204 protein-coding genes and 8 pseudogenes (2 of these 212 cut by a window edge) are annotated in these 230686 nt (G+C 68.3%); 130 read left to right on the top strand and 82 right to left on the bottom strand.

Annotated elements, in window-relative coordinates; translation table 11 throughout:
• The 17 genes from OG247_RS32560 to OG247_RS32480 all read left to right on the top strand — a co-directional run.
• On the top strand, positions 1-1110 hold the end of the coding sequence (locus OG247_RS32560; RefSeq protein WP_327255540.1) for a condensation domain-containing protein. The gene continues 2073 nt to the left of window position 1, outside the view; 1110 of the gene's 3183 nt are visible here — the last part of the coding sequence; its start codon lies off the left edge, out of view; it ends in the stop codon at positions 1108-1110.
• A 5-nt stretch (positions 1111-1115) separates the two neighbouring features.
• A complete protein-coding gene (locus OG247_RS32555; RefSeq protein WP_327255539.1) occupies positions 1116-5633 on the top strand; it encodes a non-ribosomal peptide synthetase in 4518 nt (1505 codons plus the stop codon).
• 64 nt (positions 5634-5697) lie between these two features.
• On the top strand, positions 5698-6411 hold the full coding sequence (locus OG247_RS32550) for a thioesterase II family protein (protein WP_327255538.1): 714 nt from the start codon (positions 5698-5700) through the stop codon (positions 6409-6411).
• The gene (locus OG247_RS32545) at positions 6408-8864 is read left to right on the top strand and encodes an amino acid adenylation domain-containing protein (protein WP_327255537.1); all 2457 of its coding nucleotides are present in this window, start codon (positions 6408-6410) and stop codon (positions 8862-8864) included. The genes OG247_RS32550 and OG247_RS32545 overlap by 4 nt, the downstream gene beginning before the upstream one ends.
• The gene (locus OG247_RS32540; RefSeq protein WP_327255536.1) at positions 8864-10672 is read left to right on the top strand and encodes an ABC transporter ATP-binding protein; all 1809 of its coding nucleotides are present in this window, start codon (positions 8864-8866) and stop codon (positions 10670-10672) included. The genes OG247_RS32545 and OG247_RS32540 overlap by 1 nt, the downstream gene beginning before the upstream one ends.
• On the top strand, positions 10669-12456 hold the full coding sequence (locus OG247_RS32535; RefSeq protein ID WP_327255535.1) for an ABC transporter ATP-binding protein: 1788 nt from the start codon (positions 10669-10671) through the stop codon (positions 12454-12456). Before OG247_RS32540 ends, OG247_RS32535 begins: the two co-directional genes overlap by 4 nt.
• Before the next feature lie 61 nt (positions 12457-12517).
• Positions 12518-13705: a threonine synthase gene (locus OG247_RS32530; protein WP_327255534.1), complete on the top strand. Its 1188-nt coding sequence runs from the start codon at positions 12518-12520 to the stop codon at positions 13703-13705.
• Entirely contained in the window at positions 13702-18330 is a 4629-nt protein-coding gene (locus OG247_RS32525; RefSeq protein ID WP_327255533.1) for a type I polyketide synthase, read from the top strand. Before OG247_RS32530 ends, OG247_RS32525 begins: the two co-directional genes overlap by 4 nt.
• A gap of 55 nt (positions 18331-18385) precedes the next feature.
• Positions 18386-18802: an aspartate 1-decarboxylase gene (gene panD, locus OG247_RS32520; protein ID WP_327257718.1), complete on the top strand. Its 417-nt coding sequence runs from the start codon at positions 18386-18388 to the stop codon at positions 18800-18802.
• Between the two features lie 70 nt (positions 18803-18872).
• Positions 18873-19718 (top strand): 3-hydroxyacyl-CoA dehydrogenase family protein, encoded by an 846-nt coding sequence (locus OG247_RS32515; RefSeq protein ID WP_327255532.1) that lies wholly within the window; start codon positions 18873-18875, stop codon positions 19716-19718.
• A gap of 52 nt (positions 19719-19770) precedes the next feature.
• Positions 19771-20025, top strand: coding sequence for an acyl carrier protein (locus OG247_RS32510; protein WP_327255531.1), 255 nt, complete (start codon positions 19771-19773; stop codon positions 20023-20025).
• A gap of 11 nt (positions 20026-20036) precedes the next feature.
• A complete protein-coding gene (locus OG247_RS32505) occupies positions 20037-21182 on the top strand; it encodes an acyl-CoA dehydrogenase family protein (protein WP_327255530.1) in 1146 nt (381 codons plus the stop codon).
• Entirely contained in the window at positions 21179-22258 is a 1080-nt protein-coding gene (locus OG247_RS32500) for an HAD-IIIC family phosphatase (RefSeq protein WP_327255529.1), read from the top strand. Before OG247_RS32505 ends, OG247_RS32500 begins: the two co-directional genes overlap by 4 nt.
• A gap of 783 nt (positions 22259-23041) precedes the next feature.
• Positions 23042-24346 (top strand): condensation domain-containing protein, encoded by a 1305-nt coding sequence (locus OG247_RS32495; RefSeq protein WP_327255528.1) that lies wholly within the window; start codon positions 23042-23044, stop codon positions 24344-24346.
• A 166-nt stretch (positions 24347-24512) separates the two neighbouring features.
• Complete coding sequence (gene pepN / locus OG247_RS32490) at positions 24513-27092, top strand: aminopeptidase N (protein WP_327255527.1); 2580 nt, start codon at positions 24513-24515, stop codon at positions 27090-27092.
• Between the two features lie 154 nt (positions 27093-27246).
• On the top strand, positions 27247-27948 hold the full coding sequence (locus tag OG247_RS32485; protein WP_327255526.1) for a 4'-phosphopantetheinyl transferase family protein: 702 nt from the start codon (positions 27247-27249) through the stop codon (positions 27946-27948).
• Positions 27949-28713: 765 nt separating this feature from the next.
• Positions 28714-30162, top strand: a complete 1449-nt coding sequence (locus tag OG247_RS32480) for a hypothetical protein (RefSeq protein WP_327255525.1) — start codon at positions 28714-28716, stop codon at positions 30160-30162.
• Positions 30163-30911: 749 nt separating this feature from the next.
• On the opposite strand, the gene OG247_RS32475 is transcribed toward OG247_RS32480, so the two are convergent.
• The 10 genes from OG247_RS32475 to drmD form a co-directional block, all read right to left on the bottom strand.
• On the bottom strand, positions 30912-32000 hold the full coding sequence (locus OG247_RS32475) for a tyrosine-type recombinase/integrase (protein WP_327255524.1): 1089 nt from the start codon (positions 31998-32000) through the stop codon (positions 30912-30914).
• Between the two features lie 62 nt (positions 32001-32062).
• Positions 32063-32269, bottom strand: a complete 207-nt coding sequence (locus OG247_RS32470; protein ID WP_327255523.1) for a helix-turn-helix domain-containing protein — start codon at positions 32267-32269, stop codon at positions 32063-32065.
• 1289 nt (positions 32270-33558) lie between these two features.
• Positions 33559-33870, bottom strand: coding sequence for a hypothetical protein (locus OG247_RS32465; protein ID WP_327255522.1), 312 nt, complete (start codon positions 33868-33870; stop codon positions 33559-33561).
• A 365-nt stretch (positions 33871-34235) separates the two neighbouring features.
• Positions 34236-34772, bottom strand: a complete 537-nt coding sequence (locus OG247_RS32460) for a hypothetical protein (RefSeq protein WP_327255521.1) — start codon at positions 34770-34772, stop codon at positions 34236-34238.
• Complete coding sequence (locus OG247_RS32455) at positions 34769-35875, bottom strand: helix-turn-helix domain-containing protein (protein ID WP_327255520.1); 1107 nt, start codon at positions 35873-35875, stop codon at positions 34769-34771. The genes OG247_RS32460 and OG247_RS32455 overlap by 4 nt, the downstream gene beginning before the upstream one ends.
• Before the next feature lie 188 nt (positions 35876-36063).
• Positions 36064-36804, bottom strand: a complete 741-nt coding sequence (gene drmC / locus OG247_RS32450; protein ID WP_327255519.1) for a DISARM system phospholipase D-like protein DrmC — start codon at positions 36802-36804, stop codon at positions 36064-36066.
• Positions 36797-38824 carry a DUF1998 domain-containing protein gene (locus OG247_RS32445; protein ID WP_327255518.1) on the bottom strand — a complete coding sequence of 676 codons (2028 nt, stop codon included), beginning with the start codon at positions 38822-38824 and terminating at the stop codon, positions 36797-36799. The genes drmC and OG247_RS32445 overlap by 8 nt, the downstream gene beginning before the upstream one ends.
• Complete coding sequence (drmA, locus tag OG247_RS32440; RefSeq protein WP_327255517.1) at positions 38821-42555, bottom strand: DISARM system helicase DrmA; 3735 nt, start codon at positions 42553-42555, stop codon at positions 38821-38823. Before drmA ends, OG247_RS32445 begins: the two co-directional genes overlap by 4 nt.
• Positions 42552-46580 carry an Eco57I restriction-modification methylase domain-containing protein gene (locus tag OG247_RS32435; RefSeq protein WP_327255516.1) on the bottom strand — a complete coding sequence of 1343 codons (4029 nt, stop codon included), beginning with the start codon at positions 46578-46580 and terminating at the stop codon, positions 42552-42554. The genes drmA and OG247_RS32435 overlap by 4 nt, the downstream gene beginning before the upstream one ends.
• A complete protein-coding gene (gene drmD, locus OG247_RS32430; RefSeq protein WP_327255515.1) occupies positions 46577-49801 on the bottom strand; it encodes a DISARM system SNF2-like helicase DrmD in 3225 nt (1074 codons plus the stop codon). Before drmD ends, OG247_RS32435 begins: the two co-directional genes overlap by 4 nt.
• A 285-nt stretch (positions 49802-50086) precedes the next feature.
• On the opposite strand from drmD, the gene OG247_RS32425 reads away from it, so the two are divergent.
• Positions 50087-50866 carry a phytanoyl-CoA dioxygenase family protein gene (locus tag OG247_RS32425; RefSeq protein WP_327255514.1) on the top strand — a complete coding sequence of 260 codons (780 nt, stop codon included), beginning with the start codon at positions 50087-50089 and terminating at the stop codon, positions 50864-50866.
• Positions 50867-51045: 179 nt separating this feature from the next.
• Positions 51046-51465: an HIT family protein gene (locus tag OG247_RS32420; RefSeq protein ID WP_327255513.1), complete on the top strand. Its 420-nt coding sequence runs from the start codon at positions 51046-51048 to the stop codon at positions 51463-51465.
• A 163-nt stretch (positions 51466-51628) separates the two neighbouring features.
• On the opposite strand, the gene OG247_RS32415 is transcribed toward OG247_RS32420, so the two are convergent.
• Positions 51629-52432 (bottom strand): methyltransferase domain-containing protein, encoded by an 804-nt coding sequence (locus OG247_RS32415; RefSeq protein ID WP_327255512.1) that lies wholly within the window; start codon positions 52430-52432, stop codon positions 51629-51631.
• A gap of 268 nt (positions 52433-52700) precedes the next feature.
• On the opposite strand from OG247_RS32415, the gene OG247_RS32410 reads away from it, so the two are divergent.
• The 4 genes from OG247_RS32410 (at position 52701) to OG247_RS32390 (ending at position 55648) form a co-directional block, all read left to right on the top strand.
• Entirely contained in the window at positions 52701-53144 is a 444-nt protein-coding gene (locus tag OG247_RS32410) for an HIT family protein (RefSeq protein ID WP_327255511.1), read from the top strand.
• Between the two features lie 282 nt (positions 53145-53426).
• Positions 53427-54179 carry a methyltransferase domain-containing protein gene (locus OG247_RS32405; protein WP_327257717.1) on the top strand — a complete coding sequence of 251 codons (753 nt, stop codon included), beginning with the start codon at positions 53427-53429 and terminating at the stop codon, positions 54177-54179.
• A gap of 370 nt (positions 54180-54549) precedes the next feature.
• Positions 54550-55017, top strand: coding sequence for an NUDIX hydrolase (locus tag OG247_RS32400; RefSeq protein WP_327255510.1), 468 nt, complete (start codon positions 54550-54552; stop codon positions 55015-55017).
• Between the two features lie 166 nt (positions 55018-55183).
• Positions 55184-55648 carry an NUDIX hydrolase gene (locus OG247_RS32390; protein ID WP_327255509.1) on the top strand — a complete coding sequence of 155 codons (465 nt, stop codon included), beginning with the start codon at positions 55184-55186 and terminating at the stop codon, positions 55646-55648.
• 169 nt (positions 55649-55817) lie between these two features.
• On the opposite strand, the gene OG247_RS32385 is transcribed toward OG247_RS32390, so the two are convergent.
• Together OG247_RS32385 and OG247_RS32380 are read right to left on the bottom strand one after the other, a co-directional pair.
• The gene (locus OG247_RS32385) at positions 55818-56657 is read right to left on the bottom strand and encodes a DUF1932 domain-containing protein (protein ID WP_327255508.1); all 840 of its coding nucleotides are present in this window, start codon (positions 56655-56657) and stop codon (positions 55818-55820) included.
• Positions 56654-58021 (bottom strand): hypothetical protein, encoded by a 1368-nt coding sequence (locus tag OG247_RS32380; RefSeq protein ID WP_327255507.1) that lies wholly within the window; start codon positions 58019-58021, stop codon positions 56654-56656. The genes OG247_RS32385 and OG247_RS32380 overlap by 4 nt, the downstream gene beginning before the upstream one ends.
• A 266-nt stretch (positions 58022-58287) precedes the next feature.
• Between OG247_RS32380 and OG247_RS32375 the strand changes: the two genes are divergently transcribed.
• From OG247_RS32375 to OG247_RS32335, 9 genes are all read left to right on the top strand, one after another.
• Positions 58288-58884 (top strand): ATP-binding protein, encoded by a 597-nt coding sequence (locus OG247_RS32375; protein WP_327255506.1) that lies wholly within the window; start codon positions 58288-58290, stop codon positions 58882-58884.
• Between the two features lie 152 nt (positions 58885-59036).
• A complete protein-coding gene (locus tag OG247_RS32370; protein WP_327255505.1) occupies positions 59037-59471 on the top strand; it encodes an NUDIX hydrolase in 435 nt (144 codons plus the stop codon).
• A gap of 399 nt (positions 59472-59870) precedes the next feature.
• The gene (locus tag OG247_RS32365) at positions 59871-60509 is read left to right on the top strand and encodes a hypothetical protein (protein WP_327255504.1); all 639 of its coding nucleotides are present in this window, start codon (positions 59871-59873) and stop codon (positions 60507-60509) included.
• A 19-nt stretch (positions 60510-60528) separates the two neighbouring features.
• The gene (locus OG247_RS32360; protein ID WP_327255503.1) at positions 60529-62226 is read left to right on the top strand and encodes a carbamoyltransferase family protein; all 1698 of its coding nucleotides are present in this window, start codon (positions 60529-60531) and stop codon (positions 62224-62226) included.
• Entirely contained in the window at positions 62226-63032 is an 807-nt protein-coding gene (locus tag OG247_RS32355; RefSeq protein ID WP_327255502.1) for a class I SAM-dependent methyltransferase, read from the top strand. Before OG247_RS32360 ends, OG247_RS32355 begins: the two co-directional genes overlap by 1 nt.
• The gene (locus OG247_RS32350) at positions 63029-64102 is read left to right on the top strand and encodes a 1-aminocyclopropane-1-carboxylate deaminase/D-cysteine desulfhydrase (protein ID WP_327255501.1); all 1074 of its coding nucleotides are present in this window, start codon (positions 63029-63031) and stop codon (positions 64100-64102) included. Before OG247_RS32355 ends, OG247_RS32350 begins: the two co-directional genes overlap by 4 nt.
• A 28-nt stretch (positions 64103-64130) precedes the next feature.
• The gene (locus OG247_RS32345; RefSeq protein WP_327255500.1) at positions 64131-65144 is read left to right on the top strand and encodes a radical SAM protein; all 1014 of its coding nucleotides are present in this window, start codon (positions 64131-64133) and stop codon (positions 65142-65144) included.
• A complete protein-coding gene (gene serS / locus OG247_RS32340) occupies positions 65105-66460 on the top strand; it encodes a serine--tRNA ligase (protein WP_327255499.1) in 1356 nt (451 codons plus the stop codon). Before OG247_RS32345 ends, serS (OG247_RS32340) begins: the two co-directional genes overlap by 40 nt.
• Positions 66457-67590 (top strand): dipeptidase, encoded by a 1134-nt coding sequence (locus OG247_RS32335; RefSeq protein WP_327255498.1) that lies wholly within the window; start codon positions 66457-66459, stop codon positions 67588-67590. The genes serS (OG247_RS32340) and OG247_RS32335 overlap by 4 nt, the downstream gene beginning before the upstream one ends.
• On the opposite strand, the gene OG247_RS32330 is transcribed toward OG247_RS32335, so the two are convergent.
• The 5 genes and pseudogenes from OG247_RS32330 to OG247_RS44940 all read right to left on the bottom strand — a co-directional run.
• Complete coding sequence (locus OG247_RS32330) at positions 67587-68492, bottom strand: alpha/beta hydrolase family protein (RefSeq protein WP_327255497.1); 906 nt, start codon at positions 68490-68492, stop codon at positions 67587-67589. The genes OG247_RS32335 and OG247_RS32330 overlap by 4 nt on opposite strands.
• Positions 68493-69519: 1027 nt before the next feature.
• Positions 69520-70833, bottom strand: coding sequence for a hypothetical protein (locus OG247_RS32325; protein ID WP_327255496.1), 1314 nt, complete (start codon positions 70831-70833; stop codon positions 69520-69522).
• Between the two features lie 148 nt (positions 70834-70981).
• Complete coding sequence (gene serS / locus OG247_RS32320; RefSeq protein ID WP_327255495.1) at positions 70982-72265, bottom strand: serine--tRNA ligase; 1284 nt, start codon at positions 72263-72265, stop codon at positions 70982-70984.
• A 638-nt stretch (positions 72266-72903) separates the two neighbouring features.
• The gene (locus OG247_RS32315; protein ID WP_327255494.1) at positions 72904-73368 is read right to left on the bottom strand and encodes an SAM-dependent methyltransferase; all 465 of its coding nucleotides are present in this window, start codon (positions 73366-73368) and stop codon (positions 72904-72906) included.
• 169 nt (positions 73369-73537) lie between these two features.
• A pseudogene (locus OG247_RS44940) lies at positions 73538-73686 on the bottom strand (transposase); the annotation flags it as partial.
• A gap of 175 nt (positions 73687-73861) precedes the next feature.
• On the opposite strand from OG247_RS44940, the gene OG247_RS32305 reads away from it, so the two are divergent.
• The gene (locus tag OG247_RS32305) at positions 73862-74407 is read left to right on the top strand and encodes a GNAT family N-acetyltransferase (protein ID WP_327255493.1); all 546 of its coding nucleotides are present in this window, start codon (positions 73862-73864) and stop codon (positions 74405-74407) included.
• A gap of 16 nt (positions 74408-74423) precedes the next feature.
• On the opposite strand, the gene OG247_RS32300 is transcribed toward OG247_RS32305, so the two are convergent.
• Together OG247_RS32300 and OG247_RS32295 are read right to left on the bottom strand one after the other, a co-directional pair.
• Complete coding sequence (locus OG247_RS32300) at positions 74424-75158, bottom strand: HAD family hydrolase (RefSeq protein WP_327255492.1); 735 nt, start codon at positions 75156-75158, stop codon at positions 74424-74426.
• A 2-nt stretch (positions 75159-75160) separates the two neighbouring features.
• Positions 75161-76675, bottom strand: a complete 1515-nt coding sequence (locus OG247_RS32295) for a helix-turn-helix domain-containing protein (RefSeq protein WP_327255491.1) — start codon at positions 76673-76675, stop codon at positions 75161-75163.
• Between the two features lie 295 nt (positions 76676-76970).
• On the opposite strand from OG247_RS32295, the gene OG247_RS32290 reads away from it, so the two are divergent.
• From OG247_RS32290 to OG247_RS32220, 15 genes are all read left to right on the top strand, one after another.
• On the top strand, positions 76971-77165 hold the full coding sequence (locus OG247_RS32290) for a hypothetical protein (protein ID WP_327255490.1): 195 nt from the start codon (positions 76971-76973) through the stop codon (positions 77163-77165).
• Positions 77166-77364: 199 nt separating this feature from the next.
• Positions 77365-78381 (top strand): hypothetical protein, encoded by a 1017-nt coding sequence (locus tag OG247_RS32285; protein WP_327255489.1) that lies wholly within the window; start codon positions 77365-77367, stop codon positions 78379-78381.
• A gap of 79 nt (positions 78382-78460) precedes the next feature.
• Positions 78461-79996: an amino acid permease gene (locus OG247_RS32280; RefSeq protein WP_327255488.1), complete on the top strand. Its 1536-nt coding sequence runs from the start codon at positions 78461-78463 to the stop codon at positions 79994-79996.
• Positions 79996-81441: a glutamine synthetase family protein gene (locus OG247_RS32275; protein ID WP_327255487.1), complete on the top strand. Its 1446-nt coding sequence runs from the start codon at positions 79996-79998 to the stop codon at positions 81439-81441. Before OG247_RS32280 ends, OG247_RS32275 begins: the two co-directional genes overlap by 1 nt.
• 110 nt (positions 81442-81551) lie before the next feature.
• Positions 81552-82022 (top strand): hypothetical protein, encoded by a 471-nt coding sequence (locus tag OG247_RS32270; RefSeq protein ID WP_327255486.1) that lies wholly within the window; start codon positions 81552-81554, stop codon positions 82020-82022.
• A gap of 131 nt (positions 82023-82153) precedes the next feature.
• Positions 82154-83050 (top strand): aminoglycoside phosphotransferase family protein, encoded by an 897-nt coding sequence (locus OG247_RS32265; RefSeq protein WP_327255485.1) that lies wholly within the window; start codon positions 82154-82156, stop codon positions 83048-83050.
• Positions 83051-83270: 220 nt separating this feature from the next.
• On the top strand, positions 83271-84320 hold the full coding sequence (locus OG247_RS32260) for a phosphotransferase enzyme family protein (protein ID WP_327255484.1): 1050 nt from the start codon (positions 83271-83273) through the stop codon (positions 84318-84320).
• Positions 84320-85003, top strand: a complete 684-nt coding sequence (locus tag OG247_RS32255) for a 3'-5' exonuclease (RefSeq protein ID WP_327257716.1) — start codon at positions 84320-84322, stop codon at positions 85001-85003. Before OG247_RS32260 ends, OG247_RS32255 begins: the two co-directional genes overlap by 1 nt.
• A gap of 125 nt (positions 85004-85128) precedes the next feature.
• Positions 85129-85962 carry an endonuclease/exonuclease/phosphatase family protein gene (locus OG247_RS32250; RefSeq protein WP_327255483.1) on the top strand — a complete coding sequence of 278 codons (834 nt, stop codon included), beginning with the start codon at positions 85129-85131 and terminating at the stop codon, positions 85960-85962.
• Between the two features lie 36 nt (positions 85963-85998).
• Positions 85999-86640 carry a 2'-5' RNA ligase family protein gene (locus OG247_RS32245; protein WP_327255482.1) on the top strand — a complete coding sequence of 214 codons (642 nt, stop codon included), beginning with the start codon at positions 85999-86001 and terminating at the stop codon, positions 86638-86640.
• A 56-nt stretch (positions 86641-86696) separates the two neighbouring features.
• The gene (locus tag OG247_RS32240) at positions 86697-87284 is read left to right on the top strand and encodes a 2'-5' RNA ligase family protein (protein ID WP_327255481.1); all 588 of its coding nucleotides are present in this window, start codon (positions 86697-86699) and stop codon (positions 87282-87284) included.
• Between the two features lie 66 nt (positions 87285-87350).
• Complete coding sequence (locus OG247_RS32235; protein ID WP_327255480.1) at positions 87351-88142, top strand: tetratricopeptide repeat protein; 792 nt, start codon at positions 87351-87353, stop codon at positions 88140-88142.
• Positions 88143-88229: 87 nt separating this feature from the next.
• Positions 88230-88400: a hypothetical protein gene (locus OG247_RS32230; RefSeq protein ID WP_327255479.1), complete on the top strand. Its 171-nt coding sequence runs from the start codon at positions 88230-88232 to the stop codon at positions 88398-88400.
• Between the two features lie 15 nt (positions 88401-88415).
• Positions 88416-88628 carry a hypothetical protein gene (locus tag OG247_RS32225; RefSeq protein ID WP_327255478.1) on the top strand — a complete coding sequence of 71 codons (213 nt, stop codon included), beginning with the start codon at positions 88416-88418 and terminating at the stop codon, positions 88626-88628.
• Between the two features lie 11 nt (positions 88629-88639).
• Positions 88640-89059: a hypothetical protein gene (locus OG247_RS32220; RefSeq protein ID WP_327255477.1), complete on the top strand. Its 420-nt coding sequence runs from the start codon at positions 88640-88642 to the stop codon at positions 89057-89059.
• 72 nt (positions 89060-89131) lie between these two features.
• On the opposite strand, the gene OG247_RS32215 is transcribed toward OG247_RS32220, so the two are convergent.
• Both OG247_RS32215 and OG247_RS32205 read right to left on the bottom strand, forming a co-directional pair.
• On the bottom strand, positions 89132-89689 hold the full coding sequence (locus tag OG247_RS32215; RefSeq protein WP_327255476.1) for a GNAT family N-acetyltransferase: 558 nt from the start codon (positions 89687-89689) through the stop codon (positions 89132-89134).
• A gap of 189 nt (positions 89690-89878) precedes the next feature.
• Positions 89879-90298, bottom strand: a complete 420-nt coding sequence (locus OG247_RS32205; protein ID WP_442813472.1) for a DUF6417 family protein — start codon at positions 90296-90298, stop codon at positions 89879-89881.
• A 359-nt stretch (positions 90299-90657) separates the two neighbouring features.
• On the opposite strand from OG247_RS32205, the gene OG247_RS32200 reads away from it, so the two are divergent.
• Positions 90658-90789, top strand: a complete 132-nt coding sequence (locus OG247_RS32200) for a hypothetical protein (protein WP_327255474.1) — start codon at positions 90658-90660, stop codon at positions 90787-90789.
• On the opposite strand, the gene OG247_RS32195 is transcribed toward OG247_RS32200, so the two are convergent.
• From OG247_RS32195 to OG247_RS32185, 3 genes are all read right to left on the bottom strand, one after another.
• Complete coding sequence (locus OG247_RS32195; protein ID WP_327255473.1) at positions 90777-91631, bottom strand: hypothetical protein; 855 nt, start codon at positions 91629-91631, stop codon at positions 90777-90779. The two genes, OG247_RS32200 and OG247_RS32195, sit on opposite strands and share 13 nt — an antisense overlap.
• Positions 91632-91821: 190 nt before the next feature.
• Entirely contained in the window at positions 91822-92352 is a 531-nt protein-coding gene (locus tag OG247_RS32190) for a GNAT family N-acetyltransferase (RefSeq protein ID WP_327255472.1), read from the bottom strand.
• On the bottom strand, positions 92337-93326 hold the full coding sequence (locus tag OG247_RS32185; RefSeq protein ID WP_327255471.1) for a hypothetical protein: 990 nt from the start codon (positions 93324-93326) through the stop codon (positions 92337-92339). Before OG247_RS32185 ends, OG247_RS32190 begins: the two co-directional genes overlap by 16 nt.
• Before the next feature lie 504 nt (positions 93327-93830).
• Here OG247_RS32185 and OG247_RS32180 point away from each other — a divergent pair.
• The 6 genes from OG247_RS32180 to OG247_RS32155 all read left to right on the top strand — a co-directional run bounded on the left by OG247_RS32180 (position 93831) and on the right by OG247_RS32155 (position 96851).
• Positions 93831-94064, top strand: coding sequence for a hypothetical protein (locus OG247_RS32180; protein ID WP_327255470.1), 234 nt, complete (start codon positions 93831-93833; stop codon positions 94062-94064).
• Positions 94061-94384 carry a hypothetical protein gene (locus tag OG247_RS32175; protein WP_327255469.1) on the top strand — a complete coding sequence of 108 codons (324 nt, stop codon included), beginning with the start codon at positions 94061-94063 and terminating at the stop codon, positions 94382-94384. Before OG247_RS32180 ends, OG247_RS32175 begins: the two co-directional genes overlap by 4 nt.
• A gap of 130 nt (positions 94385-94514) precedes the next feature.
• On the top strand, positions 94515-94934 hold the full coding sequence (locus OG247_RS32170; protein WP_327255468.1) for a hypothetical protein: 420 nt from the start codon (positions 94515-94517) through the stop codon (positions 94932-94934).
• The gene (locus OG247_RS32165; RefSeq protein WP_442813471.1) at positions 94931-95545 is read left to right on the top strand and encodes a hypothetical protein; all 615 of its coding nucleotides are present in this window, start codon (positions 94931-94933) and stop codon (positions 95543-95545) included. Before OG247_RS32170 ends, OG247_RS32165 begins: the two co-directional genes overlap by 4 nt.
• A complete protein-coding gene (locus OG247_RS32160) occupies positions 95515-96390 on the top strand; it encodes a protein kinase domain-containing protein (RefSeq protein ID WP_327255467.1) in 876 nt (291 codons plus the stop codon). Before OG247_RS32165 ends, OG247_RS32160 begins: the two co-directional genes overlap by 31 nt.
• Positions 96378-96851, top strand: a complete 474-nt coding sequence (locus OG247_RS32155; protein WP_327255466.1) for a GNAT family N-acetyltransferase — start codon at positions 96378-96380, stop codon at positions 96849-96851. The genes OG247_RS32160 and OG247_RS32155 overlap by 13 nt, the downstream gene beginning before the upstream one ends.
• Positions 96852-97192: 341 nt before the next feature.
• On the opposite strand, the gene OG247_RS32150 is transcribed toward OG247_RS32155, so the two are convergent.
• From OG247_RS32150 to OG247_RS32140, 3 genes are all read right to left on the bottom strand, one after another.
• Positions 97193-97519, bottom strand: a complete 327-nt coding sequence (locus tag OG247_RS32150; protein ID WP_327255465.1) for a phosphotransferase — start codon at positions 97517-97519, stop codon at positions 97193-97195.
• Positions 97462-97740: a hypothetical protein gene (locus OG247_RS32145; RefSeq protein ID WP_327255464.1), complete on the bottom strand. Its 279-nt coding sequence runs from the start codon at positions 97738-97740 to the stop codon at positions 97462-97464. The genes OG247_RS32150 and OG247_RS32145 overlap by 58 nt, the downstream gene beginning before the upstream one ends.
• Positions 97741-97980: 240 nt before the next feature.
• Positions 97981-98844: a GNAT family N-acetyltransferase gene (locus OG247_RS32140; protein WP_327255463.1), complete on the bottom strand. Its 864-nt coding sequence runs from the start codon at positions 98842-98844 to the stop codon at positions 97981-97983.
• A 218-nt stretch (positions 98845-99062) separates the two neighbouring features.
• On the opposite strand from OG247_RS32140, the gene OG247_RS32135 reads away from it, so the two are divergent.
• Both OG247_RS32135 and OG247_RS32130 read left to right on the top strand, forming a co-directional pair.
• Positions 99063-99335, top strand: a complete 273-nt coding sequence (locus OG247_RS32135; protein WP_327255462.1) for a hypothetical protein — start codon at positions 99063-99065, stop codon at positions 99333-99335.
• Between the two features lie 193 nt (positions 99336-99528).
• Positions 99529-101682: a hypothetical protein gene (locus OG247_RS32130; protein ID WP_327255461.1), complete on the top strand. Its 2154-nt coding sequence runs from the start codon at positions 99529-99531 to the stop codon at positions 101680-101682.
• A gap of 181 nt (positions 101683-101863) precedes the next feature.
• On the opposite strand, the gene OG247_RS32125 is transcribed toward OG247_RS32130, so the two are convergent.
• Positions 101864-102409: an AAA family ATPase gene (locus OG247_RS32125; RefSeq protein WP_327255460.1), complete on the bottom strand. Its 546-nt coding sequence runs from the start codon at positions 102407-102409 to the stop codon at positions 101864-101866.
• Between the two features lie 351 nt (positions 102410-102760).
• On the opposite strand from OG247_RS32125, the gene OG247_RS32120 reads away from it, so the two are divergent.
• Positions 102761-103288 carry a GNAT family N-acetyltransferase gene (locus OG247_RS32120; RefSeq protein ID WP_327255459.1) on the top strand — a complete coding sequence of 176 codons (528 nt, stop codon included), beginning with the start codon at positions 102761-102763 and terminating at the stop codon, positions 103286-103288.
• Between the two features lie 282 nt (positions 103289-103570).
• Positions 103571-106306 (top strand): Helicase associated domain protein, encoded by a 2736-nt coding sequence (locus OG247_RS32115; RefSeq protein WP_327255458.1) that lies wholly within the window; start codon positions 103571-103573, stop codon positions 106304-106306.
• A 116-nt stretch (positions 106307-106422) separates the two neighbouring features.
• On the opposite strand, the gene OG247_RS32110 is transcribed toward OG247_RS32115, so the two are convergent.
• Positions 106423-106989, bottom strand: a complete 567-nt coding sequence (locus tag OG247_RS32110; protein WP_327255457.1) for an AAA family ATPase — start codon at positions 106987-106989, stop codon at positions 106423-106425.
• Between the two features lie 151 nt (positions 106990-107140).
• On the opposite strand from OG247_RS32110, the gene OG247_RS32105 reads away from it, so the two are divergent.
• The 3 genes from OG247_RS32105 (at position 107141) to OG247_RS32095 (ending at position 111163) form a co-directional block, all read left to right on the top strand.
• Positions 107141-108292: a tyrosine-type recombinase/integrase gene (locus OG247_RS32105; RefSeq protein ID WP_327255456.1), complete on the top strand. Its 1152-nt coding sequence runs from the start codon at positions 107141-107143 to the stop codon at positions 108290-108292.
• Entirely contained in the window at positions 108289-108630 is a 342-nt protein-coding gene (locus OG247_RS32100; RefSeq protein ID WP_327255455.1) for a helix-turn-helix domain-containing protein, read from the top strand. Before OG247_RS32105 ends, OG247_RS32100 begins: the two co-directional genes overlap by 4 nt.
• A gap of 1489 nt (positions 108631-110119) precedes the next feature.
• Positions 110120-111163 carry a hypothetical protein gene (locus OG247_RS32095; RefSeq protein WP_327255454.1) on the top strand — a complete coding sequence of 348 codons (1044 nt, stop codon included), beginning with the start codon at positions 110120-110122 and terminating at the stop codon, positions 111161-111163.
• 232 nt (positions 111164-111395) lie between these two features.
• Here OG247_RS32095 and OG247_RS44935 read toward each other — a convergent pair whose 3' ends face one another.
• Positions 111396-111737, bottom strand: coding sequence for a hypothetical protein (locus tag OG247_RS44935; RefSeq protein WP_442813469.1), 342 nt, complete (start codon positions 111735-111737; stop codon positions 111396-111398).
• Between the two features lie 637 nt (positions 111738-112374).
• Between OG247_RS44935 and OG247_RS32090 the strand changes: the two genes are divergently transcribed.
• The 3 genes from OG247_RS32090 to OG247_RS32080 all read left to right on the top strand — a co-directional run bounded on the left by OG247_RS32090 (position 112375) and on the right by OG247_RS32080 (position 115192).
• On the top strand, positions 112375-112893 hold the full coding sequence (locus OG247_RS32090; protein ID WP_327255453.1) for a hypothetical protein: 519 nt from the start codon (positions 112375-112377) through the stop codon (positions 112891-112893).
• Positions 112894-113040: 147 nt separating this feature from the next.
• Positions 113041-114276, top strand: coding sequence for an MAB_1171c family putative transporter (locus OG247_RS32085; protein WP_327255452.1), 1236 nt, complete (start codon positions 113041-113043; stop codon positions 114274-114276).
• A 286-nt stretch (positions 114277-114562) separates the two neighbouring features.
• On the top strand, positions 114563-115192 hold the full coding sequence (locus tag OG247_RS32080) for an HAD-IA family hydrolase (RefSeq protein ID WP_327255451.1): 630 nt from the start codon (positions 114563-114565) through the stop codon (positions 115190-115192).
• A 466-nt stretch (positions 115193-115658) separates the two neighbouring features.
• Here the strand turns inward: OG247_RS32080 and OG247_RS32075 are convergent, their stop codons facing one another.
• Positions 115659-116531, bottom strand: a complete 873-nt coding sequence (locus tag OG247_RS32075; RefSeq protein WP_327255450.1) for a helix-turn-helix transcriptional regulator — start codon at positions 116529-116531, stop codon at positions 115659-115661.
• A gap of 847 nt (positions 116532-117378) precedes the next feature.
• On the opposite strand from OG247_RS32075, the gene OG247_RS32070 reads away from it, so the two are divergent.
• The 11 genes from OG247_RS32070 (at position 117379) to OG247_RS32020 (ending at position 126897) form a co-directional block, all read left to right on the top strand.
• Positions 117379-117699 (top strand): transcriptional regulator, encoded by a 321-nt coding sequence (locus OG247_RS32070; RefSeq protein ID WP_327255449.1) that lies wholly within the window; start codon positions 117379-117381, stop codon positions 117697-117699.
• Complete coding sequence (locus tag OG247_RS32065; protein WP_327255448.1) at positions 117699-118751, top strand: hypothetical protein; 1053 nt, start codon at positions 117699-117701, stop codon at positions 118749-118751. Before OG247_RS32070 ends, OG247_RS32065 begins: the two co-directional genes overlap by 1 nt.
• Entirely contained in the window at positions 118748-119485 is a 738-nt protein-coding gene (locus tag OG247_RS32060) for an ATP-binding protein (protein WP_327255447.1), read from the top strand. Before OG247_RS32065 ends, OG247_RS32060 begins: the two co-directional genes overlap by 4 nt.
• 143 nt (positions 119486-119628) lie before the next feature.
• Positions 119629-120225 carry a WhiB family transcriptional regulator gene (locus OG247_RS32055; RefSeq protein ID WP_327255446.1) on the top strand — a complete coding sequence of 199 codons (597 nt, stop codon included), beginning with the start codon at positions 119629-119631 and terminating at the stop codon, positions 120223-120225.
• An 11-nt stretch (positions 120226-120236) separates the two neighbouring features.
• A complete protein-coding gene (locus OG247_RS32050; RefSeq protein ID WP_442813673.1) occupies positions 120237-121580 on the top strand; it encodes a DUF2637 domain-containing protein in 1344 nt (447 codons plus the stop codon).
• Positions 121581-121683: 103 nt separating this feature from the next.
• Positions 121684-121929: a hypothetical protein gene (locus tag OG247_RS32045; RefSeq protein WP_327255444.1), complete on the top strand. Its 246-nt coding sequence runs from the start codon at positions 121684-121686 to the stop codon at positions 121927-121929.
• On the top strand, positions 121926-122561 hold the full coding sequence (locus OG247_RS44930; RefSeq protein ID WP_442813467.1) for a MobC family plasmid mobilization relaxosome protein: 636 nt from the start codon (positions 121926-121928) through the stop codon (positions 122559-122561). The genes OG247_RS32045 and OG247_RS44930 overlap by 4 nt, the downstream gene beginning before the upstream one ends.
• Positions 122562-122576: 15 nt before the next feature.
• Complete coding sequence (locus OG247_RS32035) at positions 122577-124298, top strand: relaxase/mobilization nuclease domain-containing protein (protein WP_327255442.1); 1722 nt, start codon at positions 122577-122579, stop codon at positions 124296-124298.
• A gap of 42 nt (positions 124299-124340) precedes the next feature.
• A complete protein-coding gene (locus OG247_RS32030; RefSeq protein ID WP_327255441.1) occupies positions 124341-124835 on the top strand; it encodes a hypothetical protein in 495 nt (164 codons plus the stop codon).
• 86 nt (positions 124836-124921) lie between these two features.
• A complete protein-coding gene (locus OG247_RS32025; RefSeq protein ID WP_327255440.1) occupies positions 124922-125620 on the top strand; it encodes a hypothetical protein in 699 nt (232 codons plus the stop codon).
• Between the two features lie 338 nt (positions 125621-125958).
• Positions 125959-126897: a phosphotransferase family protein gene (locus OG247_RS32020; RefSeq protein ID WP_327255439.1), complete on the top strand. Its 939-nt coding sequence runs from the start codon at positions 125959-125961 to the stop codon at positions 126895-126897.
• A 5-nt stretch (positions 126898-126902) separates the two neighbouring features.
• Here OG247_RS32020 and OG247_RS32015 read toward each other — a convergent pair whose 3' ends face one another.
• The 5 genes from OG247_RS32015 to OG247_RS31995 form a co-directional block, all read right to left on the bottom strand.
• The gene (locus tag OG247_RS32015; RefSeq protein ID WP_327255438.1) at positions 126903-127685 is read right to left on the bottom strand and encodes a phytanoyl-CoA dioxygenase family protein; all 783 of its coding nucleotides are present in this window, start codon (positions 127683-127685) and stop codon (positions 126903-126905) included.
• A gap of 2 nt (positions 127686-127687) precedes the next feature.
• Positions 127688-128269, bottom strand: a complete 582-nt coding sequence (locus OG247_RS32010; RefSeq protein WP_327255437.1) for a hypothetical protein — start codon at positions 128267-128269, stop codon at positions 127688-127690.
• A 76-nt stretch (positions 128270-128345) separates the two neighbouring features.
• Positions 128346-128540 (bottom strand): hypothetical protein, encoded by a 195-nt coding sequence (locus tag OG247_RS32005; protein ID WP_327255436.1) that lies wholly within the window; start codon positions 128538-128540, stop codon positions 128346-128348.
• Positions 128541-128701: 161 nt separating this feature from the next.
• A complete protein-coding gene (locus tag OG247_RS32000) occupies positions 128702-128920 on the bottom strand; it encodes a hypothetical protein (protein WP_327255435.1) in 219 nt (72 codons plus the stop codon).
• A 97-nt stretch (positions 128921-129017) separates the two neighbouring features.
• Positions 129018-129251 carry a hypothetical protein gene (locus OG247_RS31995; protein WP_327255434.1) on the bottom strand — a complete coding sequence of 78 codons (234 nt, stop codon included), beginning with the start codon at positions 129249-129251 and terminating at the stop codon, positions 129018-129020.
• Positions 129252-129756: 505 nt separating this feature from the next.
• Here OG247_RS31995 and OG247_RS31990 point away from each other — a divergent pair.
• The 3 genes from OG247_RS31990 (at position 129757) to OG247_RS31980 (ending at position 131841) form a co-directional block, all read left to right on the top strand.
• Positions 129757-130752: a hypothetical protein gene (locus OG247_RS31990; protein WP_327255433.1), complete on the top strand. Its 996-nt coding sequence runs from the start codon at positions 129757-129759 to the stop codon at positions 130750-130752.
• Positions 130749-131276 (top strand): GNAT family N-acetyltransferase, encoded by a 528-nt coding sequence (locus OG247_RS31985; protein ID WP_327255432.1) that lies wholly within the window; start codon positions 130749-130751, stop codon positions 131274-131276. Before OG247_RS31990 ends, OG247_RS31985 begins: the two co-directional genes overlap by 4 nt.
• Before the next feature lie 175 nt (positions 131277-131451).
• Positions 131452-131841 (top strand): hypothetical protein, encoded by a 390-nt coding sequence (locus OG247_RS31980; RefSeq protein WP_327255431.1) that lies wholly within the window; start codon positions 131452-131454, stop codon positions 131839-131841.
• Positions 131842-131956: 115 nt separating this feature from the next.
• Here the strand turns inward: OG247_RS31980 and OG247_RS31975 are convergent, their stop codons facing one another.
• From OG247_RS31975 to OG247_RS31960, 4 genes are read right to left on the bottom strand one after another with little or no spacing between them, the layout of a single operon-like run.
• Positions 131957-132619, bottom strand: coding sequence for a hypothetical protein (locus tag OG247_RS31975; RefSeq protein WP_327255430.1), 663 nt, complete (start codon positions 132617-132619; stop codon positions 131957-131959).
• Positions 132620-132659: 40 nt separating this feature from the next.
• Complete coding sequence (locus OG247_RS31970) at positions 132660-135407, bottom strand: RNaseH domain-containing protein (RefSeq protein WP_327257714.1); 2748 nt, start codon at positions 135405-135407, stop codon at positions 132660-132662.
• Positions 135400-138714, bottom strand: a complete 3315-nt coding sequence (locus OG247_RS31965; RefSeq protein WP_327255429.1) for a hypothetical protein — start codon at positions 138712-138714, stop codon at positions 135400-135402. Before OG247_RS31965 ends, OG247_RS31970 begins: the two co-directional genes overlap by 8 nt.
• Positions 138704-139807: a restriction endonuclease-related protein gene (locus OG247_RS31960; protein ID WP_327255428.1), complete on the bottom strand. Its 1104-nt coding sequence runs from the start codon at positions 139805-139807 to the stop codon at positions 138704-138706. The genes OG247_RS31965 and OG247_RS31960 overlap by 11 nt, the downstream gene beginning before the upstream one ends.
• Positions 139808-140099: 292 nt before the next feature.
• Between OG247_RS31960 and OG247_RS31955 the strand changes: the two genes are divergently transcribed.
• Complete coding sequence (locus OG247_RS31955) at positions 140100-140510, top strand: hypothetical protein (RefSeq protein ID WP_327255427.1); 411 nt, start codon at positions 140100-140102, stop codon at positions 140508-140510.
• A gap of 78 nt (positions 140511-140588) precedes the next feature.
• Here OG247_RS31955 and OG247_RS31950 read toward each other — a convergent pair whose 3' ends face one another.
• The 3 genes from OG247_RS31950 to OG247_RS31940 form a co-directional block, all read right to left on the bottom strand.
• Positions 140589-142358 carry an IS481 family transposase gene (locus OG247_RS31950; protein ID WP_327255426.1) on the bottom strand — a complete coding sequence of 590 codons (1770 nt, stop codon included), beginning with the start codon at positions 142356-142358 and terminating at the stop codon, positions 140589-140591.
• A 187-nt stretch (positions 142359-142545) separates the two neighbouring features.
• Complete coding sequence (locus OG247_RS31945) at positions 142546-142935, bottom strand: hypothetical protein (protein WP_327255425.1); 390 nt, start codon at positions 142933-142935, stop codon at positions 142546-142548.
• Between the two features lie 181 nt (positions 142936-143116).
• Positions 143117-143338, bottom strand: coding sequence for a hypothetical protein (locus OG247_RS31940; RefSeq protein WP_327255424.1), 222 nt, complete (start codon positions 143336-143338; stop codon positions 143117-143119).
• A gap of 208 nt (positions 143339-143546) precedes the next feature.
• Between OG247_RS31940 and OG247_RS31935 the strand changes: the two are divergent.
• Positions 143547-143759: pseudogene (locus OG247_RS31935) on the top strand (NF041680 family putative transposase); the annotation flags it as partial.
• A gap of 357 nt (positions 143760-144116) precedes the next feature.
• Here the strand turns inward: OG247_RS31935 and OG247_RS31930 are convergent.
• The 22 genes from OG247_RS31930 to OG247_RS31825 all read right to left on the bottom strand — a co-directional run bounded on the left by OG247_RS31930 (position 144117) and on the right by OG247_RS31825 (position 159866).
• Complete coding sequence (locus OG247_RS31930; protein WP_327255423.1) at positions 144117-144710, bottom strand: DUF317 domain-containing protein; 594 nt, start codon at positions 144708-144710, stop codon at positions 144117-144119.
• Positions 144711-144878: 168 nt separating this feature from the next.
• Positions 144879-145175: a hypothetical protein gene (locus tag OG247_RS31925; protein WP_327255422.1), complete on the bottom strand. Its 297-nt coding sequence runs from the start codon at positions 145173-145175 to the stop codon at positions 144879-144881.
• Between the two features lie 102 nt (positions 145176-145277).
• On the bottom strand, positions 145278-145631 hold the full coding sequence (locus OG247_RS31920; RefSeq protein WP_327255421.1) for a DUF317 domain-containing protein: 354 nt from the start codon (positions 145629-145631) through the stop codon (positions 145278-145280).
• 228 nt (positions 145632-145859) lie between these two features.
• Complete coding sequence (locus tag OG247_RS31915) at positions 145860-146876, bottom strand: SpaA isopeptide-forming pilin-related protein (protein WP_327255420.1); 1017 nt, start codon at positions 146874-146876, stop codon at positions 145860-145862.
• Between the two features lie 58 nt (positions 146877-146934).
• Positions 146935-147720, bottom strand: a complete 786-nt coding sequence (locus tag OG247_RS31910) for a DUF317 domain-containing protein (protein ID WP_327255419.1) — start codon at positions 147718-147720, stop codon at positions 146935-146937.
• A 50-nt stretch (positions 147721-147770) separates the two neighbouring features.
• Positions 147771-148268 (bottom strand): hypothetical protein, encoded by a 498-nt coding sequence (locus tag OG247_RS31905; RefSeq protein ID WP_327255418.1) that lies wholly within the window; start codon positions 148266-148268, stop codon positions 147771-147773.
• A gap of 28 nt (positions 148269-148296) precedes the next feature.
• Complete coding sequence (locus OG247_RS31900; protein ID WP_327255417.1) at positions 148297-149148, bottom strand: DUF317 domain-containing protein; 852 nt, start codon at positions 149146-149148, stop codon at positions 148297-148299.
• Positions 149149-149177: 29 nt separating this feature from the next.
• The gene (locus OG247_RS31895; protein ID WP_327255416.1) at positions 149178-150422 is read right to left on the bottom strand and encodes an ATP-grasp domain-containing protein; all 1245 of its coding nucleotides are present in this window, start codon (positions 150420-150422) and stop codon (positions 149178-149180) included.
• A gap of 34 nt (positions 150423-150456) precedes the next feature.
• Complete coding sequence (locus tag OG247_RS31890; protein WP_327255415.1) at positions 150457-150816, bottom strand: hypothetical protein; 360 nt, start codon at positions 150814-150816, stop codon at positions 150457-150459.
• Between the two features lie 147 nt (positions 150817-150963).
• Positions 150964-152226, bottom strand: coding sequence for an MFS transporter (locus OG247_RS31885; RefSeq protein ID WP_327255414.1), 1263 nt, complete (start codon positions 152224-152226; stop codon positions 150964-150966).
• Between the two features lie 92 nt (positions 152227-152318).
• Positions 152319-152990, bottom strand: coding sequence for a winged helix-turn-helix transcriptional regulator (locus OG247_RS31880; protein WP_327255413.1), 672 nt, complete (start codon positions 152988-152990; stop codon positions 152319-152321).
• Positions 152987-153841 carry a winged helix-turn-helix transcriptional regulator gene (locus tag OG247_RS31875; protein ID WP_327255412.1) on the bottom strand — a complete coding sequence of 285 codons (855 nt, stop codon included), beginning with the start codon at positions 153839-153841 and terminating at the stop codon, positions 152987-152989. The genes OG247_RS31880 and OG247_RS31875 overlap by 4 nt, the downstream gene beginning before the upstream one ends.
• Before the next feature lie 38 nt (positions 153842-153879).
• Positions 153880-154170 carry a hypothetical protein gene (locus OG247_RS31870; RefSeq protein WP_327255411.1) on the bottom strand — a complete coding sequence of 97 codons (291 nt, stop codon included), beginning with the start codon at positions 154168-154170 and terminating at the stop codon, positions 153880-153882.
• 115 nt (positions 154171-154285) lie between these two features.
• Positions 154286-154693: a hypothetical protein gene (locus tag OG247_RS31865; RefSeq protein ID WP_327255410.1), complete on the bottom strand. Its 408-nt coding sequence runs from the start codon at positions 154691-154693 to the stop codon at positions 154286-154288.
• Positions 154690-155136 carry a hypothetical protein gene (locus tag OG247_RS31860; protein WP_327255409.1) on the bottom strand — a complete coding sequence of 149 codons (447 nt, stop codon included), beginning with the start codon at positions 155134-155136 and terminating at the stop codon, positions 154690-154692. The genes OG247_RS31865 and OG247_RS31860 overlap by 4 nt, the downstream gene beginning before the upstream one ends.
• A gap of 162 nt (positions 155137-155298) precedes the next feature.
• Positions 155299-156006: a hypothetical protein gene (locus tag OG247_RS31855; RefSeq protein WP_327255408.1), complete on the bottom strand. Its 708-nt coding sequence runs from the start codon at positions 156004-156006 to the stop codon at positions 155299-155301.
• Positions 156007-156030: 24 nt separating this feature from the next.
• Entirely contained in the window at positions 156031-156726 is a 696-nt protein-coding gene (locus OG247_RS31850) for a hypothetical protein (protein WP_327255407.1), read from the bottom strand.
• Positions 156687-157133: a GNAT family N-acetyltransferase gene (locus OG247_RS31845; RefSeq protein WP_327255406.1), complete on the bottom strand. Its 447-nt coding sequence runs from the start codon at positions 157131-157133 to the stop codon at positions 156687-156689. Before OG247_RS31845 ends, OG247_RS31850 begins: the two co-directional genes overlap by 40 nt.
• A 92-nt stretch (positions 157134-157225) precedes the next feature.
• A complete protein-coding gene (locus OG247_RS31840; protein WP_327255405.1) occupies positions 157226-157861 on the bottom strand; it encodes a DUF3631 domain-containing protein in 636 nt (211 codons plus the stop codon).
• A complete protein-coding gene (locus tag OG247_RS31835; protein WP_327255404.1) occupies positions 157858-158334 on the bottom strand; it encodes a hypothetical protein in 477 nt (158 codons plus the stop codon). Before OG247_RS31835 ends, OG247_RS31840 begins: the two co-directional genes overlap by 4 nt.
• Positions 158331-158969: a DUF4913 domain-containing protein gene (locus OG247_RS31830; RefSeq protein WP_327255403.1), complete on the bottom strand. Its 639-nt coding sequence runs from the start codon at positions 158967-158969 to the stop codon at positions 158331-158333. Before OG247_RS31830 ends, OG247_RS31835 begins: the two co-directional genes overlap by 4 nt.
• Positions 158970-159113: 144 nt before the next feature.
• Entirely contained in the window at positions 159114-159866 is a 753-nt protein-coding gene (locus tag OG247_RS31825; protein WP_327255402.1) for a DNA-methyltransferase, read from the bottom strand.
• 469 nt (positions 159867-160335) lie between these two features.
• Here OG247_RS31825 and OG247_RS31820 point away from each other — a divergent pair, with 469 nt between their 5' ends.
• The 13 genes from OG247_RS31820 (at position 160336) to OG247_RS31760 (ending at position 171195) form a co-directional block, all read left to right on the top strand.
• Positions 160336-161466 (top strand): C40 family peptidase, encoded by a 1131-nt coding sequence (locus OG247_RS31820; RefSeq protein ID WP_327255401.1) that lies wholly within the window; start codon positions 160336-160338, stop codon positions 161464-161466.
• Between the two features lie 147 nt (positions 161467-161613).
• The gene (locus tag OG247_RS31815; RefSeq protein ID WP_327255400.1) at positions 161614-161922 is read left to right on the top strand and encodes a hypothetical protein; all 309 of its coding nucleotides are present in this window, start codon (positions 161614-161616) and stop codon (positions 161920-161922) included.
• A complete protein-coding gene (locus OG247_RS31810; RefSeq protein ID WP_327255399.1) occupies positions 161922-162617 on the top strand; it encodes a hypothetical protein in 696 nt (231 codons plus the stop codon). Before OG247_RS31815 ends, OG247_RS31810 begins: the two co-directional genes overlap by 1 nt.
• 29 nt (positions 162618-162646) lie before the next feature.
• Positions 162647-163999, top strand: coding sequence for an SCO6881 family protein (locus OG247_RS31805; RefSeq protein ID WP_327255398.1), 1353 nt, complete (start codon positions 162647-162649; stop codon positions 163997-163999).
• 100 nt (positions 164000-164099) lie between these two features.
• Complete coding sequence (locus OG247_RS31800) at positions 164100-165569, top strand: SCO6880 family protein (protein ID WP_327255397.1); 1470 nt, start codon at positions 164100-164102, stop codon at positions 165567-165569.
• Between the two features lie 40 nt (positions 165570-165609).
• Complete coding sequence (locus OG247_RS31795) at positions 165610-166071, top strand: DUF6238 family protein (protein WP_327255396.1); 462 nt, start codon at positions 165610-165612, stop codon at positions 166069-166071.
• Between the two features lie 30 nt (positions 166072-166101).
• A complete protein-coding gene (locus tag OG247_RS31790; protein WP_327255395.1) occupies positions 166102-167616 on the top strand; it encodes an ATP-binding protein in 1515 nt (504 codons plus the stop codon).
• Positions 167617-167865: 249 nt separating this feature from the next.
• Entirely contained in the window at positions 167866-168027 is a 162-nt protein-coding gene (locus OG247_RS31785) for a hypothetical protein (protein WP_327255394.1), read from the top strand.
• Positions 168028-168335: 308 nt separating this feature from the next.
• Entirely contained in the window at positions 168336-169037 is a 702-nt protein-coding gene (locus tag OG247_RS31780; RefSeq protein ID WP_327255393.1) for a hypothetical protein, read from the top strand.
• Positions 169038-169069: 32 nt separating this feature from the next.
• Positions 169070-169324, top strand: coding sequence for a hypothetical protein (locus OG247_RS31775; protein ID WP_327255392.1), 255 nt, complete (start codon positions 169070-169072; stop codon positions 169322-169324).
• Between the two features lie 50 nt (positions 169325-169374).
• Positions 169375-170103: a hypothetical protein gene (locus OG247_RS31770; RefSeq protein WP_327255391.1), complete on the top strand. Its 729-nt coding sequence runs from the start codon at positions 169375-169377 to the stop codon at positions 170101-170103.
• Positions 170072-170743, top strand: coding sequence for a hypothetical protein (locus OG247_RS31765; RefSeq protein WP_327255390.1), 672 nt, complete (start codon positions 170072-170074; stop codon positions 170741-170743). The genes OG247_RS31770 and OG247_RS31765 overlap by 32 nt, the downstream gene beginning before the upstream one ends.
• Positions 170744-170823: 80 nt before the next feature.
• The gene (locus tag OG247_RS31760; protein WP_327255389.1) at positions 170824-171195 is read left to right on the top strand and encodes a hypothetical protein; all 372 of its coding nucleotides are present in this window, start codon (positions 170824-170826) and stop codon (positions 171193-171195) included.
• A gap of 187 nt (positions 171196-171382) precedes the next feature.
• Here OG247_RS31760 and OG247_RS31755 read toward each other — a convergent pair whose 3' ends face one another.
• Entirely contained in the window at positions 171383-171604 is a 222-nt protein-coding gene (locus tag OG247_RS31755) for a hypothetical protein (RefSeq protein WP_327255388.1), read from the bottom strand.
• Between the two features lie 266 nt (positions 171605-171870).
• On the opposite strand from OG247_RS31755, the gene OG247_RS31750 reads away from it, so the two are divergent.
• From OG247_RS31750 to OG247_RS31640, 23 genes and pseudogenes are all read left to right on the top strand, one after another.
• Positions 171871-173136 (top strand): MFS transporter, encoded by a 1266-nt coding sequence (locus tag OG247_RS31750; RefSeq protein ID WP_327255387.1) that lies wholly within the window; start codon positions 171871-171873, stop codon positions 173134-173136.
• Between the two features lie 30 nt (positions 173137-173166).
• Positions 173167-173664, top strand: a complete 498-nt coding sequence (locus OG247_RS31745) for a hypothetical protein (protein ID WP_327255386.1) — start codon at positions 173167-173169, stop codon at positions 173662-173664.
• Between the two features lie 280 nt (positions 173665-173944).
• On the top strand, positions 173945-174961 hold the full coding sequence (locus OG247_RS31740; protein WP_327255385.1) for a carbon-nitrogen hydrolase family protein: 1017 nt from the start codon (positions 173945-173947) through the stop codon (positions 174959-174961).
• 564 nt (positions 174962-175525) lie between these two features.
• Positions 175526-175945: a hypothetical protein gene (locus OG247_RS31735; protein WP_327255384.1), complete on the top strand. Its 420-nt coding sequence runs from the start codon at positions 175526-175528 to the stop codon at positions 175943-175945.
• Between the two features lie 8 nt (positions 175946-175953).
• Entirely contained in the window at positions 175954-176628 is a 675-nt protein-coding gene (locus OG247_RS31730) for a hypothetical protein (RefSeq protein WP_327255383.1), read from the top strand.
• Between the two features lie 27 nt (positions 176629-176655).
• Positions 176656-177084: a helix-turn-helix domain-containing protein gene (locus OG247_RS31725; RefSeq protein ID WP_327255382.1), complete on the top strand. Its 429-nt coding sequence runs from the start codon at positions 176656-176658 to the stop codon at positions 177082-177084.
• A gap of 67 nt (positions 177085-177151) precedes the next feature.
• Positions 177152-177913, top strand: a complete 762-nt coding sequence (locus tag OG247_RS31720) for a hypothetical protein (protein ID WP_327255381.1) — start codon at positions 177152-177154, stop codon at positions 177911-177913.
• A 22-nt stretch (positions 177914-177935) separates the two neighbouring features.
• Complete coding sequence (locus OG247_RS31715; protein WP_327255380.1) at positions 177936-178343, top strand: hypothetical protein; 408 nt, start codon at positions 177936-177938, stop codon at positions 178341-178343.
• Between the two features lie 272 nt (positions 178344-178615).
• Entirely contained in the window at positions 178616-178987 is a 372-nt protein-coding gene (locus OG247_RS31710; protein WP_327255379.1) for a hypothetical protein, read from the top strand.
• A complete protein-coding gene (locus OG247_RS31705; RefSeq protein ID WP_327255378.1) occupies positions 178984-179793 on the top strand; it encodes a DUF317 domain-containing protein in 810 nt (269 codons plus the stop codon). Before OG247_RS31710 ends, OG247_RS31705 begins: the two co-directional genes overlap by 4 nt.
• Before the next feature lie 37 nt (positions 179794-179830).
• On the top strand, positions 179831-180208 hold the full coding sequence (locus tag OG247_RS31700) for a hypothetical protein (protein ID WP_327255377.1): 378 nt from the start codon (positions 179831-179833) through the stop codon (positions 180206-180208).
• A complete protein-coding gene (locus OG247_RS31695) occupies positions 180205-181023 on the top strand; it encodes a DUF317 domain-containing protein (protein WP_327255376.1) in 819 nt (272 codons plus the stop codon). Before OG247_RS31700 ends, OG247_RS31695 begins: the two co-directional genes overlap by 4 nt.
• Positions 181024-181067: 44 nt before the next feature.
• Positions 181068-181649, top strand: coding sequence for a hypothetical protein (locus tag OG247_RS31690; protein ID WP_327255375.1), 582 nt, complete (start codon positions 181068-181070; stop codon positions 181647-181649).
• Positions 181646-182425 (top strand): DUF317 domain-containing protein, encoded by a 780-nt coding sequence (locus OG247_RS31685; RefSeq protein ID WP_327255374.1) that lies wholly within the window; start codon positions 181646-181648, stop codon positions 182423-182425. The genes OG247_RS31690 and OG247_RS31685 overlap by 4 nt, the downstream gene beginning before the upstream one ends.
• 28 nt (positions 182426-182453) lie before the next feature.
• Entirely contained in the window at positions 182454-184244 is a 1791-nt protein-coding gene (locus OG247_RS31680; RefSeq protein WP_327255373.1) for a type IV secretory system conjugative DNA transfer family protein, read from the top strand.
• Positions 184245-184530: 286 nt separating this feature from the next.
• Complete coding sequence (locus tag OG247_RS31675) at positions 184531-185112, top strand: hypothetical protein (RefSeq protein WP_327255372.1); 582 nt, start codon at positions 184531-184533, stop codon at positions 185110-185112.
• 64 nt (positions 185113-185176) lie between these two features.
• Positions 185177-185794: a hypothetical protein gene (locus OG247_RS31670; protein ID WP_327255371.1), complete on the top strand. Its 618-nt coding sequence runs from the start codon at positions 185177-185179 to the stop codon at positions 185792-185794.
• A gap of 232 nt (positions 185795-186026) precedes the next feature.
• Positions 186027-187172, top strand: a complete 1146-nt coding sequence (locus OG247_RS31665; protein WP_327255370.1) for a hypothetical protein — start codon at positions 186027-186029, stop codon at positions 187170-187172.
• Between the two features lie 229 nt (positions 187173-187401).
• On the top strand, positions 187402-188169 hold the full coding sequence (locus OG247_RS31660; protein WP_327255369.1) for a hypothetical protein: 768 nt from the start codon (positions 187402-187404) through the stop codon (positions 188167-188169).
• A gap of 290 nt (positions 188170-188459) precedes the next feature.
• Positions 188460-189700: pseudogene (locus tag OG247_RS31655) on the top strand (DNA cytosine methyltransferase).
• Complete coding sequence (locus tag OG247_RS31650; protein WP_327257713.1) at positions 189700-190833, top strand: DnaB-like helicase N-terminal domain-containing protein; 1134 nt, start codon at positions 189700-189702, stop codon at positions 190831-190833. The pseudogene OG247_RS31655 and the gene OG247_RS31650 overlap by 1 nt, the downstream one beginning before the upstream one ends.
• A gap of 68 nt (positions 190834-190901) precedes the next feature.
• Entirely contained in the window at positions 190902-192236 is a 1335-nt protein-coding gene (locus tag OG247_RS31645; RefSeq protein WP_327255368.1) for a DUF317 domain-containing protein, read from the top strand.
• Between the two features lie 203 nt (positions 192237-192439).
• Positions 192440-193252: a class I SAM-dependent methyltransferase gene (locus OG247_RS31640; protein ID WP_327255367.1), complete on the top strand. Its 813-nt coding sequence runs from the start codon at positions 192440-192442 to the stop codon at positions 193250-193252.
• Between the two features lie 315 nt (positions 193253-193567).
• Here OG247_RS31640 and OG247_RS31635 read toward each other — a convergent pair whose 3' ends face one another.
• A complete protein-coding gene (locus tag OG247_RS31635) occupies positions 193568-194455 on the bottom strand; it encodes a DUF5655 domain-containing protein (RefSeq protein WP_327255366.1) in 888 nt (295 codons plus the stop codon).
• Between the two features lie 438 nt (positions 194456-194893).
• Positions 194894-195349, bottom strand: coding sequence for an RICIN domain-containing protein (locus tag OG247_RS31630; protein ID WP_327257712.1), 456 nt, complete (start codon positions 195347-195349; stop codon positions 194894-194896).
• Positions 195350-196063: 714 nt separating this feature from the next.
• On the opposite strand from OG247_RS31630, the gene OG247_RS31625 reads away from it, so the two are divergent.
• The 4 genes from OG247_RS31625 to OG247_RS31610 all read left to right on the top strand — a co-directional run bounded on the left by OG247_RS31625 (position 196064) and on the right by OG247_RS31610 (position 200549).
• On the top strand, positions 196064-196717 hold the full coding sequence (locus OG247_RS31625) for a hypothetical protein (protein ID WP_327255365.1): 654 nt from the start codon (positions 196064-196066) through the stop codon (positions 196715-196717).
• Between the two features lie 186 nt (positions 196718-196903).
• Positions 196904-198526, top strand: a complete 1623-nt coding sequence (locus tag OG247_RS31620; RefSeq protein ID WP_327255364.1) for a peptidoglycan-binding domain-containing protein — start codon at positions 196904-196906, stop codon at positions 198524-198526.
• Positions 198527-198531: 5 nt separating this feature from the next.
• The gene (locus OG247_RS31615) at positions 198532-199299 is read left to right on the top strand and encodes an ABC transporter ATP-binding protein (RefSeq protein ID WP_327257711.1); all 768 of its coding nucleotides are present in this window, start codon (positions 198532-198534) and stop codon (positions 199297-199299) included.
• Complete coding sequence (locus OG247_RS31610) at positions 199296-200549, top strand: ABC transporter permease (RefSeq protein WP_327255363.1); 1254 nt, start codon at positions 199296-199298, stop codon at positions 200547-200549. Before OG247_RS31615 ends, OG247_RS31610 begins: the two co-directional genes overlap by 4 nt.
• A 153-nt stretch (positions 200550-200702) precedes the next feature.
• Here OG247_RS31610 and OG247_RS31605 read toward each other — a convergent pair.
• A pseudogene (locus tag OG247_RS31605) lies at positions 200703-201385 on the bottom strand (transposase family protein).
• A 94-nt stretch (positions 201386-201479) separates the two neighbouring features.
• Here OG247_RS31605 and OG247_RS31600 point away from each other — a divergent pair.
• Positions 201480-201734 (top strand): barstar family protein, encoded by a 255-nt coding sequence (locus OG247_RS31600; RefSeq protein ID WP_327255362.1) that lies wholly within the window; start codon positions 201480-201482, stop codon positions 201732-201734.
• Between the two features lie 426 nt (positions 201735-202160).
• Here the strand turns inward: OG247_RS31600 and OG247_RS31595 are convergent, their stop codons facing one another.
• The 4 genes and pseudogenes from OG247_RS31595 to OG247_RS31580 all read right to left on the bottom strand — a co-directional run bounded on the left by OG247_RS31595 (position 202161) and on the right by OG247_RS31580 (position 210425).
• Positions 202161-202562 carry a hypothetical protein gene (locus OG247_RS31595; RefSeq protein ID WP_327255361.1) on the bottom strand — a complete coding sequence of 134 codons (402 nt, stop codon included), beginning with the start codon at positions 202560-202562 and terminating at the stop codon, positions 202161-202163.
• Between the two features lie 135 nt (positions 202563-202697).
• Positions 202698-206765: an SGNH/GDSL hydrolase family protein gene (locus OG247_RS31590; protein ID WP_327255360.1), complete on the bottom strand. Its 4068-nt coding sequence runs from the start codon at positions 206763-206765 to the stop codon at positions 202698-202700.
• A gap of 1028 nt (positions 206766-207793) precedes the next feature.
• Entirely contained in the window at positions 207794-208198 is a 405-nt protein-coding gene (locus tag OG247_RS31585; protein ID WP_327255359.1) for a hypothetical protein, read from the bottom strand.
• A gap of 739 nt (positions 208199-208937) precedes the next feature.
• Positions 208938-210425, bottom strand: a pseudogene (locus tag OG247_RS31580) (NF041680 family putative transposase).
• 744 nt (positions 210426-211169) lie between these two features.
• Between OG247_RS31580 and OG247_RS31575 the strand changes: the two are divergent.
• Complete coding sequence (locus OG247_RS31575) at positions 211170-211997, top strand: hypothetical protein (RefSeq protein ID WP_327255358.1); 828 nt, start codon at positions 211170-211172, stop codon at positions 211995-211997.
• A 78-nt stretch (positions 211998-212075) separates the two neighbouring features.
• Positions 212076-212432, top strand: a complete 357-nt coding sequence (locus OG247_RS31570; protein ID WP_327255357.1) for a hypothetical protein — start codon at positions 212076-212078, stop codon at positions 212430-212432.
• Here OG247_RS31570 and OG247_RS31565 read toward each other — a convergent pair.
• Both OG247_RS31565 and OG247_RS31560 read right to left on the bottom strand, forming a co-directional pair.
• Positions 212422-213245, bottom strand: a protein-coding gene (locus OG247_RS31565; RefSeq protein WP_327255356.1) for an IS5 family transposase whose coding sequence is annotated in 2 segments (ribosomal slippage) — positions 212422-212615 and positions 212615-213245 — 825 coding nt in all. Because the reading frame shifts where the segments join, the coding sequence is not laid out codon by codon here. The two genes, OG247_RS31570 and OG247_RS31565, sit on opposite strands and share 11 nt — an antisense overlap.
• 384 nt (positions 213246-213629) lie before the next feature.
• Entirely contained in the window at positions 213630-214508 is an 879-nt protein-coding gene (locus OG247_RS31560; protein ID WP_327255355.1) for a hypothetical protein, read from the bottom strand.
• 912 nt (positions 214509-215420) lie between these two features.
• Here OG247_RS31560 and OG247_RS31555 point away from each other — a divergent pair.
• The 4 genes and pseudogenes from OG247_RS31555 to OG247_RS31545 all read left to right on the top strand — a co-directional run.
• Positions 215421-215975 (top strand): annotated as a pseudogene (locus OG247_RS31555) (transposase); the annotation flags it as partial.
• Between the two features lie 245 nt (positions 215976-216220).
• Positions 216221-216364 (top strand): annotated as a pseudogene (locus OG247_RS31550) (IS5/IS1182 family transposase); the annotation flags it as partial.
• A gap of 734 nt (positions 216365-217098) precedes the next feature.
• A pseudogene (locus OG247_RS44925) lies at positions 217099-217361 on the top strand (IS6 family transposase); the annotation flags it as partial.
• A gap of 134 nt (positions 217362-217495) precedes the next feature.
• Complete coding sequence (locus tag OG247_RS31545) at positions 217496-221515, top strand: golvesin C-terminal-like domain-containing protein (protein WP_327255354.1); 4020 nt, start codon at positions 217496-217498, stop codon at positions 221513-221515.
• 220 nt (positions 221516-221735) lie between these two features.
• Here OG247_RS31545 and OG247_RS31540 read toward each other — a convergent pair whose 3' ends face one another.
• The 3 genes from OG247_RS31540 to OG247_RS31530 all read right to left on the bottom strand — a co-directional run bounded on the left by OG247_RS31540 (position 221736) and on the right by OG247_RS31530 (position 227241).
• Complete coding sequence (locus tag OG247_RS31540) at positions 221736-222638, bottom strand: hypothetical protein (protein ID WP_327255353.1); 903 nt, start codon at positions 222636-222638, stop codon at positions 221736-221738.
• 1086 nt (positions 222639-223724) lie between these two features.
• Positions 223725-225059, bottom strand: coding sequence for a class I SAM-dependent RNA methyltransferase (locus OG247_RS31535; protein ID WP_327255352.1), 1335 nt, complete (start codon positions 225057-225059; stop codon positions 223725-223727).
• 127 nt (positions 225060-225186) lie between these two features.
• Positions 225187-227241, bottom strand: a complete 2055-nt coding sequence (locus OG247_RS31530; RefSeq protein WP_327255351.1) for an APC family permease — start codon at positions 227239-227241, stop codon at positions 225187-225189.
• A gap of 219 nt (positions 227242-227460) precedes the next feature.
• Here OG247_RS31530 and OG247_RS31525 point away from each other — a divergent pair, with 219 nt between their 5' ends.
• Together OG247_RS31525 and OG247_RS31520 are read left to right on the top strand one after the other, a co-directional pair.
• Positions 227461-228129 (top strand): potassium channel family protein, encoded by a 669-nt coding sequence (locus tag OG247_RS31525; RefSeq protein ID WP_327255350.1) that lies wholly within the window; start codon positions 227461-227463, stop codon positions 228127-228129.
• Positions 228126-228788: a potassium channel family protein gene (locus OG247_RS31520; RefSeq protein ID WP_214953432.1), complete on the top strand. Its 663-nt coding sequence runs from the start codon at positions 228126-228128 to the stop codon at positions 228786-228788. The genes OG247_RS31525 and OG247_RS31520 overlap by 4 nt, the downstream gene beginning before the upstream one ends.
• 203 nt (positions 228789-228991) lie before the next feature.
• Here OG247_RS31520 and OG247_RS31515 read toward each other — a convergent pair whose 3' ends face one another.
• The 3 genes in view from OG247_RS31515 to OG247_RS31505 are tightly spaced (at most 24 nt apart) and all read right to left on the bottom strand, a layout consistent with a single transcriptional unit that may run on beyond the window.
• Complete coding sequence (locus tag OG247_RS31515; protein WP_327255349.1) at positions 228992-229744, bottom strand: DUF3159 domain-containing protein; 753 nt, start codon at positions 229742-229744, stop codon at positions 228992-228994.
• A 2-nt stretch (positions 229745-229746) separates the two neighbouring features.
• Positions 229747-230175 carry an OB-fold nucleic acid binding domain-containing protein gene (locus OG247_RS31510; protein WP_112451269.1) on the bottom strand — a complete coding sequence of 143 codons (429 nt, stop codon included), beginning with the start codon at positions 230173-230175 and terminating at the stop codon, positions 229747-229749.
• Positions 230176-230199: 24 nt separating this feature from the next.
• Positions 230200-230686: the 3' portion of a response regulator gene (locus OG247_RS31505; RefSeq protein WP_327255348.1), read on the bottom strand. It continues 200 nt past the right edge of the window; only the last 487 of its 687 coding nucleotides appear in the window; its start codon lies beyond the right edge, outside the window; it ends in the stop codon at positions 230200-230202.

Genomic DNA, 230686 nt, shown 5'->3' with positions numbered 1-230686 from the left:
GGTCCGGCGGCGACCGGGGCTCTGCTCCTCGTCGTGCACCACCTCGCGGTGGACGCCGTCTCCTGGCGGGTGCTGCTCCGTGACCTGGAGGTCGGCTGGGCCGCGTACCAGACCGGTCGGGAGCCGCGCCTCGCCCCGGTCTCGACCTCGTTCGGACGCTGGGCCGCCGGGCTGAGCGCCGAGGCGCACACGCCCGGCCGGATCACCGAACTGGCCCACTGGCAGGAGGTGCTGAGCGAGGCGGAGCCCCTGTTCGGCAATCGCTCGCCGGTCCCGGCGACCGACACCGCCGCCACCAGTGTCCGGGTGGCCACCCGCCTCGACCCAACCGTCACCGGCCCACTGCTCGCCGACGCACCCGCCGCCTTCCACGGCTCCGTGCCGGACGTGGTGCTGGGCGCCCTGGCCGTCGCCATCGCCCGCCACCGCGCGGCGCTCGCGCTGCCGTCGGACACCGGCGTCTTGGTGGACGTCGAGGGCCACGGCCGGAACGACGAGGCAACCGGCTGCGACACCAGCCGCACCATCGGCTGGTTCACCAGCATCCACCCGGTCCGGCTGTTCGCAGGCACCGGCCACCACACGGAACCCGCCGCGCGGCGGAGGGCCGCCGGGGCAGCCGTGGCACTGGTCAAGGAACAACTGCGCGCGGCGCCCGACGACGGCTTCGGCTTCGGTCTGCTGCGGTACCTGAACAACGACACGGCCGCGCGGCTCCGCCGGCTGCCGACGCCACAGATCCTGTTCAACTACCTGGGTCGGGTCGTCGAGCCCGGATCCGCCGACTGGGCGCCGTTGTCCGGTGTGGACGTGCTGCGTGACGGCCGCCCTGCCGACATGCCGGCCAGTCACACGCTGACCCTCGACGTGCTGGTCGTGGAGGAGGGCGGGAAGCCGGAGTTGCGCGCGCTGTGGAGCTCGCCGGCCGGCTGCGTCGGCCAGGCCGAACTAGAGGAGCTGTCCCGCCGGTGGTGCGAGGCCCTGGCGGACGTCTCCGCTCACGTCGGCACCATGTCGATGAGCATCCACACCCCCTCCGACTTTTTTCTGAAGGGGCTGAGTCAGGCGGAGATCGACGAGTTGGAGTCCGAGCTGGAGGGGTGTCAGTAACCGTCATGCGTTCATCCACACTGGAGCAGATCTACCCGCTCACCCCACTGCAATCGGGGCTCTACTTCCACGCCCGCGTCGCCGACCGGGCCGCGGACGTCTACACCGCGCAGCTCACCCTGGACCTGTCCGGCCCGCTGGACACGGCGCTCCTCAGGCGGGCCTGCGCCGTCGTCGTGGCACGGCACCAGGCGCTGCGGGCCGGCTTCCGCGGCCGGCCCGACGGTGACCCGATCCAGTTCGTCGTGCGGGGTGCCGACGCGCCCTGGTCCGAGGAGGACCTCAGCGACCTGAACGAGAACAGCCGGGCCGCCCGGCGGCGGGCCCTGCTCGCCACTGAGCGGGCGCGGCCGTTCGACCTCGCGCGGCCGCCGCTGCTGCGCTTCCTCCTGATCCGCAACGGCGGCTCGGAGCACACCCTCGTCCTGACCAACCATCACCTGGTACTCGACGGTTGGTCCTACCCCCTCCTGGTGCAGGAGGTCTTCCACGCGTACAGCCAGAAGGGCGACGTCGGAGCGTTGCCGTCGGCCGCCCCGTATCTCGCCTACCACCAGTGGCTGGGCAGCCAGGACACCGACACCGCCCTGGCCGCCTGGCAGGCGGCGCTGTCCGGCGTCGAGCCGGGCCTGGTTGCACCCGACCTCGCGGGCGTCGTGGTGCCCGAACGCCCCGAGACCGTCACCGTACGGATTCCCGCCGGCCCGACGGCCGCGCTCGGTGAGATCGCGCGCAATTGCCAAACCACGCTGAACACGGTGGTGCAGGGCATCTGGGCGCTGTTCCTCGCGCGGCTCACCAACAGCGAGGAGGTCGTACTGGGAACGGTGGTCTCCGGGCGTTCACCCGACCTGCCCGGAGTGCAGTCCCTCGTCGGCCTGCTGGCCAACACCGTGCCACTGCCGGTGCGGCTCCAGGCCGACGAGCCGCTGCGCGACTACTTCGCACGCCTGCACCAAGTGCAGGCCGACCTGCTCCCCCACCACCACGCCGACCTGGCGGCCCTGCAACGGGCACTGGCCAGGCCGACCCTGTTCGACACCGTGATCGCCTTCGAGAACTACCCGGTGAACGCCGCAGCGGGAGACGAACTCGCTCCGGGACTGCGGCTGGTGAACGCGGACATCCAGGATTCGACGCACTATCCCCTGAGCCTCACGGTGGTGCCGGGCACCAGCATGGAACTCCGGCTCACCCACCGACCGGGCTTCCTCTCCGCAGACGACATGGACACCTGGGCCCGGCGGCTGGTCCGGATGGCCACCGTGGTCGCCGAGGGCACCGCCCGTACGGTGGCAGAGGTGGACGGGCTGTCGGCCGAGGAACGCGCACAGCTCGTCGCCGCAGGCGACGGCGAGACCCGCCCGGTGCCGCCGGGCACCCTGGCCGACGAGTTCGAGCGCCAGGTGGCCCGGACTCCGGACGCGGTGGCGCTGCAGTTCAGTGCTCAGCAGGTCACCTACCGCGAACTCAACTCCCGAGCCAACCGGTTGGCCCGGAAGCTCGTCGAGGCGGGGGCCGGCGTGGGCCGACGCGTCGCACTGCTGCTGCCCAGATCGGCCGACCTGGTCGTCGCCCTGGTCGCGGTGCTGAAGAGCGGCGCCGCCTACGTGCCGATGGACCCGGGCCTGCCGGCTCACCGAATCCGCTTCATGATGGAGGACGCCGCGCCGACCGTGGTGATCGCCACCGAGGGAGCCGACCGGACTCCCTGGGGCGGCGCCGCCGCCGTCCTGGCCGTCCCCGGTGTCCCGGACGGCTTCACGGCAGCGGTGGCGGGCAGGTCTGACGCCGATCTCAGCGGAGAAGCCCCGGTCACCAGCCGGGCGGCCGACGAGGCCGCGTCGATCATCTACACCTCCGGCTCGACCGGCCGCCCCAAGGGTGTGGTCGCGAGCCATCGCGCCGTGCTCAACCGGATCGCCTGGTACACCACCGAGTTCGGCTTCCGGCCTGACGAGACCATGGTGGCGAAGACCACTCTGAGCTTCGTCGACGGCTCCATGGAGCTGCTGAGCGCGCTGATCGCGGGCGCGCGGCTGGCTCTCGTCGACGACGCCACGGCGCGCAGTGCGAGTGCTCTGGTCGACCTGATTGGGCAGCTCGGCGAGAACCGCATCACGGTCGTGCCCAGTCTGCTGAGGGCGATCCTGGACGACGCCGATTCCCGGGACGCCGATCTGACGTCCTGCCGGCTTTGGATCTCCAGTGGCGAAGCGCTGCCCGCAGACCTGGTGGCACGTTTCACGAGGCTGCTCCCGGGCTCCCGGCTGGTCAACTTCTACGGCGCGTCCGAGGCGTGCGCGGACAGCCTGTTCTCGGTCTGCGACGCTCAAACCGACGTCGCCCTGGGGCACCCGATCTGGAACACCCGGGCTCTCGTCCTGGACTCTTGGCGGCGTCTGCTGCCGGACGGTGTGACCGGCGAGCTCTACCTCGCCGGTGCGGGCCTGGCCGAGGGCTACCTGGGCCAGCCCTCGCTGACGGCCGAGCGTTTCCTGGACTGCCCCTTCAGCCCGGGCGGCGAGCGCATGTACCGAACCGGCGACCTGGTCCGCCGCCGCGCGGACGGCAGCCTCGAGTACCACGGACGCGCCGACCGCCAGGTGAAGATCCGCGGCGTGCGGGTCGAGCCCGGCGAGGTCGAAGCGGTGCTCGGCGCACACCCGCTGGTCGGCCACGCAGTGGTGGTGGACCAGCTCGACCAGCACGGCGAACGGCGCCTTGTCGCGTTCGTCACTGCCGCCGACGACGGGCCGGATCCGGTCCCGTCGGAGCTGCGGGACGCGGTGCGGCGGCAGCTGCCGGAGCACATGGTGCCATCGATGGTGGTTCCCGTGGACGCGATCCCGATGACCCCGAGCGGCAAGATCGACCGTGATGCGCTGCCGACCGCGGACTTCGGGGCACTCTCACGGGGCCGGGCTCCGCGTGGTCGTACCGAGGAGGTGCTCTGCCGCGTGTTCGCCCGGGTGCTCGGCCTCGGTCAGGTCACCGCGGAGGACTCGTTCTTCGACCTGGGCGGGCACTCGCTGCTGGCCACCCGGCTGGTCAGCCGGATCCGCGCGGAGCTCGGGGTCGAGGTGGACCTGCGGACCGTGTTCGAGGCTCCGACCACCGCCCAGCTCGCCCTGCGTCTGGAGTCCGGATCGGGCCGCGTCCGGCCCACCCTGCGCCCTGAGAACCGCCCGGAGGTGATCCCGCTCAGTCCGGTGCAGCAGCGGCTGTGGTTCCTAAACCGGCTCCACGGTTCGCGCGGCGGCGAGAGCCTCTCCGCCGCCATCCGGCTGGACGGCGAGCTGAACGTTGCCGCGTTGGAGCTCGCCCTGAACGACCTGGTGGCCGGGCACGAGAGCCTGCGCACCGTGTACCCGGACTGGGACGGCACCCCGCAGCAGATCGTCCTCGACCCCGAGGAGAGCCCGGTCGAGCTACCGGTGACCGCCGTCACCGAGCAGGAGCTGACCGCCGAGCTGGCATCGGCCTCGCGCAAGCCGTTCGACCTGACCTTCGACTCGCCGCTCACCGCCCACCTCTTCCGGATCGGCGCACGGCGTCACGTACTGCTGCTCACCGTCCACCACATCGCCTGCGACGGGTGGTCGCTGGTGCCACTGGCTCGCGACACGGCCGCGGCCTACGCGGCACGCAGCGCGGGCGACGCACCGGCCGTGCCCGCCCTGACGGTGCAGTACGCCGACTACACGCTCTGGCATCGGCGCCTGCTCGGGGACCCGGCCGATCCGGACAGCGAGACCAGCCGGCAGGTCCGGTTCTGGCAGCGCGAGCTGGCGGGCCTCCCGGAGCAGTGGCCGCCGGGCCGGCTCAGCTCGGAGCTGCCCTTGGGCGTGACCGTCCGGACCCGGATCGGCGCCGTCGCCGGGTCTGCCCTGCGCGGTCTGGCCCGCGACGCCGGCGTCAGCCCGTTCATGGTGTTCCACGCCGCTCTGCTGGCAGTCCTCACGGGCTCCGGGCACGGCACCGACCTGGCCGTCGGCACGGCGGTGGCGGGCCGGACCGACGACGCCTTGGAACACCTGGTCGGCTTCTTCGTCAACACCCTGGTGCTACGGACCGACACCTCGGGCGACCCCACCTTCCGGGAGTTGCTCGGCCGGGTCAGTAGCACGGACACCGCGGCCTACGCCCACCAGGACGTCCCCTTCGACCATCTCGTCCAGGCTCTCAACCCGGCCCGTGACATCGGGCGGATCCCCTTCTTCCAGGTGATGCTCGCCTTCCAGAACAATCGTGCCCCGGCCATCAGGCTGCCCGGGCTCACCGTCGACCTCGGCAACGTTCCGGACGACTTCGCGCGCTTTCCCGTCCGCTTCGAGGTCATCGACCAGCCCCAGGCCGGCGCCCACCAGGGTGAGGTGGACATCAACCTGACCTACGCGGTCGACCTCGTCAGTGCCGGCACGGCGCAGGAGCTCCTCGGACGGTACGCACGAGTGCTCGAATCCGTGGCGAGGAACCCCGAGCTGAGACTGAGTGAGGTGACCGAGAGTGCGGTCGCCTGACTCCGCAGAGCCGGCCCGGTTCGGTGCCACCGTCCAAGGAGAGATCGAGAAAACCGTGGGATCCATGCTGTCAATCATCTGCTGCCCTTTCGCCGGGGCGGGCACCGCGTTCTTCCGCCCGTGGCGGAGGCTGGCCGTGCCCGGTATCGAGGTGGTCCCGGTGCTCCTGCCCGGACGGGAGCGGCTGATCGAGGCGGCTCCAGTGCACGAGGTCGCGGAGGCCGTCCGCTTCGTGCTGGCCGAGACCGCCGAGCGAGTGGCCGGCACCCGGGTGGCGGTCTTCGGTCACAGCAGCGGCGGTGTGCTCGCCTACGCCCTGGCCCGTGCGCTGCTCGCCGAGACCGGGACCGAGGTCGTCCGCCTGTTCGTCAGCGGCGCCCGGGGCCCGGAGGTGCCGCCACCACACCGCGCCACCGGGCTGCCCGCAGCGGACTTCCTCGCCCGCGTCGAGGATTTCGCGGGCTACCGCCACCCCGCGCTGGCCGACCCGGAGATGCGGAAGCTCATCCTCCCAACCCTCCGCGCGGACGTGGAGATGTACGAGAACTACCGTCACGACCCGGCCGAGCGGATCTCGGTACCGATCACCGCGATCCGCGGCACGGACGACGAGCTCGTCAGCGCGACCGACGTGCTCGGCTGGGCGGCTGCCACCAGCGAGGGCTTCGACTCCGTCGAACTCCCCGGCGGCCACATGTACCTGACGGAGCAGGCACCCGACCTGTTGCGACTGCTCCTCGCATCGACCGCGCCGGCCGCCACCCGGGAGAACCGATGAGCTCCGCCCTCGGATCCGCCAACCGCGGCACGGCGGCCGACTGCCCCCTCAGCTGGGGCCTGGGCGACACCGAGGCGGCCGGCCCCGCGGACGTCCACGACCTGGCTCTGCCGCCGGGTACCTCCGTCGACCCCGCGGCCTGGTTCGCGGCGCTCGCCGCCGTGCTGCACCGGTACAACCCGGAGGCCCGGCCCGTGGTGCACCTGCTTCCCGGTCCCGACGGCGGACCGGCCGAGCCGGTGCGCTGCCCGGACGGCGTGGCCGACGCCGCCGACCGGCTGAGCGCCGTCGCACAGCGCTACACCGAGGCCGCACGGCCCGTGCTGGATCTCGTCCGGCGGCACGGTGGCGCCTTCGCCGTCTCCTCCCCGGTCACCGTTGCCCCCGCTCTGGTGCTGCGGCCCTACACCGGCACGGAGCACGAGCCCCGGCTGCAAGTCCGCTACGAACCAAGGGTGTTGCAGGCAGCCATGGCTCACCAGTGGGCGGGCCACGTCATCCGGGCCCACCAGGACGCCGTCTCCGCACCGGACACCACCGTCGACGAGCTCCGGCTGCTCGACCACGCCGAGGAGACCGCCGTACGCGCGCTCGGGCAGGGGGAGCCGCTCCCGGCGTGGGCGGAGGCCTCCTTGCCGACCGCCTTCGACGCGGTCGCCATGGCCCACCCCGGCGCGGTGGCGGTCTGCGATGCCACGACCTCGCTGACCTACGCCGAGCTGCGGAGATCGGCGGACCGCCTGGCGCGAGGCCTCCGGGCCGCGGGCGTCCGCCCGGGCGACCGGGTCGGACTCTGCCTGGAGCGCGGGGTGGAACTGGTGGTCGGAGTGCTGGCCGTCCTCAAAGCCGGCGCCTGCTACGTCCCCCTGGACCCGGGCTACCCGGCCGAGCGCCTGCGTTACTCGGCCGACGACGCGGGCCTCGTCCTCGTCCTGACCGACCGGGACAACTTCCCGGCTCCGGCCGGCCTGCCGTACGCCCGTCCGCAGGAGCTGGCGACCGAGGCCGACCGGACGGCGGCGCCGGACACGGGAGGCGCGCCGCGACCGGAAGACGGCGCGTACGTCATCTACACCTCCGGCTCCACCGGCCGACCGAAGGGCGTCGTCGTCCGCCACCGCAGCGTGCTGTCCCTGGTCGCCGCGACCAGGGACGAGTACGGCTTCGGCCCGGCGGACGTCTGGACGTTCTTCCACTCCATCGCCTTCGACTTCTCCGTCTGGGAGATCTGGGGCTGCCTACTCACCGGCGGGCGTCTGGTCGTCGTCACCCATCCGGTCTCGCGTGACCCGGAGGCGTTTCTCGGGCTGCTTGCCGAGGAGCGGGTATCGGTGCTCAACCAGACCCCGTCGGCCTTCGCCCAGTTGGCCGAGGCGGACCGCCGGAACCCCGCCGACCTGGCACTGAGGCTGGTCGTCTTCGGTGGTGAGCCGCTGGACGCCCAGGTGCTCCTGCCCTGGTTCGAGCGTCATCCGGCGCGGACCTGCCGGATGGTCAACATGTACGGGATCACCGAAACTACGGTGCACGTCACTGCCGGGACGCTCACGCCGGAGAACGCGGCGCGTGCAACCAGGTCGGTCGGCCGACCGCTTCCCGGCTGGTCGGTCAGGATCGTCGACGACCACGGCCGGACTCTTCCGCCCGGCGTCGCGGGCGAGATCCTGGTCGGCGGAGCGGGCCTGGCCGAGGGCTATCTCAACCGCCCCGAACTGACCTCCGAACGCTTCCCTCCAGACAGCGGCTCCGCGGGGGACCGGTGCTACCGCAGCGGAGACCTCGGCCGGCTGCGCCCGGACGGCACGATCGACCACCTGGGCCGGATCGACTCGCAGGTCAAGGTGCGCGGGTTCCGGATCGAGCTGAACGAGATCCGCGCGGTGTTGCTGGAGCAGCCGCACGTCACCGCTGCCGCCGTGGTCGTCCGGGCGGCCGGTGACGGCGGTTTGCCAGCCCACCGGCTCGACGCCTACGTGGTACTCAACGGTGGCGACGCCGACACCGTGCGACGCGGCACGGCCCGCGTGCTGCCGACTTACATGGTGCCCGCGACCTGCACGGCCCTCCCCCGGCTGCCGGTTACCGTCAACGGCAAGCTGGACGTGTCAGCCCTGCCGCTCCCCCGCTCCGGCGGACCGGCCGCGGACCGCGCGCCGGGCACGGAAGATCAGGACGGCGGCGTGACCGGGCTGGTCGGGCGGATCTGGTCGGAGGTCCTGGGACTTCCGGTTGGGCCGGACGACGACTTCTACGACGCCGGGGGCGACTCGATCGCCGCCGTGACCATCGTCGGCGCGCTCCGTGACGAGGGCTTCGCCAACGTCTCATTGCGGCTGCTGATGCGCCACGCCACACCGCGTGAGCTCGCCGCGGCGCTCCGCTCGACCGACGCGCCCGACCGCCGCCCACAGGCGGCCGAGTTTTGCCGGACCCAACCTGAGGAAACAGACTGATGACCATCACGGACCATGCTCGGCAGTCCACCGACGGACTCAAGCGGTACACCCACGACCACCGGGTGCCGTACACAGACCCGGGAGACCCCGAGTGCCGCAGCCCCTGGCACTACCTGTGGTGGCTGGTCAGGATGCAGCGCGGACGGGTCCTGCTCGGCTCCCTGTGGAGCACGCTGTGGATGTGCGCGCTCATGCTGCCTCCCTACTTCCTGCAACAGGCCATCGACCAAGGGCTGGGGAAGCGGGACACCGACGCGCTCCTGCTGTGGGCTGCGGCAACCCTGGTCACCGGCGCAGGCATCGCCTGGCTTGGCATCCTGCGGCACCGAACCATGACCCTGGTACGGGTGGACGGCTCCTACCGGACCACTCAGCTACTCGTCCGTCAGGTGGCACGGCTCGGCGCCGTCCTGCCGCAACGGGTGTCCACCGGTGAGCTGGCCCAGCTGCAGACCGGGGACACGATCCGGATCGCCATGACGCTGACCATCGCCGGCCCGGGCGTCGGCTCGGTCCTCGCGTACGCGATCACCGCCGTTCTGCTCTCCACCATCTCGGGCGTCCTGGCCGCCGTCGTGCTGCTCGGCGTCCCACTGCTGGCGGTGACGGTGGGACCGCTGCTCGGCAAACTGCACGGCGCGGAGGGGGACTACCGGGACCGCCAGGCGCAACTGACCGCGCGGATGGGCGACATAGTCTCGGGCCTCGGCGTGCTCGGCGGCCTCGGAGGCAAGGCGACCTTCAACAAGCGGTTCCGCGACCAGTCGCAGGCGCTGCTGCCGGACGCCTACCGCGTGGCCGGCTTCACCACCTGGGTCCAGGGCTTCGGGGCCGGCCTCCCGCTGGTCTTCCTGGCCGCGGTCACCTGGATCAGCGCCCGGATGGCAGCGGACGGCTCCATCAGCATCGGCGGCATGGTGGCCGTGTACGGCTACGTCGCCGCGCTCCTGGTGCCGGTCGCGTTCTTCATCGAGGGGGCCGGCGACCTGCCCCGCGGTCTGGTGGCCGCCCGCCGCGTGATCGGTATCCTGTCTCTCGCGCCCGTGATCGAGAACGGCGGCGATCGGCCCGCCCCGGCCGGACCGGCGGTCCTGCACGACCCCGCCTCCGGGCTCGATTTGCCCTCCGGGCAGATGTCGGCACTGGTGTCCGCCCGGTTGGACGAGGCCCGCGCCGTGGTCGACCGGATCGCCCGGTTCACCGAGTCCGACGCGACCTGGGGCGGTGTGCCGCTGTCCGCGATCGACCTGGCCGAGGTGCGTCGGCGGATCATGCCGGCCGACAACGACGCCCACCTGTTCTCCGGGACCATCGGCAGCGCGGTGCGGGTACGCCCTGAGCTGTCGCCGGAGGAGATCACCGCGGCTGTTCACACCGCGGCGGCCACGGATATCCTCGACCTCGAACCCGGCGGGCTGTCCGCCCGGCTCGACGACGGGGCCCGCAACTTCTCCGGTGGTCAGGCCCAACGCCTGCGCCTGGTCCGGGCACTGCTGGCCGACCCCGAGGTGCTGCTGCTCGTCGAGCCGACCTCCGCCCTCGACGCGCACACGGAGGCCGTGGTGGCCGAGCGGCTGCGCACGGCCCGCCGCGAAGCGACCACACTCGTCGTCAGCACCTCCCCCCTGATGCTCAACCAAGCCGCACAGGTCTCGTACCTGGTCGACGGCAAAGTGGTCGCGGTCGGGACGCACAGCGAACTGCTGGCCTCCCAACCAAACTACCGCGCCCTGACCATGCGGGGGGCCGAGAACGACGAGGCCCCCTCCCCGATCAAGCGACTGACGACTGGAGCCGACCGATGAGCGCCCCCGATGACTCCACGCACCTGCCAGTCGCGGACGCCCCCACTGTCCGTCGCGCCTGTCTCGACCTGGTGCGATCGGACCTGTGGGCCGTCATCCGTGCCGTCCTGCTGATATGTCTCGCCGCCGCCGCCGGGCTGGCCGGGCCTTGGCTGCTAGGCCGGATCACCACCGAAGTGCAGACCGGACTCGCCTCCGTCTCGCGGATCGACGTGCTCGCCGGCTGCGCGGTCGCCGCCGCGCTCGCCCAGTTGGTCTTCAGCAGGTTCGCGCACAACCAGGCCCACCGGCTCGCCGAACGGGCACTCGCCCGACTGCGTGAGGAGGTCATCGACCGGGCCCTCGCACTGCCCGCTCGAATCGTCGACCAGGTCGGCAAGGGAGACCTGCTGACGCGGGCCTCCATGGACGTGACGACGGTCGCGAGCACGCTACGGGACGCTGTGCCCGGCATGGCCATGGCCGTGGTCCAAGTGCTCTTCATCTACGGCGCGGTGTTCCTGCTCCAGCCACTCCTCGGCCTTTGCGCCCTGGCAGGCCTGCCGGTCATCGTCTGGGCGAGCCGCTGGTACCTGGCCCGGGCCAGGACGGGGTACCTCGCGCAGGGCGCGGTGGCCTCAGAGGTGACCGAGATCCTCTCGACCACGGCGCAGGGCGGCCGTACCGTCGAGGTCTTCGGGCTGGAAGCCCAGCGGGTCGAGGCTGCGGAGCGGGCGCTCGACACGGCCTACCGCGCCTCGCGCCACACCCTCTTCCTGCGCTCCGTCCTCTTCCCCGCCGTCGAGTTCGCCCACTTCCTGCCCATCACCGCCACCCTGCTCGCCGGCGGGACCGCCTACCTGCACGGGAACGTCGAGCTCGGCGTCGTGGTGGCCTGCACGCTCTACATGTGGCAGCTCGTCGACCCGCTCAACCGCATCCTCTCCCTCCTGGAGGACTTCCAGGGCAACGGCGCCTCGCTCGCCCGGATCAAGGGCATCTCCGCCGCGGCCCAGGCCGAAACCGTCCGGGTTCCAGAGCCGGCCGGGGACGGGATCGAGCTGAAGGACGTGCGCTACGCGTACGTCGAGGGGCACGACGTGCTGACGGACGTCAGCCTGTCGATCCGCCCCGGCGAGCGGCTCGCCTTGGTGGGGCCGTCTGGGGCGGGGAAGTCCACCCTCGGCCGACTCATCGCCGGCATGGACGCTCCGCGCACCGGCAGCGTCCTCGTCGGTGGTGTCCCGGTCGCGGGCCTCGCCGCCTCCAACGAGCTGGGCGGCCGGATCGTCCTGGTCACCCAGGAACACCACGTGTTCATGGGGACGCTCCGGGACAACCTGTCCATGGCCGCCCCGGACGCCGGGGACGAGCGGCTGCTCGCCGCGCTCGCGCTGGTCGGCGCGGACTGGGTGGACGAGCTCCCGGAGGGGCTGGACACCCGGTTCGGCCCCGGCGCGCTCTCCCTGGACCCGGCCCGGGCACAGCAGCTGTCCCTCGCCCGGGTCGAACTGGCGGATCCGCACACACTCGTCCTCGACGAGGCGACCGCCCTGCTCGACCCGGGTACCGCACGGCGCACGGAACAGGCGATGGCCGCCGTGCGCGCGGACCGCACCGTGATCACGATCGCCCACCGTCTGCAGACGGCGTACGACGCGGACCGGGTGGCGGTCGTCGACGCGGGACGGATCGTCGAACTCGGCAGCCATGACGCCCTGCTGGCCGAAGACGGCGCCTATGCCGCGCTGTGGCGCTCGTGGAACGGAAGCCCGGAATCCCACGACGTCGACCGGGTGAGCTGAGGCCGCCACCGCGACGCCTCCGTCCGAACCGATTCTTGAACATCACTAAGGAACATGTGCCATGCAGGAAACAGGAACCCAGGAGCCCGGAACGGGCAGGAAATTCGTCCTCGCCTGTACCCGTTGTGACTGCCGGCTCGAACCGGCGCCGGTCTTCCGATGTCCGGACTGCGACGGCGCTCTCGAACCCAGGTACCGGCTGGACCGGTTCGAACGGCGCGAACACACCGCTCCGGAGCAGGTCTACTTCGACCTGCTGCCGCTGAGCTCGCCCGATTTCCTGGATAACGGCATCACCATCCGGACGCCCTGCCGCCGGGCCACCGGGCTCGGCGCCGCCATCGGCCTGTCCGACCTGTGGATCAAGGACGAGTCGCAGCAGCCGACCGGCACCACCAAGGACCGGCTCGCCGGAACCGTGCTCGCCGTCTACCGGCAGTTCGGGATCAAGGAGTTCGTCGCGTCGAGCACCGGGAACAGCTCGACCGCGTTGGCCCGGGCGGTGCTCCGGGACCCCGGCACCCGGGCCCACTTCTTCTGCGGGGACCGCTTCTTCCCGAACCACGACGTACCCGACGACGAGCGGACCACGCTGACCACGGTGGAGGGCAGCTACGTGCAGGCGTCGGCGCGCGCCCGGGAGTTCGCCGAGGACGAACGCCTCCACCTGGACCCGGGCTTCTTCAACTGGGCCCGCCGTGAGGGCCTCAAGCTGGCGTACCTGGAAGCCGTCGACCAGATGGGCCGGACACCCGACGTCATCGTGCAGGCGGTCAGCAGCGGCATGGGGATCCTGGCCGCACACAAGGGCCTTCGCGAGTACCAGCAGCTCGGACTCGTCGACCGGATGCCCGCGTTCCTGATGGTGCAGGAGCGTTCCTGCGCCCCCTCCGCGAACGGCTGGCGGGAGGGGCGGACCGAACTGGGCCCCGCGGACCGGATCGAGCAGCCCGAGGGGCTCGCCACGGCCATCCTGCTCGGCGACGGCGCACCGTACTACCCCTACCTGCACGACATCGCCACCACCACGGGCGGCTCCATCGTGGACGTCCCGAGCAGCTCGCTGGTCGAAGCCCGCCGGCTGCTCCTGGACCTGGAGGGTCTGGACGTCTGCCACGCGGCGGCGGCGACGATCGCGGCGCTGCGCGACCAGGTCGCCGCCGGACTGCTCCGCGGTGACGAGACCGTTCTGGTCAACCTCACCGGCCGCAGTCGGGTGCCCGCGGCACAGGACGGAGCCAGTCGGTGAGCCGGGAAGACGACATCGCGATCATCGGCATGGCCGGGCGGTTCCCCGGGGCTCGGGGCCTGGACGAGTTCTGGTCCAACCTGCGCAACGGCGTCGAGAGCGTGACGTTCTTCAGCCAGGAGGAGGTCCTCGCCGAGGGAGCGCCCCCCGAGCACGTGACCCAGCCGAACCACGTACGGGCGGGAGCCTTCCTGGCCGATCTGGAGTCCTTCGACGCGGAGTTCTTCGGATACACCGCGCGCGAGGCGGAGACGATGGACCCCCAGCACCGGGTGTTCCTCGAAACGGCCTGGCACGCCCTCGAACACTCCGGGTACGATCCGGCGCGCATCGACGGGAACGTCGGGGTGTTCGCCGGTGCCGGCATCAACAACTACCTCGCGAACGTGCACTCCAACCCGCGCGTGGTGGACGCCGTCGGCGGCACCCAGATCCTGCTCGGGAACGAGCTGAGCTTCCTGGCGACCCGCGTCTCCTACAAGCTGGACCTTCGCGGGCCGAGCGTCTCGCTGCGTACCGCGTGCTCGACCTCGCTGGTCACCGTGCACCTGGCCGGTCGGGCCCTACGGAACGGGGAGTGCGACCTGGCCCTGGCCGGCGGCGTGTTCCTCAACCTGGACCAGAAGCGGGGATACCTCCACCAGGAGGGTTCCTTCCAGTCCCCGGACGGCCACTGCCGGCCGTTCGACCACGCCGCGGCCGGGACGGTGTTCGGCAGCGGTGCCGGAGTGGTCGTCCTCAAGCGCCTCGACGAGGCGCTCAAGGACGGTGACACCGTGCACGCCGTGCTCAAGGGCTCCGCCGTCAACAACGACGGAGCCGTCAAGGTCGGCTTCACGGCACCCACGGTCGCCGGGCAGGCCCGAGTGGTCGGCGACGCGCTGCGGGACGCCGGTCTGGCAGCCACCGACATCGACTACGTCGAGGCCCACGGCACCGGCACCGCGCTCGGTGACCCAATCGAGATCCGGGCGCTGACCACGGCGTACCGCGGGGTGGACCGCGGCAGTGTGGCGCTGGGTTCCCTCAAGTCCAACATCGGCCACCTGGACGCCGCGGCCGGCGTCGCCGGTCTCATCAAGACGGTCCTCGCCCTGCGGAACGAGACCCTTCCCCGGACTCTGAACGTCGAGGCGCCCAACCCCGCCCTCCGGCTGGACGAAAGCCCGTTCCGGCTCCAGATGGAGGCCGGTCCGTGGCCGCGGGGCGCCAGGCCCCGGACGGCCGGGGTCAGTGCCTTCGGCTTCGGCGGCACCAACGCCCATGTCGTCGTGCAGGAGGCACCCGCCGAGACGGACCACGCCCGCAGGCCGGAGAGCCCGAACGAGGACCCGCAGCTCCTGGTCCTCAGTGCCCGGAACCCGCAGGCACTCGAACAGCTCACCGACGCGTTCGCCGGCCACCTGCGCCGCGGCAACGGGTCGTTGGCCGACGTCGCCTACACCGCGGCCGTGGGCCGGCACCAGTTCCCGTTCCGACGCGCCGTCGTCGGCGCCGACGCACAGTCGATCGCCGCCGCGCTGGAGTCGAGGAACCCGTCCCAGGTGACCACCGGGGAGTGCCGCACACCGGCAACGGGCGTGGCCTTCCTGCTCAGCGGGCAGGGCAGCCAGCACCCGGGCATGGCCCGCGAACTCTACGCGGGCGAACCGGTGTTCCGGGACACCGTGGACACGTGCCGTGACGAACTCGGCCGGGCAGGCCTCGACACGGGCTTCCTTGACCTCATACTCGGGTCCGACACCTCCGCCGAGGCGGCTGCCGCGCTCGACCGGACCGCCGCGGCACAGCCCGCGCTGTTCGTGCTCGAATACGCGCTGAGCCGGCTGTGGATCTCCTGGGGAGTCCGGCCCCAGGCCCTGATCGGCCACAGCCTCGGGGAGTTGGTGGCAGCGTGCCTGGCCGGTGTCTTCACCCTGGCCGACGCGCTCCGTCTGGTCTGCCTGCGGGGCGCGCTGATGCAGAGCCAGGCCGCAGGGAAGATGCTCAGCGTCGACGCCGACCGGGCGGCGCTGTCCGCTATTCTCCCGGCCGAGCTGTCGTTCGCGGCCCACAACGGCCCGAAGGACTGCGTGGTATCCGGCCCGCCTTCGGCCGTCGACGCCTTCGCCGACGCCTTGGCGGCCCGCGAGATCTCCGCCCGGCCGGTGGCGACTTCGCACGCCTTCCACTCACCGCTCATGGAACCGATGGTGGCCCGCTTCACCGCCGAGGTCGCGTCGGTGCCCCGGAAGCCGCCGACGATCCGGCTCGTCTCCAACGTCACCGGCACCTGGATCACCGACGAACAGGCCCAGGACCCGCAGTACTGGGGGCAGCACGTGTTGGCGCCGGTGGAATTCGACGCCGGGGTACGGACTCTGGCGGCCGAGCCCGGCCTGGCGCTCCTTGAGGTCGGCCCGGGCCAGATCCTGGGGAACCTGGCCCGGCGGATCACCAGCGGCGACTCGCGGACGGTGACCTCCTCACTGCCGCACCGCCGGGACCGGCGGTCGGCGACCGATGCGCTGCGCCGGGCGCTCGGACAGCTCTGGTCCGCCGGCCTCGAACCCGACTGGGCGGGCCTGCACCGGGGCGCGCCCAGTCGCCGGGTGGTCCTGCCCGGCTACCCGTTCCAGCGCCGCAGGCACTGGCTGGAGCGTCAGACCGACCCGGGCGACACGCCCGCGGCCGCCCGTCGGCCGGAGGTCATCGACTGGATCCAGGCCCCGTCCTGGGAGCGGAGCGCCACCCCGCGTGCCACCCCCTCGTTCGCGGGAGAGTGCTGGCTGGTGCTGGTCGACGGCCTGGGCTTCGGGGCCCAGGTGGCCGACCGTCTCAGGTTGCTGGGCGCATCGGTCACCACGGTGGCGGCCGGCGACGAGTGGTCGGCCACCGGGCCCGACCACTACACGGTCGTCCCGGACAGCCGCGAGCACTACGAGAGGCTGCTGCGCGAGCTGCACCAGCGGGGCACCGCACCCACCCGGATCGCGCACTGCTGGAACGTGACCGGCTCCGGGTACTCCGACCTGACGGAGCAGGAGGCGATCCGGCTGGCCTTCGACGGCCCGCTCGCCCTGGTCCAGGCGCTGAACGGCGTCTCCGGCCGGCCGGACTGCCGGATGTGGCTGGTCGCGGACGGACTCCACCAGGTCACGGGCGCCGAGGACGTGATGCCGCTCAAGGCCGTGCTGAACGGCCCGGGCCGGGTAACGCCCCGCGAGCACCCCGACATCGCCTGCCGGACGGTCGACCTCGTCCTGGACGGCCCCGAGGCGGTCCGGCAAGGCGTGGAGAACCTCCTGAAGGAGTTCTCGGTGCCGCCCGCGCACGCCGTGGTCGCCTACCGCGCCTCCTACCGGTGGACCCAGACCTACGTGCCCGCCCCACTGCCCCCGGCCTCCTCACAGCCGCCGGTCCTCCGAGAGGACGGCGTGTATGTGATCACCGGAGGGACCGGCGGTATCGGTCTCGCACTGGCCGAACACCTGGCGGCGCCAGGCCGACGGATCGCCCTGCTCGCCCGCACGCCGCTGCCGCCCCAGGAAGAGTGGCCCGGAGTGACGGAGCACCAGTACGGCCGGGGCACGGCACGGACCGTCAGGCGGCTCCTCCGCGTGCTCGGTCTCGGCACCGAGGTGATGACCCTTCCGGTGGACGTGACCGACCGCGACGCCGTGCACACCGCGGTCGACCGGATCGCCGCGCGCTGGGGTGCGGTGCACGGGGTCTTCCACGCGGCGGGGAAGGGTGGTGGCGGTCTCATCCAGCTGAAGCGGGCCGAGGAGGCCGCGCTGGTGCTGGCCCCCAAGGTGCGCGGCACGCTCAACCTCGAAGAAGCCCTGGCGCCGCACGCACCGGACTTCCTCTGCCTGTTCGGATCCAACGCGGCCAACGTGGGCGACCTCGGCCTGGTCGACTACGTCGCGGCGAACGCCTTCCTGGACGCGTACGCGCAGTCCCGCACCCCGTGGCGCCGGGTGGTGACGATCGACTGGGGCCCCTGGCAGGACGCGGGAATGGCCGTCGAGGCCGGCCTCCCGGAGCCTCTGGCCAAGCTCCGGGCCGAGGACGTCGCCCAGCGGGGCATGCCCCCCGCCCAGGCGCTCGACGCGCTGGACCGCGTATTGACCTCCGCCGCCGAGCCCCAGCTGATCGTCTCCCCCACCGACGTCAACGTCCTGGTCGCGACCGCGTTCACGCTGCCTTCGACCGCGGCCGGGGCCGACGGCCGGCTGTCCGAGATCCTCGGCGAGGGACAGAGCCCGCGCCCCGACGTGGCCACGCAGTACGTGCCGCCGCGCGGGGAGACCGAACAGCGGATCTGCGCCGCCTGGCAGGAAGCGCTGGGAGTCGACCGGGTCGGGGTGCAGGACAGCTTCTTCGACCTCGGCGGCAACTCCTTGGTGGCGATCCAACTCGTACCGAGGATCAACAGCGCGCTCGGCGCCTCGCTCACCATGGCACAGCTCTACGAGGCTCTCACCGTGGCCGGACTGGCCCGTCTGGTCGACGGCGAGGGCCGGCCGGACGAGGCCGTCGAGCAGACGATCGGCGAGGTCCGGGAACGCGCGGCCGCACGCCGGGCACAGCAGCAGGACCGGGCGGCGAAGGCCCGAGCCCGCCGCCAGTCGGCCCGCTGACCCACGACCGGCCGTGCGCACCCCGACACCCCACGACGAGAGAGTGAACGAACCCATGCACCGCACGATGATGAAGTCGAAGATCCACCGCGCCACCGTGACCCAGGCGGACCTGCACTACGTCGGTTCCGTCACGATGAGCGCGGACCTGATGGAGGCCGCGGACCTGTTGCCCGGCGAGAAGGTCGACATCGTCGACATCGACAACGGGGCCCGGCTGTCCACCTACGTCATCGAGGGCGCGCGGGACTCCGGGGTCATCGGCATCAACGGCGCTGCCGCGAGGCTGATAAGCCCCGGCGATATGGTGATCATCATCGCCTACGGAACAATGTCGGATGCCGAGGCCAGGGTGTTCGAGCCCCGCGTGGTCTTCGTCGACGCCGACAACCGGATCGTCAGCCTGGATTCCGATCCCGCCGGCGTCCCCGCCGGCTTCGCCCTCGAACGAGGCGACACTGTCAGCCGCTGACGAAGAGGCCGGACCTCCCGGCCCCGGGCAACTGACAGATCAACAGCAGCACGAACACACGGAGACGGATATGAGCATCATCGGCGTGGTGGGTGCCGGAGTGATGGGCGTGGGCGTAGCCCAGAACCTCGCGCAGTGCGGGTACGACGTCGTCCTCGTCGACAAGGACGAGGAGACCCTGGCCACGGCCCGCGACGCGATCTATCGGAACTGCCGCATGAGCGCCCTGATGGGCGGCCCGGCGCTCGACGCTGACGAGATCCTCACCCGCATCACCACCGCAGTGGGGGTAACCGCGCTCGCCGAGGCATCGATGGTGATCGAGAACGTCACCGAGAAGTGGGAGATCAAGCAACAAGTACACCGGGAGATCGACGAGGTCTGCGCGCCGGACACCGTCGTCATCGTCAACACCTCGGCCATTCCGATCACCCGGCTCGCCTCGCTGAGCAGCCGGCCCGCCCAGACCGTCGGTGTCCACTTCATGAACCCGGTGCCCGCGAAGCCGGTCGTCGAGCTGATCCCCGGCGTGCGCACCTCGCCGGAGACGCTCCAGCGGACCCGGGACCTGCTGGCCGCCATGGGCAAGAAGCCCGTGGAGGTCAAGGACTCGGCCGGTTTCGTCTCCAACCGTGTTCTGATGCTGACGGTCAACGAGGCCGCCTTCCTGGTCCACGAAGGGGTCGCAACCGCCGAGCAGGTCGACGAGGTCTTCCGCGGCTGTTTCGGCCACCCGATGGGCCCGCTGGAGACCGCCGACCTCATCGGCGTCGACACGATCCTCCACAGCGTCGAGGTGCTCCACGAGCACTACGCCGACAGCAAGTACCGCCCATGCCCGCTGCTCAAGCAGATGACCGAAGCGGGGTTCCACGGCCGGAAGTCCGGCCGCGGCTTCTACACGTACGACGGCTGAGTCACGTCCCTGTCCCTCCCCCCTTCCCACTCCCCCGCTGAGGAGCACTCCCATGACGAACACCCATGCGGCCACCATCCGCGCCTTCATCCTCGGCCGCCACCCGCGGGCCGAACTGACGGACGAACAGGACATCTTCTCGCTCGGCTTCATCAACTCCCTCTTCGCGATGGAGCTCGTGATGTTCATCGAGAAGCAGTTCGCCGTCTCCCTGCCCAACAACGAACTGCGGATCGACAACTTCCGCACCGTCTCGTCGATGGCCGAGCTGGTGGAGCGCCGGCTCTCCGCCGCTTCGGCCGCCTAGGAAGCAGGACGATGACCACCACTCTCCCGACACTCGACCGGCACGCCGCCCGGACCTTCGTGGACACTCACATCGCCCCCGAGGCGGACCGGTGGGACCGTGCCGGGGCGGTCCCGGAGGAGCTGTTGGTCCGCCTGTCCGAGGCCGGCCTGTGGGCCCCGTTCCTCCCCCGCGAGGTCGGCGGGGCCGGGCTGGACATGGTCGGACTCGGCACTGTCCACGAGGAGGTCGGCCGCGGCTGTTCTTCCGTGCGCAGCCTGCTGACGGTCCACACGATGGTGTCCTGGGCGATCCACCGCTGGGGCAGCGACTCCCAGCGGGAGCGCTGGCTGCCTGACCTCGCCGCAGGCCGGCTCCTCGGGGCGTTCTGCCTCTCCGAGTCCGGTGCGGGCAGTGACGCCGCCGCCATCACGACCACCGCGACCGCGCACGGCGACGGCTGGACGCTCACCGGCGTCAAGAAGTGGATAACCAACGGCGCACGCGCCGACCTGTTCCTGGTCTTCGCCCGCTGCGGGCCGAGCACCAACGCCTTCCTCGTACCGCGGGACACACCCGGCGTGCGGGTCGACCCCATCCACGACATGCTTGGTACCCGGGCGTCGATGCTCGCCGAGGTGACCTTCGACGAGGTCCGCCTCGGCCCCGACGCCCTGGTCGGACCGAACGGCTTCGTCAACGGCATGGTGCTCACCGGGGTGCTCGACCTGGGGCGCTACAGTGTGGCCTCGGGATCGGTGGGCATCGTGCAGGCGTGCCTGGAAGCATCTGCCTCGTACGCCTCCCGGCGCACCGTCGGCGGCACCGCATTGGCGGAGCAGCAGCTGATCAGGGCCAAGCTCTCGGACATGGTGACCGACGTACGGGCGGCTCGGCTGCTGTGCGAGGAAGCCGGTCGGCTGAAGGACTCCGGTGACTCCGGCACCATCATGGCCACCTGGGTGGCCAAGTACTTCGCCTCGACAGCCGCCGCACGGCACGCCACGGAGGCCGTGCAGATCCACGGCGCGCTCGGCTGTGGGCCCGACGCCCCGACGGCCCGGTTCTACCGTGACGCCAAGGTCATGGAGATCATCGAGGGCAGCACCGAGCTACAGCGGATCACCATCGCCGACGAGGCGTTCCGCAGCCACGGGAACACGGAGGTGCAGGGATGAGCCAGCCGAGCGCGGCCGCCGCATCGCCAAGGCCGCAGGGAAGCATCAAATGCGTGGTGTGGGACCTGGACAACACGCTGTGGGACGGCGTCCTGATGGAGGACGGCCAGGTGACGCTCAGGCCGCACGTGGTCGAGCACATCCGCCGTCTGGACCGGATGGGTGTGCTGCACTCGGTGGCCAGCAAGAACGACCCGGAGACAGCCATGGCCATTCTCCGTGAGCTGGGCATCGCAGACCTGTTCCTGTGCCCGCAAATCGGCTGGAGCGCCAAGTCGGACTCCATCCGTTACATCGCGGGTGCGCTCAACCTCGGTCTGGACGCCTTCGCCTTCGTCGACGACCAGCCGTTCGAGCGTGCCGAGGTCGAGTCGGTGTTGCCGGAGGTGACCTGCGTCGACGCCGCCGACATCGACACCGTGCTGCACCAGCTGGAGTTCCGACCCCGGTTCGTCACCGACGAGTCGGCCGAACGCCGCGGCATGTACCGCGCGCAGCTGACGCGTGACGGGCTCGCCCGTGACTTCGTCGGCACCAGCGAGGAGTTCCTCGCCGGCCTCGACATGCGCTTCACGATCGCAGCCGCCCGCCGGGAGGACCTACAGCGCGCCGAGGAACTCACCCTGCGCACCAACCAGCTCAACTCCACCGGCCGTACGTACTCGTACGACGAACTGGACGAGCTGTGCAGATCGGACGACCATCTGCTGCTGGTCGCCTCGCTGACGGACCGGTTCGGCGGGTACGGCAAGATCGGGCTCGCCTTGGTGGAGAAGACGCAGGACGTCTGGCACCTCCGGATGCTGCTGATGTCCTGCCGTGTGATGTCCCGCGGTGTCGGCATGGTGCTCCTCAACCACATCATGAGACTCGCCGGTTCGGCGGGGGCCGCACTCCACGCGGACTTCGTGGAGACGGGCCGCAACCGCATGATGCAGATCACCTACGCCTTCAGCGGGTTCACGGAAGTCGACCGGGACGGCGACCGCGTGGTGCTCGGCGCCGACTTGGACAACCTCCAAGACCCGCCGGCGTACGTCACCCTGGACATCCTCGGCTCCGCGCAAAGCCGATAACCGTGCACAGCTGGCCCGGTCCTCAGCCGGAAAGATCGGAAGGCGGGGAGTCTCCGTCCCGCTGCGCCGGACGCGCCACGGAAAAGGTGGGGACGCCCAGGGTGGCTCCGAGTGTTCCCCGGGTTACCACGGGTCCGCGCCGTTGGGGCCGACGGCGGCCAAGCGGTCGGTGCGGATGGCCAAAGCATTTTCGGGCCAATAGTCGGCACCTCCCTCACCGCGGGGAACCTCCGCCAAAGAGCAGGCAACCCACCAGTTCCGAGTAAATAGCTTGCAACTGGGCTCGGTTGACGATTGCCAAAGCAGCGCCGGGCCCACTCTTGTATGCGCCGCGAATCCACTCCGACCCTGCGGCCGCCTTGCCCTCATACAGGATGCGCCAAGAAGGTATGAGAATTGGAGTGGTTGTATAGAGAATGGGCGAAGATCATCCCCCGTGCAGGATTGTCCCTTTTTGTCATGAATGACAGACTTGAACCCGTGCGGCAAAAACGATGATCAAACCACTTCCCATTTCCCCTTCTGACCTCGTAGGATGGAGATGTTCCTTCGCGGTTTCGGAGGTACATGTACCACGCACACGGGGAGGGGGAGTTAGTCATGGCAGTCCGCTGCGGCATCTAATTTCATTGCCGGCGACAGCCGGCCTGCAGGGGGTGGGGGATACATCCTCCACCCCCTGCCATGTAAACGCCACGGGTTCTTCATCGACGTGGCGCAGCGGTTTCTTCACTTGCTTGAATGGCCGAGCCGATTTGAGCAAGTCGGCGGGAGAATGTGATAATGGTTTCGGTAGCTCCGGTGACGTTCGGCCAGCTGTCTGTGCTTCGTTCCACAGAATTCACTGGGCCCCGAGGGGAGAGCAGTCCGGACCTGACACTCGCATTCCCTTTGCCCGACGGCATGGATCTCGAGCAAATTAACGGTATCTGGAGTGAGATCCTGCGGCTGAACGAGTCGCTGAGAACCGTATACGATCGCAGGCCCGCAGAGCCGTTGCAGATCGTACAGCCCGTGCCTGATGTAAAACTTGGTTTCGTTGAGCTGCCCGACGACAGCTCCGATGCCGCGCTGGAAGCGGCTGCAGAGATTGCCCAGGAGCCGTTCCGTATCGACGTCGAACATCCTTGCCGTGCGGTCATCGGAACCCATAAAGGGATGCCTCGCTTCCTGATCTCCGTGCTGCACCACATGGCCGTCGACCACGCTGCGTGCGTTCTGCTGGAGGATCAGTTCAACGCCCTTGCCGCGGGGAACGAATTGACGCCCGGTCCGCAGCCGGTCCAGCTCGCACTCGAACAGCGATCCGACTTGGATCAACGCCAAGCCACCATCGACTACTGGGGCGATGCATGGGATGAATTCGTCGAGGATGACAGGATCCCGGGGGATACCAGCCGGCGGCTGCGGGCCGACATGTACACCAAGGCCGGAATGGAGGCGGCAAACCAGATTGCCGCGCGCCTGAATATTTCAGTGCAGTCGGTCATTCTCGGGGCTGCCGCCCTTTCACTCTTCCGCCTCAAGGGCAGAGAGTCGATCACCTTTGGTCTTATCTCTTCGAATCGTTTCGACCGGCGCTGGGAAAAGATCGTCAGCTCCATGAATCAGCTGACGCCCTTGACCGTCTCTGCTGCACAGGGAATGCGGTTGGAAGATTTTCTCCGTGGCACGTACCTCAGCAGCCTCGATGTATACGCCTACGGCTGCTACGACGTGGACGCCCTTCGGACTGCCCTTGAAGGGCGGGGACACCAAGACCCTGACCCGATGAATTTCAACTGCTTCTACAACTTCCTAGGGGATGCCGGTGAAGCCCCTTCGGACGGTGACCCGCTGCTGAGCACCGTCGTATGGCGGAATGCTGTCCGCCAGGAAGGCCCGCGATTCCATTTGCGAGTTGCTACCGGTGAGGGAATGCACGTCGTTGCTGCCGCCAGCCATGAATATCTGCCTGCCGAACTCCTCGCCGCGTTCCCCCCGGCCTTGGAGGCGGCCCTTGTTCACATGGCATCCGGAACGTCGGGGAGCATCGACGAAGTGGACCTCACTCCTCGTCGGCCGATTCCCGGGCCGCCTGCATTTTAGGCCTGGAGTATTCCGTTTCTCTGATGCGTGACGTCTCGACTGCGTTCGCGTATGCGCATATCGATGGGACCCTCTTCGAATTTCATTGCGCAGGCCGATGATCCGCGGCGGCGCGAGAGGCAGAGCCGCAAGGGTTTCCCATCAATAATGCACGAGGAGAATAGCAGTGCCTGGCATCAATCTGACCCGTGACGAGGCGGAGCAGCGAGCGAATCTGCTCACTGTGAATTCATACACAATTCAACTGGATCTGTCCGACGCGCAAGAGGATGACACCTTCCGGTCGGCCACTACGGTGAGTTTTGACGTCAACGACAATGGCGCCGAGTCCTTCATCGATCTCGTGGCATCTGCCGTGCACGAGGTTGTGCTCAACGGCAACACCCTGGATCCGGCAGAGGTGTTCGCCGAATCTCGCATTGCGCTTCCCGGCCTGAAAGAGGGATCCAATACACTCAGTGTGGTCGCGGACTGCGCGTACACGAACACCGGCGAGGGACTGCATCGATTTGTCGACCCAGTGGATCGACAGGTCTTCCTGTACACCCAGTTCGAAGTTCCTGACGCTCGCAGGGTCTTCGCCAGTTTTGAGCAGCCCGACCTGAAGGCAACCTTCCAGTTCACGGTCAAGGCTCCCGCCGGTTGGACGGTCATCTCCAACTCGCCGGCGCCCGACCCCGAGGACGACGTGTGGGTCTTTGATCCGACACCCCGCATCTCCACGTATGTCAGTGCGCTGATCGCGGGCCCCTATCACTCGGTGCACAGTTCGTACGAGCGGGATGGCCGGGTGATCCCACTCGGAATTTACTGCCGCCCTTCGTTGGCGGAGTCCCTGGACGCGGAGGATCTGTTCGAGACGACAAGGCAAGGCCTTACTTGGCTCGAAGACAAATTCGATCACCCGTACCCCTTCGCCAAATATGATCAGCTCTTCGTACCCGAGTTCAATGCGGGCGCGATGGAGAACGTAGGCGCGGTGACCCTCCGTGAACAGTACGTGTTCCAGTCCAAGGTGACCGACGCAGCCTACGAAGACCGCGCCGAAACGATTCTGCACGAACTTTCGCACATGTGGTTCGGCAACCTGGTCACAATGCGTTGGTGGAACGACTTGTGGTTGAACGAGTCGTTTGCCACGTACGTGTCCGTGGCATGCCTTGCTTCCGCGCCTGGTTCGCGTTGGCCGGGGGCATGGTCCACGTTTGCGAACAAGACCAAAACGTGGGCCTATTGGCAGGATCAGCTGCCCTCTACGCACCCCGTCATGGCAGACATGCCCTCGCTCGAAGACGTATGGCCCAACTTCGACGGAATTACCTACGCGAAAGGCGCATCTGTCCTCAAGCAGCTCGTTGCTTACGTCGGCGAGGACGCGTTCTTCGGCGGGGTGCAGGCCTACTTCAAACGTCACGCATTCGGGAACACTACCCTGAACGACCTCCTGAGCGTCCTGGAGAAGTCCAGCGGTCGCGATTTGGGCAAGTGGGCAGAAGAATGGCTCCAGACCGCCGGCATCAACGTCCTCCGTCCGGGGATCGAGACTGACGCCAATGGTGTCATCACCTCTTTCGTCGTACATCAGGAGGCGCCCGATCTTCCCCGAGGCGCTAAGGGGAAGACAACGTTGCGGCGGCACCGTTTGGCCATCGGCCTGTACGACCTCGATGGCGCTACCGGCAAGTTGGTTCGCAGTGCGCGGATCGAAGCCGATGTAGAGGGCGAGCTGACGAGTGTGCCGGGGATGCTGGGCAGGAACCGGCCGGCTGTGATCCTCCTCAACGACGACGATCTGACGTACGCAAAAGTCCGCTTGGACAGGAAGTCTCTCGGTTTCGTCACCAAGCACTTGGACGCTTTCGAGTCCTCTCTGCCGCGCGCCCTGTGTTGGGCGTCCGCTCTGGACATGACCAGGGATGGCGAACTGGCGACGCGTGACTACCTTGATCTGGTGCTCTCCAACATCGGCGACGAATCTGATATCGGTGTCGTCCAAACCCTTCACTTTCAGCTGAAGCGTGCGTTGGACCTCTATACGGATCCTGACTGGCGAGAGACGGGCCTTCAGCAATGGACCGATGCGGCTCTGGAGCACCTGCGCTCCGCCGAGCCCGGCAGCGACCACCAGTTGGCCTGGGCCCGCGCATTCGCCGCCACTGCCCGTACACCTGAGCAGTTGAAGCTGCTCCAGGACCTGCTGGACGGAGAGCAGACGCTGGCGGGCCTGACAATGGACACCGAGCTGCGATGGGCTTTCGTGCAGCGTCTGGCTGCAATGAATCTGGCCAATGAAGCTGACATCGACGCGGAGTTCGAGCGCGAGAAGACCGCGACGAGTGAGCGCCATGCAGCCACAGCGCGCGCGGCCCGACCGACGAAGGAGGCGAAGGAAGAGGCATGGGCAGCAGTCGTGGAGTCTGACGCTCTCCCCAGTGCCATGCAGAAGGCCATCATCGACGGATTCGTTCAGATGGATCAGCGGGAATTGCTTGCTCCTTACACGGGTAAGTATTTTTCCGTGATCCATGACGTATGGGAGTCCCGCGGGGCCGACATGGCGAAGCGGATAGTCGAGTTCCTCTACCCCACAGCCCAAGTGGCTACAACCACGCTGCGAGCCACGGATGAATGGATTGACGCCACAGAGCCAAGCGGGCCTCTGTGGCGGCTGATGTTCGAATGCCGCGCAAGTATGGCACGCGCATTGAAGGCTCAGGCCGCAGATGCGGCTTCTGCTCAGCCTTAGGATAGCCTCGATTTCGTGACGGGTCGTCGGATATTCCGGTGGCCCGTTTCGTTTTGGTCTGCGACAACCTGCGCCGAAGGACCAGAAAGCGCCTTCCCTACCGGAGACCTGGGCGCTCGATGGAAATCCCTCGGGCAGGAAATAAGATGTACGCATGGTCGTGCGGATATGGGTCGTGGAAGCGGAGTCGGTCGAGTGGGAGGCCCGGAGCCTGCTGTCTCCGGCGGAGTTGTCCCGTGCCGACGAGCTGGGCAGGGAGCAGGTGCGGAGGATGTTCGTCACCTCTCGTGCCATACAACGGGCTCTGGGAGCACAGTATTTGGATATGCCGGCGCCCGAGGTCGACATCAGCCGGGCCTGTTTTCACTGCAGCGACGGCGGCCACGGGAAGCCCCACTTCGCGATGGGGCCTGAACTCGACTTCTCCGTCTCGCACACGGGGGACGTCGTCGTGATTGCGGCCGCGACCGACACCAAGGTCGGGCTTGACGTGGAGCTGGGCAGCCATAGGGGGGAGATCGACGAGATGGTTCGCCTAATCGCCTCGGAGAGCGAGCGCCGGAGTCTCGCCACGTACCGCGGTGAGTCGCTCCGAACCGCGCTGTTCCGGATCTGGGCGCGCAAGGAGGCTACGGTCAAGCTCACCGGGCACGGAATACTCCAGGTACCCTTCCCTGCACTGTCGGTGGACGACCTAGTGGCCCAGATCGACGATCCTCCGGCCGGCTGGCCGGATCAGGCCATCCACCTCACGGATCTGGCACTGGGCTACGGAAGCGCTGCCCTGGCCACCACCGCGCCGCAGCCGGAGATCGACGTCGTCAAACTGCTGCGGGTCGCCGACCTGTCGCTGTGACCCAGTAGCTGCCGTGCAGGACGCGGACTCCGTAGTAGCGTCCCGTCGCGAGAGACCCGGCTACCGCCCGGTCCGGCGCAATGCCGGACAGGGATGCGCGAGCGCGGGGCCATTGCCGAGGCCGGCACGGTCAACGACCGGGAGAAGGTTCGATGTTCGACATCAGAGGCGTGGGCGTCTTCAACGGCTTCCCTCCGGAAGGCTTCGACGAGCGCGAGCTTCGCCTCGCGGGGCACGAGGTCGCAGGGAGCGAGCGCGCCTGCGACGACATCCATCTGCTCTCGCGCCGCGACCGACATGAACCAACCCGCTCTCGTTTCGAACTGACACCCTCGTCTGCGGAGCGTCTGCACGCCCCTGCTTACCCCAGGCACCCATCACCAGAAGCACGAGCGGCTCACGTTCACACGATCCACTCGCCAATCCCCCGCTGGCCGCAGCCGAGCGGGACCGACACCCCTAACCAGCCTTCCCCTGCCCGAGACACGGGAACGCCTCAGCACGGACGGCCAGGCTAGTACGGGCAGTCGTACGCCCGGCGGCCACCTGCTCGGATGATCGCGAGATGGCCAGCACCCGTCACAGGCCGGCCAGCAAGCGTCCACGGCGGCCACCAACGAACGACTGCGAGCCTAGCCACCGCAGGCGGCCATGCCTACATCTGTCCGAATCTTCATCGTCGCCGGCCACCCCCATTCCACCCGCGCCAGGCGGAGTGGGGCTGCGAGCATGCCTGTGCAGGCATTCGCACGGTGGGGAGTTCAGGTGCCACGAGAGCTCAACGAACGGCAGCAACAGGTGCTGCAATGGGTCGCCCGAGGCTGCCCTGACGGCGTGTGGGAAGGAACCGGGCACAAACTCAGCTGCCAAGCCCTGCACAGCCGCGGTCTAGTCAAAGTCTCCAAGCGACGGGGGCAGTGGTCCGTCGCGCTCACCAAGGCCGGCGAGCAATACCTGGACCACGGATCCCCTCCCCCCGATCAGCCTCGCAGCATCGACGCAGTGCCCGCACCACGGGCTGGAACCCTGCCGCCTGAAGTAGCCGAGGGCGAAAAGGCCAGCGTCAAGGCAGCCGCGCCTGTGCCATCGCCGGGAACGAGCCCCCTCCCGAGGAAGAGGGCCAAGACCGTCACCGAGCAGCTCCTGGAGGAGCTCGCCGAAGCCGGCGGCCGAATCGTCAAACGCGAAGCCACCGGTCGGGAGACCGAGAAATGGCCGATCCGTGTTGCCGCAGCACGCAGGTCGGGAAAGATCCCCGCAACCAAGGAACTGCACGCAGGCTGGTGCCGCGACGGATACGAAATCCGGCTGGTCGACGCCCCAGCCTGGCGACTGGCCGTGCTGCCACCCATTCCCGTACCGGCACGGCTCCCCACTCCACACCCCGTGGTCAGAGCTCTGCAGGCGCACCCCCAGCCCATGGCACTGACCAAAGCCGTGCAGAGCAGAGCCTTCCGTCTCATCCACGCGCTGCTCACCGCAACGCAGAAGCTGGGGCATACCAGCGCGTTCGGAACGGCCGAGAGTGCACCCGCGCCACATCGCCGACGAAACGGCCCTCCCCACTTCACCATCACCACCCAGGGCCAGCGATGCGATTTCTTCATCCTGCAGGAACAGGACCGCACCGAACACATCCCCACGAAGAAGGAACTCGCGGACGCCGAGAAGCACTCTTGGGTCAGGATTCCCCGGTACGACCACTCCCCCGCTGAACGCCTAAGGATCTGCATCAGTGGTGGGTTGCGGCACAGAGCCGACGAGTGGGCCGACACGGCCGCGCGCCCTCTTGAGGATCAGCTCGCCGAAGTCGTGCAGGAAGTGGGACTTCGAGGCGAGGCCGCCGAACGCAAACGACTGGCCGACCTGGAGGCGGCACGGGAGAAGCGGCTGCAATGGGAAGCCGCGATGCAACGGGCAAAGATCGACTTCGCCGAGGCAGCCCGAGTCCAGCACCTCGAAGCGCAGGAACAAGCATGGCGCCGTGCAGCGGGCCTGGCCGAGTATGTCGACGCCCTCCGCCTCCACGCAAAGACCTTGGCGACCGGACCGGAGAGGGACGGAGCCGAGGCATGGATCGCCTGGGCCACCGACCACGTGGAGCGCCTGAACCCGCTCAACGGGACGCTCCGCCTGCCCGACATCCCCGAACCTCGCGCCAGCGACCTGCAGCCGTTCCTGCGCGGATGGAACCCCTACGGTCCCGGCTACTAGTCGCGAGCCCCCTCGGATTATCACAGAGCGTAATCGGACAGGAGAAGGTGGATCGCGGGTCTGCCGCCGGCCGACTCGGTCGCCGACTACCGGAAAGGGCGCCTCCCGCAGCAAGATCAAAATCCGCTGCGGGACGCCCCCTCCTACGCCTGACAACTCGTCAGAGATCGCCGACGGCGTGCGTCAAACGTGCGTCACGAGCGTCAAATCTGCGTCAAGATATCGCCCGTAACGCCCACAGCGCACATAACGCACACTGCCCTAACCTACAGGTCAGAGGCCCTTTCCAACGGGCTCAAGGATCGCGACGCACTCGACATGCTGGGTCATCGTTAACATGTAGCAGGGAGTCCAACCTACAAACATGCAGGTCAGGCCGGGTTTCCAGCCGCCTGAATGATCCTTCAGGCGTCGTGAGCGTCAAACGAGCGTCAAACCCAGCGAGCTCCGATCCGCACGCTTAGGCTCTGCGGAGAGCTCCCACATACCCACGGGCATCCCCCGAGACCAAGGTCTGACGCATGAATCCGCCGGCTGGTCATCAGTCAGTCGCATGCCGCGTCTCCCATTTTGGCCGCCCACTCGTGATTCGTCCAGCAGGGGTCGGATCCCGCGGCACACGATCTCAGGGAAGCATGCCCACCCGCCCGTTCCCCATCCGGACGACCCAGGGCCCGCCGAGGAAGGCGGAGGGAAACGCGGCCGCATGAACGACTGCGCCCTGTCCGTTTCGGACAGGGCGCAGTCGTTCATGCGGCGATGGTCAGCGGGGCCTCCAGGCGCTCCCAAGCCCCGAGGACAGCCTTATGGGCGTCCGGCTGAAGGTGAGCGTAGCGCTGAGTGGTTTGGAAGCTCTCGTGGCCGAGGAGGTGCTGAACCTCGTACAGGGAGACTCCCTTCTGCACGAGCCACGAGGCGCAGGTGTGGCGCATGGAGTGCGGAGGGTAGTGCGGAACGGGCCGTTGCTCGCCGTCCAAGTCGAAGAAGGAGGCCTCGCCCACCGCTGGCCACCAGGTCTGCCTCCTCCAGTTACCGTCATCGAGACGACGCCCAGCACGGCCCTTGGTGGTGGTGGTGAAGACGAGCGCGTCCCGCTCAAGCCGATGGGTTTGGCGTTCGAGCGCCTCCAGGACATGGCCCGGAAGGGGCACTTCCCGGCGACTCTTCGAGCTCTTTGGGTACTCCTTGATCCCGCTCTTGGTGTTGACCTCCACCACGAACAGGCGGGAGCGGCGCCGGTCGATGCGATGGCTGTGCAGGCCGGCGAGTTCACCCCAGCGCAGACCCGTGTAGAAGCCCAACAGGCACATGGTCCGCCATGGGGCGGAGAGTTGGTCCAGGACGCTCTGCGCCTGGTCGAGCGTGAACCATTGCGGGGGCTTGACCGCGATGGTGGGCAGGTCGATGCTGCGACAGGGGCTCACCGGAAGCACGTCGTCGTCCACGGCTGCGCGCATGATGGAGGACATCAGGTTGTACGCGCGCCTGATCGCAGAGGCCCCCACCTCCTTGTCCACCAACACACGGATCCAGGTCTGGACGTCCATACGCATGATGTCCCCCATCTCCCAGGCAGCCCAGTGCGGCAGAACGTGGTTCTTGATGCTGGATGCATCGCCGCGCAGCGTGTGCGGCTCCGCGACCCGCGCGCTCCACCATCTGTCGTGCCACTCGCTGAAGGAGATCTCGCCCGCGCGAGGGTTTCGCAGGGTTCCGCGAGCGAATTGGGCCTCCTGGTCCAGGCCCCATTTCCGAGCCTGGGTTTTCAGCGGAAACGATTCACTGAACCGGTCTCCAGCCCGATTGCGGACAGTCGCCTGCCAGTTACCGGTTGCCAATCTGCGCAGGTACAGAACTGTTCCTTACTTCGAGATGAAAAGGCCACTGAAACGGGGCAGGGCTAGCGGCGAGCCGCCGCAGAAGCCACCATTCGGCTGCTGATGAACTCGTCAAGGCCAGCAACAGGCACGCGTACACGAGACCTCCCCGCGCCGGTACGCAGGTCGACGACGGACAGGTCCCCAGCGGCAATGAATCGGTATACCGTGCGTCGGTCGACATCCAGGGCGGCTGCGACAGCAGGAATAGAGAGCAAGCGTGAGCACACAGGGAGCTCCTTAGGACATCGAGGCGCCAAACACCAGGGCGAGGGACAACTGATCCGTCCGCACAGCTCCACCGCCAAGCACAGCCGCTGCGAACAGACCCAATGATCCGGAGAATCCGTGATTTCCGAATTCACGGATCGGGTGATAGAAGCCCTGCACCACCGACTGCTGGCGGGCCTCGCCGAACTACCCCCCGCTCGGGCTCGACCTCGAGTGGTAGGTCAGGTCTGCGCGCTGCGGTGCCTCTTGCCCATCTCAGCCGCGTACGACTTGGTGGACGACCTCCCGCTCCACTCCCCACAGCTGCACGCAGCCAGGTATCGGAGCCGGCCAGCGCACCCGGCGGTCAGCGGGGCTCCTCCCCTTGTGTGCTCGTGCGCCGGCAGGCACACCGTTCCGTCGTCGTGCATTCCGGTGACCTTGATCTTGTGGCGCGCCATGAAACTCCCCATCCAAACAGGCGACAGACCCGCATTCATCCAGGATGCGAATCCCCCTGGTCTGCGGCTTTAGGCCAGATCAGTACATTGACATGGGTCACTGTGCGATCTCCACTCATTGGGCCCGGTCGCCGGTCTGCCACCAGCGAACTAAGCAGGGAGAATTTCGTGCCGATGGCCGTTAAAGGCTTGGAAACTCCTACGCCGGCCTCGTGGAACTGCACCGCACAGCCAGTACCCAAGCGTGATTGGAGGCGCCGTGAGTGGGCAGCCCGATCCCAGATCAGTGGCAGGAGCACACCGCTGGCGAGCCTGCCCCTAGGCCCGACCGGGATTCTGCTGCCCGATGGCCGCCGCCGGCTGGGAATCAGGCGGCACGAACGACGTCAAGTCGGTCACCGCCCGTAGATGCACTGCATAGATTCTCGCTGTAGCGGAACACTTGCCCGCCTAACACCACGTCACCTTGACGCTGAAAATGGTGGATGGAGGCGATCCGGCATTCCGGCGCCGTGTGGCGGAGCATCCCCAGGGCTGGGCCGGAGCGCGCCTTGGGACTCCCAATGGATCGCCCGGATTCCGCTGCCGTCGGCTCCTGGGCAGAGATGTTGGGCGCGAGCCGCCGGGCCAAGGACGTCCTGAGCTCCTCAGCCCTTTATGCGCCCGCCAAGTCCGGTCACACCACGGACGGCAGTCGAGCACCAGCCGGGCTGCGTATCAGCCCCGGCATGGTGAATGAGGACCGCCAGCTCCCTACCGACCGGTACAACGTGTGGGAGTGAGCCCGGCCTACGGCGACTCGGTCCAGGTCCTGCTGGCCGCGTGGCGCTATACCGACGCCTAGGTCGTTAGGCCGTCTTCGGGGCGCCTTGCTCCGCGAGCGCAGCGGCCGTCAGCACACGGCGCAGCATGTCGGGTCCGTTGTCGCCTAGGCCAGACTTGTGTGCCGCGTACGTGAGCAGCTGGTTGAAGCCGTGCGTGCCGTACCCTTCAAACCACTGGTCCAGGGTGAGTTCGCCGCCGAAATTGGCGCGATAGTCGTCCCTGTCGCGCTGCTGGACAGCTGCGATCACCTCCACCGCGTGCTGAATCGCGGCTGGGGAAACCCCATGCTGTTCAGCCTCCGCGCGCAGCAGCTCCTCGCGGGCGGACTGATCCATAGCCGTCTCCTCGGTGTCACCTATCTCCCGAAGCATGACTCATTGAGGTCCCGGGAATACGTACAGCCTTCCATACCTGGCCGCGAGGTATTGCCATCGAGGCGGGTCTCAGGATGTGGTCATGCTGTCGCAGAACTGCTGGGACTCCTTGCGATACCCGAGACACGCACGGTGGTGATCTCTTCAATCGGGTGAGTATGCTGAAGCCTCCGTGGCGACTCATACAGTCGCAGATCCCGCAGTGCGGCGACCTTGCGGCACAGTTCGCAGGCGAAGCGGCCATTGCCCAGAAGATCAACAAGGCCGTCGTCGACGGCACATCTGCAGCAAGCGTCCAGAGCGGTGCAGCATCCTCGTTGCTGGGCCTACGTGAGTTCGGCGACAGACTGGGGCATCCGGGGATGTCGGCCCTTGTCCCGCATCTGGTGCATGAGGTCGAAGCCGCCCTCTGCCGTGATCAGGCCCTCCTTTACTGCGAGGCGCACCACATCAAGCGTCTCCGCGGTCTCGATCCCCTCCTCGCGTGCATGGTGTAGCGATTCCCGGTCATCCGATATCCAGCAAGACCCATCGAACTCGCCCCAATTCCCGATGACATGACAGGTCTCGGCCTCACCAAGGTGTTCGAAGATATCGTCGGCAGAGCCACCGAACACAGCCGTACGGATTCGAAGGATGCTGGCCCTTTCCGACTGATCCTTGACGCGGATCGCTTCGCCGAGCCAGCCCTGCCAGCTGAGATCTCGCAAGGCCGGATGCCACCGTGCCGACTTGCGGGCCTCCCGCGCCACGGCTTCGGTCCATCTGCCCCGCCCATCGAGGACCTCGCGGAGAAGCCCGAGGCGTTCGACGGCGGCGAAGTTGCACAGAACAGTGTTGTCAGGGAACAGGAAGGCACTCATACGTCACCCCTGTTGCCCTGCTCCGCCTCAAGCTCGTTCCTGAGCTCGTTCACATCGACGCCGAGGAGCGTGGCGTAGGGGCGCAGTGTCGACTTGCCCGCGTTGTAGGCGGCGAGTGTGTCGCGTACGAGCAGCCCGGGCAGCCGGGGCTGCTGCGCGAGGAGGGCACGCCGGTCGAATTCCTCGCTGCGCCCCGCGAGACGCGCGGCCTCGACGGCTGTCATCCGCTTGTAGTGGTCGCACGTGCCAGCGTCGATCATCCGCAGCTGGAGCAGCCGGTACGCCAGGGTGCTGGGGCTGACCATCAAGTCGCAGGCCAGGGCTGCATAGCTCGCGCGGGTCAGACCGTTGGCCGTAATGGCCGCTCGCAAGGCGCCTTCGGGCATGAGGAAGGCTGACGCGAAGGCGTTGGCGCGCTGCTCGCTGGGATCCCGCCTTTGGGCTGAGGCGAAGATGTCCCGGTCGAGGTGGACGTCCTGATCGTCGCCGGCGAGAAGGTGTCCGAGTTCGTGGGCGAGGGTGAAGCGCTGACGTGCCGGGTTGGACGTGGCGGCCAGGAGGATGAGCTTGGCGTCGTGGGTCGTGGCGGTGAGGCCGTCGAAGCCAGCGCCGAGCTGGACGACGGCGACATCGGCGCCGAAGACGTCCTCGATTAGTTCCGCCAGGTCCCCTACGGCGGCCTGCCGGGATTGGCGCCCTATTTCCGCAAGGGCTGCCCGTGCCAGCGCTTCGCCCTGGCCTGTATAGCTGCCGCCTGGGCGCGTTGTCCTGGTGAGGGGACGCCAGAGCTGCGGGTAGCCGAGCGAGTCCAGGTCCGTGCGCCGGGCAGTGTATTGCCGGGCCGCTTCCAGGGCCTGCGCGGCTTCACCCGTGGTCGTCCTCGCCGCCACGGCCAGCGCGGGTTCTGTTCCGGTGAGCAGCCAGTCCACAGAGACGTCGCACGCGTCGGCGATACACGCAAGATCGACAACAGAGAAGGAGTCCGCGCCGCTGAGCGATTCGGAGAGCTGCGAGGCGTCGAGGTCGACTCGTTCGGCGAAGTCGTCAAGACTCAAGCCTGACTGTTCCATCAGGCTTCGGACACGATCGGAAAGGCTGGACACCGGTGGACAGTAGCCTGCTGCCCGCACAGTTCACAAGGCGAGCAGGGGCTTGTGCGCCGGTCGGCGGTGGCTGCGGCTGGCGCTCCGTGCGCTACGGGGATGGGAATCGGCCAGGGTGATCGCCGGGGCGAACCAGCCCGGACACGCATCCGTTGCGCCTGCGCAGAGCACGCCAGGTGCATGCTGGTCTACCGGTTGGCTACCCGCTCGTACAGGCTCCCTTCCGCCTCGCGCATTTCCCGCTCGACGGTTTCGGTGAGGTTCGGGTTGTCGATCAGAACACCGAACTCGACGTTGTTGTTCTCCGCGCTCCACGAGAAGTTCGCGCTGGTCACCAGGAGGAGGTGGTGATCGATGGCGAGGAACTTGGCGTGGTTGCGGACGTATGTTCCATCGAAGTCTTGGGTTCGCCACACCTCTGCGGGCTTCAGATGCGCGGCCACCTCTGTCGTGGTGGGCGACCAGTGCTGTCCGTCGCTGTCTGCGGCCCGGCTGTCCATGTAGACGCATACGGAAACCTCGGGGCGCTGAGCTGCGCTCTGCAGGGCAGTCCACAGGCCGGAACTTCGCTGGAAGTTGAAGGTGGAGCAGGTCACCGAGTGGCGCGCGTTGTCCACGAGGTAGGGCACGGAAGTGGTGAGCGGCCCGCTCTGTACCAGGTGTCCGGGCATGGTCCACAGCGGTGTGAGCGTGGTGGGCACTGTGCGGGCTCCCTCCACGGCACGCAGGAGCGCAACGAGCTGGAGTGCTGCTCCGGGCCCGGTGGCGACCGCGTCCAGCAGCATGCGGACCTCTGCCCGGTGGCCGACGGCGACCACCTTGAGCGCGGCGGTGAGCGTGTCGCCGTCGGCGAGCCTGTCGGCTATGCCTTTGGCCTCGGTCCTAGTGAGAAGCCGGCCTAGGCGTCGGGCGGCTTCGGCGTCACTCATACGTCGAGAAGTACCCGAAATTGCTCCCGGGCAGGTCGATGAGGAAGCGGCGGTCGAGGAAGCGGTTGGCCCGCTCGCAGGAGGTCTCCGAGGCCATGACGCAGCAGTGGCAGGCGGCGCCGTGGAGGAAGTCCTCGGGGGTCTTGGGGGTGCGCATGGAGCAGATGGGGTCGGAGGAGCAGCGCCGTGCCTTGTGGAGGGCGCCGGCGACGACTCGTTGGAGGCGGGTGGGTTCGCTGAGCTGGACCAGGCCTCCGAGGGTGCCGTCGCTGTCGGATGCGGTGGTGCAGATGAGGAGTCCGGCCGCGGGTTCGCGTCCTTCTGCGGCGGGCCAGGCGTACAGGCGTTCGCTGAGGCTGGCGGCGGAGTAGCCGCAGGTGAGGGCGAGTTCGCGGATCATGACGTGGGCGAAGGTGTGGACGAGCCAGTAGCGCGGCGGCTTGAGCCGGCTGTCGGGGCTGACGTGCTTTGCCGTCTCGGAGAAGCGTCGTTCGAAGTTCCTGTGATGGGCTTCGCGGTGAGCCTGCCACAGGCTGGTGTCCAGGATGCGCTTCTCCCAGGACGCGACGGAGTCTTCGTCGAGCTGGAGGAAGATGCCTTCGCCGCGGTCTTCGGTTGCCACGGTCCAGGTCGGGCGGGGTGTGCGCGTCAGGGGCGCCAGGCGGCGCGGCAGGTCTCCGACACGGTCCATGTCGTCGATCCGCGTGAAGCCGACGAGCGCGTTGACCTTGCGGAGCTTCTCGACGGCCAGGACACGGGTGATCTCGGGCTGAAGCTGCTCGCCTCGTTGGCGGGTGGCCAGGGTGAGTCCGCTCTTGGGGTCTTCGACCCGCCTTCCGAGGATGTCCGGAAGCAGGTAACGCCATTCGGGCACCAGCAGGTCTACGGGGTCCCAGTCGCGGAGCTCCTCCTCCAGTTCCTCGGGCGTGGCCTGCGGGGCGGATGCTGTTTCCAGGGCCGCTTCCAGCTCGTGGTCGGCCAGGCCCGTGACGTCCACCCGGCCCTCCAGCAGGTCCCGGATCATGTCGAGGTGCTGCCGGTACTTGACCAGCTTGTCACCAAGCGTGGTGCGGATCCGGTCGGCGAGATCGCTGGCCTTCTCCTGCTGGGATTCGGGCATGACGATGATCGACTGGGTCGCGGGGAACCACAGGTTGGAAGCGCCGACCAGCATGAGCTTCGTGGCGTTCCCGCAGCCCCTGGGCTCGAAGGCGTCCAGGTGCGGGTGCCGGCCGCGGCACTTGGGCAGCTTGTCCTTGCCGCCCTCGCTCTGGGCCTCGTTCATCGGCCGTCGCATGTCGCAGGCCGCGCATTCGATGACGGCCGATGCACCCTTGCCGGCGGTCCGGTCGACCATCTTCAGCGGCGGGACCTCGGCCTTGCTGCACGGCTGCCCGTGGTGCACCCACAGCTCGTACGGGAACTCGTCCAGATGCCCGTCGGCGCACGCCAGAAGATATCGGGCAGGGACCGCGGTGCGGCGCATCGCCTTGCGGCTGCGGTTCCCGGACCGCCCCGTGCACTTGGTGTGCTCGAAGGTAGCCAGGTCCGTGCGGAACGGGTGGGTGTTCTTGTAGTCGAACTGGGAGAGCATCCCGAGCATGTCGCAGCCGGTGCACCGCAGCCACTGCGGGAACACGCGCGCTGGCACACCGAGGTCGTTGCCATCGGCGGAGCGGCTGTTCTTCTTCGGCTGCCAGGGGTGGGGTCGCAGCTGCACGTCGGGGGAGCGCAGCATCTTCCGGACGATGTCCCGCAGCCGCGGCGCGTGGATCGTCAGCGGCGCCGAGTCGCGTCGTCGCCAGATCCGCTCCCAGTCGTCCAGGCCGGTGGGCATGACCGTGAACTGCGGCAGGTCCATGATCGAACCGGGGCCGTAGGTGTAGAGCAGGGAGGAGGGGCGGGCCGAGCCGACCTTGGCACGGTTGTGCTTGGCCTGCTTCTCGGCTTCCTCCTCCAGGTCGCCGAGCGGGTCGACGGCCTTCGTCGCGTCGTAGAGGAAACGCGTCTCGTCGGTCATGACTTCTCCTCCGGCATCACCCACTGGGGCGCGTTGACAGGTGCGATATACACCAGTCGTTCCTTGATCGGGCTCACCAGGAGGTTGATCTCCGGCTGTACCTCACGCATCGAGTTGGCCACGATGAACGGGGGTGCGTCGCGGGTGTCGATGCGGGACTTGGCGTTCTCCGCGCTCATGATGAGCGCGTCGTGCCGGGTGTCGTCCACGACCTTCTCGTAGACCAGCGCCTTGCGCATCTCTTCGAGGTGCTTGCGCCGCTGGCCCCACTGGTCCAGCCGGTTCTCCAGCCGATGGCGTGCCCGCTCGGCCGCGTCCTCGTCCCCGGCCAACGCGACCCTGCGCACCAACGCCTCGATGAGCTCGACGGCGAAGTGCCGTTCGGACTCGATGCGGGCCGCGCCGTCCTCCGGTGACAGACCACGAGTACGTGCGGCTTGCAGTACACGGGCCGCGCTGACGAGCACGCCGTCGAGGCCGCGCTCCAGCGAGGTCACTGAGAACGGTGTCACAGACAGCGCCTCAACCTGGGCGTAAAACGTCTCGTGGTAGTGCCGGAACGCCTCGAAGTGGGCGAGGTCGCGGGGCCGCGCCCAGTTACCGAGGGAGACGACCAGACCGGGGCGGTCCCCGTCACGACCGACACGGGAGGACGCCTGGATGTACTCGGCCGTGTTCTTCGGCTGGCCGACCACCAGCATCAGCCCGAGCCGGGTCACATCGACACCGACCTGGAGCATGGAAGTAGCCAGCACCACGTCGTACGGGTTCACCTCCCGCTCCGAGGCGCGCGCCTTCGCCTCCCGAAGGGCACGCTGGTTGCGCTTGCCGGCGGTGGAGTCGAAGCCGGGATCGAACGTCACCGTCATCTGGTCCAGGGTTGAGGTGATCTCGGCGCTGGACACACGCGAGGTCAACTCGGCCACATGCAGCGTCCCGAACTCCGTACCAGTCCGGCGGGGCAGCCGGGACCAGGGGCGGCCCTTGGACAGTGCGGTCTGGATGTCGTCGCCCATGTAACGGGCCATACCGGCCAGTTCACGGGTCGCGCTGAAGTAGCCGACCAGCGTCATGTACGGGTCGGCGGCCTTGCCAGAGCGGTCGATCAGCAGCTGTCCGCCCGCCATGAGGACCTCGGCGACGCGGATCTCCGCGGTGGTCAGACGGACCCCGGTCGTACTGATCCCGACGTAGCGCCGGCCGGGTGTCTCCTCGGAGACGTCGATCTCCTTGGAGAAGAAGGTGTTGCCGGCGTCCAGGACCTGCGGCGGAAAGATGGTGACGTCCCGCCCGTACAGGGCCTTCACCTGCTCGGGCGCGTTGCGGGCGGTCGCCGTGGAGGCAACCAGCAGCGGGCGCGCCCGGCGCCCGTCCTTGGTCCGCCATTCGGTCATCACCTCGATGGCCACCTCGAACAGGCCCACCGTCGTCCCGAGTGCACCGGTGATCAGGTGGAGCTCGTCCTGGATGATCAGGTCCGGCGGGCGCAGCCGCATCGCCGGGTACACCGCGGCGCCCGGCAGACCGTCCTTGCTGCGCGGGTGCTTGCTGCCGTCCTTGATGGCGCAGTGCGCGTAGTCGGGGTGCACCAGGCCGTGCCGCTCACAGCGCCGCGAGACGTACCCGAACAGCGACGCCGCCTCGCCCTCACGCGCCAGTCGGGCGAACTTGTCGACCGTGGCGATCACGAAGGCGGGGGCGAGCCGGTAGATCTCTTCATCGACGGTCAGGACGGGCAGTCCTTCGGGAACCTCGCCGCCGTCGGCGAACGGGCACTCGGCCAGCTCGTCACCGCAGTACACGTACACCCGGCGCAGCGCGCCGTCCGCCCGCACGTCCCGGGCCTCGATCCTGGTTCCGCACCACGGGCAGCGCTGGATCTGCAGCACCGTCAACCGGTAGCCGCGACCCTGATTGGCCTTCTGTAGCTGCTCGGCCGCCTCGTCGTACCGCTTCGGACTCACGTCCGTGCCAACCCACAGCCCGATGCGGAACGGCTCGTCCCCCCAGGTCGTCGGGTCCTCCATACGCGCCCGCTCCGCCGCGCACACCAGCGTGGTGGCACGCTGGAACTGCTGGGCGGTCAGCAACCTCAGCGTGTACCGCATCAACACGGCCACCCCCGAGCCGCCGTCCAGTGGCCCGTCGAACGCCTCCACCACACCCTGCCGGCGCCGGATGGCGAACGTGTAAGCGGCCAGACCCAGGTAGGCCTCGGTCTTGCCACCACCGGTGGGGAAGAACAGCAGCTGTGCCTTAGCCAGCTCACCGGACCGCTTCTCGGCCGCCGGGTCCGACAACAGCGGCAACTGCATCAAGACGAACGCGAGCTGGAAAGTACGCCAAGAGTGCGCACCGGGACCCTGCTTCAGGACGGCCTCACGGGCCTCATCGAGATTCTCCCGGCTGCCCTCCGGTTGGTTCGCGCGCCGCTGAGCGACCTGGGACTGGATACGCTGGTCGGCCATCACCCGGTTCATGAACCGGAAACAGCGCAGCGCCTCCTCGTCATCCAGTAGGAACTCCAGCCCTTCCTCGAGCTGCCGCTGCACTTTTCGTGCTTCCTTGACCGCATCACGACCCTCCGGGCGAAGGTGCTCGGGCAGCGCCTTGGCGCGCTCCTCTTCGGCATCCAGCCAGGAACGGTAGCCCTCGATGATGGGCAGAAGGCCGGCGCGCAGCTCATCAGGGGTGGCCTTCTCCAGCTTGCACATGTCGAGCAGCGCGGCGCTGATCTCCTCGGCCGCCGTCTGCGGCGTCTCGCAGGTCGGCAGCCACGTCGTCCACACGCTCTTGGCTTTGCGTGCGTCCTTGGCCGCCTCCCAGTCCACCGAGCAGGTACGCCCGACCGCGAACTCCAGCCGGTTGCGGTACTGGAGCCGCAGGCGCCGCAGCTCGTCGTCCGGCTCCTCGCGGGTGTCCAGCAGGACGTCGTTCACCGGCAGGAAAACCGCCTCGCCGCCGGCCGCCGAGACTTCCAACTTGGTCTGATAGAGCCATGCCTCCACCGGGATCTTGCGGGGGGTCTCCCGGTCGTTGCACAGCGCGATCTCAATCAGTCGGCACCCGCGCTCGACGTCGTCATAGCGGTCCACGCGCAGCACGATCTTGTCCTTCAGCACGAACGTGGTCGTGCTGGAAGGCGTGAGGTCGGAGACTGTGATCGTGGTGCTGATCTCGTGCGACTGACGCTGGTAGCGGCGGAGCTTCGAGGCGGGCTCCCCACCCTCGCCCCTCTTCTCCTTCACCGGCTCGTACGTGCCCCACGAGGCAGCCACGGTGAACACGTCGAGGTCGTCCGGGACCTGACAGCGCAGCCCCATAGACGCCGGGATCATCAGCCCCCGCTTCTGCGGCTGGTCCTCCACCTCGTCCTCATCCGCGCCCGCGCTACTTTCGTCCACCGCGGTCATGGGCACGCCCCGGCTCTCGGCGGCGTCCACGGCGTCACCGACATCGCTCGCGGCGTCGTCGGAGTCCGTCTGAGTGGGGTCGTCCTGGCCGCCAGTCAGCCGGACCGGGGCGATCCGGCCCACCAGATACGCCGAATCCGGCACGCCCTCGAGAATCTCCTCGGGGCCGCCAGCCGGGCCGAGAAGCTCACGCTCCAGTACGTCAACGAGATTCTCGCGGGCAGTCCAGGAACGCTCATCGGGATCGAGGGCGAGGCGGTACGCCTGGTCCTGCGGGGTCGCGGGCTGCTGCGGCTGCTGTGCGCGTCCGGTGGTCACTCGTCGCCCTCTTCCTCGTCGCTTTCGCTGTTGCCGTCCGGGAGTACAACAGCACCCTGCGCGGCGGCACGACGGTGATTCTCCTCCAGCAGCCGGTCCAGGATCTCCACGCGAGCGGTGGGGCTCACCGTCCAGCGCTCCATCTTGCGGTAGGTGTGGAAGCCGTGGTCGAGGGGGACTTCGTCCCAGTCGTAGGCGGCCATGACCACCCGATCCAGTTCGACGTGGATCTGGCGGAGACGGGCGATGTCCCGGTCGTCGGAGTCAGCGATGCCAGGGGCGTTGACCCGGTTGTAGAGCTTTGTCAAACCGAGATCACGGCGGAGCATGATCTCCCGGCGCTCAGTCTCGAGGGTTCGCCCGACTCCTGCGAGGTCGTTCGTTCGCCGAGGGCGGGGGAATGTGAGGAACACATCCGAGGGCGCGTAGCGGGGATCGTTCCGCATACCTGACCCGTATTTGATGGCCCACGTCTGGTGCATCGACGAAGACAGAACCGCCTGGTCGGCATACGAATCCGTGGCAAAGATAACGACTTGTTCGCTGGGAACAGTGCCGGCCTGACTGCGAGACGGCATCACCGACTTACTGACACGCGCGATCGCGAGCACCTCATCGAGGTCAGTGATTGCCTCCCGCATCGCAGGACGCTTCTCACCGAACTGCCACCAATAGTACCTGTAGACCTTGCGGTTGTTCCTGGCCCTCTCTGGTTTCACTGCCTCCAGCACTCGCTGATACGGCAGTTCATATTCCTTCGCTGCCTTCTCGGACAGGTCGTTGAAGTCGATGACCCATCGCGAAGCTGAGCCATCGGGGCGAGAGTTCAGGTCCTCGCCGTTGAGGTACGGGAAGAGCACGTCCTTGTTGCGGGAGTCGGCCTCGATCCAGGCGGCTGCCTCCTCAGCTTCCAGGACAAAGCCCATGCCCAATACGATGCAGCCCTGGTAGGCGATCCTGGCGTTCGCCACCAGGCGCACCGGATCACCGTCCACGCGCCCGCCCGGCTCCAGCAACGTAGAGATCCGCTCAACGGGGATGCCGTCCGCGATCCGGGGCACCTGTGGGGCAACCGTTTCGCGGCTACCCCACACCGCCGCGTACTCCAGGTTGGCGCTGGCCGCTGGCCAGGAACGGCTCTGGATCGACCGGGTGATCGTGAAACCCTTCGCAGCCAGTTGGTCGAGACCAACCTGTCGGGTGTCTCCCTGGGCAACCGAGTTCGTCGCGATCAGGCCCAGCCCACCACGCTGTGAGAGCAGCTCGTGGGCGCGCAGGAAGAAGTACGCCACGAGGTCGGCGCTGCCCTTCTGACCGCCGGCGAGCGTGTGGACGAACCAGTCGCGGACGTTGGTGCCCATCGTCCCCGTGAGCTTCTGGCCGCCCAGGAACGGCGGGTTGCCGATGATCGCGTCGAAGCCGCCGTGGGCCATGACGTCCGGCACGGCCAGGATCCAGTGCAGCGGTTTCCAGCGTGCGTAGTCCGTCGGGACCGTCGGGGTAAGTCCGGCCTGCAGGATGCCGTCGAGCATCGTCCGGTCCGCCTCCCCGCCCCCGACGGGGTAGGCGAGTTCGACTGCGATCCGCAGGTTGCCGTACGCCTCGCGCAGCTGCTTGCCCGGCTTGCCACCCCACCGAAGCCCGGCGGCGATCACGCCGTCGGCGACGTTGGCGAGCTGTGCGGTGACCCTTTGATACTCCCGCCACTGGCGTCGCTTCGTGGCTGCGGAGCGCTGTGGGTCAGTGTCGTTGACCTCGGTAGCGAGCTGACGGCGCAGACGGGCAGCCCGGTCCAGGGTTGCGTCGACGTCGATGTCGAACATGCTGATTTGATCGCCGGCCGCGCCAGGGTCGATGTGAAGGTCGCGCAGCTGGCGTGCGTCGGTCAGGCCGAGGAGTGCGTTGCCGTGGAGCACCTTGTCGTCAACGAATGAGAACGGCAGCTTGGGGTCTAGGGAGACCAGCCACAGCGACAGCTTGCACATCTCCACGGCCATGCCGTTGATGTCCGCACCGTACAGACATGTAGCCACCACCGTCCTTATGGCGTGGACGTGGAGCTCGTGCGGGGTCCTGCCGTACGCGACGCCCTCGCGCTGCCATGCCTCCACCAGTCGGCCTGCGAGAAAGCGGGCCGCAGCGACCAGGAACGCACCGGAGCCGCACGCGATGTCGGCGATCCTCAGATCGAGGATCTCGTCCGAGGAAACAGGCCGCCAGGTGTCCTGGTCAGCAGTCTGGTGGGGGCCAGGTGAGTAGACGAGGGGTTCGAGGGCGTGACGTACGACTTCCTCCGCGAGCGAGCGGGGCGTGTAGTGGGCGCCGGCCGATGCACGCGAGGGGGTCTCCACCAGCAGGACGCCGCCGGGTTCAACCACCAGGGGGCGGTTACGCAGGTCGCGGCGGATTATTCCGATGAACGGGTGCAGCCGATCGCGCAAGGCCGCGTCGTCGGTGAGGTCGCGCAGGGCGATCTCGGCGTCCTCGAGCGTGTCCCTCGCCTGGAGGGCCTTGGCCAGGGCGGCCTTGGTGGGCGCCTTGGCGGCCGGCTGGTTCTGCTTGACCCAGGCAAGGATCCCGTCGACCAGTGCCGCGTCGGTGTGCTTGGTCTCGGTAAGGGCTTCGAGAGCGGCGAGGGGAATCTCGGGTTCCGAGCCAGCGCTGCCGATGAGGCTGACGACGGTCTCGTCCGCGTTTTCGCAGGAGTAGCCGAGGAGGCCCTCGTAGATGTAGCCGATCTGTTCGACGTCGATGTCACGGAAGGAGATCCGGCGAGCCCCGCCTGTCAGCTGGGCGATCTGGACGGCGCGCAGCACTTCGAGCATGACCCGGTCGCTGACCATGATGGCCAGCGAGCCCTGGGAGTTGCGGGCGGTGAGGAAGGGGAAACGGGCGGGGTCGAAGAGGGAGCCTCCGTACTCGGGCAGGCGCAGGTCTTCGAAGGTGGCACCTCGGTAGAGGGCCTGGGAGGTGGCCAGGAGGCGATGCCAGCTGAGGAAGGTGGCGTCGAGGGCCTGGTCGCCTTCCTCGTTCTGCCGGGCGTCGAGCTGGTCAAGCTCGTCGCTGACGCCGTAGCCCATCGCGAACAGCTGGTTCTCGGGGAGCAGGCCGCGTTCCTCAGCGAAGAGGAGGAAGACGACGCGCATCATGACGGTGACGGCGGCCTCGTAGACCTCGCCTCGCCGTGCCGGCAGCGGGTCTGGCTCTCCTCGTCGTCCCGCGTCCAGGCCGCCTTCGGACAGGGCCTGGACGATGAGTTCAACGGCGCGGCGGACCTGTGTGCCGAGCGCTTCGGTGATCTTCTCGGCGGCGGTGACCGAGTCGCCGAACAGCTCGGTGAGCCGGTCCTGGGCCTTGCCTCCGATCAGGCGCTTGCGCTGGAGGAGTTCAACGAAGGCGTTGCGGGCCTGAGGCTCCTCGATCCAGGTCTGGGCGTCCACGATGCCGGAGGCGACCATGGTCTGCGGCCGGGCGCTGACGATCGCCCACCAGCGACCGTCGGTAACCACTCCGATAGTGGCGCCGGAGGCCCGCAGCATCTCCTCCATGCGGTCGATGGGGCTGGCGGACCAGCCGTCAGTGAGCGGATCACGCAAAGAGTCCACCGGGTCGGTGACCAGCACGAGCGCCCCGACGGTCTCGCCGTGGAGAAGTGCCCCGTCGGCTCGGACGGTGACGACGTGGTCCGGTGAGCGGACCTCAGCGGCAGCCGGGGCGGGGACGGTGTACGAGGTGCCCCAGCGCAGACCCTGGCGCAGGACGAGGTCCACCCAGGTGTCGCGGGCCTCCCGGTACAGGTCGAGGGCGGTCTCGTCCTCCGGGTGGGTGTCCCAGTGCTCCCACGCCTTCTCGAAGGCGGGTTTGGCGTCCTTGATGAAGGCGAGCGCACGGGCGTCGGGCTGGGGAATGCCCTGGGGCCAGGCCCGTTCGAGCGCGGGGACGGCGAGGAAGGGGCCATCGGTATCGACCAGCGCGAGCCAGCCGCGGTGCAGGTCGGCGATGGTCGGGGCGTACTTCCTGCTCATGCCTCAACCGCTCCGTTCTTCGCGTCTTCGGGGGTCAGGGCGAACACGACGGCGGCGGCCGACACGTACGGCCGGATGTCGCTGTAGCGCTCGCGGATCGCCGCGATCTCGCGTGTTTCCTCGTCGCCCAGATTCTCCAGGCGCTCGATCATGTTGTTCAGGTCGCGACGACGCTGCTTCTGCTGGTCATCGGTGAACAGAAGCTCCTCTTCCTGCGCCCGGATCTCCTGCTCCAGCCGGTCGCGGGACTCACGTAGGTTGATCCGGAACGCGCCGAAGATCTCGTGGGCGCGGGCGATGTCGGTCTCCTGACGCCGCTTGAGTGCTTCGGTGACCTTCTCCTGGCGGCTCTCGCTCTTGCGTTTCATCGCGTTCACCAGCCGGGTGCGCAGCCGGGCGTCCTCGGCGTTCCACAGGCCCGCGAGGTGAGCACGTACCTGCTCGTCGGCCAGGACAAGGTCGCCCGAGTCGAGGGTTTCGTCCAGGACCTGCTCGACCTTGGACTCGGCGAGGGCCTGGCCGCGCAGCCGGATACCGGTGAGGAAGACCTCTTCGTGCAGACGTAGGCCGCCTCGCCCGACGAGCACGAGCCGGGATACGGCGGCGACGCAGGACTCGGGCAGGCCCGGTGTGACGACAGCGGTGACCCGGTTGACGGGTGCGTCCACGCTGAACAGGGCGCCGCGCAGGGTACGCGTGGCTCGTTGCATGAGGCCGTGGCCCAGGTGGATGTGTACGAGATCCGTGCGTCCCGCCGCGGCCTTGTCATGGAAGGTGATGGGGCGCAGAACGCCCGGCTGAAGGCGGGTGTCGAGACCGCGTATGGCCGGCTGCCAGGAGCGGCCCAGGTTCGGAACCTCGAAGACCTGGGCGTCGGTGTCCTCGTCGCCGATCTCCACCAGGGGAGGCTGGGCGTCCAGAGCAAGCGCAGTGTCCACGACCCGGCGTGCGTTCGCGGGCGTGAGGTGCATGATCACCTTGCGCTCTTCGTAGGTATCGGTCAGCTCGGTGAGCTGTCGGTTCAGCTCGAGTCCGCCGGCCAGTACCTCGTTCATGGCATCGTCGCCGTCATCCGGCGCGGTCGGACGCGGTTTGCGGACGCTCCCCGTCGGGCTGAAGTGCTCCTGCACCTCGGCGTCGATGACCTGGTTGACCTGCCCCAGATCCTGGGTCGCCGTTCCGACCTTCCTTGCGATGATCCCCATGAACTCCATGTCCGCCGCGTACGTCGAGGAAGAGGCCAGGGGCTTGAAGTGGTAGATCTCCGGGTTCTTCGTCTGCCCGTACCGGTCGATCCGGCCGATGCGCTGCTCCAGGCGGGACGGATTGAACGGGATATCGAAGTTCACCAGGCGATAGCAGTGCGTCTGGAGGTCAATGCCCTCGCCCGCGGAGTCCGTGGCGAGCAGCACCCGCACCGGGTGCTTGGCAGGGCTCTCGGTGAACCGCGCACGGATCAGCTCGCGCTGCTCGATATGGGTCGAGCCCTGGATCGTCTCCAGGACGTCCTTGTAGCCGCGCTGCCGCAGCACGTCGGCGATCCAGTCGAGCGTCGCGGCGTACTCGGTGAACACCACGACCCGCTCGTTCGTCCAGTGACGGCCATCCGAAGTCCGGCAGTGCTCGTCGAGGAAGGCCACCAGGGCCTCCAGCCGGGAATCCGGCTTGTGCTCGTAGCCCGAGCCCCACTCGACCAGTGAGGCGGCCTCGCTGGTGATCGCGTCGGTCAGCGGGTCCGTTCCCTTGGAGTGCCGCAGCGCGGTGAACTCGGGATGCTCGACCTCGCCTTCCTCCTCGTCGGACTGACCGCTGCCGAGGACCTCGCTGTAGTAGTCGTCCTCGTCCGTGCCCAGCTGCCGGTCGCCGGCAGCGGCGCCGTCGTACAACTCAAGGGTCCGGGCGAACGACCACGGGCTGGACAGGAAGCGCTTCTTCAGCAGCATCGCGACGATGTCGCCGCCCTTCCCCTTGCCCCTCGCCCGGGCGGCCTCCGTCAGCATGCGCGCCAGCCGGTCGAACTGCTCCTGCTCGTCCTCTGAAGGCGTGAACGGGATCGTGAGCAGCTTGCGGGACTTGAATCCCCTGCCCGGAAGTTCGCTCTTCAGCCGGCGGACCCGCACCTCGCGCAGCGCCTGCTGATCGATGCTCGCGCCCCGGGTGAACCGGCGGCTGTCGATCATCTCCAGGAGGGCGGTAAACGACTCCGAGTAGCCGTTGTGCGGCGTCGCACTCAGGAACAGCCGGTGCTCGCACACCTCCGCCAGCGCCTTCGTCGCCGTCGTACGGTGGCTGTCCACCGCGTACCCGCGCTGCCCAGGCGCCGTCGTCGGACTCGCCGGAGCCACGTGGTGGGCCTCGTCGACCACCAGCACATCGAAGGCGAAACGCCTGGCGCTGGAGGTCTTGCGCACATCGGCCAGGACGTCGCGCAGCAGTCGCTGGGCTCGCAGCGACGGCAGCCACGACATGCTCACGATCACGCGCGGGAACAGGCGAAAGGGGTTGGCGTTCAGCCCGTGGCTGCGCCGCACCTTCGCCATCAGCTCACTGTTGACGATCACGAAGTCCAGGCCGAACTTCTCCCGCATCTCGTCCTGCCACTTCAGCGACAGGCTCGGCGGGCAGACGATGACCACGGTCCGGGCCCGGTGGCGCAGCAGCAGCTCCTGTACGACCAGGCCCGCCTCGATGGTCTTGCCCAGACCCACGTCGTCGGCGAGCAGCAGGTTCGTACGGGAGGACTGCAGCGCGCGACGGAGCGGCTCGAGCTGGTACGCCTCGACGTTCGCACCGCTGCGGAAGGGGGCCTGGTAGGAGTTCGCGTCCGCCGACGTCACCGCGCCCCAGCGGACCGCGTCCACGAAGGCGGCAAGGGTGTTCGGGTCATCGAACGCGTCCGGTCGCACCGCCTCCGGCAGGCCCTGGTCGGGCTGCAGTGTGTGCCCGACCTCCAACTCCCAGACCACCGTCAGCTCCTGGCCGAGCCGGTCTTCGTCCAGTGACTGCAGACTCACGACGTGGGCGAGGCCAGGAGTTCCCTCATCAGCGGGGCTCCGCGGCAGACCCTGCCGACGGACATCCGAGACCGCCCAGGTGGAGCCCCGGACCTTCACCACCTGTCCCGGTTCAGGAACCGGCGGCAGCGCCGCAGTCCGCTCGGTGCCGCCCTCTGCGCCCTGCGGGTACTCCGTAGCGGTCGCCACCTGACGAGACTCCTTCATCGATGCATCACACCCAGACTCGCGATCACCCGCCGATTCGCTGCGCCACTACGAGATCACTTGGGAAGATCACCGACGCACCAGTATCCCCGACTGGGGGCACAACCGCTTGCACTCCCTCAGATCGCCCGCCATGGCGGTGGGCGGCGATGCCGTGCCGAGACTGGGTACCGCTGCGCCCCTGTGGCCGTTGCCCAACTCACGGGCACGAATCCCAGTGGACGTGGGATGTACGGACGGCGTTTCCTGACCAGACGACACTGCCCCAAGAGAGATAGAACAAAGATGTCCAATATGTTACCGACCGCGCAAATCGACAGGTTTCTTGAAGAGGGCTTCATCCACGTAGAGGGCGCCTTCCCTTCCTCGGTGGCCGAAGAATGCCGGGCCATCCTCTGGCCGGACACAGGCTGCGACCCAAACGACCCGTCTACATGGACTGAGCCCGTCATCCGACTGGGCAGCTACGCACAGAAGCCCTTCCTGCAAGCAGCCAACACGCCCGCGCTGCTGGCCGCCTTCGACCAGTTGGCCGGGCCCGGCAGGTGGGAGCCGCGTACCAGCATCGGCACCATCCCCGTCAGGTTTCCCCACCCCCGCGACCCTGGGGACGCCGGCTGGCATATCGAGGGGAGCTTCTCTCGCGAGGGGCAGACGTACGTGAACGTCCGCTCTCATGGTCGCGCTCTGCTCATGCTGTTCCTGTTCTCCGACGTCGCGGAAGACGATGCTCCGACGCGGATCCGCGTGGGATCACATCTGGCCGTGCCCTCTCGCCTTGAGGCCGTCGGCGAGGCGGGGTTGTCTTCCGACCAACTCGGCGCCACGGACTTGTTCGAGGCGACGGCAGAGCTCCCCCAGGCACTCGCAACAGGATGCGCGGGGGACGTCTACCTATGCCATCCGTTCCTGGTCCACGCGGCGCAGCCGCACCGAGGTACGACCCCGCGATTCATGGCGCAGCCACCGCTCTACCCGGCCGAGCCGTATCGGCTCACACGTGAAGCCGGCGACTACTCGCCGGTGGAGGAAGCAATCCGGCGGGGTCTGCGGCGTGGCGCATGACCGCCGACGAGTCAGGACAGCAGGCTGCTGCGGTGGAGGAAGAGCTCCCGTCCCGGCGACCGACATGCCGCACGATCGCTTCATGAATCAGTCCGGGCTCCCGGAGTAGTTTCCGGGAGCCCGGACTGATCACAAATCGGCTGGCGGGCGCCGTCCCACCTCTGACAGGGTCAGACTCCATGGACTGCATCTTCTGCTGCCTGATCCGTGAGGACTCGGCCCGGTGGGTGATCCGCGGTCCCGTGGCCACAGCGTTCGCTCCACTGAACCCACTCGCGCCCGGGCACACCCTGGTGATTCCCACATCCCACTACGCGGACATCTTCGATACTCCGCCGGAGGTCCTGGCCCACACCATGGGGCTGGTCCAGCGCCTTGCCGGGAAGATGCGGACCGCATTGAACGCCGGAGGCGTGAACGTCCTCAGCGCCAGCGGCCCCGACTCGGAGCAGTCAGTACCCCACCTGCACTTCCACGTGGTTCCGCGCTGGTCAGACGACAGTCTCTCTACCTGGCCGACGCAGCAGTCCCGGCACCGGATCACCTACGACCCTGTCACACAGCTTGCCAACGCCATGACGGCCAGTCACACAGCATGACCGCACCACAGAAGTTGGCTCTGTCGCTGCTTTGCGGGCGGCGGCAGGCTGCTGTCGACGGTCACTCATTCCCCAGCCTGAAGTTCACGGAATGGGCCAGGGGGACGGCGGTGTTGCCTCCGCGGCGTAGTGATGTTCACCGTCCGACTCGGAACGAGGCAGCTCATGCTGTGCCGACCACGAGGATGTGCGCCGAGGCGTCGGTGAACACTCCGTGCTCGTCTGCGAGGCGGGCCGTCGCGATCGCGTCCGCGAGGAGCGCTCCCGCCACCTCCTGGTCCGCGAAGCGGCCGGCCGCGACTACGTACGCCCACCCCGGGCCCTCGATCCCGTGCACACTCACACCGCTGAGCCCCGCCTCGCCAGCCTCCTGGGCAAGCTCGGCTGCGGTGTGGAAGTGCACCACCGTGAACCCCCTGCTGCCGTCGTAGGAGCCGGTACGGACCACCTGCGTGACCTCACCGGCCAGCAGCTCCGGGGACAAGCCCGCGCTGACGGTGTAGTCCTGCATCAAGGAGTAGCGGGAGATCCCTGCGGTTGCCACCAGACCACCCGGTGCCGCGACCCGGCGAGCCTCCCGGAGGGCCCTGAGCCGGTCCGCGCGGTCCGCCAGGTGGTACAGCGGGCCCAAGAGAAGGACCGCGTCGAAGCTGTGGGACGGGAGGGCCAGGTCGCGGGCGTCCCCGAGCTCGGCCGAACACCCCGGCGCGTGCGCGCGGGCCTGTTCCACGTGCTTCGGCACGGGGTCCACGAGCAGCACCTCGTAGCCGTCCTCGGATAGCCATCGGGCGTGCGTCCCCGGGCCGCCGCCCACGTCCAGCACACGGGCCGGCGCCGGAGGTAAGCGTCGGCGCAGCAGCTCCCGGGTCCGCTCGAACTCCAGGCGGCCCGTCGCGGTGGCGTGCAGCCGGGACGCCTCGTCGTACTCCGTGTAGAAGTCGCTGATCCGCTCGTCGATGCTCGTCATGCCTTGCGAGGGTAGGGCCCGGCCAAATGTCCTGCACCCGAATACCGGCTGCTGCAGGGCCGGACCCGGGGCAGAGAATCCGGTGGCACCTGTACACCAGCGCCCAGGACAGATCTCGGCGCCAGCGCCAATATTGGGGTGAGACGGTTCCCGTGGTCTCCGGCAGGGGCGGTGCTGTGCCAGACGCCGGGTGAAATTCGCTCGCGCCTGTGTGCCGCTTCTGATGTTGTGAGCGGCACGAGCTACTCGGGCCTTGAGGGGGCAGGCTGTGACGGACGACGGATGCATCTTTTGTGCAATAGCGAGAGGTCAGGCGGACGCCAGCATCGTCCACGAAGATGAATCGGTGATCGCTTTCATGGATCTCCAGCCCGTCACCCCAGGCCACTTGCTGGTCATCCCCAAGGCGCACGCTGTGGGATTGGAGGATCTTCAGGAGGACGTCGGCGTCCAGGTCTGGAAAGTGGCGCATCAGCTCGGACGCGCACTGCGTCGATCAGGCTTGCGATGTGAGGGCGTCAACTTGTTCCTTGCGGACGGCGAAGCAGCCTTCCAGGAAGTTTTCCACGTTCACCTGCATGTCTTCCCCCGCTTCACAGGTGACCCATTTCGCATTGATGCTGACTGGCGCGTGCAGGAGCGAGACCAGCTTGACAAGACGGCTGCTGCCGTCCGTCGCGGCCTCGCTGCCCTCGACACCAGGCAACGCTGACGACCATCGCTCTCCAGGCGGGACACAGTCTTCAGCCTGAGACCAAGGAAGTTCATCGAGTGGTCCCTACACACGCCAATTCCCGGGGCCACTTCAAGACGCCCCGATGACAAAGGATCTTCACCACCGGGGCCGTTTGGAGCCAACGCGCCGGAGCCACTGAACGACGTCACGGCCAGCCAATATCCCGGAGCCGCGGAACATCGCTGCGCCCTATGGTGTGCAGCACCTGGCGCGTACATGCACTTGCGTGTCGTACGAGAAGGAGGGGCTTGCGTGCTGATGACCAATGAGACGCTGCACGACCGGTTTATAGACCTCGCTGAGCTTCCGGAGCAGGGCCGAGTGGTCGACTTAGGCTGTGGCACTGGCCCGGCTTTGGCCGCCTTCGCGAGGCGCTTTCCGCAGGCGCACCTCACGGGCTTCGACCGGTCCGAGCAGGCTCTTGCCACGGCTCGCGAGCGCCTACAGAGCCACGCTGGCACAGTGGAGTTGGGCTCCGTGGATCTGCGCGAGAAGCTCCCTCTCGCGGACGGCAGCGTAGACGCGGTCGTCTCGTCCAACCTTCTCGAGTGCCTGCCTGACCCGGCTCAGCTCCTGAACGAGGTGTGGCGGGTGCTGCGGCCGGGTGGTCGTGCGGTGCTGTCCCATTCCGACTTCGACTCGCTCGTGATCGCCGGTGCTCCCGTCGACCTGGACCGCAAGATCGGCCATGCCTTCGCCGATGACGCGCCCTCATGGATGGATAGCTCGGATGGGAGGATCGGGCGCAAGCTGCCCGGTTTGGTCCAGGCATCACCGCTTGCCCGCACTCATGTAGAGACCGTTGTGACCTCCTCAACTGAACTGTCCGGCCATGCCGCTCGCCGGGTCGGTGATATCCGTGGAGCATTGCGGTCGACCGCTAGGCGAGGACACGGCACGGTGGGGCCGGACGAGATCGACGAGTGGTACACCGCAGTTCAACAGGCCGCAGCCGCTGGGTGCTTCTTCTTCGCCGAGACAGCAGTGCTTGTTGCAGCTCAGCGCATCTGATAGGGCACTGGCTACTCGTCCAAGGCACCCAGGAGAGTGAACAGGGGACCGTTGTCACTGCGACGCTCTGCGGGAGTGGTGTTCCACCCGGTCCGAGCCGGGCCTCTATGAGCTGAAGGCCGGCGCTTGGACCTTCCCACGCACCGTCCCTTCGGTCTTCAACGACGCCTCCACGGAGATGCTCGACGACGACATGGGGTTCCGGTGCGCGGCGTCTGCGAGCACGATTGAGACCCTGCTCGGAGGCTGAACAACAAGTTCATCACCTCAGCGGGACCAGCGCCATCGATCGATACACGCCAAGGCTCAAAACCGGCACCCACCCCGGAGAGCCGCAGCCTGAAATACCGACAGGAGGGGCCCGCTTCACATGGGCAGGACCGAGTATTACAACGACCCCGCCGCGCCGAAGGCCAACACCCTCATCCCCGCCAGCAACCTCCTCGTCGTCGACGGCAACGGCGCCATCCTCCTCCAGCGCCGCCGCGACACCGGCCAGTGGGCCCTGCCCGGAGGCGCCCAGGACATCGGCGAGACGGCCGCCCAGTGCGCGGTACGCGAATGCCTGGAGGAGACCGGCATCGTCGCCGAGATCACCGGCTTCCTCGGGGTGTACACGAACCCCCGCCACATCGTCGCCTACACCGACGGCGAGATCAGGCAGCAGTACGAGAACACCTACATCGGCCGCCCGGTCGGCGGCGAGCCCACCATCAACGACGAGGCCGACGGCGTCCGCTTCATCCAGCCCGCCGACCTCGACCAGTACGACATCCACCCCAGCATGCGCCAGCAGATCGGCGACTACCTCGCCGACACATACCCCTACCTCGGCTAACCCACCAGGGCCGCCTCCAACCGCTCCACAGCGGCGGAGATCTCCGGCGACGCCCGACGAATGAACCGCCCCACCATGTTGTCGGCCCCGTAGGGGCCCGCAATGTCCGCCACCCGGTCCCCCGGGAGCTTGACCGACCGTTGAAGAACCCAGGAGGGCCCGGAAGATGACGATCACCAAGCGCAGTGCCAGGGCCATCTTGCTGGACGGCGACGAGCTCGTGCTGATCAAGCGCACCAAGGCTCACCGGGACCCGTACTGGGTGACGGTCGGAGGCGGCGTCGAGGCCGAGGACGCGAGCATCGAAGACGCGCTACACCGCGAGGTGTTCGAGGAGCTCGGAGGCAAACTGTGCAAGGCAGAGCTCGTGCATCTGATCACCGACAGGCTGGACGCTGGCCTGGGTGTCCAGCACATCTTCGCCGCGCGCCTAGAACAGATGGACGTCGAGTCGCGTACGGGCACCGAGTTCGACAAGCCTGAGCGGGGCGGCTACGAAGTCGTCCGCGTGTCGTTCACGGCGGAGGCGATCCGACAGCTCAACCTGATGCCTCCGGAGCTGGCCCACTTCGCCGCAAGCAATGTCGAGGCCATCAAGGCCGTGCTCGACACCCAGATCCGCGCGTCCTGACCACCGCCACGTTCACCAGCCTCAACGGCACCCCGGACAACATCGGTCAGACCACCCACCTCCGACCGCTCTGCGTTCACTTCGCCGACGTCCAACTGCTCGGCTCTGTCACGGATCGTTGCCTCCGCCTTGGACAAATCCCGGCACCCCCAGTAGCAGGGGCCGCCGCTTAGTCACCCTGACTACGCAGGTGGGCAAGGACGTCGGCCAGCTCCAGGTCGTACTGGTCCTTGTCCCCTTCCCAGCGGGACATCACCTTGACCACCGCCTCGGCCATATCCACAGGCAACCCGGCGGCGCGGAGCGTCTCGGCGATGTCCTCCATCTCCGGAGCCCAGCGCCAGGCGCGTGCGGCCACACTGGGCAGGTATCCAGGGTCGGAGAGAATGTTGGACGCCATCACCTGCGCCTCGGCCGTGAGCTCGTCGCCGACGCCATGAGCGTCGGCCAGCGCGTGGGCCACGCCGGCGAGGGTTCGGGCGGCCTTCTGGTAGCTGGCGAACGCCATCTTCAGCGCGGAGGCGGAGCCGACGCTGCCGCTCGCGCGGCGGACGTGCAACGCGGTGTCCTTGAACACGGGCTCCACCGTGTCCACGGCCTGGGCTTCGCCGGCGAGGTAGAGGCGAGCAGCCCGCTGGCCACCGGGCGGTGGGCCGAAGATCGCACCGTCGAGGACTATGGCACCCGGCCTGATCTCCTCCGCGATTCGTTGCATGCGCTGGGGGTTGATCGCGTTGGCGTCCACGTACACGCCGGCGAAGGCGTGGTCGGCGACCGTGGTCGCCACGTCCTCGGCGGCCTGCGGCGGACAGATCGACAGGACGATCTCGCTGCGTTCCAGCGCCTCGCCGAGCGAGTCACATGCGGTGGCGCCGGCTTCCATCGCGCGCCGGTGGGTGGCCTCGCTACGGCCTTCCGGCACCCACAGCACCTCGTGGCCTGCGGCGACGGCCTGGGCGGCGACGGCCGCGCCCATGGCGCCGGGGTGCAAGAGGGTCACGGTCGTCACTGGCTGCCTCCTGGCGGGAGCTGAGCGGGCATGCGTTCCTGATGAGCAATGATCACCTCACGAAGGCCGATCGCGGCAGGTGATCCGGCCCCAGGGTGCAGCGCGAGCTGACGGCTGAAGTGGCCGAGCCGGCGATCGACGCTCTCGGTGCGGCGCCGGGCACTGACCCCGAGGACAGCGTGGATCTGCGTCGCGGCCCCGTCGATGTCCCCTCGGCCCAGCCGAGCCATCGCAAGGTCCATACGGGCCAGGGACATCTCGCCGAGTCTCTGCTGCTCCGGCGGTGCGGACTGGAACATCTCCACCGCTTCGTCGGCGCGAGCCTCGGCATCGCTGAGGTGTTGGGTGCCTGCCAGCCAGAGGTGCGTGCTGCTGGAGTAGAACAGCTGTTTCTCAACGGGGAAGGCCATCATTCCGCCGGGCAGTTCGTCCCCTTCGACGAGACGCTCTCGCAGGTGGTCGGCGGCGCTGAGGGCCGCCAGGGCGTCGCTGCCCCGGTTGAGCTGGCCGTAGGCGCGTGCCTTGATGCTCTCCAGCCGGATCTGCGCCGTGCCGGATTCGGGGGTGAACGCGCTTCCCGAGTCGGCGAGGCGTACGGCGTCTACGGGGCGGCCATCCCAGTAAGCGATGAGTGCCTGGAGTCCGCGTACCCAGGAGCGCAGTCCGTTGTGGCCGGCGAGCTCGCCGAATAGGAAGGCGGTGCGTGCCTGTGTTTCGGCGGCATCGTAGCGGCCCAGGTCGAAGCTGGCATTCGCGAGTACGCCGCACAGGACGCCGGCACCTACGTAGAGGTCGCTGGTGTACCGCGGTGGCTGACGTCCTTCGAGGAGTTCGAAGGCGCGGTCGCGCAGGGCACGTACCTCGCGGAACAGGGGCCCGACGGGCCGGTTGGGGTACGTAATGACGAGGCGGCGGATGTCAGCTTCCAGCTGCTCCAGCGTGTGCGGTCCCACGTTGCTGCTCTCTGCCCTGGCCGCGAATTGCGCCGACTCATTCGCCGCCGCCATGACCACGTCTTCAAGGCCGTACTCGGATGGATCCACTGCATTGCGGTCGTCAGCCGCTGGGTGGTGTGACGCGGCCCCTGGCCTGGGCTCCGCAGGCTCGAGGAGTCGAGCGGCCGGGATGCCCGGGAACATGAACTCCAGGACGCGGCGGGCGACGGTCTGCGGGGTCCGGACCTCGCCGTGGGCGTACCGGAAGAACTGCCGCTTCTCGATCGTCGCGGTCGCGATCGATGGCGGCCCCTCCAGCTCGGCTAACTGCTTGGCCGCCTGCTCGTAGCGCCGCTTGAAGACCTGGTAGTCCTGCCAGCCCCGCTGGTTGATCAGGGTCTGGAAGAGGGTCGGTCCTGATGGCTCCACAGCCGCTCCCTCGTGCCGGGGTCCTTGTCCGGTCTCCACGCTAGACATCAACAGCCGCCGATCGCAGATCTGTTGTCCAGAAATTCCAGGTGGACAGCGAATAGACATCGGTTAGGCACGAAAGGACGGCGTTCGGCGTTGCTCAGGGCCTCGTTCAGGCGGGAGCCGCCGGGAACACTTCGTCTTCGCCCCGGCAAGACAGCGCCCCTGTGAGGCCGAGTCTCCGCCGTGGTTACGCAAAGTCAGGCAGCCCAGGAGGCCCGCTCATGGCAGCGCACCACCAGCTCGTGTTCACCGTCGCCCGTACGGCAGCCGCCGCCCAGCAGGCACGACACCACGTCGTCGCCGGCATCCGTTCTTTGGGCATACGGCTCGACGAGGAGGCACTGGACGGAATTGAGCTGGCGGCTGGTGAGCTGATTACCAACGCCGTGCGCCACACCGCGTCGGGGCTGGTCACCGTCAGCGTCTGCCAGGAGGGGCCTGTGCTTGTGATCGAGGTGCATGACGCTACGAAGGTGCTGCCGCAGCCGGAGCCCTTGAGCGGTAGTTCCGAGTCCGGGCGCGGCCTGTATCTCGTATCCGTGCTCGCCGACCGCCACGGTGCTGATCTGACGGCGACGGGCAAGCGCTGCTGGGCGCAGTTCGATCTGCCCAGGAGTGCGGGTGATCGAAGGGCGGATCAGGGCAGCCGTCGCGATCGGCCTCTGCTCTCCGGCCATGTCGGCGAAGTGGCTGATCGGGCGGCGATGAGGGTTCGTACACCGGCAGCGGACTCGCCATCGCACACCCGGTCGAGGGCTAGGCGCCGGGCCATAGCCCCGGCAGCGCGGAGGCCCTTTGCAGGCCAGCGCATCGACTGAATAACGCTGATTTGACAGCAAGTTGGGGGCCTAGACTCGTGGGCTTCCCCGGGACACCGACCAGTCTCGGTCGGCCAGGGGATAAGTAGTCCCCGGTCCTCTGCCGGGCCGGGCTCACTAATCAGCTCCTGTACCAAGTGGAGGTTGTTGCTATGCCGGAGAAGGTCACGAAGGAAAAGGTCCTCGTCTACGTCGTGCGTGACGGGCGCCTGCTGGTGTTCCGCCACACCGACTACTCCTACGAGGAAGTCGGCATCCAGGTGCCCGCGGGCAGCATCCGCCCCGGTGAGACCCCGGAGGCCGCCGCCCTGCGCGAGGCGCGCGAGGAGACCGGTCTGTCGGACTTCAAGATCGTCTGCAAGCTCGGCGAGACCGAGTACGACATCAGCCCGTACCGGTTCGAGATTCAGCACCGGCACGTCTTCCACCTGGAGCTCACGGAGCCGACGCCGGAGCGGTGGATGAGCCGGGAGGACCACGACGGCGAGCAGGAGCCGACTCACTTCGAGTGCTTCTGGATCCCGCTGAAGGCCGCGCACATTCTCCAGTCCGGCCAGGGCGCCCTGCTGGGGCGTCTGTCCGACTAGCCACTCATCCGGTCACGGCAGCGTAGGAGGGGGCAGCCGATGAACCTCAGCACAGAACAGCGCCACACTACAAGTGTTACGTAATGTCCGATGCGGGACGGCATGCATAGGTCGAAAATTGGCCAAAGAATCCGTTCGCCGTTCCGTAAACGATCATTCTCGTATGGTTGACGAAGCCCAGAGGGTGCTGAGAAGGTATCCAACCTCTGCCCCCAGTGGCCGATATGGCATCCATGCTGCGGCTTATTCGCGCCCGTGTACCGGTACACATTCGGGGGAACGGCTGCTGATGTGACGGGTGGGGCTGGTGACGTGGGGGGTTCGACGATGGTCCCTGATGACATACGCGATTTATCCGGATGGCTGGAGAAGCACTTCCACGGGAGTGACGGAGAGGGGATGGCAGAAGCAGTTCAAGCTGTCCAGGATCTGACGACGGAAGGCCGATTGGCCGCCATCCTCAAATCACTCCTCGACAGTCCAGAGTTTCTGCAGCAGGCGGCCGGATCGTCGTACACACACGACAACGGATTCGACAAGATCCTGCTGGCCGCCACACCGGGCGGTTGGCGCATGCGGCTCCACATCTGGTGGCCCGGCCGCGGCATCCACACCGAGAACATTCACAATCACCGGTGGGACTTTGCGTCTCTACTGTTGAGCGGCTCGTGTCGAGCCGACTACTACGGCGAACATCCGAGCGGCTCCGAGTTGCATGCCTACACGTACGTGCGCGGGGAAGGCTCGACGTACCAGCATCACCATGTCGGGATGCGGCGGGTGGTTCAGACCATGAGCGCAACCATGCAGGCGGGCGACAGCTACGTCCTCACCCGCGCACTCATGCACCGCATCGTCACCGATCGCCGCAAGCTCCTGGCCACACTCATGCTGCACTCCCCGGAACGGGCCAGCAGCGCCCTGACCCTGACGTCGGCGCCGACGTTTCAGGAGCCTTCGAGCAGCCCAGGCCGGTTTACAGAATCCCAATTGAGGCAGCGCCTCACCGACTTGCTGGAACAGCACCTGCCGGCCTGACCCGACCGAGTGAGGTCCTATGCTGATCATGGGGATCAACAGCTATTTCGAACACCCCGCGGTGGCCTTGGTGGAGGACGGGGAGGTTCTCTTCGCCGCCGAGGACGAGCGTTTCACTGGTATCAAACACGGGCGCCGGTACACACCATTCAGCACCTATCTTCCGGTGGCCGCCATGCACAAGGCGCTTGCACACACAGGCCGCTCCGCCTCCGACATCACGGAGATTGGCTATTCATATCACCGCTGGGACCACATGCGGAGCCTTCACGGATGCCTTACGGGACGACGACTTTCCTCATTGAGGGACGAACTCAGCGCCTTCGCTATGCTGGCGAACCTTCCACACGCCTTGCGTAGCGGATATGACATTCCCCACCGCTACCGCGACCGGTTGCCGCTCGACGGAATACGCCGCATACCCGTCCGGGAATGGCGACACCATCTCTCCCACGCCGCCTCTGCATTCCACTGTTCCGGCTGGGACAACGCATTGGTCATTGTTGCCGACGGAGCCGGTGAGAACGCCTGCACATCGGTATACGAGGGCCGCGGAAAGAGCCTGAGAAGGATATCGGAGGAAGTCCTCCCGAACTCCCTCGGACATTTCTATTCAGCGGTCACCGAGCACCTGGGATTCGAACCGTTCAGCGACGAGTTCAAGGTGATGGGGCTGGCGGCATACGGGGAACCCCGGTTCTCGCAGGTCTTCGACTCGATCGTGCAGTTGCGGCCGGGCGGCCGGTACACCGTCGACCTGAAGGCGCTTCAGTCACTCGGGCGGCGCCTGCCGCCGAGACGGCGCCACGGCGAGCCCGTCGGGCAGGTCCACATGGACATCGCCAAGTCGGCCCAACTGTGCCTGGAACAGGCGCTGATCCATGTCGTCACCCATTTCGCGCGCACCACAGGCCTGCGCCGGCTCTGTCTGGCCGGCGGAACATTCTTGAACTGCGTGGCCAACGGTCGGCTGGCCGCACAAGGCATCTTCGACGAGATATTCGTCCAGCCCGCGGCCAGCGACGCGGGCACAGCGCTCGGAGCCGCTGCCCTGAGCTCGATCCGGCGTGGTGGTCCTGCCCAACTGCGCTATCCGTCCATGGCGCTGGGCACGGACCACGATGACAGCGAACTGGCGACGGTCATCGCGCAGGCCGGCGACACGGCGCTCACCCTCGACCCCGAGGCAATGGCCGAGCGGCTTGCGGTACGGCTCTCCGAAGGCACCATCTGCGCCGTGTTCCGTGGCCGGATGGAATTCGGCCCCAGGGCTCTCGGGATGCGCAGTCTGCTCGCGAGTCCCCTCGATCCCGGCATGCGTGACCGTCTCAACGCCCTCAAGGGCCGCGAGGGATTCCGCCCTGTCGCGCCGATCGTGACCGAGGAGGCCTTCGGACGCTATTTCGAGGGGCATCAGGATCCATACATGCTGTTCACGAGCGAGGTGCGCACGGAGGAGCGGGAGAAGATCCCGTCCGCCGTACACGCGGACGGTACGGCCCGAGTGCAGACCGTACCGCGAGACCGCGATCCGTTCCTCCACTCGGTCCTCACCGCCTTCGAGAAGCTGACTGGGCACCCAGTGCTGATCAACACGTCGTTCAACGTCCGCGGCAAGCCCATCATCGAGAGTCCCGTGGAGGCTCTGGGCTGTTTCCACACCTCGCAGATCGGTGCTCTTGCCATGGGGAGCCACCTCCTCGAAAAGACGCCCTGATGCGGGCGGCCGACGAGAGCCCACTAGAAGCGAACCGGCGCGCGTGGGACCTGATGACGCCGGTTCACCTCGACGCACCCTTCTACGACACTCCAGCCTTCTTGGCAGGCGCGTCGACGCTCAAGCCCGTCGAGGTGGCGCTGGCCGGGGAGGTGGCGGGTTTGCGCGTCCTTCACCTCCAATGCCACTTCGGCCTCGACACCCTGTCCTGGGCGCGGCTCGGCGCCCGCGTCACCGGCATGGACTTCTCCCCCGCCGCCATTGCTGCCGCCCGAGCCCTCGCCGGGCAATGCGGGATCCCAGCCGACTTCAAAGTCGCCGACGTCCAGCAGCTCAAGACGCCGGACGACCCGTTCGACCTGGTGGTCACGACGTACGGCGTGCTGTGTTGGCTGGAAGACCTGGATGCGTGGGCGGACGGCGTGCGTCGGAACCTGCGACCCGGGGGCCGACTGATCCTCGTCGACTTCCATCCGGTGCTGGAGGCACTCCACCCAGGCAAGATGACCGGTGCGCTGAGCTACTTCCCGGCGCCCCGGGCCGTGGGCACCTGGACCCGCGGGAGCTACGCCGACCGTGACGCGTCCATTGCGTATCACGAGTTCCGCTGGCAGCACACCGTGGCCCGCGTCGTGACGTCGTTGCTGGACCAGGGGCTCGCGCTTGAAGCCATCGAGGAGTACCCGTACAGCTCGTTCCCGCTCTTCGACGAGCTCACTGACTGCCGCGACGGTCTGTGGTTCAGCGAGGGGACCGCGGCCCATCCCTACATGTTCTCCGTGGTGGCCCGCCGGGGAGCGGCATGAGTCACAAGCGGATCGGCGACGTCTTTCCGGACCTGCGGCTGCCGTCTCCGCGCACGCCTGGCCGGGTTCCCACCCCACTCGACGAACGGGAGGACATATCTCGGGATTTGGGTGTTCGTGTCCGCCTCAAACGTGAAGACCTCATCGACGACCTGGCTGGCGGGCACAAGGCGAGGAAGCTGGCCTACGTCGCCGGGGAGGCCATCGCGCGCGGCGCGGACGTCCTGGTGACCGGCGGCAGCGTGCCGTCGGGCCAGTGTGTGTCCGTCGCCGCTGCGGCCCGCGAACTGGGCATGGACTCCCACCTCGTCTACTGCGGGGACAGCCAGCGCCGCCCGGCCCGGCCCCAGGGCAGCTACCTGCTCGCACTCCTGCTCGCACACCGGGTGACCTGGCACGAACTCACCCCGTGGGACCGCATTGACGAGCTGCTGGCCGAAGCGGCGGCAAAGGAGGCCGCCCAGGGCCGGGTTCCCTACGTCATCCCTCCCGGGCTGCACACCTGGCCGGGCATCCTGGGCAGCATCGACCTCGGCCTGGAACTGGCCGCGCAGCTGTCACTGACTCCGGAAGGCGCCGAGGGGGCCCACGTCGTCGCTCCGGCCGGATCCGGAACGACAACTCTGGGCCTGAGTATCGCGGCGCGCCTGCTCGACCTGCGCTGGACGGTCCACGGCATGTGCATCGGTGGGTCCCCGGAACAGGTGCGTGCCGCCATCGCCGCCCTCCGTGACGACGCCGTCCACCGCACCGGCGACAAACGGCTCCTGGAAGCGTCCGTCGTCGTCCACGACGCACCGCTAGGTGACGGCTATGACCTCCCCACCGATGCAGAACTAGGCGAGATGCGCACCCTGTTGATGCGCTACCGCCTCCCGTTCGATCCCAACTACATGGTGAAGACCTTCGGAGGTCTTCGAGACGCACTGCGCTCAGGAACCATTCCGCGCGCCGCCCACGTGGTACTCGTGCACACCGGCGGCAACCTTGGCATCCACGGTGACAGCCCGCGGCTTCAGGACTGGTACCAGCGACATCTTGGGGCCGGCCTGGCCCCGGACCACGGCTGACACTCCGCGACATCGAGAGGGCAACAACATGCATCTGGAGACGACACGGGAGCGCACTGCGGACATGGTGTCGAAGCTCTCGAAACTGATGCTGTGGATGAACAGCGGCTGCAACGCGCGCTGTCGTATGTGCGACATCTGGCGGGAGAAGCCCGGCCGGAACCTCACCGTGGCCGATATCGCTCGGTGGGCGCCCGAATGGCGCGAGGTGGGGATCGACACGGTCGTCCTGTGCGGCGAGTCGCTGATGCACCCGGACGTCTGGCCGGTGGTCGCCGAGATCAGGAAGCAGCACATTCGAGTCGAACTTCTCAGCAACGGACTGCTGCTGAGCCGTCACGCGCGCGACGTCGCGACCCACTGCGACGTCCTGCGGGTGAGTCTGGACGGACCTCGCGCCGTTCACGACCGGATGCGAAACGTGTCCCGCGCTTACGACCGGCTCCAGTCAGGCATCGCCGCCCTGCACGAGGCGTTTCCCGCCTTTCCCGTCGACGCGAGGTGCGCCGTACACCGCCAGAACTACCGCCATCTGTCGGCGACCGTCGATGCGGCCAAGGAGCTGGGCGTCCGCAGTATCAGCTTCTCCGGGACCGACATCCACAACGAGGAGGCCTTCCGCCGGTTCGAGACCATCGATCAGAACTACGTCGAGAATCTGGTCATCGGTCCTGGGGAACTACCGGAACTGGAGCGCTCCTTGACGCTGCTCAAGAACGGCCACGCTGCGGATTTCGCCTCCGGTTTCATCAGCGACACCCCTGAGCGGTTGGACGAGCTCCTGCTCACCTACTACCGGAGCCTCAGCGGCAAAGAAGAGCGCGCCATCCAATGCAACGCCCCCTGGACGTCGGTGATTCTCGAGTACGAAGGGACTCTCCGGCCGTGCTTCCCCATGCCGGCATACGAGAGCCGCCCCGAGGGGAGCACTCTGTTGGAAGTGATCAACTCGCCGTCCGCACTGGCCTTCCGGCGGAAACTCGACGTCACGACCAACCCGACATGTCGGCGCTGCGTCGACCAGTCCGTCAACCCCTGCTAGCTCGCTCCGCAGGACAACGGAGGCATCACGTGCTCGACTCCAGAACGCTGCTCAAGGATCCCGCGCTTGTCGCCGGCCGGCTCGTCGCACGTGGAGTGGACGCGGCGGCTGTCGATCGCACGGTGGCAGCGCTCACCCGCTCACGGGACGCGCTGCGCCGGCTGGAAGAGGCCCGCAGCCAGACCCGGCAGCGCAGTACACAGCTAGCGCGCACTGTGCGGGAAGCCGCCCTCGACAGCGAGGCGCTGCGATCGGAGCTGAAGAGCGAACGCGAGCGGGTCAGCCTGCTGGAGCAGGCTCACCAGCACGCCGAAGAAGAGTACCGCTCCTTGATGCTGGCTCTGCCCAACCTCCCGGCGGCCGGCACGCCGTCCGGTCTGGAGGAGGCGCAGAACGTGGTGCTGCGCGAGAGCGGACCACCAGTTTCGCAGTCGGGACGGGCGAACCAACACTGGGACACCGCCACGGCCCTCAACTGGTGGGACCCCGGCAGGGCCGCGAAGATGAGCGGTGCCGGCTTCCCGGTCCTGCGGGGCGATGGGGCCCGGTTGCTGCGCTCCCTCATTTCCTTCGGTCTCGATCTGCACCGGCCGACGTACGAGGAGCTGCTCCTTCCGCAGTTCGTCCGGGAGGAGGCAATGTTCGGGTCGGGCCATCTACCCAAGTTCGGGGACGGCGTCTACCGCATGGCCGACGGCGACCTGTACGCCGTACCTACGGGCGAAGTGCCCATGACCGCCCTGCACCGGGACGAGCTGTTCGCCGAGGCAGATCTGCCTCATCTGTCGATGCTGCACACCGCCTGCTTCCGAAAGGAGGCCGGGAGCGCGGGGGCCGACGCGAGAGGAATGCAGCGCCTCCACGAATACCATCAGATCGAACTCTCGCGGATCGTCACACCCGAGACCTCCGAGGAGCATTTTCGTGCCCTTCTGGCCGATTCGGAACGGGCGCTACAGCTGCTGCAGCTGCCCTACCGGGTGCTGGACGTCTGCTCGGGGCGCCTTCCGTTCGCCGCCGCCCGCGCCTACAGGCTGGACGTATATGCGCTGGGTCTGCGGCGCTGGCTACCCGTCTCGACGGTGGCCCTCTTCACCGACTTCCAGGCCCGGCGAAGCCGGATCAGAACCCGTACTGCGGCTGGAAATGTCTTCGTACACACGCTGAACGCGTCGGCGGTCGCCGCGTCACGGCTGTGGGCCGTACTCATAGAGAACTGCCGCGAGGACGATGGCACGATCCACCTCCCAGCGTGCCTGCACCCGTACATGGGAAAGGAACGGGCGTTGATCGGGACGGAGACAGGGGCGCGATGAGGGAAATTGGTGATCTTCTCCGGACGGCTCCGCTCCTGGACGGGCACAACGATCTGCTGTGGGAACTGCGCGAGCAGGTGGCGTGCGACTTCGACCGCATCGACCTCAGGGAGCGCGTGCCCTCCCTGCACACCGACCTCCCCCGGCTGCGTGCCGGAGCCGTAGGCGCGCAGTTCTGGTCCGTGTACGTCCCTTCGGCCCCGCCCGAAGTGGCGGTCCCCATGACGCTGGAGCAGATCGACGCGTGCCACACCATGCTGCGGCGGTACCCGCAGCATCTGAGGCTTGCCCTCACTGCCGCCGATGTCACCACCACGACCGACGAGGGGCGGATCGCCTCTTTCATCGGCATGGAAGGCGGCCACTCGATCGGCAGTTCCCTGGGCGTGCTGAGGATGATGTACGCACTCGGTGTCCGCTACATGACCCTGACGCACAACAACAATGCCCCATGGGCCGATTCCGCGACCGATACCCCCGTACACGACGGGCTGTCCGAGCTGGGTGAGCGTGTCGTCCGGGAGATGAACCGCCTCGGCATGCTCGTGGACTTGTCACATGTCGCGGTGTCGACCATGCGCGACGCGCTGAGGGTGACCCGCGCTCCCGTGATCTTCAGCCACTCCTCGGCGAGGGCCCTCTGCGACCATCCCCGCAACGTCCCCGACGACGTGCTGACGCAGCTGCGCACGAACGGCGGGGTGTGCATGGTGACCTTCGCTCCCGGCTTCGTCTCCCAGGAGATCGCCGACGTATGGCTGGCACACAATGCCGAGGAGGCCCGGCTACGTGCCGCTTACCCGGACGCGCCCGCGGAAGTGGCCCGGCACATCTCCGCATGGCAGGACTCCCACCCGTTCAGGCCGGCCAACGTGGCCCAGGTCGCGGATCACATCGATCACATAAGAGAGGTCGCCGGAATCGCGCACCTGGGGATCGGCGGGGACTACGACGGTGTGCCGTTCCTGCCCGCCGGCCTGGAGGACGTCTCCTGCTATCCGCGGCTCTTCGAAGAGCTCCGCCGCCGGAAGTACAGCGACGACGAGATGTTGCAAGTGGCCGGGCGCAATCTGATCAGAGTGCTGTGCGAGGCCGAGGAGGTCTCCGATACGGACGCGTCTGCAGGCTAGGGCTGGGCCGGGGAAGCGGCGTACCTCTCGAGCCAGTCCACGATGCGCAGATTCCAGTCCATCCGGTGGGACGGGCGCCCCTCGAAGATGAAGGTGTGCGACTCGCCGGGGTACAGCACCAGCCGGGTGGGTACGTGCTGCGCACGGAGGGCGTCGAACCATTGACGGGCCTGGTCGGCGGGGCAGCGAATGTCCTCGGCCCCGTGGAGCAGCAGGGTCGGGGTGCGGACGGCGCTCACATGTGACATCGGATTCGAAGCCGCGTACTGGTCGGGCGCGGTCTCCGGGGCGCCGCCGAGTTCCTGCTCAGCGGTCATCGGGCCGATGTCCGAAGTGCGGGTCCAACTCACCAGGTCGCTGATCGCTGCGCTGGCGACCGCGGCGGCGAATCGCCGGTCGCGACCGGTGATGAAACATGTCTGGTATCCGCCGTAGCTGTACCCCGCGACGGCGAGGCGGCCGGGGTCCGCGGCTCCGTCCCGCACCAGCTCGTCCACGGCGTACAGCAAGTCTCCCGCATCGGCCCGCCCCCAGCCGCCGACCACCTGGGAGTAGAAGCGCTCCCCGTAGCCGTCGCTGCCGCGCGGGTTGACGAGGAGCACGGTCCATCCGCGTGCGGCCAGAACCTGCTGGTACAGGCGTGCGCCATCGGCGATGCCGTTCCAGGCAGTGTGAGGCCCGCCGTGGATATCGAGGAGGAGCGGCCCGGGACGGGCTGCCACCGGGTCACGTACGACCCAGCCCTGGACGACCGTCCCGTCCGGCACTGTAAATCTGTGCTCCACCGGTGGGTACAGCGCGACGCCAGGCAGGGCCATGTCACCGTGGGCGGTCAGGATCCGCTCGGTGCCATCGGCCGGATCGACCACGACGATCTCACCGTAGGACGTAGGAGTCGCCACGACCAGTGCGAGAGTGCCCGAGCCCTCCGCATTGGTGGCAGCGCATACGCTGCGGCCAGCCCCGCCGACCACCACGCGCCACTCGGCCGAGTCAACGCCGACGCCGTACAGATGGAAACACCCTTCGTCCCGAAGCAGAACCAGTGCTTCCCACTCGCCTGGCCCGCCGGCCTCGCGTCGGTACCTGCTACCCAGAGCGGCCGACATGACGTTGCGGTCCAGATGACGGGCCAGGTCCGAGGGCCGACCGCCGTCCAGGGGCACGCGCCACAGCCGGGAGTGCCCCGGCCCCGGGCCCTCCTGGCCCCGCACGAGCAGGCTGGAACCGTCCGCATGCCAGCTGACTGCCTCTGCCACCCCTGCCGACGACCCCACCCCTACGGGAGCAGCACCGGGCCGCGTCACGTCGAGGACTTGGGCTGCGCAGATCCCAGTCGGGTCCACTCCCGGATCCCGGATGGCCGGGAAAGCCAGGCGGGTGCCGTCCGGGGCCCAAGACGGCTCGCCTGCCGACCGGAAGCCCTCTGTGAATCGGGTCAGCTCGCGGGTGACGATGTGCAGGACATGCATATGAGTGCGCCCCGCCTTCGCAGGGCCCTCCTCTGCGGACCCTTTCGTCTCCGCACAGACCAGTGCCGTGAAGGCGAGCCGTGTGCCGTCCGGACTCCACACCGGCCGTCCAGCGCCCATGGGCAGCTGGGTCAGCCGCTCGGTCTCGCCGCTGCCGACGGTCATGAGACACACCTGCGCCGGGCTAGCGTCGTCTCCGCGCAGGAATGCCACGCGGTCGCCGTCCGGAGACCACGCCGGCGCGTAGTCCGCCGGCCCCTGCGTCAGCGAGCGCGGCGCGCCGCTGCCGACTGTCACCCACCAAAGGGACCGGAGCTCTCGGTCGCCCTCGGCGTCCGCTGCCCTGAGTACGTACACAATATGCCGGCCGTCGGGACTGATGGCCGGCTCGGCGGGAACCGCGATCGCAGTGAGGTCACTGATCCGAAGGCGCCGCCGGTCCGCCATCGTGTGCTCCCTAACGGTGCCTCACCGTATCGATCACGGTGCTGAACAGGTGCAGCAGGTCCGCGGGCGCACCCATGGCCTGGAGGTCGTCGTAGTCGTAGCAGTAGCGCGGACGGCAGAGACGCTGCCGCAACTCAAGGACGTCTTCGCTACGGTCCCGCGCGTTGTCGGACAGCAGGTCCGCGAACACCCGGGCGAGATGGTCTACTTCGGTTTCCTTCGCACCGAGCCGGGTGGCTTCGGCGAGGGAGAGCCGGAACGCCGGTCCCTGGATACCAGGCAATCCGGTCAGCTTGTTGACGAGGAGCCCATTCTCCTCAAGCAGCCGCGCGGTCTTCGTGGCATCCGTGTGGGCAACCGGCTTGACCCACACCTGATGGCACGCGGTGAAACCCAGATCGGGTTCCGCCACGGGAATCCCCCGCCCCCACAGCGCCGATGCGAAGCGGCGGGCGTTGACCATCACGCGATGGGCGTAGTCCTCGCCGTCGCAGTCCCGCAGCTCCAGGAGAGTGATGGCCAGGGACACCACTGCGCCCAAGTGATGGTGGCTGACGTAGTGATAGGCGATGGCGTCGATCCGGTCCCGCAGCCGTTCATCGTTCGTGGCGAGGAACCCCTTGTGCGGCCCCGGGAGCGTCTTGTGGGTGGACCCGCCGAACGTATGGGCACCACGCTGGAGCGGATTCGGCAACGCCCCGCCAAGGATGAGGCCGTTGGTGTGGCTGGAGTCCAAATGGAGCACGGTGCCCGGCGACACCGCATCGATCAACTGCCGCACCGGGTAGGGGTCCACGGGGAAGAGCTGGCTCGACTGGTCGAGATAGACCAGATCGGGCCGGGACTGCGCGAGGAGGCCCTCCAGCGCAACCAGGTCCACGTAATGGGTCCCCACCATGGGGATGGGAAGAGTCCGGATGCCCAGGCGCTCCGCCACATGGGTCGTACTCATGTGGCCGCCGCTCTCCTCCGGAACGGTGAGCATCGTCCCGCCCCTGGGGCATAGGGCGGCCATGGCAATCGTCATGCAGTTGAGGCCCGATATCGGCCGGACGTCGACGAACTGCGCGCCGGCCATCTCCTGGAGGAGGGGCTTCAGTATGTCGAGTTCTATCCGACCTGCTTCGATTCCCCCGAAGAACAGCCATTCGTTGAACAGGCTCATGTGGTCGAAGAAATACCGCGAGTACGTGTCCAGGACCAGCGGTACCCGGGCCAGCGGCGACATGGTGTTCTCGCTGGGCGTGAAATTCAGCGAATTGCGGGCTCGTTTTTCGTGGGCATCCAGCGTGTGCAGCAGCTGCACGATGGACCTGTCGGGCAAGAGAGAACTCCTCTCCGTGTCGGCCGAGCTCCGAGCGGCTCCCGGGCTCCGGGTGGCGAGAGGAGCGAAATTCCCCCTCACCACCCAGCGTTCTCGAGGCATCAAGCCATCGGGTCACCAGCCCGTTAGGCTTCAACCGCCATATTTTTCAGGCCTTCGGCCGGATCACGTCCGTGCCGAGCCAGTGGCGGAGCGGCTTCGGCACCACGATGGAGCCGTCGGGCTGCTGGTTCTGCTCGACGATCGCGGGCAGCAGGCGACTGGTGGCCAGGCCGGAGGCGTTGAGCGTGTGGACAAGCGCCGTACCCTTGGCGCCCTTGGGCCGGTAGCGGATGTTCGCCCGACGCGCCTGGTAGTCACCCGCCCAGGAGACCGAGGACACTTCCTTATACGTCCCCAGGCTGGGAATCCAGATCTCGACGTCGAACGTTTTGCGCATGGTTGCGCTGACGTCGCGGGAGGCGAGTCGTGAGGTCCGGTAGTGAAGTCCCAAGTTTTCGACCAGCGACTCCGTCCGGCGGAGCATCTCCTCGAAGGCCGCGTCCGCGTCCTCGGGTGCAACGAACTGGAACATCTCCACCTTGTTGAACTGGTGACCGCGAATCGTACCGCGCTCTTCCGTGCGGTAGCCGCCCGATTCCTTGCGGTAGCACGGCGTGTAGGCGAACACCTTCATCGGCAGGCTGGAGTCGGGGATGATCTCATCCCGATAGGTGTTCAGAATCGCGGTTTCCGAGGTGGGCAGCAGGAACGATCCGCGCCCTCCGCCGTCCGGAACCAGGTGGAACACGTCGTCGTAGAACTTCGGGAACTGCCCGGCGGCGAAACCGCTTTCCTCGGTCAGGAGGTGCGGCGGGAGCATGAACTCGTATCCGGCCTGGTAGTGCTCCCGCGAGAAGTAGTCCAGGAGCGCCCACTCAAGCGCCGCGCCCTGCCCCCGATACAGCCAGTGGCCAGATCCCCCCAGTTTCACGCCGCGCGCGAAGTCAACCAGGCCAAGGCGCGTACAGAGCTCCACGTGGTCCAGCGCGTCAGGACCGAGCTCCGGGGCTTCACCCCAAGTGTGGACGACCTCGTTCATCTCCTTGCCGCCGACGGGAACCTGCGCATCAGGGATGTTGGGCAGTTCCATCATCAGCTGCTGCAGGGACTGCTCCACCTGATTGAGTTCAGCCTGTAGCTGCGAAATCTCGTCGGCGAGCCCGGCCGTCGACTCCTGCTGCGCCGCAGTGTCGGCCCCGGATGCCCTGAGGGCCCCGATCGCCTTGGACTGCTTCTTGAGCTCGCTCCTGGCCTTCTCGACGCGCATGGCCAGAGCCCGGCGAGACTGGTCCGCCTCCAGGATCGGACTCAAGTCCACTGAGTCCATCCGCTTCAGGAGGCCGGCTTTCACGCCTTCAGGGTCTGACCTGAGCAGTTCCAGGTTGAGCATGGTTTCCGGGCCTCTCATAGATCGATTGTCGTGACGCAGCTCGACGTTCTCTGGCCACCTCGACCAGCAAATGGCAGGGGCTCGACCCCGCCTACCAGATGGGGCAAGACACCAGACCGACGTGAACTGTCTGGTAGGACAGCAGATGCGGGCAGGGCTGGTCGACCGAGATCCTTGACTTGTTGACAAACATCGCAAGGCGTTGCGAGGTTACTACAACTCGTCTACGTAGATCCGCAGTTACAGAGCTCAGGACCCGAACATACGTGCACTCTGCGATGGCATCGGCGAGAATCGGCCACTCCGTGGATTGTGCCTCTGAGTGCACGCACCAAAGGCGCCCACTTAGCGCCCTACGCCCCGCAATGTTGCAGGTGTCCGCGGACTTCGTGAGCAGCCGCGAGCTCCTGACCTGCGGTGGCGGCGGTGGCGAGCACTACTGGAGGCGGTGTCCATCGGCGGATCACGAGCAATCAGGCCCAGCGGGTACGGACTTCGCGGTCGAGCGCCCCAAAGAAACCGCAGGTCACGAGGTCCATTGCTCGCCGAACCGGCGGCATCGTTCGGACAGTGCTCATGATCCGTCGACAGTGCTCGCGAATCCGCGGACCCTACAGAAGTCGGCAACGCTCGCTACTTCATTCCCAGTAGTCCGCAAGCATCTCGGCCGGCCAGCTCGGCTCCCGCACCTCGCCGCGCGGTCCCATCTCCCGGAAGTAGGGCGCTACGTCGTAGACAGGCGTGCCCTCGACCGCGTCGAGGTCTACGACGTGGAGGTCCAGACCTTCGACCTTCACAAGCCGGGGGAAGGACTGGGCGAGCTGGTTCGGCCGGCGGTGGTTGCGGTGGACGAAGGTTCCGGTAGGCGGCCAGGCCGGGTTGTTACGGGGGCTGCGTGCGTGGAGAGCGACATCGGCCGGCGACGCTTTGTGGAAGTGCCACACGACGACCAGATGCGAGAAGCCCTCCAGGCCGTTGACTACGTCGGCCGGAAAGGTCGGGTCCAGTCGGATGATCGCAGGACCGCCCCAGTGATCGTCCGTAGGTTCCGTGCGGCCTCCGACTACGATACCGATCGGCTTGATCTCCAGCGACTGCGCCATGAGCTTCCCCTCGTGCCTCATCGTGACCTGGTCAATGTACGTGGGCAAGGTAGGGGCGGCCCGAGCATCCAGGGCGGTGACGGCCGGAATGCCGCGGTGCCGGTACGGGGACAGCAGACTGCGCATGTCGACCACGGCCTGGCGGGCGCGTCCCGAGTAGATGCCACGCCTGGACCTGCTGTAGCAGCCGCTCCCATGTCTCGTCTGCTGACCAAAGTCGGTACGTTCGTAGAAGGCCTTCCACGGACCGAACCGTTCGAGCAGGTCACGCCACTGCGCGCCGATCCAGACTCGGTACAGAATCCCGTCGATCACCTGGGCGGTGATCCCGCCACCTGCCTCAACGCCCGTTGCTGACCGGGAGAATCGCCGTCGCTGATCCCGCTCGGCATCCGTCAGATCACCCCGCCCCATACCCAGAGCAACGCCCCGATCCAAAGGAAAGTCAGATGACTGAGCTGGACAGATCCCAGAAGTGCGCTTGACTGCGCGAATGAACATCAACTCGACGGAAGCGAGTCCGTCTGCAACCGTGCAAGTCAGGCGTTTCCGCAACGATGATTCGGTAGAGCAGCTGACTCTCCTGCTCCATCGCGCCTACGCAGACCACGCCGCTGCCGGGCGAGTCTTCTTCGCCTCCTACCAAAATCCGCAGGACACACAGCACCGCCTGAGCAAAGGCGAGTGCTGGGTCGCGATGAACGGGAACGCACTGGTCGGCACCGTCACCGTGTCAGCCCCTCACACCAATCCGGCTGGATACCCGGCGCCCGCAGGAGGGGGCTCGTTCTGGCAACTGGCTGTCGAGCCATCGCAAAGAGGCACTGGCCTCGGACAGCGACTGCTGGCCCTGGCAGAGTCACGTATCGCTGCTCTCGGATCGACACAGGTCGTCATCGATACCTCTTCACAGGCAACAGACCTCGTCGACTGGTACCGCCGGCGCGGCTACGCGCCTATCGGCACTTGGCGGTGGGACGTCACCAACTACGACAGCATCGTCCTCATGAAGAACCTCCCGACGACAACTTCTTCATGAATGGCCGGACAGAACCTTAAGGCTGCCCGCTCGTCGTCGTCAGCGCGGCGATGCCCTCCAGAACCCGTGCCACGTCCGCGAGGGAATCGAGTACGAGGTCAGCACCAGCCTCAGTAAGTTCGGCGGCCGTGGTCTTGCCCGATGCGATACCAATGACGGGGGCGCCGCCCTCGAGGCCGGTGCGGACATCCTCCAGCGAGTCCCCGATGATCACTGTGTTCGAGCGGGTGAAGACCGTGCCGTACTTGGCCTGGGCGCGCTTCTGAGCGATGGCCACGAGTGCCGGCCGGTGGTGGTCGTCGGAGGCGAAGCCGCCGATCTCGGTGTCGAGGAGACCTTCAAGGTCGAAGGCTGCGAGCTTGAGCACGGCGTTCGGCTTGAGGTTCCCGGTCACGGCGGTCGCAATCAAGCCAGGATGATCGTGCACCGCACGCAGCGCAGCGGCCGCTCCTGGCATGAGGACGCCCTGTGTACGCAGGTCCTCTGCATGTGTAGCGAGGTGGACCGGCAGGAGATCCACCATCCGCGGCAGCAGACCATCGACTTCGCCTTCCGGCACTCCGTTGTCGATCAGGAGCGATCGGATCGCCAGCGGCATGGTCACGCCAGTGCCGCGGGCCGGCAGGTGTTCGGCGGGACGGCCGACGACCTCGGCGAAGGTCTCGCGATAGACCTGCCGATCGATGTCGCCGACGTACAGCAGCGTACGGTCGATGTCCCACAGCACGAGGACCTGCTGGGCCTGGGTCACGTTCAGCTCCTTGCACCCGTCACGAGAGCGGCACGGTCGATCAGCTCCCGAGCGTACGGGCTCCGTCGGACCGGGGCGAGGTCGCCGATCATTCCCTCGATGTGCTCGTTGAGACGGGCCGATTGGAGCTGTTCGGCAAGGTCGAGCGCCTGGTGTGCCGTGGCGCAGCCTGCTTCGAGTTCGCCTTTCCGGAGGTAGGCGGACGCTGCACGGGAGAGGAACAGGGCGTTGGTGCGCTGGTCTGCCGGGTTGAGGGCCTTGCGTGCCTCGGTGAAGCTGACGGCGGCGTGGGGCGCATCGTCCAGGTCGAGATAGGCGCTGCCGGACTGGCCGTGGATCTCGCCTTCGTTGATCCAGTACAGCCAGTGGGGGTCGAACTCGGAGCGCCCCCGGGCGCAGAGTTCGGCGGCCTCGCCAAGTGCGATGAGGGCTGCCTGCCGTTCGCCTAGCTTGGCGTGCCCGCGTGCCTGCCGGGTCAGCAGCATCGCCTCCAGGGCGGGGGTGCCCAAGGTCTTGATCTTCTCGCGGGCGGCTCGCGCCGCGGTGACCGCAGTGCGTGGCTGTCCGGTGGAGTAGCCGTGGATGGCCAGGTAGGACAAGGCGCCGGCGCCGAGACGGTCGTCGCCGGCGACCTTGGCCGCGCGGAGTGCGGCGAGCAGGTAGCTCTGCGCGTGGTCGTGGCGTCCGGAGTCGAAGGCGAACCAGCCGGTCTGGGTGGCGGTGTCGGCGACGATGGCGGCCAAGCGTCGCCCGGTGTCTTCGGTGTATGACGCCTTTTGCAGAAGGCGTTTGAGGAGTTCGAGGTGCGCGTCGCCGAGCTCGGTGAGGGTGCCGCTGCCGGCGCTGGCATCCATGATGCGCAGGCGGTCGGTGGTCGCCTGCAGGTTGTCCAGCAGTTCCGGGGCGAGCTGGCTTCCTTCCGTGGCGCGTTGAAGGGGCTCGGCCTCGGCGGTGCTCCAGTGGTGGACGAAGGCGGTGAGCGCGATGCCGCTCACCGTAAGGAACTGCCGGCGGTCAATCACGTCGCCTCCAACCGCATGGTCCAGTGCCGCCACCATACGGGCCGCGGTCCAGGGCAGGGTTGGGTCGAGATCTCCGGCTGACTGATCCGAGGGCTGCTGAAGCGGTCTCCCTGCTGACCGTGGGAGCGGGAGCTGGATGAGCTCGGCAGGGGCGCCGACGCCTGCGACAAATTCGATGATCTTGTCGATGTTGGTGAGGCGTCGGCTGCCCGACTCCAGCATGGACAAGAACGCCTGGCTCAGTCCCGTGAGCTGGGCCATGTCCTCCTGGCGCAGCGAGCCTCGCTGTCTGATCAAACGGCTGGCCTTGCCGAAGTCAAGGGCTGCAAAGGCCTGTCGGATATCTACGTCTTGCCACACCCGCTCCGGTACGGCGGGTAACGCGGGGGCGGAAGGGATGCGAGATCGCGCGCAAGCGGAGCAGAGGCCGTCCGGGTTGTACTGGCTGAGCCAGCAACCGCAGTCGTCGCACTGTCGCAGCGCCTGCTGGGCCACCCGTACCTCCCCAAGCGAAAGTGCGCCAGCCGCCGGCGTAGCCCGCCGAAAACCGAGATCACCCCAGTGATATCACCAGCGGAATGTGCACACCGGGCGTTTCCCGGTCAGCCTTGTGCCTCAATCAGCCTCTGTTCAGGGCCGATTACCACTCGCAGCACGAGCTCGTCCGGTCCTGTGTACCTCTCGCACCGGTTCGTCAGCAATGTCGTCGGGAATGGGCTTGGGCTCCGCTGCGGGGGACTTGGGCAGGGAACGAGCCACATCACCGACGGTTCGGAAGGGGGACACATCCGTGGCGGTCAGCATCTCCGCTGTCGTGCTGCTCGCGGTCCTCGTCATCCTCTTCGTCAAGAAGGGCGGACTGAAAGCCGGGCACGCCGTCGTGTGCGTCCTCCTGGGGTTCTACCTGGCCAGCTCTTCGATGGCCCCCGCGATCTCCGAGGTCGCGACGAACGTCGCGCGCCTGATCAGTGGGATCAAGTTCTAGACCGGGCGCTGGCAGTCCGGTGGCTCTCTCCGGCCGCGCAGCGATCCTGTCCGGCACCAACGTCCCTCTCTCTGCCGAGGAAGCATTCGATGACCGAGAAGAGCATGACGCACCCTTGTGCCGCGATCGAGAGCACAAGGTTTCCGCTTTCCCGGCCCTCGGCTGCGACCGTCGACGACCTCGGTCACGAGGCGCACTGATGCGCCCGGTTTACCACCCGGCCGGCACCGACGAAGCCCTCGGTATGGCCATGGTCGAGTTGCAGGCCGGCCGGTGGAGACCGGCGCGTGACTTGCTGGCGGCAACTGCTGGGCAGTGGGGGCTGCGGACGTCGCGTACGCAGGTACTGGCGGTCACCGCTGCCCACTCCGACGTGATGGGCGTGTGGCTCACGGAGGAGCCGAACAGTTACGACGCCCAGGTGATGCGTGCCCGCGTCTCGGTGGAGCGAGCCCTGCGCGCCCATCACCAGCAGCACGCAAGCGCTGCGGCATTGGAGGAGGCTGCACGGCATGGCTCGCTGATGATGGCGCACCGGGAGCCGCGGGATCCGGTGCCCTGGATCTGCTTGCTCGCCCTCGCACAGATCGATGGACGCCAGGTGCGACGGGAGCACCGTGAGGTATCGGCAGAGCCGATGCTGCCGAGCGGGCCGTGGGGGCTGCTGCACGGGATCAACCAGCGCGACCCGTACAACCGGGAGGCGTACCACCGGGTACTGCAGTTCATACTGGCCCGCCCCGTCCCACCGGCGGCCTCACTCGCCGCTGTCTTCGACTTCGGCCGATGGGTGGCCTCGTGGTCGCCGGCGGGTTCCCCGTTGCTGCTGTTGCCGCTGTACGCGCTCGTTGAGCAGTGCCGGCAGCAGTCCCTCCAGCACCGTGCCGATCCGCTGTGGCGTCGGCAGTGGGCGCAGGAGCCGACGATCACATACACGGTCAAGGCGTTCCACCACTGGTTCAAGCAGCCGGATACCGCGCCGCGCTCGGTGACCGACCTGCATCACCTGGCGTACGCCTTGTGGGCCGGCCACCGGTTCGTGGAGGCCGCCGAGGTGTTCACAGCCGTGGGCACCTACGCCTCGCGGGAGCCGTGGGCGTCCGTCCATGAGGACCCGAACCATCCCGACGGTGGCGAGGTTCTGCTGCTGCGGGCCCGTCGGGAGTCGCTGTCCTTTGCACGCACGCACGCACCTCGTGCCGGACCGGTGCGCTGACCGTCGCGCACAGCAAACGCCGACTTGGCATGCACCTGACTTTTTGTACTCGTTCCACCCATTCCATGGAGGATGTCCAGTGTTACGAACACGCCCGACTCGCCGCGCGGCGGGGGCCCAGTCAGATGATGCGTTCCTTCGGGAACTGGGCTACGAGCCGGTGCTGGCCCGCCGCATGGGGCCGTTCGGCAACTTCGCCATCAGCTTCTCGGTGATCTCCGTGCTGAGCGGCTGCATGACCCTGTACGGCTTCGGTCTCGCGACCGGGGGTCCCGCCGTGATGATGTGGGGCTGGATCGCCGTCGGCGCCATGGTGATGCTCGTCGGAGCCGGCCTCGCTGAGGTCACCTCCGCGTACCCCACCTCCGGCGCCCTCTACTACCAGGCCGAACAGCTCGGCGGGCGCAAGTGGGGCTGGTACACCGGCTGGCTCAACCTGCTCGGTCTGCTCGGTGCGATCGCCGGCATCGACTACGGGGCCGCGCTGTTCACCGGCGCCTTCTTGAACCTGCAGTTCGGCTTCGCCCCGACACCGGGCAAGATCATGGCGATCTACTTCTGCATCCTCGCGCTGCACGCCACCCTCAACCTCTTCGGGGTCCGGCTGGTGAGCATCCTGAACTCCATCAGCGTGTGGTGGCACCTGGGCGGGGTCGCCGTGATCGTCGGCGCGCTCGCGATCGTGCCGTCGCACCACCAGTCGCCGTCCTTCGTCTTCGGGGAGTTCGTCAACAACACCGGCTGGTCCGGCTCGCTGTACGTAGTGCTGATCGGGCTGCTGCTCGCCCAGTACACCTTCAGCGGCTACGACGCCTCCGCCCACCTGTCGGAGGAGACCACCAACGCCCAGGTCTCCGCCTCCCGCGGGATCATGCGGGCGATCGGCTGGTCGTGGCTGGCCGGGTTCGTGCTGCTGGCCGGACTGACCTTCGCCATCCAGGACTACGCCGCCACCCAGGCCACCGCCACCGGCGTGCCGCCGGCACAGATCTTCCTCGACGCCCTCGGCACCGCCGGCGCGAAGGCCCTGCTGCTGGCCGTAATCGTCGCGCAGCTGTTCTGCGGCAACGCCGAGACCGCCGCCGCCAGCCGCATGGTGTTCGCCTTCTCCCGCGACGGCGCACTGCCCGGGTCAAAGCTGTGGCGTCACGTCGACGCCCGCACCGGCACCCCGACCCGCGCGGTGTGGCTGTCGGTCGGCGTTGCCGCGGTCCTGGCGCTGCCGTCGCTGTACAGCCCGACCGCGTACGCCGCCGTCACGGCGATCAATGTCATCGGGATCACGCCCGCGTACGCCATCCCGATCTATCTGCGGATCCGTAACCGACACCGCTTCCAGCCCGGCCCCTGGAACCTGGGCCGCTGGGGCGTGCCCGTCGGCGCGATCGCCGTGGTCTGGGTGGTCTTCGTGACCGTGCTGTTCTGCCTCCCCCAGTCCCGGCCCGAGTCCGGCCTCGTCTCCGTGACCACGTTCAACTACGCACCCATCGCCCTGCTGGTCGTCCTCGCCCTGGCCACCGTGTGGTGGCGTGTCGCGGGACGCGACTACAAGGTGCCGACCGCGGCAGCCGATGCTGGTTCGGGCATGGCCCGCATCCAGGAAGAGGTCATCTGATGACCGCCCTCCCCACCCCGGCCAGCACGACGTCCCGCCCGAGCAGCACGGCGCAACCCCACACCCAGACCACGTCCACCGGCCAGCGGCGGCCGGCCCGGGCGTTCAGCGTCGACGAGCTACGCAAGGCCGTCGCAGCCGGCGTGATCGACACCGTTCTCCTCGCCGTGCCGGACCTGCAGGGCCGCCTCAAGGGCAAACGGTACGGGGCGCGGCACTTCCTCGACCGCGTACTCGACGGCGGTGCCGAGATGTGCGCCTACCTCCTGGCCACCGACGTCGAAATGACGCCCGCCGACGGGTTCGCCCTCACGTCCTGGGCGAGCGGGTACGAGGACATGACGGTCGTGCCGGACCCCTCGACGTTGCGCACCCTTCCGTGGATGCCGCGCACCGCGCTCATCCTCGGCAACGCAATCGGCCTGGACGAGGAACCCATCGAGGTTGCGCCGCGGCAGATTCTGCGCGACCAGCTGACCCGGCTTGCCGCCCACGGGCTGCACGCCCAGGCCGGCCTGGAGACCGAGTTCATCCTCTACCGCGGCACCTACACCCCGGCCGCCGGCATCGGCCCGGGCGGACTCATGCCGGTGGCCGAGGAGAACCTGGACTACGCCCTCGACCACACGCCGGACACCGACCGGCTCTTCCGGCGCCTCCAGGGCTCGCTGTCCAAGGCGGGCATGCCCGTCGAGGCGATCAAGACCGAAGGCGCCCCGGGTCAGGTGGAGGCCACCTTCCCCTACGGTGCCGCGCTGCCCGCGTGCGACAACCACCTCGTCTTCAAGCACGCCGTGCGCACCCTGGCGTGCCGGTCCGGCATGACGGCCACGTTCATGGCCTCCCCCCAGACCGGCATCGCCAGCGGACTCCACCTGCACATCTCCCTCACCCGCAGCGGCAACCCGATGATCACCGATCCGACCGGACGGCTGTCCAAGATCGGCGAGCAGGCAATCGCCGGGCTGCTGACGGCGCTGCCGGGGCTCGCCCCGCTGTACGCGCCGAACGTCAACTCCTATAAGCGGTATGTGCCCGGCTCCTTCGCCCCCACTCGCATGGCCTGGGGGTGGGACAACCGCACCTGCGCCGTGCGGGTTACCGGCCACGGGGCGGGCGTGCACCTGGAGATCCGCGTTCCGGGGGCGGACGCGAACCCGTACCTCGCTCTCTCCGCGGCGCTCGCTTCGATGATCCATGGCATCGAGCGGCAGCTCACCCCGCCGGCGCCCTGCACCTCCAACGCCTACGAGGCCACCGACGCGGCTCTCCTGCCCCTCACCCTCGATCAGGCCCGCTCCGCATTCCGGCACAGCACCGTCGCCCAGGAGGCGTTCGGGAAGAGCGTGGTCGAGCACTACGCCCACCTCGCGCAGCTCGAGCTCGACCACCACCGCGGCATCGTGACCGACGCGGAACAGGCCCGCTGGTTCACCCGCGCCTGAACTCTCGCCGCACCAAGACCAGACTCCGGCCGGGAGAGTTCCCCCTTCGGCCGGGGTCTGCCCAACCTGCACCGCCACCACACCGCCGCCGAAACGAAGGGACGCCGATCATGTCCGCACGGCCCGCCACGGCCGCCTCACATCCGACCCCGGCACAGGTGAAGATCGCCGGAACCCTCGCCCGGGGCATGAGCACCGCCAAGGCGGCGGCCGAACTGGGCCTGTCCGAGGGCACCGTCGCGATCCAGATGTCGCACGGGAACCGGCGGGCCGGAGTACGCCACCGTCATGCCCTGGTCCACGCGTGCTACGTCACCGAGCAGCTGCCCCGGCCGGAGCCGACACCACCGCCCGGCGGCGTCGACGACATCGAGACCAAGATCCTCTGGTCGCTCGCCCTGGACGGCACCTACGCCGAGATCGCAGAGCACTGCGGCCTCTCCCACAACGCGATGAAGAAGCGGATCCGAGCGCTGCGGGCGCGCTGGGGCGCCGAGCACGACCCTCACCTGATCACCCTCGGCTGGATGTTCGGCGTACTCGACGCCTCCCACGGAACCGGCGGCCACCAGGTCACATAACCGCAGACCAGCCACGCTGTCAGTGGCCCTTGGCAAGCTACTCCCCCACACAACAAGACGACACTGCGCACCCATAGCGTCACTTCATGTGATCATTCCGGGTGGGTGGCCGATTGGAAGGGCGCATCGGCATGACCGACATCCCCGCGAGGATCGAAGACCTGATCACCACGGTGGCCGGCACCTTCGAGCTCGTCGCCGAGCATTCATGGCCGGGCCCCGACCGTCCACGGGTCTGGGAAGTACGAGGCAGTGACGGGCAGCCGTGGTTCGTGAAGCGGCATGCCGGGGCGAAGGGGCACCGCCGCGAAGTTGACGCGTACCTGCGGTGGACCCACTGTCTCGGTGCGGGGCGCGCTCCGACGCTGGTCGCGGCCGACAGCGAAGCGCGGGCCATCGTGATCACGCCGGTCGCCGGACGCAGCGTCCGCAGCCACCCTCTGGACGGCAAGGAGCAGCTGGAGGCATACCAGCAGGCCGGCTACCTACTGGCGCTCCTGCACTCTGCTCCCACCGGCACGGCCTCAACCACGGCCGAGGGCGAGGACGAGTGGGCGGCAGCCGTCGAGAAGATGCTCAACGACGCCGCGCTCTACCTGCCGGCCGATGTCGGCGTGATGCTGCGCGACCTCACCCGGGAGCGCCCCGGCGAGCTGCCGGCGCAGGTGTCGCACGCCGACTACCAGCCCAGGAACTGGCTCTGGGAGAGCGCCACCCGGACCCTACGCCTGATCGACTTCGAACGGACCTGCGTCGAGCCCGCCGCCAAGCGGGACTTCCCCCGCCTCGAACTGCGCATCCTCTCCGCGAACCGCAAGCTGCGCACCGCCTTCTACGACGGCTACGGACGCCAGCTCACCCCCGCCGAACAGCACGCGTGTCTCGCGTACGGAGCCCAGGACGCCGTGAGCGCCCTGAAGTGGGGCGTACAACACCGGGATGTGGAAACCGTCGACGCCGCCCATACCATGCTCGAAAACCTCCGGGCCCACTACAACCGGACTCTGCGTAGGAGCGTGAGCGGATGAACGCGTTCCCCATCGCCGCAGAGCGACAGCGCTCCTGCGGCCTCCCCGAAGAGGCCACTTCGCCGCTCGGCACGACTCCGTCGCGGCATCCGCTTGCCGGCAGCGTCGAAGTGAAACCGGCACCGCCCGGAAGCGCCAGCCGCAGGGCGCTGACGGAGGACTACTCGTTCACCCAGCCCGGTGCCGTATGCCCTGCCCCTGTCCGGGATCGGTGAACGACATGGATGAGCTGAACTGGGAGGAGGAGCAGGCAGCCGAGGTGCTGACCGACCGGTACGGGATCGATGTCGAGACCATCGGGCAGGTACCGATGGGCACGGACACCGTCAACTGGCGTGTGCTGACACACGACGGGCAACGGCTCTATGTCAAGGAGTACCCGTTGACGGCCGAGCTGGAGGCGGCTCGCGCGGCATGGGACATGTCGGAGTTCTGCCGGGCTGCTCGGCTTCCGGTGCCGCGGGTATGGCCGGACCGGGACGGCAACCTGCTCAGCCTGGCCGACGGCAGCGCCTGGGCAGTGGTCGACGAGGCACCTGGGACGGTCGCCACCTCCGCGATGACGGTGGCACGCGCGGAACACATCGGCATGGTTCTGGGACGGATGCACCGGGTCCTGGCCGCCTACCCTCTCCCCCGCCTCCGCCAGCAGACGCGGTGGCGTACCGGGTCCATCGAGGACGCACTGGCCAAGTGCGACACAGTCCTGGACGCGGCCTACCGCCAGCAGCACGAAAACCTCGGAGCGCTGCGCAGCCAGATCGCCCAGCGACGAGAGGACCTGCACGCCCATGCCGGCCGGCTGAGGTCCGCTCTGCCCGAGGATCTGGTCGAGCAGGCCCTGCACGCGGACTTCACCCGCACCAACCAGCTGGTCCTGGCCGATGTCGTCACCGCCGTCATCGACTTCCGCGCGGCCAGAGCGCTGCCGGCCTGGGAGCTCGGGCGTGCGGCGTGCGACCCACGCACCATCGCCAGCTCCGAGCCATGGGCCGACTGCATCCTGGCGATGGTCGCCGCATACCGGTCCGAGAACCCGACCCTGCCCGTTGCCGACGTACTCGCCAGCGCGCGGATCGCCCTGCTGTACATGCTGTTCAGCTTCTACGGCGCCACCACCGTCGAGTATGACCTGCCCGAGGAGGCGGAGGCGGACCTTCAACGGCACTGGTCGGAGCGGCAGACCAGCATCCGGCGGCTGATCGACAGCCTGGCGGATCTCGAAGACGCGCTGGCGACCGAAACGGCACGCCCCGGGGGCCTCTCGTGATGGCACCGGTCTCCCCGCCGGAGGGTGGGCGTCTCGCGGACGACCCGCTGTTCCAGGACACCCACTTCGTGGTGCTCGACTTCGAGGGCACCACCCCGAGAGGTGCCTCACCCGAGCCGATCGAAGTCGCCGCGCTGGGCCTCAAGCACGAGCGTGGCCGGGGCCCGGTGCGCACCGGCTTCTCGTTCACCTCGTTCATCCGCCCTCCGGCACATGCGCCGATCACATCCTTCGGCATCGCGCAGACCGGCATCACCATGCGAGACGTCGCCGAGGCGCCGCCCGCCGCCACGGTGCTTCATGCACTGGACGAGGCGCTGCCCGAGCCGCCCCTGCTTCTGGTCGCGCATCATGCACCGACGGAAGGGGGCATCCTCTACAACTACCGTGAGGCGTGCCCGCGGCTGGCCTGTACGCGGATCGTCGATACCGTGCTGCTCGCCAAGTTCGTCGTACCGGGGCTTGACTCCTACTCCCTCGACACGCTGCTGGCCCACTTCGCGATTCCGCAGCCGGCACACCGGCACCGGGCGATGGATGACGTCACCGTGACCGCGGTGCTTTTACTCACGCTGCTGGCCGAGGCTGCGGTCAGCCACAAGATCACCACCGTCGCGCACCTCTTGCGTGTCGCGAGCCGGCCCCCAAGGGCCACCCAGCCCACCCAGCTCGAACTGCTCTGACCAGTAGCCGCCCCGCCAGGAGATCATCTGCACGACGTTCCCGGACCGCCGCTGAAGCCGTACGACCGACCAGGGCTGACCCTCTACGGACATCGCCACCACACGACCCACCAGGAGAGCACCAGATGCTGTTCACCGTCCTGATTCAGAACACCTGCGAGGGCGGCCACGACCGCTGGCCGCTCCTCGCCGAACGCATCTCGGCGGCGCGCCCCGACGTCGCACTGCTCCAGGAACTGAAGGGGTGGAGCGAGACCGGCCACCGCCAGACAATACGCGCCGAGCAGGACCTCGACATGGACGCGCTGCTCGCCCCCTCCCGAAGCGGACTGGGCACCGGCACCCTCTACCGCCGCGCCACCCTGGGTCAGCGCGTCTACTGGAACACCGACTACGCGGCCGACGAAACCCACCACGGCCTGGGCACCGCCGGCTTCGACATCCCCGGCCTGCCCGCTCCGCTGGCCGTCACCTCCGTACACCTGACGCCCTACTCCGCGGACAAGGCGATCACCGAGGCCGACTTCGCCGCCTCCCGCAGCTACAAAATCGGCCCGTACGCCATCCTGGGCGGAGACATCAACTACCCGCCGCAAGACGGGCCGCAGCCCAACTACGCGGAAATGCGCCCGTACAACCTCGGCTCCCGCACCCTGCTCACCGACCCCGAGCAGGCGGCGGAACCTCGGCCCGACCGGCGGGTGGCGTGGAAGCTGCACGCGAACGGGTTCCGTGACGCGGCCTGGGAGCTGTACCAGCGCACAGGCGACGAGACGCTGCTGCACTCCACGGGCACGGATGACCGGATCGACCAGATCTGGGTCAGCGCCCCGCTGGTCCCTGCCCTCGTCTCCTACCGTCTGCTCGACGCGCCGTCGGGCGCGAGTGATCACCACGGCGCGGTAATCACCCTCGACACCGACCTGATCAACACCGACCAACCGTGGATGTACCGCTGAACTCCGTACCACCGCCCGACGCAAGGAGATACATCTGTGCGTGACTTCTGGGAGACACACCACTGGCCGGACGGTGAGCAGCGCGCCCACTGGCACCTGACCTTCGACGGGCAGGACGACGTCCACCGCTTCGTACGCGACCACCGGCCACTGCTCGGCGACTATCCCCAGCTGACGCCCGTGCCGGTCGAATGGCTGCACGCCACCCTCCAGTCCATCGGTCCCGTCACTCCCGAGCAGGCCCTGGCGCTCGCCGAAGCCGCGCATGCCGCCCTCGGTGGGATAGCGGCATTCGACATCGAGGTCGGGCCCGCCCAGGCCATCCACAACGGCCTCGCCGCCGCCCTCTACCCCGAGGAAGGCCTCTCCAACCTGTACTGGGCGCTGCGCGACGTCACCGAGGGCGTCCTCGGCGCCGGCGTCCTCGGATCCCGGCCGCAGCGGCCGTGGCCTCACGTATCCCTCGCGTACTCGAACTGCGGCTGGCAGGACGAGGACTTCCGCAGAACCCTCGTCAAGGACGTGAGACCCAAGCGTGCCCGGATGACCGTCGCGCAGGTATCGCTCGTGGACCAGCAGCAGGACTGGCGCAGCCTGTACTCCTGGACGACGATCGCCACGATCCCGCTCGGCACAGCGTCCGACCTCGGCGCCGGCGACAGCGGAGGGGGCCGGTGAAGCGGTTCACGCCCTCGTTCCAGTCGCGGCCTTGGAACGGCGACCGGGTGCTTCATGTGTACGCACTGCCGGACCACGACACCGACGCTGCGCTCCTGGCCCTCGCCGACGCCTGCCACGCGGCGATGAGCCCCTACCCGATCCGCGCACTCGGGCACGACCAACTGCACGTTACCGTCGAGATGGTCACGGATGCCACCGCCGACGCGATCGGCGAATCCGAGCGAGGGGTGCTCGTCGACGCCCTGCGCGAGAAGCTGGCCGCGGCCGAACCGATCCACACCGAGATCGGCCACCCGTACAGCAACCGAGCCGGAGCCCTGTTCGACGTCTGGCCCGACCAGGATCTACTCAACGTGCAGGCTCTGGTCCGTGACGCTGTACGGGAAGTACGCGGAGACGCCGCGGTTCTCCATGACGGCGGCCGACCCCACATGGCGCTCGGGTACAGCTGGGACACCGCCGACTCCGACCCCCTCAACAGCACCCTGCGCGCCATCACCCCGCGGCGGGTCCCGGTCAGCATCTCCCGCCTGCACCTGCTCGACGTGACGTTCACCCAACAGCCCCTCGCCGACGGCCACAGTTGCTGGGACATCTCCTGGACACCGATCGCCGTGCTCCACCTCGGCCGTGGGAACTGAACCCCCACCGGCAAGCAGCCCGAACCCCTGCAGCCCATACAAAGCTTTCACGAAGGAGCACCGCAGATGACGCTCACACCGCCTCTGGAAAAGACCCTGGTGCAGGCCGAGCAAGCCCGACACCAGGGCCGACTCAGCGAATCCGAGCGGTTATACGACAGCGTGGTCACCGCGCTCGCCGAGGTCGCGGACACCGACGAAGCCCTGTGCCGGGTGCTGCACGGCTTCGCGCTGACGCTGTACGGCCTCGAGCGATACGCCGAGGGCGAGTACCACCTGCGCAGGGCTCTGACGGGCCGGGGCAAGGCACTGGGCCCGAGCGCGCCGGAGACCATCGACACTCTGGCTCGCCTAGCCGAGGCCATCGGCGAGCAGGGCCGCTGGATCGAGGCGCACGCCCTGGCCCGCGAGGCATTCCGCCTCGGCCTGAGCGCGCTCGGAGCCGACGACGACGTCACCCGGGGCGCCCTGCTGGCGAGCGCCTGGGTGACGATGTCCTCCGGCACCCCGCACGCCGACATCCTGGCCCGCGCCGTCGTCATGGCCCTGGACGGTTCCACCCACGCCGCCTCCGCCCGCAACCTCCTCGTCGTAGCCCTCCGCAAGAGCGGCCAGTACGAGGAGGCCGAGCGAGTGGCCCGCGAGACGCTCGCCATGCGCGAGGAGCAGCTGGGCCCCGATCATCCGCACACCCTGCTCCTGCGATCCGATCTCGCGCTCACTCTGCACGCCGCCGGCCGCACGGCCGAGGCCCTGACCTTGGCGGAGGAGAACCTGGCTGCCGGCGAGCGAGCCCTGGGGCCGCACGCCCCCTGCACGGCGCGGCTACGCAAGGCCCACGAGACGATCGCCGCCTGAGCGTCCGCCCGCCTTCGGTCATCGCCGGTGTCGGCCGAACTGATCGAACCCGAAGTCTGCGCGCCAGTCCAGTGGCAGACTCCCCCTATGGCCACCATCGACATAACGGGACTCGAACCTGCCGCCGTTGTTGCCGCCCTGTACAACCACGCCCGGCCCGTGGGGCTGGGCGTGGCTGCCGATGGCAGTGACAGGCAGCTGAATGTCGAGGAGGCACGGCGGCTGCTCGATGAGGTGCCGACGATCTCTGTGCGGTAGGCGCCGCCCTCGGACGTGCCGTATGCCGACGTCTTCGGCAACCTATTCATCAATTACCTTCAGGGCCGCCCTCTGTACGTCTCGATCACCGGCTCCGAACTGGACACCGGCCGCTACGACCGGGATCACGGCGACGGCGCCGCCGAGCGCATCGTGGAAGACCTGAAGCAGACCCGTGAAGGAACGACTTCGGCGGACTTGGACGCGGCTACGGGAGCAGAAGCATGAGGACCGGCACCATGTCCCTCAGCCACCAAGTGGTCGTCGCCGCTTATCATTCCCTGCCCATACTCCCCACCTGGCACCCCTGCAACAAGCATCATGGGCACGACTTTCGGATCACCCTGGAATTGACCGCACCGGTCGGCCTCGTCACCGATGACGCAGGCAACCAGCTGCGAGTGGTCGCCGCGGAACTCGTCAGACCCGGCGGGCCGCTTCACATGGAAGAGCTGGGGTACCTGGACGGCGGGGAGTTTCATCCTCGCGCGGACAGCCAGTGGCTCGCGGCGTGGGTGCACCGGTGGGTGGCCGCGCGCCTACCGGAAGCCCTGGGGGCTCACCTGGTGATCCAGGTCCAAGCTCCCGCAGTTGACCGCATGCCCATGGTCCACCGGGGCACCGCTGCGCCTGAACAACCCGACGTTCAACCGGTCTAAGAAGTGATCTCGTTTGGTGCTGAAGTGGTTGGAGCTGACCTCGGTCGTCAGGTGTTCACGGGTGGGCAGTGGTTAAGGCGCTGTAGGACGGTTCAGCCGCCAGATCACATCGATCCCGCTGTCTGAGGGGGCTGCGGGCGGTGTGACCTCCTCACGCCGGACTTCGGTGAAGCCCAATCGGAGCGGGACGGCGCCGCTGGAGTTATTGGCCAGGTCGTGGGCGATTTCCAGGTACTCCACGTCCGGCAGGGCGAAAGCCTCGGTCACCATGGCTGCCGTCGCTCTCGTGGCGATGCCCTGGCCAGTGGCGGCAGGGTGCAGCCAGTACCCCATCATCCGCCCCTGCGGTTCAGCGCCGCGGTAGGTCGAGCACATTCCGATCAGCGTGCCGTCCCTGGCGATGGCGTAGTTGTAGGCGTCCCCGCTGTCCCACTTCGCGTTCGACCTCACGAGGAAGTCGCGGGTGCTGTCCTGGCTGTGGCGGGCGATCCACGGCATCCACGGCCGCAGGTGGTCCAGGGACTCCTCGATCAGCGTGAAAGCCGGACCGAAATCGCTCTGTCCCTTCCAGCGCCGCAGGGTGAAGTCTCCGCATTCGATGATCTGCCTCGGCCGCTCCATGCCTGCCATGATTGTCTCGCGGAGCGATTCACCGCAATGAGATATCGAAGCACCGGTAAGCCGTCTACTTGGCAAGACGGCGGTAGCAGATCAGAGCGGCGGCGATGCCGGCGAAGGCCAGGAGGGGTGCGGCCTTGCGCTCGTAGCGGCGGTGCAGGCAGCGGCATCCAGCCCGTCATGCCACCGTCCGCTCTACGGTCAGCCCACCACGTCCTCTTCGTAGCGGATGTCGTGGTGGCGGGCGAGGCGGTTGGACGCTGTGCAGTGCCCAGTGAAGCGTTCGAGGTGGAAGGCGTAGGCGATCGACTGGGCCTGGGGCTTGGTCACGCGCAGGACCCAGCGGTTGTCGTCGGGGTGGAAGCCGGCGTTGCTGACCGCCTCAGCGAGGCCGGCGGCCGGGGGATGCTGGAGCCGGTCGCCAATTGCGACGAGGGTCTGCACGATCCTCAGCTCGTACGGCATGAGCCGGATCTCCAACCCGTCGTCCGGCAGGGTGCCGGGAAGCGGGGGTGGAGGGCCGCTCATGGTCCGCGCCCCACGGTAGAGCAGCACGTCGTGGGCAACAGAGGTCAGCGAAGGCGCCGAACTGCCATCGTCGGCGGTATCGCACAGGCCCATCCGTGACAGGGTCGCGAGAGCCTGCGGATCTGGGGGCTCCGAACTGACCTCTGAGCTTGTCTCCGTGGCATGTAGCTGCTCCAGAAGTTCGTACTGGCCGGCGTTCAGCGGCATGGGCGCCCCCTCGGTCGCGCAGTGGTACCTCGTCCAGTATCCCGGGCGCAGCAGCACGCCGTCCCGGCTTCGTCACAGACCCAGCCCTGCCCGCATCAGTGCGACGGGATAGCCACCGCGGTACAGCCGCGCCGCAACGGCTCAGCCATCGCTGCGCCCGTGTCGGAGTTCGGTGAGACGGGCACAACTCCCCGCCGGCCACCGCCACCTAGGCCGCACTCCAGACCGCCTTCCACCTACCTGTAGTGGACGCGGTCGTGGTCGGCACCGACAACCCCGGACATCTGCGGGAGCTGGCCGAGGCCCTCGCGTACGAAGTCGACGACCAGGTGGTCCGGGAATACCGCAACGTCCTGCGGACGCGTCAGGCCGCCTGAAGCCCGGCCACCAGCCGTGAGGCTTCCTTCCTCGCCGGCCCCAGCAGGGGATCGTCGTCGTAGGCTTGGGGGCCGACGATCTTCGACAGGAAGAACAGCGCCATCAGCTTGCCGTCCCGGCTCTCCAGATCCGCCCGCCGCTCGCGGTGGACCCGGTCCGCGAGTTCCGGGACGGCAAGGGCATTGCCCCACAGCGTTGCTGCGTCCAGACCGCGCGGGGCCATGCCCCAGTCCTCCCAGTCGATGACGCAGAACGCCGGGCCCATCACGTTCGCCCACGTCAGATCCGCGTGCGCCGCAGCCCACTGCCTGATCAGGGTGTCCTCAACCTCGGGGAAGACGTCGCCCAGCTTCGCCGTCACCAGTTCCTGCGTCATCAGCTCGGTGTCCGGGGTGGCGACGCGCGGGGTGCGGTGGGCGGCGAGCGCGTCGAGGGAGGAGTTCAGCGCGGCCCACCACGCCTCGGGCAAGTCAGGGTCCCTGAAGACGAGGGCGCCCTTCCCGATCGGCGGGGCGCTGACCAGCTCCAGCTCATCCGCCCGCCACATAGCCGGCTCACTCTCGTCCCGCCAGGCCAGCCCCCGGTACCACTGCGGCATCACCACACCGTCGAGGACAGCGGCGGCCTCTGTCCCGTTCCACCCCTGGACGCCGATCCGTTCGAACCCCCGCCGCTCGATCCGCACCCACGTACCCCGATCGGTCCGGCCACCCAGCGACCGGCGTTTGCGGATCACCGTGGCCCGGTCCAGGCGCACCCCGAGCCCCTGCTCCACCCGGTCCAGCACCAGATTGACCGGTTCCTTACGCAGATCCACTATGCGAGCCGCAGCCGGAGTCATAAGGGCGAGGCTAGCGAGCCATACGACGGTGCCGCCCCGCTCGAGAGTGACTAAAACTGCGCGAGGACATGCATGAACACCAGGCCAAGCCTCCCGTGGTGCATCTGATCGGATGCGGGACGCGCCCCACCGGGCAGCTCGCCCGCCCCGGAGCGATCCGACCACGCAGGAGCCTCGTATGTTGGCCGGGTCAGCCGTCGAGCTTGTTCAGCATGACGGCGTACACGGGGCTGTCGGGGAACGGCTGGTTCTCGCCGATCTTGCGGTAACCCCAGCCCTCGTACATCGCCTGAAGCCGGGGCCGCTTCGTGTCCACCGTGAGGACCGCCCACGACTCCGGGCGTCGGGCGAGGAGCGCGTCGTGCAGTCGGGGCCCAAGGCCTGTCTTGCGCCACTTCGGGCGCACCATCAGCTCGGAGACGGAGAACGTGGCGGGATCTTCCGGCTGGGTGTCGAGGTGTCCCTGCCACCACTCCCTCCCCGCGGTGGCGGGAGCACCGTAAGTGAATCCGACCGGCACGTCACCGTCGTAGGCGATCACGCACGCGAAGCCCTCGTTGCCGCCCCAGTGGTCCACGAACCATGGGAAGCGCTGCACGAACTCCTCGTGCCGACGGTCGGCGTACGCATCCTCGTGCACATCCAGCAGCGTCTGCCGGATGCCTCCGAGATCGTCGTGGCTGTAGTGCCGCAAGGTGGTGTCGGTCAACGGACGCTCCATTGGGTGCGGTAGCGGTCAGCCCACTCCCGGGCCGTCCGGTCGGTGGGGGCAAGGGTGAAAAGGTCGCGCTGGAAGTCCCCGAGCTGGGTCCGCATCCGGCCCGGGAGTGGACCGCCGGCCATCAGCTCGAACGCGTCTCCCGTCGTCGCGCACGCCTGTCCGATGTCACCCTGGCGAAGCTGCGCGTGGGCGAGCCGAACCATGGTCATGGCCCTGTTACGCCGGTACTCGGCGGGCAGCACTGCCAGCGCTCGGTACGAAGCGGCCTCGGCATGGGCGGGCTCGTCGAGCAGGTCGTGGACGATCGCGGTGAGCGCGGCCAGTTCCGCAGTTCCGTAGAAGCCGATCCACGGCGGCCGGGGGACGTCCTCGGCTTTGGCAAGGGCGTCGTGGGCGTAGCCGAGGGAGCGCAGTGCGGGCTGCCGGTCGCGGCGTGAGGCGTGCCCGATAGCCGTCCGGGCGTGGGCGAGGGAGGAGAACAGCGGATCCCGGCGTGCGGTGGCGGTGGTCTGCGCGGCCTGGGAGGCGGCGATACCTTCCCCGTATTCGTGGCGCTGGTGCGCGAGCATCGCTGTGGAGTTCCACACCCTCATCTGCGCCATCGGGTCCTGCGCCAGCCCGGCCAGCCGCAGGGCTTCCGCCAGGTGGGTACGGGCACTGTCGAGCTGCCGGGCGTCGATGCACGACCAGGCGGCAGAGGCGGTGTAGTGCGAGGCCACCGAGAAGAGTCGCTGCCGTACGGTCTGAGAGGCGGCCCGCTGCTGCAACCCGATCGCCTCTGCCGCCCCAGCGAGCGCGGCTCTCTCCAGGGCGGTGTGACCACCCCGGGCCTGGTCCAGCGCAGTCAGAGCCGCCATTGCCTCACGCAGGCGGATCACGTCTGCTGTTCCGACCGTGCGGCGCCCGGACGGGGCGGGAGCAGCGATGGCGACGGCCGCGCCGGCGGTCAGGGTCCAGAACGTACGGCGTTGCACGGGGTCCTCCGGTGGTGCAGTGGCAGGTGAGGCGAACCCTAAATCCGACAATGGGCATCCGAACACCTGCTCAAGCGCAGCGCGGGTCCGCCCGATCGGCCGTGTGGTGCGTCCGTTCACCAGATTCCACACGCTGCGCGCGGACACATTTCCCGGCCTGCCGGTGATCGAATGCAGCGCCGCGTTCATCTGACCTGCTAACTCCTCCTGAGTCAGCCCCAGATCAGTCATCCGCTGCCGAAGTACGGCGTTCTCTGCCATGCCACAGACCGTAGCGACGGGCTCACCCGCAGGACACCTGCTCGGGTAATCCATCCGTAAAGTCTTCCGGCTACCCGCGACCCCACCACCCGCAACCTTTCCTGTCTCCAAGACCGTTGCGGTCGTTGACTAAGCATCACGCCGCCGGAATGGCCCAGGCTCCCCGCCCGGCGGCAGAAGGAGGAGAGCCCCGTCCATGTCCCCCGCATGGGCGGGGTCATCGCCCGACGAGGAGGCATCGCCGTGACCACCGCGCACCGCCCGCCGTCCCACCAGTCGCTGCCCGCGTGGCTGTACGAGGGCGCCCGGGTCCTGGACCCGGAGAAGGACCGCGTGGCGATCGTGCAGTTCATCGGCCCGTGGGAGGACCCGCAGACCCGCCGCATACTCCCCTGCGCGGTGTTCCTGCGGCCCGAGGGCGGCGGCATGGAGTGGATCGTCGCGCCCGACGCAGTACGAGAGGCGGAAGGCCGATGAGGTTACGGCTGCTGGACGGGACCGAGCTGGCGAGCGACCCCGCCCGCTGCGTGGAATTCGCACTCGACCAGGTACGCGTCGAAGACGGGCACCTGGTCCTGCGGATTACCCCGGCGGACCTCGTACACCTGCGGATCGAGACCGACAGCGTCCTGCGGGAAATCCGCAGTGAGGCCCTCCGCGCGGAACACGCCTGGCGACGCGCCCTCGGCGAGTGGCACGAAGAAGGCCGCGCGGCCGTCGAAGCCCGCGCACCCGACGTGGCGTTGCTCGCCCGGGTCCTCGAAGCCTTGCGCCGCGAAGCCCTGGTGCTCGTGTAGGCGCATCACAGATTTCCGTCCTCGAACCTTCCAGGCAGTCGGCACGGGGGCGGAACGGCGCCGGAGGTTACGGCCCACGGGCTTCCGGCGCCATCCACCCACCACTCACACAACCGTAAGGAGCACCACCATGAGCGCCACCCTGGCCCCCGAAAGGGTCGAACTCGGACGGTTCTTCACCGTCAGCGCGGCCCGCTTCAAGGACGGCCACGCCACGGTCGAGATGTTCTCCGGCGCGATCGACGCCGAATGGCACCAGCTGCTCGACTCCCCCGAGTTCGCGGAGTTCTGCACGCAGCACGCCGGCCAGCAGATCGGCCACGCCCCGCTGAAGGGCTCGGGCGAGATCGCCTGGGTCACCGCGTACGAGGCGCTGTTCGGCCCGCTGCCCGAGGTCTGGTTCACCAACGCGGCCGGTGAGGTCGACACCGGGGCCCTGGATCGCTACCGGACGACCGGCGTCGTGGTCGCGGAGTGGGACTGCTCGCCGATCGGTGGCGGCGACGGGGACGACGTGGTTCCCGAGCCCCGGGAGATAGCAGCCGCGTGATCACCGCGCACGCTGCCGGAGCGCTCCGGTCCACAGCCGGGGCGCTCCGCCTCATCGAAGCCCGCACCACACACCCGAGAACCGTGGAGATAGCCGCGTACGTCCAGGCGGTGTTGGCGCACTGCCCGTATCTCGCGCCGTCCGTCGACCGGGGGGTGACCGGGTGGACCGTGTATGAGGCGGCCGGGGACGCGGGCGCGGTCGAGGCGGAGGTGTTCCACGCGGCGGTCCAGGCTGCCGAATGGGTTCGTCCGTTGGCCTCTCGCCGCCACGGGATGCTCGTGTGCGAGAACATCGTCGTCCTGGGAGCGGATGCCGGGACGCTGGTGTGGCCGCACTGGGCGCTGAAGAATCTGTACGGGCCGGTGGGCTTGATGTTCGGGAAGTTCACAGCCGGCGAAGTTCGCGGCGACATCCCGGTGCCCCCGGTCTCGTTCCTCCCCGTGCGGGTCGCGGTACGGCCCCGTGACCCGCGTTTCCTTGGCGCTACACCCGAGTTGGCCGCCGCGGTGGCGGAAGCGGTCGATGACGGCCGTGATGTCCTCGACGGCGTCGGACACGACTGGACGGAGATCAGACAATGGGCGCAGCACCTCCTCCCGAAGCGCTAGAAGCCCTGGAACGGCGGTTCGGGACGGTCGCCCACGACCTGCTGAGCGACCGGCGGGGCTCCAGGGCGTGGAAGATCACGACGCCCAGGGCGCCACTGGTGCTGAAGGCCAACGCTCCCGAACACGACGGCGCCAGGAACAAGGCTGCCGAGATGGAACAGGAAGACCGCCACCTCCTGGTCCTGGCCGAGGCCGCCGCGATCCGTCCCTCCTACCGGATCGACGCGGGAGCCTGGGGCGGCGGGCGGTGGCTGGCGGTGGAGTGGGTTGACGGCGCGCCGCTGTGGCGGGCCCTGGCCCCCACCCGCGAGGACACCGGAAACACCACCGCGCACCGTGCTCTGCTGCTGCGTCTGGCCCAGACGTGGGCTGCCCGGCTCGCCCCGATGCACGCCGCCGGGTGGGCCCACGCGGACGTCCAGCCCACCAACACCCTCGTCGACCCCGACGGCGCCGGCCACGTCATCGACTACGCCCTGGCCTGCGGCCCCGACACCGCCCGCCTGCCCTACCGAGGGGCGCTCACCCACACCACCGCCCCCGAAATCGCCGACGCCATCCTGTCCACCGCCGACAACGTCCACGTCCAGACGAACCCCCCAGCCGACATCTGGGGCCTGGGCGCCTCCCTGTTCTGGTGCTGGACCGGACACCGCCCCGGCATCTACGAGGACGACACCCCCCGCCCGGACAAGCTCCGCACGCTGGCCCAGGGGAAGCTGCACGGCCTCCAGGACGTCCAGCCGTGGCCCTTCCCGGCCCTGGAGGAGCTGATCGCGGCATGCCTCACGCCGGACCCCGACCAGCGCCCCACGGCCGCCGAGGTGACCGCATGGTCACCCTGAGAATGCTGACCCCCGACGACGCTCCCGCCGTGGCGCGGATCTACAGCGGTGCCTCGGTCCGCTTCACCCACGGCGAGGACTACCGGATGACGGTCGAGGACGCCGCCGTACGCCTGAAGAAGATCCACGACCAGGATCACGCAGTCCCCCGCACCCACTGGAACCGCGGCATCACCGTGGCCGGCGACCTGATCGGCGTCATTAAATCTCGCAAGCACAGCCCCGACTTGGCCACGCTTAGCTACATCCTGCGCGAAGACACCTGGGGCCACGGCCACGCCACCGACGCCGTACGGCAGTTCGTCCCGCTTGTCTTCGCCGAATCCGCAGTGGCACGTGTGGAAGCCAAACACCACCCCGACAACCCCGCCTCCGGCCGCGTCCTGGCCAAGGCCGGGTTCACCCGACTCGGCGTACATGAGGGCTACGCCGAGTACCGGATCGGTCTGCCCTCGCCGTAACAAACCTGGCACCGGGGCGCACCGAACCGAGCGGACCCGGCACGTGCTGACCACCTCGTACCGTCGGCGGTTCATCAGCCAGCGCTTCTACCCCTTCCGGCAGGCGGCCTCCGGACGGTGTCCTCGAAGGGGTCTCCGACCGCCTCGCCCCCTCCTCGGCCAGCACGACGAGGGGCCCTACGGATAAGGCGGCCTCACTCCCACCCGGTCCGGTGCCGCAGCCAAGCACGCGCAGCCTAGGCGGCCCGGACCTGGTGGGCGCGGAGAAACGGAACGCCCGGAGGAGCAGGCCGGCGAGAGGACTTCTCCCAGTAGCCGCAGAGACCGGCAGCGAACGCGGTCTACGTCCGGGGATCCTCCGGCTGCGGAAGATGAGCCACCGCAGCCTCGGCCTCAGCGGCGGTGTGACCGTCGAGGATCAGATGCGGCACCAGCACGGCCGGGTCTATCCACGCCGCGCCCCGGTTCTGGTACGACCAGTCGATGATGACGGCCGGCCCGTCCTCGCGGCGCAGCATGTTGTCCGGCCGCAGATCCCAGTGCAGCAGCGTGTTCCCCCAGGCGCCGGGCTGCCAGTCCTGCTCGATCGCCGCGAGGGCGCCCAGGTGCCTCACCGCCCACGGGTCGAGATCATCAGGCACCTGCCCGGCCAGGAACAGAACGACCATCCGGTGAGCCACCTGCCGACGAGGTCCGCAATGGGCTTCGCGTCTTCCAACGGCGACGGGGTCAGCAGCTTGCCCGCCTCCTCGACTGCGGCCAGCACCGCCACGGTGTCCGCCGAGCCCGGGGTCAGCACGGGAACGGCGCCGGGGATGTCCTCAAGGCACAGCCACCACCAGCCACCGCTCTCCTGGGGCGTGGCCCACCACACGACATCCGGCCCCACGCCGGCGGGGGAGCACCGAGGTCACGGCGAGCTCGTCCGCGTACTGCGGGGCGAACGGGTGGTCGGAGTCCATGCCCTTGAGAAATACGCGCCGCCCGTCGTCCAGGAGCAGCCGGGACGCTACCCCGGGAGTGAAGCCGCCGGTGCACAGCACCGCACCGGTCACCCGCGACTCGAGCCGAGACTCCACGTAGTTACGCGCAGCGGAAGGAAGCGACGCCCATTCAGGCCGGACAGAGGTTACGGACACGAGAAGTCGTACACCGCGAAGTCGGTGACCGGGCGGTACCCGATCCGCTGGTAGAGGCCGTTGCTGATGGGGTTGGCCAGGTCCGCGAACAGCAGTACCTCCTCGGCGCCCGCGGCCAGCGCGGCCCGACTCACCTCGACCGTCGCAGCGCCCGCGTAACCGCGACCGCGCAAGCGGGCCGGGGTGTAGACGGGGGCCACCCGGATCTGGCCGGCGACCATCGGGGTCACGCCCGCCATGGAGACTGGAGTGCCGTCAGGGGTCTCCCAGAACGTGACGCGCCCAGAAGCGATGCGCGCGTCGACCCAGGAGCTGGCGTCCGAAGAGGAGACTTCTCCGATGGCGTCGACGAACTCGCGATACCAGAGCATAAGTTGATCGCGATCCTGCGTCCCCGCGACTCGCCCCCGCCCCTCCGGGAGCGGCTCCGGTGGCGTGAGCGTGCCCAGGCGATACAGGCACTGCCGCTCGTAGAGCGTCGGTGTCGCGCCCGTGTGCCGCTGCCAAGCCTCGGCGAAGGCGGTGGCGGTGTCGTGGTCCGCACTGACGCCGGGGAGGGGGCGGCCAAGGTCGGCCAGGTAGTCGGCGAGGCTGTCGGCCTCCTCGGGGGTGAGGGGGGTTAGGTTCAAGCGGCGGGGCGGGGTGCGGAAGAAGATCGCGCGGACCTCGCCCGCCCGCTCCAGTCGGCCGAAGATGGGGGCTTCGGCGCCATACGCGTCTGCCCCGCGCGTACGCAGTGCCTCGGTCACCGTCAGCGGGACGGTGTGCAGGGCTGGGCGCGAGCGCAGGAAGTCCCCGGCTCGGGCGAGAAAGCCGTCGAGGTCTTCGGTGAGGTGCCAGTCATCTGGGCTCATGCCTCATGATCCCTCGATCGGTTGGCGTGCGCCTGCGGTTTTCCGCTGAGCGTGGCGAGCCAGCCACGCCCCGGAATCCGTGGAAGAACTCTGGAGGTTGCCGTGGCGGGCAGGTCTGCGGCACCGCCATCCGGCGCCCTCCCCATGACGCCGCCCACCAGGGAGCGAGTTGGCCGTTTCCAAGGTGGAGGCCACAGCCTGTCGGTAGGTTGGTGATCGTGGACACGCAGATACCGGAAGCGCCGGCCGCCCGAGTGCTGGCCCTGCTGGACGAGGTCGACCGGCTGCGCGGCGAGAGCCGGTACGAGGACGCGTTCTGGACCGCGCAAGAAGCCCTGGAGGCCATGCCGGCCGACAGCTCCATGAAGTTGGCAGAGTTCGAGGAACTCCAGCTCGTCGCCTGGCTCAAGCGCGATCACTGCCAGGACCAGTGGACTGAACAGCTCCGCCATCACCGCAGGCCAGATCAACCGATTTCCGGCCCGGCATAGCGAGGTCCGCCGCAGGCCTTGCCTCGTGCCCGCCCGATCCCGCGCGGTCTCTTCTCAGTCGGATAGGGCACTCGGTGACGCGGGCTGCCCTACCACCCGGGCTGAGCACGACAGGCCGCGGCGCGGCACGGCGTTAGGGTGACGTCGAGGCGAGCGAAAGGGATCCGCGATGGGCGCGCATGAGCACGGGTCTGTGGAACTGCCAGGGGGACCGACCAACGCCGAAGGGCGAGCAGTCAACGAGGCCCTGCTCGGTGCCCTGATGGCGGCGGCGATCAAGGGTTGTACCGAGTGCGTGGACCGGCGGCTGGACGAAGTCGCCAGTGAGCCGACCTGCTTGGCACGCCTGGTGGAGGTGACCCGGCTGACCACGCTGCGTCTGAACCGCGGGGAGATCCCCGGGTTCATGACGGACGATGACGACACGTTCGGTCCCGCCGCGCCGGAGCTCAAGCGTCTGGTGCGGGCCGCCACCGCCGCCGAACCCTTGACCGAGGTGTGCGAGCAGCTGACGATCGCCGAGCGTCGGGCTGCGGCCGAGTACGCCATCGAGCTGCTCGTCGGCGCGTTGACCCTCGCGAACTCGACCGGACTCGATGACGCGGAGACACTGGCACAGATGTGCTGCGCGATCAGTGCCCTGCTCGTCGAGTGGTGGTTCACGACCGCGCCGATGGCCGCCAGGGAGTTCACCGAGACATGGCGGCGATGGGCGTTCGGACACCGGGAGGCGGGTCTGCCGGGCAACGGCGTCCAGGCAGTCGCGCTGCTGTTGGGAGCCGTGCTCCACGACCAGGCGCTCCAGGACCGGGTGCCCGTCGAGAAGCTGCGCACCCTGGTCTTCACCCGCACGCTGCCCTCGCTCCAGGAGCCGGAGCGCGCCGCTGGCATTCTGAGCGCGTTCGCGGCACCGCCCGGCACCGACGACATCACCGTGCCCGTCAAGCGCTTCGCCCTGAGCAACCCCGCCTTCCTCGCGGAGATGTGCGGTCTTGCCCGGCACACGCTCACCGTTCACGCCGAGAACTGCCCCCACGGCCTGCGCGAGAGCGACCACGAGTGCACCCTCGCCCACCGGGCACCCGCTCTGGCCGGCGACACACAGACCTTGGTTGCCGCGCCTACCCCCGAGGAAGGCCGGCGCGTAGCCCTGCCCCGCATCGGGTACAGCGAGGACGAGCCTGTCGAGGACGCCCCCGACGGATACGGCGCCGACCACACCTGGCAGATCAACGTCGACCGGATCCTGCTGAAGCGGTTCGACGCCGACATCGCCCGCTGGAACGAGAACATCTCCGAGGACTCCTCCATCAGCGAGCCGAACTACCAGCACGAGGTCGGCCTGGAGGCGTTGGCCTGCCCCGCCTGCGGCAGCCGTGCGTCTTTTCTCGCCGAAGGACGTTGGAACGATCCCCTCACGCTGCACTGCCGTTGCGGTGTCACCGTGATGTCTCCCGTTGACGCCGGCCCCGAGGACCTGGGCCGCCGCCTCCTCAAGCGGCTCATCCTGTGCGAGGCGGACCCCGCCTACGCGGCCCGCCGCCTGATGCAGCCGCTCGCCGAGTACCGGGAGCGCGAACACCAAGCCCGAACCGGCAGCTGGTACCGCGGCCTGGACGGCGAGGACGTTACCCTCGTCGAGGCCGTCGACCTCAGCAACAACGATCTCGTACAGGCATTGACGGCGGCCCTGCGGCCGCAGCTGCCCGATCGCCATGGCGGCCGCACCCTGACCCTGCTCCTGCTCCAGGTCCTGTACTCGCTGTCCGCCCCGGCCATACGCGACAGCCAGGACGGCCGGAACCTGACCGCCGCCGTACGCGCCCTCGTGGCCGATCTGCAGGAGGAAAGCGCGCGCTGGGCGCCGACCCGGCAGCCAGTCCTACACCGGCTCCAGGAATGGCGCGCGGAGGGCGGCCCGCAGATGTGGCAGAAAGCATGGGACCGAACCCTTGAGGTGGCCGGCTACCGCTTCACGCGCAACCGGGTCGGTGACGGTCGCCTCAGCGACGGCTGCGCCGGCCTCACCCTCGCCCTGTACCTCCTGGCCCGCGAGGCGGACACCGCCATCGACCAGATCGGCATTGAGGACGTCCGCGGCCTGCTGCCCGCCGACAGCAAGGACGATGCGACCGTCCGCCCCGAGGAGGTGCCGCAGCAATGGGGCGCACGGCTCCAGGCGCTCGGCCACGACCTCGACGCCACCGACGATCCCGTCGCCCGGTTGTGGCGGCACCTAGGCACCGACCGTTCTACCGGCACGTTCGGCGACCGCCAAGGGCCCGCTCTGACGGTCAGTCTCGACGCCATCATCGGCCCGCGCTCCTGCTACGCCATCCGCTTCTGAAGGTCCGCCACCACGGTCACCACGACCCGCCCCATCTATCCCCAGGAGCCTCCCGACCTTCACACCATGGCCGACTCTCCCGTGACCGTGCGCGCCATCGTCCATGACTTTCCCGCCCGTGGTCACGCCACCGGTGAAGGCCAGGCCCGCATCAACGTATTTGCGCTGAGCCGCGAAGAACCTAACCGGAGGTGCTGGGCAGCCAGCTGGTAGCGCCCACCACTTCGCGCGCTATGTCGACCACGGAACGTCCGTCGGTCGCCACTCGCACCGTGTCCAGGGGTGTCTGCTCATCCAGAATCCGCGCCTTACGGGCGCTGCTCTCCAGCTCGTGCTCCAGCTCCGAACCCAGTTCCCGACCGGTCAGCCGCTCACGGGCGGTGGCATCGGAGGCGGTGAGCACAACCCGTACGATCCTGACATTCGCGCCCATGGCGCGCTGGAACATGCCCTCGTTCTCGGCCAGAACGCTCACAGTGTGCGTGTAGATCAAGCGGCGGTACCCGAGCTCGGCGTAGTTCGACCAGAGCGCCGTCAGATTGCGCTCCGCGATCTTCCTGCGGCGGAGGTCCCCCTCCGGAGCAGGATGTGCCTGCCCCATGAAGTCTCCTTCGATTACGCAGTGAGCAACCATCGCGGCGCGCAGACGCGCTGAGACCTCCCACCCCACCGTCGTCTTGCCAACGCCCGCGCGCCCTCCGATGAGCAATACCTCTGCTTGATCCATAACCACACCCTGCCACCGAGTGGTCGAACCGCGCGAACTAAATGTGCGCGGATCAGGGAGACAGGCACCTAGGCCGTGAACCGGCCAGGCACCCTGTACGCCATGGCAGCGGCCGACCATGATGAGTGTCCCGTCGCAGACGATCTGGTCCGTGACCGCAGCTCTGACGTGTGGCAACCGGATGATGTAGGACGGTCTGAAGATCCAGATCTCAGGGGACGTGGTTCCCCAGACGTGACGTTCTCATCTGGGTCTCAATGCATCTGGTTCGGCGCCGACGATCAGATCGGGTGCTGGTCTGCACGGCGAAGTCATGCGAGACGCATCAGGTGCACCGTCAAGAATGGCGTCATGGACTATCGGATCGAAGTGCCTGAGCCTGACGATGCCGCCTCCGTGGGCCGGATGCAGTTGAGGGCTTGGCTCCAAACGTACCCCAACGAAGTCGCGGGGATCGATGAGGAGTGGATCCGCGAGCACCGAGGGGTCGCTGTCACCGCGGAGGGCATTGCCCAGTGGCGCAGGTTCATTGAGAAGGCTATACAGCAGCCGGATCTGCTGTTCTGTCGTGTCGTCCGTTCCGGGGTGGAGGTCGTCGGGATCCTTTGCGGCCGCCGAGACGAGATGGTCACCCTCGGGCCGATGTATCTCGTGAACGAAGCCCAAGGCCAAGGTATCGGCGGGCGGCTGATGGACGAGTTCCTGCCCTGGGCGAACGGCGCTTCCACGCACCTGTGGGTGACCGACTACAACGCAAGGGCGATCCGCTTCTACGAACGGTACGGATTCAGGAGCACAGGCGAGCGCGAGCTCTGGCGAGACAAGTTGCCCAATGTGCGGATGGTCCGTGAGTCACTGCTGAGCAACGAAGTCGTCTGAGACGCAGGGCAAATTGGGCCAGTTCAGCTGAGACAGGGTGCCGGATCGACTGACACGGGACAATGAGATCTATTCCATCCGGGTGGGCGACGGAGTCTGTCTCATCGAATCCGGCTGGCTCCGACTTCCTGCCACAGGCCACCGCAACGCGGGATAGACCGGCCGCACCCGCGCAGGCGCACCGTACGCTTCCTGCCAGATCGCACGAAGCGATGGCGCACCGGGGCATGATCGCCTGGGTGGGCACCTCGTGAACGTCACGAGCAGTGGTGAGGGGGATGCGTGGTGGGCGAGTTGTGGCCGCACCAGTTGGAAGCGGTCGACGCGGTGTTGTCGGCGATCGGCCGGGGCGGTCGCACGAGCCTGATCGCGGCGTGCGGAACGGGCAAGACCCGTATCGGTGGCGCCGTGGGATCCCGCCTGGAGTCCGAGGGCCGGGTCCTGGTCGTGGTGCCCACGATCGAGCTGCTGGTGCAGACCCTCAGCGCCTACCGCCTCGTACGGGGCGGGCACCTGGGCGGAGCGGTCGCGGTGTGCAGTGACACCACGATCGCCGAGATGCAGCTGCTGGAGGGCGAGCCGGACGTGGTGGTGACCACGACCGCGGACGTCCTCGCCTCCGCCGTGGCCGGCCGCAGCCGGGTGACGGTGCTGTCCACGTACGCGTCGCTGCCGGTCATCGCCGATGCCCACGCCCACCACGGCCTGGCGGCCTGGGATCTGGCCGTCATCGACGAAGCACACCGGACGACGGGCAAGGCGTCGGGACCCTGGAAGATCATCCATCATGACGCGCGGATTCCCGCCGAGCGCCGCCTGTATATGACCGCGACCCCAAGGGTGGCGACCACCAGCGGTGACGCGGTGGTGTCCATGGACGACCAGCAGATCTTCGGGGACGTCTCGTACCGGCTGCCGTTCTCCCGCGCGATCAACATGGGCCTGCTCGCCGACTACCGGGTCATCGTGCCGGTCGTCACCGACAAGGAGGTCCACCAGCTCACCGCGGACGAGAACCTCGCGCTCCGCCTGGGCGCCGCGTCCCTGCAGCCCGCGACCGTGGCCGGACAGATCGCCGTGCTGCGCACGATGTCGGAGTACGGGGTGAGGCGGGCGATCAGCTACCACCACCGCGTCGCCGACGCCCGCACCTGGGCTTCGGCACTGCCTACCACTGCATCCCTGATGCCCAACCCTGTCGAGGTCTGGGCCGGGCACGTCTCGGGCGCCCAGCTGCCTCACCTGCGCCGTCGTGTCCTTGACCGGCTCGCCGAGCCCGGCGAGGAGCTCGCCGTGGTCAGCAACGCCCGGGTGCTCAACGAAGGCGTCGACGTGCCCGCGGTCGACGCCGTTGTCTTCTCCCGGCCCCGCCGCTCGGCCATCGACACCGTTCAGGCTGTCGGGCGGGCGCTGCGCACCGGGGGCCGGCGCGACAAGGTCGCCACCATCGTCATCCCGCTTCTCCTCGCCGAGGGCGAGAGCCCCGAGGCCGCCCTGGAGGGCAGCGAGTGGGAGCCAGTCTGGCAAGTTCTGCGCGCGCTGCGCGACCACGACGACCGGCTGGACGACGAGCTGCGGCTGCGCCGGCGGGAGGTCGGCGAGGGCCGCCCGTTCGAAATCCTGTCCAGGGAACACAAACTGCCCAACTGGCTGACGGTCGCCGGAATCGACGTACCGGACTCCTTCGCACGATCCATTCTGATCAGGGCTGTCCGCGCCACGACCCCCACCTGGGAGGAGTTCTACGGCGCGGCCTGCGCCTACCGGAAGGTCCACGGCACCGCCGACATCCCGCTGACGTGGATCACCGCTGAAGAACTGCGCCTGGGCGACTGGCTGCGGCGTCAGCGCGTGGCGTACAACGCCGGCGACCTGTCAGAGGAGCGCACCGCCCTCCTGGAGGAGCTCGGGATCGTCTGGGACCAGCTGGAGGAGTCCTGGATGAACACCTACGAAGAGGTCAAGCGCCGCGCCGCGGAGCAGGGACACTTCGTCTTCGAGGAGCACGACGTCACCTCACACGGCGTCGTGCTCGTCAACTGGTGCACCGCACAGCGTTCCCGGCACCGGGCGGGCAAGGTACCCGAGAGGCGCGTTGCGCTGCTGGAGGCGATCGGCTTCCCGTGGGACGCCGCGCAGGACCGGTGGATGCGCCGCTACAACGACCTCAAGACGCTTCACAGCCGGCGCGGCACGCTGCTGCGGTTGCCTGCTGCCACACCGGAGGCGACCTGGCTTGAGGGGCAGCGCGCCCTGTTCCGCAACGGCCGACTCGCCCCCTGGCAGCTCAGCCAGCTCGCAGAGGTCGGCATCGACTTCCGCGACCGGCGCGAAGTGACGTGGGACAACACCTACGAGGAGATCAAGGCGTTCCACGCGGAGGAAGGCCACTGGGTCGTCCCGCAGGACCTCGTCTCGGTCGATGGCGTCAAGGTCTACCTGTGGGCCCGCTCGCAGCGCGGCAGCAGGAAGCAGGGCACCCTCGAGGAGCGGAAGGTGGCCCTGCTCGACAAGATCGGCTTCCCGTGGGATCCCGCGCAGGAGCGATGGGATGCCCGATGCGTCGAACTGAAGAAGTTCCATGCGACGCAAGGGCACATCAACCTGCCCCCAGGCCAGTTGCGGTCGTGGCTCTACCAGCAGCGCAAGAAGAGTCGTGCGGGCGCTCTCACCCAGGAGGCGGCGCAGCGCCTGAGCGGGATCGATCCGCTCTGGTACGACGAGCAAGCCTGCCTCCTCAGCGCGAGGACCCGGGGATTCTTCCGGCTCACGGATGCTTCGTGGGAGGAGGTGAAGACGGCCCTGCCCGTGCGCGGTGGTGAGGTGTGGGAGAACAGCGACCATCGCGCCGTCGTGGAGGCCATCCTCTGGAAGCTCGGCACCGGCGCCCGCTGGGACGATCTCGCACTGGCCGCCGGGTCCCCCACCACTGTGGCCAGCTGGTACTACGAATGGGAGAGGAGCGGCCTGTGGCAGGAGATCTCACGACGGGCCATGGTCCGCGGACGTCACCTGTGACCGCGCCCGCCTCGGGCCATCCCCGACGTCCTGCTCCAGCGCACCGACCGTGATGCTGGAGGAGGACACACGGATGTGTGCCAGGTGGCGGTCCGCCGGCGTCGGCGCCTGCCGCTTCAGCGGCCCGCCTTCGGCTCGGGGGACGCCCCGTCGCGATCAGACGCCCGGACGAAGCTGGCGATGTCCGGCAACTCTGGCTGGTATCCGTCCGAAGTGTCGACAGTCAGGGTGGGAACGTCCAAGCTGATCGGCACGAAGGATGCGAGGGAGTGCTCTCCGGCGGCGATGGCTTCGAGCAGGTCCTGGTCGCCGTGGGCGGCTCGGTGTGCGTTGTCTTTGGCGCGCTGGACGATGCGGTCGTGGGCGACATCGACCGCGGTGGTGCAGCGGATGATACGGAGGTGTGCGAGGCCGGTGAGCGACTCCAGGTTCGGCCGCCAGAGCCGGTCCTGGAAGGCGGCTTCGGCGACCACCGTGACTCCGGCCTCCAGGAGCACCTTCAGCACGCCGAAGAAGGCGTCGAGGGTTGGGTAGTTGAGGGGGTCGTCGCCGCCGCTCTGATAGCCCGGATGGGACATGACCATGCCCTGCTTGATCTCGTCGCGGATGATCGCGGGACATCCGAGCGCGCCGGCGAGCTCGTGCGCGAGAGTGGTCTTCCCCGTTCCGGGACCGCCGCTCACGACCACCAGGGTCGGCAACCCCGGGGAGTTGCATCCGATGCGCGACTCGTTGGGTGCCGATGCCCCGGTACTGGGTGGATCGTAGCAGCCCCCTGACTTCTCTGAAGGGGCCTCTGACCTGCCCTGATGGTGCGGATCGTTCATTCGATGCATGATTCGACCTCCTGATGCAATGGGGGTTGGTGTGGTTCGGCGCGACGATGTGTCGCCGGGGTCGGCTCGGCTGGAGCTGGTCGACGGAGTGTTCTTGCTGCACCCGGAGGACGCCGTGTTCGGCGCGATGCTCGACGGGTGGGGGAAACAGCAACGCGGCCGGCGGCTTGACCCGGAGACGATCGATGAGCGTGCCCGAGTCGTACGCCGGTTCATGAAGTTCAGCGAGCACTACCCATGGCGCTGGACTGCTGCCCACATGGACGAGTGGTCGTTCTCCCTCACCGCAGAGCAAGGGCGGGCGAAGTCGACGATCAGGAGCTACCAGGGGGCGATACGGCTGTTCTGCGACTTCATCACCTCCCCGCACTACCACTGGCCAGCCGAGTGCGAGAAGCGGTTCGGCACGCATCCCATTCAGATCTGTCACGAGTGGAACACCGCGACTCACCTGGAGGAATACGAGGGCGACGCCGAACGCCGGCCCTTGACCCGGGAGGAGTGCCAGGCGCTGTTCGACTACGCCGACGACCGTGTCGAGCACGCGATCAAGTACGGCCGCAAGGGCGCCTTGACGGCCTACCGAGATGCGACCGTGTTCAAGACGATCTACGCGTGGGGGCTGCGCTGCCGGGAGGTGTCGCGGCTCGACCTCACGGACTTCTACCGCAACCCGAAGGCCCCGGAGCTGGGCCGATACGGACAGCTCCATGTCCGCTACGGCAAAGCGAGCAAGGGGTCGGGACCGCGTCGGCGGATGGTGGGCAGCGTGATGCCCTGGGCCGTGGAGTCGATGGAGGACTACCTGGTGAACATCCGGCCGCGGTTCAAGCATGAGGCGGGCCGCAAGGCCGTGTGGCTGACCGAGCGCGGAGGACGCCTGCAACCTCGGGAGATAGAGACGCGGTTCGCCGCTTACCGCGATGCTCTCGGCTTCGATAAGGAACTCGTCCCGCACTGCTTGCGCCACAGCCACGTCACGCATCAGATCGAGGACGGCGTCGACCCGAAGTTCGTACAGGAACAAGTCGGTCACCGATTCGCGTCGACTACCGCCATCTACACCGGTGTCAGCACGGACTTCATGAACACGATGATGCGCAAAGCGCTGGACCGCGCCTTCGAGGCCGACGAACTGGAGACGGTATGACCGCCAAGCTCGACTACGCATGGCACCTTCGCGAGCTCATGGCCGCGCGAGGCATGTTCTCGACCACCGACCTGCGACCGCTTCTGGCCGAGCGGGGCATCGACCTGTCCACGAGCCAGGTGTTCCGGCTGGTGACCGAGAAGCCCGAGCGGCTGAGCATGAAGACCTTGATGGCCTTGCTGGACGTCCTGGGCTGCCGGATGGAGGAGCTCATCGAGCCCGTCCGAACGTCGGGCCGGCAGCGCAAGGCCGCCTCCGGCGAGACCGCCGCCCCCGGCAACGAGCCCGACCCCAATGGGGTGGGCTCATTCCGTCCGAAGCGGGCCCGCGTCCTCTGACATGTCCCGAGCCACCGCCCCGGCTCCGCGCTTCATGACCGAACCGCGGACCGTCATCATCGAAGCCATCGCCGCACTCGAACCCGGCCTCCCCGCGGAAGTGCTCGCGTCGACCGTCGACCAGAGCGTCGATACCCGCGCGAAGCTCCGCCGGCTGGCCCAGGCACTCGAGGACGCCCCAGATCTGTTGACGTCCGGCCGGCCGGAAGGCCCGCGGCTCGTCGAGCTGCTGATCAGGGCTCTCCAGGTTCACGGCACCAAGCGCCTGGTCCTTCCGCGATGCGCTCGGTGCGGCCAGCAGCGGCCCTTGCCCCGCGTCGAGGGACCCCGCCGGATCTGCGAGTCCTGCGCAGGAACCGCCAACAAGCGTCGGGAACCGTGCGCGGTCTGCGGCAAGACCAGGGCAGTGGCCATGCGGGACCGCGATGACCGAGCGCGCTGCTTCCGGCACCCACCCGAGGCCACAGACGACACGGCCGTGATCTGCGAAGTCCTCCGGAGCCAGGACACGGGCCTGGACGAAGACGCGCTCACCGAGATCGTGGAACGAGCCCTGCCCAAGGCCTTCCAACGCCGAGAGGTCGCCGGCGATCTGACCCGGCGCCCTGAGCTGATCTCCGGCCAGGGGGCCTACGGCTCCCCCCGGATGATCACCCTGATCGAGGCACTGGTGGAGCACGGTGCCCTCGGCGTGACCCTGCCGGCCTGCCCCTTCTGCGAGCGCACCGTCCCGTTGCGATTCCGACGGGACGACGCCCGGTGCTGCCGCCGCTGCTATGACAGGACCAGGCTCCAAGACTGCTCGCGCTGCGGCAACAGCCGGAACGTGGCGACCCGAGCCGCTGACGGCAAGCCCTTGTGCGGGCACTGCATGCACTCCGACCCGCATTTCCACCAAGCCTGCCGCAGCTGCGGTCAGCCCGCGTTCACGCGACGTCACAACGACCAGGGCCACGGCATCTGCGACTCGTGCTGGCGCCCGCCCCTGGCCGTCTGCTCCGTCTGCGGAAACCACAAACCGTGCCACTACGCGGACAGCGAGGCTCCGCGCTGCGCGAACTGCGCCGCCCGGCTGGTTCGCGAACCCTGCTCGCTCTGCGGCACCATCCACGAGGTCTACATCCGGACCGCCGACGGTGGGGCGATCTGCCCTCCCTGCGGCCGCGGCCGGGAAACGTGCAGCACCTGCGGGAACGTCCGATACGTGTCCAGCCGCACGCCTGACGGCCAGCCCCTCTGCGGGCGATGCTTCGGGAAGAGCCCGTTGTCCTTCCGCGAATGTGTTGAATGCGGCACCACAGGTCGTCTCCACCACTTCGGGCTTTGCCCGAAGTGCGCCGCACCGAGGCAGCTCCGTTCGCTTCTCACCGGACCGGACGGCGAAGTCCGCCCGGAACTCGCGCCCGTCGTGACGGCCCTGGCCGCCAGCGATCCCCACTCCCTGCTCATTCGGCTGCGGCACCCCGGAACCCCCCTGCTCCTCCGGGCCTTGGCAGCTGAACGAGGAGAGGTCACCCACGAAGTACTCGACCGCCTCCCACAGCCCCGTTCGATCCGATACCTCCGCGCCGCACTGGTATCGACAGGGGTACTGCCCGAGCGGGACGAGCTCCTGGTCCGCTTTGAGAAGTGGGTCGCCAGCACCGTTGAGGAGGTCCAGGACCCCGCCGAACGCCAGGTCATCAGAACGTTCACCACATGGTTCTACCTGCGGCGGCTCCGACGGCGCTCTCCTCGGCGCCGTCGGATAACCAGCGGTGGCTACAACTTCATGAGGCACGAAATCCGGGCTGCCATCCGCTTGCTCGCATGGCTTCGAGAACGTGGAGCGAGCCTGGAAACGTGCACACAGAGCGATATCGACCAGTGGCTGAGCTCCGAGGAGTCCGGCAGATACGCCGTCCGGAACTTCCTCACCTGGGTCGTCAGCCGCGGACATGCCCACGACATCACAGTGCCCACACACACCACCTCGCGCGGCCAGGAAATGCTCGCTGAGGTCGATCAACGATGGGCCCTGAGCCGCCGCCTTCTCCACGACACGACCATCGCCACCATGGATAGGGTCGCCGGCTGCCTCGTTCTTCTCTACGGCCAGTCCTGCACGCGCATCGCAGCCTTGACCACCTCGCACGTCACGAAGACTCACGACGGGGTCCAGCTGCAGCTTGGGCGGAAGCCACTCGAGATACCGGAACCCCTGGCCGGCCTCGTTCTCGAACTCGTGGACACTCGCCGGGGGCACGCCGTGGTGGGCCACACGGACAGCACTCCCTGGCTGTTCCCCGGCGCATTCCCCGGACGCCCCATGGACGGCGTCTCCATCACGGCCCGACTCAACCGCATCGGGATCCGGGCCCGAGCCGGGCGCAACACCGCGCTCATGGAGCTGGCCGGCGAACTCCCAGCCGTCGTCCTGAGCGGTCTCCTCGGCATCCACATCTACACGGCCACGCTCTGGGCGCAGGAAGCGGGCAACACCCGTCCGGGATACGCGGCAGAGGTGGCACGGAGGGAACTCCGCAAGAACTGATAGGCCGGGTTACCAGTAGTACTCATCGCGTGTTCTCACAGGTCAGCATGGAGTTCCCCTTCGTGGCGTCGTCCCGTGAGGACCGGGGATGGTGATCGGGAGCGGCGTTCTTCGCGAGCCGGAGGGCGATGAATCCGCGCTCACGGACAGTTTGGCGTATTCGCGGGGGTGGTGTTGGGCCATTGCCGGGGTGGGTCGGTGTTCCATCAGGCGTTCGATGATGAACCCTGCCTCAGTGATCTCTCCTACCCATCGTTCCAGGGGCTGGCGCCAGTAGCGGTGCAGCATCCCGCCGGTCCAGGTCTCTTCGACATGGCGGGCGTCGAAGTAGCTGCCGCCGTCGGCGAGCCAGTCTGCAGTCGGGTGGCTGGTGGACAACACGAGGCGCCCCGCGTGACGCAGGATCCGGTGGAGCTCGCGCAGAGCGGTGACCGCGGTCGCGGACATAGTGGATGACCAGGGTGGCGAGGACGAGGTCCACTGCCTCGTCGGGAATCCAGTCGAGCGGGTCGTCGAGGTCGTGCTGACGCTCCTCGATGCCTGAGCCGAGACGACTGCGGGCGTGGCGGACCATGTCCGCGCTCTGGTCGAACCCGCTTACGTGGGCGCCGTGTGCGATCAGCTCGGCCAGGTAGAGGCGGGCCCGCAGGCGGCGCCCTCACGTTCGCTGCGGGTCAGGCCATCACGCTCGCCTGCGATGACCTCGGCCTAATCCATCCAGTCCCGCACCGCGGTCTCGGTGAGATCGAAGCCCTTGGCGACCTGACCAGCCGAGCGGTCACCAGCCGGCATAGATCGACGATCTCGGCCTTGAGCGCCAGCGTAAACAAGCGACGTGAGCGCGGCTTCTCCTTCCCCGCGCTCTCCATGATGGAGATCATCCTTCCGGGGCCAGAGCCCGCGATCTCCGATGTCTGTCAAATTGGATCAAGCCCGGTCCGAATTTTCGATCTTGCCACCGGGATGATGCGCCTATTGCGCTTTGGTGACCTTCATAACAGGCTCAGCCTGTGTGGCCCTCGCTTTCCGCCTTGTACGATCAGGCCGTCGGCTGGATGCGCCGCCCGGCCACCGCACACCTCAAGTGCGAGCCCCTGGCCACTAGCGTCCCGCAAGCGGATATCGGGATCGGGGACCGCCAGCGGAATCCCGAGTGGTACTTCAAGGGAGCAACTATGCGTTGGCGTCGGGACCCTTCACGGCGCGCTCTCGTGAAGGAGTGCGAGAAGCTGCTCGCCGATCTACCTGTCCCCGTTCCCTTCAGCGTCGAGGCGCTGGTGCGGAATATGGAAAATGCGCTGAGTCGTCAGATTCGCCTGGTGCCAATGGATGATCCTGATGGGGGCTTGGGCACCGCATGTGGCCTTCGAGTCAAAGCGCCGGAGTTCACGATCATTCTCTACCGCCGCCGTTCAAGTCGCTGCCAGACCGAGCACATTATCCTCCATGAGCTCGCGCATGAGTGGCTGGACCACGGAACTAACCTGACGGCTGCCGAGATTGAGCGATACGTACCTGAACACATCCGCGAGGAAGTTCTTCGGCGTTTCCCAACGACTCTGATCCAAGGGCGCGTGAATTTCGATAGCCCCGAGGAAAAACGGGCCGAGCTTTCGGCATCGCTGATAAAGCGGTTGGCGCGCCGTCAGCCGATCGGAGGAGACGACATGGTCAGCCTCCTTGAATCCTCACTTTCTCATCCCGTTGCTCCACCGCGGCGCCGAGTCTAACCGCGAGTGACCGGCGTTCACCAAGACCGAGTTTCCGGCTTGGCGATTTAGCCACTACGCAGTCCGCCTACCGTCAATCGCGGCTGTGGTCAACCGGCCTTCCGGGTTGGTGAGGATCCAGCCAGCCCGTAGATATGTACTGGTTACGTGTTCGATTTCTTCAAATACCTGACTGCGGTAGTGATGACCGTCATCGCCGTATGGCGATTCCCGGCAGTTCGGTACGCCGATGCTCATCGCCGGGCCCTCTGGGGCGGCTACGCCGGATTCGCCGTAGCCCTATGGCTCTACACGCCAGCAGCGATGCGTGCGGTGGATCGAATCCCCGTAGTCGACCTGAGTGCCCTGCTCAGACACTTCGCCAGCACTGCCGCCATCATCGCAGCCTTGACTTACGTCGCAACCAGCTATGGGAAGAGCTCGGAGACCGTCGCACCCCGGCACGTCGCGGTCTCGCGCTGGATCGCCCGCGCATCCTATAAAGCAGGTGCAGTAGGCGTGATCCTGCTTACGATCCTATTCTTCACTGTGCTGGACCGCACCACTCCGAGCCATAGCTTCCTAATCGATCATGCTGGGGAGTGGGGAGCTGCGGTCTACATGACCGTTTTCTACTTCTTCCCATTCATCACGACTGCGGTTTGTGGCTACCAATGGACCAGAGCGGCACGACAGGCTGAGAGCACCAGCATGCGCGTTGGGCTGGGCTTGATGGGGGTCTCGATGTGGATGGGCCTGGTCCACACAGTGGCCCGTGTCGCCATCCTCTGGGGAGCGGTGATGTTCCCCCTAAGTTCCTCAATGGTGGAGCTTCTTGTAGACGCCACAGCAGTATGGATGAACCTGCTGTTCCTGATCGTCGCGGTGGGCGCGAGCATTCCCACTACCCGCGCGGCCGCTGCTCGCTGGAAGACGTGGTGCACCCTATACAGGATCTATCCGCTCTGGTTCGACCTGGTGGAAGCCTTTCCGGGGACGAGCCTGTACCCGCCTGGATCGCGCATAGGAGAACTCATCCATATGCGCGTCCCCAGCGACGTTCGCCTGGACCGCTGGACTCAGGACATTGCCGATGCCTGCGAAAAGCTGCGGTATTACGCCCCGAAAGAATTGTTGTTCGCCGCAGAGGACATGACTGCCTCACATGCCGACCCCGAGCCGGCCGCGGAAGCGTACTGGATCAAGGCCGCAGTCCAAGCCGCTGATACCGCACAAGCCAGTCGGTACGCCGTCGGCCCCCTGAAAGCGAAGCCGTTCGTTGATACCGATAGCGAAGCGGCCTGGCTAACGCGTGTGAGTACGGTCTACTCGCACATAACCACGACTCAGGCCCGGACGCTTCTCGAGCAGTCCGAAGAGGCAGAAATCGGACCTACCCAATAGCTCGCGATTGGGATGAAGGCCGAGTTCTCGGTTCAGAGCGCCTTGCCCGGCTCGCGGCTCTATGCGACATAGCGATCTTGAATGGCGGGCCGGTTAGTGACATTAAGCACGAACGACTGTGTGAACACGGCTGGTACCGTGGGTTCCGCGGACTGATAGGTCTTGCTCCGCCCCGTAAGTGCACCCTGGCCTGCGACGCACAGATGCTGCCGTCGCCACACGTAGCCGGGGCCGCGACGCTGTCCGGTCTGGAAGGCGTCCAAAGTCTCAGCAATGGAGTTCCCGCATGTCCAACCGCACCGGCCTCATCCTCGATTTCGGAGGCGTGCTCACCACTCCCCTGCTGCCAGTGGTGCTCGCCTTCGAGCAGCGTGAAGGGCTTCCCCAGGGTGCGTGCATCTCCGCGCTGTACCAGGACGAAGAGGGCGTCCGGATCACCAGCGATCTCGAGCGCGGAGCGGTGAGTCAGACCGAGTGGAACGAGATCGCGGGCAAGAAGCTGGGCGTCTCTTCCGACAACCTGATGGGCCGGATCTTCGGTGGCCTGCGTCCTGAGCCGCTGCTGATCAACGCGGCCGCCGCGGCGAGGCGAGCTGGTATCAAGGTGGGCATCCTGTCCAACTCCGTGGGGCTCGCCCCTTGGGACCTGTACGACGGCTATGAGCTCGAGAAGCTGTACGACGCTGTGGTGATCTCCGAGCACTACCAGATGCGTAAGCCTGACGCGGAGCTCTTCGAAGCCGCGCTCAAGCTCATGGACCTGCCCGCCGAGCAGTGCGTCTTCGTCGACGACACCAAGGCGTACGTTCAGGCGGCAGAACAGCTCGGCCTCGCAGGGGTGCACAACACGGACCCCCAGCAGACGGTAGCCGACCTTTCGAACCTGCTCGGCCTAGACCTCACCGCAGCGCCGTAGCGAGTCGCCGCGAGTGCAGCCGGCTGGCTGTACTCGGGCGCTGCCAGCTGGCCTGCAGATCCGCCAGTGTCGTCAGCTCGCGACCGTGGGGCTGCAAGCTCGCCAGGACCTCGAACTCCGACCGCCCCGACGAGCACATGCGGCAGCAGTGCATGCCGAACAGCCGAGAACGAGCAGGTGCCCACCAAGGGCGTTGGCATACCGCTTTCACGAACGACAACGGGACTACGACGTTGCACCGACTTATCGGGGCGACCTCGTAGTCCCGTTTTCGCTGTCGGCATCAGCCCGGCTGTGGAATAGCTGCGGGACCTGCCTGGTCTGCGCGCAGCCGGCCCTCGGCACCAGGTGCCGAGTCCGCGGAGCGAAGACGCCGCGGAGCCCTCCCTTCGAGAGCCGCCTGTTGGTATTGGCGCTGACGCTGAGCTGCTGCACACGAGCCCAGCGAACCTGCTGGCAGGCGGCGTTACTCCCCGCCCACGTCTGGCAGCTTGTGCTTCAGTTCTCCAACAACCTCGTTGATCTTGGCCATCATTTCCGCAGACAGGCCCGTTTGATTACCGCGGGCGGCCAAGCCGAGGATCTGCCCTCGGTGAATCGAGCCGAGAAAGCGGATCGCTTCCAAGAAGTCGCGGGCCGCAGGGTTGACCTCGGCGTCGTCCTGGAAGAGAGCGGCGTCGACCTGGAGGGCACGGGCGAGCCCTGCACGCACTACGTCGGAAGCGTCGGTTGCGACACCGGTACGGAGCGCGACGATATCGTCGGCCGTGACGGTAGCCACGCCCGCATGCTCGTTGACGGCCCGTGCGATTTCCTCGTCAGACGGGGGCTCTTGGCCCACATACCCGTACTGCAGGAGGTAGTTGATCTTTTCCTCGATCGTGCGGGGTGCGGACGTCTGCTCGTCATCCGAGGACGTATCGCGAAGCCCGAACGAGCGGTCCTGCGCTGCCCGCAGCTCGTCTTCGGTTACCCCGTAGGCCTTCGCGAGTGGCGGCACGTACGCATCGCTGAGCCTGCGCCGGCCGGATTCGGCGTTGTTCAGTGGCACGCGGCTCGCGTTGATGATCTCGGCGGCCTGTGCCTTGCTGAGGCCGGCGTCGCAGCGTAGGAGCTGCAGGTCCGGTGGGCCGTCGTGGGGGAACAGGACATCGAGCGCCTGGTTGAGCGCTGCGGCAATCGCGGGGAGCTTCTCACCCTTGGGGAACTCCTGGCCGCCCTCCCATCGCGCGACGGCCGGGCCGCTGACGCCCACCATCTCGCCCAGCTGCTTCTGGCTGAGATCTCTGCCCCGTCGGACAGCGCGTACGCGACTGCCGTCGAACTGACGTGGGGGCACATGAACTCCTGCGAGGTGGCGGTCTAGACAATCAGGGCGGCGTCTAGGCCACTGTAATCCAGGCTTGATACATCCGCGCAACTAACGTACGTTCCTGTATCGGACCTGCTGGTCGGGGCGCCGCGTCCCTCTATGGTGCCAGCTCTTCTGCCGAGGCATGCCCCTTGGGACATCGCCCGAAGCCTGAAGTGGCCGAATCTCGCCACGTCCGAAGTGCCCTGAATACAGCTGGACCCAGCCGACTTTCCCAAGGGGGACCCAATGAGTTTGCGTCGTCACCACCACTTGCGCAACGCACGCCCAGATTCGGTATCCAGTTGTTGCCGGCGGCGGGGCCACTTGGCCACTTGATTCCTCGAGTGCGAGGCGGCGGCGCTCGGGCAGCTGGTGCGCGGCGACCGCGCTGGAAGCCGCTGATCTCGAAGAAGGCCCTGGACGCGGCGGGGCCGACCGCACGCCCCAAGGCCACGCGCGGGGGCTTTGCCCTGGTCACAGGGGTACTGCGCCGCAGTGCGCGGGTTCTAGAGCTATGTCTAGACCTTGCGCGGGGGTCCGCATAGCTTGTTGCCGAACCCGCCGGGCACCAGCCCGGAGGGATGCCAGACCAGGGGGAGGATCCGTGAGGACGCAGCGCGAGCCGCACGAAAGCAGCGGCTAGGGATACAGAAACGGCGCCGGAGAGCAGCAACTCCCGACGCCGACTGTGCAGCGCAGGGAACCAGCAGCTCCATGCGCCGAGCGCAGATCACCTCGGGCTCCAGCAAGAGCCCTTGAGGTCACCTACCTACACCGCACCGGCCCCCTTTCCACGGAACACGGTGCGGATCACTTCACGGGAGAGTCTCGCATGTCTACACCCCTGCGCGAAAGGCCGTCGGTCGAGGCCTGCGCGGAACCGCCGACCATCCGGTCCCGCATGCTGGCGCAACGCCTGGAGCGGATGCTGCCGCAGGCCGCCCAGGTCCGCGTCAAGCTGATGGACGGCCGGACCGCCTGGCCGCACCTCGACGTCCGGGCCACGAACGCGACCGGGGGCGCCGTGCGGATCAGCCGGACCCAGGCCCATGTCGCTGCCCGCTGGATCATCCGCTGCCACCCGGGCGCCGACTGGGCCCTCGCGCGGACCTTCGATCTGCGCACCGGCTCCCTGGGCGGGGGTGCTGCCTGATGGCGCGCATCCGGACCATCAAGCCGGAGTGGTTCCAGTCGGAGGCCCTCGCCAAGGTCAGCCTCCACGCCGAGCGCACCTTCCTCGGCCTCATCAGCCACGCCGACGACTCGGGGCGCCACAAGGACCTCGCGTCCCTCATCACCGGACACGTCTGGATGGTGCGTGGGGACCCCGACGTCACCGCCGTGGAGCAGGACCTCGATGCGCTGGCCGGCGTCGGTGTCCTCTGCCGCTACATCGGATGCGACGGCAAGCCGAATCTGCACCTGGTGTCGTGGGAGAAGCACCAGCGTATCGACAAGCGCTCCGCCTCCCGGCTGTCGCGCTGCCCGCTCCACCAGCAGCACCTGCAGTGCGGGGGCTGCGACTCGGACCGCTGCCCGCAGGCCGAGCGGCGCCACCCGGAACCGACTCCGCGAGGGCTCCCGGAGGACTCCGGGAAGCCTCCCGGAGTCCTCGATCCCCGGGCTTCCATCGGATCCGAGGCGGCCCTGTACCCGCGGGACATCGTCGGGGACGCGATGCTCGCACCCGAGGCGGAGCCGTCCGCGCCGCCCGCCCAGCCGACTCTGGTCAGCTCCAAAACCACAGGTCAGACGCTTCTCCGGGAGCCCTCCGGGAACACTCCCGGAAGGCTCCGGGAGGGGGCTGCGTCTGGATCTAGGATCTTGGATCCTGGATCTTCCCTTACGGGGCGCGAGGCGCCCGCGCCGGTCACTCCCCCTGGTTCGGTCTCCACCAAGGAGCTGGTGGCCGAGTACGTCACCGAATGCGGACAGCGCCCGCCGCAGAAGGTCCTGGGACACCTGGGCCGGGAGATCAAGGCCCTGCTCGACGAGGGCTTCGAGCCGGACGCGGTGCGAACCGCTCTCGGGCAGCTGCGGGCCAAGGGGCTAAACCCCTCCACCCTCGCCAGCCTGGTGAACGCGGTCGTCAACAGCTCGTCCTCCGCCTCCGGCGCGGGGCCCTGGGCCAGCGCTTCATCCGCCAGCACGCCCTACTTCAACACCACCGCCCCCGCCCCCACGACCTTCGGAGTGAGCCTGTGACCCGCACCGCCCTCAGGGAGCCCCTGCAGGCCGGCGAGCACCCGCTCGTCGCCCGGTGGCGGGACAAGCTGACCGAACGAGGCATCGACTTCGACGGACCGCAGATACCTGACGGGCTGGACCTCCAGCCCGCCCTCGATGCCGCGCAGGCCCGGATCCCGTTCGACTACCAGGACGCCGAGGCCGACCACCCGGTCGTCGCGGCCTGGGTGGCGAAAGTCGCCGCGACTGCGGTCGCCGACAACCGCGGTGGCCGAGGCCGCCGGGCCATCAGCCACGGCCCCTCCCTGCTGCTGTGGGGACCGACGGGAACAGGCAAGACCCGGCAGGCGTACGGGGCCATCCGGGCTCTGACGGCGGCTGGATGCGGCGTGGCCTGGGAAGCGGTCTTCACCGCGAACCTCTACGCGGAAATGCGGCCCCGGCCGGGCGTGGACCCGGAGTGGATGCTGCGCCGCTACATGCGGGCGCCGGTGCTGCTGCTGGACGACCTCGGGCTGCCCAAGCACACGCCCTGGAACGAAGAACTGACCGGGCGGCTGCTGAACTACCGCGCCGAGCGGCACCTGCCGACGATCGTCACCACGAACCTTCCGCCGATCCACACGCCGGGCATGCCCGCTCAGCAGGAAGTACTGCGCGACAAGATCGGCGACCGCGTCCTGTCGCGTCTGGCCGGCATGTGCGTCCAGGTCGAACTCAACGGCCCGGACAACCGCTACCTGCGGGCCTGACCCTCTCCTCACCCAGAACACCGGCGCGGCCTCTGCCCCCGCGCCCCTGCCCGCCTCACCGCCTGGACCCGCCACGCCACCCCGCCGCTGCCGCCGGGGACGTGGTGACCGCGCGCCGGCCGTGAGGCACATCGGAGAACCCCATGCACTACACCACCACCCCCACCACGCTGGCCAACGCCCTGCGCGGCATCGCCGACCACAGCTGGAACGAGCGCGCTCTCTGCTACGGCATGGACATCAAGGAGGCCGACAAAACGTTCTTCCCCGAGGCCAGCGCCACCGAAGACATCGAGCGGGCCAAGATGATCTGCGGCCACTGCCCGGTGCGACAGGAGTGCTTCAACGCCGCCATGGACACCGGAAGCCGCTTTGGGATCAGGGCGGGCCTGACTGAATCCGAACGCAGGAAGTACCACAAGAAGGCCTCCGAGCGCCTGGACTACCAGCGCGTAGAGGCCATCTTCCAGGGACGCGACGTCGCCCTGTCCACAACCGAGCGCGACCACGTCATCCGGAAGACCGTCCAGCTCGGGTGGAGCATCGACAAGGTGAGCAAGCTGCTGCGCACCGAGCACAGCTACACCCGCAGGCTGATGAACAAGCAGCGGGATGCCATCGCCGCAGAGCAGAAGAAGGCGGCCACGGAGCAAGCCGCTGCCCTCACGAACGCCGAAGTGGTCAACAGCCCCAAGGCCGCGGTCCCGCCCCTGGTCGTCGACTTCAGGACGGCCGCGTGACCAACCCCGCAATGAAGGTCGCGCCGGTGAGCACGTGGGACCGCATAGCGATCGTCGCACTGGGCACCGCCGGCTGCGCCCTGTCGTACGACGCACTCCAGCAGATGGCGGTCGCCATCCACGTCCGCGGGTTCCTCACCTACCTCTTCCCGCTCGTGGTCGACGGGTTCATCGCGTACGGCGTCCGCGCCCTCCTCGTGCTGGCCTCCGCCCCGCTGCGCGCCCGGCTCTACGTGTGGACGCTCTTCGGCACCGCGACCGCGGCCAGCATCTGGGCCAACGCGCTCCACGCGGTCCGGCTGAACCAGCAGACCGTCCTCGCCAGCGGGCTGCGCCTGGGCGACACAGTCGTCGCGGTGCTGTCCACCCTCGCGCCGCTGGCCCTCGCCGGCGCGGTCCACCTGTACATCCTCATCACCCGCCACCAGGTCGGCAGTTCCCCCCGGACCAACGAGGCGGACCAGCGGACCAAGATGCACACGGACCACGAGGCACCCTCGGAGCGACATGTCTGCTCCGTGCAGGACCACCAGTCCGGTCCGGACCAGCAGAGGCCACGAGAAGCAGACACCGCGGACCAGACCAACGGGGCTACCAGACCGGGCTCCGGCCAAGGAGTCGAACCTGGCCTTCCCAACTCCCTGAGCAGCGGTCCGGCAACGGACCCCGGGCCAGGGGACAACCGGGCACCCGGCGAGTTGCTTCGGACCGACCTCGGGGCAGATTCCGAGCCGCCTTCGAATCGAACCAGCAGCGCCACAGCTCACGCCGAACACCAGCGCGGACCGGACCAGGCCTCCGGAACAGAGCCAGCCGGACCAACCCCGGACCAGACCCCCGGACCACACCCCGCCGGACCAACCCCGGACCAGACCCCCGGACCACACCCCGCCGGACCAACCCCGGACCAGACCCCCGGACCACACCCCGCCGGACCAACCCCGGACCAGACCCCCGGACCACACCCCGCCGGACCAACCCCGGACCAGACCCCCGGACCACACCCCGCCGGACCAACCCCGGACCAGACCCCCGGACCACACCCCGCCGGACCAACCCCGGACCAGACCCCCGGACCACACCCCGCCGGACCAACCCCGGACCAGACCCCCGGACCACAGGCCGATCCCGTGCCGCTGGAGGTACTGCTCCCCATCGCGCGTGAAGCCGCCCTCGCCGGTGGCCGGATGACTCGCCGGGTGATCGGCCCCTACCTGCGCGAGAAGAACCTCCCGATCGGAAACGAGAGGTTCGCCGAGCTCCAAGAAGTGCTGTACCGGGACCCGGCGCTCTCCCACCTCCCCCGCCCGAAGCGGAGCACGACCGTGACAAAGGAACGCCTCGCACGCGGCTGATTCTCCAAAGACGCAGGTCAATGCCCTGCGGACTCGATCTCCACGCGGTGGCCCGCCCTCCCATGCGGGCCACCGCCCCCACAGACACCGAATGGAGCCGGCCTTGTCCCGCCCACCCGCACCCCACAGCCGCACACGAGTGGCCGACGATGCCGAGGCCTACGCCTGGGCGGAAGTCCTGGTCCGCCACGGACACCTCCACGCCGCAATGCCCACGCCCACCGGACAGTGGCTCGTCCAGGACCACCCCGACGCACCCGTCCGAGTGCTGCCCGGCCCGAGTGCGCTGGTCGAGGTCGCGGCCGACATTCAGCGCCACATCCGCCGCACGAGGACCCGCAGATCATGACGAACCCGATCAGTCCCCCGCCCAGCTCCACGGGGCAGCCGGTCACCAACCCGACCTCAGGGCGAGCAAGTTATCGGCCAAGACACTCTTCCCCGTTGGGGAAGGTGCCTTGGCCAGAGCCCGCCCCGGGGGTGGCGGGTCCGGACCAGCGCCGGGGGGCACTGGTCCGGGAGGCAGCGACCGAGGGCGGATCGCAGCCGGAGGAGAAGCAACCACCCCGACGCCGACAGCGCGTCGCACCGAACAGTTCGCGTAAGCGCTCCCCCAAGCCGCCATCCGACAAGCGAAGTCACGTCTGCAGCGTCCGCCTGAACGACGACGAGAAGACCTTGCTGTCGAGCGCCGCAGCAGCAGCCCGCACGACCTTGCCCGCCTTCCTCGCCCGCAGCGGCATGGCCGCCGCGCACGACCTCGACAACACCGCCGCCGCCATCGCCGGCCACCGCGAGATGGTCTCGGAGCTGTTCGCCGCCCGCCGGCACCTCGGCCGCGTCGGCACCAATCTCAACCAGATCACCCGCGCCATCAACTCCGGTGGCCAGCCCGAAGAACTGGACGCGGTCCTCGCCGCCGTCCGCCGGGCCGTGGACCGCGTCCAGGCCGCCACCGACCACCTGCTCGACCAGACCTAGAAGGACAACACCGGCATGATCCCCAGGATCCACAACCGCGGGAAGCGCGCCATCGGCCTGCTCGCCTACCTGTACGGGCCGGGCAAGTACGAGGAGCACACCGACCCGCACCTGGTGGCTTCCTGGGACGACAACGCCCCCGACCCCGGCCGCGACCCGCAGGCCACCTTGAAGCAGCTCCAGCGCCTCCTCGACCAGCCCGTACAGAACGCTGAGGAGAGCAGCCGTCCCGCCCAGCATGTGTGGCACCTGTCCGTCCGCAACGCCCCCACCGACCGGATCCTGTCCGACGAGGAGTGGGCGGACGTCGCCCGGCGCATGGTTGCCGCCGCCGGAATCGACGACCCGGACCAAGGGGCGGGATGCCGCTGGGCGGCGGTCCGGCACGCCGACGACCACATCCACATCATCGCCACCCTCGTCCGCGAGGACGGCTACAAGCCCGACCTCGACAACGACGCCCAGCGCGTCCAGGACGAAGCCCGCCTCCTGGAAGCCGAACTCGGGCTGCGCCGCCTCAACGCCGGCGACCGCACCGCAGCCCAGCGGCCCACCAGCGCTGAGCGCCACAAGGCCGAGCGCGAGCACCGCGAGCGCACCCCGCGCGAGGAACTCCGCGAGACCGTACGCCGCGCGGTGGCCGGCGCCAGCAGCGACACCGAGTTCTTCGGCCGCCTCGCATCCTCCGGCCTCCTCGTCCGGAAGCGAGTCGCACCGTCCGGAGACCTTCTCGGCTACACCGTCGCCCTGCCCGACGACCGGAACAAGGACGGCGACCCAGTGTTCTACTCGGGCTCGAAACTCGCCCCCGACCTGTCCCTGCCGCGCATCCGTGAGCGCTGGAGCGGCATGCACAACGGGGCCGGGACCGACGACGGCACGAGGTTGGCGGCAGAGCCGGGTATTCCCAGGCCGGCATCGGCTCGCCGCCGCGCGGCCGGAGCCGTTTGGCAAGCCGTGCTGGTCATCGACCAAGGGGAGGACGGCGCGGTCGCCGCTCACATCGCCGCAGCCGGAGAGGTCTTGGACGCACTCTCCAAGACCTCCGCGGCGCATACACGCCGCGAGCTCCGCGAAGCCGCGGCAGCGTTCGAGCGAGCCTCGCGGTCGCACGTCCGAGCCGTACGCCACCACGACCGGGCGCTGCGGCAGGCTGCCCGCGACCTTTCACACGGCGGCCCGGCCCTGGGCCGCGGCGAGGACGGCGCCACCACGGCGATGGTGATCGACATGCTGTTCTTCTTGGTCACCGCCGCCGCGTTGTGGCACGCGAGGAAGGGGCACGCCCAGCAGGCCGCCGCTGCTCAACAGGCCGCCGGGTACCTCCGGACCGCTTACTCGAGTGCCGCCGACAGGCCCCTTGGGGTGTTGCGCGAACGCGGTCGGCGCCTTTCGCTTCCGGTCCGTCGCCGGCACGAAGCCGTCGTGCGGCAGGCGCTGCCTGACCTGGCCGAGCAGCTTCTGGCCGAGCCCGGATGGCCTGCGCTGGCCGCCACGCTCGCCGAAGCGGAGGCCGCCGGACATCAGCCGGGGCCTCTGCTCGCCGCCGCCGCGTCCCGCCGCGAGCTGGGCACCGCCGATTCCGTGAGCGACGTCCTGGTGTGGCGGCTGCGCCGCATGGCCGACCTGCCCGCCGATCCGGCCAAGGGCACTCCGCCATCCAGAGGAAATGCCCCCCGCCCGAGCAGTGCCCGCCCCGCCGCCGAACGGCCCTCACGCCGCTCGCCGGGCCTGTGAACGTTTGTTGAGTAGAACCAGGTCACGCCCCCGAGAGAGGGTGTGACCGTACACGCGGACCACAACCACCCGGAGGCGCACATGTTCCGCAGCAGACGAACCCGACAGGACCGCTCGGTCCGCGAGTTTCAGGCGGAGGCGATGCGCATGGCCTCCGCCGCGCAGGAACCGGCCCACAACGGTGCGGTCCGCCCGGCCGGTGCGGCCGAGACCGGCTCGGTGGAGATACCGGCCGGCCTGTGCGTGCCGGCGCCGGAGCAGTTCGCCGGGACGATGATGCGCTACTGGGCGCCGCTGTCCGTGGACGGGGAGGTGATCGCCTGCACCGAGTGCGGGGCGTACCGGGACTGGTTGGTGCTCAACAGCGGTGACCGTGTGTGGGTTCGCTGCCGCAGCGCCCACGAGACGCTCGTCCCCGGTCTCGACGGGGACTGGTACGCGCGGAACTCGGGGCCGATCGAAGGGGTCTTCGGCAGTCGGGAGGACGGGCTGACGTCTTTCGGGTACGACGGCACGTTCGCGGGCGCGATCCTCTGACCTCGCTATTCGGCATCACCTCCCTTGGAAGATCACCATCGCCAGGGGGTACCGTCGGCCCGCACACACGCACGGGGGGATCACACATGCGAAACCACGGCTTCATCCTGCTCGGATTTGCGGCAGCGGCCACGCTCACGCTGGCAGCCTGCTCGACCGGCAGCACACCGGAACTCGGCTCCTTCGGACCCCGGCAAGCGAGCAGCCCCAGCACCACGCAGCAGGGCAAGATGGCCGCGCCGCTCTCGGCCGACCAGCTCGGGCCTCGTCTGCTCGACATCGTGGACATGGGCTCCGGCTACCGGGTCCAGCCGCAGCAGGACCCGAAGCACGACGACATCGCCGTCGTGGGCTGCCCGGCCATGGAGAAGCTCGGCGGAGCCGCTGCCGGAGGGGCGCTCGACTTCCCCACCCAGGCCAAGGTCACCTTTGCCTATAGCGGGTCCGGCGACTCCGAGGTGGCCGAAGAGATCTACACCGACACCGAGGACAAGCTCTCCTCCGGCACCCGCACCATCTTCGACGCGATGGCCGCCTGCCCGAAGTACCAGCTGGCGTCCGGCAGCACGCCCATCGACGTCACCACCCAGAAGGTCACCGCTCCGGAGCGCGGCGATGAACGGTGGGCAACGGTGATGACGCTCACCAGCGGCGGCCGGACCACCATGATCAAGCAGGTCGCCGTACGCTCCGGCACCGTCCTGGTCGTCCTTTCCGGAAGTCCCGGCCTGGTCGACACGCACCTCGGCAAGGCCCTCGACAAGGCCTTGGCTCCGGCCACCTGATCCCGCACTAGCTGGCACCCCGTTTCTCCAGACGGGGTGCCGCCCTGCTCTTCCGGCAGACGAACAGAGCACAACGATGCCCCCGTCGGAAGCTCCTGCTGGCGAGGGCTTCGGCATTTCCGACCTTGCGGGTTTTGGGTGTTTTGAGCGCCCGCCCTCCTGATCACGCTGGAGAGCGGGGCGCGGCCGTGCGGATCAAAGCGTTGTGGTCGTGGGGTACACGGATGCCCAAGAGATAGCGCCGCGGGCGGTGGCTGAACTTCAGCGCGGCGTCTTGCCCGGCCGCTAGCCTGCCGGAAGCATCTGTTTCCCCGGCAGCCGTTCCCAGGGAGTACCTCGTGTCCGTAACTTCTGTCCGGCCCGAGTGGGCGTCCCTTCCCTCCGATGCGCGTGAATACGTGGAGCTCCGGCTGGGGTCGCGGGTGGCCGACGTGGTGGCGTGCACGGGCGGCTTCACCCCGGGGGTGGCGTCCCGGCTGCTCCTGGACGACGGCCGGCGCGTATTTCTCAAGGGCATGAATTCTGACCACCCGTTCGCCCCGCAGTACGCGGACGAGATCGCCGTGACGTCGGTGCTTCCTGCCGGGGTGGGGCCGGGTGTCGTGTGGTGGGCTGCGCCGGAGGAGAGCGGCGGCTGGTGGTGGCTGTGCCTTGAGGACATCCCCGGCGCCGTTCCCGTGCTTGCCCCGGGCTCCGCGGACACCGTGGCGGTGCTGGCTGCTGTCGAGGAGGCGGGCAAGCTGCTGACCCCGTCGCCGCTGGACGGCGCGAAGCCCATCGCGGACCTGATCGGCAGGTGGCTCACCGGATGGTCCTTCCTGGCCGGGCAGGTTCCTAGTGATCTCGACCCGTGGGCGGCGCGGCACTTGGGCACCCTTGCCGCGATCGAGCAGGACTGGCAGCAGGCCGCCGAGGGGAACACGCTGCTGCACTGGGACCTGCGGCCGGACAACATGCTGCGCCGCGAGAACGGGCGCGTCGTCATCATCGACTGGTCGTACCAGAACCAGGGCGCGGGATGGATCGACCCGGCGGTATTGGTACCTCACCTCATCATGGACGGGCACTCGCCGGCCGAGGCCGCGGCCGCGGTGGGTCATCTGCCGCAGCCAGAGGACCCGCAGGTGCTGACCGCGTTCGCCGCAGGTCTGGGGGGCTACTGGGAGAAGTCGTCACGGCGACCGGCTCCCCCAGGTGTTCCCTTCCTGCGAGCCCACCAGGTCCGGGCCGCCGAGGCAGCGCGTGCGTGGCTGCGGCACCGGACCGGGTGGGTGTGACGGGTCTACCCGTAGGGGCCTTTGCCGTGCCGGCCGAGGAGTCGGGCAACGCGGGCGGAGGCCCCCTCGAGTACCCCGTCAGGTAGCCGGTACCCGATGAAGGGGTAGAAGCGCTGGCTGATGAACCTCCTTCCGTACGCGGTCGTCAGCAGGTACCGGGTGCGGTCGGACTGGTTCGGCGCACCCCGGTGCCAGGTCTGGCTGTTGACCAGATAGGCGTCACCGGCTCGGGCGAGCAGTGACGTGGGCGCGCCGGGGAGGTCGGAGCTGTAGGGAGGCCGTCGGCCGGACAAATGGCTCCCGGGGATGACCTGCGTCGGCCCGTGCTGCACGTCGTCGATGTCGCTGAGGGCGATCATGACGTTCAGGGCGAAGCACGGGATGGAACCGACGGCCGGAACGGTCGGGGTGTCACTGAGGAACGGGAAGAACAGGGCGTCGTCGATGTGCCAGTTGATGATGCCTTTCCCCGGCGGGATGCGGAGCGCGTTCTGGGCGATCACGTGGCAGTCCGGTCCCAGAAGCGCTTCGACCAGGGTCACAAGGGGCTCCAGGTCGATCATCTCGCGGAACGCCGGGTCGCATTCGAAGACGCGCATCATGCTCACGTCGCCGCGCAGCAGGTCGAGTTCTTCGGGTGCGGCGTGGACCTGCGGGTCCTGGTAGCGCTGTTCGGTCAGGACCCGCAGGTGCTCGGCCGCATCCACGGGGATGATGGACGGCAGGACCACGAATCCGTTCTCGTGGAACGCCTCGGCGGCCCGCGCGAGATCATGCGGCCCGTTCACGGCTACCGGCCGCTGGCCACAGGGATGTCGGCGTAGTCCTCTTCGGGGACCTCCGGGGCCATGTGCAAGGCTCCCACCCAGATCCGGTGACTGAAGTCCTCGAACGGTTCGGTGTTGAGCATGAACCCGTGCCACACCATGTCGACGGGGCCGGAGGGCGCGTTGTGCTCGTTGGGGTAGAGCATCGTCAGCGCGACGTACTGGCGGAACTCCTCGATCAGCGGGATCGCGTACTTCGCGAAGAAGTAGTCCCGGAACTCGATCGCCTTCTCGTCCGGCACGCCCTCGAAGTCGCCCTCCGACCGGTTGAACACCAGCCACTGCTTCATGACCTCGGCGGCCCAGTACCGGCAGTGCTTGTCCCACTGGCTGAACCACAGCAGCAGGGGCAGTACCTGCTCGTTGTCGAACAGCCGGCCGTCACGCAGGAGCCTGCGCGGGCTCATGCCCAGCAGCAAAAACCCCATGTCGTACTCCTCCAGCAGGCGCAGCCGCTCGCGCAGGCCGTCGTCCATGTCAGGCATGGCCGCGAGGCACTTGTCGAGGATGGCGCCCGGTTCGGCCACCAGCTTGATCTTGTCCACGTGCACTCTCCGTCTCTGTGAGGGGCCGGGCACCATGAGCGGCACCCGGCCTCGGTTCACTGCGTGGCGTGTGCGGTTACGCGGGGGAGCCGGTCGTGACCGTGGCGACGGGCGGGGTGACGCTGTAGCAGTCGGAGCACGTCTCTTCACCCGAGGGCCAGTGCCGGTCGTCGCGGACGCCGAAGACGTCGGCCATGCGCTTCTTCGTCTGGTGGTAGATGGGCGCGTAGCCCTCGGCGGTGATTTCGTTGGACGGAACGTGACCTCGCATTTTTGGTGCATCCTCTCGGTCGTCGTTCAGGACCACCGCCAAAGAACCTGGCCTCGGCGGCGTATCCGCCCGCACACCGACGATCAGTTCGGGTACGGGCAGAAGTCTCGTAGTAGATCCGCTGGCCCTCATCGCACGTAAGGGCGTTTCCGGTCAGTGGATCAAGCCGGTACCAGGGCATCCCGGCGTAGCGCTTCGAAGCGGCGGGCGAGCAGGGACACGTTCGGCTCTCTGGTCGGCGACGGGCGGCCCAGTCCCTTCGCCCACGCGATCTCGGCGCGCATGGCCTCGGCCCGGATCAACCCCAGCACCAGGTCGGCCTCGATGCGCAGGCGAACCAGATCAGCCGGGGCGATCCGCAGGGTGCGTACGTCGGTCATGTCGCCGTCCAGGGGTGGGTTTGGGTGATCTCCACACACCGCTCCGGGCTGGGCGTACGGGCCAGGGCTTCTTCCGGCAATAGGCGCAGAGTCAGGCTCACCGGCTGGCAGCTTCCCGTACGGCTCCCGGGGCGACGATCCACTCTGTGCCGCCGTCCTCGGGCCGCAGGAACACCGCGCACGGCACTATCCGGCGGGTCTGCGGGTCTTCCCACGAACCGATGAACGGCACGATCGCCTCCCGATCCTTCGCGGCGTCCGTGACGCGGGCGCCCTCACGCAGCCATGCGGGCAGCGACTGGTGGGACGGCGGACGGTGCGTGGTGGTCACAACGCTCTCCTCCTCGTCGGGCGAGCCGTCCCGCCCGCGACGGGGGCACGGGCGGGACTCTCCTCGTGCTTCCGCCGGGCAGGGAGTCCGGACTGCCCGGTGACGATGTTCAGTGAACGACTGCGGCGGCCTTGAAGACAGGAAGGGTTGGAGGGCTAGACCACGTACACGACCGGAAGACTTTACCCGCGCTTTGCGATCGGCCTGTCCGCCAAGTGACGCTGCGGCTACGGTCGGTGGCATGGGCGACAACACCGTGTTGAGGCAGCGGTTAACGGACCTCGGCTTAACCCAGGACGAACTCGCAGGTCAGATGAACACGGCCCTCGAAGTGCTCACTGGCCGGCCGGGGGAAATCTCCGCGCGGACCGTGCGGAACCTGCTGAACGGCACCACCCGGCGCCCGATCGGGCGTACGCGGGCCGCGCTGGAGCGGGTGTTCGCCTGCCCGGTAGCGGACTTAGGGTTCGCCCCACCCAGTACAGCAGCACCCCGGGAGGACCCCGTGCTCCGCCGAACTTTCATGGCCGGTATCACCGCAGCCGTAGCCACCCCCACTGTCACCCCCACCGCCAACTCCCGCCGGATTGCCACGAGCGACGTGGAACGCCTGCAGCGACACTTCGCCGAGATCATCGCCAGCGACCACCGCCACGGCGGACAGCTCGGCATCGAGCAGCAGGCCGCTGCGATGTCCGGTAGAGCCCTGGCCCTCCAGGAGACGGGCAGCGCCAGCCAAAGGGTTCGGGGGCAGGTCTACGCCTCGGCGGCGGCGTTCCGGTCCTCCGCTATGTGGGCCGCGATCGACGGCCGCCGCTTCGACGACGCGATCGGCCACATGCGCGAGGCCCAGGCCCTCGCCGAAATGTCCGGGGACGCGTTCATCAAATTCCGCATCTGGTCCCACGCGGGGACGATGTACCGGCACATGGGCCGCCCGGCCGATGCCGCTGCCGCCAACACGGTGGCCCGGGGGCTCTCCCTCACCCGCCGGGACCCGATGTTCGCCTCCCTCGGGCTGGCCCGTCACGCCGCCATCCACGGCGCCGCAGGCGACCGCATCGCCGCCCGGCGCTGCTTCGACCAGGCCCAGGACGCCATGAACCGCGCCGACCCCCACGCACAGCGGCCCGTGTGGATGAACGCCTTCTACGACCAGGCCGAACTCGACAGCCTCGCCCTGTCCGCGTACCTCTCCCTCGGCGACTTCGCCCGCGCCGAATTCCACGGCCACCGCTGCCTCGCCAGCCTGCGCCCCCACATGCACCGCTCCAAGGCCATCGCCACCACCCGCGTCGCACGGGCACAGCTCGAACAGGGCGACGTCGAACCGGCCGTGGCCACCGCCATGTCCGTCCCCGCCGACCAGGCCGTGATGCATCCCCGCGTCGTCGGGATGCTGCGCACCTTCGGCTCCCGCCTGGAGCAGATCGCCCCGGACACCACACCCGCACACACCTGGACCCAGTACGTCCGCGAGACCCGGAGGACACCCGTATGACGATCCGGCTGCGCCGGTACACCGACCTGGAACAGGCCGCCGTGCCGCTGATCGCGGTGTACGCGAAGGTCCGCGAACCGCTGCTGCACCTGCCGAACTACTCGGTGCCCACCTTCGCCGACCGCTTGGACCGGCACGGGCGGGAGCCGGGGTTCGTGGCAGTGATCGCCTTCGACAACGATGGGAATCCGGTCGGGTACGCGTACGGCAACACCGTCGAGGCCGGCGACCGGTGGTGGACCCGAGCGGAAGGCGTCGACCCGAAGCACACCGTCGAACCGGTCCTGGCCCTCAAGGAGATCGGCGTGGTCGTACCTCACCGGGGGACGGGCCTGGCGCGACGCATCCACGACAGACTCCTCGCCAGGCGGACGGATACGGCGGTGGCGCTCATGGTGAACCCGACCGCTGGTGACGGGAAAGTACAGCAGGTGTACGAGGGTTGGGGCTATGAGGCGATAGGCAGCGCCCAGCCCTCACCAGACTCCCCGCCGCTCGTGATGATGTTCCGCCCGACCCGATGACGCCATCGGATCCACACGTGGTCGCCGCCGTGCCCCCCGTACCCGGAGCAGCAAATCTCCGCCGGGGGACATCGTTGTGCTGGGATCGGCCCCTTGATCTCTCGGTCGTCTCAGTGTCCGCCCCTCGTTTTCGTCTCCGCAGGCACCCCTTGGACCACACCACCAGGAGGAACCAGTGTCATACCCGCAACTGCTCACCCCGGAGGAGAAGCTCGCCGACGCGAAGAAGCTGTTGAGCCTCCCACGTATCGTCGTGATCTGCGGCTCCACCCGCTTCATGACCGAGATGACCGAGGCCGATCTGCGGGAGACCAAAGCCGGAAGGATTGTCGTCAAACCGGGCTGTGACATGAAGTCGCCGCACGAACTTTGCTCCGATTCTGTCGAGGCCGAGGCTCTGAAGGTTCGGCTCGACGATCTGCACCGGGCGAAGATCCGGCTTGCTGATGAGGTGCTCGTCGTCGGCGACTACATCGGAGACAGCACCCGAGCCGAAATCGCCTACGCCCGGTCGCTAGGCAAGCCCGTGCGGTTCACGCACCCCGAAGTCGACCCTGACGCCTGACCGCCCGCTGCCACCTCGACAACCACGGCCGGCAGCCCGCCGCCTGACCGTCTCGCGGTGGCTTCGGCCGCCGCCCACCCCACACCCTCCGCAGGCATCCCTTGGAATTGATCATCTAGTTGTTTGGGTCGTTGCGCGGTCCGCGTGGTAAGGCATTGGCCGTCGGTGCGGATCGCGATTGGTGGTGCGCGAGCGTGACGTCGTTGCCTTTGGGCGTCAGCCGGTAGGACCAGGGGCTGGCCTCCTCGATGAGGTGGAGGCCCTGAGGTCCGAGTTGCCGCGCCGCGGCGCGGCCGACGCTGTACTTGGCAAGCCCGTCGGGTCCAGCCTCAGCGATCTCTTGGAGAGTTTCGGCGATCCACTGCGGAAGAGTGGTGGGTTCTGTCCGCCGCTGCTCTTCGTTCGTCCGGGCGGCTGCACGTCCAGCTGAGGTGAGGCGGATCTGTGTTTGCGTGGGGTGTCCGGGGAGCGTGTCGACTCGGATCTCGCGGGTGCGGAGCAGGCCCCGTCGGCAGAGTGCGGCGAGTGTGGCTCCGGCCCCCGTGTCGCGCAGGCCTTGGGTGTCTAGGCGCTGTTGGCAGACGGTGGGACCGGCGCCCGGGTGCTTCGTGTCATAGGGGATCCAGCGCCAGGTGTCGGCTGGGTCCCGTTGCAGGCTTCGGTGCCACCGGCTGCGCTGCTCGTGTTCGGCCTCTTGGTCGAGCTTGTAGAAGACCGCCAGGTAGCTCCGCTGGCGGTCGTTGAGTTCTGACCAGCGTTGGCGGGCGGCGGGTGTCATAGGGGCGCGGCCCGTGCGGGGGGCTTGGGGCGGCAAGGTGTCATCCGTCGTACTCGGTGATGGGTTCGACGAGATAGTGCGGCAGGATGTGCTCGCTCACGGTGTGTGCGAGGTGAAGCACGGCAGGTAGTGCGAGTGGGTCGGAGAAGTGTGCTGCCTCGTATCGCTGCTGGTGCACAAAGGCGGCCCATGCAGCTGGGTCGTCGTCCTGGGCATGGCAAGCAACGAGGAGCTCCAGCAGCTGGGGGTTCCAGACGTCCGCGAGCGTGTCGTGCTTCACGCCGTAGATCTTGTTCTTCTCCTCGTCTTTGCCCGTGCAGCCCCAATGGGCTTCGATGCGTGAGCCCTTCGGGGAGCCGTTGCCGGCTGTGGCTGGCTTCTTGGACGTGCTGAAGAAGTGCCGGGGCCGGTGCGGGTCCGCCCAGAAATGAGAGCCGACCCCAACATCGCCGTCTTTGCCTCCCTCGGTGAAGCTGAAGTGCTGGCTGGTTTCGTCTCGCACATTGGTGCGCAGCCGGATGTGGCGCAGTCCCTTGCGGCGGTCGGCGGGGACGGGGCTACCGGCGTCGAAGGCGAGGGAGTCCGCTGCCAGCTTGCCGTTGGTGAGGCCGGGGCAACTGGAGCGCAGGTTCTGCGCGAGAGTCAGCAGGGCGATAGGCGTGCCATCGCAGATCTCCTCGGTCACTTCTTGGAAGAATGCCTGAATCCGTTCGTGGGCGAGCCGCCGCTCGATGTCGAAGTCGGTCAGGGTGAGCAGACCTTGATGGAAGGGCATCCAGGCTTCGGCGTGGGGGAGACGGATCCGGGCGAAGGGCTCGTCAGGCGTGTGGGAGACAGCCAGGGGCAAGAGGGCACGGCTCTCCTTGTTGCGGCGTACTACCCACAGGCCCACGGTCGTCACGTCACCGAGGGGACTGGTCTTCGTGCCGGGTTCTGAGGGATGGGTAAGCAGCCCTGTCTGGCGGACGAGTAGGTCCATGACGGACTTGGCGGCGCGCTGGCGACGGGTCGCCGCGGTTTCCTGGCCGGGAAGGGGGCCTGTCGGCTTGGGCGGTGTGATGTTCTGGGCAAGTACACCGATGGAGGCCGCTGCCGCTTTGACCGCCTGCTTGGGGTCATGTTCCGCGCTGTTGTACGCGTCCGCGTCGGGCATCTCGATCAGAGCGAATCGCTGCCGGTTCGAGGGCTCCGGCAAGCGCAGCCGCTCGATGGTGCGGTCGCGGCGAGGGGCGGTGGCCTGGCGGACCCGGTCCGTGCGGTTCTTGATGGTGCTGTCGACCTGGAGTGAAGAGGCGATCTCGCCCACAGGCTGCGTCCCGATGATGACAGGGATGTCGCCTGTCTCCAGGGCGTACTCGTGCCGAGAGGGTTTGCCCTGGTCCTGCGGTGGGTGGGGCGCAGGCGTGCCGAACGCCGTGTACAGAGTGGTGAGCAGCTCGTCTCGCATGACTGCGGTGTCCCAAAGCACTTCGACAGCGATGCCGTCAGGTACGGCTCGGGCGAGGGCAGGCTGATCGATACACAGCAGCTGATCTGCCGACGGTCGGGGCCGCACCGGGACGGGAACGCGGCGCAGTGGTTCCTCGGGCTTGGCAATGTCAGTGAGGGCGGTTGCGAGCTGTCGGAAGATCTGCCAGCGGTCGCGGGCTGAGGTGCCCTTGCCGACGGAGTGCTTGGCGTTCTTGCCCAGCCCGTCACGGAAGGGCACGCCGGCGAGCGGTGGTTTGCCGTCGGTGGGCTTGAAGAAGGCGTAAGGGTCGGCGGCCAGTTCGGGTGCCGCGGGGAGGTAGCGGCGTGATGTATAGCGCGCCAGTGTGTCGGCGAGCACGTCATCCCACACCATCTTGCCCTCCTTCTTCCCTCTGGGCCCCGGCTGCCACTTCATTCGCGCCCGTCCGAAGGGACTGGTTGCGTTGGCCCAGGGGGATGGAGTGAACAAATAGGCGGTGATGGCGCGCTTTCCGTCCCAGACGTTGCTGCGTGCCCACCGCCGAATGCCGACACGGGCGTGCAGCAGGTTGTCCGAGCGCAGATCCAGCGCGTGGTTCTGTGCGGTCAGGCGCAGGGTGTATGACCACGGATACGCTGTCTTGTTCTCGCTCTCGTACGTGTACGGGGGCCATGAGATCAGTTCGGCGCCCTCATCGCTCACTACGCGCCGCCACCTCGAAATGCCGTACGTCTTAAGTTCCTTTGGAGCGCCGCTACTGTCCCACTCCCAGCCGGAGTGCTCGACCTGCCAGCCGCTGGCGACGAGTTGGGTGGCCACCAGGTTCGGCAGGATGCGGTACTCCACGTCACGGAGAACGTCGTCCTTCGGGACGTGCAGCTCACGGAGCTCGCTGCGAAGCTCGTCTGCCTTGAAACCGTCCAGGACGGAGGCAAGTTCCGTGAGATCTACCGGTTCTGGGCGGCCGCGCAGGCGGGCCTTTTCATTCTTCGCGAGGGCGGCTACCACCAGCCCGCTGCGTACCAGTTCGACGATCAGGTCCGTATCCGGCTGCGGGCTGCCGTCCTGGTGGTTCCATGCCAGCCACACCCTGCCCTGCCGTCCTGAGCTGTCGCCGACGAGCACGTGGGGAAGCAGCGCGGCGATACCGGTGGTCACGGCCCACAGCGGTAGACCGTGCCATTCCTCTTCTTCGTCGTTGCCCCGGTCACGGCGGAAGACCCGCTTGTGCAGTTCCCGTGCCCAGAGCTGGGGGAAGTCGTAGGCGCGATATGTACCGAGAGGTTCGCTCTCGGTGGGCTTCAGGATGAGGGACATGCGCTGGAGGCGGTCATACATCGCCACGGTATTGCTCCAAGAGGTTGTGCAGGCCGTGCTTGAGCGGGAGGTAGAGGGGGGTGGCGATCTCGGCATGCGGCCCCGACATCGCCTCCTCCAGAGCCCGGTACATGCCCAGGAGGATGCTGTCATCGCTGCGCGGAGCGAAGGCTCCGTCGCAGAAGTAGATCCGGGCCCGGGCCGCGCCACGGAGCATGCGGCCGGCGATCTGGTTGAGCGGAGGGATGTTCGTCCAGTCCATCGCACGCCGCTCAAGCGCTCCGGTGAGGGCGTAGCGCACCGGTTCTTCCAGCCGGTCCGCCCACCGGCGGTGGGCGATGCGCTGAAACATCTCTGCACGCTCTCCCAGCGTCGCGTCCGGCAAGCCCGCGGACGGCATCCCATTGCGGATTTCCTCCACACCCCACCGGTTCATGGACTCGATGTGGTAGCCGAGGTCCTCGGGATGCAGATGCGGGCGCACCAGATACAGGGCGGCGCCGAGCGCGGCGACGTGATCGTCGTTGAGGATGTTGTGGCCGCGCTCGATGGCAAGCATGGGCGTGATCAGGATCCAGACGTCCTGGTGGCTGGCGAGCGTGGACACCCTGCTGCGGGCGAGCGAGCCGTGGTCCCAGTGATGGGTGCCCCGGTCGTCGTCCGGAACCATGTGCATGATCTGGCCCGCCCACTCGGGCCGCAGTTCCACCAGCTTGCGGTGCGCCAGCTTCGCTTCCTGGTAGTTCCCTACCAGGAGCAGCAGCCGGTGACGGCCGGGTTCAAGGTCGTCCCTGATTCGTTCAAGCGTGCTGGGCCGCACTCCGCGCGGGCCGGGCTGGGCCGTGCAGAAGTCGACGAGGATGTCGGAGAGGGCGGCGGTGCGTTTGTCGCCGAGCTTTCCTGAGACCTTGCGCTCGTAGGAGCGGCCGTCGGGACCCTTGCTGATAGAGGGCAGGTAGAAGCACTCGATGCGCTGGTCGACGGGGACGGCTTCGGCGGCGTGGGAGGTAAGAATGCCGGCCACCGGCACCTGGACGTCGTAGCGCGGAGAGGTCCCCGCCCAGCTGGTCGCCGACAGCAGCAGCACCCCAGGGCGAGGCTGCCCGTCAGCCAAGCCGCCGAACAGATGCGGAAGGCTGAGCAGCAACCACCGGCCGATCCCACTGCAGCGGAAGAAGCTGAGCGTGCCCAACTGGTCAGTAGGCGCGTGCTCATCTTCCCGGTACTGGAAGCCCAGCAAGTTCCCCATGGGGCTCTCGGGCACCAGCGGCAGATACTCGGCCGGCGGGCGGTGCACCAAGCTGGAGGACATGCCTTCCGCGCCAGTCTCGCTCTCCACCTCCCAGCTGTACCGGGTCAGGTGGTCAAGCTGCTTGGCCAACAGGGCGACCGTCATGGCGACCTGGAAACGAATGGCCAGACGACGGCGTGGCTCGCCGTCGGCGACGATGACGTCGCAGTCCTGGCACAGCCAGTCCATCAGCTGCTGCGTGATGTGGCCGGTGTCGTCGTATCCACGAGCAGAGATCTCGCTCAGGGCAGCGACCCTAGGGTCGCTGCCCTGGTAGAGCCCACCAGGGTCGGTCAGCCACTGACGCAGAACCGACCGCCACCGGGCGAACAGCTCCTCGTCGACCTTCCAGCGCGGCCGCCCTTCGGCGCCCTCCGCCTCCTTCGGCGGCCGCCTGGAAATCTCGACGGCAAGCTGCACACCCAATCGCCACTCGTTGAAGTAGCCCTCGCGCAGCCATTCCCGCACGTGCCGATGCTCTCCCAGCAAGGCTCGGAGGCGGGCTACGAGCATGCCGGCGGAGTTGATCGAGATCGACCACTGGCGGACCGTCGAACTGGTCGTGAGATGCTTGCCATGGTTGGCCCGGTTGTGCTGCTCGAACAGCGGACGGACCTCATCGAGGTACGCGTCCTTGCCAGGGCCTGCCAGCGTCTGGGACGGGCTGAAGATCTCGTCCAGCTGGATCTGCACGCGATCCGCCTCGTCGAAGGCGAAGACGTCACTGCGTTCGTGAGCCAGCTCAAGGTACCGCTTCGACTCGTCGGTCAACTGCGCCGGCACACGGCAGTGCAGCAGGCTCGGTGCCGTGGCCACCCAGATCGGGGCATCGACCAGCGCGCGTGCCGCCTCGTGCCGCCCGCACGCGTAGAACAGCGGGCACGCACACCGTCCCCGAATGGCCCTCTCCTTCGACGTGGCCTGGTCATCCTGGACAAGCTCCAGCCGCCCGAAGCACGGCGCGTCCCCCAGGGCCAACGGGGCCGTAAGGTCCGGCAGCGTCCCTTGCATCGGGCAGGCCGTCGACACCCAACGAAGCCGATCGTCCCGCAGCAGCTCCACTCCGACCGTCGTCGGGTCCGGTGGCCGGTGCAGCTGGCGCAGATGCTGACCGCGCGTCGACGCGCCGAGGATCGGGGCCGCCGAGCCCGGTGCATAGCGGTTCAGGTCGCCCACCATGTTCAGCATTGCGATCACGTCGCCCAGCACCAGCGTCATCGTGTACCGGTGCCCGGCCGCCCACACGGCCAGCACAGTCAGCAACGTGGTCTTGCCGACCGCCGGCATACCCACCAGGTGCAGTACGTCCTCGATGTGCAGCCGTCGCGCCGGCCGAAGGCCACGAGGCCCGCGAAGATGCAGCTGAAGGTCCCGGATCCGTCCGTACCAATTGCAGTGGCGTCCCGCTGCCGCATCCACCGCGTCCATCTTCCTGGCGGTCGCCAGCAGGGAGGCCCAGTTGAACTTCATCTGCCGTCGACGGCGCAGGCCAGCGTGGCCTGCGCATGGGGAGGGCACGAGCCACCTGGGAAGACGCACGCGGTGCCGGGTGCCATCCGCACTGAACGTGTACGTGGTCTCCGGCTCCGCCAGCCGTACCGGCTCGCGCCTGTGCTCTGGGGCACGGGCCAGCGCCTCGGCGTACGCCGCGAGCCGCTCCCATCCGTCGGACAATTCACGCTGCACCGGCGGACAACCGGAATCCTTGACGATGAAAAGCCGCAGATGCTCTGGAAACTCCCCATACGCTTCGAGGGCCTCGTACCAGTCCTGATCCTTTTTGAGCTCCCCGATCAGCCAGCGCACCGAACTGTTCATCGCCGGAGCGCCGCCCTCGCCAGGCCTGAAGTCGAACCCCTTCAGCAGAGCCCACACATCCCGAGCGGCAGCCTGAGGAGCCCAGACCGATAGCGCGTACAGGCCGAACTCCACGGTCAGCGCACGTCGCAGCTCTGCCTCGCTCGCACCGGCTTCCTGCGCGGCCTTCCCCAGCCGCTTCACCAGCTTCCGCCGCCACTCGGAACGATCACGGGCCACAGGTGACCACCCCAGATGCGCCGAGGTCAGGGCACTGCTGGATCAAGTCCTCGATGGTGATGGCCTGGACGTGAGGTTGGGCCTGGAGAGCCGTGCTGTGCTTGCGCAGGATGCGCAAGTACTCCTGCCTGCCTCGCGTCCGATCCTGCGGAACCGCCACGAACCCCTTGTCGTAGGCGTACGGGTGGTTCCCGGACCACTCCGGAAACTTCTTGATCTTCCGGGCGAGGAGGAAGGGATTCCTCCAGTCCTTCACGTCCACACCGATCGCGAAGCCACCCGGCCAGGTCGCCACAGTGTCCAGCGCGTCGTACCCCGGCGAGACCACGACCCGAGCCCCACGCGCCGCCAGCCCCTCGGCGAGCCGCAGCTCTGCCTGGCCAGGCAGAGCGATATAGCCTACGAGGTCCCCCCGCAGGCGGTACGCCCCCTCCGCATCCCTCATGCTGGGAATGGAACCGTAGCGGTGCCCGGCACACCGCCAGCTCGGACACACCCATCCTTCACCACCGTCCCGCGACATCCACTGGCGGCACCTCGGGCACACCGCGATCCAGCCATCAACCGTGCCTTCGGAAGGGACTGGCTCGTACGACTCGTCGAGCCACACCGCCCAGGACGGAACGTCAAGGAACCGGTTGCGCTGCCGAATCATCTCTGGGGCCGACAAGACCGACTTCTCGGTCAGCAGCATCCGCCAGTGCGCGTACAACTCGGGCCGGCCCAGCGCCCTGGCCACGTCCTTCACGTGATTTACCAGTGCGCTCTCATGAACATCGGCCACCAAGTCACGGGTCGCACGCACCCACTCCCGGCAGAACTCACTCGGGACACCATCGATCAGTAGCAACTCGCCGTCGGCCTGGGCATCCGGATCGAACACGAGAGGCCAGTCCCGCATCGGCCTCCCAGCGCACCACGAACAGACAAGATCCGCGACCCCCACTGGCGCCTCCAGCCCCTGCCGGGCACAAGCCACTGCAAGCCGATCCAGCCCAAGCTGCAGCCGGTCGTCGTACGGACGGCGCCGATCGACCTGCCCCCACCAGCCCGAGAGGCTGCTCAACCCGGAAGCCACGAGGCTGAGCAGCACCTCCGACTCCCGCTCGGGGCTGTTGCGGCCCGAGTAACCAGGAAGGGATTCCAAAATTGACACAGCGGCACGTTAGAAGGAGGTCGCGGGCCAGGGTGAATGCAGGACCGATACTCTCCAGCGGGATCCACCCATTTGGCCGCCAGCGGCGAACCTCAAACCCCCACCAGGCCCGCGATCTGCTGACCGCTATCTCCTATGTCGGCGGATACCGGCGGGCCGTGGCCGCCGGCTGGTCGGGCTGTTCGCGGGCATGTACTGCGCGGGCCTGCGCCCGGAGGAGACGATCGCGGTGGCGCTGCCAGACTGCCGCCTGCCGAGGACCGGCTGGGGGCGGCTGATCGTGCACCGCACCCTGCCGCAGGCAGGCAAGCCGTGGACCGACACTGGGCGTTATCACGACGGACGCGAACTGAAGAACCGCCCGCCCGGCGAGACTCGCGTGGTGCCGCCCCCACCGCAGCTGGTGACACTCCGGCACGAGAGCGTCACCACGTTCGGTACGGCCGACGACGGCCGGCTGTTCTTCAGCGAACGCGGCGGCATCCTCAGCTACACCGCCTACCACTATGTGTGGCGCGAGGCCCGCGCTCTGGCGCTGTCTCCGGCTCTCGCGGCCACTCCGCTCGCCAAGCGCCCGTACCCACCCGTAACGGGCGCTTCAGGGGCGCGGTCATCCCAGAAGGCTGCGCGGTCAGCGTGACGGTGTGAGGTCCCATGAGATTTTGGACAGGTTGGCTCCACGACATGCTTGATGTCACCGGGACATACTGGACGGCTGTTACGGCTCGGCGCGGTTGGGCGCTCTGAAGCCGGTGATGGGCTTGTCGCTCGTTCGGGGGTGAGTGGACAGCTCGACGTCACCGTCGAGGACTCGGAAGCAGGTGTCCTCAAGGATGATCATCACGGTCTTCCCGGCGTGTGTGCGGCCGATTCGTAGTCGCTGCCCGCCGAGCATCACGCGGCCGTCTGGGGGCACTTTGCGCCGGGTCCGCAGAGTCTGTGCGGAGGGTGGGATGACCATCGTGCGCGGGCTTCGGGCGCCGCTGATCTGCCGTCGCTTCTCCGGTGGGATTGGCGCGGGCATGGTCTTGATGACGCGGCCGTCGACGATGACGTGCATCAGCTGGCTCTCGAAGCGCAGAGTGGCAGGCTGTCCGGCCAGATGGTGCGCGATCTTCACTCTCTGGCCGCCGAGCCCGATGGCGCCGTCCCTGTCGATGACGCGGTCGACCTCGACCACGAGAGCGGGCTTGGCCTCATCAACCAGCGCGGGAGCCGCCGGCTCAGGCCCTGCGATGCTGCCGCCCCGCAGCACCAATGCCTTCAGATCGGCTGCGGTGAGCTTGGAGGGTCGGGTGCGGGCGAGGACGCCGTCGATGAACACGTGGATGCTGCGTTCGTCGGCCCAGATGGTGGCCGTGCGCCCGCCCAGGGCGGCGGGGAATTTCATCTGCTGGTTGTTGGGCAGACAGAGCCTGCCGATGGGCGAGATCGTGGCTTCGAACTGGACGGCCCGGATGTGGGACTCGTCGACCGGCAGCCGCGGTGATGGCAGCAGGGAGGGAAGCTGTGGCGCCAGCAGCTCGGCCACTGCGGACGTCCGCGTGTCCTGCGGCTCGGGCAGGTGGACCTCGCGTTGCTGATTCTTGGTGTCGGCGGGGCGGAACGCGGAGGCTGGGGTGGCCATCTGCAGGGCCTGGTGCGGGCGCTTGTGGTTGTAGCCGTGGACCCAGGCATCGATTGCCGCCTGTGCTGTCCCCTGGTCGGCGAACGGACCGACATGGTCCAGGAGTTCACGGCGTAGTGACTTGTGGAACCTTTCGATCTTCCCGGTCGTGGTGGGTGAGCGGGGCTTGGTTAACCGTGCGGTGATGCCGTTCTCCCGGCAGATCCGCTCGAAGAGCACCTCGGCCGGGAACGGCTTGGTGAAGCGGCCTGTGAACTGTTTGCCGTTGTCGGTCAGCACCTCCGACGGCACTCCGTAGGTGGTCATGGCCTCGGCGAACGCGGTGCATACCGCACGTCCGGACGGCTGGGCGACCACTTTGGCGATGACGATGAATCGGGAGTGGTCGTCGATGCCGGTGACGAGCTTGCACTCGCGGCCGCCGGCCAGGAAGACACCACTCATCAGGTCGAGCTGCCACAGCTGCATCGGAGCATCTCGCTGCCAGCGCTTGTAGACGCGGCGGTGATTTTGTTCCTGGTGGTTGATCAGCCCGTTGCGGGCCAGGATGCGGTGCACTGTGGACCGGCCGGGCACCGGCTTCAGGCCGCGCTGACCGAGCTCGTAGGCGATGCGTCGGGCTCCCCAGCGTGGATGGGTCCGGCGTAGCTCGCAGACCAGGGCCTCGACCTCGGGAGCCACCTGGTGGGGCGAGGAGTGCGGGCGGCGGGACTTGTCCACCAGCCCGCCCAGTCCTCCGGCGTGGTACCGCTCGACCCAGGTGTACACAGTCTGCCGTGACACTCCGAACCGGCGGGCCACTTCAGCGACGGGGGCTCCGTCCAACATCTGCAGCACCGCCCGGTACCGGTGCTCGGCCATCCAGTGCCGGTCGTCCACTGGTTCCGAATCACGTGATTCCGCCACAACACAGTCAACGAGTCACGGCCGTCCAGGATGTGCCGAGACCTTCAGAAATCTCGTGAGACCGTCAAGCATCAGTCTGGTACAGAGTGTCCAACTTCTCGCGGGACTTCACACTCCGGGGAGAACTAAGTGGCCGTTGACATCAGCGCCGGCCGCCGCCGATGCGGCGGTCGTCGGCCAGTGCGGTCAGCGGGCCGAACTCGCGGGCAAGCTGGTTCCACGTCAGAACCTCGCCACAGCGGGCCGGGAACTCCTTCGGGTTGAACTCGGGCATGGTCCAGGTGCCTGTGCCCCGGTCCCGCAGCCACAGGTCCCCGTCACCGTCGACCACGGTCGGCGGGGCCGGTACGGGCTCGGCCTGATCGGTGGGCTCCCAGGTGACCCGGCCCGGGTGGGAAACGCGGCGCAGCTCGGTGGTGGCCAGCCGCGCGGCCAAGTCACGGGTGGACTCTTCGGCGTCCTTGACCGACGCGAGTCGGAATGCGTCGTCAAGTACGGGCAGGGCTGGATTCTTGCTGCGCTTTGAGCTCATACGCTGACTACCTCCGGTGGGGGGCGTCACATCCGTTATGGCACCCCGTAGAGGAACACGGTATCCGAGGCGTGAGCCGGGCCGGCTACGACATCTGTCCAGGTGGAGGCGCTGGCACACCGGGCGGTGGGGCTAGGTGGTGAGCTGGTCCTGGACGGGGCGCAACCCGTGGTGGTAGCGCTCAGATATGGCGGTCCGGGTCTGAGAAGGTGAGGCCGCCGGGGGCGAGCGGACGTCGGGCCGGGGCGGGTGCGGGCTCGGGCTCGGTCTCGCCGGGCGGCTGGCGGAAGTCGGCGCCCTGCTCGACCGGCATCAGCCGGCGCCCACCCGCCTGGGCGGGTACGGGAGCGTCGGAAGCGGGCTCGGAGAAGGTGGGCAGCGAGAGCGGTCGACGGTCGGTCATGATCCCTAGTCTCCCAGGTCCGGCCCTGCGGGTAGGGCCAGGCCGCTATCAGCGGTGATAGTGCTCTGGCCCTGGCCAGCAGGGCCAGGCTGGTTGTTTCAGCTCACCAGAACAGAGCGGTTAAGCCACTGCTACCGCCGGTGAACCGGACCGGACCGCCGAGGCCGGGCGGCACACTGCGCGGGTGACCACGACCCCCGCCTGAACCGGGTTCAGAAACCTCCACGCTCAGACCCCGACGCCAGCGCGTGCGCCCAAACCCTCCCGACCTGGCCCCGGCCGCCCACTCGGTTCAAGAAACAGCCGTTCGGCAACCCGTCACGACGTGGGACGGGTCCTCGCAACCGGCGAGGCGGACACCAGACCCGCCCATCACAAGAAGGGCACCAAGCCCCGCCGACTGGACAAAATGACAAGCTAATGGCACCGGACCCGCGATGGCCGCGACATTCGCCCCGCCTGCTGGATGAAAGAACGACGATGATCTCCAACCGCCACGCGACTCCCGCCCAGGTTCGGGGCGCCGAGTGCTCAGTATTCGCGAACACAGGCGCTTTCGTCGGCGACTACATCGGAGACAGCACCCGAGCCGAAATCGCCTACGCCCGGTCGCTAGGCAAGCCCGTGCGGTTCACGCACCCCGAAGTCGACCCTGACGCCTGACCGCCCGCTGCCACCTCGACGACCACGGCCGGCAGCCCGCCGCCTGACCGTCTCGCGGTGGCTTCGGCCGCCGCCCACCCCACACCCTCCGCAGGCATCCGTTGGAATTGATCATCTAGGGCATGTGGCTGACCCTGAGGCACCGCTCGGAGACGGCCGGGAGGGTTCGGCGAGGCACCGGTGCAGGAGCGACGAGCGCCTCGGCGAAGGTGCTTACGAGGTCATGCGGTGCCGAATGGCTGAACGCCGCACACCACAGGTACGGCCTTGCGAGGTCCGGCTGCGACCAGGCCATCCAGCCGGGAAGGTCTGGGCGGGGGTCCTGGTCCTCGATCCCGGCGGGAAGAACTGTCCAGGACCAGCACGAGGTGTTCGAGACGTCCCAGAAGGTGAGTTCCGGGTCATCGGCGTCAGGTGTCCAGTCCGCGGATGCCAGGACCTGCGTGACCGCGTCGCTCCCGTCGAAGCCCCACGCCGGCTCTTTCCTCGCGTCCAACGCGAGAGCGAAGGCTGTGAGCGCTTCGTGGGGGATGTCGGCGGTGAAGTACGCCGTCCATGCCGCGATGCCGCGGTCGGGGGCTTCCCGCGCGGAGATTTCCCATGCGATCGGGAGGTCGCCCAAGCGGGTGGTCAGCGGGTCGGCCAGTACCCACTCGGCGCTTCGTAGCTGGTCGGGGCTGGAGTGGAAGAACGACTTGCGTGCCGTCATCCAGCAGGACCAGCCGGCGCCCGTCAGGGCGTTCCCGACGGCCTCGGCGAGATCTCCGTCATCCCCTGCCAGGTGCCGGGGGCTTGCCCAGAGCCAACCGGTGTTGGGGGTGCTCGGTTCGGGCGGGGTGTGGGAGTACAGGGGCGCCTCCAGGGGCTCGGTGGCTGGTCATGCCGGCCGTGCGGATCGGCGTACTGCTCGGCGGCTGAGGGAGGCAGTGCCCGTGGGCGGGTGCCAGGTCAGGGCCTGCGCGATGGCGGGCGGAAGAAACTCGCCCTGTCCGGCTTCGCCGAGGAAGACCACTTGGCGGCCGTGTCCGTCACGGGCCTTGACGATCTCTCCGGCGAAATGGACGTACGGAAACTCCGGGTTGATCGCGAGGAAGAACGGAGCGTCCCGGTCACAGGACGAGAGACGGTCGATGATCTCGCCAACGGTCACGGCGCGATGGGTCGGTGATTGCACTGCTGCTCCTTCTGGACACGCCGAGGCACGGCGTATGAAGCACGGGACAGGTGGGTGAGGCATACGGCAGCGACCGGGGCCGGTCCTGGCCGTCGTTGCGCATCAGATGCGCCGGGAAGTCGCGAGTACGGCCTCGACGGCGGCAGCCACGACGGCAGCGGGGGTCTCTGTGCTGAACGTCGCCCGATAGCCCTGCACGGTGGCCGTGCCGGTGACGGCGATCACCCAGCCGGCATCGCGGGCGCCGGGACGGCCCTCGGGAAACCAGCCGAGGTAGAAGCGGCCGTCCTTGCTGGCGACGTGTACATCGGCTCGGTCGTCGACGACCAGGCTGAAGTCGTCGGCGGTGAAGTGGTCGATGATCTGGGTGGGGTGTCCACGGCCGAGGAGCCACGTGCGGATCCGCAGGGCCTCGATCGTGGTGGAGAAGCCGGGCTGATCGCCGGCGTGGTTCATGGGCGGCTCCGTGCTCGGAAGGGGCCAGGAAGACACCCACTTTGACATGCACCTGCGATGGTGTTCCAGCGTGTGAGGCGCTCTGCTGCTCTGCTGTCAGCGATCTCCCGCAGGAGGAACGGCCCGGTCTGTGCGGACAGCACAAAGCGAGGGCGGCATCCCCAGTGGGAATGCCGCCCTCGCGTGCGTTATTCGGTTGTCCCGCCGTTCACGGCGGTGCTGCGTGTGTCAGGAGGCGTCGTCCGGCTGGTTGGCCCGTCGGCGCCGAACAGCCCAGATGGCGCCGCCCCCGGCGCTGATCAGAAGGCCTCCCGCCGCGGCGAGCCAGCTGGTGGAGCCGGCGCCCGTACGAGCGAGCTGACCGTCCGAACCGGCGGGGGGCGTGGGCGTGCTGGTCGGGGTGTCGGACGGGGCGGGGGTGCTGCTGGTGTTGTCCGGGGTCGGGGTGGCGGGTGCGGAGGTGTCGGGGGTGGGCTTGGGCTTGGTCGTGGGCGGCTTGCTCGGCTGCTGGGTCGGCGGGGTGGTCGCGGTGGGCGTGTTGGTGAACTCCGCGGTCGTACCGGCGGCGGGCTTCGCGGTGACCTGGACCGGGCTCGAGTCGAGCTGGTAGCCGGAGGGTGCCTTGGTCTCGGTGGCGGTGTAGGCGGAGCCGGAGCGGGCGGTGACGGTGAGCTGGGCCTTCGCGGTGCCGTCCTTGCCGGTGGTCAGGGTGACGGCTTCTCCCCCGGTGCCGGAGGGCCGGATGTTGATCACGGCGCCGGCGAGCGGCTTGCCGGTGGTCTTGTCGGTTTTCTTCACCGTCAGTTCCGCGGGCTTGAAGGGGTCGACGACGGTGACGGGGGTGACCTGGCCGGGGGTGACGATGATGTCCCGGTCCTCGGCAAGGTCGTGGATGGCGCTGCCGGAGTCGGTCTCCTTGAGCCGGTAGACGCCGGGGGTGACCTTCTCGAATCGGAGGATGCCGTCGGCTCCGGTCTTGCCCTGCAGAGCCTTCGTCCCGTTGACGGTGTCGAGGAGGCTGAACTGGGCGCCTTCGAGCGTGGCACCGGCGGGGTCCTTCTTGTGGATCTCGACGCCGCCGGGCTCCGGCTCGGGCATGCTGCGCGGTGCCGGGGCCGAGGTGGAGGGGGTCGGCTCGGGTGCCTCGGCTGAGGCCGAGGGTGCCCAGGTCAGGGCTCCCGTCGCGGCGGCGGCAACGGCGATGGCAGCGGTGGGTGCCTTGCGGCGGGCGGATCGGCTGGACAACGGGGGTCTGCTCCTTGGTGGGTTGGCTCAACGGGTTGCCGGCGTATGGCCGGGCGAGTCAGCGGGCGCGGGCCGCCGTGTTGTGCGGGGGCGCCGGCGGCAGGGCCGGGGTGCTGGCGGGTTTGCGGTCCGGGACGGAGGACAGTCGGGCGAGGCGCCTGGTGTGGAAGGGGACTTCGTCCACGGCTCGTGTGAGCGGCTCCTCCGCGACCAGGGAGGCGGTGAAGGCCGCGACGTAGGTGACGGGGGTCCGGCCGGTGAAGGATGCTCGCCACAGCGGTTCAACGGGGTAGCCAGCGGTCAGCGTCCACATCGGCTTATCGAGGTCGGTGGCGATGTACCGGTGTTCGAGGAGTGCCATGCCGTCCGGGCTGCGGAAGCGCTGGGATCCCCTATGGCTGACGGTGTGGTTCCAGCCGGAGTTGAGCAGTGGCAGGTACGCGGCGACAGGAGGGGTGTCGTCGTCGAACAGCATGTCGCTGTCGCTGTAGGCGTCGTCCAGGTAGAAGTGCAGCAGCTCGGTGTGGAAGTCCCAGATCATCTCGACGGGGGTAGAGGCGTCGAACTTGGCCTTCCAGGCTGCCGGTTCGAAGGGCTGCTGGTGTGCGGCGGTGATCCAGACTCCGTCTCCGGCTGCGCCGCCGGGGTCGGCGAGGAAACCGGACCGCAGCCTCATGCAGGGGCTGGATGCCACTTGGTACCCGTCCTCAGGGCAATGGAATGTCCAGTCGTGTTCACCGCTGTTGTGGGGGAAGGGCCATCCGTCGAAGACCTGGTCCGATCCGCGGCCGGCGAGGTGCCGGGCGTGGACGGACACGATCTTGTCCGAGGGCAGTGGGTTCATGGGGTCGGTCAGTTCCGGTCCGTTCGTCGGTGGGGTGGTTCGGGCATCGGCTATCGGTGGCGGCCCTGGACGGTGGTCTTCTCGGCGAGCGGCAGCGCTGTGGTGCGGGCAAGCGACGTACCGGGTGCGCGAGGAGGGGTGGGGCGGGTGGAGAACCAGAGGTCGGCGTAGCGGGTGACGGCGGCCTTCAGGCGGGTCCAGTCCCCGCCGGCCCAAGGCGCCGGGCCCGATGCGCGGGGGTTGAAGTCCCGGAAGACGGCGTAGCCGTCTGATCGGTCCGTCCGGCCTGCAGCCCTGTCCCGTGTGCTGAAGGTGCCGTGGTCGGCGAAGGAGAGCGTGATCTCGTCGATGGTCCCGCGGTCCGCGTGGACGATGCGCAGCCGCAGACCGGCGTACTCCCCCTGTCGGATGGTGGGCTGGAAAGAGATCCTCAGGAGGAGCGGGCTGGTCGGGGCGGGGGCCGCGTAGTAGCTGTTGCCGACTACGGCACCGTTATCGAAGGTGAGGGCCAGTTCCTGGGTGAAGAAGGCTTTCGGTGACAGCGCCATGGACGTGGGGCCTCCTGGTTCGGCGGAATCAGCGGCGGGCAGCGGGGCGGGCCGGAACGGGGAGTCGGGCACCGGGAACCGTGGTGGTCGACCAGCGGTGGACGCTGGCGGGACGTACGGTCGGGGGTGTGCGGAGGCGTGCGAGGTCGAGGGGGGTGGGTGTGGGCGGCTTCGGTGGCACCACGGGTGTGAGCTGGGCGTGCCGCTTAGTCATCTGGGACAGCTCGCCCTCCCACCGCAGTACGGGCTCGGGGTTGACGACGGCGGTGGCGGTGGCGGCTATCAGGTCGACCGGCGTGCGGCTGCTGAAGACGGCGTACCAGGAGGAGTAGGAGCGCTCCGGCCCGCCCCATATTCCCCAGCGCGTGTCATTGGTTACCAGCTCGCGTGCGTCGTCGAGGGGGCCGTGGTCGAACCAGGCTCCGGCGAGTCCGTCCGGGGAGGTCAGCTCCAGGCGGCCGGGCGCGATGTGAGTGCTCCAACCCGCTTCCATCAGCGGGCCGAAGCCCCTGCTGACACCGCCGGGGCTGCGCAGGTCCGAGCCGTCGTCCCTCTGGTAGGCGGCGACGAGCTGGATGGTGAAGGCGGTGACGAATTCGGTGGGGGCCTTGTCGTTGAAGGCGGCGGCCCACCGTGGTGCACCGAAGTGGTGCTCGTACGCGCTGATCTTCCACAGGGCGTCGTCGTCGCCCTCCGGCATGTAGCCGATCCGCACCCGCTGGTCAGGGGCAGGGAGAAAGACGTTTCCGTGGTCGTCCCAGCTCGGTTTCCATCCCGCGTCGAGGGCGGGCTGGAGACCCGGGTCGCCCTCGACGGTAGATCCGGCCAGGTAGCGGGGGCTGACGTAGTAGTCCCCCGCGGGTTCGTCGGTATGAGTCATGGGGTCCTGGGGCATCGGCGACGGTGCGGCTAGCTGAGCTCGCCGGCCGCGAGCGTGGTGAGGGTGATGTGGGCAGCGGTCTGTGCAAGGCGCTGCTCGACCTTGGCGACGTCGTAGCCGGTGACGACGTAGAGCCCGGCCCGCGCGACGTCCACATCGCCTTCGGGCGGCAGAACGATCTCGTCGCCGGGGCTACGGAGCCACTGGAGGCGCTCCAGCCACAGGGCGTTGTCCATGAACTGCTCGTCGACGCCGCGGTGGGTGAGGATGCCGGAGGCTTCCGGGTACAGCAGGGTGATGCCGGCGGCGCGGATGCGGGAGGGGGCCAGGTCAGGAGTGACACCGCAGGCGAGATCGGCGGCGGCGAGGGGCAGGTCGATCCCGGTCGCGAGGCGGACCAGGTGGCCGATGAGGTCGCCGCCGATCCTGCCGTTGACCTCGATGATGCGCGGACCGGTGGCGGTCAGGCGCATTTCGACGTGCTGGACGCCGTGGTCGATACCAAGGGCCCGGATGGCTGCGGCTGCGATCGGCGCCACCTGGTCCAGGAGCGGATCGGCCCCGTCCACGGTGTGCCCGATCTCCTCGAAGTACGGGGCGAAGCCGAGCTGCTTGCGGGTGACGGCCACGGCGGTGGTGGAGCCGTTCTGGGTGACGCATTCGACGCTGATCTCCGGGCCGTCGAGGTACTCCTCGACCAGGACGTCCGTGTTCTCGCCGCCGTGCAGGGCCGCGCCGGTGGTGGCGAAGGCCAGGGCGCGCGGGAGTTCCTCGACCGCGTCGACCCGGATGACGCCGACGCTGCCGGCCTGACCGGCGGGCTTGAGGACGACCGGGTAGCCGATCCGTTCGGCTACGAGCGCGGCCTCCAACAGGCTGGCCACCTGGACGGAGCGGGCGGAGGGAACCCCATGCCGGGCCAGGAGCGTGCGCGTGACCTGCTTGTCCCGGCAGTTGTGCATCACTGCGGGCGGGTTGGACTTCACGCCGAGCGCCTCTGCCAGGTGAGCGGTGGCGACCAGGAGGACTTCGTTCCAGGTCAGGACGCCGGCGATGGTGTGTCGGCCGGCCAGGGCCTGCCCGGCCGCGAGAAGGGCATCCGGGTTGTGCGGGTCGGCGACCTCATGGTCGATGACGTGAGGTTCTTCCCAGGTGATCGGGCTCGGCGTGATGACGACGACGTCGTAAGCCTCGGCGACCTGTTCGAGACAGTAGCCGCGGTAAACGGAATCACCGGGGGCAACGACGAGGAGGACAGGGTTCTGATGGGTCAAGTACAGCTCCAAGAAAGTGGGGTTCGAGAGCGGTTCAGCGGTGCGCAGCTCGGTGGCCGGCAACTGCGCCAGGAGGAGCGGCCTGTACCGGGAGCACAGGTGCGACGGCGGGAGCTGTGGTGGGCAGATGGTCCACCTGTCGTACGAGTGCGGTGGCGAGCTCGATGGGGTCGATGCCCATTTCTTCGGCCTGCATCCCCAGCAGTGCTTGGACGCGGTCTTCGGGGAGGGCCGGGTGGTTCTGCGTGTACATCACGGTCCACTCCTCCTTGCAGAAGATCGCGAACGAGGCGAGGTGCATGACGGTGGTCCGCTCCGTGCTGGCGTCGGCGGGCGGGACGTACAGCTCGCCGCCGTTGTCCGTCACGGTCTGGAAGCCGAGCCGCTCGAGCACGACGGCTGCCTGCGGCAGATCGCCGAGCAGGGCAACCCAGAGCGGTCGTACGTGACCGGGGGTGTGGCCGTACAGGATGTCGGGGCTGGTGAGGTCGTTGATGACGTGTCCTTGCGGTGGTGGGTGTGGTGAGGGCGAGCGGGGTGGTCAGGCCGCCTGTGTGTACGCGGCCCGGGTGGCCAGTGCGGGGTCGTGCCGCATCTGCCAGAACGCGACGGCGAGGCCGAGGGCCTGCAGTGCGGCGCAGACGGTGAGGACCTGGCTGAGTAGGTTGGCCGGGGTCAGAGCGACGAGCAGGCCGGCCACCGGGAAGGGCAGCAGCATGATGAGGATCGTGACGGCGAGGGTGCTGCCGAAGACGGCTTCGGGGATGAGCTTCGAGCGCAGCGTGCGCAGCACCACGGTCATGCCGCCCTCCCCGGCCATGAGCACGGCGACCAGGACGAGCAGCTGGGTGTAGGCGTCGGCCTGGGCGACGGCGATTCCGGCTGCCGCGGCGATGGCCGCGCAGACCGCGCCGACGGGCCAGAGCCCGGCGCGGTCGATGGCGAAGCGGCAGACGGCGACGGCGAGGAGGGAGGCTGCCGCGGCGGCGGACCAGATCAGTCCGACCGAGGCGCTGGTGTGGCCCATCTGCTGCACGATCAGGACGGGGGCGGCGGCCTGGAGGGTGCCGGTGGCGATGTTGGAGACGGTCAGTCCGGTGATCAGCCAGGCCAGGGCCGGGAGGGAGCGCAGGGTGGCCCAGCCGACCTTAAGTCCCTGCATGGGCGAGGCGGAGACCTCGGCGGTGCGGTGGAGGCGGTCGCGGGGGGCGAGGGAGGCGGCCAGCAGTGAGAGTCCGGCGATCGTGAGGAGCATGCCGGTGCGTCCCGCGTACTGCAGGAGCAGGCCGCCGGCGGCGGGGCCGGTCAGGTTCGCGGTGTTGTCGATGCCGAGGAGGACCGACTGGATCTTGTGCTCGCTGTCACCGGCCTTGCGTCCTGCGAGTGCCCCCGCGGTTTCGGCGGCCACGTAGCTGTATTCGGTCAGTACGCCGGTCACTGCGGCCAGGCCCATGACGGCGATGGTGGCGGGCAGTCCGTCGTCGACCAGGGTGAGCGACGCGACGGCGGCCAGCAGCACCAGGGCCCGCAGGGTAGCGGCCATCCGGAAGACCCGCGTGCATCCCCACCGGTCGACGGCCGCGCCGGCCCAGGAGAACGCGGCGAGTCGGGGCACCCACTCCAGGGTGAAGGCGATCCCGGTCAGCGCTGCGGATCCCGTGGTGGCCAGGACCAGCAGGGGGATGGCGTACGTGGCCATGCTGAAGGACACGGCGTCCGCGCAGCGCGGCAGGTAGATACGGCGCGTGATGCCGAAGTTGGGGATACGGGCGTGGCGGCCACCGACGGCTCTGCGACGAGTCATGATCACTTTCAGCGGGAATGCGGCCCTGCCTGCGGCGGCCGGGGGCGGTCAGCGGGCAGGAAGTGGCCCACGATGCGAAGCGGGGAGAAGCGCTACCGGGGGAAGCGCGGCGCCGGGGTGGAGCTGGCATGGGCCGGCGGGAGGGCGGGGCCGGCGACGTGGTGGAGCGCTGTGGTCGGCCTGCCCGGACGGCGGCCCACGGCGTCCATGACGACCTGCGGGTGGGCGGCTGCCCAGCTCGTGAGGACGGCCAGCGCCTGACCGAGTTCCCCTCCGGCCTCGGTGAGCGTGTACCAGCCGTTGGAGCCGGTCGCGATGAGACCGGCGTGAAGCGCCCGCCGTGCCCGGTATCCGTACGGCATGGCCGACGGGGCTTCGAGCAGGCTCACGGTGTGGCGGTCGCGCAGCAGGTAGAGGGTCGCCTCGACCCGGGTGACGAAGTCGGTCTGCGCAGTGGGGTAGTGGTGCCTCCGTGCCCAGCGGGAGAAGGCTTCGTAGACGTCTCCGAGGTCCTGGCCGGCCTGTGTGAGTTCGACGGGGCTGTCGTCGTCGCGGCGCTCGCGCACCTGGAGGAGTCCGCGCTGGCGAAGGGTGCGCAGCCCGTGCTGCAGGCTGTCTGCCGGGATATCGGGGAAGGTGGCCTGAGCGGCTCGGTGCGGGATGGGCCCGTTGTCGTCGATCTCGCTGATGATCCGCGTTGTCCACCGCAGGCTCAGCATCGCGGCGGCGCTGACCGCGTCGGCGGCCGGTCGGGGTGTACTCATCGGGCCCGGCCCCCCATCGAAGAGCTGGCCGCGGCGGGGCGGGCGGGCTGGGCGTGGGAGAACAGGTTGCCCGCCCGCACGCTCGTGGCCGGCGGGGCTGCAGCGGGGAGGGAACGGTTGGCCGCCCACCGGCCATCGGGGAGCTGCGGGTCGGGGGCGGTCCGCTCGGCCCACAACGGATGCTCGGCCTGGGTCCGGCGGCCGGCGCCCCACGCGGAGAGCGAGCGGAAGACCGGGGCAAGTTCCATCCCCTGGGCGGAGAGCTGGTAGTCGCTGTGGCCGAGCCGCTCGACGAGTCCGTCGGCGACGAGCTGGCGCAGCGGCGAGTACAGCAGGGCGGTGTTCCCGCCGGGGAGCACCATGGCTGCCAGGTCCCGGCCGGAGGCGCGTCCCTCTGAGCGCAGCGCCCACAGCAGCGGGGTGGCGTGCTTGGGCGTGATGAGGGTCAGGACGTCTTCGGCGTTCTGTGCCGGGGGTATCCGCTCGACTTCCAGCTCGCCGGTCTTCCTGTTCGGCTTCGTCTCCTTGTCTAGGTGGCTGTCGCCGTAGGACGCGAGGGCGGCGATCACGCCGGTGAGGGCATGGCCGCGAGCCGACAGGCGGTAGTTGACGTGGCGTACGTGCTCCTGGCGGCGCTCGACGAGGCCGTCGGCGGTGAGACGGGCGAGCCGGGGGGCGAGCTGGCCGTCCTGGAGCATGCCCAGGCGGGGCTTGATCTCGGTGTAGCGCATCGGCTGGTCGCTGAGGGTCATCAGCGTCCATACCGTCCAGCGCGGGCTGAGCATCTCCAGGCTTTCACCGACCCGGGCGAGGTCGGCGGTAAGGGGACGGGGCAGGCCGGTGGTGGGCAACGGAGGTCTCTCCAGGGGTGCGGGACGGCGGGACGGTGTCAGTGAGCGCGCGCGGCCGGTGCGGTGCGTGCGGCGGGGGCAGGCACCGTGGCGGCGGGCGATTCGTTGCGGCGCAGGCCCTGCAACGCGGCCGTGAGGGCCTTGGTGTGGGCGTCGCGGGCGGTGACGGACTGGCTCAGCCGCTGGGCACAATCAAGGATGTGGCCGGCGGCGAAGGGGCCGATCTCTCGGCCTTCGCTGGTGAACTGGCGCAGGCGGTCCAGTTGGAAGTCGATGTTCCGTTCGGCGAAGACGAGGTCGGCGTGGATGCCGAGAAGGCCGCAGAGCAAGGTTGTTGTGGAGGCCCCTTCGGCATGACGTACAAGGTCGCTCAGGGGACTACCGAAGAGGGATTCGATGCGGTCACGGAGGGCGTCGGATGTGTCGTGGGGCAGTGCTTCTCCTTCACGAGTGACGGATTGGCGCCGGGGCGACAGCGGGGGCGGGCCGGACCGTCGGGGGCGGTGGCCGGAGGTGGTGCCGCTCGGGTCCGGCTGCCGGCATGGAGGTGAGGATGTTGGTGAGCGCGGACAGCAGGCCCGTCCGCGCGTCCACTGCGGCGTCCAGCCATTGGGCGTCCATCCGCAGGTCGTCCGGGTTCAGCTCGCCGAGGTCCCGTTGCGGAGCGGTGGACTGGTGAACGCGGTCACGGAGCCGAACGAGATGTTCCTCGGCGACGGCGAGGAAGGCCCTGAGTTCCATCACGCGGTGCAAGGCGGGCTCCGCAAGGCCCGATGTGGCGCGCTGGTACAGGAGGCCTACCGGGTGTCCGAAGGCCGACTCGATCGCCTGGTCCTGCGTGGTCGGCTTCAACGGGACCGCCCCTGAACTCCACTGCCGACACTGTGCGGTTGGGCCGCCGCGACGGCGGGAGTCTGAATCCGGCGGGCGGCCACTGTGTTCGGCCGGGGGCCGCGCTCGGGCGTGTCCGCCATGACGGTGTCGAGCAGCGCCTTCAGGATGACGGCGGGGACGTCGCGTTCCACGACCGCAGTGTTCACGCGGTGGGCAAGCTCCCATTGCCGGGGGGTGAGTTCCCCGGGCTCGGCGCCGAGGGCCACGACGAGGTCGTCCTCGGCCTGGTGCAGCCTGTCCTGCGCGGCGGCCAGCCGTCCGTACCAGCGGAGCGCTTCCGCAGCTCCCGGACGGGACCGGCCCTGGTCGTGGTCGCGGGCGAGGTCCGGCAGCGTCCGCTGGAACGTCGTTTCGATGCTCTGGGCGAAGAACTCCAGCACATCCTGCTCGCCGTCGGGCACAGAAGACTCCTCTCGTACAAGGTGGGCGGGGTGGCCGCACATCTGGCGCGCACAGCGCGAAGTGCTGGTTCCAGAATCCGGAGAATCCGTGAATTCCGAATTCACGGATCCGCTGGTAAAAGGCCTTGCCCGGGTCCGCCCACTGCGCTGGAAGCCGGCAGGTCAACGGCGGCGGGGAGCGGCTCTGCTTGCGGGTGGCGCGGGAACGGCACGTTGGGGCAGCGGTGTTGTTGGCGCCTTCAGCCGAACACCGTCCGGGTCGTTGAAATACGACTCGGCGGCGTCATAGGTGGGGAATCCGCCTTCGCGCAAGGTGTGGGTGAACTGCGTGAGGTCTGCCTCTTCCACAAGAACCCGGAAGGGGTGCGGGTCCTTGTCGTCGAGGGCTCGAAGCAAAGCCGTGATCTGGGGCCGGTTCGAGCTGTCGTTGGTGTAGCTGTCGATCAGGGCGAAGCGATGGCCGTCGCCGACGAGTCGCTCCTGCAGCGCGGTGGTCGCCTCGTCGGCGGGCGCGGTTCCCATGCCCGGCGGCAGGCGGATCCCTTCGCGCGGGCAGCCCCGGGACACGAGCCAGGACTGGGCCATGGCCGGCAGAGGCAGCACGGCGTGCTCGAACGTGAAGGTTCTCTTGCCGGGGTCGCGGGCGATGTGCAGGGCGATGACCTGCGGCTCGCCGGGAATCCCCCAGGTGGCGGTCCCATCGTGCAGGACGTGGAAGCTGTGGCGGGCGTCGGCCGAGTGATGCTCGGCCAGCGCCGTCAGCATGTCCTCGTCGGCGTCGATACGGCCGTAGAAGTGTTCCTCGACCTCGTCGCTGGCCGCTTCATAACCGTCGAGCCGGAAGTCGGGGCTGTACTTGGAGGGTGACACTGAATCGGATCTCTCTCGGATTGGTTATCGCAGCTGGCGGTTCCTGCGGACTTCCGCCGCCGCAACATGGGACGAGCCGGTCGGTGCTGAGCGCGGTCCACGGGCTCCCGCGAGTACGGCGCGGCCGGTCTCGGTGAGGAGGACGGGCTGGCCGGCGTGGATGGGGTGTGAGGTGTCGCGGACGACAAGGTCGGCCTGTTCGAGCCGCTCGAGGACGTACTGCGTGATCCTGGTGCCGGATTCCGTGGCGACGGAGAGGCGGCCGGTCAGCAGGTGCTGGTGGAGCTTGGCGCCGCGGGCGATGGCCAGCAGGGCGGCGTAGTCCGGGGCGTTCACGTCGGGAAGTCCGTCGGGACGTGCCGTTGGGACGTTTCGTTCGACTGGCTCCAGGGCTGTGACGGCCTCGGCGTGCAGGGTGTCCCGCACGGCCACGGCTCCCTTGATCTGGCCGACTACCCGGTCGACTCGGGCCAGCAGGGCGGCATCGAGTTCGAACTCGCCGCTGGCCAGGCGCTGAAGGAGGGTCCGGTGGAAGGCGAGGTCGGTGTGCGCCTTGGCCAGAGCGCGGTGCGCCCGCACCAGGCGTGCGACCGGCTCGTCGAGCAGGCCGCGGTCGTGGTGGTCCCACAGTGCGTCGACCGTGGTTCCGGTCGCGGCTTCGATGCGGCCGTCAAGACCGGTCAGGGCCTTGCGGACGCCGAGCCGTGTGGCTGGGGGCATGGAAGTCCTCGTCGGGTGGGGCGGGAGTGGCTGGTGACGTCGGACAGCGACAGCCGGAGTTCGGTGTGGCTGCCGTCGCGCAACGTGGAGGCAGGACCCAGGCGGCGAAGGAGGCCCAGCATGGGGGCGTTGGCCTGCCCGGTGCAGACGCTCAGGGTGTGAGCTCCGCCGGCCATCGCGTGCCGGGCGGCGAAGCGGACCATCCCCGTGCCGATACCGCGGCGGTGGAGGTGGTCGGCAACCTGTACGCCGAGGTCGACAACGCCGGGGCTGTGCTGGAGGCGTCCGATGGAGACCAGGGCGATCACCCCGTCGCCGGGCGCGCTGGCGGTCCAGTTGTCCGAGGCGCGCAGGAGGCGCTCGAAGTCCGGTCGGCGGATCCGGAGCCGACCCCACCTGCGGTGCATCGACTGCTCGCTACACCGCAGGAGGAAGGCCTTGACCGCGTCCCAGTCTTCGAGACGCGCCCGGTGGATCGAACAGGTGGCGAACGCGGCGCTCAGAGCGGCTGGCTGTGCAGGGCCCGTGCGAGAGCACGCCGCGAGTACGCCTTGCGCCGCCGGCCGTCGGAGAGATCCGTGTTCCGCGGATGGATGTCGTACGGGGCCAGCAGCTTCGCCAGGCGTACGGGGGTGATGTCGGCATACTTCCAGCCCTTGCCTGCCACGCCCGGTACGCCCGTCAGCTCGGCGACCAGGTCCATGGAGGCCATGGCCTGCGGGTTGCCCCGTCGGCCGAAGGCGTTGAGGCATTCCACGACCAGACGCGAAGAGGTCGTAGGGCCGGAGCTCTCGGCTGCACTGCTGGTGCGGCTCGCCGTCTGGTCCGAGCAGCACCGGGACGGGGCTGCGGCGCCCGTCGGGGGCTCCGTGGTCCGGATCACGTCCAGCAGCTCCAGGAACGTGCTTCGGCAGGCGCAGCCGGACGGACGGGGTGCCACAGTGCCGGAACCGCGGGGGCAGCCGGAGTACGGGCTGCCGGGGGCGGCCTCCGGGCGGTCGGCACAGCAGGCCTCTCGCTCGCATCGATCCTCGTCGAGGATGTCGAGGAGACCTTCGAGGATGCCTTCGATGGCTACGTCGATGATTCCGTCGATGAAGGGGGTCAAGAGGTCGTGCTGGGAGGGGACGGTCAACGGGAGATGCCTCTCGTGGGCGGGACGATCGGGGCGGGTTGAGGGATGCCGGGCCGTGTGGCGGGTACGGGCAACGGGCTCGCGGCGTGCACGGTCGTGTGCGGGGAGCGGGAGCGGGCCGCGTGGGCGAGGGCGCTCAGGGGGCGGCGTTCCCGGCCGAGGCGGGCTGCCACGGTGTCGTACACGTCGTAGCCATCGCGTGGGCGGATGGCCACGACGTAGACCTCGGTGGGGTGCGTGGCACCGGTCGGGGCGGCGCGCAGGGCGTAGACCATCCGCCATTCGGCGCGGTGGTCGACGTAGGTCTTGCGGAATCCGGACAGGTCGCCGGTGAGTTTGGCGCCCTGGCGTACGCCGGTGACCGCGTCCTGGAGCTGGGCCAGGGCAAGGTCTCTGATGTCGCCAGGGGCCGCCAGAAGGTCGTTCAGGGCGCGAGGGTCGAACGACAGCCCGTACTGGGGGGCGGTGTTCATTCCGTCTCGCCGGGGTAGGCGCGTCCGTCCCCTGAGGTCGGCTGGAGCGGTGCGTCGGGGCGCGGCAGAAGCCGGTGGGAGCGCCGTTCAGGGTCGGTGGTGCATGCCGAGAGCGGGCCGCCGGGGGCACGGACAGCCGCCACGGTGTGGGTGAGGAAGTCCCGGTGCCACACGGCGGGGCCGGAGGGCCCGGCCTCAGGGTCCATGTGCTGGCCCCAGGCCAGCCACAGCGCGTGTAGCCAGCCCACCACGTCCAGGTGTTCCTGCCACTCGTGGCACCACGGCGTGGCGGTGGTGATCTCCGAGCCGTACACGCCGAGGAAGATGCGCTGCACCCAGTCGGTCAGGCCGTCCAGTTCGGTGTCGAAGTCCTCGCCGTCGAGGGTGAGGATGAACCGGGGCTCCGGCGGCGGGGGCGGCATCATCGGCATGCTGGATCTGGCCGGCATCGCCGGGAACCCGGCGAAGGGTGACGCCGGCATGGGGTCGGCGGCGAGGCTGTCGAGCAGCCGGGCCTGGTCGGCCGACTGCTCCATCAGCCTGCGGACCGAGGCTTCCAGGTCCTCCAGGTCACCATCGGCCATTCGGATCGGCTCCAGCTGTCCCTCGTCGTGAGGGTCTATGGATTCGGGCACGGGAAACTCCTTTGAAGCCGCACGGGGCGCGTAGGGAAGGTGCGTTCAACGATGCGGAGAATCCGTGAATTCCGAATTCACGGAAGTGCTGATAGAGAGCGACGGGCTGGCGGCGGCGCTGATCCGCCACCAGCCCGTCGGCCGTCAGGCCGCCAGCGTGCAGTCGCCCTGCGCGAGGGTCTGCGTCAGCGTCTCGGTCAGCCGGTCGGCGGCGATCTTGCTGTACTCGGGGGTCTTCTCGACGCCGATGAAGGAGCGGCCCTCCAGGAGCGCGGCCACGCCGGTGGAGCCGGATCCGGTGCAGAAGTCGAGGACCGTGCCCTGCTCCGGGCAGATCTTCACCAGCTCACGCATCACCGAGACGGGTTTCTGCGTGATGTGCTTCCGCTCCGCGCCGGAGGGCTGCGAGGCGCTGTACAGGCCGGGGAGGTAGATGGCCCGGGAGTTGTCCATCGGCCCCTTGGACGCCCACACGATGTACTCGCAGTCCTGGCGGAAGCGGCCCTTCTGCGGCCTGGCCTGCGGCTTGTGCCAGGTCAGGATGCCGCGCCAGAGCCATCCGGCCGCCTGGATCGCATCGGTGGTCACCGGCAGCTGTCGCCAGTCGGTGAACAGCAGCGCCGTACCCGTGGGCTTCGTCAGGCGGTGTGCCTCGGTCATGATCTGCGTCAGCCAGAAGCCGTAGCTCCTTTGGTCCATGTTCTCGCCCGTGAAGTCCGGCAGCGTGTGGCCGGCATCGTTGGACGTGTACTTCTGCCGCGCGGTGCGCGTGGTCCGCTCCTTCGCCGTCCGGCCACCGCTGTTGTACGGCGGGTCGGTGATGACGGAGTCGACGCAGGCATCGGGGAGAGTGGCGAGCACGCTGAGCGCGTCGCCCTCGTGGAGGGAAAAGGGCAAGGGGGAACCGTATTTCGGTAGGTGACGTGGGCCCCGACCGGCATTCAGACAGACCTCGGCCTCACACGGATTCGCAGAATCCGCGGGCAGGGAGGGGACGTCGGGGATGGGCAGGAGCCTAGGGCACGATCCGGGAATCGCCTCGGCGCCGATCACTATTTCGGCATTCCCGATTCCGGCCCTAGGGTTTTGGAAGACCCGCCGGGAGACCCGGATGGGACATCCCCTCCCCTGCCGGAGATCCCTCATGCCCAGCATCACCTGACACCTGTGCGGACCAGCGTCGAGCAGCAACTCGACCTGTGGTCCCGCGCTGTTGATCGCCTACCAGCCGGCCGAAGGCCCTTTCCGTCGCATGCCAGTCCTGCGGCCGGCGCTCACTTCAAGGACCCATCACCGTGGCACACCCATGCCTGAGTCCGCCCCGTGGACTGCGCTGCGGCGCTGATACGCCGCCGGGCGGGCCGGATTGAAATCGATAGCCGCCATCATCGGCGTCGCCTGTCTCTCCCCCGTCCTGCTCGCCGGTACCGCGGCCGTCGCCGCAGCCGGTTCGGCCGGACGGTCCTCCAACTGCTCCACAGGCAAAGGCCTCGACACGGCCGCGGTCGCGAAGGCCGTCGAGGCCATCCTCGGCGGCAAGGGCGGCACCAGCCAGGACGTACACGTCGAAGGGCTGGAGCTGCCCGCCGAGCAGATCCCGCACGCCAAGACCATCGTCGCCACCGGCATCTCCCTCCATGTCCCCGAACGCGGACAGGTCGTGGCCCTGGCCACGGCCATCCAGGAGAGCCGCCTGCGCAATCTGAACGGCGGCGACCGGGACTCACTCGGGCTGTTCCAGCAGCGGCCCAGCCAGGGCTGGGGCACCCCCGAGCAGATCCGCGACCCGGTCTACGCCGCCACCAAGTTCTACAACGGGCTGCTGAAGGTGCACGGGTGGGAGCAGATGACCATCACCCAGGCCGCCCAGGCAGTCCAGCTCAGCGGCTTCCCGGGCGCGTACGCGCAGTGGGAACCGCTCGCCCGCGCCCTGCAGCAGGCCATCGTCAAGACCCTCCCCGGCGGCAACGGCACGCCCGGAACCGGCGGCACCCAGCCACCGGCAACCGGCGGATGCGCCGGAGGCGGCGACCTCGGACCGATCCCCGAAGGTGCCGTCCCGGACGGGTACGAGATCCCCAAGGACGCACCCGAGAAGGTCCGCACCGCGATCCGCTGGTCGATGGGCCAGCTCGGAACGATGTACCAGTGGGGCGGGACCTGCACGAATTCCCACGGCCCGGACCCGATGGGCCGGTGCGACTGCTCCAGCCTGACCCAGCAGTCCTACAAGGCCGCCGGCATCACCCTCACACGCACCACGTACACCCAGGTCAAGGAAGGCGACCCGGTCCCCGCATCCGCGATCCGGCCCGGCGACCTGCTGTTCACCCGCCCCGGCCCCTCCGGCCCCGAGCACGTGGCCATGGCCATCGGCACCGCCAAGGGCACCCCCTTGGCGATCGAGGCACCCCGGACCGGCAAGCCCGTCCGGATCGTCACCCAGGCCAGCCTGGGCACCATCATCGCCGTCCAGCGGATGGTCCCCGCTTCCTAGCCGCCGCCTGCGGCTTCCCCTCCCGGCCTCGCGGCCGGATCTCCCGCGGCCTCGCGCTGCCCTCGCGCGCCTTCGCCGCGCCCTTCCCCCTTCTCGCGCCACCCGCACCGGCCAAGAGCCGTTGCCTGCAAGGAGTCCAGCACACCCATGTCGTCCATCGACCGACTCATCACCCTTGCCTACGACCCGGGCATCACCCCCAATGAAGGCGGCCTTCCGGGCCTTTCGGTCCTCAAGAGCGTCGTCTCCTCGATCAACCTGTACGGGATCATCGCCGTCGTCGGCGCCCTCGCCGTCTCCCTGGCCGTCTGGGCCTGGGGCCACTTCACCGGAGGCCACAACTCCGAGGCGACCGGCAAGAAGGGCGCGGTCGTCAGCGCCGGCGCGGCCTTGGGTCTCGGCGCCGCCAACGGCATCGTCATGTTCTTCTCCGCCCTGGGATCGCAGGTCAAGTAGTGGCGAAACGATCCCGCACACGGGCCCGCCCCCGGATGTACCTGCACACCGGGCACTGGTCGTCCAACCGGCGCATCACCGTCCTGGTCGTCGGCCTCACCGCGCTCGTGGCCTTCGCCGGCCTCGCCGCGTGGTGGACCGGCCGAAACGACACCGCGGACCGGACCAGCACCCCAGCTCCCGCAACCAGCTCTCCCGGCCCGTCCTCCCCCGACCCGTCGGCCGGCGGGACCGGCGGCGTGGCCAAGCCCCCGCAGATCGCTGATCCGCTCGTCTACGCAAAGGCCGCGGCCCAGGTGCTGTGGACGTACGACACCCGCACCACCACGCACGCCCAGCAGTTGGAAGGCCTCCGCGCCTGGGTCACCCGCGAGAGCCAGTACGCCGACTGGACCGGCGTCCAGGCCCAGATCCCCGACCCCGTCCTGTGGTCGCGGATGCACGACAACGGCCAGCACGCCACCGCCCTGATCAGCGAGGCGCACTTCCCCAGCTCCTTCAAGCAAGCACTCGCCGACGACCCCGCAGCGCTGACCCAGGCGTACATCTACGTGGTCACGGTCACCGGCAAGCAGCAGATCACCTGGAACGGCGGCGGGGCCGGAGCCGAGGACCGCACGGCCACCCTCGCCGTTCAATGCCGGCCCAAGACGGACTGCTCCCTGGTCGCCATCGCCCCGAGCGTCCTGCCCTGACCCCCACCCACGAGAGGAGGTAGACCCCTGTGGGCTTCTGCGACCTGCCCCTGGCCAACAAGTTGTGCACGGCTGCCGACGTCATTGACTTCGCTAACAACCCCGGCAAGGCGATCACCGAGGGCATAGGCAACTGGATCGCCAAGAGCATCGGTGAACTCGCTGCCGCAGCCGCCGACCTGGCAGCCGACGCCATCGACACCACCACCAAGGTCGACCTCAACGCCACGTGGTTCCGCGAGAACTACGAGATGTTGTTGCCGATCGGCTTGGTCGTCCTCGTCGCGACGATGTGCGCCCAGCTTGTCCGCGCGGCCTTCCGCCGCGACGGCGAGGCCCTGCGCCAGGCGTTCACCGGCACCGCCTCGGGCGTGATCTTCGCGTTCGGTGCCATCGCCCTGACCACTGTCGCCATCGAGGTCGTCGATGCCCTGAGCGACGGTCTCTTCGCCGCCGCGGGCACATCGATGAAGGAAGCCGTACGGCGCAGCATCAAGGTCTCCCAGATCGGCGGTCTGGCCGGGCTCGGGTGGATGGTGCCCGGCATCGTCGGCCTAGGAGCCGCCATCGGTGCCTTCATGTTCTGGTGCGTGATGCTCGTACGCAAGGTGGGCATTTTGGTCCTGGTCACCCTGGCCGTGTTCGCCGGTGCCGGCGGCGGCTGGGAGGTCGCTCGCCGCTGGCGGCGCGGCTGGATCGAGGCCACCGCCACCCTGGTCGTCTCCAAACTCCTGATGACCGTGATCTTCCTGCTGGGTATCTCCGCCCTCGGCAGGACCGATGCCAAGGACGGAACCGCCGCCCTTGCCGACGTCATGGCCGGCGTGGTCATCATGTGCCTCGTCCTGTTGTGCCCGTACGCCTGCTTCAAGTTTGTTCACTGGGCTGCTGAGAGCACCGATGGCGAGTCGATCCACCGTGCCGGTGGCGCGGGAGGGCAGGTCGCACGGCAGCACGCTGAGAACGCAGCCCGCAAGGGAGCGGCGATGGCCGCGACCGCGGGTACCGGAGGGGCGGCAGCTGCGGCAGGCGCGGCCCCGCAGGGTCCCGACGGCGGAGGCGGATTCCCCGGCGACATCGCCTCGCACTCCACCGGCGGCGGCGACGCCAAGGGCCAGGGCGGGCAGGGCGGCGGGATGTCTCCCGCGATGGACGCCCTGAAGAAGGCGGCGCAGCCGCCTCCGACCAGCGTGCAGCAGGACACCAGCGGCCAGGTCGGCGGCACCTCCGGCGGCCCCGCCACCGGTTCCTCCGGGTCAGGCGGCGACCAGTGGGGCGAACGCGGCAGCAGCTCCCCGCCGCCGCAGGGGAACGCGTCTTCCTCCGAAGGCACTTCAGCCAGCGGCTCGGCGTCAGCGGCGCCCCCGCCCACCGGTCCCTGACCGCCGCCGGCTGACCCCATCCCCGTGGGACGCGCCGCGTCCGCTCCGGCGCGTCCCACGGTTCCACCCGCTGCCCGCCCGCACTCGAACGGTCCACCCCTTGTCTGATCTGACCCTGACTCCCCCGCTGACGGTGAAGTTCCCTCTTCGCTCCCGTCGCGGCATCCTGCTCGGCCTGTCCTTCCCCCAGCTGATCCTGGTGTCCCTGACTCTGGCGCTGCTGCTGGTCACCGTCGTGACCACCGGCCTGGCCGGCGCCTTCGCCCTCGTCCCGCTGTGGGCGGCCATCGCGGCCCTGGCCTTCGTACGGCACAGCGGTCGCTCGCTCATCGACTGGGCGCCGATCATCACCCGTTACGCCCACCGCCGCCGTACCAGCCAGACCTTGTGGCTGGCCCGCGCCGTCTCCCGCCCCCGCATCGACGGCCTGCTCCACCTGCCCGGCTCTGCTGCAGCGCTGCGCGTGGTCACCCCCGAAGGCTCGCAGGCCTCGGCCATCCACGATCCGCACCAGCAGACCCTCACCGCTGTCGCCCGCGTCACCAGCAGGGCCTTCGCCCTGCTCGACCCGTCCACGCAGAACGCCAACGTCGCCAACTGGGGCCGGGCCCTGGCCAGCATCGCCCGTAGCGGGCACGTCGCCACCGTCCAGGTCCTGGAGCGGACCGTGCCCGATTCCGGTGACGGCCTCGCCCGCCACTGGAGCACCCACGGCCGCGCCGACACCCCGGTCGCCGGGCAGGTGTACGCCGACCTGGTCGCCTCCGCAGGCCCGGCCGCGGCCCCCCACGAGTCGTACATCGCGATCTCCCTGGACCTCAAGGCCGCCAAGCGGCTGATCTCGCAGGCCGGCGGAGGGCTGCCCGGAGCGTTCACCGTGATGGCGCAGACCACCAGCTCCGTCGCCCAGGCCGCCCGCAACTCCGGGCTGACGGTCACCGGCTGGCTGACCGCCCGCGAAATCTCCGCGGTCATACGGACCGCCTACGACCCCAAGGCCCTCTCCGCACTCCAGCAGTGGTCCGAGTCCGGCCGCGCCGAGGCCGACCCCGCCGCCGCGGGCCCCGTGGTCCAGATCGAGGAGAGCGACCGTCTCGCCACGGACACCGCCCGCCACGCCACCTACTGGGTCGAAAACTGGCCCAGGACCGAAACCTCGGCCGGCTTCCTCCACGGCCTGCTGTTCAGCGCCGGCGTCCGACGCAGCTTCTCCCTCATCTACGCCCCGCAGGCCCTGTCCGCCGCCCTGCGCGATGTCCAGCGCCGCAAGGCCACGATCATCTCGGACGCAGCCGAGCGGCGCCGCAAGGGCATGGTCGACAGCGAAGAGGACAACGTCGAGTACGCCGACGTGAAGGATCGGGAGCGGCAGCTGATCGCCGGCCACGCAGACGTGGCCCTGACCGGACTGCTCACCGTGACCGCGGAGACCGACGCCCTCCTCGACTCCGCCTGCGCACAGATCGAAACCGCCGCGGTGACCGCCCAGGTCGACCTGCGCCGCCTCCTCTGCCAGCAGCCCGACGCCTTCGCCCTGGCCGCACTGCCCCTGGCCCGCACCGCCCTGTAGCCGACAAGTCCGCTGACCCTGCCCCGGCAGGAAGGATCCCGTGACACCCCACACCCAGACCACCGACGCGCACCCCTACCTGCGCGCCGCCACCGCCGGCATCCGCCACCACACCCGCAGCCTCACGCCCCAGGCCGACCGGCCCCGCCCGAAGACACCCGCGGACCGCGCCCACCTGGACGTCCTCCACGCCCACCTCACCACGCTCCACCAGCTCCTCGACCAGCTCACCGACACCACCCGCAACAGCTGGCCCGCGGCCGGACGCCACCTCGCAACCGCCCACACGCGGCTGTGGCAGGCAAGCGCCGAACTACACGACGCCTTCCACACCCTCCCGCCCGAAACCTCCGGCGCCGAAGCCGAGTGCCGGCCGGACCGGCTCCCCGACGGCCCGCCCGTGCTGACCATCTGCCACCGCCACCTCGCAACCGGCCACGCCATCCGCCGCAAGACCACCCCCGCCGACCTGCGCGGCCACACCACCCACTGCGGGCGATGACCTGCCCGCACCCGACCTAAGGCCGCCTCGATGAACCACCGGCCCGCCCGCCGAGCCCGCCGCGCCAGCGCGAGCCCCCTGTTCACCCCGCACGGCACCGACCGCGCCACCCGCAAAGCAGCCCGCAAGCAGCTCGCCGAAGCCCAGGCCAAGGCCCGCGAAACCGCCGCCGCCCACCCCTCCGGCCACCAGCCCGCCGAAGCGCACATGCCGCTCCCGGTGTACCCGGCCTACGGCCGCCCCGGCGCCGCCTCCGCACGCGGCACCCGGCTGCGCCTGCCCGCTCACCGCATGACCACCGCCACCGCCAGCGGCGCGTACCCCTTCCTCGCCGAAGGCGGGCTCGGCGCCGAAGGCATCTACATCGGCCGCGACGTCCACGCCGAGGCGAGCTTCACCTTCGACCCCTTCACCCTGTACGGGCGCGTCGAGGGATTCACCAACCCCAACATCCTCTTGGCCGGCGTGATCGGCCAGGGGAAGAGCGCCCTGGCCAAATCCTTCGCCCTGCGCTCAGTCGCCTTCGGGTACCGGGTGTACGTCCCCTGCGACCCCAAGGGCGAATGGACCCCCGTCGCCGCAGCCCTCGGTGGCACGTCGATCGCACTGGGCCCGGGGCTGCCCGGCAAGCTGAACCCCCTCGACGCCGCACCCCGGCCCGCCGGCGTGGCCGAGTCCGACTGGGCGGTCGAGGTCCGAAAGCGACGCCTGCTGCTCCTCGGCTCCCTCGCCCGCACCGTGCTCGGCCGGGACCTGAAGCCGATGGAGCACACCGCGCTCGACGTCGCCCTCGACGCGGTCGTCCAAGCCGCCGCCGCGGTCGGCCGCACCCCGCTGCTGGGCGACATCGCCCACACCCTCAACCAACCCGACCTCCTCGACCAGGCCGGCGGCACCATGTCCGGCCACCTCGGCGACGCGGCCCGCGACCTCGCCCACGCCCTGCGCCGGCTCGTCAACGGCGACCTCTCCGGCATGTTCGACGCCCAGTCGACCATCCGCTTCGACCCCACCAGCCCGATGCTGACCATCGACCTCTCCCGCCTGGGCGGATCCGGCGACGACACAGCGCTGGTACTGGCCATGACCTGCGCTTCGGCCTGGATGGAGTCCGCACTGACCGACCCCGCAGGCGGACGGCGCTGGGTGGTCTATGACGAGGCGTGGCGACTGATGAGGCACGCGGGACTGCTGGAGCGCATGCAGGCTCAGTGGAAGCTGTCCCGCGGGCTCGGCATCGCGAATTTGATGGTCATCCACCGGCTCTCGGACCTGCTGACCGCGGGCGACGCCGGATCACGCGGACGCGCCCTCGCCGAAGGCCTCCTCGCGGACTGCTCCACCCGCATCATCTACCGCCAGGAGAACGACCAACTCCACGCCGCGGCCGGCCTCCTCGGACTCACCTCCGTCGAAATGCAGGCCATATCCCACCTCAACCGAGGCCGCGGGCTGTGGCGCGTCGCCGGAAGGTCGTTCATCGTCCAGCACCTCCTCCACCCCGCCGAACAGCAGCTGTTCGACACGGACTCCCGAATGCACTGAGTTCTCGACCCGTGGGTTCGCGATTCCTGAAGCACCAACAGCTGCTCGCCTCGTCGTGGCCGAGCCCACCCGACGAGTCCTCTCCATCTCCCAAACCGCACCCCATCTCCCGGCCCAAGACGCCTACCGGAGCCGTTTGACTTGGACACGCCGCCCACTACCAGGCTCACCCCCGGCCTGGCCCCCCTGCCCGATCACCGACACATCCGAGATCCCCAGTGGCTGCGGGCCTGGGCCAGGTTCGAGCAAGTGACGACCCCGTTGCGGGAACGCGGACTGACCTGCGACGTCGACTTCGGCCTGGATGACTGGATCGTCTACGCCTGGCCTCCCGACCAAGACGCCGTGCTCATCATCGGATCTGACGGCGGATGGCTGGTCACCTACGAAACCCCCGCCGTGGACCACTGACGGTCCTCTACGACTCCAGATCGCATCCCGACCCCCAGGCCAGCATCCACGTGGCCCGCTTCATCACTGCGGTCGACGCGCACCTGGCGCACCTCCGCAGACGCACTCCCCCGAAGCGGCCGGACTCGAAGCCGATGGCCACCCAAACGACGCAGTTGAGTCACGGCCCCGCCAGGCCAACGCCGGACCTCATACCGCGCGCCACGTCATCACAGGCCAAGCACCGGTGAACAGGTCCCCCCACCACCGATCCCCAAGGCCGTACGCCAACAGCCGCACGAAATCGCCGCGTTCGAAGGAGCTCCCCTATGCAGCGCCCTCCTGAGCTGACCGAGGAGGAATGGGCCGACTACCGGCAGTGCCAGGCCGAGGAGAACACGGTCCTCGCGCAGGTCGTCGACCGCGAGGCCCAGCTGGAGAACGGCCTTATCGACTCCGACGACGAGTACGACTTCTCCTGGGACATCAACCCGGCACCAGACGAGCAGACCTGGCCATCCCGGCTTGAGGTCCTGGCGGAGGACTTCCTCCACGCGAAGAACGAGCTCACGCTGCTGGACGAAGCCGGGCACGTCCCCGAGCACCCGCTCGGCCAGGCCCTTCTCGACCAGGCCCGCCACGCCCAGGGGCTTGCCGCTACCGCTCAGCGCGCGGTCTCAACCCTCCCCGCGGCACCCGGACTTCCCCCAGCCATGACGACCGCCGTGCTCGTTCCCCTCTCGGCTGCCGCCGCACACGCCGCGTCCGCTGTGCAGCACTTCGCCGCTGCCGCAGCCATCGCGGCCGGATCCAGCGGGCGCCTCGCCGAGCACCTCCAGTGGCGCATCGTCTTCCACCACGCCGACGGCCGGCCCGAACTCGGACAGGCCGCAGAGACCTCGCTGACGGCGGCGACCGAGTTCACCGGGCGCGCCGAACTGCGGCGCCAGCTCCTGCCCCGCCCTGTATCCACGGCGCTACCGCCCACCCCACCCGTCACCGCCAGCAGCGTCGCCCCGAAGCGCCGCTGACCGGGAACTTCGCAGAAAGGATTCCTCACTCCGTGCACCACCCCGTGAGCATTCACATCGGCCAGCACACCGCCGGACCCCTGAACCACCCCCGAACCGACCCGGTCCAGCAGCTCCTCTGGTCCAGGGGGTTCACGTACTGCTCCCGACTCCACGGGTACACGGCCGCGCACACGCTCCCCGCCGAGCAGCAGGAACACCTCGTCCACGAGGCCGTGCACGCCTTGCACTCCCGTGGACACGCCGTCGCGCATGTGCACCACCCCCAGCCCAAGGCGGACGACTGAGCGGGGACCGGCCGGGCCGCGGGCTCGGGCCTTCCGACCGGCACGCGCTCGTGACCGGATTCGCTGACCGGCTCGCCACCGGGCTGGGACCGGGCTGGACTGCGGTGGGGCGGTGGACCCCCTCCGGTCGTGACCCGGCCGAAGGCCGGGTCTGGGACATGGCCGGCGGCAGCTTGCGCCGAACGCTGGAGTCCTTCCCGCACGTGCACCGGGCCGTCCTCACTCACCCCTATGGCCTGCAGCTCTACGTTCTCCCCCGGACACCGGACCTGGACAGTTTCATCGTCTCCGCCGTGCTCCCCGCCGGTGTCTTCGAGCACGGCGGCGTCAAGCCTCCACCTGCGATCGGCGTAACGGGAGACCCCGTCCGTGCGGCGGCCGACGTCCGTCGTCGTCTTCTGCGCCCGTACCGCACGGCCGCGATGGTGGTGGCCCGCACCACCCGGTTCCGGGAGCACGACAAGATCGTGATCGGGCGAGGGGACGACGGACAGCCCTTGCTGAATACGGTCGCGCCGACGGCCGTGAGGGCCTTGCTCCACTCCGACGGCCGGTGGGTGCTGGATCCCGCGACCGGTCTGTGCCGACTCAGGTATGCGGAGCGGCATCCCGAGTCCGTCATCCAGCAGGCCGTCCTGCGTCTGCACGTCCACCGCTTCGACATCGTCGTCGTGACCGGGACCCCGCTCAACACACCGCCCGGCAGCCGTACTCCCCCGCCGCCCGGCCCTCCCCCGCGGCTTCGCGGTGGGGAGAGCCCCGGCGGCCCGCTTCTCTAGGCATCCGCTCGGCCAGGGCCGGCCCTCGGTCCGTCCGCCGACTGCCTCATCCATCCCGTATCAGGAGATTGTTCTGGCCACCCGATCCTGCATCGCCCGACCGACCCCGACCGGCTTCGAGGGCATTTACGTCCACTGGGACGGCTACCCCACCCACCACCTGCCGCTTCTCCTCGCCGCCCACCAGTTCCGGTTCAAGGGCGACATCGAAGCGATGGCCCGCTTCCTCGTGGACTCCCCCGAGGTCAGCTGGGACCACCTCGGCGCGGACCTCCTCACCGACGCGCCGGAACCCGTACAGCAGCGCCTGGGTAACGGGTACGACGCGTGCCGCCCGACGACCGGCCTGGTCACCCTGGACGGCAGCCCCGTCCAGCGGATGACCTTCGACGAAGTGTCCGCCCAGGAAAGCTGGCTGAGCTGGGCGTATGTCCTGCGTCCGGAGGGAGTCGAGGTCGCCAGCCTCCAGAACGGGCCCCGCGGTCTCCTCGTCGGATGGGACGTGGACCCGCTCACCCCGTTCACCGACGACCCGGAACGCTGGCGCCCACGCGCTGCCAGTCGCAGCCAGGCACCCACCACGACGGTCCGCAAAGCCGAACCCCGCGCGCAGGCCACGAAGTCGGCGACCCGCCGGTGAGCACCCAACCTCTCCGGAAGGCGCCCGGCCCGGCCACCAGCCAAGACCCAGGCTTCGGCGTACAGGGGGATCAGCCTCCGATGGCGGCCGTACCCGGCAGCAGCGATTTGCGGCGCAGTGCCCGTCTGGAGGCGGCCGACTACCTGGCGACCCTGAACCTGCTGGGTCCGGGCCAGAGCCTGCTGCCCTGGACCCAGGCGCTCGCGGGCGCCGAGACCGTGGCTCAGTTCCACGTCGTCACCGACGCGGTCATCGGCTCCGAGTCCGGTGCGCTGCTGGCCCTGCGTGACTTCCTTCGCGCTGCCGGCGAGTGGTGCGACAGCCATGGTCAGCGCGCCCTCGGTGACCGCTACCGACGCACGAGCGAACTCCTCGACGTCGCCGACCGGCTCGCGTTCCAGCTGGGGGTCGACCAGCTCGCCGCCGCGCACCCAGGACCGGCCCCGGCCTGACCGTCGCATGTCACAGCCCAGCTCGGACGACCTGCGACCGCGACCGAGGACTTCACCCACACCTTGCACTGAAAGGACCGCCCCCCTGCCTGCGGACCCGCCCCACCTGTACATCGGCTGGCACGAAGAGCACGGGTTCGTCGCCGCCTCCGGCCGACCCCTGACCGACCACCTCAAGAACTGGGTCCTAGACCGCGTCCAGTTCGAACCCGTTCCGGGAACCACCCTGCACCGGCTCACCGAGCCGGGGCAGGACGGCCGCCGCCGCGCCCGGCAAGCCGTAGCAGCAATACGCGCCTTGGGCCTGCGCGTGCAGGCCGACTTCACCCTCGACCCAGAACTCACACCGGACCCGCCGCACCAGCAGCGGACCGCCACCCTTCACGAACACCGCTCGCGTATCGCGCACGCCGCCAACTCCCGCTCCCCACAACGAGGCACGCCGCACACCACGCTGCCGTACTCGCCTGCGGCAGCGGCACCCGCCGTCCCTGGGTCGGCCCCCGCCGCGCCAGCGACCGGGCGCGGCAGGTGAGCTCGGCGCGCGAGCCCCTCACCTTCGCTCCCGGCGAGCCCCGCCTCTGCTGACCCTCTGCGGCGCCGCCCGCCCCGCCCAGCCTGCGGCGCCGCACCACCACCGTTCCCGTATGCCTCCGACGGAAAGCCCTTCCCCTGTTGTCCCCGACCGATCACCCGTCCGTCCCGCAGCCGCGCGCCACCTACGGTGCGGTACTGGGCAGTCGGCACGTTGCCCGTCTGCTCGGCGGCACCCTCATCGGGCGCCTGCCCAACGGCATGGTTCCCGTCGGACTTGCCTTGTGGATCACGGGCATTGGCGGTTCCCTGGCCTTCGCCGGGATGCTCAGCGCCCTGTACGGACTGGCGTCCGGGCTGAGCCAGCCCGTCAAGGGCAGGCTGATGGACCGCTTCGGTCAGACCCGCGTCTCCGGACCGGCAGTGATCCTCAATTCCTCCAGCCTGCTGGCCCTTCCCGTGATCGGCGCGAGTGGGCATCCCGCAGTCATCACCGCGGTAGTGGGCGTGGCCGGCCTGTGCACACCGCCTCTGGAAGCTGGTCTGCGTGCCCTGTGGCCGGCTGTCCTGGCCGATGCGGGCCGGCGGCGCATCGCTGTCAGCCTCGACACCGGCACCCAGGGGCTGCTCTACATCGTCGGCCCCCTGCTGGTGACCGCTATCGCCGCTGCCCGCGGGCCCGGGCTCGCGCTCGTCACCACGGCCGTACTCGGGCTGCTGGGCACCGTCATCGTCCTCACCGCGCCGCCGTCCCGGCTCTGGCGCCCCGCGACAGCCGACGGCGGCGAGCCGCGCGGACGCCTGCTGTCCCCGGGGCTGTTGATGCTGTACCTGGCCCTCGCCGGTACCGGGTGCGCCATCGGCGCCATGAACGTGTGGTCCGTCGCGATGGCGGCCGGTCACCACATGGAGCTGCTGTCCGGCGCGATCCCCGCCGCGTTCTCCACGGGAAGCTTCCTCGGGGGCCTGCTCTACGGACGCCGTGTCTGGCCCGGCTCGAGTGCGGCGCAGCTCCTCGTCGGTGCCGCGTGCTTCCTCACCGGGTGGCTGCCGTTGCTCACCCTGCCCGGCCCGCGCGCTGCCATCGCAGCCGTCGCGGTGCCGGGGTTGTTCCTCACGGTGGTCGTCAGCTGTGCCTTCATGACCGTGGACACGCTCGCCCCGCCGGCACGCACCACCGAGGCGTACGCGTGGCTGATCCTCTCCGTCGGCGTCGGCCAGGCCGCGGGCACCGCGCTCGCCGGCGCCCTCGCAGCGCACCCGCTCGCCGGAGCAGCGCTTCCTGCCGTCGGCGCCGCCGTGTCGCTGTCGTTCATCACGGCTGCCCGCCGACGTCTCACCCCCGCCGGCGCGTCACGCCGCCGGGGCCGGCACCGGCGCACCCGGGCCCGTGCCGCCCACAACTGACCTCATCCTCGCAAGGAGAAACACCTCTTCATGGCCGTACGTACTACCTGGACCGTCACCCACTCGTGTGGGCACGAGGTCGATCACAATCTCTCCGACCGCCCCGCCGACCGGCGTGCGGGATTCGCCCGATGGCTTTCCGGCCGCGACTGCACCGACTGCTGGAGGGCGAGCCGCACCGGCGACAACCTCAGCCGCGAGGAGTGGCTCGCAGCCCGGCGGGCTGCAGAGCAGGCCGCCGCGAAGGAGTGGGCCGAGCAGTTCGACATGCCGCCGCTCGACGGGCCCGAGCGCGCCCTGGAGTGGGGCGAGCGCAGTCGGCACCAGCTGGTCACCACCGCCTACACCGCTCTCGTCGTCGAAGGGACCTGGGATGACGCCGACTGGGCGGCCCTGGAGGAGAAAATCCGGTCCGTGACCCGGGCCGGCTGGTGGATCGACCAGCGTGACGCCGACGGTGTGGACGTTCCCGAACTCCTCGACGCCGCAGGTGACGACGACCGCGGCACCGAGAATCCGTTCCGGTGAGGACTGCGCTTCCCTTCCAAGTTCAGCGTATTGAACTGAGGTGCTTCTCTCCAGCAGCCGGGCCATTCGACGGTGCGCCGGACGGGTTGAAGGTGGTTGACGGAGCCCGTAGGCGACGGCATGATGACGGACTGCGTGGCCTACGCCGAACCTCCCGCGACCGTCCCCAGCACGGTCTCCCATCGGAGGCAAAGGGACTAGCGTCTCAGGTCGCTGTCGCAGCCCGATCGCCTCGGGCGAGGTTGCTGGGGAACCGTCGCTCAAGGCGTGGAAGGCCGCGATGACAGCCCGCAGGAACTTCAAGCGCCAGGTGCGCGCCCGCGCCGCCAAGACCGGCGAGTCCTACACGTCTGCCCTCCGGCACTTCCGTCCGACTCCATCTGGAGACGTCATGTCGGAAGCAAGGAACCCCAAGAGCGTGCGGCTCGCCGTCGCGCAGACCCCCGTTCGCGAGGACCCGCGAGATGTTGACGCGCTGCACGAAAGCGGCCGCCAAGTCCGTGCTCTGATGCGCGAAGCGAGTGCTCGGGGCGCGAGGATCGTGCACTTCCCGGAAGGCGCGATCTGCTTTCCCCACAAGCTCGTCATGTCCGTCGACGGCCCGGACGCGGTCGGTCCGGCGGACTGGGCTCGGTGCCAGTGGCCAGTTCTGCAGGCAGAGTTGGCTGCGATCGCCGAGTTGGCACGGGAGCTGCGGCTGTGGACGGTGATCGCCTCGGTGCACCGCTTGACCGGGCGAAACCGCCCGCACAACAGCCTCTACGTCGTCTCCGATCGCGGCGAGGTTGTCACACGCTACGACGAGCGCCTGCTGTCGAACACGAAGGTCTCGTACATGTACTCACCGGGCATCTCGCCTGTGACCTTCGACGTCGAAGGGGTGCGCTTCGGCTGCCTGCTCGGCATGGAGATCCACTACCCGGAGTTGTTCGCCGAGTACGAGGAGCTGGACGTCGACTGCGTCCTGTTCTCCACGACCGGCGTCTCCCCAGGGAATGCCGCCGCCCAAGCCCAAGGCCACGCCGCGGCCAACAGCTACTGGGTCAGCTTCTCGGTGCCGACGCAGCACAGCGCCATCGCGCCGTCCGGAATCATCGCCCCCCACGGCGACTGGCTTGAGCGGTGCCCTGCAGACGGATCACCATCGGTGGCGGTCGTGGACCTCGACAACGGTTCCGAGGCCGCCGCCGAATCAGTAACCTACGCGCGTCCTTGGCGTCGCGAGTCGCGCTCGGGCATCTACACCGGGCACCAGGTGACCGATCCACGCAGCGAAGACCGAACTGCAGCCTTCTAGCGCAGAAGCAGAATCCGAGAGGTTCGCGGGTACGGGATGGCTCCCGCGCCGCGAACACCTCGGATTCCGAGTTTTTGGGGCAGCCGGATCATTGTCGGTGGCTGACCCCCGCACCTGCCGGGCGACGAGCGGGCGCCCACCAGCGCCCCGACATCGGCCTTCAGCCCGAAGCCCAAACGGGCACCCGGCCCCTCACCACCCGGCAGTCCCTCAGTACCTACGCCAACCCGGCACGCGCCCACCCCTGCTCTATCCGCTTCAACACGTCAATCCAACAGGGAAGAAGGGACCTGGGACGACGCCGACTGGGCGGCCCTGGAGGAGAGGATCCGGTCCGTGCCCCGGGCCGGCTGGTGGATCGACCAGCGTGGCGCCGACGGTGTGGACGTTCCCGAACTCCTCGACGCCGCAGGTGACGACGACCGCGGTACCGAGAATCCGTTCCCGTGACGAATTACGCGACAGCTATCACGGCATCCGTGAATTCGTAAATCCCGGATTCTCCGGACCATTGAAGTCATCCCCACCGCCGTCTCTGCCGCGTTCACGTGGAAGGAATCCTCCGTGCCCGAAGCCGCTCCCCGTCCCACTGCTCCGGCCGACACCCTCACCCCTGACCGGGACATCACCCACCGGCACTTCGCCCCGGGCGACCGCGTCGTGGTCCTCAAGGGGATCGCGGGCGACGAGCTCTGGGGGGACTCCATGACCGTCGTCACCCCGTCCTGGCACACCCCCACCAACGAGGACGGCTGGCGGCTGCGTGACCCCAACGGCGGTCAGCACACGTTCGTCACCGCGCACCCCCGCTATCTCGTCCATCTCAACCGCCGCTGCGCCGACTGCCTCATCTACCTGCGCGCCCTGGAAAAGCTCATGGTGCGCAAGGCCAACGCAGACAGCACCGCCGTCGACTGCGGCTGGTACACCCTGACCGCCCTCGACCAGCTCGTCCACGTCGCCGACAGCTCGGGCCGCAGGTAGCGAGCGCCATGCCCCTGACCGCCCGCATCGTCCATATCGGCCGCGATCCGCACTCCGACGAAGTCCTCGCCCGCGGAGGCGACGCCGAAGCCGAGTCCCTCCTTGAACGCAGCGGCTTCATCCCCGTCCACCGCGGCCACGACCGATTCCACCGGCTTCCCCGGGGCCTGGAGCAGGACGAACAAGTCCGCCGGGCCCGCCGCGCTGTCGCTGTCCTCAAGGCCGTCGGCTACGCCCCGCAGCACGACCCCGAGTTCGCCTCCGACGTCCGACTCGTCTACGACCTCTCGCTCGGCGCACGGGTCGCCGGCCTCGCGGAGCACATCCGAGCTGCCCGGCACAGCCAGTGGGTCACCGCTGTGATCACCGAGCTGGTGACTCCCGCCGACGGGGTCCTGCCCGCCGTGACCGAAGTCCTCCACTCCACAGCCGACTTCCTGCAAGGGCTCGGAGAAGAAGCCGACCCGGCCCACGCCGACCGGATCCGCCACCTCGCCGATCAGCTCTCGGTCATCACCACCGAGGTGGGCGCCTACCGAAACCTGCTGGCCGACCGGCACACCGACCACCCGCTTCGCCCAGCATGCACCGGAGTCGACCCCCTGGAAGCGGAAGCCTCCGTCACCTGCTCGTGCCCTCCAGCACCGCCGCCCCCGCCGACGTCCGCCCGGCGCACCCGATGACCCCCCACTGAAACGGAGCACTCGCGCATGGCCATCGAGGTCACCACAGACAGCACCCCCACGGGGCATGTCCTCGGCGAAGACCACGCCGCGGCACGGATCAACATCGAACGCAGACACCGCGGGTGGAGCACGACCAGTCTGTCCGACCGGCTCAACCACAGCGGATGCCGAATGAACCCGTCGGCGGTGTGGCGGATCGAGAACGGCAAACGGCGTATCCACCTCGACGAGGCAATTGGATTCGCCCAGGTCTTCGGGATCGCCCTCACCGACCTCGTCAGCCCGCCAGAGCTGTCCACCGAGGCCGCAGAGCTGATCGAGGGTTTGGCTCGCGCCGAACGCGCCGTCCAGCAGGCCCAGCACACCCGCCAGCAGGCAAGTGATCACCTGGCCGCATATCTCGCCAAGCACCCCGACATCCACGAGTGGCCCGGCGCCCCGACCAACAAGTAGGGCCCGCCCTCCAGCTCCACCTCCTGTCCTGCGCGAACCACCTTCCCTCCACCCTCCCGAGACCCTCATGCCTTCCACACCGCCCCGCACCGACCTCGGCGCCTTCGCCCGCGCCCTCGCCGCCCGGCTTCCCGGCGACACCTGGACCACCACCTACGCTCGCCACGGCGAATACCCCGACCAGATCCGAACCACCAAGGAACTTTGGGACATCGGGGCCGTCGGATACGCCGCGACGAACTTCGTCCTGGGCCACGAGGCGGTCCTCGCCCGCGGTGATGGAGCCCGTCTGCTGATCTTCGATCGCCCCCTGCGCCGACGCCAGTTCATGGTGGGCGCCCTGCAGCCGGACGCCCACGACGACGCCTTCCACCTGGTGGCCGAACCCAACGGCCTCGCCATCCCCGCCGACCCCGCCCGTGCCGCGGCCCAAATCGCCCGCAGACTGCTGCCCCGGTACGAGACGGCACTGCGGCAGGTCCGGCACAACACCGCCCACCCGGTGCCCCGTCGGCCCGCACCTCCGGTGATCGCCGGGAACGTCAGCATCGCCTGGTATCCGGACGGTGCCGTCGGCGCCGTCACCGGGAGTCCCGAAGCCACCGGCCTCCTCTACATCCACGGCTTCCAGTACCACCCCTACCACCGCATGTTCCTGCTGCCCGCGTCCTACGGCGACCGGCAACAGCTCGCCCGCATCCAGGCCGTCTCGCAACGGCTGGCCCAGATCGGCGTCGGTGTCACGGTCCGCCCCGCGCCCACAGCACCGAAGCCGGCATCGCAGCCTGCCCGCCCTCCGGCCCCAGCCGTCGCGTCCCCCAGCCGCTGACCCACCACCCGAAGGAGACCCCGTGGGCAATGTCGCCGATGAATCCGGCACCGATGTTGAGATCTACCGTCGGGCCTTCAACCCCGACGTGATCCACGTCGTCAGCCGCACCGGAGCACCCGAAGAACTGCTGGCCCTCCTCGACAGCGCCGGCCTCGAACGCAAGACCGAGAGGACCTCAGGCCCCGTCTACGTCTGGCACGAAACACCTCAGGGCCTGAGCGAAGAGGAGCAGAAGGGGCTGGTCACCCGCTCGATACTCCCGGTGCTCATCGCCGACTACGACGTCAATATCGATCCGGACGTGTACGACGTGACCGCCTGGGCGCAGGCAATCTCCGAACACCGCTCGCGCCAGGCACAGGCGTCGGGGCCTCCAGCTCTTCCCCCCGCCGGACCGGCCAGTTCCACAGCCCCTCGGTCCCGCTGACCTTCCTCTTCACCTGGCAGTCCCCGGCGTTTGAGACCGGGGACAGCCCCCTCCTCGACCAACCGGAGCACCACGATCCCGACGTCCCCGCCCACCCCGCCTCCGATCTCCGCCGCCCGCCGCCCGCGCCTTGCCGTCTTGCTGCTCCGCCGGTACCTGCGTGCCGTGACCGCCTCGTCCTCCGGGCGCCACAACGTACTGGCCACCGGAGCCTTCGGCGTCCTGGACGAGTCCCGCCGGCGCACCGCCGGCCCCGACCGCACCGGAGGAACGTGACCCTCTACGACCCGCAGGCGCTCGTACGCCAAATCACCCAGGAGATCAGTCGGCTGACCGCCCACATGGCCTCCGCCGAACCAGCCGAAGCCGCCCAGGTACTCGCACAGGTGCTGGCTCCCGAGGGCATCCTCGACAAGGTCACCGACCTGATGGCCGCTGGCTCACGGTTCGCCCGGGACCGTGCCACCGTCGGCGCGCTGCCCGCGGAGGTCTGGCTGGCGATCGGCCGAGCCGCGAACGAACTCGCCGCTGTGAGCAACGATCTCGCCGAGCACACCGAAGACCTTCGTCGCCTTGCCCGTCCGCCGGTCGTCGTCGGCATCCCGCCGGTCGCCTCGCCGCTCGTCGCGCGGAGGCACCGGTGAAGAAGCAATGGACAGGCTGGGGCCCGACGGCGGACCAGCCCGAGCAGCACTACCTCGTCGAGCCGCGGCACCTGGCCGGCGGCGGCGACTTCCGGTACGTGGCCGAGTATCTCCGCGCCTCCGGCTGGAAGGACCACTCCCGTACCGGCGGGCCGATCGTCTTCGACAGCCCCGACCGGAGCGTACGGATCGGCTTCGATCCGCACCGCATGCCGGGTGGCTGGACCGTCTCTGGTCAGGCCATCGGTGACCAGGCCGCCTGGCACGCCACCCTCACCACCACGGTGCCGGTGGAGGTCGTCGCCGGGTTCACCGACACCCTGACCAAGCCGCGCTCCGCCCATGCCTCCAACCCGTGGGCCCCGTTGGAGGAACACGGGTGGGAGACGGAGCGCGGCCAGCACTTCACCGCGGTATCCCCGGACCGGAACGCCTGGCTGCAGTTCCACCAGAACGAACCCGGTCAGGCGCACTGGTGGGCCGGTGCCCGCACTGAACACGGCCGGACCTGGGACGCCGTGTTCACCCCCACCACCCCGATGCACCTCGTCGAAGGCTTCTCGGCCGCGCTGGCCGACCCCACCCCGGTCATGCGTCCGCGCGGGAACATCCCCGCGACGAAGTGGGTCCGCACCACTTCCGTCTCCGTACGGCCCTCCCAGCTCGGGGCGTGGCAGCAGGCACGGATCACCGCCGCCCGCGCCACTACCTGGGCCCGCAACTCCTGGGCAGCAGCCCGCCCGGGCAAGCACGCCCCGACCGCCAGCCCCTATGCGTCGGCCGGCGGCACACACCAGAGGCGTTAGCCCCAGAACTACGGCTCCCCCTTCCGTAAGGACTTTCATGCCCGGATACGACTACGCCGACCTCACCCCCGACGACGTCCAGGAGGCCACCCGCACCCTGGTCCGCCTCACCCGGTACATACGCAGCAACCCGGACGCCAGCAACCTGCTGCCCTATCTCGTACCGCTCGTTGACAAGTACGACGGCGCAGTGGCTCGCCTCTCCCAGGCGCTTGCCGAAGTCAACAGCTACTTCTACGGCAGGCCCGAACTCACCGGAGAAGCCGAGGACCTCGACCACCTGTGGGGCGTGTACAGCGATGCCTCCGAGTTCCTCCTGGAATACAACAAGCTCGACTGGCAGCTGGGCGCCATCCGTGCCGAGGTCGAACGGCAGGCCGCCGCTCCCAGCCGGCAGGCAGGAAGCACGTCGTGACGGTGACCGACCGGCAATTCGCCGTCTTCGCCTCCGACCACGAACACAAGCTCGGCTCGGCAATCAGCCCCCGCTACCTGGCCGGGCCCGGCGACCCCCGGCACATCACTCACGCCCTGCGCGCCGCCGGGTGGACGAACACCTCCGACCCGCTCCACCCGTCGATCACGATGACCAGCCCCGACTACGCCCACCACCTCAGCCTCAACCCCGCAAGCCATCATTACGCCTGGAAGATCAGCACCGAGTTCCTCCTTGGCTACTGGTCCGCAACCTTCAGCATCACCACCCCCGCGGAGATCGTGGCCGGCCTGACCGACGCCCTGATCCGTCCCGCTCCTGACAAAGCCGCGCACACGGTCGTGGAGATCCTGACCGCCCGCGGCTGGGCGCACAGCACCAACGACGCCGGCTCCCAGACGCTGGTCTCACCGGACGGCATCGTCCAGGCCGAGCTGCGTGTCTCCGCCTTCCTCTGCGGATGGGAATTCGAGGCCGCACGCCATCACGGCGAGTACGGCCCCGAGGGGACGCTGTGGCGGGCCTACTTCAACGAGGACACCCCCGCCCACCTCCTGGCCTCCGTCGCCGACGCCGTCTCCACACCGACAGCCGTTCTGCGCAGCCGCTTCGAGATCGACGAAGGCCCCCACCTTGCGGTCGGCCCCGAATTCGCAATCGGCAGCGAGGTGCTCGCCGCGCACAAGGTGCGTTTGGCCCAGGCCCGTCTAACCCGTCCCCGCCCTGCGTCCCCCGTGGCCCGTGCCGCTGTCCCGGCTGCCCCGGACCGGACAGGCGCCCGCCCCTCCCGCTGACCTCGCCGACGTGCCCAATGCCAGAAGGATCTGCCCCGTTGCCCATGCCCCCCGACGAAGCCCACCAGCACGCGCTCCGGCGGCTCGGCGTGTTCCTGCGGGAAGCCGAGGATACCCTCGACTCCTGGGACGAATACTCCGACCTGCACACCGACGTGGACGGATGGCCACACGACGAGACCGCCTACGGACGTCGGCAGAGCCACCGCGATGCCGACACCTGGCGGGCCTTCACCACCGTGCGCGACACCGCCGCGGCCATGCTCGATACCGCAGAAGCCCAGCTGAGCCGGATGCCCTCCGGCAGTACTTCGCTGCGGCGGGGATGGCACCTGAAGGTCCTGCGCACCGCGCTCAAGGAGATCGACGCCCTTCAGTCCGAGTGGCTCGGCGTCCGCGACACCCTCCCGGTCAGTGCCCGCCCGGGCACCGAGCAGTACGACGAGCCGCTCGCCGAGCGAAACGCGGAGGCCTGGGCCTACCTCGACGCCTGGGCCCTCCACGGGCAATCTGTGATCGACATCGACACCGCCGCCCGAGCCAGGCCCTCCCGGAAACCCGCGCCCCCTGCTCTGGCACCGGCCCCGCCCTCGACAGCGGACTCCACCGTCGGGCTGCGGCGGTGAGCCGGATACACGAGCCCTCCGTCGAGCAGGCCCTCGTCAGGCCTCGCTATCTCGCAGGACCCGGCGACCCGGCCTGGGTCACCGCCGCGCTCCACCGAGCCAGCGGATGGAGTTACGGCCACGACCCCCTTCTCGCCCGCGTTGTGCTGGCCAGCCCCGACCAGCAGGCTCTGCTCCACCTCGAACCCGAGCCGGACCAGCCGTGGTGGGTCATCCGCCATGCCCGGACTGCCGGCACACCGGCCTGGCAGGCGAGCTTCGGCGCCCGCACACCGGCCGAGATCATCGCGGCGTTCACCGACGCCCTCACCGACCCGGCGACTCCCTCGGCCGGCGGCAGCCCGTACGAACCACTGCGGGACGTCGGATGGCAGCCGGCCCGTGACCACAGCGGGTTCACCTCCCCTGACGGCATCGTGCAGGTCGAGCACTTCACGGAGACCGGCTCCGGCACCTGGTTCATCGACGTGGCCATCGGCGGCGACCCTGTGGGGCTGATCTGGCGGGCACAGTTCGGGGCCGGAACCCCGGCGCACCTGATCTCGGCGGTCACTCGGGCCCTGGCCGATCCCTCACCGCTCCCCCGTGACCCCGAGCGCTCGCCCCCTCTGGGACACGACCGCATGCACACCAGCATCCGGGAGCTGCCCGCCGCGGACGTAGCCTTCGCCCTGGAGCGACGTATCGACGCCCTCATCTCCCGGAGCCCCGTCCCGTGCCGCTCTGCGGCCCCGCCCGGACCTGCCGTACAGCCCCGGCCCCACCGCTCCCGCTGACCCAGCCCTCCCCCTTGGAACCGCCCCCTTGTCCAACTCCCCCAACTCCAGTGGTGACGGCTACGACATAGCCTTCAAGGCGCTCCTCGGCGCCATGGCCGTCATCGTCCCCCTGTCCACGCTGGCCTGGCTCGGCGGAAACACGCTCGCCTGGGTCAGCGGCACCGGATCCTGGGTTCCCTATCAGCCGGCCAACGCCCTCCTCCACCCCTACCTCCTGTGGCCGGACAGCGGGGAGGCGGCGCTATTGATCGCCACCCGGATCCTGCCCTCGGTGCTTCTCCTCGCGCTCGTCCTGACCGGCTTCGTCTGGTGGAGGCGCCACAACACGGGCGGCAGGAAGCGCAAGCGCGTCGCCGGGATGGCGAAACGTTCCGACATCGAGCCGCTCCTCGCCAAGGCGATCACCGCCAAGGCCCGCTCGCTGCGCCCAAGCCTGAAGGACGCGAAGGGCATCGCCGCGAAGGACACCGGCATCCTCCTCGGCAACCTCCAGGGCAGCAGGCATGAAGTCCGCATGGGCTACGAGGACGTCGCCGTGGCGATCATGGCGCCGCGCTCCGGGAAGACCACATGCCTGGCGATCCCCGCGATCCTGGCTGCCCCCGGCCCCGTACTGCTCACCTCGAACAAAGCGGCAGGCGACGCTTTTACCACTACGTATGACGCCCGCGGCCAAGTCGGCCGGGTCTGGGCCATGGACCCGCAGCAGATCGCCCACACCGAGCGGGCCATGTGGTGGAACCCGCTCGCGGGCGCCAAGTCCCTTGAAGGCGCAGGCCGGTTGGCCGGGCACTTCCTCGCCGCCTCCGTGGACGCGAGCCAGCAGGGCGACTTCTGGTCCAAGGCCGGCAGCAACGTCCTGTCGCAGCTCTTCCTCGCCGCTGCCCTCGACGAGCGGCCGATCACCGACGTCATGGCCTGGCTCGCCTTCCCCGCAGACCGCACCCCGCTGGACATCCTCCGCGACCACCGCTTCACCGCGGTCGCCTCCCAGCTCAAGGGCACCGTGGAGGGCCCACCGGAGACCAGAGACGGGATCTACGAGACCGCGAGACAGTACGCGTCGGCCCTCCTGAACTCGGAGATCGCGGCCTGGGTCACCCCGCAGAAGGGCATCGCCGAATTCCAGCCGTCGGACTTCGTCACCGGCACCGACACCCTGTTCCTGCTCTCGAAGGACGGCGGTGGCGGCGCGAGCGCACTGATCGCGGCATGCGCGGACTCAGTAATGCGGGCCGCAACCGCGCAGGCCGAGCGCGCCGGCGGACGCCTGGACCCGCCGATGCTGGCGATCCTCGACGAGGCCGCCAACGTGTGCAAGATCAGCGACCTCCCCGACCTGTACTCCCACCTGGGCTCCCGCGGGATCATCCCGATCACCATCCTCCAGTCCTACAGACAGGGGCAGAAAGTCTGGGGAGACGCCGGCATGGACGCCATGTGGTCCGCGAGCACCGTGAAGGTGATCGGCTCCGGCATCGACGACCCGGACTTCGCCGACAAGCTCAGCAGGCTGATCGGCGACCACGACGTCGAGACCAAGTCCACCTCCGTCTCCGACTCCGGGAAGTCCACCAGCATCAGCATGCGACAGGAACGGATCCTGCCCGCCGACGCCATCCGCGCCCTCCCCAAGGGCACCGCGCTCTGCTTCGCCACGGGCATGCGCGCCGCCATGCTCGACCTGCGGCCCTGGTATCTGGAGCCCGGCGCCGACACCCTGTCCGCCGCCTCGGCAGCCGCCTCGAAGGGCATCACCGCCCGCGCTGTCGCCAAGGTCGCCCCGAAGAAGACCGATTTCGGGAAGGCCGCCTAAGCCCCTGGCCGCGCTGCCGGAGCTCTCCTCCAGACGGCCGACACGGCCAACAGCCACTGGGAGGGGGCCCACGTACTGCTCGAACTGGCCACCCAGCCCCGTGGCCACGGCGCTCCCGTCGCGCCCCCTCCCGACCGGCGCGGCTCCGGCACCCGCAACACGCTGACCCCGCCGACCACGACCTCGCATTCCACCCCTTCGCCGTCCCGCACATCTCGGCATTCCATGAACGGAGTTCACCCTGCAGATCATCGATCTGGTCGAACAGACCCGCCGACTCGGCCAGGTGGCACCCACGCTGGAGGCGCTGCGTGCGGAGGTGGAGACCGTACGCGTGGGAGAGATAGCGAAACCCGTGAGGGAACTGGCGCCGATCGCCGTCCGCCTGCACGGGCTGGCGATGCAGTACACGGAGCAGCTCGCCGTCCTGTCCACCAGCCACTACGCCGTCATGAAGGACGGGCACCAGAACCTCGCCGAGCTGGCGGAAGCCGGCGCCCAGGTAGCCTTCGCCGCCACCATGTGCACCTTCGCCATCCACCGCCGTACGGAATTTCTGCTCTACGAGGACGGCGACGAGACCCCGAAGGCGAGCCGCGACAACCTGAAGAGCGCTGTCGAGGAACTGGTGCACGCGGCGAAGACATACAGGCGCCAGGCACACCGGCTCTCGCGCCGCCTGGCCTCCGCCCCGGATCGCCGTGAGGACCAGCAGCTCATCACCCAGGCGCTCGCCGACGCCGCCGCCGACCCGGCACCGGGGAATAGCGCGGCCGTAACCGAAGGCCGGAGCGTCTCGGCCCCCGGGCCGGCCACCACGGCCATGCCCGTCCCGCCGCCGAACCGTCCCACCGCCCACACCCTCTGACCAAGCCCGCGAGCCCCCGGAGTGTTCCGTCACCGAGCCCACCGTCAAGAAGTTCAAGGACCTCGTGGAGGAGTACGAGCAGCTCTGCGAAGACCTGACTGCACCGCTCACCGAATGCGGAAGGATCCGTGACGAACTCGAAAGCCTCACTGGTGAGGTGCGCCGGATCTCCTACACGCTAGGTTCCGACGCGCAGAACAAGATCGTCCCTCCGCTGCTGCAGGCGGAGTTCCTGGCTCGAGCGTCCGGGGAGGTCCTCGCGCAGTTCAGCCACCCGCGGTTCACGTCGATGCCGCGCCGCGAGTGGGTCCTGGAATCGCTTCGGAGCCTGGTCAGCGACTCGGCACGGGCCAGCCTGGCCGTCACCATCGCGCTCCGGAACAACCCCATGCCCGAGGGCCCCGCGCCCGAGACCCAGCCGCCCGCCGCATCCGAGGTGAATCATGCTGCGGCTGAGTACGAGATGGCCTGGCACCTTGCCGAAGCCTCGAACCTCCTGGAGAGCAGCGCCCTCATCTGCCGGAACGTCTACGACTGGGTGGTGTGGGACCTGGACGTAGCCGATCAAGCTCCCAACCAGCGGAACTTGGCCCACGCCCGCGCAGCCCGGGAGGCCGCGACGCACACGGCTGTCGCCGAAGTGCCGGCCAAGATCGCGCCGCGTGCCGCGCCCCGCCGGTAACCCTTCGCTCCTGCGGGCCGTACGCCCGTACACCCTGCCCTCGCCACGATGCCGCGGGGCCGACGTCCCCACGCACCCACCGCGTCCGGACCGGTCCGAGCCCTCGGACGAAGCCCTCTCTCCCACACGGCGACCGGCACCTGCCTGGATGTCGCGAAACTGCTGACGCCGTTCCCGGCCTCCCTCCTCGCACCGTGGTCGCCTCCGGTGCCCGAACCACTCCTGGAATCCCTTGGAAAGCTCCGCCTCCGAGGCGCCTCGCACGATCGAGCGCCTTAACACCCTGTCCACCGACATCGACACCTTCGGCGAACTGCTCACCGGAGCACGGCCCGTCGCCGGGTCCGCCGGCCTGCCGACGCTCGCCTCCTGGTACGCCACCGCCCAAGGCCTTTCCGCCACCGCCCTCGCGCTGCTGCTGAACACCGCCGAGCAACCGTACGCGCACACCACCATGTCCGGACACCACGCCGTGGAATCCCTCGGGCAGCTCGTCAAGATCTCCTCCGACATCACCGCCCACGTCATGGGCGCGGTCGCAGTAGCAGCCGAGTACCACCGCCTCGACGGCCTCCCGGACCCTGCCACCGGGCGGTTGTCCGCCCAGCCCTCCGTCCACCGGTGGGCCCTCGACGAGCACCTCGACAGCGCTGTCGCCCTGATCAAGCCGGCCCGTTCCGCCTGCCACGACGCCGCTGGCTTCACCGAGACTGCCGGCCTGCGCGAGGCAACCCGCGCCGCCGAACCGGCACCGGTGCCCGAGCTGAACCTGGCCGAGCGCCGCCTCCTACGCCTCGTCGCGGACGACCCGGTCCTCCTGGCTGTCGACCGGAGAAACACCCGCCGGATCTGGACCGGCAGCGGCGAGCGAATCTCCACCACGACTGTGGACTCGCTGACGGACAAGGAACTGATCCGCCTGGACGCCAGCGGCAGCGTCGCCGCTGGGCAACGGCTCCGCGTGACCGACCAGGGACGCCGCGTCCTCGACGCCTCCGGGATCCAGGACACCCTGGCCGGTCCCTCCCCTACCGTCGTGCAGCAGGTCGCTCCCGCACCGAGCGCCGGCCCACCCAAGGTGAATCCCACCCAGCATCGTGCCCTGCACCTCATCCACACGCGCACCGTCATGTACGTGCAGTGGCCCCGTAAGCGTCCCACGGTGGACACGGGATCACCGGAGCGCATCAGCACCCGGACCGTGGACGCCCTGCAGGTCAGGCGCCTGATCGGGTGGGACGTCAGGACCGCCCCGCACGAGGGACAGCGCCTGCTCCTCACTGCGGCCGGGCGCGAGGCTCTTCTGCGCCTCGGTCCCGCACCCGAGCCCGGAGTCCCCGCACCCGCGCGTCGCATAGGCCCCGCACCCACCCGCTGACCAAACCAGCCCCGGTGGCGGACAGTGCCGCCTGGCGGTGCCCCGACGAAGGTCCCACCCGCTCATGACCGATGACGCCCTCTTCTCCCTGCCCGATCCACCCTCACCCTCCGTGCCCGGACGGCCCGCGCAGACCGCGCCCAGCCGTCCGGCGCCATCCGCCGCCGGGCCTGCCCCGCCGCCCGTGCAGGCCGCCCGATCACAGTCCATCCCCGATCGGCCTTCACCCGTGGTGCGTCTGCTCGCGCTCGCCGACCAGTTCACCCAGCACAACGATCAACTCGCCCGGCTGCAGCCGGCCTACGGTGCCACGTGGGGCCACACCTCGGCGCAGGTCCTCGTGACCGCGTGCATGGAGGCCGTCCAGGCCATCGTCGACGAGCCGATGTACGCGGGCGTGACGGTGACCGAGGCCACAGTCCGTATCAAGCACCTGGCCGTTCTCACCGGACAAGCCGTCCGCCATCTTGCCGAGGCCAAGGCCCAGCACCGCGCCCCGGCTTCGCCGTCGGACCGGCCGTTCAGGGGCGGTGAAGTCGCTCACCAGATACACCTCGCCCAGGACCTGACGATTCTGGCCCCGGCCGCGGCCCTGGAATCAGCGAGCGCCGTAGCCTCCGCGATCCACCATCGCCGGCCCGCGACGACTACCAGCACCGATGCCCTGGCCCTTGCCGAGCGGACTGCCCTGCACGCCACCGCCCGAGGGCACGTCGTGATCGGCCGACGCGAGGGACACGAATACGCCCACAGCCGCGACGGCTCCGTACACCTCGACACACTGCGCGCTCTGGAACACGCCGGGCTCATCGCGGTCCAGCCCGGGTCCGCGCCGCCGCCCTTCGGCGAAGGCCCCCCTCACGACCGGGTCCGACTCACCCCCAGCGGAGCAATGGCCGTAACGGCCTTCCTCGGACGAAGCATCCGCACCCCAGCGCCGCCAGCCACCAGTGCTCTCCCGGCCCGCACCACGGCGGCACCGGCAAGGACCCGCTGAACACGGCGCACCCCCTTTCCGCCACCCTCTCCGCCGCTGCGCGGTCTCCCCCGCATCCGCCGACCCGCCCGCCCTTCCCCTCCCTCTCGCGCCGTGATCTCCTTCGGCGCCCGCACCACCCCTGGATCCCCTCTCTTGTCGAACCCCTGCTACCGCATCCCTTCTTTGGGAGTGCAGTCGTCCTGCCTGCTCGCACTCTCCGCCAAAGGGAAACTTCCGCAAATCGACTTCGCGGCTCCCATAGTCCACGCCACCCGTTCGGAACAGGACGACTTCGGGCTCGCCTCGTGATGGACAGGCTCGTGCTGGACCTCTTCGCCGGCCCCGGGGGCTGGAGCCACGCCCTGCACGTGCTCGGCGTACGGGACGTCGGCCTAGAGTGGGACGAGTGGGCGTGCAAAACGCGCGCCCGTGCCGGGCAGGTGACGATCCGTACCGATGTGGCCATGTACCCGGTGTGGCCGCTGGTCGGCCGCATCCACGGGTTTCTGGCGAGCCCGCCCTGCCAGGCGTGGTCGATGGCTGGCAAGCGGCTCGGCCTGGTCGACCAACCGCTCGTCCACCAGGCCGTCGCCGACCTCGCCGCCGGCCAGGACACCCGGGCGAAGCTGCTGACCGCCTGCAAGGACCCCCGGAGCCTGCTGGCCGCCGAGCCGATGCGCTACCTCCACGCCCTGCACTCGGTGGGCGAGCCGGAGTGGATCGCCATGGAGGAGGTCCCGGACGTCCTGCCCTATGGCGCCAGTACGCCGTGATCCTGCGCGGCTGGGGCTTCTCCGTCTGGACCGGGATCCTCAACGCCGCCGACTACGGCATACCGCAGACGAGGAAGCGGGCGATCCTCCTCGCCTCCCGCACCCGCACCGCCGAGCCCCCGCCGCCCACCCACGCCCAAGCAGCTGAACCAGAAAGTCTGTTCGGACCGGGCCGTGAGAGGTGGGTGTCCATGGCCGAGGCACTCGGCTGGGGCGCCACCGACCGACCCACCCCGACCGTCTGCGCCGGTGGCGGACCGGGCGGCGGACCCGAACCGTTCCCGTCCGGGGCCCGCAAGACCCTTACGGACGCCCGCGACCGCGGCACCTGGAAGCCACCCGCACCCAGGCCACTCCCGGGACGCAGCTCCCGCGGAACCCGTTCCCGCCGCCTGCGCCCGCCGGACGCCGATGCCCCCGTCTGCACCTGCGGGAAGCACCGCTGGTCCTGGTCGCTGCGCAGCAACAACCAGGCCAACGCCACTATCCGGCGGGCGACCGAGCCCGCTGGCACGCTGTTCTTCGGACACCGCGCGAACGAATGCATGTGGGTCGTCGAAGCCGAGGAGGGGGGTGCGGCGCCGGAGCCGATCCGGATCACCGCCACCGAAGCCGGCATCCTGCAGACCTTCCCCGCCTCCTACCCCTGGGCCGGGAACAAGGGACAGCAGTTCTCCCAGATCGGCAACGCCGTCCCGCCCCTGCTGGCGGCCCATCTGCTGGCCCCGCACCTCGGCAAGACCCTGACCCGCTCCGACTTCACCCTGGCAGCGTGATGCCCAACCCCGCCTCGAACCAAGGAGACTTGTCCCTGGACGACATACCTGCGGACCCGCCGATCCGGTATGCCGAGCAGGCGCTCCTCGGAGCGCTGATCCTCGAACCGCTACGCATCAAGACGCTCGGCCGGCTCGGCCCCGAGCACTTCAGTGTCGCGATGCACGGGGCCCTGTTCGCGGCGATGAGCGCGCTCACCCCGCCGACCCCGGAAGTCCACGCCCGGGAACCGGTATGGATCACCGCCCTACTTGAGCGCGCCCGGCCCCACGCCCGCGGACTGACCGCCTCCTACCTGCACACCCTGGCCGACGCCTGCCCCGAACCCAGCCACGCCCCGGCTTACGCCCAGATGATCGTGGCCAACCGGGCCCGCCTTACCATCCGGGCCGCCGCCGAGCTCCTCATCCAGGCGGCCACCGACCCGGTCCTACCGGAACCCGCCGCGCACGTCCTGCACCGTACCGACGCCGCCGCCGCTGTCCTCGACGACCTCGGTGGGCTCTTCCCCTCGCACCCAGGTTCGCTCCCCCGCACCACGCTGCCACCCCCACCAACCAGGGACACCGGCGTCAGTTCCGATGCCGCTGGCGAGGAGCAGCTGCTCCTGTCGACGGTGGCCGCGCGCCCCGCGTGCCTGCCCGAGATGAGGTGGCTGCGGCCCGAGGACTTCACCGTCCCACTTCACGGCGCCCTCTACCGGTGCATGGCCTCCCTGGCCTACCGAGGTGATCCGATCGACGCGGTGACGGTGCTCTGGGAGGCCCAGCACCACGGCCTCATCGCCTCCGGGACAACCGCCAGGGAGGTGCTGGATCTGCTCGCCGCCCCGGCCGGATCCCCGGAGCACTGGGGCGAGCAGATCCTGCAGCGCTCCCTCCTCCACCACGCCCACACCACCGGCCTGCACATCAACGCCTACACCGACGACCCCGCGAACACCCCGCACCAGCTGATCACAGGCAGCCGCCGCGCACTCGCCGACCTCGGCGCCGTCCGGGCCCGATGGCAGCACGCCACCCGCACGCCAGCCGCCCGCCAGCCGAGGACCCAGCCTGCGCCAGCATCCCGGGCCGGTCCGCCCGTCCCGCGCCCTGCCACCCCCGCCGGATCGCCGCAGGCCTCCCGATAACCCCTCCTCCGCAATCCCGACCGGGTCCGGCCGGCCACACGGCCGGCCGGACCCGAGAACCGAGCCCCATGCCCCAGACCGATCCCGCAGCCCCTCGTGTCCGCCTGGCTCTTCATCCCGGACACGGCAGCGCCGTCGTAGCCACCCTCACCGACAGCGGCCCAGGCCGCGACCTTTCTCACGAGTTGCTTGCCCTCCACCACTTCCGCCGGGTCGACGACCGGACAGCCGTCCTGGCACGCATCGACCATGACGAGCCCCACTACGCCAACCAGGCTGCCCTGGTGCTCCGGGAGAAGGGCGCCAGCGTAGAGATCGACGCCGCCCTCCAGACGGAGATCGACACCAAGTGGACCTACGGCAATCACCCGATGCCCCATCTCGACCGGGACGAGATCCGAGAGGTGAGCGCGGAGGCGCAGCGGATCCACGACGACATCCGCTCCGGAAACCTGATCATCCATCTCCACGCACACGACGGGTGGACCACCGTCGCCGTCGGCACCTACCAGGGCGGTAAGAGCGTCCATCTCCACGGTGAGGACTATCTGCGCCAGGAGACTGCGGACTACGAATCCGAAGCGGAGGCAGTAGCGGACTTCCAGCGGCAGTACACCGTCGCCGTACGCCCCGGACCCGCCCCGCTCACCGCCACGGAACGCGCAGCCGCCAAGGCCCTCACCACCCTAACCCCAACCGCCGAACAGCCTTCTGAGAAGGCCGCGCCCGCCCCGGAAGCCGTTGCCCCAGCGGCAGCCACCCCGCAGGAGCACGAAGCACTCCTGGAGTCCTTCCTCGCTGCCAACGGCGAGTGGGAGAAGTACAGGACCTGGATGGATGTCACCATCGCCAACCACGAGAGCCTGACCCTCCGGGCCGAATTCGACCACGAGGCCCGACACAGCAGCGACGTCGCGTGGACGATCGCCGCGTACGAGAGCCCCGTCGGCGAGCGGCTCTGGCATGCAACCGCCAGCCCGACCACGCCCACCCTGCTGGTGCGCGCCCTCCTGGAGAGCCTGACCGTCAACGACCCTTGGAACCAAACCCCTACCCAGGACCTCGCGGAGGCCGGGTGGTCACAGACCACGTCCACCCAGCAGGTCTACTGGCAGGCCCCCGACGGCAGCGCCAGGTTCGAGCACGACCCCTACGCCGCCAAGTACCCGCACAACGGCCTGCCGGCGTGGACAGCCTCCGGAGGCACCGACCTCAACCACCCGACCTGGGCCATCCACCTCTCGTCAGCAACTCCCCCCGACATCCTCGGCGCTCTCGCGTTCGAACTGGCTTCCGCCAGCACTCGGCCAGCCGCCACGCCACCACCTGCCCGCCCTCAGGCCTTGCTGCCGACACCCGCAGTGCCGACCGCTCCGGTGCGCACAGCCCATCGGAGACGGTAAGAGCCGCCTGGCTGTGTCCCGAGCTCTCCTGGACATCGGCCAGCGGCCGATCAGCCCACCTTCCGACGCCGTTGTCGCCGGACACCTCCGAGTTGTTGGGGCCCAGGTGCTTCCCTGGGGGTCTGCCGAAATTCGCAGTGATCACTCCGTCGTGTCCCATACCCTGCCGGACACCAGCAGCCCCTCATGACGAGGACTCACCGATGACGAGCAACCACGCCGTACGCCCAGAGATCATCGACTTCTACACCCGCTCCGACGAGGCCGCGCGGCTACACACGACCGCCACGGGGACTCTGGAACTCGCACGAACCCGCGAGTTACTCCGCCGCCACCTCCCACCCGCTCCGGCCCGCGTGCTTGACGTTGGTGGTGGCCCCGGAACACACGCCCGCTGGCTCGTCGAAGACGGCTACACCGTGCACGTCGTGGACCCTGTACCCAAGCACGTCGACCAGGCCGCCTCCCTCGACGGAGTGACAGCCGAACTGGGCGACGCCCGCCACCTCACCGCCGCAGCCGGCACGTACGACGTAGTACTGCTCCTCGGCCCCCTCTACCACCTTCACGACAAGGCCGACCGGCTCTCCGCACTGACCGAAGCAGCCCGCGTGGTCCGGCCGGGAGGCCTCGTCGCCGCAGCCACGATCTCCCGCTACTCCCCGCTCCTGGACTACATGGCCACCACCGGCATCACCGAGCCCGCCATCCAGGACGGAGTGCGCGACACCCTCGACCAGGGCCGCTATGCCGGCCAGCGCGGCTTCACCGTCGCCTACTTCCAGACCTCGGCCGAGCTCCGCGCCGAGGTCACCGAGGCCGGACTCACCGACCCCACCATCTACGGAATCGAAGGACCCGGCTGGGTCGCGGTCAAGGCCATCGAGAAGTACACCGACACCAACCTCTTGGGCACGGCGATGTACGACGCAGCCCTCGCCGCGGCCCGCCTCGCGGAACCGCACCCTGCGCTCACCGACGCCTCTGCCCACGTTCTGGCCGTCAGCCGAGGCTGACCGGTCTACGGTTCCTCGTGGTCGAGGTTGGGCGCGGATCAGAACGACCGCCATCGGCCCGAGGCCGCCGGACTGTGCGCCGTTCAGGCCATGGTTCACACGCGCTACGTTCAATGACACAACGACTGCTTAGCCCTGGGGCTGGCGTCCCTCGGCGAATATCACGCCATGCAGGAATTCGGAAATCCCGAATTCTCCGCATCATTGAAGGACACCGCCACCCGTCCTGACCATCTCCACGCAAGGAGGCCGCCTACGACTCCAAGCACCAGTACATCCCCAAGCCGTCGCGACGGGACACGCTCGACCGCGATCTCAGGCAGCCTCGTAGCTCATCCGGAGCAGCGGCTCAGCGCGACGCAGATCGCCCTCCGTCCGAAGACGGACCTCGACATCACCAGTGCCGTGATGGCCTATCTGGCTGACGTCTCGAGTGAATCCCCCAACGAGGTCTACGTCCTTGGGGTCCAGACGAAGGGTGACCACGACCTCCTGCTGGTGGGCGTGACTGACGCACGCGAAGTTCCGCAGCCGCCGGTAGGCGCGGTACTGCTTGCGGTCGACGCTGCTCACATCCTCTCCCAGCCCCTGCAGCAGTTCATCGAGCGTGCTCCGCAGCCCGGCTGTGGGGTCCTCACGCATGCTTGCTGACGCGACCGGCTGCCGACGCCCCCGTTCGCGGCGCTCCTGAGCCCCGGCCGTCCCTTTGGCCACCGGTTCGAGGGCGAGAAGCCCTGACCCGAAGTAGCTGTAACGGACGAGGTCGATGGTGCGACGGATCTCGCGCACGGCGTGAAGGTCGTAACGGGAGTAGTCCTCAGCGACGCAGATCAACCGGGGGCTACTCCACAGCACCTGGGAAGCGACTTCCGCCCCGAGCCGCTCGCGGACCAACTGTTGGAACTCGGCCCGGTGGTCGGCTAGCCACGCCAGGTAGAACAACCCCTGGGTTATGACGCCGGCGTCGCGGCCCCGCTTGTATTCGACCACGACCGGCGAGCCGTTCTCGTCCAGACCCAGCGAGTCAATCCGGCCGCGATGAACCGGTCCGGTGCTGTACTCGCTGGCCAGGAATCGGACCCCCAGCATGGCCTCCATGTTGGCCTCGACCACGTCCTGCAGGTGACGCTCCACTTCCGCTGGCCGTGCAGCGATCTCCACCGCGCTCCCCGCGGCCACGTCGAACAGCCTCAGCCCCGACACCCCCCATAGCTCGTCCTCCGCAGGCCTCAACGGCGAGGGAGCCCGAATTGTTTCCGTCGGAGGCGTCGGGGTTGTGAGGATTCGGTGAGAGTGGAATCGGCCTAGCAACAGCCGGGCGCTTCCCCGGCCGCACCCGTGGCGCCTGGTTGGAACGGTGAAGCAGGGATCGCGCTACGAGCTATTTCAGCCCCCGTGCTCGCCCACTGGGCAGAGCAGGCGCCTGACAGGCACCCACTCCACCCAGTGGGGGCGTTCTTCGGCCCCTCCACGAGGGTCTTGATGATCACCCGCTCGACATCCGCGCCGGTGATCTTCGATGGCACACCGGGGCCGAGGCTCGTCCTGCATGCCTCCCAAGCCCCGGCCAATGAGCCGTCGCCGCCAGGCCCCGAACCGTCTCGGCACCGATCCCGAGACGGCGCGACACCTCCGTGATCACTAGCTCCAGCGCTGGTAGTTCCCACCGTTGCAGCCGAGGGTGTACACGTTGCCCGAGCCGTTGCTGTCCAGGCAGCGTGCGGTCGCCTTGTTCTTCAGGTACCAGCCCTTGGAGTCCTTGAGTTCGTACCAGCGCTGGTAGCTCCCGCTGTTACGCGACAGCTGGTATACGGCGCCGCTCGCATTGCTATCGAGGGCCCAGCCGTAGGTGCGGTTCACTTCGTTCCAGGTCACTCCGTCATCGGTTCGGATGTCGAGCCACACGGAGTCGTTGCCCCCACAGCTTCCCGTCGTCACGGTCTCGCTCCCAGGGTGAAGAAGGCATCTGCCTGTAGCCACATTCTTCCAAGTGACTTCACCGACTTCAGCCGCTGAAGCGGACCCAGAACCTCCGATTATGAGAATCGAAACGGCCGCCACTGCGCTGGCAGCCGACGCTATTCGCTTTGCAATCATCTGAGGGTACCCCCGTGCGTGATGGATCGATTCGAATTTCACATGAAGAAGCTTTGGAGCACCTCGGGAATTTATCATGCATCACCCATCCCGGGTAGATCATTTTGCCGTGGACAGGCGCCTGCCAGCTGCACACACCTCTCCCACGAGCCCTTGCGGAAATATCCGATTCGCCCACGAAAGGGTTAAATTCAACCATTTATCAATCTTGGAGATCCAGAGACAAACTCCATCAGGTATGGGCTTTTTAAGCTCATCTCTGCCGATTTTTGCCGAAGTTGTGCGTATGGGCAGCATGGAGAACTCGTCGAACTGGCGCGCCCGATGTGTTAGTCAGCGCGGCCGGTGACCACCTAACCCCACAGCGTTCAAGATCACAGTGCTACCCTCTGCACTCGGTGTAGAAATTGCGTTGATCGCCACTGAAAGGCTCCAATAATGAGGGCGAAGTCCCGCCGTTACGCCATCCCCCTCCTTGTCGCCTCCCTCGCAGTGGCTGGCTGCGGGACAAGCAAAGAGGACAAAGTCGAGGAGCCGTCCGTCCCCGCTGGTGTTATCGGAGTTCCGGGAGATCCGTCGAAGCCAATCAGCTTCGATATCGGGGGTGCCACCTTTCGTCCAGGTGGGTCCCTCACGATGCCACTGGATGCATACGTCCCTCGCGTAGACCGGGTCCAGCTGTACCGTGCACTCGATATTTTGGACCGGGAGTGCATGAAGGAGCAGGGCGTGGACTGGTCGGGTCAGGCGCGAGAGCGAGGTATGGATTTCCCGATCGAAGCCGAGTACGGCGTGATCGACCTAGAATGGGCAAAGCTGCACGGGTACGAGGTCCCACCCGCCCGGGATTCCCTTGATCAGGCGAATGCTGCACCACCGGCCGAGCTTTCCAGCGCTGCGGTTGCCGCATACTTCGGCAACCCACAGAAGAAGGAAATGGGATGCGAAGGTAAAAGCCAGAAGAAACTCTCCTCGGGGAAATCGGAAGCGGCCTATCAGTACCTTCGCGATCTCCAGGACGAAGCCCACAGCAAGGCGATCAACGATAGCCGTGTACGCACGGTGACTTCTCAGTGGAGTAAATGCATGAAGGACTCAGGATTCTCATATCCTGACCCTATAGCTCCGGCCACCGACAAAACCCTTCTGGGTAAGGGAGGTGTACCTTCCTCCACCAAAGAGAAGAATGTGGCCGTAGCAGATGCCACATGTAAGCGCCGCACTCAGTACGTGCAGGTCAGAGCGGTGGTTGGAGCCGCCTATCAGAAGGGCCTCATCGAGAGCAACGCCGAAAAGCTCCGCGAAGGACAGGCGGAGTGGAGTCAGGCACTCGCAAGGGCAAACGATGTCCTGCGAGGCAAGATGTAGGTATCCGAGGGGGCCCTACAGCCTTCCCTGATTCCCGCGGCAATACCGGCCTCGGGTTCGCCGAATGCCAGCTCGCGCCGGCAGGTCAACAACTCCTCCCCCCCATAACCGCCGCCACCAGGGCGCACTGACGGGCAAACAGGCAACCCGATGCGGAAACCAACTCGATGCAGTGAGAGGATCCTGATGGCGCCTGACGATGCTACCGACGCAACTCGGCATCCGGTGGACAATCAGCAGCCCGGGCTGATTCCCGTGCCGGCGGTCGCCCAACTCGACCCACCCGCATCGGGGATCATCCGACGCCGCAAAGTGCTCGGCTCCGTCGTGGTCGCCGCTGCCCTGTTCTCCATAGCCGGTGTCGGTGTGGGTTCGGTCATCAAGTCTCCGGCGCAAGCCGCTGCGGACAAGGCGGCGCCCCCTCCTTCGGTGCTTTCCGCGGTCCTGGAGAAAAGGGTATTGAAGGACACGGTGACGATCAGGGGGATGGTCTCCGCGGACCAGTCGGTGCAGGTGAACGGGGCGCCAGCGGGACTGGCCGATGGCGGGAAGCCCGTGGTGACCAAGGTAAATGTGAAGCCCGGGGAGACCGTTGCCGCCGGCAAGGTGCTGGTGGAGACCTCTGGGCGTCCTGTGTTCGCGCTCGAAGGCACTCTGCCGGTGTACCGGGACCTGAAGCCTGGAGCGACCGGACAGGACGTGGCTCAGCTGCAGAAGGCATTGGCCGCTCTGGGTCACAATTCGGGCGCGGACAGCAGGGGGATGTTCGGGGCCGGGACGAAGGCTGCAGTGCAGGCCCTATACACCGCGATCGGCTATGACGTCGTTCCTGCCAGCCCCCAGGGCAAAGAGCAGCTGGAGGGCGCGCAGACCGCGGTGACGCAGGCCGAACGGGCGTCCATCTCGGCGAAGGAAGCCTGGGAAGCGGCGAAGAAGGGGGCGGCCGACCGGGCCGCTGGCTCCGGCGGCGGCACCGCAGAGGGGTTCGGCACCGGGTCAGAGGCCGGCAAGTCCCCCGGCCCGGAGGCTGGTTCGGCCACGGGTGGCGGCGCTTCCGGAGGTGGTGTCGATCCGGTGAAGGAAGCCAGGCGGACGATGGAGTACGCGGCGGAGGACTTGGCGAAGGCAAGGACCAAGCTGATCGAAGTACGAGCGGTGGCCGGGCCGATGGTTCCCGCCGGCGAAGTGGTCTTCCTCAAGGGGTTCCCGGCGAGGGTCGATGCGGTGACCGCGACCGTGGGGGCCACGGTAGGGGAGAAACTACTCACGGTCTCCGCGGGGGATCTGGTGGTGAAGGGCACGCTGGCCCAACACGAGAAGGGCCTGGTCCGGCCGGGCCAGAAGGTCCAGATCCTGTCCGAGCTGAGCGGCGTGACGGCGACCGGCACGGTGTCCTCGGTGGCGGACACCCCGGCCCTGCCACAGGGGCAGAGCGGCCCGCAGGATGGCACACAAGGTGGTGCGTCCAGCGGCTCCACTCAGGGGTATCCGATGCTCGTGAAGCCCGACGGGAAACTGGACGTCGCATTGGCGGGTCAGGATGTCCGGGTGACGGTCGAGGCGGCGGCTTCCTCCGGACCGGTCCTCTCGGCACCGGTCTCGGCGATATCGGCAGGGGCCGATAACCGCATGTCGGTAACAGTGCTGGCCGACGACGGCACGCGGCGCCGGGTGGAGGTGACTCCGGGGATGTCGGCCGATGGATTCGTGGAGATCACGGCGGCCGCTGGGGGGCAGTTGACCGAGGGTGAGAAGGTCCTGGTCGGCGTAGGTCCTGCCCTCGGCACGAGTGCGGGGTCTAGCCGGTGACCTCCATGTTCGAAGCTGGCGCCGCGGACGCGCCGTTTGGCGCCCGTCCCGCGGACCGCGTCGCGGTTGGCACCGGTGAAGGTACGGCCAGGCCGGTCATCCTTTTGGAGCGGGTGGGACTGACGTACCCGGGGCCACCGCCGGTTGCCGCACTCAAAGACTGCGACCTGACCTTGGCCCGTGGCGAGTACGCCACCGTGGTCGGCCCGTCCGGTTCCGGAAAGTCGACGTTCTTGAATGTGGTGGGGATGATCGACGCGCCCACCACGGGCCGCTACCTGCTCGATGGAGTCGACACCGGGGCATTGCGGGACGCGGACCGCACCGCCCTGCGCGGGCAGCGAATCGGGTTCGTCTTTCAGGCGTTCCATCTGCTGCCGCACCGCTCTGCGCTCGAGAACGTGATGCTGGCGATGGTCTACAACGGCACCGCCCGCAAGGACCGGCGCGGTCGTGCCCTTGAGGCCTTGGTCCGCGTGGGCCTGGGGCATCGCATCGATGCCCTGCCCACCCGGCTGTCCGGCGGAGAGAGACAGCGGGTCGCGATCGCCCGCGCGCTGGTGGCTTCGCCGTCCCTGCTGCTGTGCGATGAGCCGACGGGAAATCTCGACACCGATACCGCGGGCTCGATCCTGGAACTCCTGGACGAGCTGCATGCGGACGGGATGACCATCCTCGTCATCACCCATGATCCGCAGGTCGCGCAGCGGGGGCAGCGGACCATATCCGTTCGCGATGGTGTGCTGAGCGAGATGGTGCAGGTGGACACATGAGATCAAAGCCCCGCCGCAACCGCGAGATATCTCCGTCCACTTTCACTCTCGCCGACCTGCTGTCCGAATCCCTCGCCGGGGTGTTGCAGCGCCCGGCCCGCTCGGCGCTGACCGCTCTGGGCACGATCCTTGGCGTCGGTACGTTCGTGGCCATTCTCGGACTGACCGCCACCACGTCCTCGCAGATCGACGCCAGGTTCAATGAGCTGACTGCCACCGAGGTCACCGTCGAGGACACCGGAGGAGCGGGCGGCCCCACCAAGGGCATCACCATCCCCAACGCCTTTCCCCCGGATGCCGACGCCCGTGTCGGCGCCCTCAACGGGGTCAAGGCCGCGGGGGTGTACTGGACTGTCCCGCTGGGCGGGGCCACGGTCCGCTCCGCACCCTTGGGTGTCGACGCTCCTGCCCAACAGTTGGATGTAGTGGCCGCTTCCCCCGGCGTTCTGGAGGCTGCGGGACCCCAGCTGAAAGCCGGCCGTACCTTCGACCGCTTCGCCGGTGACCGTGGTGAACAGGTCGCCATCATCGGCTCCGGTATGGCGTCCCGCCTCGGCATCACCACCCTGGAGACCAACCCCGCCATCTTCATCGCGGGACAGCCCTTCACCGTCATCGGCATCATCGAGGATGTCGACCGCAAGGCCGACCTCCTCCTCTCCGTGGTCATCCCATCCAAAGCGGCGGAGAAGATCTGGGGAGGCCCCGGCCCTTCCAACCGCGCCAGCATGCTCATCTCCACCGACTTGGGCGCAGCCACCCAGGTCGCCGGCGAAGCCGCCCTGGCGCTCCGCCCCGACCACCCGGAATACCTCAAGGTCATCCCTCCCCCCGACCCCAAAGCACTGCGCGGCAACGTCACCTCCGACCTCAACCAGCTGTTCCTGCTACTGGCCACCATCTGTCTGGTCATCGGAGGGGTTGGTATCGCCAACACCACCTTGGTCGCCGTCTTGGAGCGCACCGGCGAGATCGGCCTGCGCCGTGCCTTGGGCGCGAGGAGTCGGCACATCACCGTCCAGTTCCTCGCCGAATCCGGCGCCCTGGGAACCCTCGGCGGCCTGGTCGGAACCTCCTTGGGGACCATGACCGTCGTGGGTGTCGCCATCGCCCGGGACTGGACCCCGGTCATCCACCTTGGAACGATCGCCTCGGCCCCGGCGATCGGCCTGCTCACCGGTCTTTTCGCCGGCCTCTACCCGGCCTGGCGCGCTGCCAGCATCCAGCCGGCTGAAGCCCTCCGTCGTTGACCCCTCCCCGTCAGGGGCTGTCGATCGAACAGGAACAGATGCTCACACCGCATCCGGCGCGGGCTCGGGCTGTGTGCCAGCGTGAGCAAGGACCAGTCCTGCAGGTCGCCGAGGTCGGCGTCGTCGTGGCGCAGCCACTGAGCCGTTCCAACCTCATGTTGAGGCGTGGTGAAGGACAAGGACGGCCTTCGCGATTGGTGATCCGGTTGGTGCTGCCGCGGAGCTTCAGCAGGAGGCGCCAGCCCTTCAGGACAGCCATGGCCTGCTCGCCGACGCACTGGATCTTGGCGTGGCTGCTGTTGTGTAGTCGCTTCCAGCGCTTGAGCCGTCGGCCGCAGAAGAGGACTCGGATATGCCGGCCTGCGCCTTGGTATGCCTTGTCCGCCCAGAATTTGAGTCGCACGGCGGCGAGCGCGTCGGTTATCCCGTGGCTCGGGCGGCCGTCAGGTCGTGGGGTGGCTCGGGCAGGGCTGGGGATGCCCAGAGCAGTCGGCCGAGCGGGTCGGTGAGGACCTGCACGCTCATGCCGTGCCGCTTGTGCTTGCCCAAGTAGTAGGGGGTGTCGGCGGCGATCCGGTCGATCGGCAGCAGGGTGCCGTCCAGAATCACGAATGCCTTCGTCCGGGCCGTCTCCATCGCCTCACCAGGGTCGGTGCGCGAGCGGCCAAGACTTCGATGGCCTCGCGTATGTACCGGTAGACGGTCGCGATGCCGATTCCGAACCCGGCGGCAAGTTGGGCGTAGGTGTCGCCACACGCTATGTGCATCCCTTGGCCCCGAACAGGCCGACGCTGCCGGCAGGTTAAGCGGAGGTCGGCCTTGTTCGATGTGACCAAGCCTGCGACGCCTGGGTCGTCTTCGGGCCTCGCGAGGCGGTGAACTCAAAGAGCAGACGCCGGCCCTGCGTGCCGCGGTGGCCGGGTGTACGAGGTGCACGCTCCCGACCTGACGGACGGGGCGAGCGTGTGTGACGCCTTCGCCCGGGCGGCCGGAGTTCCCACCGGCTACTTCGGCTGGAACTGGGATGCCCTGGTCGACAGCCTCGACGACCTCCACGATGCCGTCACGGGCGGGGTGGGGCTCCTCATGGTCGTCCACGGAGCCGATGCGCTCCTCGGGGCGGATCACCTCAAGGTGTTCGTGACGATGCTCTGCCTGGCGGCGGCCGCGCGAACAGCGAGATGAATCCGGACAACAACGTCAGGGACGAGCCCGTGGTGATCGAGCACTTCGTCTTCCTGCTCCACGATGTCCGGGCCGAGGATTTCGCCTCGGGATCGAAGATCCCGACGTCGTCGTCCGTGTGGAGGGTGAGTTCCTCACTGAGGCCCTGGACCTCGACATCTGGCGGCCCAAGGCGGTTGGGCGCCCGAAGGTCTCCTGACCCCGGCCGTGCGGGCCCCGGTAGACCCTTAGGCCGAGGGCCCAGCACTTGGGCCGCCGACATGTCTGTGCTCACGCCGGCTACCAGCCTCACCATGAGGTTGGAAAGGGCTCATGTGCAATTCCTCGGACCCACCCCATGTACTCACTCCTCCAATCCGTTCACGAACACTCCCGTCAGGTTCAGATGATCACCGGTCCTCGGGCCAGACAGAGATCCACGGCCACTTACAGGAAGTCCCCCGGAAGGCCGACGACCACGAAGGACGCCAACATCAGCACGCCGGTGGCCACTAGACCGGCGCTCCGCCACGCGGGGACCGTGCAGACGGCGACGAGCGCCGGGACGAACGCCAGCGCGGTCAGAGTTACGACGGAGGGCTGCGGGACGTCATGCCCCAGGAAGGGGAGGAGGGCGAACGCGTACATCTGGAGCGCCAGGCATGCCGGCACTGTCGCCTTCAGCGGTCGCACGCCCAGCAGGCCCAGCGTGATCGCGAACGTGAGCACGGCCAGGAACGCCCACACCCCGATGCCGATGAACGGGTAGGCGGTGAAGCAGATTGACGTGCTTTCCTCACAGGCGCGGGCATCGGCGGTGTCGGCCCACTGCCACAGAGCCAGCCCCATCCACCCGGTGACAGCACCTGTTAAGGCGCTGCCAAGAACGCTGTATGCCTTAGTCATGGGGAGTAGCCTTCCAGGGAACAAGGCAGGGGGCCTGAGTACGGATACTCAGGCCCCCCTCAGGCTGTTACTTCACGTCTACTTCACGTCGTTCCTCAGCGTGTCCTGCAGGGAGTTCGCATACAGCCGGGCACCTGCGGTCTTTGGGTGGAAGGACTGCGCCGAGGGCGGGACACCACCCACATCGCCAGGCGTTTTGTCGTTGACGATGCCATGGATCGTCTCGGGGTTGCCGCAGATCGCATGGCCGTAGAAGGGTTTCGTGGGGTCGGAGAACCAAGCCTTCACATTGCCGCTCGCCTTGGCGTCCGCGACCGCGTTCTTCATCTCTTTGACCAGCAGAGCGCCGATCTCGTTGAGCCAGGGGGTCTCCGCCGTACCGATGCCCGGGACGCAGCCTCCGGTGCCCGACAGGAGGGGTGGGTATCCCATCAGCACGATCTTGGCGTTGGGTGCGCGCTTGGCGATCTCCAAGAGCGTGGTGTGGATCGAGGATCGCACCGGGCCCTTGATCAGCCTCGGTTCGGTGACCTTGAGCGGCTCCGACATACCGCTGAGCTTTGCGTCCTGGCAGGGAACGAGGCCGGCCGCGAAGACGCACTCCTTGAGGACGTCCCCAAACCGTGCGTCGTTGCCGCCGATGGACACGGTCACCAGGCTGGTGTTCTGGTCGAGGTATCCCTTGTCGAGCTGGGGGAGCTCGCCGTAGGAGAGGTTTCCCTTCTGCCCGTCGGCGTTGGTCGGCCCCGTCGCGCTGTTGGAGAGGATGTTCTCCGTCTGAGCGCCGGAGCAGGCGATCAGGTGGTAGTCCATTCTGGCGTCGGCGGCATCGGACATCGCGCCGATCGACTTGGTGTACCCGGGCAGGGTGGCCTGACGGGACCAGGCGTTCTTGGACCGGTGGCAGGCGTTGCGCAGCTTTTTGTCCGTGCCGAAGAGGTCAGTTTCCTTGTAGTAGTCGCCGCCGCCCGACACGGAGGCGCCTTCACCGGAGGAGTACGAGTCACCCATGGCGACCACGAAGTTCGCCGGCTTGGCCGCGAGGGGCTGGAAGCCCACGGCGTCCCAGGCGATGTCCTCGGTTCCGTCACCGCCACGGGCGTTGGTGTCGAGGGTGACCTGCGGGGTGCCGGTGAAGTAGAAGACACCGAGGTCGGCCCACTTGTTGGCCAGCACGCGCTGCGGCTGGACACGGACGGGGCTCGTGGAGTTGGTGCCCTTGACCTGGTAGGCAGCCTGACGCGTGTGGGCGCCGTGGTCCGGGATGTGGGTCCAGACGCGCATCCATCCTCGGTTGGGCTTGTTCAGCGTCCAGGTGCCGGACACGAACAGCCGGCTGCCGTCAGCAGTGGCCTTGTCTCGGGTGTGGGCGAACCAGAAGTGGTTGCGGAATCCGGCACCGATCTGGTGCGTGTCGATCTTGGACGGATACACGCCGTTGGTACCCGCGAAGGCAAACCGGAAGGAACCGGCCGAATCCGTGCTCGCACAGTTGCGCGGGGAACCGCCTGCCGGGCTGACGCCGGCTGGTAGGTCGTCGATCACGAAAGTACCCTCGGGCAGGCCGATGGTGCAGCGCGGTGGGTAGGAGCTCTCGTCCGGCTGCTCCGGGTAGGTGGTGTCGAACCGGTGGACCGCGTTGCCGCACTCGGCGTTCTTGCAGTCCTTCCACTTCGCGGCGCTGTGGAACCAGCACTTCAGGTAGAGCGGGTTCGTGGTGTCCGGGTCGCCCGGCAGCAGGCAGGCACCCTGGCCGGTCTTGTTCGAGTCGGTGTTACTGATCTTGGACTTGTCGCAGTTGTTGGAAGCGTTGCAAAACAGCCCGATCGGAGGCATCACCCGCGTGCGGTCCGGATTGGTGGTCCACCATGCCGCACGGTAGCCGGGGGCGAAGGTGCCCGGCTTGGCCATCGCGGAGATCGGGCGGGCGGCCCAACCAATCACCTTCTCCTGGTACGGCCAGTGCTGGGGGTTTGCCGCGTGGTAGTACGCGTCACCCCCGCTCGCGTCCTCCAGGAACGGTGTGCGGTTGGCCTTCCACAGCGGGTTGGCCGGGTTGTTGGTCCAGCCCACGCCCCACTTGCCGCCGTTCTGGGACGCCGTCGAGGCCGCGTAGTAGCCGGCATTGTAAGCCCAGAGGGCGTACGTCCAGTTCTCGATGTATTTGGGGTGACCGTCGTTGATGACCATCCCATCGCGCCGGGTGGAGTTCCACTTCTCGATGAGGATGTTCACACCCGCCGCGATGTTCGCCGCATAGTCGAGGGCGATGGCCTCCTGCTGGACAGTCGTCTTCGGAGCCTCGCCCTTCTTCTCGCGCCCGTGGACGCGCATCCCGTCGGTGACCTGCGTGATGCCGTAACCACAGTCCGCATCCGCCCAGTTGATGGCCCACGGATCCTGCTGCTGGCCATTGGAGGCGACCTTGTGCCCGTAGAAGTTGCCGATGAGGGAGTTGGCCGTGACGCCGGGCACCGCGTAGCGGGTGGCCTGCCACATGTTCGACTCCTGCGCGGTGATGCCAAGCATCACCTGCGAGGGGACGTGCCATTCGTCGGCGCGGTCCGGCGCGCCGTTCGGGTCGCCGCCCAGCGTCGTGAGCGGGAACAGGGTCTGCGGCGCGTACGCGGCCATGCCCGTGTTCTTCCAGTTCGACGGACGCGTGGCGCCCTTGTTCAGCTGGCCGATGACGGTCTGGTTGACCGCCCACTCGACCTGCCGCGGCGTGGGCTGGAAGGCCTGCTTGCGGGGGGAGTTGCGCGGCACCGAGCAGTAACGGTCCGCGTCTACCGTGTCGTTGCCTGGAGCGGCGGCGATCACATCGGCAACGCCCTGCGCAACGATGGACTCCTGCGGAGCCGGGGTGGCGCCGAACTTCAGAGCAGGGGAGGTGTCCTGACCGTCCTTGACGGCCTTCTCGCCGCCAATGGGGTCGGCGAGTGGGACAGCGTCGAGCTCGACGGTCTTGCCCGTGTCCAGAACCCTGAGCTCGGTGCGGGCGGTACGGGCGCTCAGCGCGTCCTCGGGCCGGACACGGGAGTCATTCCCGTCAGCCCAGCGGGTCGTGACGGCGGCCTTGCCGTCCGAGGAGACCGTGGCCTCTTTGGCGATGCCACCAGGATTCTTCAACGCACTCGGTAACCGGCCGAGGCTGACCGCCTTGCCGGTCACGTACACCGTCCCGGAGGACGTGCGGGCCAGGTCGAAGGCCTCCAGCCTGCCGACCGCCACCTGGGCGCCAGCGGCCTTGCCGTCGGACTTCCTGATGTCGTCCGCCGTGATCCGGTTGACGGAGCCCGTCGCGTCGGAGGCGGCGGCGATGACAGCGTTCTCGGCCACGGGCTTCTTGCCGGCCTCAACGCGGTCGATGTACGTCACGCCGCCGTCGGAGTCGGCCGACAGTTGGAATGGGACGGCCGACGTCCGCTTAATGGACTTCACCTTGTTGTCGGCTGCGACCCTGATCAAACTCGGGCCCTGCGCTGCGACGATCTCGCCGTTCACGGGGATGGCCGAGGTGACCTGACCGGGCACCGTCAGCACGTTGGATTTTGCCGTCGGTGCGTCCACGGTGACGAGTCGCGTCTCGTTCTTCGGAGCCGTCTCGTCGGCGAACTGCGAGAAGACGGCTTGGTCTCCGGTGCCGCAGCCCGGGGAGAAGTAGCCGAGGCTGGACTGCAGGGGCAGCTTCGTCACGCGGCCGGTCTTCAGGTCAACGATCGCGGTGAACGCGCCGCGCGCCATCAGCTCGGGCTTGTTGGTGAACGTACGCGGTGCGTACGCGACGGCCGCGTGCGTACCCGACTGGGTCAGACAAGCGTTGCCGATCCAGGTGTCGGTGTCGAAACCGGGCTCGGACAGCGTGGCGGCGGTGCGCCATCTATAGCCGTCCTTATGGTCGGCGAGCAGCAGGTGGAAGCCAGTGCCGTCGCCGGACGTGGTCCACACACGGTCCTTGGAACCGCGGTAGTCCTTGCCGAGCGTGGCAGTCCGCTCCTCCTCGGGAACGGCTTCGGGCTTGGCGCCCGGCGCCCCCGGGGAGGGGCTGCTCCAGCCGTCCGCGGGCTTCGGGGCTGGCGGCGGGGCCGCGACGGCCGGCGTGGTGGCCACACCCGCAGCCAACGACAGGGTGATGGCAGCGGTCACGGGTATCCGTGCCCGCCGCAGAGTCATTCGGTTCAATCTTCGCTCTCTCATGGAAGGAGAGGGAAGGACCCGACGTGGAGTACCCGACCGGTACTTGGTGATGACATGTGCCGGAAATTCACAGGTCACCGAATCCCCACCGTGCGACTAGGACGGCGGGGGTGTCACGAAGGGATCATTCCCGCGGGAAGGACTTCGGCTCGACCTCACGATCCGCGTTGACCACGTTGTCGCAGGCTCCTACGCCATGCTCGACTGCGGGGCGCGACCGCGACCGGTCGTCAGTTGCACGGGCGAGCGTCAACCTTGCGGTCAATGAGCGCCGTGGTGGAGGTCTTCGTGTTCTTCATAACCGCAATGGCCGTTGCGCGCAGTAGGTGGAAACCTGCATGCGAACCGGGCCGGCATACTGAGTGAAGCTGCCCTCATCCGTGACACACGTGGGTGAGACCTTGTAGTCGCACACCTTCAACTTCAAGTACTTGGCAGTGCTCAGGTGGTTGTCGAAGATGGCACAAACGCCCTCTCCGTTCGTCTGGTTGTGGTCGATGAAGACCAGCCGGTGCTTCGCGCCGGCACCGAGGGCCCGCTTCCGCGGCCTGGACTCCAGTCCTTCCTGATGCCATTCGCGCCATAACGGGCCTATCTCGGCAATGAGTTCGGCGATCGCATCGGCTGAGAGCCCTGCGATCCTCAGGTCGCTGATGATCGCTGCACGTTCCCCACCACACGAACATGATCAGGGATCACGAGCCAGCGTCGCACCGACACCATGCACGAGCTCATTAGGGGACGCCGGACGAACAGAGACAGAGGCAGCCCGGCCCGCCTGACGGCACACCAGTCACCGGACACGCCAGAGCCGCAGGTGAGATCGTTCATTCACCTGAGGCTCACAGAGGGGCGGGTGGTCCTCCAACCCCATGGAACCGAATCCGGTTGCGTCGCCCGAATCTCTCCCCTGCCTGAAGAACTCATTTCCAAGCGGCGCGGGGAATCCGAATGGCGCAACCGATCCGGTCACAGTACTAGCTCATGATCGGCGACCCATTGAGCTGCCACGTGACGGCTCCCTTGGTGTCACCAGCGATGTCATAGACGATGGTTGCATCCCCAGACCATCGGGTCTGGCCGTCAAGCGCCAGGGCCCCAGTGGCGCACTGGAAGACCGTAGGCAGGCTGACGGGCCGGCTGTTGATGTCGATGGTGAAATCGCACGTCTTGCTCAGTATTACGTGATCAGCGCCACTCTCATCACGACTCTCCAGGCGGGTGGTTATCTTGAACGAATTAAAACGCTTACTGGTCATGTCGGACTGACCATCATTGAGGAATTCCCACCCCACCGTGGCCTTACCGCGGACCTTGTTATCCGGAACCACCTCGGCACATACCGAAGAATCCAAGCTGGCCTCGGGGACGATGCCGAACATGGAGAAGGCCGTTCCGTTCGCCGTGCAGGTCTGCGCAGCACTTGCCGACTGCGAGACAGTGACAACCCCCGCGAAAACTACCAGAGCGGAACAAATGGTAGAGACTCGAACGATTCCCTTATTCACGATGAACTCTCTTTTCTGCTATGGATTTCCGCAACGAACGCGAGGAAATCACGGGGAGATGTGAAACATCGCTGGAATCCGCACCAGCGATACGGGTTAGCTGGATCGTAAGATGCTCAGCGAGTGATGCCGTAAGTGATTCCATGATTGATGAGGACTTCACTTTCGAATGGCGACCACCGCAGTCGCATCGTCAGATCACAGATATCTGAACATAAGCCACCAGACTGGCTCCCCCGAACGAAACCGCCGGCACTTCACGCGATCGTTCACCGGGCTGACGCAGACTAAAACTCTGACGGTCGTAGATCAAAGGGTTTCCAGCCCGCGGACCGTTCCCGGACCGCCTATGGCTGACAGTCGCCCTACGCCAGCAGCGCACTTGCCACCCCAATAGTGAGCCCACGCAGGGACTTCAGGCGTGATCGACCAATTAGAAGTGCAACCTCCGGATAAACCAGTTGGCCTGGACTCGCCTCATCACCCCGCTACGCAGTCAGGGCTGGCTCACCTCCAGCCTCGCCGGCGGCGATGGCGAGGTTGCGCATGGGCGTCCAACCGGCTCGCGGACCTCCTTGTGGGACTCGCCGTGTTCTTCTTAGCTTTTCTTTATCTACCAAGATCTTCCAGGCTTGCCGATGGCCTTGAGGTTCTCGGGGCGTTTGACGGTTTTGCCGACGTCGTAGCGGGTGGCGGGCCGCCGGTTCTTCGAGCCGAGGGGTCGTCCCGGGCCGGTTCCAGTTGGTTGAGGAACACGGGCCGGGCAGAGCAGGTGGGCGCGGATGTTCCTGAACCCGCGGCGGACCCGGGCCGGGGTGAGGCGTTCGGGCTTGGCTGGCTTCTCCCAGGGCCGGCGGAGATCGGTGGCCAGCGGCCGGGCGAGGCGGAGCTGGGTGTGGGCGACGACCAGGAGCCAGGTCCAGCGGTCTGCTGCCTCGGGTGTGCGGACTTTCGGGGTGGTCCAGCCGAGCGTCTGTTTCCCGAAACGGAACGTGTGCTCCAGATCGAATCTCCTTAGGAACACCTGCCAGCACAGGTTCACGTCCGCGGGGGCGGCGCCGGTCTTCGAGGACCACAACCACACTGGCGGGGCGTCTCGTTCCTTCGAGAGGTGCTCGACTTTCAATCGGACCAGGGTGCCTTCGACGATGGGGAGTTCGCCGTCGTGGTCCAGCCAGGCCGAGCGGTGGGTCAGTCTCGGGTGGACCCGGTCCCACGCCTGGGCCTCGGCCTTTCCGTAGTTCACCGTGTCGGTGGCCGTGGTGATCGCCGGTTAGGGCCAGGTCTCGGGCTTGGCGAAGCGGAACTCCGGCCCGTGCTTGGGCGGCCGGCCATTGATGCCGTGCATTCTCGGTGGTTTCGGCAGACGCATCACCCGGTCGCTGCGGATCCGCCCGACCAGCTCGACGGGGAGATCGCGCAGCACCCAGGCCAGGCGGGTGACGTCGTAGCCGGCGTCCATGACGATCGTGATGTCCGGGTCTCCGGGCGTCCACTGGCCGGCTGCGATGAGCCGTTCGGCCACGGCCCTGAGCTGGGCTGCGGTGACTGCGGTCGCGTCGTCCTCGGGCCCGAGCCGGACCACGTCCAGGATTCCGGTCCACGACGTGGCGCCGGGCTCCAGGACGGCGACGAAGGAGTACGGCCAGCCCGGGATGAACTGCGACGCGGACTTCGCTCGGCCGTAAACATGGCAGAACAGCCGGTCCGCCGAGCACGGCACGTCCGACCGCAGCCACGGCGACACATCGACCGCCAGCACCAGACGACCACCGTCGAAGCGCGGCAGGGGCATGTCGGCCAGCAAGGACCGCAACCTGTCGACGTCGATCCGGCCATGGTTGAGGGCTCCGTACAACGCTCCGTGCCCACGACGGTGCTCAGGCACCAGCGTCAGGTCCACCGGCGAGACCACCGGCCCGTCGACGCACAACACCGCGTCCGTCAGCTCGAACAGTTCGTCACGCCGAGCGGTCAGACACTCATAGAACTCACCCCGGAAGCGTGACGCTTCCGCGAACGCTTCCCTCCGAACAGCATCAGGCAGCAGACTCACTTCACGGCCTTCGTCGTGGTCACGTGCACCTTGGTCGGAGCACATGATCAGACGAAGGCCGCTCCCACGTCCGGCGAATTCCCAGGTGAGCGACTCAGTTCGAGACACCGTTCGAGGCCGGAAGAAAAAGAACAAGCTTAGACGTCGTTTCTTATGGCTGCGGTGCGGAGTGGGCGGTTTCAGGGAAGCCCAGTTCATCCAGCAGCGCGTCGAACAGTTCTTCCACGAAGGTCTCCCGTGCGCGCAGGCCGGCTCCGGCGTGTCGGGGGCCGGCCGTGGGACGGGAACGACCGCGGGGGTTCCCGCGAGCTCGGCTCGGTTGTCCTTGAACGTGCGGCCCTCCCAGCCCTTGCACTCCTGACAGCCGCGTCTGCCGGGGAGGGTTTCCGGGCAGAGTCGTACATGGGGTTACGAGGTGCGTAACAACTCGTAACCCCAAGGGCCTGCCTCACGCTCCGTAATGATCAGGCGTTGTCCAAGGCCGTCAATTTCGGCAGCTGTCATTCCTAACCGAGCAGGTCAAGCACCTCCTCCACGGATCAACGCTCGCGCGAGTTCCACGACCACGACTGCCGCAGCGGCGCGTGTCTTCCGAGTCGGTATGGATCGGAATGTCCAACCGCCCGCAGAGCGGCGCCGAGGAGGTGGCCGCGGCGGCCCTGTTCCTGGCCTCGCGGGAGAGCGTCTTCATCACCGGGATCGAGCTCTTCGTGGACGGGCCAGGTCTGACCTTGACGAGCGGGTTCGTGTGGCTGAAAGTAACCGTACTGATCGACTGGGGCGGGAACCATGACACACGACGACTACGCCGTACGCTGCGAGGAGCTCTTCGCGGTGGGCGGCTTCACCAAGGTTCGGACCCTGGCCGAATCCGGCCTGGCCGAGCTCGGCCCCGATCCGGTGCTCTACCGGTGGCTCGGACTCGCGCACGCCGCGGAGGACGAGGACGACCACGACGCGGAGGCGGAGGCGGCCTACACGGCGGGGCTCGCACGGTGGCCCGACGACCTCGGACTGCTCGTCTCGTACCTGGAGCTCTGCCTGCGGGCCGACAACTGGACGCATCCGCGGCGCGGCGGCAAGGTGGGTCCGCTCAAGGAGCGGATCGCCGAGCTGGCGCCACCCGGGTCGCCCGAAGCGGCCCGTGTGGAGGACGCGCTGAGCTGGGCCGGGCGGGGCTACTGGCAGGACCTGCGGGAGAAGACGTCCACCGCGCGGGCCGAGCGGGCGGCTCTGACCTCCCACAGCGCCGATGTCGCCATCGCACTGGAGCAGGGCGGCCGGGCGCCCGCCCATCCCGAGGACCTGCGGACAGCCGAGGTGACGGCCGCGATGGAACTGCTGGCCGGCCGCTGGCGGGCACCGCTCCGGCTCGTGATCCGTCACCGGGTGGCCTCGTACGTCGTCACGTTCGGGCTGGTCCTGGCCACCAACAAGGCGCTGGTGCTGAGCGGGGTGCTGTCCTACAGCGTATGGGGCTGGCTCTGGTACCTCCCCCTCCTCCTGGCCGACGTGAAGCTCAGGCAGGCCCGGCGGCTGGCCCGGCAGAGGGTGATCGCGGCGACGGAAGCACGGCACACCGAGCCCACCGCCCCCTCGGCCGCCCCCGCGGGCTAAGACGTCGTTCCTTTTGGCCTTAGCGGGTGCTGATGACCGGGCCAGATGGGTGTCAGCGTGGTGTGAAAGTCTCCGGGCATGAGCTACGACCTGGCTGTCTGGGAAGGCGAGCGACCGGCGGACGGCAAGACCGCTGGCCGCGTCTTCAACGTCTTGCACGACCGTTATCTCGACGGTGAGGCCCTGGAGCCTCCGTCTGAACGCATTGCTGCTTACGTTGCCGCGCTGCTGGAGCGGTGGTGCGACATCACCGAGGACGAGGATGAGACCTCGCCCTGGTCGGTCGGGCCGTTGATCGAGAGTGCAAGCGGTCCGCTCATGTACTTCGGGATGGGCTGGAGCAGGGCCGAGGAAGCTTCGGCCTACGCGGCGGACTTGGCGGACTCGATGGGACTGGTCTGTTTCGACGTGCAGGAGAACCGGCTCAGGCCCTGAGCAGGGTGGCCAATCGGCGGTTACAGATGAGAGCTGCGGCTATGCCGACGAAGGCCAGGAAGTGTTCTGCCTTGCGCTCGTAGCGGCGGTGGAGCCGACGGCAGCCGGCGAGCCAGGACACGGTCCGTTCGACGACCCATCGGTGGCGGCCGAGCCGTTGTGAGGACTCGATGCCTTTGCGGCGATGCGATGGCGGATGCCGCGTTTGCGGAGCCATCGACGACGCAGGTGATCGTAGTCGTAGCCCTTGTCTCCGTGGAGCCTGACGGGGCGCCGTCGACGCGGCCCTCGATGGGACCGGATCGGCGGGATACCCCGCACGAGCGGTTCTAGACCAAGGCTATCGTGCATGTTCGCGCCGGAAATGCCCAGCGAGAGCGGCAGTCCGTTCCGGTCGGTGATCAGGTGGATTTTCGATCCATGCTTGCCACGGTCGGTCGGATTCGGTCCCGTCAGAGGCCCCCTTTTTGCGGCCCGCATGCTGACCGAATCGATCGCGCAGCGCGACCAGTCCAGTTCCCCGCGGGCCCCGAGTTCGTCGAGGATGATGCGGTGGAGGCGGGCCCAGACCCGGGCCCGGCTCCACTGGGCGAAGCGTCGGTAGACCGTCTGCCAGCTCGGGCCGAACACCGGCGGTAGCTGCCGCCATGTGCAGCCCGAGGTTGCCACGAAGATGATCGCGGCCAATACCTCGCGGTCACCCGCTCGACGCCGGCCGCCACCTTGCGGACGTATGACCTCCGTCGGCGGCACCACCCGCCGGAACAACACCCACAACTCGTCCGGCACCAGCCGCTCAACCAGATCCGTCATGCACGGTTCAACGAACGATCACACCATAAGATACGACGTCTTAAAGCCCGGGAGCCCGCTCTGGCCGCGCTCACGACGGCACGCTATGAGCAGTCAGGCTTCCCGGGCGGTGGCCACCCGGTTCACCAAGCTCTCGTCCACTTCGAGCCGACCGTTCTCATCGCTGCGATCGACGGGACCCCGAGCACAATCATCAGCTTGGTGCCGCGACGATTGGTGACTTGTCGGTTGATGGAGTACCTGTAGTCTTTCGGCCGATCAGGCGGTACATGAGCGTTCCGCCATTCGCCGTCGAGTCCGTAATGTCCAACCCCCGCTTTTTGGGCTCTCTCGCAGCCTGTGGAATCCGACAGGTCCGTTCAGGCCAAATATGCGATCCGGAGGTTAGAGGCGGGACGCCTTGTCGACCGCAGACTTGTTCTCCGCCTTCACCCCGTCCAAGGGGGCTTGGTTCTCCTTGATGGATTGCTGCTGAAGCGGAACCTCACTATCGAACCAGATCTTCTCGACGTCGTGGAGGTCCCTGCACGCGACGTCGGCCTTCGCAGTGGCGATCTCCAGCTCTGTCACCTTGTAAGGGTCGGAGAAGCGCGGGTCGTCATTGGCATCCATCGGCTTCTCGTACGAGTAACCCTTTGCCTTCATGCACGACGACCACTTGGCGAACACCGCAATCACCTTCGGGTTCTTGGCCGCCTTCTTGTGCACTTCGCCATTGATCTTTTGCACCAAAGGATTCGGCTGCGCTGCAGGGACCTGTCCGTCGGCCGCTTGGACGCAGCCCCTCAGGGTCCCCTCGTCCGCGCCGGAGATATCCACAGCCCCCACCAATTGGGCCTCGTCGTAAGCTTTCTGCTCGGCGGCGTCCGGGTGGTAGCCCCGCTCGGCTGCCTTCTCGGCGTCGTGGATCCCGTACCGCCAGTCTGTCAGCGTCTTGCCGCCCAGAGTAGGCAGATCCGGCGCCGGAGACCACTTCTCATAACCAGCGCCCTTCATGCACTCGTCGATCAGACTGTCCCGCGCCCCGCTGATAAGCCGGGTCTCCGCCCTGGTCGGCATGTACGCCTCGATAGGCAGTCTCCACGTCGCGGGATTTCCCGGATCCCCGACGTATGCCTGCGGCATGGCCGGCGCCGCTTGGCCAGCCAAGCCAGCCGACGATGACTTGCCGTTGCCCGAGGGCGCGTCCGCCGACCACCCGGCGATGGCGGCTGCTCCTACCCCAGCAGCCGCCAGTACCGGAATTGCCACCTTGATAGCCATTCTCTTAACGCTCACTTCTTCTTTCCCCTAACCCCGAGTCGCAATTTGGACTTCCGCGCTTCCATTCGAATATTCAGGCCCACGCGAAGGATGCGTTTTCGTTGTAGACGTTCACGAATTGATCGATATGCTGATAGGGCGCCATGGCGTCATAAACCCCTTTGTAGCCACTAGAGAAGTAAACCCGAGCCGTATATTTGTAGTGCTCATTCTCACCCGACGCGGCGTTGTTCTTGATTCTTTGCCCTGACCCAGGCCATGGGCTACTAACGCCTCCAGAGCAGAATCTAAGTGGGTAGTAGCTGCCACTACCATCCCGCAATACATCGAAGTTATATACGGAATAACCAATATTCCTGTACGCGCCACTTTGTGCAGAATTATAGTAAATGTGAAACTTGAAGCCGGATCTATAGGGGTCATCGCAAGCTTCCGGGTAATGCAGATTGTAGTAATCTCCTGCGGGATCCTCGGCTGACGCGACAGAGGCGCTGCCCAACGACACAGCAAGTGCGGCCGAAATCCCGACCGCTACTGTGATTGCTCTACGCATTTTTGTCCTTACGTTCTTGGTGGATTGATTCCGGTCACTCGTAGGGTCGGGGACCCAGGGATGCCGGGTGTGGCTTTGCGTTCACCAGTCTTCTGGTGGCTTGAACGGATTGACCGCCCGGCATCCCGCGACGACTCGACCACTCATGAGATGCGCGCGACAAGATCGTTCGGTAAGGACACGCTGGCGAGGTCGTCTACTGGGGTCGGTACTGGAACGACTTCGGCGGTGGCCGTGCCCGAACTCTGGGCCGGGATGCGGGCAAGGCCGATAACCACTCCGTGGTGACCGATGCCTCTGGAACGCGCAAGCTGTCGGCTGCCCTGCGCCCGATCGGCAAGAACCGGCTCGCGGAGTAGCTGAAGAACCGGAAGGTCCCCAACTGCAAGCTCGTTGTCAGCAGCGCGGTCGAGGCCGCCGAGGCCCAGCACACCGCTGTGATCGGGGAGGAACTGGCCGCCACGGTGGTGGCCAAGCTTGCCAGGGAGGTGATGGCCCTCGATGAGGAGATCGCTGAGATCGACGCCCTGATCGAGGGCCGGTTGCGCGACTACCGACACGCTGAGGTCATTCTGAGCATGCCAGGCATCGCCCCTGTCCTCGGAGCAGAGTTCATCGCCCACACCGGCGGCGACATGAGCGTCTTCGGCACCTCCGACCGCCTCGCCAGCGTCGCCGACCTGGCTCCCGTCCCGAGGGACTCGGGATGGATCAGCGGCAACATGCGAAGCCCGCGCCGATACCGACGCCTGCTGCGGGCTGTCTACATGTCCGCGATGGTCGCCGCCCGCTGCCGCCCCAATGTGAAGGCCTTCTTCGACCGTAAGAGGGCCGAGGGCAAGGGCCACAGGAGGCAGGCCGTCATTGCCCTCGCAGGCCACCGCCTGAACGTCTTGTCGGCCCTCATCTGCGATGTCCGCACAGTCGAAGTCACCGTGCCGCCCGGCCCAGCCACGTTCGGCTGGCACACTCACAGCGAGTCACCAGAGGCGCTTGATAACTTCATTGGGAATCCGTTCACCTTAGATCATTCGCGTGCGAAGGATTTTCACACGCAGATGGCGCCCCGTGGGGTGGTGTAGCTGATTTTGGCTGGAAAGTGCGCCGCCCCGGTGCTCCGTGTGCATCGGCTGCGGGCGAATGCTCCCTGAGAACGGGGCAGGCCAAGATCCGAGCTTTCGTCGAGCAGGCCGTCGCCACCCTCAAGGCCTGGCGACTCCTCCGCAAACTGCGGTGCTCAACCACCCGGATCACCAACCTCGTCCCGGCCGTCCTCACCCTTCATCTGACCAGCTCAAAGTGAGGTTGGAAAAGGCTCACTGTCTCCCAAACCACTGTCCCGAACCCGAGAAATCGCACCGGGCGTGAAGAAGGGCGGACGCCCACGCAACCTCGCCATCGCCAGCTAAGCCGGAGGCGAGCCGGCCCTGACTGCGGCGCAGGGTGAGGAGGCGAGTACAGGCCAACTGGTTTATCCGGAGGTTGCAGTTCTATCTAGTCGATCAGACTTAAAGCTCCTGCGTGCGCTGACTATTAGGGTGGCAGGTGCGCTGCGGCCGCAGGGCGACTGTCAGCCAAAGGCGGTTCGGGAACAATCCACGGACTGGAAACCCTTTGATCGACGACCGTCAGAGGCTTAGCCTGCGTCAGCTTGTCCGGCAGGCAAGCGCTCAGCTGACGGCTCCGGTTCACAGATCTGAGCGCAGAGCAGTGCTGCTTTCGATAGCGAGTAGTCCGTTTCACCGACGCGAGCTGCGGCCAACTCCTGGTGCGCGACCCTTCGATGTCCCCCGAGCCCAGTGCTGCACCAGAAGGCGCAGCGCCCCGAGTTCCTCGTTCGCGAAGCCGTCCGTGTTGCCCGGCCACTTCCCCATCCGGCCTCGTCCACGGACGGCCTTGCGTAGCGAGTCCCCATATCTGCCAAGCAAGGAATACTCCCTTGAAAACATCGTGCAAGAAAGCGCCGCGCATCAGCGGTCGTGAGTGCGCTCGTCTGCGGGGGCTTGTCAGGTAGATGATCGGGGTCTGCGGGGACCCCAGGTCACGTCGTCAGCCGAGCACCGCTCCGCGAAATATCTGAGCAACCGGGCGGAAAACCCCGATCTGCCTACTCGGGAACGAGAGCGGGCCATGAAGGGCTTCCGCAGCGTCGGAGGCGCGCAGAGTTTCCTCGCCTCCCTCAGCCGAATCTCACCCCAATTCCGCCCCTGCCGCCACCTGTACACCCGCCCGAGATGACCGAACGCCACGCCACCGGGCACCAGATCACCGGCACCACCCCATGGCAGCGACCACCCTGACCCACACACAACCACCGGGCATGCCTCAACTCACCGCCCATAGCAGCAAGGTGACAGGCCAATCGGTGTGCTTGGCGTCCTGATCCCCGGCGGGTGGCCTTCGTTATCCGACCACAACCCAAGGAATTTCTTTGATGCGCATACGTCGGCTTGTAAGAGCCGCGCATGTCCCAGTGTCCTGCGCCCTCGCCTCGGTCATCGCGTTCGGCACTGCCACGCAGGCCATAGCCGCAAGTCCACCGGCCGGCTCCAGCTCCGGCTGGAGCGAATCGCCCGAGCTCACCGCCCCGGAGGACAAGGAAGGGAACAGGGACCGCGTCCCGGCCGACCAGCGGAGCAAGATCCTCGGCCCCGACTACAAGAAGTCCCGCGACAAGGCCTGGACCACGATCGGTGACGCCAGCGGATTCCATCTGATGATCGCCGACGAGGCGGACGGATACCAGTGGAAGACCGCCGCGACACTGGTGGAACCGGGTTTTATCGAAACCGACACCTGGATCGGCAACGCCTGTGTCACCGAGTCCGGCAAGCACGCACTCGTCGCCTACGCTCCGCGTACGTTCACCAACAAGCTGGACCTGATGGCACGCGGCGCCTTCACGGCCACCGTCGACCTGACCACCGGAGCGGTCGCGAAGCTTCCGTACCAGGCGAGCCTCGCGTACTTCTCCCCTGGCTGTGGTACCGGCGACACTGCCGTCATTTCGCAGTTCTCGGACGAGAAGACGACACCGGACAAGAGCGAGACCCGTCTGGTCGGCGTGGACGCCCGTACGGGCAAGACGTCCGCTCCGATCAAGCTCAAGGGCCAGATCACCTCCGCCGTCCCCACCAAGCGCGGCATTCTCGCGGCGCAGGGTAACGCGGTGGTGAAGGTCAACACCGACGGGACCACCGAGCACCTCGCCGCGACGGACGACGTGCCCTTCAATCTGTCCGTCACCGCCGAAGGCGGCGTCGCCTTCCTCGACCGGCAGCACACCGCGGCCGAGACCGGCGCGGGCGGCGGGGCGGCCGGGGCCCCCAGGTCGAAATCGAAAGTGAAGTACCTCTCGCCCGGCGGCGGCAACGCCCAGATCGTGGCGGAGGGTGAGCTCACCGAATTCGACCTCACCCGCACGGCCGACGGCACGGCGATCATCACCGGTAAGGCGAAGACGGTCGGATCCCTGCCCAAGGGCATCAAAAACCCCGGCGGCGTCGACAAGGACGCGACCGCCTCCACGACCGGCCGGGCGACGGTCAACGCCGCGTGGGCGGACGGCAAGGATCACCGCATTCGTGTGGAGGAGAACGCCCGCACCGCCAAGATCCGCCTGCATCACCTGCCAACGGGCAACAAGCCGGTGATGGAGGCCAACCCGGCCGAGACCCCCGTCAACCCAGACCCAAGCGAGGGCGCCGGGAACTCGCCCGCCCCCAGTGGCCTCAGCCCCACGGACACCAAGAAGACGTCGACGCAGCCCGAGACGGCCTCGCTGGCCGCCGCATCCTCGCCGGCCTGGACGTCCATCGCGGAGCCCGAGGACGTCCGCACCTGTGCGGTGGAGCGCGGCAACCCGCAGAAGCAGGCGTTCCAGCCCAAGCCCCGCCAGATCGAGTGGGCCGTGAACCGCGCTATCGAGAGCACCCTCGACCAGCAGGTCTACCGGCAGGCGAACTGGAAGAACATGGGCATGGGCGCCTACAACCCCCATGCCCTTGTCGGCGGGCTCACGCCCCTGTCCGGCGGCGGGCGTATCCCCGCCCAGGTGTTCCTTGGCATCACCGCCCAGGAGTCCAACATGTGGCAGGCCACACGCTTTGCGGCGCCTGGCACCACCGCCAACAGCCTGATCGGCAACTACTACGGCATCAAGCATGACGCGCACGGCCAGGTCAGCGACCCGTGGGCGATCAACTGGAAGGCAGCCGACTGCGGGTACGGCATCACGCAGGTCACCGACGGCATGCGCCTGCCGAATAAGCCGTACGAAGATGGATCGATCCGCCCGTCCAAGCCGCGCGCCTACCAGGAGGCCGTGGCGCTGGACTACACCGCGAACGTCGCGGCTGGCGTCAACATCCTCGCCGAGAAGTGGAACCAGACCCGTAACGCCGGGTTGATCGTCAACAACGGCGACCCGAAGGGTCTGGAAAACTGGTTCTTCGCCCTGTGGGCGTACAACTCCGGCTTCTACCCGCAGTCGGACTCCGGTACGAACGCCGGCAAGTGGGGCGTCGGCTGGGCCAACAACCCTGCCAACCCCACGTACAAGCCGAACCGCACACCGTTCCTGGAGAACTCGGCGGGCGGCGACGACTACAGCCACGCCTCGCGGCCGCAGTACTGGCCGTACCCGGAAAAGGTCCTCGGCTGGGCGGCCCGCCCGCTCGAGGCCATGGAAGAGCCGGGCAAGATGGTCCACGGCTACCGGCCTGCATGGTGGACCACCGCCATGAACCGTACGACCGTCAAGCCTCCGGTCGCCCTGTTCTGCAGCAGCGCCAACGAGTGCGACCCCACCAAGATCAAGGACGGCGCCACCAACGACTCTCCCGCCACAGGCGCTTGCCAGCGCACCGACCTCCGGTGCTGGTGGAACAGCAAGGTGGAGTGGAAGAAGTGCGAGTTCGACGAGTGCGGTAAGGAGCTGTTCCGCTTCAACAGCACCTATCCCGAGGAGGCGGACGGTAACTCACACCTGCCGCGCTGCAGCTCCGGACTCCCGTCCGGAACGGTGGTCGTGGACAACGTCAACACGGGCACTCCGCTGGCTGGCAGTGAGGCACGGCGATGCTGGGCAAACGGGGTGAGCGGCGGCTCGTTCGGCTTCGACTTCGCCACCGCGTCCGGCCGCATGGACACCCACCAGCTGAGCGCCGGATACGGCAACCACATGTGGTTCAGCACCACCCGCAAGGCGGGCGCCGCCGAGGCAGACCGAATGAAGGTCACAGGCAACTGGATCGCCCCAGCCTCCGTCACGGGCTGGAACCGCGTCCTGGTCCACATGCCAAGCATCGCCGCCCGCTCCCAGCAGGCGAAGTACACGGTGTCCGGGACCGACTCGCAGTCGCCGCACCGTGTCGCGCCGCAGCGCATACGCTCCAACGAGTGGCGCTCCCTGGGTACGTTCAACTTCACCGGCCAGGCATCGGTGTCCCTGTCGAACATCACCCAGGAAGAGGGCAGGGACATCGCCTGGGACGCCGTCGCCTTCCAGCCGCTGGGCTCAAAGCCCACGCACGTGGTCGGCCTCGGTGACTCCTTCGCCTCCGGCGAAGGCGCCGATACCGAGGGCGGAAAGGACTACTACAAGGAGACTGACTACCGAGAGGAGACCGGATCACAGACCGGCAACGGCTGCCACCGATCCAAGCACGCCTGGATCCGCCAGACCAAGCTGCCCGGCAACCTCAACTCCATCGGCGCCATCGCCGACGGGTACGGCAACGTCGACCTATCGTTCCTCGCGTGCTCCGGTGCCCGCACGTACAACATCTGGTCCGGCGGGAAGACGCAGTACAACAGCGACTCCCTGCCACAGATCGACCTCGGCTACCTCGACCAGAACACCAACATGGTCACTCTCGCCATCGGCGGCAACGACTCCCTCTTCACTCCCGTGTTCCAGGAGTGCGTCTACGCCGCCGGCCTGAAGCAGTGCCAGGACGCGGAGATCGAGAAGGTTAACCCGGACAACGGTGACAAGACCGGCCAGATGAGCGGCCCGCTCAAGAACTTCATGCCGGCCTGGATCACCGACGAGGTCAAGCCGCGTATCACCAAGGCACTGAATCAGATCAAAGTCAGGGCACCTAACGCCAAGATTGTTCTTATGGGCTACCCCAAGCTGCTCTCGGGCAACGGCCAGTGCATGCCGGGCATCGGCACCGAGGAGGCCCCGTGGCTGAACGACGTCATCGCCCCGCACCTGGCCAAGGAAATGGGCAACGCCGCCGCCGCCGCGGGAGCGACCTTCATCGACCCGACCACAGAGTTCGCCGGCAAGGCGATCTGTGGTGACCCGGAGACCATCAACGGCATCGTGGAGTCGGGCAAGTCGGAATACGACAACGGCGGCATCCAGCCATCGATGAAATCCTTCCACCCGAAGATCTCCGGTGCTCGGCTCTACGCCGACGCAATGGAGCGCGGCCTTCGCTAAACAGTACGATCGCCACGGCGAACCAGCCCCGGAACATCCGTGCGGGCCCCCACCTTGAAGATGCCGGTGGGGGCCCGCTCCCTGACACCTGGACACCACCATGAGATACGCACGGCACATCAAAGGCGGTGCCGTCTCCGCCATCGCCACCGCGGCCTGCCACTTCACCTTAAGCACGGGGTTGGCTTGGGCACGCGACCAAAGTTCCGACAACCCGGACTCATGGTCGGGACTGACCGAGTTCGGCGCCACCGTCGTGGCCTCCTGGCTGCTCATGCCCCTGCTGCTGTGGGCCGGAATGCGCGGACTCGGCGAGCGCCACACCTATCCCCTGCTCATCCTCGGCACTCCGCTGTGGGCGGTCCTCTCCCTGGTGTACGTCGACGACATCGACCAGCCGGCAGGCCATATGCCCATCCCGGCACTGATCGGTTTCGTCGTGGTCTGCACTCTTTTCAGCGGGACCAACCCGAAGCGAGCCAAAGGGAGTTAAGTGATACGACGGGTAGAGCTGATGGCGTTTCTGGTGTTGCAAGTGGGAGATAGGTCCGATCTTCCTCGGTTCGTGATCGCTCGATCGTGGTACTGATCGCCGTCCGGGCCGCCTGGTGAGCATGTCCATGCTGAGATGCGGGGCGTGAAGACGCAGCCTGCGGGTGTTGCGGATCCGCGAGCGCAGCCGCTGTTCCTCGTCCGCCCCGTCGGCGGCAACGAGCGGCATCATGCTCACGCCGGTCTCGAAGCCCGACAGGCCCAGCACCAGCACCAGCAGCGCCGGCCCCAGCAGGTCACCGAAGCCGCCCCCGCCCGCTGCGAGGGCATCGGTCCACGCGGACCAGGCGCCCGGGGTGGTGAACACGTAGGTCAGGCCGATGCCGATGACGACCGCGTTCAGCACGAGGAACACCACGACTAGGGGGATGGCGACGCTGACCGCTTCGCGGAACCCGAGCAGGAACACCCCTCCGAGGACCAGCAGCAGCGCGATGGTGAGGGCGACCTCGTGGCCGTGCAGGACGGCGGGGAAGAAGGGGTTCTCCACCACATGTACGGAGGCGTCTGCGGTGGAGAGGGTGATCGTGATGATCCAGGAGGTGGCCACGAAGCCGAGGAGGATGAGCACGATCAGCTTGCCCCGCCAGAACGGCAGCAGGGTCCTCCAGCATCGCCACCGATCCGGCGCCGTGCGGGCTCTCCTTCGCCACCCGCCGGTACATCGGCAGCATGCCCAGCAGTGTCAGCGCCACGATCAGCAGCGTCGCCAGCGGCGAAACCGCCCCGGCGGCAAGTGCGGCGATCGCCGGGACGTAGGCGAGGCTGGAGAAGTATTCAACGCCGGTCAGGCACATCACCTTCCACCACGCGTGCGGCTCAGCATGCCCTTCACCGGCCGGCCCACCGGCTACACCTGGTGCCGCAGCATCCACCGTGCCAGCCCGCCGGACGGCTGGGCCCGAAGGGCAGGGCTGTCCACCACTTCCGGCACAACCGGACCTTCCGTGTCCTTCATATCCCCCATCACTTTCTCTCACGCCCTCAAGACACCTGACAGCAGCGCACCGGCGCCACGGCACGATCATCGAGCATCCGACTGGCAGAACCCGCCACCCACCCCGGGCCGGGCCGGGCCGACGGGACATACCGTCCCGCCGCCCGTGCCTATGTGCTCTTCCGCCCGGCGAACCCGCTGGGCAGGCGGACCCGGGAGACGAGCGTCGCACTCCGCGCCCTGGCGATCTTCTGCATCGTCGGCTCGCACATCCAGGTATTCGGCAGGCCCACAAGAACACGGGCACTACTGAGGGGCTCTGCCACCGACGGCTGTGCGGCACGGCCGAGGGGTAGCAGCCAGCAGCCACCCGTGGCGGCCTTCGGCCTCACCCCGGCCAGAAACGCGGGTCATCAGCAGGGTGGTGATGCTGAACATTTTCATTCTCCGCTACAGAGAGTGTTCGCGGTGAAATTCGCCCGACGCGCCGAAGGGCCCGACACCGGGCTCGATCGGCGCTCGCAGAAGCCGCCTCCCCGACCGGGCGCAGGCCCGGTCCAAGACAACTCCTCACGACTGATGAAGTGTCAGCTAATGCTGACACCCCTTCAGGAAATGCGCCTGCCGAGCGTCAAATGAGCGTCACGAGCGTCAGATCAGCGTCAAGATATCGCCCGTAACGCCCACAGTGCACATAACGCACACCGGCAAACCCGCAGGTCAGGCGTCCTTCGCCACCCGCTCCAGGATCGCCACGCACTCCACGTGGTGCGTCATCGGGAAGAGGTCGAAGGCGCGCAGGGTGCGGACCTTGTAGCCCGCCTCCTGGAAGTAGGCCAGGTCGCGGGCGAGGGCTGCCGGGTCGCAGGCCACGTAGGCGATGCGGCGCGGGGTGAGGCCGGCGACCTGGCGGACCGTCTGCTTGCCCGCGCCCGCGCGGGGCGGGTCCAGGACGACCAGGTCGCACTCGGTGATGCCGGTCTTCGGGAGGATCTGCTCGACCTTGCCCTGCTCGATGCGGACGCGGGGGAAGTCCGTGAGGTTGTGCCGGGCGTCCTCCACCGCGCGCTTCGTCGACTCGATGCCGAGGACGGCGCCCGTCTCGCCGAGGCGTTCCGCGAGGGCGCCCGCGAAGATGCCGACGCCGCAGTAGAGGTCGAGGGCCATCTCGCCCTTGCGCGGCATCAGGCCCTGCATGACGGCCTTGATCAGGGTGTCCGCGGCCTGCGGGTGGACCTGCCAGAAGCCGCCCATGCCCACGCGGTACGTACGGCCGTCCGCGCGCTCGCGCACGAAGGGGCGGCCGTGGACGCGGTGGACCCCGCCGTCCTTCTCCTCGACGCGCAGGACCGAGACCGGCTTGTCGAGTTCGACGAGGGGGAGGCGGCCGCCCGGGCGCGGGGTCAGGACGACCTGGCGGTCACCGGAGCCCGTGGCGGCGATGGCCTCGACGGTGGCCATCTGGGGCCAGTCCTGCTGCTCGATGCCGAGCTCGGTGACGCCCGGAGCCGCGATCATGCAGTGGTCGACCGGCTGGATGTCGTGCGAGCGGTGCTTGCGCAGGCCCACGACGCCGTCCTCGTCGATCGCGTACTGCACGCGGGTGCGCCACTGCGGGACCTGCCCGGCGGGCACCTTGTCGCCCTCGGCCGGCATGACCGTACCGTCCCAGCCGGCCTGCTCCGGGGTGAGCCCGGCGAGTCGCAGCAGCTGCTCGGCGATGACCTCGCCCTTGAGCCGGCGCTGGGCGCCCGGCTTGGCGTGCTGCCAGTCGCAGCCACCGCACGCGCCGGGGCCGGCGTAGGGGCAGGGGGCCTCGACGCGGTCCTTGGAGGGGTCGAGGACGGTGATGGCGTCGGCGCGCAGGAAGCGGGAGTCGGCGTCGCCCTCGGTCACGCGCGCGACGATCTTCTCGCCGGGCAGCGTGTGCCGGACGAACAGGACACGGCCCTCGGCGGTCCGGGCGATGCAGTGCCCGCCGTGCGCGACGGGGCCGACCTCGACCTCGTACTCCTCCCCGACCAGTGACTGCTTCTCGTTCTGCTCGCTCGTCATGGTGGGGAGACTCCAAGGAGATGTGGATCAGAAGATCAGAATCGAAAAGGAACGGCCGGACGACCGACCCACCAGTTTACGTGGATCTCGTCCGGCCGTTCGCCAACCCGATGCGCGGGCTGCGGACCTACTTCCCCGCCGGGTCCTTCGGACGCGGACGCGGGGTGTCGACCGGCCCGCGGCGCACCGCGCCCGGGGCGTTCCACTCCGCACGCTTCTTCGCCCGCTTCTTCGCCAGCTCCGAGGACTCCAGCTGGTAGGGCACCGAGGTGACCATCACGCCGGGGGTGAAGAGCAGCCGGCCCTTGAGGCGCAGCGCGCTCTGGTTGTGCAGCAGGTGCTCGTACCAGCGTCCGACCACGTACTCGGGGATGTACACGCTGACGGCGTCGCGCGGGTTCTCGCTGCGCAGGCCCTTCACGTACTCGACGACCGGGCGGGTGATCTCGCGGTACGGGGAGTCCAGGATCTTGAGCGGGACGTTGATGCCGCGCCGCTCCCACTCCTCGCGCAGGGCCTTGGTCTCGGCCGGGTCGACGCTGATGCTGAGCGCCTCCAGCCGGTCCGAGCGGGTCAGCTTGGCGAAGGCCAGGGCGCGCAGAGTGGGCTTGTGGACCTTGGAGACCAGGACGATGGAGTGGACCCGCGAGGGGCGCACGCTGTCGTCGCTCGGGCCCTCGGCGGCGGCGATCTCCTCGGAGACCCGGTCGTAGTGCTTGCGGATCGCGGACATCGTTCCGTAGAAGATGACCATTCCGAGCAGGGCGACCCAGGCGCCGTGGGTGAACTTGGTGGCCAGGACGACCACCAGCACCATGCCGGTGAAGAAGGCGCCGAAGGTGTTGATCGCCCGGGACCGGTGCATCCGGCGGCGGGCGGCCTGGTCGCGCTCCGCGCGCAGGTGGCGGTTCCAGTGCCGGACCATGCCGATCTGGCTCAGCGTGAAGGAGACGAAGACGCCGACGATGTAGAGCTGGATCAGCTTCGTCGAGTCGGCGTCGTAGATCCACACGAGCAGCATCGCGGCGCCCGCGAGCAGCACGATGCCGTTGGAGAAGGCGAGGCGGTCGCCGCGGGTGTGCAGCTGGCGCGGCAGGTAGCGGTCCTGGGCGAGGATCGAGCCGAGCAGCGGGAAGCCGTTGTACGCGGTGTTCGCGGCGAGGAAGAGGACCAGCGCGGTGGCCGCGGCGAGCACGATGAAGAGGAAGCTGCCGTTGCCGAAGACGGCCTCGGCGACCTGGGAGATGACCGGGTGCTGGACGTAGCCGGTACCGACCGGGACGCCGTTCTCCAGCAGGTCCGTGGCGGGCTTCTCCGCCATCTTGACGTCGGTGGCCATGGCCAGGCCGATGATCCCGCAGAACATCGTGACGGCCAGGCCTCCCATGAGGGCGAGGGTGGTGGCCGCGTTCTTGCTCTTGGGCTTGCGGAAGGCGGGTACGCCGTTGCTGATGGCCTCGACGCCCGTCAGCGCGGCGCAGCCGGAGGAGAAGGCGCGCAGCAGCAGGAAGACCAGCGCGAATCCGGCGAGCCCCTCGTGTTCGGGTTTGATCTCCAGGCCGGCCGTCGGAGCCTCCATGGTGTCGCCCGTGACCAGGCCGCGCCAGGCACCCCACGCGATCATCACGAAGACGGCGCCGACGAACACGTAGGTCGGGATGGCGAAGAGGTTCCCGGATTCCTTCACGCCGCGCAGGTTCATCAGCGTGAGCAGCAGGATCACGATGATCGCCGAGAGCACTTTGTGCTCGATGACGAAATCGACCGCGGAGCCGAGGTTCTCGACGCCCGAGGAGACCGACACGGCGACCGTGAGGACGTAGTCGACGAGCAGGGCGCTCGCGACCGTGAGGCCGGCCCTGGGCCCGAGGTTGGTGTTGGCGACCTCGTAGTCGCCGCCGCCGCTGGGGTAGGCGTGGACGTTCTGCCGGTAGGAGGCGACCACCGTGAACATCAGCACGACCACCGCGACGGCGATCCAGGGGCTGAATTGGTACGCCGACACGCCTGCGATCGACAGGACCAGCAGGACCTCGCCGGGGGCATATGCCACCGAGGAGAGCGGGTCGGACGCGAACACGGGGAGGGCGATCCGCTTGGGAAGGAGGGTTTCCCCGAGGCGGTCGCTGCGTAGCGCCCGGCCGATCAGGATCCGTTTGGGCACGTCGGTCAGTTTGGACACGCAGAGGATCGTAAGCGTTCGAAATCAGCCTGACGAACCCCCCACCCCTATACGGCGGGAAGTCCCAGCGCATCCAGGGCAAAGGAGCCCCGCCTCCCGCGCAAATGGTCACACTGGTGACCGCCCGTGTGTAGCTTGGGCCATGGTCTGAGACCCTGTTAAGCCAGAGCAGCAATGAGGCTGGAATCCAGCGAGCCGCTGACAGCCGGAAGGACGGCCGTGCACATCGTCATTATGGGCTGCGGAAGAGTGGGCTCCGCCCTCGCGCAGACCCTGGAACAGCAGGGGCATACGGTCGCGGTCATCGACCAGGACCCCACCGCATTCCGCCGGCTGGGAGCCGGATTCGGCGGCCGTCGCGTCACCGGGGTCGGCTTCGACCAGGACACGCTGCGCGAGGCCGGCATCGAGGAGGCGGGCGCCTTCGCCGCGGTGAGCAGTGGTGACAATTCCAACATCATCGCCGCCCGGGTGGCCCGTGAGATGTTCGGCGTCGAGAACGTCGCCGCCCGCATCTACGACCCCAAGCGCGCCGAGGTCTACCAGCGCCTGGGCATCCCCACCGTCGCCACCGTGCGCTGGACGGCCGACCAGATGCTCCGCCGGCTGCTGCCTTCGGGCGCCGAGCCGCTGTGGCGGGACCCGAGCGGCGGTGTCCAGCTCGCGGAGGTGCACACCTCGACCGCCTGGATCGGCCAGAAGGTCAGCCGGCTGCAGGAGGAGACCGGCGTCCGCGTCGCCTTCCTCACCCGGCTGGGCGAGGCCATGCTGCCGACATCGGCGACCGTCCTCCAGGAGGGCGACCTCGTCCACGTGATGATGCGCACGGACGAGATCGACAAGGTGGAGGCAGCCTTCGCCGAGGGTCCTGAGGAGGCACACGCATGAGGGTCGCGATCGCCGGAGCAGGTGCGGTGGGCCGTTCCATCGCGGGCGAGCTCCTGGAGAACGGCCACGAGGTGCTCCTCGTGGACAAGGCCCCGACCGCCATCTCGGTGGAGCGGGTGCCGCAGGCCGAGTGGCTGCTGGCCGACGCCTGCGAGATCACCTCGCTCGACGAGGCGGCGCTCCAGCGCTGCAACGTGGTCATCGCCGCGACCGGTGACGACAAGGTCAACCTGGTCGTCTCCCTCCTCGCCAAGACCGAGTACGGGGTGCCCCGGGTCGTGGCGCGGGTGAACAACCCGAAGAACGAGTGGCTCTTCAACGAGTCCTGGGGCGTCGACGTGGCCGTTTCCACGCCGCGCCTGATGTCGGCGCTGGTCGAGGAAGCCGTCAGCGTCGGCGACCTGGTCCGGCTGCTGCGCTTCAGCCACGGCGACGCCAACCTCGTCGAGCTGACCCTGCCCGCCGACTCCCAGGTCGCGGGCAAGCAGATCAGCGAGATCACCTGGCCCGAGGACACTTCGCTGGTCACGATCATCCGGGGCAACCGGGTGCTCACGCCGCACGGCGAGGAGACCCTGGAGCCGGGCGACGAGCTCCTCTTCGTGGCCGCCCAGGCCCGCGAGGAGCAGCTGGAGGACCTCCTCCAGGCCGCGGACTGACCTGCGGTCCCGCTGAACGCCCGAAGGGGGCGGCTGACCACCACGGTCAGCCGCCCCCTTCGTACATCCCGGCTACGAGGCTGCGCGGCGGTGCGGCCGTGCGGCCCGGCTGCGCCCGGGCTCCTGGGGCCCCGCCCCAGACCCCGCGCCTCAAACGCCGGCGGGGCTGGAACGGCCCGCCCGCGCACGCGGCGGCGTACCGCTCAGACCCCCCGGCCCTCCGCGGCCTTCGCGGCGGCCTTCGCCGCCTTCTCCGCGGCCTCCTCGGCCTCCCACTCCGCGATCACGTTGATCGGCGGCGGCGCCTGCGCCAGGAAGAGCCAGGTGAAGTACACGGCGAGCACCATCGGCGGCAGCTTCAGGGCGATCAGCACCCAGCCGAGCTGCGTCGCGTCGCCCCACCAGTACAGCGGGAAGAGGATCGCGTACTTGGCGAGGAAGATCAGGCCCCAGGCCAGGCTGGCCTTGACGTACGCCTTCTTGCGCCCGGGGTTGCGCGTGCGCCAGGACAGGTTCTCCTTGAAGACCGGTCCCAGGATCACGCCCAGCAGCGGGAAGCCCACCAGCGCGGAGAGCGTGAAGGCCACGCCCAGGCCTGCGCCGTAGATCATGCCGGGCAGGTAGAACCCCTTCGCGCTGCCCGTGAACAGGGCGAAGGCCACGCCCACGCCCACGCCGAAGACCCCGCTGAAGGCGTGCTTGACGGTGTCCTTGCGCAGCAGCCGCACGATCACCAGCAGGACCGCGACGGCGCCCGCCGCGATGGCGGAGAGCTTCACGTCCTTGTTGATCGTGTAGATCATGACGAAGAGCAGGCCGGGGAGCATCGTCTCCACGGTGCCCCGGATGCCGCCGAAGGCGTCGAAGAGGGCCGCCTGCGTGACGGCCTTCTGGTCCGCCGTCGGTTCCGCGGCGGGATCCGTACCGGGCGTGGTCGGTTTGTCGAGTGACGTCACCGTCAGTGCTCCTGTCCGAGCGGTCGGAGTTCGTACTTCGGGTTGAAGAGCACCCGACGGCCGTGGCTCATCGAGATCCGCCCGGAGGCGATCATGCGACGGCCGGGTTCGATTCCCACGATCGAGCGACGTCCGAGCCAGACGACGTCCAGCGCGGCCGAGCCGTCGAACAGCTCGGCCTCCAGGGCGGGGACGCCGGCGCGCGGCCGCAGGGTGACGGTCCGCAGGGTCCCGGTCACCTTCACTATCTGACGGTCGTGGCAGTCGCAGATCCGCGTGCACCCCGCGGCTTCTGCGTCCTCCTGCAGCTCCGCCGAATGCAGCTCCTCCTGCGAGGTGGACAGCCGCTCTATCATCCGGCGGAACCTGCCCGCAGGCCTGGCGGGCTTCGCCGGCTTCGCGGGCTTCTCGGGACGCGGTTCAGCACTCATACAGGAAGCGTACCGGCGCCCCCACTACCTCTCGAAGCGGTATCCCATGCCCGGTTCGGTGATGAAGTGCCGCGGGTGCGAGGGGTCGGCCTCCAGTTTGCGCCGCAGCTGGGCCATGTAGACCCGCAGGTAGTTGGTCTCGGTCCCGTACGAGGGTCCCCAGACCTCCTGGAGGAGCTGCTTCTGGCTGACCAGTTTGCCGCCGTTGCGCACCAGCACCTCCAGCAGGTGCCACTCGGTGGGAGTGAGGCGTACGTCGTGGCCCGCGCGCACCGCCTTCTTCGCCGCGAGGTCCACCGTGAAGGTGTCGGTCTCGACGATCACCTCGTCCTCGCCGGCCCCGGCGCCCGGTTCCGCCCGCCGGACGGCGGCGCGCAGCCTGGCGAGCAGCTCGTCCATGCCGAAGGGCTTGGTGACGTAATCGTCGGCGCCCGCGTCCAGCGCCTCGACCTTCTCGTCGGAGGTGTGGCGGGCGGAGAGGACGAGGATGGGCACCCGTGTCCAGCCGCGC

Source organism: Streptomyces sp. NBC_01244, assembly GCF_035987325.1.
In the GTDB taxonomy this organism is placed as follows: Bacteria; Actinomycetota; Actinomycetes; order Streptomycetales; family Streptomycetaceae; genus Streptomyces.
The sequence above is the reverse complement of the archived record's forward strand: the minus strand, read 5'-3'. Positions and strand labels throughout refer to the sequence as shown.

Bases quoted from the DNA above. Each gene is read 5' to 3' on its own strand.
- OG247_RS31850 (WP_327255407.1), bottom strand. From the start codon at position 156,726: ATGCCCCCAGCCACACGGCTCGGCGTCCGCAAGGCCCTGACCGGTCTT.
- OG247_RS32530 (WP_327255534.1), top strand. From the start codon at position 12,518: ATGCAGGAAACAGGAACCCAGGAGCCCGGAACGGGCAGGAAATTCGTC.
- OG247_RS32365 (WP_327255504.1), top strand. From the start codon at position 59,871: ATGGCAGAAGCAGTTCAAGCTGTCCAGGATCTGACGACGGAAGGCCGA.
- OG247_RS32535 (WP_327255535.1), top strand. From the start codon at position 10,669: ATGAGCGCCCCCGATGACTCCACGCACCTGCCAGTCGCGGACGCCCCC.
- OG247_RS31740 (WP_327255385.1), top strand. From the start codon at position 173,945: ATGACAGCCCGCAGGAACTTCAAGCGCCAGGTGCGCGCCCGCGCCGCC.
- OG247_RS31975 (WP_327255430.1), bottom strand. From the start codon at position 132,619: ATGACACCCGCCGCCCGCCAACGCTGGTCAGAACTCAACGACCGCCAG.
- OG247_RS31950 (WP_327255426.1), bottom strand. From the start codon at position 142,358: ATGGCCGAGCACCGGTACCGGGCGGTGCTGCAGATGTTGGACGGAGCC.
- OG247_RS32355 (WP_327255502.1), top strand. From the start codon at position 62,226: ATGCGGGCGGCCGACGAGAGCCCACTAGAAGCGAACCGGCGCGCGTGG.
- OG247_RS31585 (WP_327255359.1), bottom strand. From the start codon at position 208,198: ATGTTCGGCATCGTCCCCGAGGCCAGCTTGGATTCTTCGGTATGTGCC.
- OG247_RS31885 (WP_327255414.1), bottom strand. From the start codon at position 152,226: ATGACTCGTCGCAGAGCCGTCGGTGGCCGCCACGCCCGTATCCCCAAC.
- OG247_RS32160 (WP_327255467.1), top strand. From the start codon at position 95,515: ATGGGCGCAGCACCTCCTCCCGAAGCGCTAGAAGCCCTGGAACGGCGG.
- OG247_RS32125 (WP_327255460.1), bottom strand. From the start codon at position 102,409: ATGGATCAAGCAGAGGTATTGCTCATCGGAGGGCGCGCGGGCGTTGGC.
- OG247_RS32230 (WP_327255479.1), top strand. From the start codon at position 88,230: ATGGCCACCATCGACATAACGGGACTCGAACCTGCCGCCGTTGTTGCC.
- OG247_RS31650 (WP_327257713.1), top strand. From the start codon at position 189,700: ATGCCCAACCCCGCCTCGAACCAAGGAGACTTGTCCCTGGACGACATA.
- OG247_RS32405 (WP_327257717.1), top strand. From the start codon at position 53,427: ATGACCAATGAGACGCTGCACGACCGGTTTATAGACCTCGCTGAGCTT.
- OG247_RS31625 (WP_327255365.1), top strand. From the start codon at position 196,064: ATGAAGGAGCAGGGCGTGGACTGGTCGGGTCAGGCGCGAGAGCGAGGT.
- OG247_RS31620 (WP_327255364.1), top strand. From the start codon at position 196,904: ATGGCGCCTGACGATGCTACCGACGCAACTCGGCATCCGGTGGACAAT.
- OG247_RS31545 (WP_327255354.1), top strand. From the start codon at position 217,496: ATGCGCATACGTCGGCTTGTAAGAGCCGCGCATGTCCCAGTGTCCTGC.
- OG247_RS32005 (WP_327255436.1), bottom strand. From the start codon at position 128,540: ATGCGAGGTCACGTTCCGTCCAACGAAATCACCGCCGAGGGCTACGCG.
- OG247_RS31985 (WP_327255432.1), top strand. From the start codon at position 130,749: ATGACGATCCGGCTGCGCCGGTACACCGACCTGGAACAGGCCGCCGTG.
- serS (WP_327255499.1), top strand. From the start codon at position 65,105: ATGTCGGCGCTGCGTCGACCAGTCCGTCAACCCCTGCTAGCTCGCTCC.
- OG247_RS32285 (WP_327255489.1), top strand. From the start codon at position 77,365: ATGCGCCCGGTTTACCACCCGGCCGGCACCGACGAAGCCCTCGGTATG.
- OG247_RS31940 (WP_327255424.1), bottom strand. From the start codon at position 143,338: ATGACCGACCGTCGACCGCTCTCGCTGCCCACCTTCTCCGAGCCCGCT.
- OG247_RS31700 (WP_327255377.1), top strand. From the start codon at position 179,831: ATGCCCGGATACGACTACGCCGACCTCACCCCCGACGACGTCCAGGAG.
- OG247_RS32540 (WP_327255536.1), top strand. From the start codon at position 8,864: ATGACCATCACGGACCATGCTCGGCAGTCCACCGACGGACTCAAGCGG.
- OG247_RS32350 (WP_327255501.1), top strand. From the start codon at position 63,029: ATGAGTCACAAGCGGATCGGCGACGTCTTTCCGGACCTGCGGCTGCCG.
- OG247_RS32275 (WP_327255487.1), top strand. From the start codon at position 79,996: ATGACCGCCCTCCCCACCCCGGCCAGCACGACGTCCCGCCCGAGCAGC.
- OG247_RS32025 (WP_327255440.1), top strand. From the start codon at position 124,922: ATGCGAAACCACGGCTTCATCCTGCTCGGATTTGCGGCAGCGGCCACG.
- OG247_RS31640 (WP_327255367.1), top strand. From the start codon at position 192,440: ATGACGAGCAACCACGCCGTACGCCCAGAGATCATCGACTTCTACACC.
- OG247_RS31900 (WP_327255417.1), bottom strand. From the start codon at position 149,148: ATGACTCATACCGACGAACCCGCGGGGGACTACTACGTCAGCCCCCGC.
- OG247_RS31610 (WP_327255363.1), top strand. From the start codon at position 199,296: ATGAGATCAAAGCCCCGCCGCAACCGCGAGATATCTCCGTCCACTTTC.
- OG247_RS32080 (WP_327255451.1), top strand. From the start codon at position 114,563: ATGTCCAACCGCACCGGCCTCATCCTCGATTTCGGAGGCGTGCTCACC.
- OG247_RS32250 (WP_327255483.1), top strand. From the start codon at position 85,129: ATGCTGTTCACCGTCCTGATTCAGAACACCTGCGAGGGCGGCCACGAC.
- OG247_RS32175 (WP_327255469.1), top strand. From the start codon at position 94,061: ATGAGGTTACGGCTGCTGGACGGGACCGAGCTGGCGAGCGACCCCGCC.
- OG247_RS32345 (WP_327255500.1), top strand. From the start codon at position 64,131: ATGCATCTGGAGACGACACGGGAGCGCACTGCGGACATGGTGTCGAAG.
- OG247_RS32425 (WP_327255514.1), top strand. From the start codon at position 50,087: ATGTCCAATATGTTACCGACCGCGCAAATCGACAGGTTTCTTGAAGAG.
- OG247_RS31615 (WP_327257711.1), top strand. From the start codon at position 198,532: ATGTTCGAAGCTGGCGCCGCGGACGCGCCGTTTGGCGCCCGTCCCGCG.
- serS (WP_327255495.1), bottom strand. From the start codon at position 72,265: ATGCTCAACCTGGAACTGCTCAGGTCAGACCCTGAAGGCGTGAAAGCC.
- OG247_RS32415 (WP_327255512.1), bottom strand. From the start codon at position 52,432: ATGACGAGCATCGACGAGCGGATCAGCGACTTCTACACGGAGTACGAC.
- OG247_RS32220 (WP_327255477.1), top strand. From the start codon at position 88,640: ATGTCCCTCAGCCACCAAGTGGTCGTCGCCGCTTATCATTCCCTGCCC.
- OG247_RS44935 (WP_442813469.1), bottom strand. From the start codon at position 111,737: ATGGTCCGCCACGCCCGCAGTCGTCTCGGCTCAGGCATCGAGGAGCGT.
- OG247_RS32375 (WP_327255506.1), top strand. From the start codon at position 58,288: ATGGCAGCGCACCACCAGCTCGTGTTCACCGTCGCCCGTACGGCAGCC.
- OG247_RS32550 (WP_327255538.1), top strand. From the start codon at position 5,698: ATGCTGTCAATCATCTGCTGCCCTTTCGCCGGGGCGGGCACCGCGTTC.
- OG247_RS31645 (WP_327255368.1), top strand. From the start codon at position 190,902: ATGCCCCAGACCGATCCCGCAGCCCCTCGTGTCCGCCTGGCTCTTCAT.
- drmD (WP_327255515.1), bottom strand. From the start codon at position 49,801: ATGAAGGAGTCTCGTCAGGTGGCGACCGCTACGGAGTACCCGCAGGGC.
- OG247_RS32105 (WP_327255456.1), top strand. From the start codon at position 107,141: ATGATTCGACCTCCTGATGCAATGGGGGTTGGTGTGGTTCGGCGCGAC.
- OG247_RS32360 (WP_327255503.1), top strand. From the start codon at position 60,529: ATGCTGATCATGGGGATCAACAGCTATTTCGAACACCCCGCGGTGGCC.
- drmC (WP_327255519.1), bottom strand. From the start codon at position 36,804: ATGAGTGACGCCGAAGCCGCCCGACGCCTAGGCCGGCTTCTCACTAGG.
- OG247_RS31570 (WP_327255357.1), top strand. From the start codon at position 212,076: ATGAGCTACGACCTGGCTGTCTGGGAAGGCGAGCGACCGGCGGACGGC.
- OG247_RS32445 (WP_327255518.1), bottom strand. From the start codon at position 38,824: ATGACCGACGAGACGCGTTTCCTCTACGACGCGACGAAGGCCGTCGAC.
- OG247_RS32420 (WP_327255513.1), top strand. From the start codon at position 51,046: ATGGACTGCATCTTCTGCTGCCTGATCCGTGAGGACTCGGCCCGGTGG.
- OG247_RS32435 (WP_327255516.1), bottom strand. From the start codon at position 46,580: ATGAGCAGGAAGTACGCCCCGACCATCGCCGACCTGCACCGCGGCTGG.
- OG247_RS31745 (WP_327255386.1), top strand. From the start codon at position 173,167: ATGGCCGTACGTACTACCTGGACCGTCACCCACTCGTGTGGGCACGAG.
- OG247_RS32205 (WP_442813472.1), bottom strand. From the start codon at position 90,298: ATGGGCCTGTGCGATACCGCCGACGATGGCAGTTCGGCGCCTTCGCTG.
- OG247_RS32315 (WP_327255494.1), bottom strand. From the start codon at position 73,368: ATGGCGCAGTCGCTGGAGATCAAGCCGATCGGTATCGTAGTCGGAGGC.
- OG247_RS32050 (WP_442813673.1), top strand. From the start codon at position 120,237: ATGAAGGTCGCGCCGGTGAGCACGTGGGACCGCATAGCGATCGTCGCA.
- OG247_RS31930 (WP_327255423.1), bottom strand. From the start codon at position 144,710: ATGACGGCACGCAAGTCGTTCTTCCACTCCAGCCCCGACCAGCTACGA.
- OG247_RS32400 (WP_327255510.1), top strand. From the start codon at position 54,550: ATGGGCAGGACCGAGTATTACAACGACCCCGCCGCGCCGAAGGCCAAC.
- OG247_RS31790 (WP_327255395.1), top strand. From the start codon at position 166,102: ATGAACCACCGGCCCGCCCGCCGAGCCCGCCGCGCCAGCGCGAGCCCC.
- OG247_RS32065 (WP_327255448.1), top strand. From the start codon at position 117,699: ATGGCGCGCATCCGGACCATCAAGCCGGAGTGGTTCCAGTCGGAGGCC.
- OG247_RS32170 (WP_327255468.1), top strand. From the start codon at position 94,515: ATGAGCGCCACCCTGGCCCCCGAAAGGGTCGAACTCGGACGGTTCTTC.
- OG247_RS31535 (WP_327255352.1), bottom strand. From the start codon at position 225,059: ATGACGAGCGAGCAGAACGAGAAGCAGTCACTGGTCGGGGAGGAGTAC.
- OG247_RS31595 (WP_327255361.1), bottom strand. From the start codon at position 202,562: ATGGGGCTGGCTCTGTGGCAGTGGGCCGACACCGCCGATGCCCGCGCC.
- OG247_RS32100 (WP_327255455.1), top strand. From the start codon at position 108,289: ATGACCGCCAAGCTCGACTACGCATGGCACCTTCGCGAGCTCATGGCC.
- OG247_RS31725 (WP_327255382.1), top strand. From the start codon at position 176,656: ATGGCCATCGAGGTCACCACAGACAGCACCCCCACGGGGCATGTCCTC.
- OG247_RS32305 (WP_327255493.1), top strand. From the start codon at position 73,862: ATGAACATCAACTCGACGGAAGCGAGTCCGTCTGCAACCGTGCAAGTC.
- OG247_RS32545 (WP_327255537.1), top strand. From the start codon at position 6,408: ATGAGCTCCGCCCTCGGATCCGCCAACCGCGGCACGGCGGCCGACTGC.
- OG247_RS32035 (WP_327255442.1), top strand. From the start codon at position 122,577: ATGATCCCCAGGATCCACAACCGCGGGAAGCGCGCCATCGGCCTGCTC.
- OG247_RS32270 (WP_327255486.1), top strand. From the start codon at position 81,552: ATGTCCGCACGGCCCGCCACGGCCGCCTCACATCCGACCCCGGCACAG.
- OG247_RS31905 (WP_327255418.1), bottom strand. From the start codon at position 148,268: ATGGCGCTGTCACCGAAAGCCTTCTTCACCCAGGAACTGGCCCTCACC.
- OG247_RS31835 (WP_327255404.1), bottom strand. From the start codon at position 158,334: ATGAACACCGCCCCCCAGTACGGGCTGTCGTTCGACCCTCGCGCCCTG.
- OG247_RS32460 (WP_327255521.1), bottom strand. From the start codon at position 34,772: ATGAGTGCCTTCCTGTTCCCTGACAACACTGTTCTGTGCAACTTCGCC.
- OG247_RS31720 (WP_327255381.1), top strand. From the start codon at position 177,152: ATGCCTTCCACACCGCCCCGCACCGACCTCGGCGCCTTCGCCCGCGCC.
- OG247_RS32505 (WP_327255530.1), top strand. From the start codon at position 20,037: ATGACCACCACTCTCCCGACACTCGACCGGCACGCCGCCCGGACCTTC.
- OG247_RS32255 (WP_327257716.1), top strand. From the start codon at position 84,320: ATGGCACCGGTCTCCCCGCCGGAGGGTGGGCGTCTCGCGGACGACCCG.
- OG247_RS32465 (WP_327255522.1), bottom strand. From the start codon at position 33,870: ATGGATCAGTCCGCCCGCGAGGAGCTGCTGCGCGCGGAGGCTGAACAG.
- OG247_RS31970 (WP_327257714.1), bottom strand. From the start codon at position 135,407: ATGTATGACCGCCTCCAGCGCATGTCCCTCATCCTGAAGCCCACCGAG.
- OG247_RS31815 (WP_327255400.1), top strand. From the start codon at position 161,614: ATGTCGTCCATCGACCGACTCATCACCCTTGCCTACGACCCGGGCATC.
- OG247_RS31945 (WP_327255425.1), bottom strand. From the start codon at position 142,935: ATGAGCTCAAAGCGCAGCAAGAATCCAGCCCTGCCCGTACTTGACGAC.
- OG247_RS32555 (WP_327255539.1), top strand. From the start codon at position 1,116: ATGCGTTCATCCACACTGGAGCAGATCTACCCGCTCACCCCACTGCAA.
- OG247_RS32190 (WP_327255472.1), bottom strand. From the start codon at position 92,352: ATGGAGCGTCCGTTGACCGACACCACCTTGCGGCACTACAGCCACGAC.
- OG247_RS32260 (WP_327255484.1), top strand. From the start codon at position 83,271: ATGGATGAGCTGAACTGGGAGGAGGAGCAGGCAGCCGAGGTGCTGACC.
- OG247_RS32335 (WP_327255498.1), top strand. From the start codon at position 66,457: ATGAGGGAAATTGGTGATCTTCTCCGGACGGCTCCGCTCCTGGACGGG.
- OG247_RS31760 (WP_327255389.1), top strand. From the start codon at position 170,824: ATGGCGGCCGTACCCGGCAGCAGCGATTTGCGGCGCAGTGCCCGTCTG.
- OG247_RS31560 (WP_327255355.1), bottom strand. From the start codon at position 214,508: ATGGCTATCAAGGTGGCAATTCCGGTACTGGCGGCTGCTGGGGTAGGA.
- OG247_RS32150 (WP_327255465.1), bottom strand. From the start codon at position 97,519: ATGGTCGTTCTGTTCCTGGCCGGGCAGGTGCCTGATGATCTCGACCCG.
- OG247_RS32510 (WP_327255531.1), top strand. From the start codon at position 19,771: ATGACGAACACCCATGCGGCCACCATCCGCGCCTTCATCCTCGGCCGC.
- OG247_RS32000 (WP_327255435.1), bottom strand. From the start codon at position 128,920: ATGACCGACGTACGCACCCTGCGGATCGCCCCGGCTGATCTGGTTCGC.
- OG247_RS31520 (WP_214953432.1), top strand. From the start codon at position 228,126: ATGAGGGTCGCGATCGCCGGAGCAGGTGCGGTGGGCCGTTCCATCGCG.
- OG247_RS31845 (WP_327255406.1), bottom strand. From the start codon at position 157,133: ATGCACCGCAGGTGGGGTCGGCTCCGGATCCGCCGACCGGACTTCGAG.
- OG247_RS32495 (WP_327255528.1), top strand. From the start codon at position 23,042: ATGGTTTCGGTAGCTCCGGTGACGTTCGGCCAGCTGTCTGTGCTTCGT.
- OG247_RS31575 (WP_327255358.1), top strand. From the start codon at position 211,170: ATGACACACGACGACTACGCCGTACGCTGCGAGGAGCTCTTCGCGGTG.
- OG247_RS32070 (WP_327255449.1), top strand. From the start codon at position 117,379: ATGTCTACACCCCTGCGCGAAAGGCCGTCGGTCGAGGCCTGCGCGGAA.
- OG247_RS32265 (WP_327255485.1), top strand. From the start codon at position 82,154: ATGACCGACATCCCCGCGAGGATCGAAGACCTGATCACCACGGTGGCC.
- OG247_RS31510 (WP_112451269.1), bottom strand. From the start codon at position 230,175: ATGAGTGCTGAACCGCGTCCCGAGAAGCCCGCGAAGCCGGCGAAGCCC.
- OG247_RS32370 (WP_327255505.1), top strand. From the start codon at position 59,037: ATGCCGGAGAAGGTCACGAAGGAAAAGGTCCTCGTCTACGTCGTGCGT.
- OG247_RS32485 (WP_327255526.1), top strand. From the start codon at position 27,247: ATGGTCGTGCGGATATGGGTCGTGGAAGCGGAGTCGGTCGAGTGGGAG.
- OG247_RS32140 (WP_327255463.1), bottom strand. From the start codon at position 98,844: ATGAGCCCAGATGACTGGCACCTCACCGAAGACCTCGACGGCTTTCTC.
- OG247_RS31780 (WP_327255393.1), top strand. From the start codon at position 168,336: ATGCAGCGCCCTCCTGAGCTGACCGAGGAGGAATGGGCCGACTACCGG.
- OG247_RS32195 (WP_327255473.1), bottom strand. From the start codon at position 91,631: ATGACTCCGGCTGCGGCTCGCATAGTGGATCTGCGTAAGGAACCGGTC.
- OG247_RS32120 (WP_327255459.1), top strand. From the start codon at position 102,761: ATGGACTATCGGATCGAAGTGCCTGAGCCTGACGATGCCGCCTCCGTG.
- OG247_RS32215 (WP_327255476.1), bottom strand. From the start codon at position 89,689: ATGGCAGGCATGGAGCGGCCGAGGCAGATCATCGAATGCGGAGACTTC.
- OG247_RS31690 (WP_327255375.1), top strand. From the start codon at position 181,068: ATGCCCCCCGACGAAGCCCACCAGCACGCGCTCCGGCGGCTCGGCGTG.
- OG247_RS32390 (WP_327255509.1), top strand. From the start codon at position 55,184: ATGACGATCACCAAGCGCAGTGCCAGGGCCATCTTGCTGGACGGCGAC.
- OG247_RS32235 (WP_327255480.1), top strand. From the start codon at position 87,351: ATGACGCTCACACCGCCTCTGGAAAAGACCCTGGTGCAGGCCGAGCAA.
- OG247_RS32500 (WP_327255529.1), top strand. From the start codon at position 21,179: ATGAGCCAGCCGAGCGCGGCCGCCGCATCGCCAAGGCCGCAGGGAAGC.
- OG247_RS32055 (WP_327255446.1), top strand. From the start codon at position 119,629: ATGCACTACACCACCACCCCCACCACGCTGGCCAACGCCCTGCGCGGC.
- OG247_RS32515 (WP_327255532.1), top strand. From the start codon at position 18,873: ATGAGCATCATCGGCGTGGTGGGTGCCGGAGTGATGGGCGTGGGCGTA.
- OG247_RS31910 (WP_327255419.1), bottom strand. From the start codon at position 147,720: ATGAACCCACTGCCCTCGGACAAGATCGTGTCCGTCCACGCCCGGCAC.
- OG247_RS31920 (WP_327255421.1), bottom strand. From the start codon at position 145,631: ATGAACCACGCCGGCGATCAGCCCGGCTTCTCCACCACGATCGAGGCC.
- OG247_RS31730 (WP_327255383.1), top strand. From the start codon at position 175,954: ATGCCCCTGACCGCCCGCATCGTCCATATCGGCCGCGATCCGCACTCC.
- panD (WP_327257718.1), top strand. From the start codon at position 18,386: ATGCACCGCACGATGATGAAGTCGAAGATCCACCGCGCCACCGTGACC.
- OG247_RS44930 (WP_442813467.1), top strand. From the start codon at position 121,926: ATGACGAACCCGATCAGTCCCCCGCCCAGCTCCACGGGGCAGCCGGTC.
- OG247_RS31630 (WP_327257712.1), bottom strand. From the start codon at position 195,349: ATGATTGCAAAGCGAATAGCGTCGGCTGCCAGCGCAGTGGCGGCCGTT.
- OG247_RS31880 (WP_327255413.1), bottom strand. From the start codon at position 152,990: ATGAGTACACCCCGACCGGCCGCCGACGCGGTCAGCGCCGCCGCGATG.
- OG247_RS32155 (WP_327255466.1), top strand. From the start codon at position 96,378: ATGGTCACCCTGAGAATGCTGACCCCCGACGACGCTCCCGCCGTGGCG.